At 40.4% G+C, this 230,686-nt stretch carries 252 protein-coding genes, 1 tRNA gene, 9 pseudogenes and 2 riboswitches (2 of these 264 only partly in view); of the genes and pseudogenes, 22 read left to right on the forward strand and 240 right to left on the reverse strand.

Features of this window, described 5'->3' with window-relative positions; all coding sequences use genetic code 11:
• The 75 genes and pseudogenes from AC1TO8_RS01680 to sucC all read right to left on the reverse strand — a co-directional run.
• On the reverse strand, positions 1-788 hold the beginning of the coding sequence (locus AC1TO8_RS01680; RefSeq protein ID WP_482053878.1) for a ribonuclease J. Its footprint begins 892 nt before the window's first position; 788 of the gene's 1,680 nt are visible here — the first part of the coding sequence; it begins with the start codon at positions 786-788; its stop codon lies beyond the left edge, outside the window.
• 226 nt (positions 789-1,014) lie between these two features.
• Positions 1,015-1,896, reverse strand: a complete 882-nt coding sequence (dapA, locus tag AC1TO8_RS01685) for a 4-hydroxy-tetrahydrodipicolinate synthase (RefSeq protein WP_482053879.1) — start codon at positions 1,894-1,896, stop codon at positions 1,015-1,017.
• Positions 1,897-2,079: 183 nt separating this feature from the next.
• The gene (dapG, locus tag AC1TO8_RS01690) at positions 2,080-3,306 is read right to left on the reverse strand and encodes an aspartate kinase (protein ID WP_482053880.1); all 1,227 of its coding nucleotides are present in this window, start codon (positions 3,304-3,306) and stop codon (positions 2,080-2,082) included.
• A gap of 25 nt (positions 3,307-3,331) precedes the next feature.
• Positions 3,332-4,378, reverse strand: a complete 1,047-nt coding sequence (locus AC1TO8_RS01695; protein ID WP_482053881.1) for an aspartate-semialdehyde dehydrogenase — start codon at positions 4,376-4,378, stop codon at positions 3,332-3,334.
• A gap of 54 nt (positions 4,379-4,432) precedes the next feature.
• Positions 4,433-5,029 (reverse strand): dipicolinate synthase subunit B, encoded by a 597-nt coding sequence (locus AC1TO8_RS01700; RefSeq protein ID WP_482053882.1) that lies wholly within the window; start codon positions 5,027-5,029, stop codon positions 4,433-4,435.
• Positions 5,026-5,925 (reverse strand): dipicolinate synthase subunit DpsA, encoded by a 900-nt coding sequence (gene dpsA, locus AC1TO8_RS01705; protein WP_482053883.1) that lies wholly within the window; start codon positions 5,923-5,925, stop codon positions 5,026-5,028. Before dpsA ends, AC1TO8_RS01700 begins: the two co-directional genes overlap by 4 nt.
• Before the next feature lie 144 nt (positions 5,926-6,069).
• A complete protein-coding gene (gene dut, locus AC1TO8_RS01710; RefSeq protein WP_482053884.1) occupies positions 6,070-6,516 on the reverse strand; it encodes a dUTP diphosphatase in 447 nt (148 codons plus the stop codon).
• Complete coding sequence (locus tag AC1TO8_RS01715; protein WP_482053885.1) at positions 6,491-7,759, reverse strand: M16 family metallopeptidase; 1,269 nt, start codon at positions 7,757-7,759, stop codon at positions 6,491-6,493. The genes dut and AC1TO8_RS01715 overlap by 26 nt, the downstream gene beginning before the upstream one ends.
• A gap of 64 nt (positions 7,760-7,823) precedes the next feature.
• Positions 7,824-8,801: a polysaccharide deacetylase family protein gene (locus tag AC1TO8_RS01720; RefSeq protein ID WP_482053886.1), complete on the reverse strand. Its 978-nt coding sequence runs from the start codon at positions 8,799-8,801 to the stop codon at positions 7,824-7,826.
• Between the two features lie 251 nt (positions 8,802-9,052).
• On the reverse strand, positions 9,053-11,137 hold the full coding sequence (pnp, locus tag AC1TO8_RS01725) for a polyribonucleotide nucleotidyltransferase (RefSeq protein WP_482053887.1): 2,085 nt from the start codon (positions 11,135-11,137) through the stop codon (positions 9,053-9,055).
• 122 nt (positions 11,138-11,259) lie between these two features.
• A complete protein-coding gene (rpsO, locus tag AC1TO8_RS01730; RefSeq protein WP_482053888.1) occupies positions 11,260-11,529 on the reverse strand; it encodes a 30S ribosomal protein S15 in 270 nt (89 codons plus the stop codon).
• Between the two features lie 153 nt (positions 11,530-11,682).
• Positions 11,683-12,612 (reverse strand): bifunctional riboflavin kinase/FAD synthetase, encoded by a 930-nt coding sequence (locus AC1TO8_RS01735; RefSeq protein ID WP_482054481.1) that lies wholly within the window; start codon positions 12,610-12,612, stop codon positions 11,683-11,685.
• A gap of 80 nt (positions 12,613-12,692) precedes the next feature.
• A complete protein-coding gene (gene truB / locus AC1TO8_RS01740) occupies positions 12,693-13,604 on the reverse strand; it encodes a tRNA pseudouridine(55) synthase TruB (protein WP_482053889.1) in 912 nt (303 codons plus the stop codon).
• Entirely contained in the window at positions 13,601-14,578 is a 978-nt protein-coding gene (locus AC1TO8_RS01745) for a DHH family phosphoesterase (RefSeq protein WP_482053890.1), read from the reverse strand. The genes truB and AC1TO8_RS01745 overlap by 4 nt, the downstream gene beginning before the upstream one ends.
• 31 nt (positions 14,579-14,609) lie before the next feature.
• A complete protein-coding gene (rbfA, locus tag AC1TO8_RS01750; RefSeq protein WP_482053891.1) occupies positions 14,610-14,957 on the reverse strand; it encodes a 30S ribosome-binding factor RbfA in 348 nt (115 codons plus the stop codon).
• Positions 14,958-14,971: 14 nt separating this feature from the next.
• Positions 14,972-17,497 carry a translation initiation factor IF-2 gene (gene infB, locus AC1TO8_RS01755; protein WP_482053892.1) on the reverse strand — a complete coding sequence of 842 codons (2,526 nt, stop codon included), beginning with the start codon at positions 17,495-17,497 and terminating at the stop codon, positions 14,972-14,974.
• Positions 17,490-17,813 carry a L7Ae/L30e/S12e/Gadd45 family ribosomal protein gene (locus tag AC1TO8_RS01760; protein ID WP_482054482.1) on the reverse strand — a complete coding sequence of 108 codons (324 nt, stop codon included), beginning with the start codon at positions 17,811-17,813 and terminating at the stop codon, positions 17,490-17,492. The genes infB and AC1TO8_RS01760 overlap by 8 nt, the downstream gene beginning before the upstream one ends.
• Positions 17,806-18,114, reverse strand: a complete 309-nt coding sequence (rnpM, locus tag AC1TO8_RS01765) for an RNase P modulator RnpM (RefSeq protein ID WP_482053893.1) — start codon at positions 18,112-18,114, stop codon at positions 17,806-17,808. Before rnpM ends, AC1TO8_RS01760 begins: the two co-directional genes overlap by 8 nt.
• 27 nt (positions 18,115-18,141) lie before the next feature.
• Entirely contained in the window at positions 18,142-19,239 is a 1,098-nt protein-coding gene (gene nusA / locus AC1TO8_RS01770; protein ID WP_482053894.1) for a transcription termination factor NusA, read from the reverse strand.
• 34 nt (positions 19,240-19,273) lie between these two features.
• The gene (gene rimP, locus AC1TO8_RS01775) at positions 19,274-19,735 is read right to left on the reverse strand and encodes a ribosome maturation factor RimP (RefSeq protein WP_482053895.1); all 462 of its coding nucleotides are present in this window, start codon (positions 19,733-19,735) and stop codon (positions 19,274-19,276) included.
• Between the two features lie 189 nt (positions 19,736-19,924).
• Positions 19,925-24,241, reverse strand: a complete 4,317-nt coding sequence (locus AC1TO8_RS01780; protein WP_482053896.1) for a PolC-type DNA polymerase III — start codon at positions 24,239-24,241, stop codon at positions 19,925-19,927.
• 199 nt (positions 24,242-24,440) lie between these two features.
• Entirely contained in the window at positions 24,441-25,889 is a 1,449-nt protein-coding gene (proS, locus tag AC1TO8_RS01785) for a proline--tRNA ligase (protein ID WP_482053897.1), read from the reverse strand.
• Between the two features lie 304 nt (positions 25,890-26,193).
• Entirely contained in the window at positions 26,194-27,465 is a 1,272-nt protein-coding gene (gene rseP / locus AC1TO8_RS01790) for an RIP metalloprotease RseP (protein WP_482053898.1), read from the reverse strand.
• 130 nt (positions 27,466-27,595) lie between these two features.
• On the reverse strand, positions 27,596-28,735 hold the full coding sequence (locus AC1TO8_RS01795; protein ID WP_482053899.1) for a 1-deoxy-D-xylulose-5-phosphate reductoisomerase: 1,140 nt from the start codon (positions 28,733-28,735) through the stop codon (positions 27,596-27,598).
• Positions 28,736-28,753: 18 nt separating this feature from the next.
• The gene (locus tag AC1TO8_RS01800; protein WP_482053900.1) at positions 28,754-29,551 is read right to left on the reverse strand and encodes a phosphatidate cytidylyltransferase; all 798 of its coding nucleotides are present in this window, start codon (positions 29,549-29,551) and stop codon (positions 28,754-28,756) included.
• 22 nt (positions 29,552-29,573) lie between these two features.
• Positions 29,574-30,341 carry an isoprenyl transferase gene (locus tag AC1TO8_RS01805; RefSeq protein WP_482053901.1) on the reverse strand — a complete coding sequence of 256 codons (768 nt, stop codon included), beginning with the start codon at positions 30,339-30,341 and terminating at the stop codon, positions 29,574-29,576.
• A gap of 89 nt (positions 30,342-30,430) precedes the next feature.
• The gene (gene frr / locus AC1TO8_RS01810; RefSeq protein ID WP_482053902.1) at positions 30,431-30,985 is read right to left on the reverse strand and encodes a ribosome recycling factor; all 555 of its coding nucleotides are present in this window, start codon (positions 30,983-30,985) and stop codon (positions 30,431-30,433) included.
• Complete coding sequence (gene pyrH / locus AC1TO8_RS01815; protein ID WP_482053903.1) at positions 30,985-31,713, reverse strand: UMP kinase; 729 nt, start codon at positions 31,711-31,713, stop codon at positions 30,985-30,987. Before pyrH ends, frr begins: the two co-directional genes overlap by 1 nt.
• A 132-nt stretch (positions 31,714-31,845) precedes the next feature.
• A complete protein-coding gene (tsf, locus tag AC1TO8_RS01820; protein WP_482053904.1) occupies positions 31,846-32,496 on the reverse strand; it encodes a translation elongation factor Ts in 651 nt (216 codons plus the stop codon).
• Between the two features lie 144 nt (positions 32,497-32,640).
• Positions 32,641-33,339: a 30S ribosomal protein S2 gene (gene rpsB / locus AC1TO8_RS01825; protein ID WP_482053905.1), complete on the reverse strand. Its 699-nt coding sequence runs from the start codon at positions 33,337-33,339 to the stop codon at positions 32,641-32,643.
• Positions 33,340-33,592: 253 nt separating this feature from the next.
• Positions 33,593-34,210, reverse strand: coding sequence for a hypothetical protein (locus AC1TO8_RS01830; RefSeq protein WP_482053906.1), 618 nt, complete (start codon positions 34,208-34,210; stop codon positions 33,593-33,595).
• On the reverse strand, positions 34,207-34,767 hold the full coding sequence (locus AC1TO8_RS01835) for a hypothetical protein (protein ID WP_482053907.1): 561 nt from the start codon (positions 34,765-34,767) through the stop codon (positions 34,207-34,209). The genes AC1TO8_RS01830 and AC1TO8_RS01835 overlap by 4 nt, the downstream gene beginning before the upstream one ends.
• An 80-nt stretch (positions 34,768-34,847) precedes the next feature.
• Entirely contained in the window at positions 34,848-35,159 is a 312-nt protein-coding gene (locus AC1TO8_RS01840) for a hypothetical protein (protein ID WP_482053908.1), read from the reverse strand.
• Positions 35,160-35,227: 68 nt separating this feature from the next.
• A complete protein-coding gene (locus AC1TO8_RS01845) occupies positions 35,228-36,637 on the reverse strand; it encodes a DUF342 domain-containing protein (protein WP_482053909.1) in 1,410 nt (469 codons plus the stop codon).
• Between the two features lie 50 nt (positions 36,638-36,687).
• Positions 36,688-37,476, reverse strand: a complete 789-nt coding sequence (locus AC1TO8_RS01850) for a FliA/WhiG family RNA polymerase sigma factor (protein WP_482053910.1) — start codon at positions 37,474-37,476, stop codon at positions 36,688-36,690.
• Positions 37,477-37,490: 14 nt separating this feature from the next.
• Positions 37,491-37,913, reverse strand: a complete 423-nt coding sequence (locus AC1TO8_RS01855; protein WP_482053911.1) for a hypothetical protein — start codon at positions 37,911-37,913, stop codon at positions 37,491-37,493.
• Between the two features lie 2 nt (positions 37,914-37,915).
• Positions 37,916-38,410, reverse strand: a complete 495-nt coding sequence (locus tag AC1TO8_RS01860; protein WP_482053912.1) for a chemotaxis protein CheD — start codon at positions 38,408-38,410, stop codon at positions 37,916-37,918.
• Positions 38,403-38,903: pseudogene (locus AC1TO8_RS01865) on the reverse strand (chemotaxis protein CheC); the annotation flags it as partial. The pseudogene AC1TO8_RS01865 and the gene AC1TO8_RS01860, both read right to left, overlap by 8 nt.
• Positions 38,898-39,249: pseudogene (locus AC1TO8_RS01870) on the reverse strand (chemotaxis protein CheC); the annotation flags it as partial. The pseudogenes AC1TO8_RS01865 and AC1TO8_RS01870, both read right to left, overlap by 6 nt.
• 2 nt (positions 39,250-39,251) lie before the next feature.
• Positions 39,252-39,713 (reverse strand): chemotaxis protein CheW, encoded by a 462-nt coding sequence (locus tag AC1TO8_RS01875; protein ID WP_482053913.1) that lies wholly within the window; start codon positions 39,711-39,713, stop codon positions 39,252-39,254.
• 59 nt (positions 39,714-39,772) lie between these two features.
• Positions 39,773-41,845, reverse strand: coding sequence for a chemotaxis protein CheW (locus AC1TO8_RS01880; protein ID WP_482053914.1), 2,073 nt, complete (start codon positions 41,843-41,845; stop codon positions 39,773-39,775).
• Positions 41,846-41,878: 33 nt separating this feature from the next.
• Positions 41,879-43,150: a chemotaxis-specific protein-glutamate methyltransferase CheB gene (gene cheB / locus AC1TO8_RS01885; RefSeq protein WP_482053915.1), complete on the reverse strand. Its 1,272-nt coding sequence runs from the start codon at positions 43,148-43,150 to the stop codon at positions 41,879-41,881.
• 36 nt (positions 43,151-43,186) lie between these two features.
• On the reverse strand, positions 43,187-44,086 hold the full coding sequence (locus tag AC1TO8_RS01890; RefSeq protein WP_482053916.1) for a MinD/ParA family protein: 900 nt from the start codon (positions 44,084-44,086) through the stop codon (positions 43,187-43,189).
• Entirely contained in the window at positions 44,083-45,474 is a 1,392-nt protein-coding gene (flhF, locus tag AC1TO8_RS01895) for a flagellar biosynthesis GTPase FlhF (protein WP_482053917.1), read from the reverse strand. The genes AC1TO8_RS01890 and flhF overlap by 4 nt, the downstream gene beginning before the upstream one ends.
• On the reverse strand, positions 45,471-47,504 hold the full coding sequence (gene flhA, locus AC1TO8_RS01900; protein ID WP_482053918.1) for a flagellar biosynthesis protein FlhA: 2,034 nt from the start codon (positions 47,502-47,504) through the stop codon (positions 45,471-45,473). Before flhA ends, flhF begins: the two co-directional genes overlap by 4 nt.
• A gap of 28 nt (positions 47,505-47,532) precedes the next feature.
• Positions 47,533-48,633, reverse strand: coding sequence for a flagellar biosynthesis protein FlhB (gene flhB, locus AC1TO8_RS01905; RefSeq protein WP_482054483.1), 1,101 nt, complete (start codon positions 48,631-48,633; stop codon positions 47,533-47,535).
• A 5-nt stretch (positions 48,634-48,638) separates the two neighbouring features.
• Positions 48,639-49,427 (reverse strand): flagellar biosynthetic protein FliR, encoded by a 789-nt coding sequence (gene fliR, locus AC1TO8_RS01910; RefSeq protein ID WP_482053919.1) that lies wholly within the window; start codon positions 49,425-49,427, stop codon positions 48,639-48,641.
• 11 nt (positions 49,428-49,438) lie between these two features.
• Positions 49,439-49,708, reverse strand: coding sequence for a flagellar biosynthesis protein FliQ (fliQ, locus tag AC1TO8_RS01915; RefSeq protein WP_482053920.1), 270 nt, complete (start codon positions 49,706-49,708; stop codon positions 49,439-49,441).
• A gap of 44 nt (positions 49,709-49,752) precedes the next feature.
• Complete coding sequence (fliP, locus tag AC1TO8_RS01920) at positions 49,753-50,499, reverse strand: flagellar type III secretion system pore protein FliP (RefSeq protein ID WP_482053921.1); 747 nt, start codon at positions 50,497-50,499, stop codon at positions 49,753-49,755.
• Positions 50,496-51,035 carry a flagellar biosynthetic protein FliO gene (locus tag AC1TO8_RS01925; RefSeq protein WP_482054484.1) on the reverse strand — a complete coding sequence of 180 codons (540 nt, stop codon included), beginning with the start codon at positions 51,033-51,035 and terminating at the stop codon, positions 50,496-50,498. The genes fliP and AC1TO8_RS01925 overlap by 4 nt, the downstream gene beginning before the upstream one ends.
• Before the next feature lie 5 nt (positions 51,036-51,040).
• Complete coding sequence (locus AC1TO8_RS01930; RefSeq protein WP_482053922.1) at positions 51,041-51,406, reverse strand: response regulator; 366 nt, start codon at positions 51,404-51,406, stop codon at positions 51,041-51,043.
• 27 nt (positions 51,407-51,433) lie between these two features.
• A complete protein-coding gene (gene fliY, locus AC1TO8_RS01935) occupies positions 51,434-52,654 on the reverse strand; it encodes a flagellar motor switch phosphatase FliY (protein WP_482053923.1) in 1,221 nt (406 codons plus the stop codon).
• Positions 52,644-53,642, reverse strand: a complete 999-nt coding sequence (gene fliM / locus AC1TO8_RS01940; protein WP_482053924.1) for a flagellar motor switch protein FliM — start codon at positions 53,640-53,642, stop codon at positions 52,644-52,646. The genes fliY and fliM overlap by 11 nt, the downstream gene beginning before the upstream one ends.
• Before the next feature lie 38 nt (positions 53,643-53,680).
• Complete coding sequence (locus tag AC1TO8_RS01945; protein WP_482053925.1) at positions 53,681-54,148, reverse strand: flagellar basal body-associated FliL family protein; 468 nt, start codon at positions 54,146-54,148, stop codon at positions 53,681-53,683.
• A complete protein-coding gene (locus tag AC1TO8_RS01950) occupies positions 54,145-54,369 on the reverse strand; it encodes a flagellar FlbD family protein (protein ID WP_482053926.1) in 225 nt (74 codons plus the stop codon). Before AC1TO8_RS01950 ends, AC1TO8_RS01945 begins: the two co-directional genes overlap by 4 nt.
• 56 nt (positions 54,370-54,425) lie before the next feature.
• Positions 54,426-55,244 carry a flagellar basal body rod protein FlgG gene (flgG, locus tag AC1TO8_RS01955; protein ID WP_482053927.1) on the reverse strand — a complete coding sequence of 273 codons (819 nt, stop codon included), beginning with the start codon at positions 55,242-55,244 and terminating at the stop codon, positions 54,426-54,428.
• Positions 55,245-55,323: 79 nt separating this feature from the next.
• On the reverse strand, positions 55,324-55,707 hold the full coding sequence (locus AC1TO8_RS01960; protein WP_482053928.1) for a TIGR02530 family flagellar biosynthesis protein: 384 nt from the start codon (positions 55,705-55,707) through the stop codon (positions 55,324-55,326).
• Positions 55,704-56,243: a flagellar hook capping FlgD N-terminal domain-containing protein gene (locus AC1TO8_RS01965; protein ID WP_482053929.1), complete on the reverse strand. Its 540-nt coding sequence runs from the start codon at positions 56,241-56,243 to the stop codon at positions 55,704-55,706. Before AC1TO8_RS01965 ends, AC1TO8_RS01960 begins: the two co-directional genes overlap by 4 nt.
• Positions 56,244-56,261: 18 nt before the next feature.
• Complete coding sequence (locus AC1TO8_RS01970; RefSeq protein ID WP_482053930.1) at positions 56,262-57,695, reverse strand: flagellar hook-length control protein FliK; 1,434 nt, start codon at positions 57,693-57,695, stop codon at positions 56,262-56,264.
• A gap of 42 nt (positions 57,696-57,737) precedes the next feature.
• A complete protein-coding gene (locus AC1TO8_RS01975; protein WP_482053931.1) occupies positions 57,738-58,664 on the reverse strand; it encodes a MotE family protein in 927 nt (308 codons plus the stop codon).
• Between the two features lie 53 nt (positions 58,665-58,717).
• Positions 58,718-59,161: a flagellar export protein FliJ gene (gene fliJ / locus AC1TO8_RS01980; protein WP_482053932.1), complete on the reverse strand. Its 444-nt coding sequence runs from the start codon at positions 59,159-59,161 to the stop codon at positions 58,718-58,720.
• Between the two features lie 10 nt (positions 59,162-59,171).
• Positions 59,172-60,491: a flagellar protein export ATPase FliI gene (fliI, locus tag AC1TO8_RS01985; protein WP_482053933.1), complete on the reverse strand. Its 1,320-nt coding sequence runs from the start codon at positions 60,489-60,491 to the stop codon at positions 59,172-59,174.
• Positions 60,478-61,335: a FliH/SctL family protein gene (locus AC1TO8_RS01990; protein WP_482053934.1), complete on the reverse strand. Its 858-nt coding sequence runs from the start codon at positions 61,333-61,335 to the stop codon at positions 60,478-60,480. The genes fliI and AC1TO8_RS01990 overlap by 14 nt, the downstream gene beginning before the upstream one ends.
• The gene (fliG, locus tag AC1TO8_RS01995; protein WP_482053935.1) at positions 61,328-62,344 is read right to left on the reverse strand and encodes a flagellar motor switch protein FliG; all 1,017 of its coding nucleotides are present in this window, start codon (positions 62,342-62,344) and stop codon (positions 61,328-61,330) included. The genes AC1TO8_RS01990 and fliG overlap by 8 nt, the downstream gene beginning before the upstream one ends.
• Before the next feature lie 11 nt (positions 62,345-62,355).
• Positions 62,356-63,933 (reverse strand): flagellar basal-body MS-ring/collar protein FliF, encoded by a 1,578-nt coding sequence (fliF, locus tag AC1TO8_RS02000; protein WP_482053936.1) that lies wholly within the window; start codon positions 63,931-63,933, stop codon positions 62,356-62,358.
• 34 nt (positions 63,934-63,967) lie between these two features.
• Positions 63,968-64,279, reverse strand: a complete 312-nt coding sequence (gene fliE, locus AC1TO8_RS02005) for a flagellar hook-basal body complex protein FliE (RefSeq protein ID WP_482053937.1) — start codon at positions 64,277-64,279, stop codon at positions 63,968-63,970.
• Between the two features lie 38 nt (positions 64,280-64,317).
• Positions 64,318-64,776, reverse strand: coding sequence for a flagellar basal body rod protein FlgC (flgC, locus tag AC1TO8_RS02010; RefSeq protein WP_482053938.1), 459 nt, complete (start codon positions 64,774-64,776; stop codon positions 64,318-64,320).
• Positions 64,777-64,782: 6 nt separating this feature from the next.
• Entirely contained in the window at positions 64,783-65,190 is a 408-nt protein-coding gene (flgB, locus tag AC1TO8_RS02015) for a flagellar basal body rod protein FlgB (protein WP_482053939.1), read from the reverse strand.
• A gap of 620 nt (positions 65,191-65,810) precedes the next feature.
• Positions 65,811-67,217, reverse strand: a complete 1,407-nt coding sequence (hslU, locus tag AC1TO8_RS02020) for an ATP-dependent protease ATPase subunit HslU (RefSeq protein WP_482054485.1) — start codon at positions 67,215-67,217, stop codon at positions 65,811-65,813.
• 41 nt (positions 67,218-67,258) lie between these two features.
• Complete coding sequence (gene hslV / locus AC1TO8_RS02025) at positions 67,259-67,801, reverse strand: ATP-dependent protease subunit HslV (RefSeq protein WP_482053940.1); 543 nt, start codon at positions 67,799-67,801, stop codon at positions 67,259-67,261.
• A gap of 11 nt (positions 67,802-67,812) precedes the next feature.
• Complete coding sequence (gene trmFO, locus AC1TO8_RS02030; protein WP_482053941.1) at positions 67,813-69,138, reverse strand: FADH(2)-oxidizing methylenetetrahydrofolate--tRNA-(uracil(54)-C(5))-methyltransferase TrmFO; 1,326 nt, start codon at positions 69,136-69,138, stop codon at positions 67,813-67,815.
• A gap of 22 nt (positions 69,139-69,160) precedes the next feature.
• Positions 69,161-71,260 (reverse strand): type I DNA topoisomerase, encoded by a 2,100-nt coding sequence (gene topA, locus AC1TO8_RS02035; protein ID WP_482053942.1) that lies wholly within the window; start codon positions 71,258-71,260, stop codon positions 69,161-69,163.
• 50 nt (positions 71,261-71,310) lie between these two features.
• Positions 71,311-72,438, reverse strand: coding sequence for a DNA-processing protein DprA (dprA, locus tag AC1TO8_RS02040; protein ID WP_482053943.1), 1,128 nt, complete (start codon positions 72,436-72,438; stop codon positions 71,311-71,313).
• A gap of 241 nt (positions 72,439-72,679) precedes the next feature.
• Positions 72,680-73,609 carry a succinate--CoA ligase subunit alpha gene (sucD, locus tag AC1TO8_RS02045; protein WP_482053944.1) on the reverse strand — a complete coding sequence of 310 codons (930 nt, stop codon included), beginning with the start codon at positions 73,607-73,609 and terminating at the stop codon, positions 72,680-72,682.
• Positions 73,610-73,643: 34 nt separating this feature from the next.
• On the reverse strand, positions 73,644-74,804 hold the full coding sequence (gene sucC, locus AC1TO8_RS02050) for an ADP-forming succinate--CoA ligase subunit beta (RefSeq protein ID WP_482053945.1): 1,161 nt from the start codon (positions 74,802-74,804) through the stop codon (positions 73,644-73,646).
• A gap of 917 nt (positions 74,805-75,721) precedes the next feature.
• On the opposite strand from sucC, the gene AC1TO8_RS02055 reads away from it, so the two are divergent.
• From AC1TO8_RS02055 to AC1TO8_RS02065, 3 genes and pseudogenes are all read left to right on the forward strand, one after another.
• A complete protein-coding gene (locus AC1TO8_RS02055; protein ID WP_482053946.1) occupies positions 75,722-77,317 on the forward strand; it encodes a YifB family Mg chelatase-like AAA ATPase in 1,596 nt (531 codons plus the stop codon).
• Positions 77,318-77,520: 203 nt separating this feature from the next.
• Positions 77,521-77,664, forward strand: a pseudogene (locus AC1TO8_RS02060) (IS256 family transposase); the annotation flags it as partial.
• Between the two features lie 79 nt (positions 77,665-77,743).
• Positions 77,744-77,962 (forward strand): helix-turn-helix domain-containing protein, encoded by a 219-nt coding sequence (locus AC1TO8_RS02065; RefSeq protein ID WP_482054486.1) that lies wholly within the window; start codon positions 77,744-77,746, stop codon positions 77,960-77,962.
• Positions 77,963-78,034: 72 nt separating this feature from the next.
• Here the strand turns inward: AC1TO8_RS02065 and AC1TO8_RS02070 are convergent, their stop codons facing one another.
• The 15 genes from AC1TO8_RS02070 to AC1TO8_RS02140 form a co-directional block, all read right to left on the reverse strand.
• Positions 78,035-78,793, reverse strand: a complete 759-nt coding sequence (locus AC1TO8_RS02070; RefSeq protein WP_482053947.1) for a hypothetical protein — start codon at positions 78,791-78,793, stop codon at positions 78,035-78,037.
• 82 nt (positions 78,794-78,875) lie between these two features.
• Positions 78,876-79,664, reverse strand: a complete 789-nt coding sequence (locus AC1TO8_RS02075; RefSeq protein ID WP_482053948.1) for a hypothetical protein — start codon at positions 79,662-79,664, stop codon at positions 78,876-78,878.
• 63 nt (positions 79,665-79,727) lie between these two features.
• Positions 79,728-80,261: a hypothetical protein gene (locus AC1TO8_RS02080; protein WP_482053949.1), complete on the reverse strand. Its 534-nt coding sequence runs from the start codon at positions 80,259-80,261 to the stop codon at positions 79,728-79,730.
• A 41-nt stretch (positions 80,262-80,302) separates the two neighbouring features.
• Positions 80,303-80,509: a hypothetical protein gene (locus tag AC1TO8_RS02085; RefSeq protein WP_482053950.1), complete on the reverse strand. Its 207-nt coding sequence runs from the start codon at positions 80,507-80,509 to the stop codon at positions 80,303-80,305.
• 38 nt (positions 80,510-80,547) lie between these two features.
• Positions 80,548-81,306 (reverse strand): DUF6710 family protein, encoded by a 759-nt coding sequence (locus tag AC1TO8_RS02090; RefSeq protein ID WP_482053951.1) that lies wholly within the window; start codon positions 81,304-81,306, stop codon positions 80,548-80,550.
• Positions 81,307-81,344: 38 nt separating this feature from the next.
• Complete coding sequence (locus AC1TO8_RS02095; protein ID WP_482053952.1) at positions 81,345-82,046, reverse strand: hypothetical protein; 702 nt, start codon at positions 82,044-82,046, stop codon at positions 81,345-81,347.
• A 208-nt stretch (positions 82,047-82,254) separates the two neighbouring features.
• A complete protein-coding gene (locus tag AC1TO8_RS02100; RefSeq protein ID WP_482053953.1) occupies positions 82,255-82,602 on the reverse strand; it encodes a hypothetical protein in 348 nt (115 codons plus the stop codon).
• Positions 82,603-83,158: 556 nt separating this feature from the next.
• Complete coding sequence (locus tag AC1TO8_RS02105) at positions 83,159-83,524, reverse strand: hypothetical protein (RefSeq protein ID WP_482053954.1); 366 nt, start codon at positions 83,522-83,524, stop codon at positions 83,159-83,161.
• Positions 83,525-83,571: 47 nt separating this feature from the next.
• Entirely contained in the window at positions 83,572-84,066 is a 495-nt protein-coding gene (locus AC1TO8_RS02110) for a GIY-YIG nuclease family protein (RefSeq protein WP_482053955.1), read from the reverse strand.
• A gap of 15 nt (positions 84,067-84,081) precedes the next feature.
• The gene (locus AC1TO8_RS02115; RefSeq protein ID WP_482053956.1) at positions 84,082-84,540 is read right to left on the reverse strand and encodes an HNH endonuclease; all 459 of its coding nucleotides are present in this window, start codon (positions 84,538-84,540) and stop codon (positions 84,082-84,084) included.
• 300 nt (positions 84,541-84,840) lie between these two features.
• Positions 84,841-84,972, reverse strand: coding sequence for a hypothetical protein (locus AC1TO8_RS02120; RefSeq protein ID WP_482053957.1), 132 nt, complete (start codon positions 84,970-84,972; stop codon positions 84,841-84,843).
• Positions 84,969-85,316: a hypothetical protein gene (locus AC1TO8_RS02125; RefSeq protein WP_482053958.1), complete on the reverse strand. Its 348-nt coding sequence runs from the start codon at positions 85,314-85,316 to the stop codon at positions 84,969-84,971. Before AC1TO8_RS02125 ends, AC1TO8_RS02120 begins: the two co-directional genes overlap by 4 nt.
• Positions 85,317-85,325: 9 nt before the next feature.
• Complete coding sequence (locus AC1TO8_RS02130) at positions 85,326-85,529, reverse strand: hypothetical protein (RefSeq protein ID WP_482053959.1); 204 nt, start codon at positions 85,527-85,529, stop codon at positions 85,326-85,328.
• 378 nt (positions 85,530-85,907) lie between these two features.
• A protein-coding gene (locus tag AC1TO8_RS02135) for an IS3 family transposase (protein ID WP_482053960.1) occupies positions 85,908-87,265 on the reverse strand; the annotation gives its coding sequence in 2 pieces (ribosomal slippage) (positions 85,908-86,812 and positions 86,812-87,265; 1,359 coding nt in all).
• 90 nt (positions 87,266-87,355) lie between these two features.
• Complete coding sequence (locus AC1TO8_RS02140; RefSeq protein WP_482053961.1) at positions 87,356-88,330, reverse strand: copper amine oxidase N-terminal domain-containing protein; 975 nt, start codon at positions 88,328-88,330, stop codon at positions 87,356-87,358.
• Positions 88,331-88,692: 362 nt separating this feature from the next.
• Between AC1TO8_RS02140 and AC1TO8_RS02145 the strand changes: the two genes are divergently transcribed.
• Positions 88,693-89,289: a recombinase family protein gene (locus tag AC1TO8_RS02145; protein WP_482053962.1), complete on the forward strand. Its 597-nt coding sequence runs from the start codon at positions 88,693-88,695 to the stop codon at positions 89,287-89,289.
• Positions 89,290-89,550: 261 nt separating this feature from the next.
• On the opposite strand, the gene AC1TO8_RS02150 is transcribed toward AC1TO8_RS02145, so the two are convergent.
• The 3 genes from AC1TO8_RS02150 to AC1TO8_RS02160 form a co-directional block, all read right to left on the reverse strand.
• Entirely contained in the window at positions 89,551-89,712 is a 162-nt protein-coding gene (locus AC1TO8_RS02150; RefSeq protein WP_482053963.1) for a hypothetical protein, read from the reverse strand.
• A 166-nt stretch (positions 89,713-89,878) separates the two neighbouring features.
• Positions 89,879-90,574: a hypothetical protein gene (locus AC1TO8_RS02155; RefSeq protein WP_482053964.1), complete on the reverse strand. Its 696-nt coding sequence runs from the start codon at positions 90,572-90,574 to the stop codon at positions 89,879-89,881.
• A gap of 357 nt (positions 90,575-90,931) precedes the next feature.
• Positions 90,932-91,891, reverse strand: coding sequence for a pPIWI-associating nuclease domain-containing protein (locus AC1TO8_RS02160; protein ID WP_482053965.1), 960 nt, complete (start codon positions 91,889-91,891; stop codon positions 90,932-90,934).
• A gap of 324 nt (positions 91,892-92,215) precedes the next feature.
• Between AC1TO8_RS02160 and AC1TO8_RS02165 the strand changes: the two are divergent.
• Positions 92,216-92,923 (forward strand): annotated as a pseudogene (locus AC1TO8_RS02165) (ATP-binding protein); the annotation flags it as partial.
• Between the two features lie 146 nt (positions 92,924-93,069).
• On the opposite strand, the gene AC1TO8_RS02170 reads toward AC1TO8_RS02165, so the two are convergent.
• The 27 genes and pseudogenes from AC1TO8_RS02170 to AC1TO8_RS02300 all read right to left on the reverse strand — a co-directional run bounded on the left by AC1TO8_RS02170 (position 93,070) and on the right by AC1TO8_RS02300 (position 118,043).
• On the reverse strand, positions 93,070-93,459 hold the full coding sequence (locus AC1TO8_RS02170; protein WP_482053966.1) for a YraN family protein: 390 nt from the start codon (positions 93,457-93,459) through the stop codon (positions 93,070-93,072).
• Positions 93,459-93,764 carry an EscU/YscU/HrcU family type III secretion system export apparatus switch protein gene (locus AC1TO8_RS02175; protein ID WP_482053967.1) on the reverse strand — a complete coding sequence of 102 codons (306 nt, stop codon included), beginning with the start codon at positions 93,762-93,764 and terminating at the stop codon, positions 93,459-93,461. Before AC1TO8_RS02175 ends, AC1TO8_RS02170 begins: the two co-directional genes overlap by 1 nt.
• On the reverse strand, positions 93,761-95,854 hold the full coding sequence (locus AC1TO8_RS02180) for a hypothetical protein (RefSeq protein WP_482053968.1): 2,094 nt from the start codon (positions 95,852-95,854) through the stop codon (positions 93,761-93,763). Before AC1TO8_RS02180 ends, AC1TO8_RS02175 begins: the two co-directional genes overlap by 4 nt.
• Positions 95,855-95,951: 97 nt before the next feature.
• Positions 95,952-96,605, reverse strand: a pseudogene (locus tag AC1TO8_RS02185) (ribonuclease HII); the annotation flags it as partial.
• A gap of 495 nt (positions 96,606-97,100) precedes the next feature.
• The gene (gene ylqF, locus AC1TO8_RS02190) at positions 97,101-97,967 is read right to left on the reverse strand and encodes a ribosome biogenesis GTPase YlqF (RefSeq protein ID WP_482053969.1); all 867 of its coding nucleotides are present in this window, start codon (positions 97,965-97,967) and stop codon (positions 97,101-97,103) included.
• 49 nt (positions 97,968-98,016) lie between these two features.
• Positions 98,017-98,643 carry a signal peptidase I gene (gene lepB, locus AC1TO8_RS02195; protein WP_482054487.1) on the reverse strand — a complete coding sequence of 209 codons (627 nt, stop codon included), beginning with the start codon at positions 98,641-98,643 and terminating at the stop codon, positions 98,017-98,019.
• 218 nt (positions 98,644-98,861) lie between these two features.
• The gene (gene rplS, locus AC1TO8_RS02200; protein WP_482053970.1) at positions 98,862-99,206 is read right to left on the reverse strand and encodes a 50S ribosomal protein L19; all 345 of its coding nucleotides are present in this window, start codon (positions 99,204-99,206) and stop codon (positions 98,862-98,864) included.
• Positions 99,207-99,399: 193 nt separating this feature from the next.
• Complete coding sequence (locus tag AC1TO8_RS02205) at positions 99,400-100,755, reverse strand: dipeptidase (RefSeq protein WP_482053971.1); 1,356 nt, start codon at positions 100,753-100,755, stop codon at positions 99,400-99,402.
• Positions 100,745-101,503, reverse strand: coding sequence for a tRNA (guanosine(37)-N1)-methyltransferase TrmD (gene trmD / locus AC1TO8_RS02210; RefSeq protein ID WP_482053972.1), 759 nt, complete (start codon positions 101,501-101,503; stop codon positions 100,745-100,747). Before trmD ends, AC1TO8_RS02205 begins: the two co-directional genes overlap by 11 nt.
• A gap of 2 nt (positions 101,504-101,505) precedes the next feature.
• A complete protein-coding gene (gene rimM / locus AC1TO8_RS02215; protein ID WP_482053973.1) occupies positions 101,506-102,030 on the reverse strand; it encodes a ribosome maturation factor RimM in 525 nt (174 codons plus the stop codon).
• Positions 102,031-102,150: 120 nt separating this feature from the next.
• Positions 102,151-102,381: a KH domain-containing protein gene (locus AC1TO8_RS02220; protein ID WP_482053974.1), complete on the reverse strand. Its 231-nt coding sequence runs from the start codon at positions 102,379-102,381 to the stop codon at positions 102,151-102,153.
• Between the two features lie 22 nt (positions 102,382-102,403).
• Positions 102,404-102,676 (reverse strand): 30S ribosomal protein S16, encoded by a 273-nt coding sequence (rpsP, locus tag AC1TO8_RS02225; protein WP_482053975.1) that lies wholly within the window; start codon positions 102,674-102,676, stop codon positions 102,404-102,406.
• A 36-nt stretch (positions 102,677-102,712) separates the two neighbouring features.
• Positions 102,713-104,095, reverse strand: coding sequence for a signal recognition particle protein (ffh, locus tag AC1TO8_RS02230; protein WP_482053976.1), 1,383 nt, complete (start codon positions 104,093-104,095; stop codon positions 102,713-102,715).
• Between the two features lie 21 nt (positions 104,096-104,116).
• A complete protein-coding gene (locus tag AC1TO8_RS02235) occupies positions 104,117-104,473 on the reverse strand; it encodes a putative DNA-binding protein (RefSeq protein ID WP_482053977.1) in 357 nt (118 codons plus the stop codon).
• 143 nt (positions 104,474-104,616) lie between these two features.
• Complete coding sequence (gene trhA / locus AC1TO8_RS02240; protein ID WP_482053978.1) at positions 104,617-105,261, reverse strand: PAQR family membrane homeostasis protein TrhA; 645 nt, start codon at positions 105,259-105,261, stop codon at positions 104,617-104,619.
• Between the two features lie 7 nt (positions 105,262-105,268).
• Entirely contained in the window at positions 105,269-106,279 is a 1,011-nt protein-coding gene (gene ftsY / locus AC1TO8_RS02245; protein ID WP_482053979.1) for a signal recognition particle-docking protein FtsY, read from the reverse strand.
• Between the two features lie 37 nt (positions 106,280-106,316).
• On the reverse strand, positions 106,317-109,886 hold the full coding sequence (gene smc, locus AC1TO8_RS02250; RefSeq protein ID WP_482053980.1) for a chromosome segregation protein SMC: 3,570 nt from the start codon (positions 109,884-109,886) through the stop codon (positions 106,317-106,319).
• A gap of 298 nt (positions 109,887-110,184) precedes the next feature.
• Positions 110,185-110,883: a ribonuclease III gene (rnc, locus tag AC1TO8_RS02255; RefSeq protein WP_482053981.1), complete on the reverse strand. Its 699-nt coding sequence runs from the start codon at positions 110,881-110,883 to the stop codon at positions 110,185-110,187.
• A gap of 12 nt (positions 110,884-110,895) precedes the next feature.
• On the reverse strand, positions 110,896-112,134 hold the full coding sequence (gene fabF / locus AC1TO8_RS02260) for a beta-ketoacyl-ACP synthase II (protein WP_482053982.1): 1,239 nt from the start codon (positions 112,132-112,134) through the stop codon (positions 110,896-110,898).
• Between the two features lie 137 nt (positions 112,135-112,271).
• On the reverse strand, positions 112,272-112,505 hold the full coding sequence (gene acpP, locus AC1TO8_RS02265; protein ID WP_044877691.1) for an acyl carrier protein: 234 nt from the start codon (positions 112,503-112,505) through the stop codon (positions 112,272-112,274).
• A gap of 50 nt (positions 112,506-112,555) precedes the next feature.
• A complete protein-coding gene (fabG, locus tag AC1TO8_RS02270) occupies positions 112,556-113,305 on the reverse strand; it encodes a 3-oxoacyl-[acyl-carrier-protein] reductase (protein WP_482053983.1) in 750 nt (249 codons plus the stop codon).
• 78 nt (positions 113,306-113,383) lie between these two features.
• Positions 113,384-114,307: an ACP S-malonyltransferase gene (gene fabD, locus AC1TO8_RS02275; protein ID WP_482053984.1), complete on the reverse strand. Its 924-nt coding sequence runs from the start codon at positions 114,305-114,307 to the stop codon at positions 113,384-113,386.
• Between the two features lie 33 nt (positions 114,308-114,340).
• Positions 114,341-115,330 (reverse strand): beta-ketoacyl-ACP synthase III, encoded by a 990-nt coding sequence (locus AC1TO8_RS02280; protein WP_482053985.1) that lies wholly within the window; start codon positions 115,328-115,330, stop codon positions 114,341-114,343.
• Positions 115,331-115,338: 8 nt separating this feature from the next.
• Positions 115,339-116,331: a phosphate acyltransferase PlsX gene (gene plsX, locus AC1TO8_RS02285; protein ID WP_482053986.1), complete on the reverse strand. Its 993-nt coding sequence runs from the start codon at positions 116,329-116,331 to the stop codon at positions 115,339-115,341.
• Positions 116,315-116,950, reverse strand: coding sequence for a transcription factor FapR (fapR, locus tag AC1TO8_RS02290; protein WP_482053987.1), 636 nt, complete (start codon positions 116,948-116,950; stop codon positions 116,315-116,317). The genes plsX and fapR overlap by 17 nt, the downstream gene beginning before the upstream one ends.
• 354 nt (positions 116,951-117,304) lie before the next feature.
• Entirely contained in the window at positions 117,305-117,478 is a 174-nt protein-coding gene (gene rpmF / locus AC1TO8_RS02295) for a 50S ribosomal protein L32 (RefSeq protein WP_036645943.1), read from the reverse strand.
• Positions 117,479-117,533: 55 nt separating this feature from the next.
• Entirely contained in the window at positions 117,534-118,043 is a 510-nt protein-coding gene (locus AC1TO8_RS02300; RefSeq protein WP_482053988.1) for a YceD family protein, read from the reverse strand.
• Positions 118,044-118,229: 186 nt separating this feature from the next.
• On the opposite strand from AC1TO8_RS02300, the gene AC1TO8_RS02305 reads away from it, so the two are divergent.
• Positions 118,230-119,465, forward strand: coding sequence for a nucleotidyltransferase (locus AC1TO8_RS02305; RefSeq protein ID WP_482053989.1), 1,236 nt, complete (start codon positions 118,230-118,232; stop codon positions 119,463-119,465).
• 29 nt (positions 119,466-119,494) lie between these two features.
• On the opposite strand, the gene AC1TO8_RS02310 is transcribed toward AC1TO8_RS02305, so the two are convergent.
• Positions 119,495-120,544 (reverse strand): YlbL family protein, encoded by a 1,050-nt coding sequence (locus tag AC1TO8_RS02310; protein WP_482053990.1) that lies wholly within the window; start codon positions 120,542-120,544, stop codon positions 119,495-119,497.
• Between the two features lie 156 nt (positions 120,545-120,700).
• Between AC1TO8_RS02310 and AC1TO8_RS02315 the strand changes: the two genes are divergently transcribed.
• Complete coding sequence (locus AC1TO8_RS02315) at positions 120,701-121,918, forward strand: nucleoside recognition domain-containing protein (RefSeq protein ID WP_482053991.1); 1,218 nt, start codon at positions 120,701-120,703, stop codon at positions 121,916-121,918.
• Here AC1TO8_RS02315 and coaD read toward each other — a convergent pair.
• Both coaD and rsmD read right to left on the reverse strand, forming a co-directional pair.
• Positions 121,893-122,408, reverse strand: coding sequence for a pantetheine-phosphate adenylyltransferase (coaD, locus tag AC1TO8_RS02320; protein WP_482053992.1), 516 nt, complete (start codon positions 122,406-122,408; stop codon positions 121,893-121,895). The genes AC1TO8_RS02315 and coaD overlap by 26 nt on opposite strands.
• A complete protein-coding gene (rsmD, locus tag AC1TO8_RS02325; RefSeq protein WP_482053993.1) occupies positions 122,392-123,003 on the reverse strand; it encodes a 16S rRNA (guanine(966)-N(2))-methyltransferase RsmD in 612 nt (203 codons plus the stop codon). Before rsmD ends, coaD begins: the two co-directional genes overlap by 17 nt.
• Before the next feature lie 1,246 nt (positions 123,004-124,249).
• Here rsmD and AC1TO8_RS02330 point away from each other — a divergent pair.
• Entirely contained in the window at positions 124,250-124,540 is a 291-nt protein-coding gene (locus AC1TO8_RS02330; RefSeq protein WP_482053994.1) for a hypothetical protein, read from the forward strand.
• A 21-nt stretch (positions 124,541-124,561) separates the two neighbouring features.
• On the opposite strand, the gene AC1TO8_RS02335 is transcribed toward AC1TO8_RS02330, so the two are convergent.
• The 4 genes from AC1TO8_RS02335 to AC1TO8_RS02350 form a co-directional block, all read right to left on the reverse strand.
• Positions 124,562-125,425 carry an ATP-dependent DNA ligase gene (locus AC1TO8_RS02335; protein ID WP_482053995.1) on the reverse strand — a complete coding sequence of 288 codons (864 nt, stop codon included), beginning with the start codon at positions 125,423-125,425 and terminating at the stop codon, positions 124,562-124,564.
• The gene (gene ku / locus AC1TO8_RS02340) at positions 125,425-126,276 is read right to left on the reverse strand and encodes a non-homologous end joining protein Ku (protein WP_482053996.1); all 852 of its coding nucleotides are present in this window, start codon (positions 126,274-126,276) and stop codon (positions 125,425-125,427) included. Before ku ends, AC1TO8_RS02335 begins: the two co-directional genes overlap by 1 nt.
• 149 nt (positions 126,277-126,425) lie before the next feature.
• The gene (locus AC1TO8_RS02345; RefSeq protein WP_482053997.1) at positions 126,426-127,055 is read right to left on the reverse strand and encodes a glycoside hydrolase family protein; all 630 of its coding nucleotides are present in this window, start codon (positions 127,053-127,055) and stop codon (positions 126,426-126,428) included.
• Positions 127,052-127,462 (reverse strand): phage holin family protein, encoded by a 411-nt coding sequence (locus tag AC1TO8_RS02350; RefSeq protein WP_482053998.1) that lies wholly within the window; start codon positions 127,460-127,462, stop codon positions 127,052-127,054. The genes AC1TO8_RS02345 and AC1TO8_RS02350 overlap by 4 nt, the downstream gene beginning before the upstream one ends.
• A 142-nt stretch (positions 127,463-127,604) precedes the next feature.
• Here AC1TO8_RS02350 and AC1TO8_RS02355 point away from each other — a divergent pair, with 142 nt between their 5' ends.
• Entirely contained in the window at positions 127,605-128,297 is a 693-nt protein-coding gene (locus AC1TO8_RS02355; RefSeq protein WP_482053999.1) for a stalk domain-containing protein, read from the forward strand.
• On the opposite strand, the gene AC1TO8_RS02360 is transcribed toward AC1TO8_RS02355, so the two are convergent.
• The 43 genes from AC1TO8_RS02360 to AC1TO8_RS02570 all read right to left on the reverse strand — a co-directional run bounded on the left by AC1TO8_RS02360 (position 128,291) and on the right by AC1TO8_RS02570 (position 158,599).
• Complete coding sequence (locus AC1TO8_RS02360) at positions 128,291-130,150, reverse strand: phage tail protein (RefSeq protein ID WP_482054000.1); 1,860 nt, start codon at positions 130,148-130,150, stop codon at positions 128,291-128,293. The genes AC1TO8_RS02355 and AC1TO8_RS02360 overlap by 7 nt on opposite strands.
• An 89-nt stretch (positions 130,151-130,239) precedes the next feature.
• Entirely contained in the window at positions 130,240-130,413 is a 174-nt protein-coding gene (locus tag AC1TO8_RS02365) for a hypothetical protein (RefSeq protein WP_482054001.1), read from the reverse strand.
• Positions 130,414-130,444: 31 nt separating this feature from the next.
• Complete coding sequence (locus tag AC1TO8_RS02370; protein WP_482054002.1) at positions 130,445-131,455, reverse strand: acyltransferase family protein; 1,011 nt, start codon at positions 131,453-131,455, stop codon at positions 130,445-130,447.
• Positions 131,456-131,525: 70 nt separating this feature from the next.
• Complete coding sequence (locus AC1TO8_RS02375) at positions 131,526-133,367, reverse strand: right-handed parallel beta-helix repeat-containing protein (RefSeq protein ID WP_482054003.1); 1,842 nt, start codon at positions 133,365-133,367, stop codon at positions 131,526-131,528.
• A gap of 10 nt (positions 133,368-133,377) precedes the next feature.
• The gene (locus AC1TO8_RS02380) at positions 133,378-134,178 is read right to left on the reverse strand and encodes a distal tail protein Dit (protein ID WP_482054004.1); all 801 of its coding nucleotides are present in this window, start codon (positions 134,176-134,178) and stop codon (positions 133,378-133,380) included.
• On the reverse strand, positions 134,178-138,722 hold the full coding sequence (locus tag AC1TO8_RS02385; RefSeq protein ID WP_482054005.1) for a phage tail tape measure protein: 4,545 nt from the start codon (positions 138,720-138,722) through the stop codon (positions 134,178-134,180). Before AC1TO8_RS02385 ends, AC1TO8_RS02380 begins: the two co-directional genes overlap by 1 nt.
• 50 nt (positions 138,723-138,772) lie before the next feature.
• Positions 138,773-138,913 (reverse strand): Com family DNA-binding transcriptional regulator, encoded by a 141-nt coding sequence (locus tag AC1TO8_RS02390; protein WP_482054006.1) that lies wholly within the window; start codon positions 138,911-138,913, stop codon positions 138,773-138,775.
• Entirely contained in the window at positions 138,913-139,227 is a 315-nt protein-coding gene (locus AC1TO8_RS02395; RefSeq protein ID WP_482054007.1) for a hypothetical protein, read from the reverse strand. The genes AC1TO8_RS02390 and AC1TO8_RS02395 overlap by 1 nt, the downstream gene beginning before the upstream one ends.
• 224 nt (positions 139,228-139,451) lie before the next feature.
• A complete protein-coding gene (locus AC1TO8_RS02400; protein ID WP_482054008.1) occupies positions 139,452-139,775 on the reverse strand; it encodes a hypothetical protein in 324 nt (107 codons plus the stop codon).
• Positions 139,776-139,785: 10 nt separating this feature from the next.
• A complete protein-coding gene (locus AC1TO8_RS02405; protein ID WP_482054009.1) occupies positions 139,786-140,367 on the reverse strand; it encodes a major tail protein in 582 nt (193 codons plus the stop codon).
• Positions 140,368-140,370: 3 nt separating this feature from the next.
• Complete coding sequence (locus tag AC1TO8_RS02410; protein WP_482054010.1) at positions 140,371-140,694, reverse strand: hypothetical protein; 324 nt, start codon at positions 140,692-140,694, stop codon at positions 140,371-140,373.
• A 3-nt stretch (positions 140,695-140,697) separates the two neighbouring features.
• Positions 140,698-141,081: an HK97 gp10 family phage protein gene (locus tag AC1TO8_RS02415; protein ID WP_482054011.1), complete on the reverse strand. Its 384-nt coding sequence runs from the start codon at positions 141,079-141,081 to the stop codon at positions 140,698-140,700.
• Position 141,082: 1 nt separating this feature from the next.
• On the reverse strand, positions 141,083-141,463 hold the full coding sequence (locus tag AC1TO8_RS02420; protein ID WP_482054012.1) for a phage head closure protein: 381 nt from the start codon (positions 141,461-141,463) through the stop codon (positions 141,083-141,085).
• Positions 141,450-141,740: a hypothetical protein gene (locus tag AC1TO8_RS02425; protein WP_482054013.1), complete on the reverse strand. Its 291-nt coding sequence runs from the start codon at positions 141,738-141,740 to the stop codon at positions 141,450-141,452. The genes AC1TO8_RS02420 and AC1TO8_RS02425 overlap by 14 nt, the downstream gene beginning before the upstream one ends.
• A 2-nt stretch (positions 141,741-141,742) precedes the next feature.
• Positions 141,743-141,922 carry a termination factor Rho gene (locus AC1TO8_RS02430; RefSeq protein WP_482054014.1) on the reverse strand — a complete coding sequence of 60 codons (180 nt, stop codon included), beginning with the start codon at positions 141,920-141,922 and terminating at the stop codon, positions 141,743-141,745.
• A 30-nt stretch (positions 141,923-141,952) separates the two neighbouring features.
• A complete protein-coding gene (locus AC1TO8_RS02435) occupies positions 141,953-143,104 on the reverse strand; it encodes a phage major capsid protein (protein WP_482054015.1) in 1,152 nt (383 codons plus the stop codon).
• 25 nt (positions 143,105-143,129) lie between these two features.
• Complete coding sequence (locus tag AC1TO8_RS02440) at positions 143,130-143,876, reverse strand: head maturation protease, ClpP-related (RefSeq protein ID WP_482054016.1); 747 nt, start codon at positions 143,874-143,876, stop codon at positions 143,130-143,132.
• A 1-nt stretch (position 143,877) separates the two neighbouring features.
• Positions 143,878-145,008 carry a phage portal protein gene (locus AC1TO8_RS02445; RefSeq protein WP_482054017.1) on the reverse strand — a complete coding sequence of 377 codons (1,131 nt, stop codon included), beginning with the start codon at positions 145,006-145,008 and terminating at the stop codon, positions 143,878-143,880.
• 19 nt (positions 145,009-145,027) lie between these two features.
• Positions 145,028-146,704 (reverse strand): terminase TerL endonuclease subunit, encoded by a 1,677-nt coding sequence (locus tag AC1TO8_RS02450; protein WP_482054018.1) that lies wholly within the window; start codon positions 146,702-146,704, stop codon positions 145,028-145,030.
• A 1-nt stretch (position 146,705) separates the two neighbouring features.
• On the reverse strand, positions 146,706-147,020 hold the full coding sequence (locus AC1TO8_RS02455) for a P27 family phage terminase small subunit (protein ID WP_482054019.1): 315 nt from the start codon (positions 147,018-147,020) through the stop codon (positions 146,706-146,708).
• Between the two features lie 164 nt (positions 147,021-147,184).
• The gene (locus tag AC1TO8_RS02460) at positions 147,185-147,520 is read right to left on the reverse strand and encodes an HNH endonuclease (RefSeq protein ID WP_482054020.1); all 336 of its coding nucleotides are present in this window, start codon (positions 147,518-147,520) and stop codon (positions 147,185-147,187) included.
• Positions 147,521-148,052: 532 nt separating this feature from the next.
• The gene (locus AC1TO8_RS02465; protein ID WP_482054021.1) at positions 148,053-148,601 is read right to left on the reverse strand and encodes a tyrosine-type recombinase/integrase; all 549 of its coding nucleotides are present in this window, start codon (positions 148,599-148,601) and stop codon (positions 148,053-148,055) included.
• A 307-nt stretch (positions 148,602-148,908) separates the two neighbouring features.
• A tRNA-Gly gene (locus AC1TO8_RS02470) sits at positions 148,909-148,979 on the reverse strand.
• A 350-nt stretch (positions 148,980-149,329) separates the two neighbouring features.
• Positions 149,330-149,704, reverse strand: a complete 375-nt coding sequence (locus AC1TO8_RS02475) for a hypothetical protein (protein WP_482054022.1) — start codon at positions 149,702-149,704, stop codon at positions 149,330-149,332.
• A gap of 11 nt (positions 149,705-149,715) precedes the next feature.
• Positions 149,716-149,910 carry a hypothetical protein gene (locus AC1TO8_RS02480; RefSeq protein ID WP_482054023.1) on the reverse strand — a complete coding sequence of 65 codons (195 nt, stop codon included), beginning with the start codon at positions 149,908-149,910 and terminating at the stop codon, positions 149,716-149,718.
• Positions 149,900-150,082: a DUF6877 family protein gene (locus AC1TO8_RS02485; protein WP_482054024.1), complete on the reverse strand. Its 183-nt coding sequence runs from the start codon at positions 150,080-150,082 to the stop codon at positions 149,900-149,902. The genes AC1TO8_RS02480 and AC1TO8_RS02485 overlap by 11 nt, the downstream gene beginning before the upstream one ends.
• Positions 150,057-150,455: a hypothetical protein gene (locus tag AC1TO8_RS02490; protein ID WP_482054025.1), complete on the reverse strand. Its 399-nt coding sequence runs from the start codon at positions 150,453-150,455 to the stop codon at positions 150,057-150,059. Before AC1TO8_RS02490 ends, AC1TO8_RS02485 begins: the two co-directional genes overlap by 26 nt.
• A complete protein-coding gene (locus AC1TO8_RS02495; protein ID WP_482054026.1) occupies positions 150,448-150,831 on the reverse strand; it encodes a hypothetical protein in 384 nt (127 codons plus the stop codon). Before AC1TO8_RS02495 ends, AC1TO8_RS02490 begins: the two co-directional genes overlap by 8 nt.
• 5 nt (positions 150,832-150,836) lie before the next feature.
• The gene (locus AC1TO8_RS02500) at positions 150,837-151,154 is read right to left on the reverse strand and encodes a hypothetical protein (protein ID WP_482054027.1); all 318 of its coding nucleotides are present in this window, start codon (positions 151,152-151,154) and stop codon (positions 150,837-150,839) included.
• Positions 151,144-151,533 carry a YopX family protein gene (locus AC1TO8_RS02505; protein ID WP_482054028.1) on the reverse strand — a complete coding sequence of 130 codons (390 nt, stop codon included), beginning with the start codon at positions 151,531-151,533 and terminating at the stop codon, positions 151,144-151,146. The genes AC1TO8_RS02500 and AC1TO8_RS02505 overlap by 11 nt, the downstream gene beginning before the upstream one ends.
• Positions 151,530-151,955 (reverse strand): YopX family protein, encoded by a 426-nt coding sequence (locus tag AC1TO8_RS02510; RefSeq protein ID WP_482054029.1) that lies wholly within the window; start codon positions 151,953-151,955, stop codon positions 151,530-151,532. The genes AC1TO8_RS02505 and AC1TO8_RS02510 overlap by 4 nt, the downstream gene beginning before the upstream one ends.
• A 131-nt stretch (positions 151,956-152,086) precedes the next feature.
• Entirely contained in the window at positions 152,087-152,470 is a 384-nt protein-coding gene (locus AC1TO8_RS02515; protein ID WP_482054030.1) for a hypothetical protein, read from the reverse strand.
• Positions 152,471-152,607: 137 nt separating this feature from the next.
• A complete protein-coding gene (locus AC1TO8_RS02520) occupies positions 152,608-152,955 on the reverse strand; it encodes an ASCH domain-containing protein (RefSeq protein WP_482054031.1) in 348 nt (115 codons plus the stop codon).
• Between the two features lie 41 nt (positions 152,956-152,996).
• The gene (locus tag AC1TO8_RS02525; RefSeq protein WP_482054032.1) at positions 152,997-154,544 is read right to left on the reverse strand and encodes a DNA cytosine methyltransferase; all 1,548 of its coding nucleotides are present in this window, start codon (positions 154,542-154,544) and stop codon (positions 152,997-152,999) included.
• 34 nt (positions 154,545-154,578) lie between these two features.
• On the reverse strand, positions 154,579-154,854 hold the full coding sequence (locus AC1TO8_RS02530) for a hypothetical protein (RefSeq protein ID WP_482054033.1): 276 nt from the start codon (positions 154,852-154,854) through the stop codon (positions 154,579-154,581).
• On the reverse strand, positions 154,851-155,114 hold the full coding sequence (locus AC1TO8_RS02535; RefSeq protein ID WP_482054034.1) for a hypothetical protein: 264 nt from the start codon (positions 155,112-155,114) through the stop codon (positions 154,851-154,853). Before AC1TO8_RS02535 ends, AC1TO8_RS02530 begins: the two co-directional genes overlap by 4 nt.
• Complete coding sequence (locus AC1TO8_RS02540; RefSeq protein ID WP_482054035.1) at positions 155,111-155,443, reverse strand: DUF4406 domain-containing protein; 333 nt, start codon at positions 155,441-155,443, stop codon at positions 155,111-155,113. The genes AC1TO8_RS02535 and AC1TO8_RS02540 overlap by 4 nt, the downstream gene beginning before the upstream one ends.
• Positions 155,440-155,577: a hypothetical protein gene (locus AC1TO8_RS02545; RefSeq protein ID WP_482054036.1), complete on the reverse strand. Its 138-nt coding sequence runs from the start codon at positions 155,575-155,577 to the stop codon at positions 155,440-155,442. Before AC1TO8_RS02545 ends, AC1TO8_RS02540 begins: the two co-directional genes overlap by 4 nt.
• Complete coding sequence (locus AC1TO8_RS02550; protein WP_482054037.1) at positions 155,574-155,834, reverse strand: hypothetical protein; 261 nt, start codon at positions 155,832-155,834, stop codon at positions 155,574-155,576. The genes AC1TO8_RS02545 and AC1TO8_RS02550 overlap by 4 nt, the downstream gene beginning before the upstream one ends.
• Before the next feature lie 23 nt (positions 155,835-155,857).
• On the reverse strand, positions 155,858-157,156 hold the full coding sequence (gene dnaB / locus AC1TO8_RS02555; RefSeq protein ID WP_482054038.1) for a replicative DNA helicase: 1,299 nt from the start codon (positions 157,154-157,156) through the stop codon (positions 155,858-155,860).
• Positions 157,153-157,512 carry a hypothetical protein gene (locus tag AC1TO8_RS02560; RefSeq protein ID WP_482054039.1) on the reverse strand — a complete coding sequence of 120 codons (360 nt, stop codon included), beginning with the start codon at positions 157,510-157,512 and terminating at the stop codon, positions 157,153-157,155. The genes dnaB and AC1TO8_RS02560 overlap by 4 nt, the downstream gene beginning before the upstream one ends.
• A gap of 10 nt (positions 157,513-157,522) precedes the next feature.
• On the reverse strand, positions 157,523-158,251 hold the full coding sequence (locus AC1TO8_RS02565) for a hypothetical protein (RefSeq protein WP_482054040.1): 729 nt from the start codon (positions 158,249-158,251) through the stop codon (positions 157,523-157,525).
• 90 nt (positions 158,252-158,341) lie between these two features.
• Positions 158,342-158,599: a hypothetical protein gene (locus AC1TO8_RS02570; protein ID WP_482054041.1), complete on the reverse strand. Its 258-nt coding sequence runs from the start codon at positions 158,597-158,599 to the stop codon at positions 158,342-158,344.
• Between the two features lie 193 nt (positions 158,600-158,792).
• On the opposite strand from AC1TO8_RS02570, the gene AC1TO8_RS02575 reads away from it, so the two are divergent.
• Positions 158,793-159,032 carry a hypothetical protein gene (locus AC1TO8_RS02575; protein WP_482054042.1) on the forward strand — a complete coding sequence of 80 codons (240 nt, stop codon included), beginning with the start codon at positions 158,793-158,795 and terminating at the stop codon, positions 159,030-159,032.
• Between the two features lie 228 nt (positions 159,033-159,260).
• On the opposite strand, the gene AC1TO8_RS02580 is transcribed toward AC1TO8_RS02575, so the two are convergent.
• The 3 genes from AC1TO8_RS02580 to AC1TO8_RS02590 form a co-directional block, all read right to left on the reverse strand.
• Positions 159,261-159,950 (reverse strand): Rha family transcriptional regulator, encoded by a 690-nt coding sequence (locus AC1TO8_RS02580; protein WP_482054043.1) that lies wholly within the window; start codon positions 159,948-159,950, stop codon positions 159,261-159,263.
• Entirely contained in the window at positions 159,947-160,216 is a 270-nt protein-coding gene (locus tag AC1TO8_RS02585; protein ID WP_482054044.1) for a helix-turn-helix domain-containing protein, read from the reverse strand. Before AC1TO8_RS02585 ends, AC1TO8_RS02580 begins: the two co-directional genes overlap by 4 nt.
• 101 nt (positions 160,217-160,317) lie before the next feature.
• The gene (locus tag AC1TO8_RS02590) at positions 160,318-160,509 is read right to left on the reverse strand and encodes a helix-turn-helix transcriptional regulator (protein WP_482054045.1); all 192 of its coding nucleotides are present in this window, start codon (positions 160,507-160,509) and stop codon (positions 160,318-160,320) included.
• Between the two features lie 125 nt (positions 160,510-160,634).
• Between AC1TO8_RS02590 and AC1TO8_RS02595 the strand changes: the two genes are divergently transcribed.
• The gene (locus AC1TO8_RS02595; RefSeq protein WP_482054046.1) at positions 160,635-160,973 is read left to right on the forward strand and encodes a helix-turn-helix domain-containing protein; all 339 of its coding nucleotides are present in this window, start codon (positions 160,635-160,637) and stop codon (positions 160,971-160,973) included.
• Positions 160,974-160,986: 13 nt separating this feature from the next.
• Positions 160,987-162,195 (forward strand): tyrosine-type recombinase/integrase, encoded by a 1,209-nt coding sequence (locus tag AC1TO8_RS02600; RefSeq protein ID WP_482054047.1) that lies wholly within the window; start codon positions 160,987-160,989, stop codon positions 162,193-162,195.
• Between the two features lie 217 nt (positions 162,196-162,412).
• Here the strand turns inward: AC1TO8_RS02600 and AC1TO8_RS02605 are convergent, their stop codons facing one another.
• The 5 genes from AC1TO8_RS02605 to AC1TO8_RS02625 all read right to left on the reverse strand — a co-directional run bounded on the left by AC1TO8_RS02605 (position 162,413) and on the right by AC1TO8_RS02625 (position 165,973).
• The gene (locus AC1TO8_RS02605; protein ID WP_482054048.1) at positions 162,413-162,538 is read right to left on the reverse strand and encodes a hypothetical protein; all 126 of its coding nucleotides are present in this window, start codon (positions 162,536-162,538) and stop codon (positions 162,413-162,415) included.
• Positions 162,539-162,652: 114 nt separating this feature from the next.
• Positions 162,653-162,760, reverse strand: a complete 108-nt coding sequence (locus AC1TO8_RS02610; protein ID WP_482054049.1) for a YjcZ family sporulation protein — start codon at positions 162,758-162,760, stop codon at positions 162,653-162,655.
• 569 nt (positions 162,761-163,329) lie between these two features.
• Entirely contained in the window at positions 163,330-164,214 is an 885-nt protein-coding gene (locus AC1TO8_RS02615; RefSeq protein ID WP_482054050.1) for an SMP-30/gluconolactonase/LRE family protein, read from the reverse strand.
• Positions 164,215-164,251: 37 nt separating this feature from the next.
• Positions 164,252-165,034 (reverse strand): alpha/beta hydrolase, encoded by a 783-nt coding sequence (locus AC1TO8_RS02620; RefSeq protein ID WP_482054051.1) that lies wholly within the window; start codon positions 165,032-165,034, stop codon positions 164,252-164,254.
• A 111-nt stretch (positions 165,035-165,145) separates the two neighbouring features.
• A complete protein-coding gene (locus AC1TO8_RS02625) occupies positions 165,146-165,973 on the reverse strand; it encodes an AraC family transcriptional regulator (RefSeq protein ID WP_482054052.1) in 828 nt (275 codons plus the stop codon).
• Between the two features lie 136 nt (positions 165,974-166,109).
• Between AC1TO8_RS02625 and AC1TO8_RS02630 the strand changes: the two genes are divergently transcribed.
• From AC1TO8_RS02630 to AC1TO8_RS02640, 3 genes are all read left to right on the forward strand, one after another.
• Positions 166,110-168,137, forward strand: coding sequence for a beta-galactosidase (locus AC1TO8_RS02630; protein ID WP_482054053.1), 2,028 nt, complete (start codon positions 166,110-166,112; stop codon positions 168,135-168,137).
• Positions 168,138-168,462: 325 nt separating this feature from the next.
• A complete protein-coding gene (locus AC1TO8_RS02635; protein WP_482054054.1) occupies positions 168,463-170,448 on the forward strand; it encodes a GTP-binding protein in 1,986 nt (661 codons plus the stop codon).
• Positions 170,449-170,497: 49 nt separating this feature from the next.
• The gene (locus AC1TO8_RS02640; protein ID WP_482054055.1) at positions 170,498-171,169 is read left to right on the forward strand and encodes a tetratricopeptide repeat protein; all 672 of its coding nucleotides are present in this window, start codon (positions 170,498-170,500) and stop codon (positions 171,167-171,169) included.
• Positions 171,170-171,262: 93 nt separating this feature from the next.
• Here the strand turns inward: AC1TO8_RS02640 and AC1TO8_RS02645 are convergent, their stop codons facing one another.
• The 3 genes and pseudogenes from AC1TO8_RS02645 to AC1TO8_RS02655 all read right to left on the reverse strand — a co-directional run.
• Positions 171,263-171,895 (reverse strand): GDSL-type esterase/lipase family protein, encoded by a 633-nt coding sequence (locus tag AC1TO8_RS02645; protein ID WP_482054056.1) that lies wholly within the window; start codon positions 171,893-171,895, stop codon positions 171,263-171,265.
• Between the two features lie 203 nt (positions 171,896-172,098).
• Complete coding sequence (locus AC1TO8_RS02650) at positions 172,099-172,287, reverse strand: hypothetical protein (protein ID WP_482054488.1); 189 nt, start codon at positions 172,285-172,287, stop codon at positions 172,099-172,101.
• A pseudogene (locus AC1TO8_RS02655) lies at positions 172,267-172,440 on the reverse strand (beta-L-arabinofuranosidase domain-containing protein); the annotation flags it as partial. The gene AC1TO8_RS02650 and the pseudogene AC1TO8_RS02655, both read right to left, overlap by 21 nt.
• Positions 172,441-172,476: 36 nt before the next feature.
• Between AC1TO8_RS02655 and AC1TO8_RS02660 the strand changes: the two are divergent.
• Positions 172,477-172,899: a hypothetical protein gene (locus AC1TO8_RS02660; protein ID WP_482054057.1), complete on the forward strand. Its 423-nt coding sequence runs from the start codon at positions 172,477-172,479 to the stop codon at positions 172,897-172,899.
• Positions 172,900-172,914: 15 nt separating this feature from the next.
• Here the strand turns inward: AC1TO8_RS02660 and AC1TO8_RS02665 are convergent, their stop codons facing one another.
• The 5 genes from AC1TO8_RS02665 to AC1TO8_RS02685 all read right to left on the reverse strand — a co-directional run bounded on the left by AC1TO8_RS02665 (position 172,915) and on the right by AC1TO8_RS02685 (position 179,327).
• Complete coding sequence (locus AC1TO8_RS02665; RefSeq protein ID WP_482054058.1) at positions 172,915-175,359, reverse strand: glycoside hydrolase family 6 protein; 2,445 nt, start codon at positions 175,357-175,359, stop codon at positions 172,915-172,917.
• Between the two features lie 480 nt (positions 175,360-175,839).
• Complete coding sequence (pdxR, locus tag AC1TO8_RS02670; protein ID WP_482054059.1) at positions 175,840-177,351, reverse strand: MocR-like pyridoxine biosynthesis transcription factor PdxR; 1,512 nt, start codon at positions 177,349-177,351, stop codon at positions 175,840-175,842.
• Between the two features lie 176 nt (positions 177,352-177,527).
• Entirely contained in the window at positions 177,528-177,827 is a 300-nt protein-coding gene (locus tag AC1TO8_RS02675; RefSeq protein ID WP_482054060.1) for an AzlD domain-containing protein, read from the reverse strand.
• Positions 177,824-178,546: an AzlC family ABC transporter permease gene (locus AC1TO8_RS02680; protein WP_482054061.1), complete on the reverse strand. Its 723-nt coding sequence runs from the start codon at positions 178,544-178,546 to the stop codon at positions 177,824-177,826. The genes AC1TO8_RS02675 and AC1TO8_RS02680 overlap by 4 nt, the downstream gene beginning before the upstream one ends.
• The gene (locus AC1TO8_RS02685) at positions 178,506-179,327 is read right to left on the reverse strand and encodes a B3/B4 domain-containing protein (protein ID WP_482054062.1); all 822 of its coding nucleotides are present in this window, start codon (positions 179,325-179,327) and stop codon (positions 178,506-178,508) included. Before AC1TO8_RS02685 ends, AC1TO8_RS02680 begins: the two co-directional genes overlap by 41 nt.
• 99 nt (positions 179,328-179,426) lie before the next feature.
• Between AC1TO8_RS02685 and AC1TO8_RS02690 the strand changes: the two genes are divergently transcribed.
• The gene (locus tag AC1TO8_RS02690) at positions 179,427-179,864 is read left to right on the forward strand and encodes a hypothetical protein (protein ID WP_482054063.1); all 438 of its coding nucleotides are present in this window, start codon (positions 179,427-179,429) and stop codon (positions 179,862-179,864) included.
• 47 nt (positions 179,865-179,911) lie between these two features.
• On the opposite strand, the gene AC1TO8_RS02695 is transcribed toward AC1TO8_RS02690, so the two are convergent.
• Positions 179,912-180,340 carry a GNAT family N-acetyltransferase gene (locus AC1TO8_RS02695; protein ID WP_482054064.1) on the reverse strand — a complete coding sequence of 143 codons (429 nt, stop codon included), beginning with the start codon at positions 180,338-180,340 and terminating at the stop codon, positions 179,912-179,914.
• 71 nt (positions 180,341-180,411) lie between these two features.
• A complete protein-coding gene (locus tag AC1TO8_RS02700) occupies positions 180,412-181,407 on the reverse strand; it encodes an N-acetylglucosamine kinase (RefSeq protein WP_482054065.1) in 996 nt (331 codons plus the stop codon).
• A 146-nt stretch (positions 181,408-181,553) separates the two neighbouring features.
• Between AC1TO8_RS02700 and AC1TO8_RS02705 the strand changes: the two genes are divergently transcribed.
• Entirely contained in the window at positions 181,554-181,856 is a 303-nt protein-coding gene (locus AC1TO8_RS02705; protein WP_482054066.1) for a hypothetical protein, read from the forward strand.
• Positions 181,857-181,970: 114 nt separating this feature from the next.
• Here the strand turns inward: AC1TO8_RS02705 and AC1TO8_RS02710 are convergent, their stop codons facing one another.
• The 23 genes and pseudogenes from AC1TO8_RS02710 to fur form a co-directional block, all read right to left on the reverse strand.
• The gene (locus AC1TO8_RS02710; RefSeq protein WP_458631200.1) at positions 181,971-182,168 is read right to left on the reverse strand and encodes a YwbE family protein; all 198 of its coding nucleotides are present in this window, start codon (positions 182,166-182,168) and stop codon (positions 181,971-181,973) included.
• 21 nt (positions 182,169-182,189) lie between these two features.
• Complete coding sequence (locus tag AC1TO8_RS02715; protein WP_482054489.1) at positions 182,190-182,636, reverse strand: MarR family winged helix-turn-helix transcriptional regulator; 447 nt, start codon at positions 182,634-182,636, stop codon at positions 182,190-182,192.
• A gap of 73 nt (positions 182,637-182,709) precedes the next feature.
• Complete coding sequence (pdaA, locus tag AC1TO8_RS02720) at positions 182,710-183,498, reverse strand: delta-lactam-biosynthetic de-N-acetylase (protein WP_482054067.1); 789 nt, start codon at positions 183,496-183,498, stop codon at positions 182,710-182,712.
• 72 nt (positions 183,499-183,570) lie between these two features.
• Positions 183,571-184,011, reverse strand: coding sequence for a VanZ family protein (locus tag AC1TO8_RS02725; protein WP_482054068.1), 441 nt, complete (start codon positions 184,009-184,011; stop codon positions 183,571-183,573).
• A gap of 11 nt (positions 184,012-184,022) precedes the next feature.
• Positions 184,023-184,694, reverse strand: coding sequence for a ribose-5-phosphate isomerase RpiA (gene rpiA / locus AC1TO8_RS02730; protein WP_482054069.1), 672 nt, complete (start codon positions 184,692-184,694; stop codon positions 184,023-184,025).
• A 49-nt stretch (positions 184,695-184,743) separates the two neighbouring features.
• Positions 184,744-185,184 carry a hypothetical protein gene (locus AC1TO8_RS02735; protein ID WP_482054070.1) on the reverse strand — a complete coding sequence of 147 codons (441 nt, stop codon included), beginning with the start codon at positions 185,182-185,184 and terminating at the stop codon, positions 184,744-184,746.
• A gap of 58 nt (positions 185,185-185,242) precedes the next feature.
• A complete protein-coding gene (locus AC1TO8_RS02740; protein WP_482054071.1) occupies positions 185,243-186,067 on the reverse strand; it encodes a CPBP family intramembrane glutamic endopeptidase in 825 nt (274 codons plus the stop codon).
• 163 nt (positions 186,068-186,230) lie between these two features.
• Complete coding sequence (locus tag AC1TO8_RS02745; RefSeq protein WP_482054072.1) at positions 186,231-188,582, reverse strand: glycogen/starch/alpha-glucan phosphorylase; 2,352 nt, start codon at positions 188,580-188,582, stop codon at positions 186,231-186,233.
• A gap of 271 nt (positions 188,583-188,853) precedes the next feature.
• Positions 188,854-189,366, reverse strand: coding sequence for a hypothetical protein (locus tag AC1TO8_RS02750; protein WP_482054073.1), 513 nt, complete (start codon positions 189,364-189,366; stop codon positions 188,854-188,856).
• A 290-nt stretch (positions 189,367-189,656) separates the two neighbouring features.
• Positions 189,657-190,526 (reverse strand): metal ABC transporter permease, encoded by an 870-nt coding sequence (locus tag AC1TO8_RS02755; RefSeq protein WP_482054074.1) that lies wholly within the window; start codon positions 190,524-190,526, stop codon positions 189,657-189,659.
• Between the two features lies 1 nt (position 190,527).
• On the reverse strand, positions 190,528-191,439 hold the full coding sequence (locus AC1TO8_RS02760; RefSeq protein WP_482054075.1) for a metal ABC transporter permease: 912 nt from the start codon (positions 191,437-191,439) through the stop codon (positions 190,528-190,530).
• Positions 191,436-192,170, reverse strand: coding sequence for a metal ABC transporter ATP-binding protein (locus tag AC1TO8_RS02765; RefSeq protein WP_482054076.1), 735 nt, complete (start codon positions 192,168-192,170; stop codon positions 191,436-191,438). The genes AC1TO8_RS02760 and AC1TO8_RS02765 overlap by 4 nt, the downstream gene beginning before the upstream one ends.
• A gap of 2 nt (positions 192,171-192,172) precedes the next feature.
• A complete protein-coding gene (locus tag AC1TO8_RS02770; RefSeq protein ID WP_482054077.1) occupies positions 192,173-193,120 on the reverse strand; it encodes a metal ABC transporter solute-binding protein, Zn/Mn family in 948 nt (315 codons plus the stop codon).
• A gap of 266 nt (positions 193,121-193,386) precedes the next feature.
• Positions 193,387-193,590, reverse strand: coding sequence for a hypothetical protein (locus tag AC1TO8_RS02775; RefSeq protein ID WP_482054078.1), 204 nt, complete (start codon positions 193,588-193,590; stop codon positions 193,387-193,389).
• 219 nt (positions 193,591-193,809) lie between these two features.
• Entirely contained in the window at positions 193,810-194,247 is a 438-nt protein-coding gene (locus tag AC1TO8_RS02780) for an RNA polymerase sigma factor (RefSeq protein WP_482054079.1), read from the reverse strand.
• 220 nt (positions 194,248-194,467) lie between these two features.
• Complete coding sequence (locus AC1TO8_RS02785) at positions 194,468-194,920, reverse strand: GNAT family N-acetyltransferase (RefSeq protein ID WP_482054080.1); 453 nt, start codon at positions 194,918-194,920, stop codon at positions 194,468-194,470.
• 1 nt (position 194,921) lies between these two features.
• The gene (locus tag AC1TO8_RS02790) at positions 194,922-195,584 is read right to left on the reverse strand and encodes an HAD family hydrolase (RefSeq protein WP_482054081.1); all 663 of its coding nucleotides are present in this window, start codon (positions 195,582-195,584) and stop codon (positions 194,922-194,924) included.
• Between the two features lie 44 nt (positions 195,585-195,628).
• Positions 195,629-196,078, reverse strand: a complete 450-nt coding sequence (locus AC1TO8_RS02795; RefSeq protein ID WP_482054082.1) for a GNAT family N-acetyltransferase — start codon at positions 196,076-196,078, stop codon at positions 195,629-195,631.
• A gap of 326 nt (positions 196,079-196,404) precedes the next feature.
• Positions 196,405-196,920 carry an NUDIX domain-containing protein gene (locus AC1TO8_RS02800; protein ID WP_482054083.1) on the reverse strand — a complete coding sequence of 172 codons (516 nt, stop codon included), beginning with the start codon at positions 196,918-196,920 and terminating at the stop codon, positions 196,405-196,407.
• 249 nt (positions 196,921-197,169) lie between these two features.
• Positions 197,170-198,051: an EamA family transporter gene (locus AC1TO8_RS02805; RefSeq protein ID WP_482054084.1), complete on the reverse strand. Its 882-nt coding sequence runs from the start codon at positions 198,049-198,051 to the stop codon at positions 197,170-197,172.
• Between the two features lie 105 nt (positions 198,052-198,156).
• Positions 198,157-198,555, reverse strand: coding sequence for a hypothetical protein (locus AC1TO8_RS02810; RefSeq protein ID WP_482054085.1), 399 nt, complete (start codon positions 198,553-198,555; stop codon positions 198,157-198,159).
• Positions 198,556-198,669: 114 nt separating this feature from the next.
• Positions 198,670-198,864: pseudogene (locus AC1TO8_RS02815) on the reverse strand (copper amine oxidase N-terminal domain-containing protein); the annotation flags it as partial.
• Between the two features lie 87 nt (positions 198,865-198,951).
• Positions 198,952-199,422, reverse strand: a complete 471-nt coding sequence (gene fur / locus AC1TO8_RS02820) for a ferric iron uptake transcriptional regulator (RefSeq protein WP_482054490.1) — start codon at positions 199,420-199,422, stop codon at positions 198,952-198,954.
• A 162-nt stretch (positions 199,423-199,584) separates the two neighbouring features.
• On the opposite strand from fur, the pseudogene AC1TO8_RS02825 reads away from it, so the two are divergent.
• Positions 199,585-199,755 (forward strand): annotated as a pseudogene (locus AC1TO8_RS02825) (CoA-disulfide reductase); the annotation flags it as partial.
• A gap of 407 nt (positions 199,756-200,162) precedes the next feature.
• Here AC1TO8_RS02825 and AC1TO8_RS02830 read toward each other — a convergent pair.
• From AC1TO8_RS02830 to yicI, 23 genes and pseudogenes are all read right to left on the reverse strand, one after another.
• The gene (locus tag AC1TO8_RS02830) at positions 200,163-200,780 is read right to left on the reverse strand and encodes an NUDIX hydrolase (protein WP_482054086.1); all 618 of its coding nucleotides are present in this window, start codon (positions 200,778-200,780) and stop codon (positions 200,163-200,165) included.
• Position 200,781: 1 nt separating this feature from the next.
• Positions 200,782-201,462, reverse strand: coding sequence for an SOS response-associated peptidase (locus tag AC1TO8_RS02835; protein ID WP_482054087.1), 681 nt, complete (start codon positions 201,460-201,462; stop codon positions 200,782-200,784).
• Between the two features lies 1 nt (position 201,463).
• Positions 201,464-202,198 (reverse strand): nucleotidyltransferase family protein, encoded by a 735-nt coding sequence (locus tag AC1TO8_RS02840; RefSeq protein ID WP_482054088.1) that lies wholly within the window; start codon positions 202,196-202,198, stop codon positions 201,464-201,466.
• Positions 202,195-202,959, reverse strand: coding sequence for an HAD-IIB family hydrolase (locus AC1TO8_RS02845; RefSeq protein ID WP_482054089.1), 765 nt, complete (start codon positions 202,957-202,959; stop codon positions 202,195-202,197). The genes AC1TO8_RS02840 and AC1TO8_RS02845 overlap by 4 nt, the downstream gene beginning before the upstream one ends.
• Before the next feature lie 26 nt (positions 202,960-202,985).
• Entirely contained in the window at positions 202,986-203,756 is a 771-nt protein-coding gene (locus tag AC1TO8_RS02850) for a class I SAM-dependent methyltransferase (protein WP_482054090.1), read from the reverse strand.
• An 86-nt stretch (positions 203,757-203,842) separates the two neighbouring features.
• Positions 203,843-203,914: pseudogene (locus AC1TO8_RS02855) on the reverse strand (hypothetical protein); the annotation flags it as partial.
• Between the two features lie 17 nt (positions 203,915-203,931).
• Positions 203,932-204,423, reverse strand: coding sequence for a GNAT family N-acetyltransferase (locus AC1TO8_RS02860; protein ID WP_482054091.1), 492 nt, complete (start codon positions 204,421-204,423; stop codon positions 203,932-203,934).
• 214 nt (positions 204,424-204,637) lie between these two features.
• The gene (locus AC1TO8_RS02865) at positions 204,638-205,657 is read right to left on the reverse strand and encodes a thiazole biosynthesis adenylyltransferase ThiF (RefSeq protein ID WP_482054092.1); all 1,020 of its coding nucleotides are present in this window, start codon (positions 205,655-205,657) and stop codon (positions 204,638-204,640) included.
• A complete protein-coding gene (locus AC1TO8_RS02870; RefSeq protein ID WP_482054093.1) occupies positions 205,654-206,421 on the reverse strand; it encodes a thiazole synthase in 768 nt (255 codons plus the stop codon). Before AC1TO8_RS02870 ends, AC1TO8_RS02865 begins: the two co-directional genes overlap by 4 nt.
• 1 nt (position 206,422) lies before the next feature.
• Positions 206,423-206,629: a sulfur carrier protein ThiS gene (gene thiS, locus AC1TO8_RS02875; RefSeq protein WP_482054094.1), complete on the reverse strand. Its 207-nt coding sequence runs from the start codon at positions 206,627-206,629 to the stop codon at positions 206,423-206,425.
• Positions 206,623-207,768, reverse strand: a complete 1,146-nt coding sequence (gene thiO / locus AC1TO8_RS02880; RefSeq protein WP_482054095.1) for a glycine oxidase ThiO — start codon at positions 207,766-207,768, stop codon at positions 206,623-206,625. The genes thiS and thiO overlap by 7 nt, the downstream gene beginning before the upstream one ends.
• 16 nt (positions 207,769-207,784) lie before the next feature.
• A complete protein-coding gene (locus tag AC1TO8_RS02885; RefSeq protein WP_482054096.1) occupies positions 207,785-208,411 on the reverse strand; it encodes a thiamine phosphate synthase in 627 nt (208 codons plus the stop codon).
• Between the two features lie 140 nt (positions 208,412-208,551).
• Positions 208,552-208,655, reverse strand: a riboswitch (TPP riboswitch).
• A gap of 120 nt (positions 208,656-208,775) precedes the next feature.
• Positions 208,776-209,063 carry an immunity 53 family protein gene (locus AC1TO8_RS02890; RefSeq protein WP_482054097.1) on the reverse strand — a complete coding sequence of 96 codons (288 nt, stop codon included), beginning with the start codon at positions 209,061-209,063 and terminating at the stop codon, positions 208,776-208,778.
• Positions 209,060-209,407 carry a ribosomal maturation YjgA family protein gene (locus AC1TO8_RS02895; protein WP_482054098.1) on the reverse strand — a complete coding sequence of 116 codons (348 nt, stop codon included), beginning with the start codon at positions 209,405-209,407 and terminating at the stop codon, positions 209,060-209,062. The genes AC1TO8_RS02890 and AC1TO8_RS02895 overlap by 4 nt, the downstream gene beginning before the upstream one ends.
• A 46-nt stretch (positions 209,408-209,453) precedes the next feature.
• On the reverse strand, positions 209,454-210,236 hold the full coding sequence (locus AC1TO8_RS02900) for an AAC(3) family N-acetyltransferase (RefSeq protein ID WP_482054099.1): 783 nt from the start codon (positions 210,234-210,236) through the stop codon (positions 209,454-209,456).
• A gap of 115 nt (positions 210,237-210,351) precedes the next feature.
• Positions 210,352-211,701: an alanine/glycine:cation symporter family protein gene (locus tag AC1TO8_RS02905; protein WP_482054100.1), complete on the reverse strand. Its 1,350-nt coding sequence runs from the start codon at positions 211,699-211,701 to the stop codon at positions 210,352-210,354.
• 152 nt (positions 211,702-211,853) lie between these two features.
• A riboswitch (glycine riboswitch) is annotated at positions 211,854-211,953 on the reverse strand.
• 562 nt (positions 211,954-212,515) lie between these two features.
• Positions 212,516-212,920, reverse strand: coding sequence for a nitrous oxide-stimulated promoter family protein (locus AC1TO8_RS02910; RefSeq protein WP_482054101.1), 405 nt, complete (start codon positions 212,918-212,920; stop codon positions 212,516-212,518).
• A gap of 59 nt (positions 212,921-212,979) precedes the next feature.
• Positions 212,980-214,203 (reverse strand): bacillibactin exporter BcbE, encoded by a 1,224-nt coding sequence (bcbE, locus tag AC1TO8_RS02915; RefSeq protein ID WP_482054102.1) that lies wholly within the window; start codon positions 214,201-214,203, stop codon positions 212,980-212,982.
• Between the two features lie 154 nt (positions 214,204-214,357).
• Complete coding sequence (hxlB, locus tag AC1TO8_RS02920; protein WP_482054103.1) at positions 214,358-214,915, reverse strand: 6-phospho-3-hexuloisomerase; 558 nt, start codon at positions 214,913-214,915, stop codon at positions 214,358-214,360.
• Positions 214,916-214,923: 8 nt separating this feature from the next.
• Positions 214,924-215,556 (reverse strand): 3-hexulose-6-phosphate synthase, encoded by a 633-nt coding sequence (hxlA, locus tag AC1TO8_RS02925; protein ID WP_482054104.1) that lies wholly within the window; start codon positions 215,554-215,556, stop codon positions 214,924-214,926.
• 57 nt (positions 215,557-215,613) lie between these two features.
• Positions 215,614-215,832, reverse strand: a complete 219-nt coding sequence (locus AC1TO8_RS02930) for a winged helix-turn-helix transcriptional regulator (RefSeq protein ID WP_482054105.1) — start codon at positions 215,830-215,832, stop codon at positions 215,614-215,616.
• A gap of 57 nt (positions 215,833-215,889) precedes the next feature.
• Positions 215,890-216,750: a phosphotransferase family protein gene (locus AC1TO8_RS02935; protein WP_482054106.1), complete on the reverse strand. Its 861-nt coding sequence runs from the start codon at positions 216,748-216,750 to the stop codon at positions 215,890-215,892.
• 107 nt (positions 216,751-216,857) lie between these two features.
• Positions 216,858-219,185, reverse strand: coding sequence for an alpha-xylosidase (yicI, locus tag AC1TO8_RS02940; protein WP_482054107.1), 2,328 nt, complete (start codon positions 219,183-219,185; stop codon positions 216,858-216,860).
• Between the two features lie 143 nt (positions 219,186-219,328).
• On the opposite strand from yicI, the gene AC1TO8_RS02945 reads away from it, so the two are divergent.
• Positions 219,329-220,231 (forward strand): AraC family transcriptional regulator, encoded by a 903-nt coding sequence (locus AC1TO8_RS02945; RefSeq protein ID WP_482054108.1) that lies wholly within the window; start codon positions 219,329-219,331, stop codon positions 220,229-220,231.
• Here AC1TO8_RS02945 and helD read toward each other — a convergent pair.
• The 3 genes from helD to AC1TO8_RS02960 are packed head-to-tail and all read right to left on the reverse strand — an operon-like array spanning position 220,223 to position 225,473.
• A complete protein-coding gene (gene helD, locus AC1TO8_RS02950) occupies positions 220,223-222,571 on the reverse strand; it encodes an RNA polymerase recycling motor HelD (protein ID WP_482054109.1) in 2,349 nt (782 codons plus the stop codon). The two genes, AC1TO8_RS02945 and helD, sit on opposite strands and share 9 nt — an antisense overlap.
• Positions 222,572-222,597: 26 nt before the next feature.
• Positions 222,598-224,436, reverse strand: a complete 1,839-nt coding sequence (locus tag AC1TO8_RS02955) for an adenine deaminase (RefSeq protein WP_482054110.1) — start codon at positions 224,434-224,436, stop codon at positions 222,598-222,600.
• Positions 224,436-225,473: an FUSC family protein gene (locus AC1TO8_RS02960; protein WP_482054491.1), complete on the reverse strand. Its 1,038-nt coding sequence runs from the start codon at positions 225,471-225,473 to the stop codon at positions 224,436-224,438. Before AC1TO8_RS02960 ends, AC1TO8_RS02955 begins: the two co-directional genes overlap by 1 nt.
• 171 nt (positions 225,474-225,644) lie before the next feature.
• Between AC1TO8_RS02960 and AC1TO8_RS02965 the strand changes: the two genes are divergently transcribed.
• Positions 225,645-226,127: a hypothetical protein gene (locus AC1TO8_RS02965; RefSeq protein WP_482054111.1), complete on the forward strand. Its 483-nt coding sequence runs from the start codon at positions 225,645-225,647 to the stop codon at positions 226,125-226,127.
• A 73-nt stretch (positions 226,128-226,200) separates the two neighbouring features.
• On the opposite strand, the gene AC1TO8_RS02970 is transcribed toward AC1TO8_RS02965, so the two are convergent.
• On the reverse strand, positions 226,201-227,238 hold the full coding sequence (locus AC1TO8_RS02970; RefSeq protein ID WP_482054492.1) for an AI-2E family transporter: 1,038 nt from the start codon (positions 227,236-227,238) through the stop codon (positions 226,201-226,203).
• 280 nt (positions 227,239-227,518) lie between these two features.
• Here AC1TO8_RS02970 and AC1TO8_RS02975 point away from each other — a divergent pair, with 280 nt between their 5' ends.
• Entirely contained in the window at positions 227,519-228,421 is a 903-nt protein-coding gene (locus tag AC1TO8_RS02975; RefSeq protein WP_482054112.1) for a SurA N-terminal domain-containing protein, read from the forward strand.
• 87 nt (positions 228,422-228,508) lie between these two features.
• Here the strand turns inward: AC1TO8_RS02975 and AC1TO8_RS02980 are convergent, their stop codons facing one another.
• Both AC1TO8_RS02980 and larC read right to left on the reverse strand, forming a co-directional pair.
• Positions 228,509-229,993 (reverse strand): tagaturonate epimerase family protein, encoded by a 1,485-nt coding sequence (locus AC1TO8_RS02980; protein ID WP_482054113.1) that lies wholly within the window; start codon positions 229,991-229,993, stop codon positions 228,509-228,511.
• Positions 229,994-230,020: 27 nt separating this feature from the next.
• Positions 230,021-230,686, reverse strand: partial view of a nickel pincer cofactor biosynthesis protein LarC gene (gene larC / locus AC1TO8_RS02985; RefSeq protein WP_482054114.1) — the 3' portion only. The gene runs 768 nt beyond the window's last position; 666 of the gene's 1,434 nt are visible here — the last part of the coding sequence; its start codon lies beyond the right edge, outside the window — the gene reads right to left on this strand; it ends in the stop codon at positions 230,021-230,023.

The raw sequence follows: 230,686 nt of genomic DNA on the forward strand, positions 1-230,686 counted from the left end.
ACCATACTGCGACCAATGACTGTTATTTTGCGTCCTGTTGCTTCAGCAGCATTAACCACTTGTTGAATACGATGCACATTAGATGCAAAAGTTGCAATAACCACTCTTTGTGACGCTTTACGGAAAATATCTTCAAGTACTACACCAACATTACGTTCTGATGGCGTGAACCCAGGTTTCTCAGCGTTTGTACTATCTGAAAGAAGTGCAAGCACACCCGCTTGTCCAATCGCAGCCATCTTCTGTAAATCAGCAAATTGTCCATTCACAGGTGTATGATCAAATTTAAAGTCTCCTGTATGAACTACATTTCCTTCTGGTGTAGCGACACATACACCTACAGAATCAGGAATACTATGATTCGTTCTAAAGAACGTAGCTTTCATAGTCGTTCCAATCTGGACCTCTGAATCTTCATCGATCAGAATTCGCTTCGTTTCACCAAGCAAATTAGCTTCTTTTAATTTATTCTCAACTAGTCCTAAAGTAAGCTTTGTCCCGTATACAGGAACATTCAGATGTTTCAACACGTAAGGCAATCCGCCTATATGATCTTCGTGACCATGCGTCAGCAAAATTCCTCTAACTTTATCACGATTCTCTGTTAAATAAGAAATATCTGGAATAACAATATCAATTCCTAGCATATCCTCTTCCGGAAACTTCAATCCGGAATCCACTACAATAATGTCATTTGCGTATTGAATGACATACATATTTTTTCCGATTTCACCGACGCCGCCCAAAGCAAATATCGTCAATTTATCGTTATTTAGTTTCTTAGACAATTGAATCTTACCCTCCTTGTATGGTTTTGGACGTACACCATTATTTATATTATATTTCAAAAACATACCGCACCCAGTCACTTGTTTTCATTATACATGATTAAAAAGTGAAAAAACAAGTCATCGTACTGTTAAGTATTAAGCATCCCCATCTAATATGCCTTTATTTCAAAAAAATAAGCACCTCCAACAGGAGATGCTCATTATACCGTAAGTAATTACAATTTTAAATTAATGCAATAAGACCTTTAATAAACTCAACCTCTTCCTCGTTGGGAGGAAGAATTGGCAGCCGCGGTTCTCCAACAGCATACCCCACCAATTGAAGAGCATATTTAACAGCTGCCGGATTCGGTAGCGGATCTGGGCAATCGAACATCCCCTTAAAAATAGGGAATAGCTGCTGATGAAGTAATGTTGCCTGCCTCACATCACCCTCAATAAAGGAATTGATCATATCTTTCATTGTAGCACCTACAATATGTGACGCTACACTAATGACGCCGTATGCCCCCACAGCAAGGGCTGGGAGCGTTGCTGAGTCATCACCAGTATAAACCTTAAAATGTTCTGGAGCAGACATAGCAATCTGCGTCACATGCTCCAAAGAGGCACATTCCTTAGTAGCAACAATGTTAGGTATTTCCGCCAATCGAAGGGTTGTCTTAGCTGTAAGGCTAGCTATCGTGCGGCTCGGTACATTATACAAAATGATTGGAAGTTCTGTACTTTGCGCAATAGCTTCAAAATGACGGAACATCCCCTCTTGGCTTGGCCTATTATAATACGGGACAACTAACAAGAGACCGTCCACACCAAGCTTTTCAGCCTCTTGTGACATATAAATAGAATGCGCTGTATTATTACTACCCGTACCCGCAATGATTTTGCAACGATCTCCTGCTTTCTCCACGGAAAATCGAAACAATTCAAGTTTCTCATCATCGCTCAACGTTGGAGATTCCCCTGTTGTGCCTCCAATTACCAGTGAATCTGATTTTTGCTCATGAATTAAATAATCTATTAGTCTGGAAGTTTCATCCCAGTTAATCTGACCACGATCATCAAATGGGGTTACCATTGCTGTCATTAACCTTCCAAATCTCATACATTTCCTCCTAAAAGTTTCTGTAAGAAACTATCTTCGTAAGCATAAACTAAGTTTCCGTAGGAAACTAGCTTCGTAAGTGTAAATCAATTTAGTTCATTCTATCTAGATAGATCCAATTATAGCTACTTCTACTTTAATTGGATCTAGCAAGACATATCGAATGAATACCAGATATTACTTTCATTCGATATGTCTATTCAACTCAAATGTGCTGTGAAGAGAACGCAATGCTTGAACCATATCATCCTTCTTAACCAGCACCCATATCGTCGTATTTGAATCAGCTGATTGCAATATTTGTATATGCTGTTCACTTAATGATTCCACTATTGTAGCCATAATTCCAGGAACACCATTAATTCCTCCACCGATGATAGACACTTTAGCACATCCCGATACACTCTTCGGATTAAAACCCAGCTGTTGAAGAATCGAAAGTGCTCGTTCCGAATGATGATCAAACACTGTATATACTGCACCAGTAGCTGTAACATTAATAAAATCTACACTTATTGAATTTTCTGCCATTGATTTAAATACTTTTAACTGTAGATTGTTAGATCCTTCTCCACAATCTACAGTGATTTGAGTGACATTGCTGACATATGCGATCCCCGTTACCAAACGATCCATAACACCAGACTGAACGTCACGAAATCCCTCGGGATTCGTAACCAACGTTCCTTCATCCTCGGAGAATGTTGAACGAATACGCACAGGAATTTGGGCTTGCATAGCAATCTCAACTGCACGCGGATGAATGACTTTGGCTCCTTGATATGCCATGTTACATATTTCCGTGTAACTGACATGGGATATAGGTCTAGCATCTTCGACAATTCGCGGATCTGCTGTTAACACACCATTTACATCAGTATAAATATCAACCATCTCCGCTTGAAGGGCTGCACCCAATGCTGTCGCTGTAGTATCACTCCCCCCTCTTCCAAGGGTAGTGATATCTCCAGAATTCGTCTGACCCTGAAACCCAGTTACTATGACGACCTTATTTCTCTCGAATTCCTCTATAATACGTGCTGGATGAATGTCCACAATACGAGCATTACCGTAATGATCATTCGTTTCAAACCCTGCCTGGGCACCTGTAAGAACCGTTGACGCGATCCCATTACTCTCCAGTAAACTACATAATGTAGTCGCGGATATAATTTCACCGCAGGATAGTAGCAAATCTTTTTCGCGTGCTGGTAATGCATCACCATTCTGGGCAATCCACTCAAGTAACGTATCCGTCGCATAAGGTTCTCCACGACGCCCCATAGCCGAAACAACAACAACTAAATTATAGTTCTCATTCAATTCTCTTCTAATATGTGAAATAACATGTTCCCTTGCCTGAGGTGATGACAAGGATGTACCGCCGAATTTCTGAACTAATGTTCGCATTTCTATTCCTCCATATAACGTTAACCTACAAAAGTACGGAATGATTAGATGCGACTATTTCAGCAATCTGTACAGCATTCCATGCTGCACCTTTAATAAGATTGTCAGATACAATCCACATGTTTAGACCCCGTTGATGTCCAAAATCCCGACGTAAGCGTCCGACAAATACATCTGGTTTCCCAGTAGAATCAGTAGCCATTGGATACGATTGTGTCGAAGGATCATCTACTACAGTAATGCCAGGAGAGTTCGCAAGAAGTGTTCTCACCGCATCTAGATCATAATCTTCTTTCAATTCTACATAGACGGACTCAGAGTGACCATAGACAACTGGAACTCGAACACAAGTTGCTGTTACCGCTATCGTCTCATCGCCCATTATTTTTTTCGTTTCATTAACCATTTTCATTTCTTCTAAAGTAAATCCATTCTCTTCGAATTTATCAATTTGAGGGATCACATTAAAAGCAATCTGATGTTTCACCGGAAGTGATCCAACAGGTAGAATTTCAGGTTCAACCTTTTCACCATCAAGAACTTCCTTAGTTTGACGTAAGAGTTCATCAATTGCTTTGCTTCCTGCACCAGAAACTGCCTGATAAGTTGAAACGATTATTCGTGAAATACCGTAAGTATCTTGCAAAGGCTTTAATGCAGCAACCATTTGAATCGTAGAACAATTCGGATTTGCAATAATACCGACATGGTCCTTGATCTTCTCGGAATTAACTTCAGGAACAACTAAAGGAGTCGTTGGATCCATTCTATAAGCGTTCGTGTTGTCAATACATACTGCACCATGGCGAATAGCGTGTGGAGCAAACTCCTTGCTTATGTCGCCACCAGCGCTAAACAACGCAATATCAATTCCTTCAAAACTATCAGGGGTAGCTTCTTCTACTATTATATCTTGGCCTTTAAACTTAATGACGGTACCCGCAGAACGTGCAGATGAAAGTAGCTTCAACTTGGATATTGGGAAATCACGCTTCTCCAATAACCCTATGATCTGTTCTCCAACTGCTCCTGTAGCTCCTAGAACAGCGACATTAAATTTCTGATTGTTCATTTGCTGTATCTCCCCTTATTCTAATTATGACATCCTCTAGTAAATGATAAGTTCTTACGCTGAATGAAACCGTTCGATAATCATAGGTTGTAACTGTGTTCCGCTAAGTGCTGCGTAACATGTTTCTGGAATGAGCTCCATTTTGGCGACGAGAGAATTAGGTTTTTGCTGTGGGTTATCCTGACCATAAGGAACAAAATAAATATTTTTCGTTACCAACAGTTTCGCAATATTGGCTGCGTTCAACCCTAATCCGTCGTTTGTGGAAATAGCCAGCACCAAAGGACGACCATTACGCATCTGAGCTTTCGCTGCCATTAAGACCGGAGTATCCGTCATCGCATTCGCCAATTTGCTTGTTGTTGTACCCGTACATGGTCCGATAACTAGAACATCTAATAATTTAGACGGTCCTAGCGGTTCCGCTCCAACAATTGTAGAAATAATATCATTCCCCGTAATTTCTTTCAACTGTTTCAACCAATTTCCTGACGATCCAAAGCGTGTATCCGTATTTTGTACCGTATTTGAAACAATTGGCACCACGTTCGCACCTTCATTAACAAATCGCAATACCTGAGGCATGACCTCTTCTAACGTACAATGAGATCCCGTTATCGCATACCCTACCGTTTTGCCCTGCCACTTCATTTCTCATCCCCCCGAATCTTGATTTCATCTGAAATCAACTGTACCAATGCATTCGCAATGATAATACCAGCTGTTTTGGGAGCAACGATACCAGGCAGACCAGGAGCAAGCAGCGCCTTAATTCCCCGCTTCTCCGCAAAGCGGAAATCGCACCCACCCGGGGCTGAAGCAAGGTCAATAATGACTGCATTTGGGGGCATTTGAGACAGGATTTGCGCTGTGACTATCATAGTCGGTATCGTATTAAAAAGCAAGTTCACACCAACCACTTTTCTCCCTAAATCCCTTATCAGAAAGGGCTCCCAGCCCATTTCACTCGCCCTCGCAAAGTGCACTTCAGACCGTACTCCCATCGATACTTTTGCTCCCAAACCCTGTAAGCTTTTAGCCATCGTAAATCCCGTTCGCCCCATCCCTAAGACCATACAATTTGATCCATGTATCGTGAAATCAGTATGCTGAATAGCCATCATTAGGGCACCCTCTGCTGTGGGTATAGAATTATAAATCGCTACATCATCTCGTTCCAGCAGTTCCACAAGACGAATCTTACGTTCGGAGCACATATTGCTTAAATACGGCTTCGCAACGCCTGTATATACCGTACATTCATGTGGTAATACATTAAAATGTTCCTCCAGTAACTGTAATGGCTCGGATGAGAATAGCGTCATGATCTTCCCCTCATTGTCACAACCCATGACGGGGAGTACAAGTACATCCGTTTGCTCTAATAGTTCAATAGAAAGTTGCTCTCTTGTGATGTCTTCTAACTGATCTGTAAGTTCATCGAATCCAACAATAGAGACTGTCGCATCCTTCTCAGAGAACTTCCGAATTACTTCGATCTGTCTTGCATCCCCGCCTATGAATACAACTTTTACGCCAGTCAGCATTAGGATGTGGCTCCTTTCTCAATTCCATGTACTATATCGCATAATATGCGAAGGCCTAAACAGGGGTGAAAGATGTAGTTACAAATGAAGAAATAAAAAGAGCTTACGCATGCCTTCAGAAGGCCTTCGTAAGCTCAAACTAATTTATTTACCTGTATGACCAAATCCACCTGAACCACGCACAGTTTCCGAAAGCTCATTCACGATTTCCCACTCCACTTGAGGAACGGTCTGAAACACCATCTGAGCAATCCGTTCATTCCTTACGATGGTAAATGACTCGGCACCAAGATTAATTAAGAGGACTTTTATTTCTCCTCGATAATCAGCATCAATTGTTCCCGGCGTGTTCAGACAAGTGATACCATGCTTAAATGCAAGTCCACTACGCGGACGTATTTGCGCCTCAAGCCCTTCAGGCATTGCAATAGCATATCCAGTAGGAATTAACTTCCGCTCCCCTGGTTGTAGAACAACCTCTTCTTCCACTGCTGCATACAGATCATAACCCGAAGCAAGCTTGGACATTTTCTCTGGAAGCTTGATATCTTCATTCCCAGATAGTCTATTTATTTGAACGTAATGCAACAAAGTCATCGCCCCTTATTCCTGATATACTTCGATCAGACGTCCCAACCATTGCTACTGAGAATGGCTCACTGAACATAAGATCAAGTACAGATTCTACATCATCCATTGATATATTATCAATATTTGTGATCATTTCATCTAGTGTATAATGTTTACCTAACATCAACTCATTTTTGCCAAGACGATTCATACGACTACCCGTACCTTCCAGACTAAGAATGAGACTGCCCTTCAACTGTTCTTTTCCTTTACGCAACTCATCATCACTTAACCCCTTTGTAGCAAGATCGAACAACACTTCTTTCGTGAGGTCCATAACCTCTTTCGTTTGCTTAGGAGCAGTTCCCGCATATATTGTGAACAATCCATTGTCTGCATGGGAACTATGATAAGAATATACTGCGTAAGCCAATCCGCGTTTCTCGCGAATTTCTTGGAATAGACGAGAACTCATTCCTCCACCGATTGCATTATTCAACAATACCATGGCATATTGTCTCTTATCATCAATAGAACATCCTGGAAACGACAAGCATATATGATTTTGCTCCGTTTTCTTTTTGTGAAACAGAACATTACTATGAAATTCAGGTACAGTAATACCACTCGCACTTCCATGGTTCTTAAATCCACCGAAATGACGTTCCAATAATTCTACCAAGTGCTCATCAATGTTTCCCGCTACGCTGATCACCGTGTTCTCAATCGTATAATGTTCAGCCATATATGCTTTAAGATCTTTCGATTTCATTTCTTCCAGTTGCTCTATCGTCCCTAAAATAGGGTAGGCTAATGGATGCTCTCCATAGACGGCTTTTGCCATTAAATCATGAACGATATCATCCGGAGTATCCTCATACATAGAGATTTCTTCGAGAATAACATTCTTCTCCTTCGCCAACTCACCATCATCCATATTAGATCGGAAGAACATATCCGCAAGCACATCAACGGCAATCGGAAGATGCTCGTCAAGAACTTTGGCATAGTAACATGTATATTCCTTCGACGTGAACGCGTTCAAATTGCCTCCAATAGCATCGAATTGTTCCGCAATCTCTTTCGCATCGAATCGTTCTGTACCTTTAAAAAGCATATGCTCAATAAAATGAGAAACGCCATTGTTCTGAACATTCTCATATCTCGAACCTGTTTTCACCCAAATCCCAAAGGAAACGGAACGGCAAGTTGGAATTTTCTCCATGACTACTCTTAGGCCGTTACTTAGCTTTATTTTTTCCATTCGAAGGCCTCCTAATTATGAAACACTAGATAATCCATTCCTTATCCTACCAAAGAAACAGCATTCACTCAACTATGCGCTCTGTAGATAGTGTCTGACTTACCGTCCCCAAATGTAACCCTTTCCCCTTAATGGCTTGAATCATCCCCTGCAGAGCGCCAGAGGAAGATGATGTAGGGTGCATCAATATGAGGAATCCAGGTTCAACCTTCTCGGATATTTTATTCACAATGGATTGTGGGGAAGGACGTCGCCAATCCACCGTGTCCAATGTCCAAAGTACAGTATACATTCCTTGCCCTTTTGCAATTCTAACCGTATCACTATCGAAATCACCTGATGGAGGAGCGAACCATTTCGGCTCTTGACCTAATTCATCCTTCAATAGTTTCTGCGTTCTACTCATTTCAGTTATAGCCTTGTCCTCACTAAGTTGACTCATATTAAGATGAGAATACGCATGATTTGATAGTTCATGACCTCTTTTTTGAATTTCTTTCGCAAGTTCAACATTACTATTCAACCATTTACCATCAAAAAAGAATGTAGCTTTTACCTTTTCCTGATCCAATGTATTTAACATTGGAATAATATATTCGTTACCCCATGCCACATTAATCATTAAAGATACCATAGGTTTTAGAGGGTTTCCACGGTAAATAGGTTGCACTTCAAGATCCTGAAGTCCCACCTTTGGTAACAATTGACGGAATATATATGTAATTGAAGATGCGTTTCCTTTGACTTTGGCATACTTATAAGTTTCATCTATGTCCACTTCCAACCCATTATATCCTGGGATGGCTTTCCAGACTCGATCTATTTTTGCATTAATTGGCTCAACTCTCATAAGAGCAGCCTTGTCCTTAATCTGACGGTATAGGGGGTCTTCCTCTTTATGATCACTCATCCCCTGTAATGTTTCTTGTGAGTGTATTTCATTCCGACCATTCCCAATAAATAGCTTAACACTATTGGATTGACCTATTCCTAATATTACGGTAAAACAGGCAAGTAGAATGGCAAACTTCCTCATATTCATGAAATATTTCATCTCCCTTGTTACCTTTGTCCCATCATATGTGCGGAACAATTGGAATATGAATAGGGAGATGAAGTAAGTAGAAACGGCAATGCCGTCTTTTTTCAAAGACGGCACCCGTTTCAGCGGAAATATAAGAAATAGAGTATCAAGTGAAACTGATGCTTTCTTATATTTTAAAAAAAGAGCCAGATGATGAAGCTCTCTGTCTCTTTTCTAATTCGTTCATATCAACTTCATTCAACCAATAACTACACGGTCAGTGTAGCTTTGCGAGACAAATTAATTCGTCCTTGTTGGTCAATCTCAGTTACTTTAACTGTAATGGAGTCCCCAATGGCAATAATATCTTCCACTTTGGCGACGCGTTCTGTTGACAGTTGAGAAATGTGAACCAGACCTTCCTTATTCGGAAGAATTTCCACAAATGCGCCGAATTTCTCAATACGCTTCACAGTACCTACAAAAATTTCGCCTACTTCAACTTGGCGAACAATTCCTTCGATAATGGCACGTGCCTTTTGGTTCATTTCTTCATTCGTTGAAGCAATGAATACACGTCCATCTTGCTCGATATCAATCTTAACACCTGTCTCTTCAATGATCTTGTTAATTATTTTACCACCCGCACCGATAACATCACGAATACGATCTGGATTAATATTTAAAGTCATAATTTTCGGAGCGTAAGGTGATAAAGTTGCTCTTGGTTGAGCGATAGCTTCATTCATTTTGCCTAAGATGAACATACGTCCTTCTTTAGCTTGACTCAAAGCATCTTGTAAGATTTGACGACTAATTCCATCAATCTTAATATCCATTTGGATAGCCGTAACACCCACAGCTGTACCTGCAACTTTAAAGTCCATATCTCCAAGATGATCTTCCAGACCTTGAATATCAGTCAAGATCGATACATGATCACCGTCTTTAATAAGTCCCATAGCTACTCCGGCTACCGGTGCCTTAATAGGTACCCCTGCATCCATCATAGCGAGAATTCCTGCGCATATACTAGCCTGTGAGGATGATCCGTTGGACTCCAACACTTCAGATACGAGACGAATAGCATATGGAAATTCAACTTCTGAAGGAAGAACTTTAGCCATTGCTCGTTCACCCAGTGCACCATGTCCGATTTCTCGACGGCCTGGTGGACGAAGTGGACGTGCTTCACCAACGCTGAATGGAGGGAAGTTGTAATGATGCATGAAGCGTTTCGATTCTTGTGAATCAACTCCATCAAGAATTTGAACGTCGCCAAGTGCGCCTAAAGTACATACGCTAAGTGCTTGTGTTTGCCCACGGGTGAATAGTCCTGTTCCATGCGTACGCGGTAAAATACCTGTATCACATTCAATCGGACGAATTTCATCCAATTTCCGTCCATCAGGACGTACTTTATCATGTGTAATTAAGCGTCTTACTTCTTCCTTAACGATATCATGCAGCACTTCTTTGACATCTTTCATGAGTTCCGGTGTTTCTATGTACTTTTGTTCAAACAAAGTAACCGTCGCCTCATTAATACTGTCAATCGCATCCTGACGCGCATGTTTTTCCTGAGTTTTAACAGCTTCTTTCAGTTGAGCTTCTGCAAATTCGCGAACTGCAACATTTACGTTAGCATCTACTGTATGAAGTTTAACTGCCATCTTAGGTTTTCCAACTTGGGCAACGAGTTCTTCAATCGTCGCTACAATTTTCTTAATCTCATCATGACCAAACATAATCGCTTCAAGCATAATTTCTTCCGAAACTTCATCGCCTTCTGCTTCTACCATCATAATCGCATCTTTCGTTCCAGCAACGACTAGGTATAGGTCACTCGCATCTTGATCTGCGATGTTCGGATTAATGATGAACTGTCCATCCTTCCGACCAACAGCAACAGCACCAATAGGACCACTAAACGGAACATCTGAAATGCTTAGTGCAGCAGAGGTACCAATCATAGCAGCGATATCAGGCGCACAATCTTGATCAACACTCATGACTAGATTGGCAATTTGCACATCATTGCGGAACCCTTCAGGGAATAATGGACGTATAGGACGATCCGTTAGACGACTAGAAAGAATTGCTTTCTCGCTTGGTCGACCTTCACGTTTAATAAACCCACCAGGAATTTTACCAACTGCATACATTCTTTCCTCATAGTTAACCGTAAGTGGGAAAAAGTCCAAATCCTTCGGCTCATTTGAAGCTGTTACTGTACATAGAACGACCGTTTCTCCGTAGCGAACCATTACAGCAGCATTCGCTTGTTTCGCGAAACGTCCAGTTTCCAAGATAAGGGTTCTTCCACCTAATTGCATTTCAACACGTTTTTCCATGAAATCCCTCCTTCTTCAATTCGTATTTATTATTGTAAAAAGAAACCCGATTGCCCCCGCTGTCACTCCTGAAAGGACATACGGTGAACAACCAGGCTGCATTTGTTAAGGCTATTGGATTATTAACGACGCAATCCGAGTTTCTCAATCAAAGTACTATAACGTCTTACATCCTTATTCTTCAGATACTTCAACAACTTACGACGTTGTCCAACCATCTTCAACAATCCACGACGAGAATGATGATCCTTCTTGTGTGCATGGAAATGGGCAATCAGATTCGTAATGTTCTCTGTAAGGATAGCTATTTGCACTTCTGGAGATCCAGTATCAGACTCATGTGTTTTGTGCTCAGCAATCAATTCATGTTTACGTTCTTGAGTTAATGCCATCCTATTCACCTCCTTCAATTATAATCGCCATTAGCCTCGTTACCGTTGGTGAGATCGCGTAACCAAGCTAAGGTTATGTTGTCTTTGTCTCCAATGACGTTTATCAGTATAGCATATATATATATATAAAGTAAACTCGAACTTCTATGACTTCTATGACTTCAATAACTGTTCTGCTAACTGTGCATCCGCCTGGATCTGCGCAATCAATTCTTGTACAGATGGGAATCGTCGCTCTTCACGTATATAGTGCACAAGCTCTACTGTTAAATGCTCGCCATATAAACTTTCATCGAAATGAAAAAGATGGGCTTCATAACTTGGAGCTATTTCTTTTTCATGGAACGTTGGTTTGACTCCTATATTCATAACGCCCATAATCCACTTCTCTTTATAAAGCACACGGATAGCGTACACACCTTTGGCTGGAACGACATACCGATCATCTAGTTTCAAATTCGCTGTAGGAAAACCGATCGTACGACCTCGTTTCTCCCCTTCAACAACCGTTCCCCGCAACTTGTAATTGCGTCCGAACAAGCTATTGGCTAGCTTCAAATTTCCAGACTGAAGTAACTTACGAATTACTGAGCTACTCACCTTTTCACCATCTAGAAGAAATGGTGAGACAATTTCCACGCCCATATTATCTCGACCCATTTCACGAAGCATTTCAACATCCCCTGCTCCTTGATACCCGAACCGGAAGTCGAAACCGACAACGACCGTATCGATATGGAGTGGAAGAAGTACACCTGTGAAGAAATCATGTGGACTAACTCGTGAAAATTCTTCATCAAACTGAGCAACATACAACGTATCAATTCCCATACCTGCAAGCAATTCCTGTTTATCCCGCAGGGGGGTTAAGTACCCTTCATAGTCTCCCTTACCCATCACCTCTTTAGGATGCGGATTAAAAGTCACTACTGCCGATGGAATTCCTTTTCGCTTCGCTAGTTCAATAGCAGAAGAGATCACACTTACATGCCCCAAATGAATTCCATCAAACTGCCCTATAGCTACAACTTGAGATTCTTCTCTCTCAAAAAGCATTTCGGGTGAAAGGGGATATGATAACATAACAGTCTTCACAATTTTCTCACCTGCAATTCTGTTAGATAACCTGATTCATAATGATTCTTCGAAAAGAAGCATTATTCCTACAAGAACACTTTAATCGGAGCAATCGCTCCTGTCTCTAGTTGCCGTTGAAATATTCCTAGAAATCGCTGTTCAGTATCATAGAGTCGTATCGGTTCTTCACCAGTCACTTCCGGGCTTACTGATTTATATGACAGCCTTTGCCCTTGAATTGCTGCAGTTGTTTTCTCCTCGGATACTGTGTGTGCTGGTAAATGAGGTATTGCTTCATCTACAGGAATCAAGTGCGAATGGAGTGTCCCTTCATCCATATAGCGTTGAATATCATCAAAATTCAAGCAATGTTCTGCATCAATCCCTGCTGACTTCGTTCGCTCAAGTTTTGCCATAACTGAAGGGAGCCCTAAAGCCCGTCCAATATCAACACAAAGCGTTCGGATATAAGTTCCCTTTGAACACAATGCTCGGAAGGTTATTTCAGGATAAGATCCATCCCAAGAGATATCGGTCATTTCGATCTCATAAATCGTAACCTCACGACTTTTACGCTCTACTACTTTACCTTCTCTAGCTAATTCATACAATCTTTTTCCATCCACTTTCACAGCAGAGTACATAGGAGGAACCTGAGATATAACGCCTTGAAAAGAATTCAGCACCTTCTCGATCTCTTCCTTTGTAACAGTAACGGAATCGACTTGCTCTATAACCTGACCCGTTAAGTCCTCTGTATCCGTAGCTAGTCCAAGTTGCATCGTAGCATAGTATTCTTTCGGAAGCTCTTGCATGTATTCAACTACACGTGTAGCACGTCCTAAGCATAATGGGAGCACACCCGTAACTTGAGGATCCAGCGTACCTGTATGTCCGATCCGCTTCATCCGCAATATACCTCGAACCTTCGCTACAACATCATGTGATGTGAACCCTGCTGGTTTATATACAGCTAGTATTCCTTCAAGATCGCTCATAATAATTGTCTCACCCGTTCTAGCACTTGCGGAATAATGTTATCCAAGGTTCCCTCTATTCGGCAACCTGCTGCCCGAACATGTCCCCCTCCACCGAACATTTGCGCTAATGCCGCAACATCAACCTTTCCGGAGGAGCGTAGGCTCACTTTCACGGCAGAATCATCGATGACTTTAAATAGAATTCCTACTTCCACACCACTTATATTGCGTGGGTAGTTCACAATTCCTTCTAAATCTTCATTGATTGCCGCACACGCCGTCATAGATTCAGGTGTGATGTGAACCCAACTAATGAGACCATCAGATGACATTTCCAGCGTGCTTAGTGCCTTTATTAGTATTTTCATTTGTGAAGGAGTCATTTCTTCTAATAGATTCTCAGACAACAGCGGACCGTTAACACCATAACCAAGTAATTCAGAGGCCATGCTCATTACTTTGGGAGTCGTATTAGAATATCGAAATCCACCCGTATCCGTAAGGATCCCTGTATAAATAGCTGTAGCAGATTCCTCTGTCCATTCAACAGGAAACTTCCTAATCAAATCATATAAGATTTCCGTCGTTGCAGCTGCGTCACTCTTAATCAGATTCACTTCTCCATAGCCGTCATTCGTAGGATGATGATCTACATTAAGGATGATAGCATCCTTAGCAAAGAACTGATTCGTTAATCCTACACGCTTAAAATCAGCACAATCCACGCAAATGACATGCTTAAACGTTCGATCAGGGGGATTACTCTCCATGTTAAGTATTTCTTCACTAAGCATAAGGAATTGCATGCGCTGTGGGATAGGACCTTCATTCACCAGAGTGAATTTCTTCCCTAGACATGAGAGAAGCCAGCCCACAACTACCGTGGAACTGACTGCATCTCCGTCTGGCTGAACATGCGACACTACAAGAAAATCATCATGCTTGAGCAAATACTCTTTTGCAATTTCAAGCGATTGTTCATAGGTCTGCATTGCCGTCTCCTTTTAAAACCGTTATTAACATTTATTGGTTCTTCTCGATTTCACCTAGCAACTTCTCAATATGACTACCGTATGCAATAGATTCGTCAAATTTGAAAATAAGTACTGGCGTATGTCGTAGACGAATCCGTTTGCCTAGCTCTGAACGAAGATATCCATTCGCCTTTTCAAGCGCAAGAAGCGTGTTCTTCTTCTGTTCTTCATCACCAAGTACACTCAGATACACTTTTGCTTGCGCAAGGTCATTCGGAACTTCGACCCCAGTTACGGTTACGAAGCCTATCCGAGGATCCTTTAGTTCGCTTTGGATAAGCACACTTAATTCCTTCTTAATCTGCTCACCAACACGTCCCACGCGAATTTTAGCCATGTTTATTCACCTCTCTACTTGCGCTCCACCGTTTCCATGATGAAAGCTTCAATAATGTCGCCTTCTTTAACTTCACTATAGCCTTCCAAAGTTATACCACATTCATACCCTTGAGCTACTTCTTTCGCATCATCTTTAAATCTCTTCAAGGTGTCAATCTTTCCTTCATGAATAACAATGCTATTACGAATTAGACGTATTTCTGCATTACGCACCATTTTACCTGAAGTAACCATACTACCTGCGATCGTACCAATCTTGCCGATTGAGAATACATTACGTATCTCAGCATGACCGATAACCTTCTCTTTAAATATTGGATCAAGCATACCCTTCATCGCTTGCTCGATCTCTTCAATCACCTTGTAGATAACGCGGTGTAAACGGATGTCCACTTTTTCTTCTTGTGCTGTAGCAGCCGCTTGATGATCTGGGCGAACGTTGTATCCAATAACAATAGCGCTAGAAGCAGCGGCTAGAATGATATCAGACTCAGTAATCGCACCTGCACCACTATGAAGTATTTTGACACGAACGCCCTCTACTTCAATCTTCTCGAGTGAGCTCTTCAGCGCTTCAACTGTACCTTGAACATCACCCTTGATGATGACATTAAGACCTTTGATCTCACCGTCTTTAATATGTTGGAACAGATCATCCAATGTCACGCGTACATTACTACCCATCTCGCTTTGGCGTTGAGTAATGGAACGTTTCTCAGCGATGGAGCGTGCTTTACGTTCATCTTCGAACACCATGAATGGATCGCCTGCTTGTGGTACTTCAGTCAACCCAGTAATTTCGATAGGTGTAGATGGACCTGCTTCCTTCACACGGCGACCCTTATCGTTCACCATTGTACGAATACGACCGAAGCAGTTACCCGCTACGAAAGCATCTCCAACACGAAGAGTACCATGTTGAACCAACACTCGAGCTACTGGACCCCGACCTTTATCAAGCTCAGCTTCAATAACCGCAGCACGAGCGCGTTTATTTGGATTTGCTTTATATTCATTCATTTCTGCAACAAGGAGAATCATTTCAAGCAATTCTTCAAGTCCCAATTTTTGTTTGGCAGATACATTAGCATAAATCGTATCCCCGCCCCATTCTTCTGGAACTAAGCCGTATTCAGTCAATTCCTGCTTCACTTTGTCAGGATCAGCACCAGGCTTATCAATTTTGTTAACCGCTACGATAATCGGTAATTCCGCTGCTTTAGCATGGTTAATGGCTTCCACAGTTTGTGGCATAACACCATCATCTGCCGCAACAACGATAATTGCTATATCCGTAATTGAAGATCCGCGAGCACGCATAGCTGTAAAAGCTTCGTGACCAGGTGTATCCAAGAACGTAATCTTCTTATTATTAATTTCAACTTGGTAAGCACCGATATGCTGAGTAATTCCACCCGCTTCGCCACTTGATACATTCGCGGAACGAATAGCATCTAGCAATGTAGTCTTACCATGATCGACGTGACCCATAATAGTGACTACAGGAGGACGTGTTTGCAAATCAGACTCATTATCAACTTCTTCAACCGTCTCGAACCGATCGTCTTCTACTGCAATTTTCACTTCAACTTCTACACCGAATTCAGCAGCTAATAGAAGTACAGTTTCAAGATCCAGTTCTTGGTTAATCGTAGCCATAACACCCATTGTGATCAATTTCTTAATCACTTCAGATGCATCCTTATGAAGCAATTTAGCTGCTTCTCCAACAGTCATCGCGCCACGAACAATAATCTTTTTAGGGGTATTGTCAATTTTTTCACGAGCAGGGTACGAGGCTTTTCCTCTACCATTTTTTCCACCACGATTGTTTCTGAAGTTGCCACCCTTGTTGTCATCGAAACGTCTAGCCCCATTATTGCCAGGTCTAGCCTTGTTAGCACCTCTATTGTCGCCTTGCGCAGGGCTACTTGAGCGATTCGCAGTTTGACTTCCTTGTTGAGTACCCGATCTTTGACCACCTTGGGTTGATGCTGGTCTTGATGGGGCACCCGTGGTTTGAGGTCTAGATGAACTCGTGTTACTTTGTGGTCTTTGTGCAGCATTACTGCTACCTTGAGTTCTTGGAGCGCTTGTGTTGCTTTGAGTTCTTGGAGCAGATGTACTGCTCTGTGGCCTTGACGTTACTGTAGCATTAGTGTTATTCGTATTATTATTCATACCTACCTGCTTTTCCTGTTGTTTTTTTGTGTCACTCTGTTCCGTGTTAGTGCTGCTCACTTGAGGAGATCCAGACACCACGGTTGGTTTTACCGCAACTTCATCCTTCTTGACAGATGAGGTTGCTGCCACTGCGTTTTTATCTCCGCCGTCTCTTTTGGCGGCTGCATTGGACTTAATATTATTAAAAAACTGCTCTACCTTCGAGACAGTTTCACCCTCCATCACACTCATATGGTTATTGACAGGGATTTCCAAACGCTTTAATATCGTAATTATTTCTTTACTACTCATGTTTAGCGACTTAGCGTACTCATATACACGTAGCTTTTCACTTTTATTTTCTTGATTAGTCAATATACTCCACCTCCGTCATAGTCTCCATAGATTTAGAGATCATTTTCGCGAATCCTTGATCCGTAATTGCCAGCACAACTCGATGTGGTTTCCCAATACTTGTGCCCAGACTTTCCCGGTCATATCCGATCACCAGAGGAATTTTGTATGTTCCGCATTTATCACGAAACTTTTTTTGTGTATTTGGTGATGCATCATTAGCTACGATGACCAGTTTAGCTTCTGAAGAACGAATAGTTTTGAGCACGATTTCATCACCTGTAACTACTTTTCCTGCACGCATCGCAAGACCCAGACGAGAAAGCGTATTATCCATCATTGGAATTCTCCTTCATCACTAAAAATTGTTCTTCAACAACACCAAAATCATCTGCCAACTGTTCATAAATCTCCGGGTTCACATGATGTTTCAATGCGCGATCCAATGACTTATTCTTTTGTGCCAATTTAAAGCAGGAAGCCTTACCACACAGATAAGCTCCTCGACCTGACTTCTTACCTGACAGATCAATAAGCACTTCATCATCTGGCGTTTTCACAATACGAATGAGTTGTTTCTTCGGCATCATTTCTTGGCATGCCACACATTTACGCAAAGGTACTTTTCTTGACTTCATCCTTGCCCTCCGTCCTATTCCAGGAAATTACTCGATGGAGACAGAATCTTGAGGTAAATCATCACTGTATGTTTTCGCTCTCCCGAATTCCTGCTCCGCTTGAGTCTCACTCTTGATATCAATCTTCCATCCAGTCAACTTAGCCGCAAGACGCGCGTTCTGTCCTTTAATACCAATGGCAAGGGATAATTGATAATCTGGCACGATAACCCGAGCCATCTTCTCCTCTTCAAACACATCTACTTCAATGACTTTTGAAGGACTTAGCGCATTGGCAACATACTCTTCAACCTGATCGGAATAACGAACAATGTCGATCTTTTCTCCACGTAATTCATTCACAATCGTCTGTACTCGAATCCCTTTAGGTCCAACACATGAACCTACTGGATCCACTTCGTCATTACGAGAATGAACAGCAATCTTGGAACGGAAGCCAGCTTCACGTGCAACTGAGCGAATCTCAACTACGCCGTCGAAGATTTCTGGAACCTCCAGTTCAAACAGTCGTTTCAGTAGACCAGGATGAGTACGTGACAACATGATCTGTGGACCTTTAGTCGTATTCTCAACCTTCGTAATATAAGCTTTGACACGCTCACCATGCTTAAATTTTTCATTAGGCATTAGCTCATTCAAAGGCAGCAAAGCTTCAACCTTACCCAAATCAATATAAACATTTCGTGGATCTTGACGTTGAACTGTCCCAGTCACGATATCTTCCTCTTTGTCCACAAAGGCGTTGTAGATCAATCCACGCTCCGCTTCGCGTATACGTTGAGTAACGACTTGTTTCGCCGTTTGTGCAGCGATACGACCAAAGTCACGAGGTGTAACTTCAATCTCTGCAATATCCTCCAATTGAAAATGGGGATTTATTTCTCGTGCTGCGGGAAGCGAAATCTCTGTACGTGGATCCAACACTTCTTCAACGATCAGTTTACGGGCATACACTTTAATAACACCCGTATTACGATTCATGTCCACCCGTACATTTTGGGCTGTATTAAAGTTACGTTTATAACTCGAAATTAAAGCAGCCTCGATGGCTTCAAATAATACATCTTTACTAATCCCTTTTTCTCTTTCTAACTCATTCATTGCTTCAATAAAATCCATACTCATTGGGATTTAGTTCCCCCTTTCTCAACTCTTACTTCTAAAAAATAATAGCTAATCTAGCACTAGCTACTTTTTCATACGGAATTTGGTGTTGCTTCTTACCCACTTCAATCACAAGTACATCGTCCTCAAACGAAAGAAGCCGGCCTTCAAATTCCTTGAGACCGTCCAGCGCTTCGTATACAGTAACTAACACATCTTTGCCTACGGCTTTCACAACATCAGCACTTTTCTTTAACGGTCGTTCCGCTCCAGGAGACGATACTTCCAGGAAATAAACATCAGTAATTGGATCGTTCTGATCCAGCTGCAGACTCATATATTCACTAACTAAGCCGCAGTCATCAATATCAATACCGCCTTCTTTATCAACGTAAATACGCAAAAACCAATTTTTTCCTTCTTTGACGTATTCCACATCAACAAGTTCAAAGTCATGTTCTTCCATAAAAGGCTGGATCATTTCTTCTACGATACTTTTTATCTTAGGTGTGCTCAAAGACTATAACCTCCAAGACTTTCATAATCCTATATACCAAAGAGTAAAGAGTGGGTTGCCCCACTCTTTACACAACGGTTTTATCTCCATGTTTGCTACTAAAAATTATAGCATAGTCTGGCAACACTGACAAGTATCTGCCCTTGACTCCCCTTTGTAAAACGAGGATTTGTCCTCGCTATAAAGACTTTAAAACAAAGAAAGTTGGTTGCTTTCAGGCAATCCACGGAAACAACCCATTTGAGTTAGTAGCTCAACAACGGTTTTACTCGCTTTAGATTTCTGTTGGAAGTCCTCAATTGACAAGTACTCCCCATCTTCACGCGCTAGCGCTATATTTCGTGCTGCGTTATCACCGATTCCTGCCATAGCAGAGAACGGAGGTATCAGTGAATCCCCATCCACTGTAAACTTCGTAGAGTCAGATCGGTATATATCAATGGTCTGGAAGGTGAAGCCACGTGCCGTCACCTCTAACGCCATCTCATAAATGGCAAGCATACTCTTCTCTTTCGTAGTTGCCTGGAATCCTTTCTGCTCAATCTCCTCGATCTGACGATATATGGCCTCATATCCTTGGCAACATAATTCGATATCGAAATCCTCGGCTCTCACTGTAAAGTATGTCGCATAATATTCAATAGGATAATATAGTTTGAAAAAAGCAGTACGAACAGCAGATATAACGTAAGCAGCGGCATGAGCCTTTGGAAACATATATTGTATTTTGAGACATGAATCGATGTACCACATCGGTACTTTACACTTCTTCATCTCTTCAATCCATTCTGGAGTCAGACCCTTCCCTTTACGCACACTTTCCGTAATGGTAAAAGCCAGTCCTGCATCCATGCCAGCTTTATAAATTAGATAGAGCATAATATCGTCACGGCAACCGATAACCGTCTTAATGTTGCATGTTCCGTTCTTAATTAAATCTTGTGCATTTCCAAGCCAGACGCCTGTCCCATGAGACAATCCAGAGATCTGCAATAAATCGGCAAAGGAAGTAGGTAAAGACTCAATCAACATTTGACGTACGAATTTAGTTCCCATTTCGGGCACACCATATGTCGCTACAGGTGTTCGAATTTTCTGAGGTGAAACACCTAGCGCTTCGGTTGAGTGAAATAAACTCATCACTTTAGGATCATTCATCGGTATCGAGGTAGGATCCACACCCGTTAAATCTTGTAGCATACGCATCATAGTCGGATCATCATGACCTAATATATCAAGTTTAAGTAAATTTGATTCAAAGGCATGATAATCAAAATGCGTCGTCTTCCATTCCGCTTTGGTATCATCTGCTGGGAATTGAATCGGTGTAACGTCTTCAACGTCCATATAATCCGGTACGACCACTATCCCCCCTGGATGCTGACCCGTACCTCGCTTCACACCTGTGAAACCAGATGCAAGACGAACCACCTCAGCTCCACGCCATTTCTTCTGATTCTCTTCCTCATATTTCTTTGTATATCCAAATGCTGTTTTCTCCGCAATCGTACCAATTGTACCTGCACGGAATACATTTTCGGGACCAAAAAGTTCTTTCGTATAATTATGAGCTATCGCTTGGTATTCCCCGGAGAAGTTAAGGTCAATATCTGGAACTTTATCCCCTTTAAATCCAAGAAAAGTCTCAAACGGGATATCCTGTCCCTCACCTTTTAGTATCCCCTCACAATGAGGGCATGCTTTCTCTGGGAGGTCGAACCCACTTGGTATACTACCATCTAGAAACCATTCATTATGCTTACAATCAGGATTCTTACAAACATAGTGTGCTGGTAACGGATTAACCTCTGATATCCCCAAAAAAGTTGCCACAACCGATGAGCCTACCGAACCCCGCGAGCCTACCAAATACCCATCTTTGTTCGATTTCTTCACAAGCCGTTCAGAAATCAAATAGTTCGCTGAGAACCCGTACTTAATAATCGGCTCAAGCTCTTTCTCAAGCCGCTTGATGACAACATCAGGTAGCTCCTCACCATATATACCCTTTGCTGTGTCGTAACAAGTTTTACGAATCTCTTCGTCTGCACCTTCCATGATCGGTGTGAACAGTTTGGATGGAAATAACTCTATTTCTTCGAATCGATCTGCTAGTTCTATCGTATTGGTAACGACAACTTCATTCGCTTTCCCTTTACCTAAGAAATCAAATTCCTCAAGCATATCGTCTGTCGTACGGAAATGCGCATCAGGTTTTTTCATACCTTTCAATGGGCTGAAACCTGTAATCCCATTAATAGCAATATCACGAAACAACTTTTCACGTGGTTCAAGATAATGTACATTCCCAGTTGCAATAACGGGCTTATTTAACTTCTCACCAATCTCACAAACCGTCTTCAAAGCTGCCTTTATTTCAAGTGGGCTTGCAACAAATCCTTTATCCACTAAATGCATATACATCGTTAATGGCTGGATTTCAAGGATGTCATAGAACTGTGCGATTTCTTCTGCCTCTTCCAAAGACTTGTTCAATACCGCTTCAAAGAACTCGCCCTTTTCACAACCTGAAATTACAAGTAATCCTTCACGTAATTCTTCAAGCTTCGATCGTGGGATACATGGCACCCGTTTAAAATATTCTGTGTGTGATAAAGATATCAGCTTGAATAGATTCTTCTTACCAACGGGATTCAATGCATAAATGCTGCAATGAAATGGTCTGATATTAGATAAATCTTTTCCCACATAGTCATTGAGTCGATCGAGCATCGTGATATTTTTCATCTTCTCAGTGTCAACCAGAAGCCCATTCAGAATACCTGCTAATGCAATCGTATCGTCAATCGCTCGGTGATGGCTTTCCAATAGTACTTTATATTTATCTGCCATCGTGTTCAGTCTATGATTCTTCATTCCTGGATATATTAATCGTGCTAATTCCAGTGTGTCTAGAACTGGATTTGGCATTTCAGGTAGTCCATATTCTTTCAACGATGCTTGAATAAAGCCCATATCAAATCTTGCATTATGAGCTACTAGAATCCCATCTTCAGCAAACTTCACAAATTCCTGTAAGACTGGTTCTAGATCAGGGGCATCTTTTACCATCTCGTCGGTAATATTCGTAAGCTGTTGAATATGAAAGGGAATCTTCTCATGTGGATTAACAAAAGTGGCATACCGATCTATTTCCTGACCCTCTTTTATTTTCACAGCGGCAAGTTCTGTAATATTACTATGGGTAATAGAGAGACCCGTGGTCTCTATATCAAAAACGATATAAGTAGCGCTTTTGAGATCGATTGGCTGCGGGTTTAGAACAACAGGAATCGCGTCGTTCAGCACATTAGCTTCTACTCCATATATCATTTTCAATCCGTTCTTCTTGGCAGATTTAGCTGCTTCTGGATAACTTTGAATACCACCATGATCCGTAATGGCAATCGCCGTATGTCCCCATCGTGCTGCAGTCTTTATATATTTATCGATTGGTGTGATGGCGTCCATCGTACTCATCGTTGTGTGCAAGTGGAATTCCACCCGTTTCAAGGGTGCGTTATCTTTACGTTCAGGAGGTGCTTGTACTTCATTCAAATCTGTTGGCATCATCACAAGTTCTGGAATGGTCATGAATCGGTCAAATTCTATCCGACCTCGTACTTTTACCCATTTGCCATTTTCCAATTGATTTAACACTTTGACATCATCTTTTGTTTTGGCAAACATTTTCAATTGCATCGAATCACCAAAGTCAGTCACGTTAAACATAAACAGCGTCATACCATTTCGCAACTCTTTACTATCCAGGCCAAATACAGCTCCTTGAATCGTAACTTTTTTCTCTTCATCTTGGATATCTTGAATTGGAATAGGTTGATCTTTGATATCATATCCAACATGAAGTCGAACATCGTCAGAATTCTCATCAAAACTGCGACTCTCAGCCTCAATGCTATTCATCATATTCTGTACAACTTCCCGCTCTTCTTGAAGCTTCTTTTGTTCAAACTCCTTAATCGCTTCCTTACCGGTATCCCCAACCGCTAATTTAATACGAAGAGGAAGAGCGAAAAAGGTAGTGAAGAAACGTGTAATGGCCTGATCAATTTGTTTCTTCTTGGCTAATTCTAGTGAAGTAGCATCGGACATGGTCAACAGCAACTGGCCATCTTCTATTTCGTGGGTCGCTCGATTTAACCATCCATTAACAGATGGGATCTCCCGATGTACCCACTCTACAAACAAACTCCAATACGTATCTACAATATCGTCAGTCGAAACAGCTTCCGTATATTTAAAAACAAATGAAATTTTGGAAATATGCTGCATTTTTTCTTGAATCTTAAGGCAAAATGCGCGGTATACTTCCCCTGGAACCAACGTATCCTTAACAATAGTAATAACCCATTGTTGGGTAGTACGGCTTGTTTCAACCTGTTCAATATATCCATCCAAGAAATAAGGATTCATTAGACTGGCTGGAACTGCGCCTTGTTTCATTAGAAGCTCAAACCGAATTCTTTTCTCATCCACATTGTTCATGCTTTCTACCCCCTTAACCACCTATCCTTACCTCTATAAAGAGATATTCAAAAAGTCATCACTTGAACTCTTACTATATAGACGAAAAGCCTCTGTGTACAAAAATGTACTCGATCTCTTACTCACCGACTCATTTCTGCCAGAAGCTCTTCCACATGGTTCTTTGAAGTCTTTAATAAAGTCTAACTCTAATGATCTCTTAGTACGCTCTAGCAAACACTACGGTATGTTTGGAAGGCTGTCCACAACTAATACAGATTGTTTTACTTTCAGCAGGTTCGAACGGAATATTACGGCTCGTAGCTCCCGTCTCTTCCTTCACCTTGCTCTCACACTCATCGGAACCACACCATCCAGCCAATGTGAACCCACGTGACTCTTCCATTCTCATCTTCATTTCTTCCAGACTATCTACAGAATAGAAATGATCACTCATGAATTGTTTCGCTCTATCCAACATCTCTTGATGCACTTGTTCCAGCATCAACTTCACTTCTTCGACCAATTGATCCTGTTGAACAATCTTCTTCTCACCTGTTATACGGGAGACTAACACACAGACGCCGTTCTCCATATCACGAGGACCCAGCTCCAATCGTACAGGTACACCGCGCATTTCATACTCGTTGAACTTCCAGCCTGGAGTTACATCGCTGCGGTCGTCCACTTTAACACGAACTCCTGCTTTCTTCAATTCACTGAACAATTCGTCTGTACGACCAACCACTGCTTCACGAGTCTTGGCAGGTCCAATTGGGATCATCACGACTTGTGTAGGGGCTACTTTCGGCGGTAATGCAAGGCCCCGATCGTCTCCATGTACCATAATCGAACAACCAATCAATCTAGTTGTCGTCCCCCAAGATGTCGTGTGTACATATTCTTGAGTATTGTCGCGGCTTAAATACTGAATTTCAAAGGCTTGGGCAAATTTCGTTCCTAAGTAATGAGATGTTCCAGCTTGTACAGCTTTTCCATCTTTCATCATCGCTTCGATTGAGAAGGTATCTACTGCTCCTGCGAACCGTTCTGAAGGGGTTTTTTGACCAGTAATAACTGGAATAGCAAGATACTCTTCCAAGAAAGAACGATATACTTCTAACATTCTCATCGTTTCTTCGCGAGCTTCCTCTTCCGTTTCATGAGCCGTATGACCTTCCTGCCATAAGAACTCACTAGTTCTGATGAATGGCAATGTACGTTTTTCCCAACGAACAACGTTTGCCCATTGGTTAATTAGTACTGGTAGGTCTCGGTAAGATTGAATCCACTTGGAATACATATGACCAAACATCGTTTCAGAAGTCGGACGAATCGCTAAACGCTCCTCCAGTTTTTCACCAGCCACTTCAGTTACCCATGGTAGCTCTGGATTAAATCCTTCGATATGATCCTTTTCTTTTTGGAAGAAATTCTCAGGAATTAATAGTGGAAAATAGGCGTTACGATGTCCTGTCTCCTTAAATCGACGGTCCAATTCTGCCTGTATATGTTCCCAAATTTCATAACCATCAGGACGGAACACGATACATCCCCGTACAGGTGAATAATCCATCAATTCAGCTTTCTTGATTACATCTATATACCAACGGGAGAAATCTTCCCCTTGCGGTGTAATTTCCGTCACAAACTGCTTATCTTTTGACATAAGAAATAATATCCTCCTAAAAGTTTATGAGCGTTACTTCCTGTTATACTTCGAATAAACTCGCATCGAAAGCATAACCCTAAGTTTATGAGCCTTACTAATTGCTATACTTCGAATAAACCGAATGAGGCAGGTCGTAGCGTAGGAAACGGAATTGTCCTGAAGAAGCGTGAGCGCTCGCCTTTGCCATCGGATTTCTACCGCTACAGGCGGTATATAATCAAGAAATCTGAGGGCAACAGCGATCGTAAGGACAATCCGTTGCCGAAGCGGTCATCTGACACATTTGTTTTTCAAGTGCTTTCTAACCGTTGATCAATCTTAATATATCGTTATAGGTCACAGCGATCATAAGAAGAAAAAGCATAGCAAACCCAACAAAGTGAACCATTCCTTCTCGATTCGGGTCAATCGGTTTACCGCGAACCCATTCTATACCAAGAAATATAAGACGACTTCCATCGAGCGCTGGAATAGGGAATAGATTAAAGATACCTAAGTATAGACTTAATATGGCAGTCCAGTAGGTTAGTTGCACAATTCCTTGCTTCGCAATTTGGCCAGTCACTTCAAATGTTCGTACGGGCCCACCAATATCATCCATAGAGAATTGAGATATCAATTGACTGAATCCTTTAAAGATCATTTCAGTAGTACTCACCATCGTTTTCCCTGAATGAGTAATGGTCTCGCCAATCGAAGCTGATCTTGTTGGTAACTCCGGTGTAATTCCAATCTTACCACCTTCTTGGCCTTCCATCGCCCGAGGAATCAGCGTCACATTGAAAGTTTCATCGCCACGGCGAATACGCCAATCCATGGATTTACCTTCTGATGTTGCTGTTAGCTCAATCATCTTCTGATAATCAGCACCAATCGGCGTACCGTTGATCGATTCAATGATATCCCCTTTTTTCAAATTAGCTTCCGAAGCAGGCATACCTGCAGAAACGTTCCCAATCTGAACATACGTAGGGTTATCCAATGGAATACCAGCCATTTGGATATGAAGACCAAACAATATAAACGCAAGAATAAAATTCATCACAGGTCCTGCGAAGATAGACAAAGCACGCTGCCCTACTGTCTTACTACCAAATCGGCGGTTTTTAGGGGCAATCTGTATCTCTTGACCCTTTTTGATCATCATCGCTTGAGGATGAACACGATACCGCTGAATATCCTCATCAACGTCTAACTGTAATGTTAAAGCTTCATCCAAATCAATGGATTGAACCTCACCACGAACAATATTTTTACGATTATCCAATTGATCCAAATAAATCTTCTTCACTTCATCGTTCACAATACGAACACCTATGGTCTGACCCACTTGGATCTCTACAAGTTCCGGATCTTCACCCGCCATACGTGCATAACCACCAAAGGGCAGTAACCGCAGTGTAAATTGAGTTTCATTACGTTTATAAGAAAACAGTTTCGGACCGAAACCGATTGCAAATTCACGAACCAATATACCGGCACGTTTGGCGAAATAGTAATGACCCCATTCATGTACCGTTACAATAAGAAAAAACATTAATATCGTTAAAAAAACTACCTGAACCATTTCCAAGCGCCTCATCCCCCTTTATCGTCTAAGATCGAAGTTTGTCCTTCTAGATTATCATTATTCTCAGACTGAACACAAGAGAATCACTTTTGAAGTAATTTTTATAAAAAAAAGGAAAGGTACTATCGTATATTTATATCCTCGATGCCATTTCACGTGATCGCTGATCACATTCTTCAATCGAACCTAAATCAGGATTCGTCATATTAACATGCTGTTCAAGCACTTTCTCAATAACCTCTTCGATGTGTAGAAACGAGATTTCTCGCTTTAAGAATCGTGCAACAGCAACTTCATTCGCAGCGTTGAAGGCTGTTGTTGCGGTCCCTCCCAATCTTCCACATTCAAAAGCAATACGTAAACATGGAAATCTAACATAGTCCATCTCTTTAAAATGAAGACGACCTGCTTCCGCAAGCGATAATCTACGGGTAGGAGATGGCCAGCGCTCTGGATAGGTTAAAGCGTATTGAATAGGAACTCTCATGTCTGGATTACCTAACTGAGCAATAATACTACTATCACAGAACTCCACATAAGAATGGATAATACTCTCCGGGTGAAGAAGTACATTGATCTGATCATATGATAAATCAAAAAGCCAATGAGCTTCAATCACTTCTAGCCCCTTATTCACCATCGTCGCAGAATCAATTGTGATCTTCGAGCCCATCGACCAGTTAGGATGTTTCAATGCATCCTCTACCGTAACATGAACTAACTCATGACGTGACAAATCTCGAAATGAGCCTCCAGATGCTGTTATTGTAATTCCTGCAACATCCTTCCGACGTTCCCCATTTAAACATTGAAATATCGCAGAATGTTCACTATCGATTGGAAGTAACTGTACTCCTCTTTCTTTAGCAAGAGACGTTACTAAATGACCCGCAGTCACTAATGATTCTTTATTAGCTAGTCCAATATGCTTCCCTGCCTCAATTGCAGCCATCGTGGAACGAAGCCCCACACTCCCCATGACTGCCGTAACAACCATCTCAGCGTCAGTCCCCGCAGCAACCTCTACAAGACCACTATCACCATAAAACACTTGTGTAGTTGAAGGGATTTGTAGTTTGATGCGTTCTGCCAATTCTTTCGTTGCAACTGAAATCTTACGCGGTTTATATTCAAGTACCTGCTGGATCAGCAAGTCCGTATTGGTTCCGGCAGCAAGTCCTTCGACTTGAAATTGATCCCTGTGGGCAGACACTACGTCTAATGTTTGTGTCCCAATAGAACCCGTAGATCCCAGAATACTAATTTTCTTCATAATGCACCATCTCTCATCTTAGTAAGGCAATAGCATCACGATATGTACAAAAGGGAACACAACAATCCAACTATCACAACGATCTAATATTCCACCATGACCTGGCAGTAATTTACCTGAATCTTTAATATTATATGCTCGTTTGTAAGCAGATTGTATTAAATCCCCAAGTTGTCCAATGACAGCACATGTTAGTCCAATTAGCACCGCTCTGCCGTATCCCAATAATCCTCCAGAAAAGGTAGAAAAAATAAGTGCAGTCAATATTGCAATGATAATTCCTCCAATTGCACCTTCTACCGTCTTATTGGGACTGATCGCTGGCCAAAGCTTGTTTCGTCCCCATTGTCTACCTACAAAATAGGCACCTGCATCACTTGCCCAGATCGAAAAGAGTAATAAAAAGATCCAAAATAGCCCATATCCATCCGCAGCATGACGTGATTCTGCAATGAAGTAAAACCCACTTCCAATATATAGTACACCGAGTAAAAGTATTGATACTTGTGTAATATTGATCCTATTTTTGGATAACACTGTCATTAACATAAGCAAAAACAGAAGAACCCAAATCAGTTCCCATTGTGGCGTATATGTTATATTTAATAGCTTCCATGGAAACATAATCATAAAAACACCCAGAAATCCTAGTGTAGCAATACCACTGAAAGGACGCACTTTGATCATTCTCACAAATTCATAATATCCTATCAGAGACATACCAAGAATTAAAAGATGAAATGGCATATTCCCAATCACACAAAATCCCAGAAAAATAATTCCTGCAATAATACCGGTAATTAGTCGTTGTTTCAACAATTTTCATCCTCTACTTGAGTTATGACAGCCCACCGTAACGTCTTGTTCTTCGCTGATATTCAGCAACAGCATCATGTAAATGATTCTTATCGAACTCCGGCCAGTAAATATCGGTGAACCATAACTCGCTGTATGCCAACTGCCACAACATAAAGTTACTAACTCTCATTTCACCACTTGTTCGGATCAAGAGATCCGGATCTGGCAGACCAGTTGATTGCAAGTGATCCTCGATCCATTGAGAGTTAATATCTTCTGCTCTCAACCTACCTGCTTCAACCTCACTTCCAATCATGGACATACAATCCGTTATTTCTTTACGACCACCATAATTTAGCGCAAAGTTAAGCACAAGACCATTGTTATTTTTTGTAAGTTCGATCGCTTTTTCCATAGCATCCAAAGTATGTTTAGGTAATCCTTCTTTATCGCCCATCATACGAATTTGTACATTTTTTTGTATTAATTCATCCAGTTCTATGGCGAGAAACTCCTGAGGTAGTCGCATCAGGAAATCAACTTCATCTTTGGGGCGTTTCCAATTCTCCGTTGAGAATGCGTACATCGTTAAATACTTAATGCCTAGCTCATCTGCAGCAATTGTAGCACGCTTTACAGCTTTCATTCCGCTTTGATGCCCCACAATCCTTGGTAACCCAAGTCGTTTCGCCCAGCGACCGTTTCCATCCATAATGATCGCGACATGCTGAGGAATATTGTCCAAGGTAATTTCCACCTTGTTAGGATTATCTTTGTGCCTCCACCATGATCGAATTCGTTTGATCATTCCATTTCCTCCAAGCCACTTTCTGCAAGTTGAAGACATTATTTTATAAATAGACAAACCCCACCATAAAAGGAGGGGCCATAAGTCTCTTATACGTCCATGATCTCTTTTTCTTTTGTCAAGAGAACTTTGTCGACTTCGGCAATATATTTATCCGTCATCTTTTGAATATCTTCTTGATGTCTACGAGATTCATCTTCGGAAATATCAGTCTTTTCTAATTTCTTGATATCATCATTAGCATCGCGACGTATATTACGAACGGCTACCTTTGCCTCTTCACCAAACTTTTTCGTCGTTTTTACAAGTTCGATACGACGTTCTTCTGTTAGTACTGGTATAGACAGACGAATTAGTGAACCATCATTAGATGGTGTTATTCCAAGATCCGACTTCGAAATAGCTCGTTCTATATCAGATAATGACGATTTATCCCAAGGTTGAATCATCAAAGTACGAGAATCTGGTGTACTAATGTTAGCTAATTGACTAAGAGGCGTCGGCGCCCCATAATATTCCACTTGAATGCGATCAAGCAATGCAGGTGTAGCACGACCTGCACGCAATGAAGAAAGATCACGCTTTAGAGCGCCAATCGCTTTCTCCATCCGATCTTCACCGCTTTTTTTAATAGTTTGTGGCATTAGTCTACACTCCCTTTAACAATGGTTCCTATTTTCTCACCTAATACGACACGTTTTATGTTTCCTAACTCCGTAATTGCAAATACGATAAGCGGAATATTATTGTCCATACATAGAGATGATGCTGTGGAGTCCATAACACCTAAGTTTTTATTGAGCACATCCATATAGGTTAACTGCTCAAATTTCTCAGCTGTATTGTCTTTGAAAGGATCTGCTGAATATACGCCATCTACTTTGTTCTTCGCCATTAAGATAACTTCCGCTTCAATCTCCGCTGCACGTAATGCAGCTGTTGTATCTGTAGAGAAGAACGGATTCCCTGTTCCTGCAGCAAAAATAACAACCCGACCCTTTTCCAAATGACGTATAGCTCTACGTCGGATATAAGGTTCAGCAATTTGTTGCATCGCGATAGATGTCTGAACCCGTGTAGGCACATTGATTTGCTCTAATGCATCCTGTAGTGCCAATGAATTCATTACCGTTGCTAGCATCCCCATATAATCGGCAGTAGCCCGATCGATGCCATTGGCGCTTCCAGCAATTCCACGCCAGATGTTACCACCACCACATACAATTGCCACTTCAACACCAAGTTCCACTACTTCTTTAATTTGTTCTGCGATAGAAACTATCGTTATAGCATCAATGCCATACCCATTTGGACCTGCGAGAGACTCTCCACTGACTTTTAAGACTACTCTTTTAAATACTGGCTTTTCCAATGTTAACCTCCCACTTTGAGAAAGCGCTATAAAGTCGGCGCCACGCTGCAATTCTATTGTTAAAAAAGAAGGAACACTACGTGTTCCATTCTTCATTATGACTATTATTATAACATCAAATGAAACTATTTATTATTGTTTAACTTGTGCCATTACTTCTTCTACGAAGTTATCTACTTTCTTCTCCAAACCTTCACCAAGTTCAAAACGAGCAAAACGACGAATTGTAATGTTTTCACCAATTGTATTAACTTTTTCATTTAATATAGCTGCAATCGTTTTGTCTGGATCTTTGATGTAAGATTGTTCCATCAAGCAATACTCTTCATAGTATTTGCTGATACGGCCTTCAACCATCTTATCAACGATTTTCTCTGGCTTACCTTCATTCAAAGCTTGTGCCTTCAAGATTTCCTTTTCTTTCTCAACATCTTCTTGCGGCACTTCTTCACGACGAACATAACGTGGGTTTGTAGCAGCAATCTGCATAGCGATATCGCGAGCGAATTCTTTGAATTGATCCGTTTTTCCTACAAAATCCGTTTCACAGTTAATTTCTACAAGGACACCAATTTTACCACCAGCATGGATATATGATTCTACAGTACCTTCAGTAGCAATACGTCCTGCTTTATTAGCACTAGCTGCCAATCCCTTTTCACGCAGAAATTCAATTGCCTTTTCGACATCGCCATTTGTTTCATCGAGAGCCTTTTTACAATCCAAAATTCCTGATCCTGTTCTTTCACGAAGTTCCTTCACTGCACTAGCATTAACTGCCATTGATTACACCCTCCAATATATTATTATTAATATCACAAATCGTTTATATTCATCATTATTTTAAAAAAAGGGTAGTGAGAGGTTATCCACCTACCAACCACCCTTTTCATTTTAATTCATTTTATATGAATTACCTAATCGATATTAGGCTGTTGTTTCTTCGCCTTGATGAGCTTCTACAATGGCATCAGCCATTTTACCAGTCAAGAGTTTAACAGCACGAATAGCGTCGTCATTACCAGGAATGACATAATCAATTTCGTCTGGATCACAGTTAGTATCTACGATACCTACGATTGGAATACCCAATTTACGAGCTTCTGCAACCGCAATACGTTCTTTGCGAGGATCAATAATGAATAGGGCACTAGGAAGGCCTTTCATATTCTTGATACCGCCTAGGAATTTATCAAGACGATCTTTCTCTTTACGGAGAAGGATAACTTCCTTTTTAGGTAGAACATCAAATGTTCCGTCTTCTTCCCATTTCTCAAGTTCCTTCAAACGATTAATACGTTTTTGAATCGTTTCGAAGTTTGTAAGAGTTCCGCCCAACCAACGTTGATTAATGTAGTACATTCCACAACGTTCAGCTTCTTCTTTCACGGAATCTTGTGCTTGTTTCTTCGTTCCTACGAATAGAATGGTTCCATTCTCATCGCCAATGCTTTTAACGAAGTTATAAGCTTCTTCCACCTTTTTAACTGTCTTTTGCAAGTCAATAATGTAAATTCCGTTTCTTTCTGTGAAGATATAACGATCCATCTTTGGGTTCCAGCGGCGAGTTTGGTGACCAAAATGTACGCCTGCTTCCAAAAGTTGCTTCATGGATATTACTCCCATCTTCACGCACCTCCTATTATTGGTTTTTTTGTCCTCCGCCAACGATCATTTCCCTTTAAGACTTTCTATTCAAATAAGAAAGCACCCTCATAGGAATCACTTGGCGTGTGTTTTTAACACCGTCAACTAATATACCATAATTTTTATAACGTTGCAATAGTATATCCATTAAGGTTATTTATAAGCAATAGAGCATCAAATGAAACTGATATTTTCTACTATTTTCAAAAAAACGCCCGCTACTTTATAACCATTAGCGAGACGTTTCTATTCGAATTTTAGATATAATAGAATCATAGCTTTCCCCTTTAGTGAAAGTATAATTCCCTACTCGAATCTTAGTATTTATTTTTTGTTTCGAAGCCTCTTTAATAAACTGGTTCCTATTCGATATTACGCCTACCTTTTCTAGGCCCACCGCCACATCTGTCAGATTTTCTCCGTTTACAATCTTATAATTAACGGTCACCGCCTTCGCAGGTTCTACGAGCGGTTCCTTAGGTGATTGCATATCGGAAGTCGAATGCTCATTACTCGTTCCCTTGGGTTCTACTGGAGTTGAAGGTTCAACAGGGGTAACCGCTGGTTCACTCTGATTCGGTAACTCAATACCATTCCCTTGTAGATTAGTGCTTTCTTCAAGCTTTCGTTGCTTCCATTCTTCATCTGTCAGTAATTGTTCTGATGATTCAACAACCTTTAAATCTAACGATTCCGCCATCTCTTCTAATTGTTCTCTAGTTAATATTGCGTCAGATTGTGTATTTATTAATGTGGCTTGCTTCTCACCAACGATCATCAACTGAAGTAAAGCTGCACCAATGATAAGGCCAACGCCTAACCCGCTCATGAATGAACGACTCCTCATCATCGTGTCCCCTCCTGTTTCGCCAGTTGTAGAATAAGTTGAACCTCGCCGCGTTGTATTCCTATTAACTTACCAATGACATCAATCGATTTCCCTTGCTCATGTAATTCGAAGACTTCAGAATAACGTTGTTTGATAGAATTCACTGGTTCAGACATTTCAACAGATTGTGCTATTTCAGACACCTCGGTGGCATCCGAAGACATGCTTTGCGTTTCAGTTAGAGTAGTCGTACGAAGAGTCTTTTCTTGCTCGAACTCTGTCAGACGTATTTCATATTCCGTTGACTGTTGTTCTACATATAATAATCTCTGTTGCGTCTCACTCAGACTTTCTTCCAACACCGTCTGCCTAATCGCTATTTCTTTTTTCATTTGACTAACAAGTTCAACCAATGTGTCGTTTTCTGCTTCGATATCCGCCATATACTGCTCTAAAGTCGATTCTACTTCTTTGATCATTAAATCTGAAGATGGCTTGTCTACCTTTTTTCTGGGAAGCATTAATGCATAAATCAATGCCGCAACCCCTAACATAATAATAATAATCCATGGTTCCAAAGCGTCTAGTCTCCTTAATGAGGTTGTTCAAAAAGTCATCTTTTGAACACGCACTAATAATCTATTCAATCCGGCATTTTTTAAAGAGACAGATCAATATGATGCCCCTTGTATGGATGCTCAGCTAGATGCTGTTCAGATTGCAGTTCTTGTTGATCCGATTGGGAGTGCTCATTATTAGCTGATGATTGTTTCTGTTTCCCTCCATCACGTATAATGGAATTCTCCGTTTCATCAACGCTATTGCTGCGTTGTTGCATTGCACGACTTTCTTTAATTTGTTGATTTGTCAAAAAGGATTGTTCTTGGGCAGATCTCTGTTGCATCTCGTTTTGTACTTTCCCTGCTTCATGGGTCCTCGGCACAGCAATTTGCAATTCTACCGATTTCATACTCACGATATCCACCTCATTCTATAGTAATGGAATACAACAACTTCTTCATTTCCACTGAAAGTCCACTATATGTATGGAATCATTGAAATATCTCCATCAGAATAATAAAAGGAGACTCGTTCAGAGGTATCCTTGACGAATCGAGTATATCTTCCAATGACAATTTTTGAGCCACCATAAATCGTTCTAATAATATCCACTCGAGCTCTATTCGTATCTTCAAGAGACTTTTCAATCTCCAGAATCCGTTCTTTTGTTTGAGCTAGTACAATGATCTGAGACTTCTGGGTTACATTCAGCTTAATACGCATACCTACTTTATCAGGTGCTAATTGTCCTTGAGACGCCAGCAAATTCAACAGATTCAATGCCTTCTCCGTTTTTTCTGATTGATCCATTTGTAATTTGAGTTGATTTCGTAGATCTGCAAGTTCATTTCTTAACGCAGGTACGACGCCTACTTCAATATTAGTAACAGTAGACATTGAATTTCCTACAGTCCGAGCAATAACTCTCTCACCTGCTTGAATACTTCCACCTACTATTAGACCTTTGGTTCCATTACAGATCACATTTTTCCCAGCTCTTATATTAGAATGCATAATACTTTGAGAAACAATTACATCTTCTCCTGCAGTAACATGACCTTCCTGAATAAAGGAACTTTTCACATTGTGTCCAGCCTTTACATATCCCTTGTTGTAACCAATGATCCCACTCGAGATTTCAATGGACCCTTCAGCATCAAGCTCCGCACCCTCAACGCCACCGATGACACGAATATCTCCTAACGCTTTAACTCTAAACCCACTTAATACATTACCACGAATGATAACGCTCCCAACAAAATCAATATTCCCAATACCATAATCCACATCCCCATTCACTTCATATATAGGGAACACATTAATTTTTATCTTCTCAGTAATAGTAATCATTCCATCAAGAGCAGCATAAAGTGCCGTTTGATCTCCATTCACAATGACATTTTTGCCTGTTTTAAATTTAATATCTTTACCTGGTTTGAATGCAATGACTTCACCCGTAACTGAAGTTCCATTCTTACCAAGGTCAGGAGCTGTTCGTTTCGCAATAATCTGACCTTTACGTACGTTGTTGAGATTGTGTACTTCCTTATGATCCACTTTCCCTTGATCTTTTTCCGGATCTTTAAGATCTCTTTCATCAGATACTTTTAGTAGAACCTCAATTTGACCATCGATCCCGTCAATTGGTTTCTCGCCATAAGCAACAGGTGTTCTAACTATAGCAAATCGCTCAGGGAGATCTACAATTTGTTGGAGTATATTACGGTCAATGCCGTACTTAACACGCTGATGTTGAATGAACTGTTCAAGTTCTTCTATTGTGCATTTGAATTTTTCATCTTGTTTTGAGAACTGAAGGTATGCAATAGTTTTATCGTCAGAAATAGATACAGTTAAATACGATCCAAGCGAAATACGATCCGTCAATCTTGACCCCTCCTTAAATGCATTAATCTATTGCGATTAACAAAAGCTCTTTAGCGACTACCCATTAATAATTCTCTATTCTTCTCCAATGTCCCTCTCAGTCTAAGTATTGCTTTAGAGTGAAGTTGCGAGATTCGGGAAGGCGAAAGAGACATCACTTCGGCGATTTCACTAAGTGATAGATCATCAAAATATAGAAGTGATACCACTGTACGTTCCTTTTCAGTAAGTTTTTCAATCCCTTTTACTAATGCTTCCTTCAAATAAAATTCATTAACCTTATGCTCGGGGTTCTCCGCATTCTCATCAATCAACATGCTTAAACGAGTCTCCGATTCTTCCTCTCGAATTGGATCTTCTAGTGAACACAATGTCATAACTGCTACTTCCTGCAACATATTATGATATTCTTTTTCAGTTATTCCTAAGTATTCGCTCATCTCCGAATCATTTACAGAACGAAGATGACTTTGTTCCAAATGTTGAAAAGCTTCTTCAATCTTCTTAGCTTTTTCCCGGACGGAACGTGGTACCCAATCACCCTGGCGTAACGAATCCAGAATCGCTCCACGGACACGCCATGAGCCGTAGGTTTCAAATTGAAAACCCCGTTTATAATCAAATTTATCGATAGCATCAATCAAACCCATTACTCCATTACTAACCAAATCGTCTTTAGAAATATTTTTAGGAAGACCAATAGCCACACGACTTGAAACATAATCTACAATATGCAAATAATTTTCAACAAGCTTCTTTTTAGCTTCAATATTACCATACTCTTTCCACAATTCCCATAGTTCTAGATGATTCAATTTAGAAACTTTCTGCTCATTCAAGTGATCTCACCCCCTTATTTTTCTGTCAGGTGACGAACCGCCTTAGCCAATTGTTCAGGATCTTGCGCAGAAACAAATTTCGGTGGATTCAGCGGTGTAAATCCAAGGTCGCTCTCATTAGATAATTCAGGATTCGGTTGTAACAGATCATTTAATTCTTCAGTATCATTCGCTAAAGTTAAATCAAATCGAGCTCCCCGTTGATCACTCACTAATTCTGAATCTGCTTCTTTCTCTCCCCACGACTCATCATCAGGTTGTGAAGTCATTACACTTAGTACCCATCTAAACACAATCGCTAACACAAACCATATCGCAAAAGCACCCAAAGCTCTTATAACACTTGTCAAAAAAAGATTATTTATAAAAGAAAATAGAAAGGTAATTATAAACCCCAACACACCAAGTAATAAATTAAACCGTATTTTCTCTATCATCGCTACAATTCCTTTGCACCCATTTGTACACTACGGATGTATAATATTCCTGTACTACAATCAAGTTCAATGGTTCTACCAAAGTTTCCGCCAGTGTCCTGTCCAATAAGTGGAATGCCCAGTTCTTTCAATTTAGCTTTGCACGATTCTGTATTTCTTGGTCCAATTCTCATTGTGTCGTTATTTCCACCAAAAGCAAACATTTGTGAACCACCAGCCATCTTTGCAACAAGATTCGATTTTTTCGAGCCTAGTTTAAGTAATTCATCTAATAACCTAGGTAAAGCCGTATCTGCATATTTAGCAACATTCAATTCGCCATCTCGCGCAATGGAAGAGTCAGGTAACATAACATGTGCCATTCCTGCAAAACGAAGCACTGAATCATACATTGTAAGCCCTACACAAGAACCTAAACCGGAAGTACGGATAAGTCCAGTTTGTTGAATGACCTTTAAATCAGCCATAGACACCTTCACAACTTTTTGATCAATCATTTCCGAGAGGCACTCCTAATGATTTGAATATTTTTATAAAAGATTCTGGGTCGGGTATAAGAAAGAACTGACCATCAACCTCTTCATTACACTCCACAAACTTTGTGTCAATTAGAAGCGCATCATCTCCCATTTCACCGTGTTGCAGAAGTCCATAACTCAATATGGCTCCCGCCATATCAATCGCTAACGAAGGAACTGTCGGATACATCGATAGTTTCGTGAAATCAGCAAGGGAAGAAAGATATGAACCCGACAATATATTGCCAATCTCATTTAGTGCAGATAGTTCCATTTCATTGAAGTAGTCATCTTCAGTCACATCAATTCCTGCTAGACGTCTCAACAGACTTTTCGCTGACTCAACAGTTAAGATGAAGAATAAATTTCCGGACACATCACCTTCAACCCTGAAGTATATTGCCACAACGACTTGCTCTGCTCCTCCAACTACATCTGATACCTCTTCAAATCTCAGAATTTCAACTTTAGGNATTTAGTGCAGATAGTTCCATTTCATTGAAGTAGTCATCTTCAGTCACATCAATTCCTGCTAGACGTCTCAACAGACTTTTCGCTGACTCAACAGTTAAGATGAAGAATAAATTTCCGGGCACATCACCTTCAACCCTGAAGTATATTGCCACAACGACTTGCTCTGCTCCTCCAACTACATCTGATACCTCTTCAAATCTCAGAATTTCAACTTTAGGAACTGCCATATCAATCGGCTTATTGAGCAAGCAGGAAAGTGCGGTAGCCGCATTCCCCGCACCAATATTTCCTATTTCTTTAAGGACATCCATTTTAAATTCTTTAAAATGCTTAAAGACCTCCATCTCTATTCCTCTATACTTTCCAATTGAATAATTTCACTTTTATTCAACACTTCAGAAAGGTTAAGCATAATCAAAAGACGCTCATCATTGATTTTTGCAACACCTTGCAAATATTTAGCTTTAATCCCCCCTACAACTTCAGGTGGATTTGCAATTTGATCTGTATTCAGATCGATAACATCATTTGCTGAATCGACAATAAATCCTACTTCCATATCATTTACATCTACAATAATAATACGTGTATTTTCAGTATATTCAATAAGTGGAAGGCTAAATCGACCACGTAAGTCAATAATAGGAATAATAACACCACGTAAATTAATAACACCTTTTACAAAATGGAATGTTTTTGGAACACGTGTAATAGGTAGCATGCGCTCAATCGTCTGAACCTTTTCTACTTCGATGCCATACTCTTCGCTTCCTAATTTAAATACAATGACTTTAATATCTTCTCCCATTTCAATAACCTCCTATTAAATTTCTATTCACTATATCGAGTGTGTTTGCGGCATATTCATTATTTAATGAATGCGTTTGGATCTATAATTAAAGCAACTTGTCCATCTCCAAGAATAGTTGCACCTGAAACACCTTTAATCTGTGGTAGGTATTTACCTAGACTTTTTAAGACAATCTCATTTTGCCCTATAAATTCTTCAATTGTTAGAGCAGCCAACCGGTCCCCTTTTCGAATAACGATAATTTCAGTCTCATCTTCTTCACTCTCGTCGAAATCAGCTATATCAAATAATTTAGATAGGGATATCAATGGAATATGACTACCACGAAACTCTATCATCTTATTTCCATGAACTGTTCGAATTTGATTCTTTTTAATGATGCCTGTCTCTACAATAGATGTAAGAGGAATAGCATATTTTTCTGATCCTAATTGAACAAGCATTGCAGAAATGATAGATAACGTTAACGGTAATTGAACTGAAAAGTTGGTTCCTTTTCCCGGAATTGAATGAATGGTGACATTCCCACCGAGGGCAGTAATTTTGGACTTCACAACATCCAGACCAACGCCACGCCCTGAAACATCAGAAATGACCTCAGCTGTACTAAATCCAGGAGCAAATAAAAGCTGATAAACTTCTTCATCGGCCATCGCCGCTCCTTGTTCTGCCGTTACAACACCTTTCTTAATAGCCGATTTGAGAACATTCTCACGATTAATGCCTCGTCCATCCTCTTGGATCTCAATAAATACATGATTCCCACTATGAAACGCTCGTAAATTTACTGTTCCAGTCTCCGACTTGCCAACGGCGAGTCGATCGGAAATAGGTTCAATACCATGATCAACCGCATTTCGCAGCAAATGCACAAGAGGATCCCCAATTTCATCAATAACGGTCCGATCTAGCTCCGTATCAGCCCCTGTTATCACTAAATCAATCTTCTTATCCAATGATTTAGCTAAATCACGCACCATCCGTGGAAAGCGATTAAACACAGTATCCACGGGTACCATTCTAAGCTTCAATACAATACTCTGAAGGTCAGAACTCACGCGGCTAAGATGCTCAACTGTTTCTGTTAAGTCATGATTTTGTGCTTCACTGGCCAATTGCTCCAACCGGACACGGTCAATCAGTAACTCACTAAATAAATTCATAAGAACATCAAGACGCTCAATATCAACACGGATGGTTCGTGACGGAGTATTGTTACTTGGTTTATTAACCTCTTTAGCGACAGTTCTGGTGGATTCTACCAATGTCTGCGTAGATTGAATTGCCGTTTCTTCAATAACAGAAGTCTCTTCGAGTTCAACAGTTACCGCAGTCTCTCTAGCTGAATGATTGACATCTCCCATTAATTTCAAAGACTCTTGATCCAGTGCAACAACGCTGACCCTATCAATCTCCGATAGGTTCAATATCATTCGTTCTATTTCTTCTGCGCTTTTTTGTGTTATGTAATAAAGTGAAAAGCTGCAATCAAATTTCTCTTGTTCAATATCTTGTACGGAAGGCTGTGATTTAATCACTTCACCATGCCCCTCCAATAAATCAAATGCCATATAGGCCCGTACAGCTTTCAATTGGCAATCTTCACGAATGAACACTTCCAAATAAAGTACTCGATGACCTTCTGCAATCGATTGATCCAAAACAGAGTATTGATACTCGTCCAAGTGAACGGATTGAGATATATTGGATGTTGATCCAACTACCTCCACATTCGATTGGGCTAGCGTCTCTCCACGTACAATAGCCTGTAATGAAATTACTATGGCAGATACATCAGATTTCCCGGTTCCCCCATTGGTAATATCCTCGACCATAGATTCAAGGGCATCCAAACTTTTGAAAAGGGTATCAAATATAAAATCTTTCATTGCAAGCTTTTCATTACGAACTAAATCGAGAACATTTTCCATCTGATGTGTAAGTGAGGCTAGGTCCTCATAGCCCATTGTTGCTGCCATTCCTTTAAGTGTATGTGCCGATCTAAAAATAACTTGAACAATACTCAAATCATTTGGACTAGTTTCCAATTCAAGCATCTTTTCATTTAACGATTGTAAATGATCATTCGACTCATCAATAAACATTGATAAATATTGATTCATGTCCATTGAGATGCACCTCCCTTATGAGTTCACTTTCCTTTATTTCAGTGTTTGAATAAGCTTAAGTGGAATTTCCTGAAGCGGTAAAATATGTTTGACACAACTCAGTTCCACTGCAGACCTTGGCATACCGTAAACAACAGAAGTTTCTTCACTTTCAGCATAGGTATTCCTTACACCTGATTCATACAATCTTTTCATTGCTTGTGCACCATCACTTCCCATACCCGTCAATAGAATCACATGGCGTTTCAGCATTGTAAATGGAAGTAGTGAGTCAAAAAGCACTTCTACAGAAGGCCGATGTCCATTACATGGCTCTTCCTCAGTTAAACATATTTCATAATGGCCAACCGACGATCGCTCAATCTTCATTTGGTAACCACCAGGTGCAATATACGCATACCCTCTATTTAGAACCATACCATGCTCCCCTTCCACTATTTCAAGAGCACTGAAAGTATTCAGCCTTTGTGCAAGTGATTTCGTGAATTTGGGTGGCATATGTTGTACGATCACTACGGGTGCTGGAAAATCTCCAGGCATTTGCTCCAATACTGCCTTTAATGCTCTAGGTCCACCAGTTGAACAGCCAATAGCGACTACATGTTGGAATTTACTTGTATCACTCTCAACTTCCAACATTGGTTTAGTAGGCATAGGTTTCTTCACAGTTGGCTTCTTCGCCTTGGTTGAATTAGCCAATTTATCATCTGTGATCTTACTATCTAGTATACCATTACGTGTTGCTTGATTAGCGTTCATATTCGTTTTCGGCAAAACTTCTTTCTTGCGAGATACTATATTCCTAGGTAGCAAATTCACCTTTTTTACTGGTTCTAGTTTCTTTTTTAGCTCTACCTTTTTCTCAGATTTCACAAGTTCTTCTGTCTTCCTAGCAACTCTTCTTTCTATAGTCTCCATAGCTGCCTTCATTTTATCAAGAAGAACTTCCCCAACTTGAACAATATCATTAGAGGCAACTGTAGATGGCTTTCGAATAAAGTCAAATGCTCCTGACTCTAACGCTAGTATCGTCTCTCTTAACCCATTCTCGTTAATGCCTGAGAGCATAATAACCGGGATCGGATTATCCTTAGTAATGATTTTCAATGCTTCTAAACCATTCATTTCAGGCATTTCCACATCCATCGTGACAATATCTGGTTTTAGATTCGTCACTAACGTTAAAGCCTCCAAGCCATTAGTGGCGGTACCCACAACTTTAAATAATGAATCTCTTTCAATAAGATCAGATATAATCTTTCGCATAAAAGGAGAATCATCCACAACAACGACCTTATATTGCATTATATCCATACCTCCCACTCCGTAAATACAGGAAAATCATTTTGTTCGTTGTACCCACTTATGCATAAATCCTTTGATTCCCGTCAAAGTTTCTACTTCTGAAGCAGAAGAAGTGCTGGTATAAAGCTTTGTAAGACGTTGAATATCTTTTGAAGCAACACTATTAGGAAATGCTAGAGAATAAGGGATTTGTTTCTTGACCGCTTGAACAACATGTGAATCATCCCTTATATACCCAAGCATCGGGATCTCGATATCCAGAAACCTTTTTGCTGCTAATCTGATTTTATTAGCTGTAAATGTTGCCTCTATTTCATCGTCCACTCGGTTAATAACCACCTGATAAGGGACACTTGAGTCAATACCATGAACAACTTTAATCAGTGCATAGGCATCTGTAATCGATGTAGGCTCAGGCGTAGTCACAACAATACATTCATCAGCAGCCCTAATAAATTGTATATTAGCTTTAGATAGACCTGCACCAGTATCAAAAATAATATAGTCCATCTGATTCGCTACTTGTTCAATCTGAGTTGTAAAGTAATGAATATCATGTTCAGATAATGATACGAGATCCGACATGCCAGAACCACCTGAGATATAACACAATTCCTTAGGTCCTTTTGCGACAATCTCATGAATACTTTTTTTACGTTGGATCAGATGATGTAAGTTATATTTAGTAGAAGTCCCCATCAACACATCGATGTTTGCCATGCCTATATCCGCATCGAAAATTAACACCCTTTTTCCCAATGAAAGTAATGTAAGTGCAAAGTTTAATGTGAAATTAGACTTCCCTACGCCTCCCTTACCACTAGTAACAGTAATAAACTTTGCTGTTGATACATCGGCATTCAACACTCTCCCTTGGGATCGCGCCTTCTCTCGTAATGAAATAAGTTTCCTTAAAGAGTCAGCTTGGTCATTCATAGCTCCTCTTCTCCCTCATCCAACAAAAGGTTACAAAGCATTTGATCATTAGGTATAAACAAATCCTCTGGCACATTCTGTCCATTCGTCAAATAAGAAAGATGAATTGGAAAGTCGTAGATCAAATTAAAGATAGCTCCGTAACTGCCTGTCTCATCCAACTTCGTAAATATGACTTTATCAAGACCATATTCACTGAAATGCTCTGTAATCTTTTTCATATCTTGAGCTTTAGACGTTAGGCTCAATACTAAGTAAGTTTCGCTATTACTCTCATGTGTAAGTAAGCTTTGAAGCTCTGAAACCAACAATTCATTCCGATAATTTCTTCCAGCCGTGTCCATTAGAATGAGATCGCAATAGTCAAGTCGCTCCATTGCTCGTTTGAGGTCAGCAGGTGATTGGACTACCTCTAACGGTACATTTAAAATCGATGCATACGTTCTAAGTTGTTCTACAGCAGATATTCGGTAAGTATCCGATGTAATGAATCCTACCTTCCGATGATGTCGGAACAGTTGCTCTGCCGCAAGCTTGGCAATTGTGGTAGTCTTGCCAACACCAGTCGGACCTGCAACATAAACAATCTTCGTATCTATGCTTATTCCACCACCAAATCGATTTGAGAGAAATGATGTAGCCTTGGCACGAATGAAATCCTCTAGTTCTACATCACTTCGCGAACGTCCGCTTTCTTCCCAATATTCGACCGCAGCATCCATCCACTCTTCTCTCAATTGCTCGTCAACTTCCTGCTGCAACAATCGATTTTGTATTTTCTCCAACGATGCTGGCAGTTCTCTTTTTATCATGGATTGTCGTGATATTTTGGCCATCCATAATTTCATCTCTCTTATTTCCTTAAGAAGATGTTCTTCCGAATCACGCTTTGGCTTTACTTGTTCTTCTTCATGACTCCGCACCGGAAATGACAGATTCGTATCCTTCATAACATCTAACTTGTCCACTGCTTCCTCAACATATTTCCTGGGTAAATCAATATCTTTCTTTTGCTGTTGTACATCAACAGTCTTCATACCTGATTTGAGAATATCATTGGTTCTTTGATATGCCTCTGGAACTGCTCTCACTGGAATATTTAATGTTGGTGCAACAGTTTGAGAAGCTACACCGAGTAGGCCCTTAGGGTTCATATCAATATTCTCTCTTCCAACGGACTGATTCGAGCCTATTTTCGGGTTTGACTTCATTTGAGCTTCTTTTTCCACTGCAGCGATAACTTCAATCTTCTTTTTCTGAAACATTCCAAGAATTCCACCAACTTTTAATTCTTTTGTACTAAGAATGACTGCGTCACTTCCTAAATCCACACGGATTCGTTGCATGGCCTCCGGCATATGATCGACGATGTAACGTTTCACTCTCATAGATTCACCACTCCGACACTTTGTATTTCTACATTTGGTTCTAATTCACTATACGAAAGGACAGGTATATCCTGCATTGTCCGATCGATCACTTGACGCAAATACATTCTTATCGTTGGCGAAGTCAAGAATATAGGCTGTTGTCCAGATTGCAGCAATCGATTGATTTGTTCATTTATTTTCTGATAAACCGATTGTGCAGATACCGGATCCAAAGCGAGGTAACTCCCTTGCTCTGTTTGTTGCACACTATCTGAAATTTTCTTCTCCAACGTAGGTCCGACAGTGATAACTTTTAATGTCTCACCTCTTTGTGAATACTGTTGCGTAATTTGTCGCGATAGGGACTGCCTCACATACTCTGTAAGGACATCAGGATCTTTAGAGTATGTTCCACAATCAGCTAGAGTTTCAAAGATCGTAACTAAATCACGCACCGATATTTTCTCACGAAGTAACTTAGCCAACACTTTTTGAATATCACCCACGGATAACACTGAAGGAATAAGTTCATCGACAAGTACAGGATAACTTTCTCTTAAATTGTCGATTAACGTCCGTGTCTCTTGACGACCAATTAATTCGTGAGCATGCTTCTTAATTAACTCTGTCAAATGAGTTGCTACTACAGAAGGGGGGTCCACTACTGTATACCCTGCTAACTCAGCACGTTCCTTCGTAATTTCATCAATCCACAACGCTGGAAGACCAAATGCAGGTTCCAAAGTTTCAATTCCAGAAATGGATTCATCATCATAGCCTGGACTCATAGCTAAGTAGTGATTAAGTAATAATTCACCACCACCCACGGTATTCCCTTTAATTTTTATGATGTATTCATTCGGTTTTAGTTGAATATTGTCGCGAATTCGAATAACAGGTACCACCAATCCTAGTTCAAGTGCACATTGTCGACGAATCATGATGATCCGATCTAGCAAATCTCCTCCTTGTTGAGCGTCCGCCAAAGGGATAAGACCGTAACCAAATTCGAATTCGATAGGGTCTACCTGAAGAAGATTGATAACACTTTCAGGGCTTCTAACTTCTTCAATCTGTTGTTCTTCTTCCATCTGTTCTTCAGATAACTGCTTCTTAGTCACATTCTGTTCCATCTTCCTAGCAGCTAATATCAATAAAATCGCGACAGGCATTGTCGTAATCCAATCGATAGGGGTGAAGAAACCAAGCATAGCAATCGTTCCGCCTACAATATAGATCAACTTCGGATATGCGAATAATTGACCCGTTAAATCAGATGCTAGATTTCCATCTGATGAAGCGCGAGTTACAATAAGACCAGCAGCTGTTGAGATTAGTAGAGCTGGAATTTGACTAACAAGTCCATCACCAATCGTTAGAATAGAGTATGTAGAAATTGATTCACCGAATGACATTCCATGAATAGTCATTCCAATAATAAATCCGCCTACTAAGTTGATAATCAAAATAATAATACTGGCAATAGCATCCCCTTTGACAAATTTACTGGCTCCGTCCATAGAACCGTAGAAATCTGCCTCACGTTCGATCTTACTGCGTCGTTCTCTTGCCTGCTGCTCATTAATTAACCCGGAATTCAAATCCGCATCAATACTCATTTGCTTTCCTGGCATAGCATCTAGCGTAAACCTAGCACCAACTTCAGCAACACGCTCAGATCCCTTAGTGATAACAATAAATTGAACCACCACTAAAATTAAGAATACAATAAATCCAATCGCAATCTGTCCACCTGCGATCCAACTACCGAATGTAGCAACAACTTTACCCGCCTCACCATGAGTAAGAATCAACTTGGTTGTTGACACGTTCAATGCAAGTCGGAATAACGTTGTAATCAGTAGAATCGAAGGGAAGATGGAAAACTCTAGCGCTTCCTTAGTATTCATAGAGATCAATAAGATCATAAGTGCAAGTGAAATATTGATAACGAGTAAAATATCAAGTAACCACGCCGGGATTGGAAGAATCATCATAAGTACAATACCGATGACTCCTGTTAGGACAGTGATATCTTTAATTTTCAAGGGCCTCTTTCCTCCAATCCCACATTTATTAGGTTTTACCTTTTAATTTATATACATAGGCCAATATTTCAGCCACGGCTTGAAACAAATCTGCAGGAATGAAATCTCCGATCTCTGCCCTTTGATATAGTGCGCGAGCCAGAGGCTTATTTTCCATAGTAATGATGCCCTGTTCCTTCGCAATTTCTTTAATTCTTAGAGCTACATAATCTTGACCTTTGGCAATAATCGTTGGAGCTTCCATCTTACTTGCATCATATTTCAATGCGATAGCAAAGTGTGTCGGATTCGTTATAATAACATCTGCTTTCGGAATTTCTTGCATCATACGTTGCATAGCCATCCTACGCTGACGTTCTCTAATTTTACCTTTAATCAATGGATCTCCTTCTATATTCTTGTACTCATCTTTAATATCTTGTTTCGACATTTTTATACTTTTTTCATGTTCATGTCGTTTAAAGAGATAGTCCAGAAAAGCTAGTACGAATAAAGCAATAGCTACTTTCACACCTAAATTCACAGTGAGTTTGGACATAAACATCAATGTACTCTCGATGTTAATTTGTGAAAGCGAGGCAATTTCTACCTTACTAGCCCATAAAGTACTATAAACTAGATATCCAATAATCGTTAATTTGAATATGGATTTAGCAAATTCAACTAATGACTTCATGGAGAATATATTTTTGAGACCTTTGAGCGGATTCAATTTATTGAACTGAACTTTAAGCCCTTCACCAGATAGCAAAAAACCGACCTGTAGAAGATTAGCTGCCAAAGCCATTATAAAAACCGTTAAAAATAGCGGAGCGAGTAGTATCAATATTTGTATGCCGTATTCTCTAAAAACCATCATCACATTATCAATCGTAACATCCGTAGATAAGCGATTCATAAATACATCCGTATACAAAAGCACAAATTTGTCTTTGAAATATCCAGCAAAAATAAGAAGGCAGAGAAGTGCTGATAAAAGTGTTACAGAACCGGCAACTTCTGGGCTTTTGGCAACCTGTCCCTTTTTACGCGTATCCTGACGTTTTTTTGGAGTTGCTTTTTCTGTTTTCTCGCCAGCGAACAACTGTAAATCTAGAGGATACCTAAAGGACACTTTACTTTCCTCCATACTGTTCAATTTGGCTGACTCCCAATAATTCCTAGCAAATTATGCAATGATTCGAACATGATCTCAAACAAACTGCCGAATATATATGAAAAACTAGGAACAATCAGCAATAACATCGCCAATCCAAGAAATATCTTCACTGGTATTCCAATAACAAAAATATTAAATTGAGGGGCTGATCTTGCCAAAAATCCAAGTCCTACATCTGTCAAAAAAAGTGCTACGACTAATGGGGCCGCCATTTGAAAAGCTAACACAAAAGATTGACTAAATGTTCTTATTAAAAATTCTAAAATACTGCCATTATATAACTTTGTAAAGAAATCATTAGATATGGGCACCCACTCATAACTTTGAGTAATGGCATCAATCAGTTGCAAATGTCCATTCATACTTAAAAAGAGCAACATAGCGATCATGTATTTGAAATTACCTAGCATGGGTACGGATACACCTGTCATCGGATCTAGCACGTTGGCCATCCCGAATCCAATCTGTATATCTATGAATGAACCAGCTGTCTGTATAACCGTAATTAACAAATATGCAACAAAACCAAGAAGCAATCCTACCATAACCTCACTAACAATGAGTAAAACATAAGTCATGTCTTGTACAATAGTCTGATTTATGCCATAAGTCAGATAGATCAATAGACTGACAAAAAATGCTATCCCTATCTTAAACGTATTAGGTACCCCTCTGGATGAAAACACTGGAGCTACTACAAAAAATGATGTAATTCGACAAAAAATAAGCAAAAAGACTGGGAAACCTTGCATAATTAGTTCCATTGACATTCAGCCTAACCTATATATTTATGCAGATTGTCTAATATGTTAAAGGTAAAGTCTACGAGCGTCGTTAAAATCCAAGGACCGAACAATAATAACGCTAACAATATAGCAACTATCTTTGGAACAAAGGCAAGCGTTTGCTCCTGAATCTGTGTAGTTGCTTGAAATATACTCACGATCAAGCCGACTCCCAATCCCAGAAGCAACATTGGTGCACTCACTTTAAGCGCAGTAAATATCGCTTGTCCAGCCAGCCCTATAATAAAATCCGAGTTCATGACTGACCTCCCTCACTTGCATATACTTCTTCTGTATCGTTCTATCAGTTAAAACTAAGTAATAACGATTTGACAACTAAGTACCAGCCATCTACTAGAACAAATAATAGAATCTTAAACGGGAGTGATATCATGACCGGTGGTAACATCATCATCCCCATCGCCATCAATGTACTTGCAACAACAATATCAATGATTAAAAATGGAATAAAAATCAAGAATCCCATTTGAAATGCCGATTTCAGCTCACTAATTGCAAATGCAGGAACCAATACTGTTAAAGGAATATCACTGTATGTAGCCGGTTTTTCCATCTTTGTATAATTCATAAATAATAACAAGTCTTTTTCACGAGTATATTTGAACATGAACTTTTTAATTGGATCTTCAGCTTCTTTTATAGCTTCTGTCTGCGTAATCTCCGCTTTTAAATAAGGTTGGAGTGCAACTTCATTGATTGATGAAAACGTTGGTGCCATAACAAATAATGTCATGAATAACGCTAAACCAACCAACACCTGATTCGGTGGCATTTGCTGTGTTCCAAGTGATGTCCTAACAAAACCAAGAACGATAATAATTCGAGTAAAACTAGTCATTAACACCAATATTGCCGGAGCAATACTGATAACTGTAATAAGAAGGAGTATTGATAAAGAACTTGTATTAGGCGCTCCGTCTGAATTACCAATTTGAATATCAAAATTGATAGGATCAGCAAATGCTGCTGAAACCGACGACAGACTAACAATCCCCATTAACAAACAAAGTAAGATGACTTTTTTTTTCATGGATCCCTCAACCGATCTGTATTATTGTCCTCACGGAGCAGTTCTTCCATTTTCTCTTTTCGATTAGACATCCGACGAACCTTAGAATCGAACACTTCATGAAAGGAAAGATCATTCTGTTGTTCCATTTCTTGCGGAGTTTCATCCCTTCTCACTTTACTAATTAGTCTACTTAAAAATGGAGGCAGTAAGTTACTTTTACCTACTGCCTCTTCCTCAAGTGCCGCTAATATAGTTGCAACTTCATTTGGATCAGAAATTTTATCGATCAGGCTTATATCTTCACCAACACCGACTAAGTACACACTGTTTCCTAACTCGATAATTTGGAGAGTTTTATTTGGTCCAATACCTACTCCACCAAGAATTCGAATCATTGGATTACTGAACCAAGATTTATTCTTAGACCCCAAGAATCGAATTAAGAAAACAATAAGTACGACAATAACTGCCAAAACGATAATCACATAGAGAAGATTCAAACCATAGTTCACATCATTAACATTATCAATAATTTCATTTGAACTAGGCATAATTCAACCTATATTCCTAAAGTTTTATTAATAGCCTCAACAACACGGTCTGATTGAAATGGTTTAACAATAAAGTCTTTTGCACCTGCTTGAATAGCATCAATTACCATAGCTTGTTGGCCCATTGCAGAACACATAATAACCTTCGCAGTCGGATCTATTATTTTAATTTCTTTAAGAGCCGTAATGCCATCCATTTCCGGCATCGTTATATCCATAGTAACTAAATCCGGACGTGTTTCCTTGAATTTTTCAATAGCTTGTGCACCATCTGCTGCTTCTCCAACGACTTCAAAACCATTCTTCGTTAAAATATCACGGATCATCATTCTCATAAAAGCTGCATCATCCACGATAAGAATTCGATTTGCCATTTGTTAAAAATCCTCCCTATATACACCTTATTGTATTCTCTGTAGACGATCCCATTGACTAACTATTTCTATTACTCTCACACCGAAGTTTTCATCGATGACAACAACTTCTCCTTTAGCTACCATTTTGTTATTCACAAGAATATCAACTGGTTCGCCTGCAAGTTTGTCTAGTTCGATGATCGATCCTTGCGATAATTCAAGAATATCTTTTATTTGTTTATGGGTCCTGCCTAATTCTACGGTAACTTTGAGTGGTACGTCCATTAATAATTCTAAATTATTTTGATCCACTTGCTGATATGGAGCTGACTGCAAATTAGCAAACTGCACAGACTGAACATTTAAATTACGATTAGGTGCTCCGTAATGCTGCGGTTGTGATGGAGCATTCTGGAATTGTTGATTCAGATCGTACCCAGGCATACCCTGTTGCTGAGCATACCCAGCGTTCCCCACGCCTTGTTGAGTGCTAGGGCTACTCTGTGGCGGTGGTGGTATATTTAATGCTGGTTGTGCCACAGGAGGTTGAATAGGAGCTGCTACAGTCTCTATATGTTCATCTGCACCATTAAGTAAAATTCTCACCATATCTTTAGCAAAATGAACCGGAAGTAGCTGCATAATCGTTGAATCAATTAAATCACCAATGGTTAATCGAAATGATATTTTAATCAACGTTTCCTCGGAAGGAAGATTAGCAACTCCTTCACCGTTAGCTATATTTAATATATCAATTCCAGGAGGTGAAATATTAACAAAGCGATTAAATAGTGTTGACATCGAAGTTGCCGATGAACCCATCATCTGATTCATAGCTTCCTGAACCGCACTAATATGAATCTCATTCAATTCTTCTTCTTTCGAATCGCCTTCGCCACCAAGCATTAGATCTGCAATAACTTGTGCATCTCTTGTCTTTATGACAAGTGAATTAATCCCTTCAAATCCGTCCACGTATGTCACATGGACAGCAACATGCGGTTTCGGGAATTCATCTTCGAATTGACTTCGGGTAATGATTGCTACTGTCGGCGTTGTAATATCTACTTTTTTTCCTAACAATGTTGAAAGGGCCGTCGCAGCACTACCAAAAGTAATGTTACCAATTTCACCCAATGCATCTTGTTCAAGTGGTGTTAAATAGTCATCTACAGTCTCTATTTTATTCCCCGTAGAATCATCTGAGTCTGACTGCCTTAGTAATGCATCAATTTCTTCTTGGGTTAAATAATCTTTACCAGTCATGTCCTTCAACTCCTTCACTAACAATTTCATCAATCTGTACAGCTATGCGATCCTTTATCGTTCCTGGACTGCCGGTAAACTTTAATATTTCTCCAATTTTAATCGCTAACCCTGAATTAACTGAATTGTTAAGATTGATGACATCTCCTACCGTTAATCCTAGAAATTCAGATACAGACAATTTCGATTCTCCGAGCTCAGCAACAATCTTTAACTGCGTATGCTTAACATGTTGCTGTAAAGCTTCCACTTCAAGTGGTTCACTTTCTTTCTTTTCAGACACAAACCATTGATGTGCAGATAGTTTAGACATAATGGGCTCTAGAACGACATGTGGTATACAGATGTTTATCATCCCTGTCGTATCTCCAATTTTAGTACTTAAAGAGATTAAAGCAATCGTTTCATTCGGTGAGACAATTTGCATAAATTGTGGATTAGTCTCCATAGCCTCCATACGAGGTGAAATATCTAAGACTGTCTTCCATGCTTCTTGCAGACTTTCAAAAGCTCTACCAAAAATCCGCTCCATAATCGTCGTTTCTATCTCTGTGAGTGAGTTCATCTTAGCTGGTGCATTCCCTATACCACCAAGCAATCGATCTAACATAGCATAAGCCACGTTCGGATGCACTTCCATGACCATTCTACCTTTAAGTGGTTCTGCCTCAAAAATATTAAGTATCGTCATTTTAGGTATAGAGCGAATAAACTCATCATAAGGAAGCTGTTCTACCTGAACGACGTTTATTTGCACAAAAGTTCTTAACTGTGCTGAAAAATACGTTGTTAAATATCTAGCGAAATTCTCATGAATACGAGTTAAGCTTCGAATATGATCTTTAGAGAAACGTACGGCTCTTTTAAAATCATATGAACGAATTTTTTTCTGGGATTCTTCCTTTTTGAGTTCTTCCGCATCCATTTCCCCAGAAGATAGTGCCGCGAGTAGGGCGTCAATCTCATTTTGTGATAATACATCTACCAATCATCTCACCCCCTAACAATTTAGTCCATTTTTACTTTTTACATCGGTGCTAACATAAAATCTGTGATCTCAATTTGCATCAATTGTCCTCTAGTTAAGCCCTCATTAATCAAATTGATCAATTTTGCGCTCAATTGATCTTTACCATTCGCACCTTTAAGATCATCTGGTTTTGTATCAGCAAGTATTTTGAGAATAATTGGCTTAACTCTAATTTCTTTAATTTTGTCAAATTCCTCTTTAGACTTCTTACTATCCAATTGAAACGCAAAATTCATCATTACGATATAATCAAGATCCTCTAAATTTGTCTTGATACCAGTTATTTCCGAGGTCATTTCAACCATTTGATCCGCAGTCAAACCTCTCATTTGAACAGCATTTACGGTTTTGCTAACATTGTCATTTGGATTACTAAACAAATTATTGAATAGCAAGAAAGCGGCTAATACAATTAATGTTATAGCTAATAGAATCGTAATCAGCCAAGGCATTATCTTTTTCATGGGGATTCCTCCGTATGTACCACTTTAATAGTTGCATTATTCATACCAATCTCTTGTGTATATTGTTTTACAAGCGAGATTACTACAGCAGCCTTTTCAAGCACGATTAATCTTTTTCCTGTAACTAATGTGATGTAAGTATCAGGTGTTTCTTCTACCATTTCAATGAGAAGAGCATTTAGCCACATTTCAGAACCATTTATCCTTGTAAGAGAGATCATCGTAAGCCTCCTATGAAAATCCGGGAGAAGAGACACGCTCTCCTCCCGCTATATCATTAGCGTTTCAAATTCACAACTTCTTGAAGGATTTCATCTGATGTAGTTATAATACGGGAGTTGGCTTGGAAACCACGTTGTGCAACAATCATTTCCGTGAACTCACCTGTGAGATCAACGTTTGACATTTCCAATTGTCCAGATATAATAGCTCCTGTCCCTACCTCCACATCATTAGCTGCAAACAATTCAAATTCACCATCCGGGTTTGCATTTAAGGTCACTCGGTACAAGTTCCCTCCAATTTTCTCGAGACCCTCAGGGTTAATTATTTTAGCTATGCCAAGTTGCGCCCCTGGTTCTGTCGTTCCATCACCCATCTTCTGAATAATAGTACCATCTTGTGCAATTGAGAACGAAGTAACATCATCTTCTAATGTAATAGGTGCCCCCCCTGTATCAAGCACGAACAATCCATCTGATGTCACCAGATTACGAAGTGCATCGATATGAAAGTCACCTGCGCGTGTCAAAAAGGGAACCTCTTGTTCATCCCCCATACTTACTAGGAAGAATCCATCTCCATCAATCCGTAAATCTGTTGGTTGATTTGTTGTCATAGCACTACCAGCTAAATGCAAAGTATCAATGGATCCAATCGATACACCTAGACCGATCTGCTTAGCATTCACTCCACCTTGTGTACCATCAGTAGGAGGTGTTACACCTGAAACCGTTTGGCTCATAATATCTTTGAACATCACGCGACCTGACTTAAATCCAATCGTATTGACGTTGGCAATATTGTTACCAATTACGTCTAGTTTCGTTTGAAACCCCTTCATACCAGAAACCCCTGAGTACATAGATCTTAACATTTCACTATTCCCCCTTATTAATTACATGGACTATATCAATCGATCAATAGTCCACTGGCTTCCGATTCGGGCCAGCCAGTTATGAAACGATGATTGCACTATCAATATTCGTAAATACATTATCCTTCATTGATCCACCGTCCATTGCTGTAACAACAGTACGATTCTTGATATTCACAATCAATGCCATATCGTTCAATAATATAAGCGATTCTTTACTACCTTTTGCTGCGGCCTGATCAACTGCATCTGATATGCGTGACAGCTGTTCTTTAGGAATATCAATACCCCTTTGCTCTAAGCGCTTTACAGCATGATTACTGAACTTGAGCATATTTTGCTGTAACAATTGATCAAATGAGGTACTATTCACTGCCCCCTGTGAGTGACGTACATTTCTAGCATTGGAAGTAGAATTTACTGGGGTAGGAAACAGCTGGCCAATTATCAGCCGTTCATTCATATGATTTCCTCATTCACTTCTGGCTCTACTTCTGGTTCTGGCTCAATTGCAGGAGAATCCTCATTCTCATCTGGTTCTGTTACAGGTGGATTTTCATTTGCAACAGGATTTCCAATTTCAAGAATTAGATTTACTGGAACAGCTATCTGTCCAACCGTTGCATATTGAACACCATCACGAATAACAATAGAATTTACGGTGCCTGTTAAGATTTCCGATGTACTATTATCCGTTGAATCAATCCAACTTATTTCTTTACCAATCAGCCCTGAAACACTGCCTAATGATTGATTCAAAGTAGTTAGTTGACCCGAGATATTCATCAACTGTTCAACGGACGTAAACTGCGCCATCTGAGCTATAAACTCCTTATCTTCTAAGGGTTGCATCGGATCTTGATTCTGGAGTTGCGTAATCATGATCTTTAGAAATTGGTCCTTACCCATTGTGGAAGTATCTTTTGCACTTGCCGTTTTAACATTACTGGCAGAATAATTTGGCCAAATATTGTTGGTTCCTATAATTTCCGAAGCCACGAGTTCACCCCCTTTTCTTTATGCTTTCGCTGTAAATGTATTTCCATGTTCAATATTAACTTGTTCTGATAACCAATCATTCATTTCTTCAGTCAGTTCAGCGATCGCTAATGAATCATCACTTTGGTCTTCCCGCTCTTTAGATCTTTGATTCGATTGTTGCTGACCTGCACTTGGTTGGCGACCTTCTTGATACATATGTGATTGAAGGGATTGATTCTGCGTCACCTCCAGTCTCTCAACTTGTAAGCCTTGAGATTGTAGTACTGTGCGGAGTTGTGACATTTGCTGTTCAAGTAATCCCTTGGCTCCAGCATGTTCAGTCATAAAGGTTGCAATCAATTGACCATTCGACATCGTAATTTTAATATCAACTTGCCCCAAATGCTCTGGATAAAGAGATATTCTCGCTTCAGTCATGCCATTCAGCTTCACAATATCCAATTTACTAACTAGAAGCTTGGTCACTTCTTCAGGAAATTTCTCAACAGGGACTGGAGCTGCCTTTAATGGATTCTTGATTCCTTCTCTCATCAATAGCTCCCCAGCTGTTAATATCCCTTGATCTGGCGAGAATTCAGCTGTCTCAGTAGTAGCAGACTTCTGCACCGTACTAGCAACAACTTCATCGCTTTGGTTCGATGCTGTTCCATGTAGCGTTTGAATGAGTTGATCTAATTTCATTGGTGTAGACACCTGAGAAGCATTAGAATTAACAACCATTTCACCTTTGTTTAGAATCGTTGAACCATCAGCTTGAGTTACTTTATTAGCATTGGATTGTAATAGGGCAAATGCCTTCGCACTTTCCTTATCCGCAACTTCAGTTGGAATAATGGCTGTCTGTGGTTTATTCTGTTCTACTTGTTGCAATAGGTTATGAACTGAAGCCAACAATTGAATAGCTTGCGGACTAGAAGAAAGGCTTGTAGCATCATTCTGTGGCAACATAGATATTAATTGATTCACTGCATCTTGCACTGCAAATCTGATCGTATCTGGTTGCTCTGCAAGCATGCTAGACAATAATACACTCTGCTCTGTCTCACTATTCTCAGCCTCACCCGAACCCAACAATGTATTCACTTGCTGCAACCAGTCTTTAAGCAACAGCATCAACGATGGATCTACTTCGATCGCCTCATCTACTTTGGTGATTTCATCAGTAAATCCTTGTAGAAGTTGATTAAGCAAGTCCGCTTCCGTCACTGTAGTTCCCTGTGCAGACACATTCTGCTGAAGACCTTCTAACAATGAAGCTACATCTGAGAGAGTATGTGTCGTTTTTGGAGCTGTCCCCTCTCCCATAATGTATGAGAAGGATTGCTCTACTGGTGCACTAGAACCCTCAACCATATTTACAGTAGAATCACTAGACACTTTTCCACCTGTCGTTGCGCCCTTAGTTGAACTCGCATTATTCATAGCCATGTTATGAAATATTAACGTCATTTATTTTCACCTCCCTCCACGTCATATCTATTAAACTTCAAATTATTTACTCATAAGTTTATTAAGTATGATCGCCGTCGTAGATGGATCGATGGATGACATTTGTCCAAGTAATGATGAACGAGTTGCATCCGTTACTGATCTTAAAATCTCCAGTGTCTTATCTGGACTAATCTTATAAGTCTGAAAGAGAAGATCGGCAGCACTTTTCGGTGTCATATTGGCAAAAGTCTGACTCAATTGATTCTTATTCAAGTTCGTTGGAGTTGGAACAGTCGTTGTGTCCTCCTTCTTCAAACGCGATTGCAATGCTGCGATCTGCAGATCAAGAGCTGATTTTGTATCCTTCATTAACATCGTTACTTCAGCCGCTACCTTTGGATCCATTTTTTCAAGTATTGCCATTCTACTATCATTTTTCATTGAATTAAACAATAGTACTGTTTCTTCCAACGTCATATTCTGCAAGATTGGCGCTGCTTTACTAGGACTCATATTGGCATACAATTTGGCAAGGTCATCAATCTGTTTCTGGTACTCAGCATCGAGATCTTCTTCAGGGATCACTTCGACATCTTCCTGTTCCAAACTTTCTAGCTTCGTCTCTAAATCCTTCAATTGAGCTTCCTGTTGAGCTTTAATTTCACGTTCTTGCTCTAATTCAGTTTCTTTAGCAACTAGCTGGTTCTTTAGTTCCTTTAGTGTAGCTTCCACACTTTTCATCTCTTCTTTGCTCTCTTGTAGCTTCGTCTTTTCCGGATCTAGATTAGGTTCAGGTACCCATTTCTGTACGATTGGAACTTTATTAGCGAATTCTAGAACTGAATTACGTATATCCATATTAAAAAGAATAAGTAATACGCCTACGAGAACAATGGTGAAAATAATAGGGATAATTAACATTAAAAACCGCTCAAATCCGCCTGCTGATTCCTTTTCGTCCTCAAAGTCATTATCATTACGTGCCACTTTTATTCCCTCCCTAAGGGGCAAGACATTTGTACATTCTCCCGATTAAGTTTCTATCTAAGATTCATAACAAACCTTACAGTTGCTATTTCATCAAGTTCATTTTGTTCCCGGAGTAACGTCTCATGTTGAAATTTGTCCTTTGCTTTCTCACGAGATTTCATCCATACTTTTTCATCCAACATCTTATCTGTTAAATGACTTTGACTTTTTCGCACTACCACATTCGCTTTTCGAACATCCACATGCTTTCTAATAATACATTGTTCTAGATGCTCTACGTACGTTTGAATAGCTTGTACTTTTACAACAGGAGCGGAATTCTCAATCTCCAATTGAAGTTGATTCGTCATTTCAATCCTCATATTTTCGAATTCTTGTAAGAAGTTCTCTTCTTCCTGTAGTTTAGCAATGGCATTGGACAATATCCATTCTGCTTGTGTCTTCTCGTTCCCTTTCAAGTTCACAATATTCTGAAATGCATAATGAAATCTCATGCTTTATCATTCATCTCCTCGAAAATTCAGAAATCAAGCGTTCCTTCACTTCCTGAAATGATACTTTCTCATTTACCTTTTGCCTACTAAAGTCCCAGATATTCTGAATGAAGTCAATAGATTCGTCAATACTATCATTTGATCCACGATGGTATGCACCAATATTAATTAAATCCTCAGATTCCGTATATACAGCGAGCAGTCGTTTTAAGTTCTCAGCAGCTTCAGTATGTTCATCTGATGAAATATCTTTCATCACCCTACTGATGCTCGCTAGAATATCAATCGCCGGGAAATGACCTTTATTAGCAATATTTCTGTTTAACACAATATGTCCGTCTAGAATACCTCGGACCGCATCCGCAATGGGCTCATTCATGTCGTCACCGTCAACCAATACGGTATAAAAAGCCGTTATAGAGCCAGTAGGACCCGTCCCTGCTCTTTCTAACAGTTTGGGAAGATTAGCAAAGACGGATGGTGTATAACCTCTCATAGCAGGCGGTTCACCAACGGCGAGTCCGACCTCACGCTGCGCCATCGCATAGCGAGTAACTGAATCCATCATTAACATGACATTCATCCCACGATCACGGAAATATTCTGCGATCGTCGTTGCAATAAGTGCACCTTTGATTCTAATTAATGCAGGCTGATCGGATGTAGCTACAATAACCACAGAGCGCTTCAATCCCTCAGGGCCTAGATCACGTTCTATAAAATCGAGAACTTCTCGACCGCGCTCACCAATTAGTGCAATGACATTAACATCAGCAGAAGTATTCCGGGCAATCATTCCCATTAATGTACTCTTACCCACACCTGAACCAGCAAAGATACCAACCCGTTGCCCTTTCCCGATTGAAAGCAATCCATCAATAGCTCTCACCCCAATACTAATGGGTTCAAGCACTCTGGGTCGATTCAATGGATTCGAAGGAGGTCTAAACGTTGAACTGAAGGCCATTCTTGTTGGGATCAGAGACCCATCTAAGGGTTGACCTAATCCATCCAATACTTTCCCTAGTAATTCAGACCCTACTTGCACACTTAGTGGCTTCCCTGTACCTACCACATCACAACCTGGCCCAATAGACTGAAGGTCTCCAAGTGGCATCAACAGCACCTTGTTATCCCGAAACCCTACCACTTCAGCTTGGAGTGGCTTGGTGCTTTTACTAGGGTAGATGTAGCAGACATCTCCGATGTTCGCATCTGGACCTTCCGACTCAACCATCAACCCGATCACTTGTGTCACTTTCCCATTAACTCTCACGGGATCTAAATGATCCAGATGATCCAAATAACGCTGACTATCAAGCACTTTCATCCTGATTTCTCCGATCATCATTATCTAGAGCTATACGAATCAGTTCTTTCTTAATTTCGACTAGCTGTGTATCAATTCGCGCGTCAATACTTCCGAGTGATGACCGGATGACACATCCGCCATCATTCACAGTAGCATCAGGTAATATTTTCAGTTCTGCCTGTGAATCAATCGATAGACACAGCTCTTCTCTAGCTGCTTGTACAAACTCATAATGAACTGGAGAAACACATAAAGTGATAACTCCTTGTTCTCTTTTCCTCGCTAAGTTTCTTTTGATCAAATCAATCATAAATTCACTCTCGATTGTCAACTGCTTCTCAATAACTTTTTCAGCAATTGCAGTGCTTAGTTCTACCAAGAAAGGCTCCGCCTCTTGAATAATCTCATTCTTAACACGGTAAGCTTCTTCCAGCACAGCCTGAGCTTCAAGCATCATTTCTTCTATCTTCTTCTGAAGCTCTTCTTCTGCCTTGATACGTCCCTCGCTGTGACCTTGCTCATAAGCTTCCGATTTAATGGCTTCTGTTAAATGTTCATCTTGTTCTCGACGTTCATGCCACCATTGGTCGATAGTTTCTGTAGCTTTCGATAACAGTTGTTCCGATTCCTGTGATGATTCACGAATTTGCCGTTCTGCAAATTCCTTAGCATCTTGAAGTATTTCTGTCTTCAGTCTTTCTGTTTCTTCGTCAATCCGAATAGTAACCTCTTCATTTTCAACGAGGACTTCTTCGATCTCCAATTCCGTTTCCAGCTCACTAGTGTTGTAATGTTTAGACAAATCCAATTCCTTCAACACTTCCACAGGTATATACTGGGAATGTTTGATCAAATTAGACAATGATGTCATCTCCTCCACCGCGAGCAATTATTATTTCACCGGCTTCTTCCAATCTGCGTATCGTACCGACAATACGTGTCTGCGCTTCTTCGACATCACGTAGTCTTACAGGACCCATGAATTCCATTTCTTCTTTAAAAGATTCGGACATACGTTTGGACATATTACGGAAAACAACATCACGAACTTCATCACTTGCCACTTTGAGCGCAAGTTGAAGATCTGCATTCTCAATATCTCTAATAATCCGTTGAATGGATCTATTATCAATATTCACGATATCCTCAAACACAAACATCCGCTTCTTGATATCCTCTGCCAATTCTGGATCCTGAATTTCCAATGCATCCAGAATTGTACGCTCAGTACCCCGATCAACTCCATTTAGGATTTGAACGATAGACTCAAGACCACCCGCATTGGTGAAGTCCTGTGTCACTGTTGATGAAAGTTTCTGTTCAAGAACTCTTTCTACTTGATAAAGAACTTCAGGAGATGTACTATCCATAACTGCAATTCTTCGAGCTACATCTGCTTGTTTCTCCTGAGGTAACGATGACAGGATTACTGCCGATTGCTCGAATTGTAAATATGAAAGTACCAGGGCAATCGTCTGTGCATTTTCATTTTGTAAAAAGTTCAATATCTGATTCGGATCCGCTTTACGTGCAAAATCGAAAGGTCTTACTTGAAGAGTGGCTGTCAATCGACCAATAACCTCAAGTGCCTTTTGTGGTCCAAGAGCCTTTTCTAAAATCTCTCTTGCGTAGTTAATACCACCTTGCGAGATATACTCTTGCGCTATACAGATTTGATGAAATTCAGCCATGATCGTATCTTTTTCTGAGCTATCTACTGTTCGCACATTAGCAATTTCAAGAGTTAATTGTTCAATCTCTTCATCGCGTAGATGTTTGAATATTTGTGCAGAAACTTCAGGCCCTAGGGTGATGAGTAGAATCGCCGCTTTCTGACGACCACTCAACCCTTGATGATTTGACTTTGCCAATAAACCCACCTCTATTCGTCAGCCAGCCATGTACGCAGCAAGTTGACGAATTCGTCTGGTTTCTTTTTCGCCAGCGTTTCGAGCTGTTTACGCACTTGACTTTCATTATTCAAACTTTCCAAATTAATGGAAGGAAACTCCGTAGGAACTTGCAATGGAACATCCTCATCGAATTCCTCATTTTGTTTACGACGACGGAATATGAAATATCCACCTACTCCTAACAAAGCTAAGACTGCTAGCCCAATCCCCCACAAAAGACCGCTGGAAAGACTTATTCCTGACTTACTAGTATCAACAATATTATAATTTTGAGCATAGACCGAAACTTTTTTATCTAAGTCAGCGTCTGTATATGTAATACCAGAATCCGCAACAGAGGCTCTCACAATATTAACCAGAACATTCTTTATCGCATCTTGCGTAGCTTCATCCAAACTATTCTGTCCCGTAGGTGGTTCCACTGCTACATTTATGGTTAAATCCTTTACAGAGTAGGGGCTTGATATAATATCTCTTGTAATCCGGTTAACATCATAATTCACTGTTTCTGATAGTTCTTCAGAGGTTGTACTACCCGAATCGGTACTACTTGGATATCCTGGAATCTCTTCCGGTCCAGTTCCAACCACACCACTATCTTGAGCACTGGTACCCGAATAATTTTTCGATATCTTCTGTACGCTGATTTCTATACCCTTCATGTCTTCTTGATTTACGGGTGTAACCATCTTTTCGTTACTTTGAATTTTATCAAAATTGAGCTTGGAAGCTACAAGGACTTCTACCTTGCCCTCACCAGTAAATTGGGTTAGAAATTTCTTCACATTTTGACGAACTTCATTTTCAAACCTTTTTTGTAACGCGAAGTTAGCTTCCAATACTGATGTTAGACCACCTTCCCCACCCTTCACCGTTGAGATCAACTCAACATCACCATTTAGGATAGTGATGTTCTCAATCGGGAGATTTGGGATAGCTGTCTTCATCAGATTATAGTAACCGTCAATGGCTTCTTGTTTAGGACTATATCCCATCTTGAACTCCAATACGGCTGAAGCTGATGCTTTATCTTCATTCCCTGTACTTGCAAAGACACTTTCTTCTGGCAAACTGACGAGTACTTTAGCATCTCTAATACCATTCATTCTTGTCAATAGTTGTTCTACTTCACCGTTCAAAGCGTTATTATACTTCACATTAAATTCACTGTCTGTCATTCCGATTGCAGATGAACTTTGCTCAAAAATTTTGTAACCTATTGAGCCATTCTCAATAATGCCCTGAGACCCCACATCTACTTTCGCACGCGCAGCCTGTGTGCTTGGTACGGACACACTTTTTCCATCAGGACTTAATTTATAAGAGATATTACTTTCTTCCAAATAGGTCATAATACCTGCCGCATCAGCTGCATTCAAATCTTTAAATGCTACTTCATATTCTGTCTTTGATAACATCATCGTTATAATAATAGTAGAAATAATGATAAGTGATAGTGTAGATCCAAATATTATTTTCTGATTTTTACTGAATTGATTCCAATACTGGGTAACTTTATCCTTATACCCGGTAATTCTCTCATTCACATTGTCACCCCACCCGAAGCTTAGCTAGAATTCTCTATAATTGTATTCTCATAATCTCTTGATACGCCTCAATCACTTTATTTCGAACTTGTGCAGTCAACTGTAAACTCAATAAAGCTTGTTCGGCAGTGATCAGGACTTCATCAACATTTGCTTGTCCAAGTAACAGTTTCTCACTCATAACACTTGCATCGACCTCTTGATTTGACACTTGTTGAATTGCATTTTCTAAGTAAGCCCCGAAATTACTAAGTGATTCTATTGGTGTGGCAGATTCTTTTCCTATATTGTTTGGCATCTGCAACGGTTTAACTAGTTCTGTATTGAACATCATGTTTTGAATCATTCAATTCCCTCCTTTACATATCTAATTAACTCTTGCCACTACCGTCCAATCTCCAACGCTTTCATAATCATGGATTTAGATGCGTTAAGAGCTGTAATATTAGCTTCATAAGAACGCGAGGCTGAAATCATATCGACCATTTCCTTATTCATGTCAACATTCGGCATCATAACATACCCTTCGGCATTAGCATCCTGATGCGTAGGGTTGTATACGGGCTTTAACGGAGCACTATCTTCTTCAATAGATTTCACTCTAACACCAGAACCAATACCTTTCGAAGAGTTTCCGCTCATTTGAGATTGAAGCATTTTGGAAAAATTCGTTTCATTCGGTGAAAACACAACCATTTTCCGTCGGTAAGGCACTACTTCCCCATTAACCACACTTGCTCTTGTTGTTCCTGCATTCGCAATATTAGATGAAATAATATCCATCCGCAGTCTTTGTGCAGTCAACGCAGTTGCACTTATTCCAAAACTATTACTTAGAGTCATAATCTATTAGCTCCCTTGCACTGCAGTACGCATCATTTTCATTTTATTATTAACTAGTGATATGTAAGAATTGTAACGAAGTTGGTTATCTGCTAATAGTGACATTTCCAGTTCTACATCAACATTGTTTAAATTATTATTCATCACCGTCGAAGAATCCATAGTAACAACTGACGATGGCATTTCCGTAATAGGTCCAATCGTAAAATGACGTGAGTCAGTCCTATTCCCTTTAAGAGTTCGCATTTCTTCATTCATTTCTTGTTGTAGTAGACTTTCAAACGAAACTACAGAACGTTTGAAATAGGGCGTTTCTGCGTTAGCAATATTATTAGAAATTACTTGTTGTCTTGTATTTGCTGCATCTAATGCGCCTTGTAACTTTTGAAAAGTTGCACCATTTAACAGATTCAATTCTGACCCTCTCTTTCGAATTTCTGTTTTTAATTTTTCTTTAAATACTCAGTTGACCTTTTTAACGTTGTTAAAGATAGTATTTCTACAAAGAGATACAAATCCCTTTTTTTCGACAAAATTCTTTTAAACCTTCTTTTAAATCCTAATGCTTTATCGGCATTTGCAATTCATCAAACATTTTGTCGTATAGGCTCATTTTCTTAAATTTTATGCATTATTACAATAAGAAAAAAGCCCTATTTTTCTATAAATGAAGGACTATTATCTTATATTTAATATAACAAAAAAAGTTTATGATCAATATCGGTCAACGAAAGGGGTTTTAAACCGGGATCTTGCTGATTAATCCCGATTCGAATTTAATTTCGTAACATTTACATAAATTATTAACATTTAAATATGATTGCAAATGAAACTTTCGACCTATATACTATCATTTAGATAAATGTATGGAATCCACAACGTTAGTAAATGTGATTTCATCAAATTAGATATTTTACAATATTACCTTTACCAAGATAGAACATCTCGCTCTAGTTCGACAAAGTGTAACTATCTATTGAACTGTAAAAAAAGAGCAAGACTCGTAAAAAACGAGTCTTGCTCTTTTGATTTATCTACAATATATACTGGCTCAAATCACGATCTTGAGCTATATTAGCTAACTTCTCACGTACGTATTCAGCGGTGATCGTCATGCTCTCTAGAGTTAGCTCAGGAGCCTCAAAGGATAAATCCTCCAACAACTTCTCTAGAATAGTATGAAGTCTTCTTGCACCAATGTTCTCCGTATTCTGATTGACTGTTGCTGCCATCTCTGCAATGACACGAATAGCGGCTGGATCAAATTGAAGTTCTATGTCCTCTGTCTTTAGCAATTGAACATATTGCTTCGTCAGAGCATTCTCTGGTTCTGTTAGAATAGATACGAAATCTTCTAACGTTAAGCTATTCAATTCAACACGTATTGGAAAGCGACCTTGTAGCTCCGGGATTAAATCTGAAGGTTTAGCCATATGAAAGGCTCCTGCCGCAATAAACAAAACAAAATCCGTTTTTACAGGACCATACTTTGTCATGATCGTAGACCCTTCAACTATCGGAAGAATATCACGCTGAACACCTTCTCGTGATACATCCGGTCCACTGCCCTTACCTGTACTTGCCACTTTATCAATTTCATCAATAAATATAATCCCTGATTGCTCAGCACGTTGAATTGATTCTGATATCATATCGTCCATATCAATAAGTTTGGCTGCCTCTTCCTGAATAAGCACCTCGCGTGCATCTTTAATCGGAAGTTTCCGTTTCTTCGTTTTCCGCGGAAGAAGATTACCAAACATTTCTTGCATATTCATTCCCATCTGCTCATTACCTTGTCCAGCAAATAGGTCCATCATAGGCGAACTAGCATCCTCGACATCAATTTCAATGTTATCGTTCTCTAGATTACCTGATAACAAATCAAATTTAACTTTTCTCCTACGCTCAATGATGCTACTATCCTGTTCTTTCTCTTCCGGAGGAGTCTGTTGATTACTGTTATTCCCGCCAAAAAGCATTTCAAACGGATTTCCCTGATTCTTAGTACCTGTTGTACTGGATGGAACAATCATCTCTATAATACGCTCATTAGCCAATTCTACAGCTTGTTCATGGACTTTCTCCGTACGTTCCAACTTGACCATGCGAATAGATATTTCGACTAAATCCCGTACCATCGACTCAACGTCACGCCCAACGTATCCAACTTCTGTGAACTTCGTTGCTTCAATCTTCACAAAGGGAGCGTTGACCAATTTCGCAAGTCTTCTTGCAATTTCTGTCTTACCCACACCCGTAGGACCTATCATCAAGATGTTCTTTGGGACAATCTCATCTCTTATATGTTCTGGAAGCTTATTACGTCTATACCGGTTACGAAGTGCTACAGCTACTGACTTCTTAGCTTGCTTTTGTCCGATAATGTATTTATCCAATTCAGCTACAATTTGTCTGGGCGTCAAAGATTGATTACTCATCATAGTTTCCTCCACGCTATAGTGTATTAACACGTACAATCCTATAATTCTTCCACCACAATATTCCCGTTCGTATACACACAAATTTCAGATGCAATTTGTAAAGCCTCTCTTGCAATATCCTTAGCTTCCAGTTGAGGTGAATGTCTTTTAAGTGCTCTACCTGCAGCTAACGCAAAATTGCCACCTGATCCAATAGCAATCACATCATCATCTGGTTCAATGATTTCTCCACCACCAGAAATGAGTAACATCCCATCTTTGTTCAGAACAATCATGAGAGCTTCTAGCTTACGGAGAATTCGATCTTGACGCCAATCCTTGGCCAGCTCAACAGCGGCACGTTGAAGATTCCCGTGATGTTCTTCAAGCTTACTTTCAAACTTTTCAAACAATGTTATCGCATCAGCTACTGAACCAGCAAACCCTGCAATGACCTCTCCACGATATAATCGTCGAACTTTTTTAGCTGTCGTCTTCATAATGACACTCTCACCGAAGGTAACCTGACCGTCACCGGCTATGGCTGCTTTACCATCATGTCGCACTGCGCAAATCGTTGTCGCATGAAATGATAGATCCATCCTTTGACCTCCTAATTATCTACATTCGTCTCTGACTTGAAAGCACGAATACTCTCGAGAGCCCTTTCAGCTAGAGCTTCATTCTTCTCTTTCTTGTTACGGATCTTCTTCTCTAAGCTAGGCAAAAGTCCAAAGTTAGCATTCATCGGTTGAAAATGTTTAGAATCTGCTGTCGTAATATACTGCGACATACTACCTAGTGTACTCAATGGAGGGAATACTAGACATTCCTCACCAAGAGCCATTCTCGCGGCGTTAATGCCCGCTATAAGACCCGATGCCGCTGATTCAACATAACCTTCGACTCCTGTCATCTGACCGGCAAAGAAGAGATTCTCATTGTCTTTCAATTGATAGGTAGGTTGAAGTAATCTAGGTGAATTAATAAATGTATTACGATGCATAACACCGTATCTTACGATATCTAAGTTCTCAAGCCCAGGAATCATACCAAACACACGTTTTTGCTCGCCCCATTTAAGATGCGTCTGAAATCCAACCATGTTATATAAAGTGCCTGCTGCATTATCCTGTCGCAATTGAACAACAGCATACGGAAGGGTTCCTGTGTGTGGATTCACCAAGCCGACAGGCTTCATCGGGCCAAACAGAGCTGTTTGTCTGCCGCGTGCCATCATCACTTCAATTGGCATACAACCATCGAAATATATTTCTTTCTCGAATTCTTTGAGTTCAGCTACTTCCGCCGTTATCAATGCATCATAGAATGCATTGAACTCCTCTTCATTCATCGGACAATTCAAGTATGCCGCTTCCCCTTTATCGTAACGAGAGGCCAAATATACTTTATCCATGTTAATGGAGTCTTTCTCTATAATTGGAGCAGCAGCATCATAGAAGTAGAAATATTCCTCACCCATTAACTCACGGATCTGCGCAGATAATGCCGGAGAGGTAAGTGGCCCTGTCGCAATCACAACGATCTCTGAATCAGGTATATGTGTAATCTCCTCATTAATCACTTCTATTAAAGGATGATTATGAAGTGTCGTCGTTATTTCACCTGAGAATCCATCACGATCTACAGCAAGCGCTCCGCCCGCTGGTACCGCGTTTCTATCTGCTGATCCCATAATCAGTGAATTCATCATTCTCATTTCTTCTTTCAAGACACCTACGGCATTACTCAAACCATTCGCCCGCAAAGAATTACTACATACTAATTCAGCGAATTGATTCGTATGATGGGCCGGAGTCTTCACTACAGGTCGCATTTCATATAATCTGACAGGTACTCCACGGCTAGCTATTTGCCAAGCCGCTTCACTTCCCGCAAGTCCTGCACCTATTACAGTTACTCTTTGTGGTTCTTTCAACTTCACTACCCCCTGCAATTGATCAATCTTCTGTATCATCATTATCTTCAACCAATTCAACATGATCACATGCTGTACATTGAAGTTTATTTCCTTGTTTATTACGTTTCTCAACCATTAAGGAATCACACTTCGGACATGGCTTCAATGATGGGCGATTCCATGACACAAAGTCACACTCTGGATATTTATCACACCCGAAGAATATCCGTCCTTTCTTGCTACGTCTTTCTACGACATGACCTTCCTTACATTTAGGACAACTAACGCCAATATCCTTAATGATAGGTTTCGTATTTCGACAATCCGGGAATCCGGCGCATGCTAGAAACTTACCAAATCTACCTATCTTATACACCAGAAACTTCCCGCATTTTTCACAAATCTCATCGGAAACTTCGTCTTCAATTTCAATCTCTTTCATTTCTTCTTCAGCTACGATAAGGCGTCTCTCGAAAGACTCATAGAAATCAGCAAGTACTTTAACCCATTCTTTCGCACCTTCACCTACGTGATCTAAGTCATCCTCCATATGGGCTGTAAATTCTACATCTAGAATTTCAGGGAAAAATTGCTCCATTTGCTCGATTATAAGCTCACCCAGCTCAGTCGGCATAAATTTCTTTTCTTCCATCGCGATGTATCCACGCTTTTGAATCGTCTCCAACGTAGGCGCATATGTACTCGGACGCCCTATACCTAGCTCTTCAAGCGTCTTTACTAGACGAGCTTCCGTATATCGTGGTGGTGGTTGCGTAAAATGTTGCTTCGGTTCGACATCTTTCTTAGTTAACTTATCTCCAGGTTCAAGGGCAGGCAAGAACTTATCATCATCCGTCGTCCCATCATCATTACCTTCTACGTACACTTTCATAAAACCAGGGAAACGCACCTTAGAACCGACAGCTCGGAATGTCGCTTTACCTACGGCAATATCTACGGAAAGCGTATCCAGTATTGCTGATGCCATCTGACTGGCAATAGCACGCTCCCATACTAGCTTATAAAGACGTAATTGATCACGACTTAGAAATGGCTTCACACTGTCTGGTTCTCTAAGAATGGATGTAGGACGAACAGCTTCGTGAGCATCTTGCGCATTAGCCGCTTTCTTGGAGAATTGACGTGGTGCTTCTGGTACAAAAGCTTCCCCATATTTACTCCCAATCAGTTCCTTAATTTCTTCAGCTGCGGACGCCGCAATACGTGTTGAATCTGTACGCATATAAGTGATAAGACCGACTGTACCTTCTTTACCTAATTCAACACCCTCATAAAGTTGCTGAGCTACTGACATCGTCTTCGCTGCACGAAAATTAAGTTTTCTTGCAGCTTCTTGTTGCAATGAACTCGTCGTAAAGGGAGCGGACGGATGACGCTGACGCTCTTTCTCCCTAACTTCACTAACCTTATAAGAAGCACCTTTAATTTCTTTCAATACTTCCTGCACGTCTGCCTCACAGGATAGATCCTTCTTCTCACCATGAAGTCGATGGAATTTCGCTTCGAACGTTGTGTCTCCCTTAGCCAACTGTGCAGTAATGCTCCAGTATTCTTCTGGAACAAAGGCATCAATCTCATTCTCGCGATCCATAATAATCTTAACTGCAACAGATTGGACACGTCCTGCAGATAAACCCTTTTTGACTTTCTTCCATAATAGGGGGCTTATTTTGTAACCTACTAATCGATCTAGAATTCTCCGAGCTTGTTGCGCATTGACGAGATCCATATTAATTTTACGCGGTGTTTTAAAAGCATCTTTGACAGCCTGCTTCGTAATCTCATTAAACACTACGCGGCAATCTCCAGTTAAATCAACATCAAGCGCTTGTGCCAAATGCCAAGCAATCGCTTCACCTTCGCGATCCGGATCGGCTGCAAGATAGACATATTTCACTTTTTTTCTAGCATCTTTCAATTCCTTCAATATAGAACCTTTTCCACGAATCGTAATATATTTGGGATTAAAGTTATTCTCAACCTCAACGCCAATTTGGCTCTTAGGTAAATCTCTTACGTGACCCATAGATGCCTTAACAATATATTTGCTTCCTAAATATTTACCAATCGTCTTCGCCTTTGCTGGCGACTCTACGATAACTAGTGAATCTGCTGCCATGAGTTCATCTCCTCTCAAACAATCGAACCTTCAAATTCTCAATTACTTCATTATATAATCTTATATATAGCACCAGGCAATTGGATAATCTGCTTTTTTATGATTAAAGATAACAGAACTGAATGCAAATGTCCAAAAACCCAGTGACTTTGCAGTAGTAATTCATCCACTGTAAATGGACCCTGCTCGAGTATATGGTATAGTTCAACCTCATCAGTTGTCAAATCCTCATTTATTAAACGATTACTTTTCGCTTCAATAATTCCCTTTAATTTCATGTCATCGTTTCTATCTTTGGACAGACGTGATTCATACTCCTCGAGTATATCTTTTCCACATGTGACCATCTTTGCACCTTGCTTTATCAAATTGAGGGCACCTTTGCTTTTAGGTGACGTTACCGGTCCTGGAACAGCGTAGACATCACGCCCCGCATCCATTGCCGCATCTGCAGTAATTAGCGATCCACTTCGAGCATCCGCCTCAACTACTAGCGTTCCTACACTCAGACCTGCAATAATTCGATTGCGTTGCGGAAATAAACCCGGATGTGACGGGGTACCCAAAGGATATTCTGTTACAATTAATCCATGCTTAACGATCTGCCCAAATAATGATGTATTCTCCGCAGGATAAATAATATCCATTCCCGTCCCCATGACTGCAATGGTTTGCCCACCACATTTCAATGCTGCTTCATGACATACCGTGTCTATTCCCTTAGCCATGCCACTTATAACCGTTACACCTGCGGCGCACAACTCTTCAGCCAAAACCGAACCTACCCTCCGTCCATAAGCTGTCGGAATACGCGTTCCTACCATAGATATACTAAGTGTATGAAGTAATTTCTGTTCCCCGAGACAGTATAACACCCACGGTGGTTGATGAGTTTCTTTTAATAAATAAGGATACTGCTCATCAAATATCGTTAACACTTCAATTCCACGCTCTACACGCTGGGCTCTACGTTCTTCGATTCGTTCTTTCGACAATTGTCTGAAAATCGTTTCCGCCTTATCTCGCGTTAATCCCGCTTTCTCCCAATCCAAGTGACTATAATTCAGCATTTGAACCGAGAAAACCCCATTTCTCGACAATCGTTCAATGGTCTTCCATCCAACTCCATCCAATTCATGTAACGCTATAAGCATCATTCTTTCTTCCTCAGTTCTCATAATTGCCTCCTCAAAAATAGGTTAGTATACCCTTTAATAAAATGATACATGATCCATACAAGTAGAAACGGCTATGCCGTCCTTTTGTTCAAAGACGATACCCATTTCAGCGGAAATATAAGGTATAGAGTATCAAGTGAAACTTATAATTTCTTATATTTCGAAAAAAAAGCAACCTTTTATTCCCCAAAAGGGAATAAAAGGTTGCTTACCTTGTGCAGCTATTATACATGAAACGACATTACTGTGTCATGCACTTATCTAAAATACCATGTTCTTCTAAAACACTTACTAGAGTAGAACCCATTTCTGATGGCGTAGGGGCAACCTTGATACCACATTCTTCAAGCTTAGAAATCTTCTCCTCAGCTGTCCCCTTACCACCAGAAATAATTGCTCCTGCATGTCCCATACGTTTACCTGGAGGTGCAGTTACGCCACCAATAAAACCAACTACAGGCTTCGTCATATGCTCACGAATCCACTCCGCTGCTTCTTCTTCAGCCGTTCCACCGATTTCACCAATCATAATAACAGCGTACGTATTGGGATCCTCATTAAATAGATTCAAAATATCAATGAATTCAGATCCCTTCACTGGATCTCCGCCGATTCCTACTGCAGAGGATTGACCGATTCCACGAGTCGTAAGTTGATGAACCGCTTCATAAGTCAACGTTCCACTTCTTGAAACGACACCTACATGTCCTGGAAGATGAATATAACCAGGCATGATACCAATTTTACATTCACCAGGTGTAATGACACCCGGGCAGTTAGGTCCGATCAATACCGTCTTCTTACCTTCTAAATAGCGAGAGACCTTGACCATATCCAGCACTGGAATACCTTCTGTAATACAGATCACGAGATCCAATTCCGCATCTATCGCTTCAAGGATCGAATCTGCTGCAAAAGCTGGTGGAACATAAATCACGCTTGCTGTCGCTCCTGTTGCTTGTTGCGCCTCAATCACAGTATTAAATACCGGTAAGCTAACAGTTTCCCCATTCTCCAATGTAATATCTACATTTGTACCACCCTTACCTGGAGTTACTCCACCCACCATTTGGGTACCATAATCCAACGCGCCTTTGGTATGGAATAGACCTGTCGCCCCCGTAATACCTTGGGTAATGACTTTGGTATGTTTATCGACTAAAATGCTCACGATTACTTCACATCCCCTATCGATTTAAAAGTGGTTATTGTACGAGCGAGACAATCTTTTGTGCGCCATCTGCCATCGAATCTGCAGCAACGATATTAAGTCCCGACTCCGCTAAAATTTTCTTTCCAAGATCAACATTAGTACCTTCTAATCGAACAACGAGCGGGCGTGTTAATCCAAGCTGTTTGGCAGCTTCGACGACACCATTTGCAATGACATCGCAACGCATAATACCGCCAAAAATATTAATGAATATCCCTTTAACTTTTTCATCGGATAAAATAATTTTAAACGCTTCCGTTACCTTCTCAGTTGTGGCACCGCCCCCAACATCGAGGAAGTTAGCCGGGTCCCCACCATAATATTTAATAATATCCATCGTTGCCATAGCCAGACCAGCACCATTGACCATACAACCGATATTACCATCCAAAGCAATATAGCTAAGATCATATTTAGACGCTTCAATTTCCTTCAAATCTTCTTCATCTAAATCGCGAAGTTCCTGAATATCTTTATGTCGAAATAATGCGTTCGAATCGAAATTCATCTTCGCATCCAAAGCGATAACATCGCCATCGCCTGTAATAACTAATGGATTTATTTCAGCTGTGGAGCAATCCTTATCAACAAAAGCATTGTACAATCCCGTCATAAATTTAGCAGTCTTATTTACTAACTCATTCGGAATGTTAATCGCATATGCTAATTTGCGAGCTTGGAACATCTGTAACCCAATAGCAGGATCAATTAATTCTTTAAAAATCTTCTCTGGGGTGTTCGCAGCGACTTCTTCAATTTCAGTGCCGCCCTCCTCAGATGCCATCATGATAACTCGTCCTGTTGCACTATCTACAACAACACCGACGTAATATTCTTTGCGAATATCACAGCCTTCTTCAATTAGGAGTCGTTTAACCTCTTTACCAACTGGTCCTGTCTGATGAGTAACTAACACTTTTCCGAGAATTTCTTCTGCATACGTACGTACTTCATCTAGGTTCTTGGCTACTTTAACACCGCCAGCTTTCCCTCGACCTCCAGCATGAATCTGTGCTTTAACAACCACTACTGAGCTACCTAAAGATATAGCAGCTTCTACCGCTTCTTCCACTGAGTAGGCGACTTTCCCATTTGGAACGGAAATGCCATACTGTTTCAACACTTGCTTTCCTTGATATTCATGGATATTCATTAACAAATCCTCCTATCAACATTGCTGAAAAAAGTCGAGCCTCCCGAGTATAAATGATATACTATCTTCATTAAAAGAGCGTATACATTTCTACAAAAAATATAAGTTAAGTCTCAGTTTAAATGGAACCTTCTTATATTTTATTGGAAATATTTATAAACTAAATTCATTGTACCATGTTTTTAAAACGCTTTCCTTAATATAAGCACATCCAATAGACACTCTTTTGATATCGGTTTCATCCCTTATTGCGAATGATTAGAAAAATATAGGAGGTTAGTGTTCAAAGTATGGGCTTACTCCTTCTTAAGGCTCTAAACCAAAACTAGTGCTTGACAAAAGCTTATGTAGGAGACTGATGCGATGACGGATTGTCCTTACGATCGCTGTTGAAATCATAGGGAGACATTCATCCTACCTTCTTGTTCAGTGAGTGTCATATTCCTGCGAAAGTGCAGGCTTTTCCATCGAAACCAATGATATCTCGAATATACCTGCGATCGTGCAGGTATTTAATCATAAGTAAGAAGGTTTGTCCCTTTAATAGGCTAATAGATGTATTATCGTAGGAATTTGGAGTGAAACGCTAGATCAACCAGAAAAAAGATGTATCGTTGCAGGCTTTATAACATACGGTGCTTGGTGTTGGTTCTATGAGAACGATGCTCGATAGAACCGTAGTAAAGTCGCTCTTAAGTTACTTCAAAACGGATCTTATCGAAATAGTCAAGCGCTAATTTTAGTGTTGTGCCCTTCTCAATATTGACAATTACTTCTATTCCATCTAAGATTGAAGTAATTATTCACTTAAGCAAAAACTTATAATTTCATGTATTTATAAAAGGAAGCACCTTTTTTCTAATGCGGTATACAGTCTACATCGTATCCATTATATAGAAGAGAGGTGTTTTTTGATTATGTACGGAAAAATGCATAGTGCTTGTTTATATGGAATTGATGGCGTAATCATTCAAGTCGAAGTTGATATCTCCAATGGGTTACCGCAAACTGCCATTATTGGTCTTCCAGACTCAGCCATCCGAGAAGCGGTTGAGCGAGTTCGTGCATCCATTAAGAACTGCGGTTTTCGATTTCCTATGCAAAGAGTTACGATCAATCTAGCTCCAGCAGATCTTCGAAAGGAAGGTTCAGCATTCGACCTGGCCATCGCACTTACTATTCTAGTTACTAGTGGTCAGATTATTCTTCCTCCTGATCTTCGGTTACTCATGATCGGAGAGCTTGCATTGGATGGATCATTAAGACCTGTATCCGGTGTACTGTCGATGGTAGATCGTGCGAAACATGAAGGGTTTAATGCTGTTCTATTACCGCTGGAGAATGCTACTGAGGCAGCTTTGATTACAGATATCCAAATCTTTAGACTAGGGCATTTAAACGAACTATTATATCCCGATGCCTTTCGGCCTAAAGCTGGGAGAAAGGAAACCGATCCCCCTGTTATTTTTCATTCGTTGGATTTTCTTCTCTATTCTCCTCTACTTACTCCAAAATCGTCAGATTCTGATGAGGATACCACTGCTCATGAAGATTATAGTGATGTGTTAGGTCAACAACATGTAAAACGAGCACTTACCATTGCATCTGCCGGCATGCATAACATTATGCTAATCGGTCCTCCTGGTACCGGAAAAACGATGTTGATCAAACGTTTACCTACGATTTTGCCTGCTTTAACAGAACAGGAAGCTCTTGAGACGACCAAAATATTCAGTGCGGCCGGTAAGCTAAAAGAACCTTCAGCGGGATTATTGAAACGCCGTCCCTTCCGTTCACCGCATCATACTATTTCTGCCGGAGGACTCATTGGTGGGGGAACGATTCCTAAGCCAGGAGAAGTTAGTCTAGCTCACAGAGGAATACTATTTCTTGACGAGCTCCCTGAATTCTCCCGTAACGTCTTAGAAGTATTACGGCAGCCTTTAGAAGACCGCTCCGTAACGATTAGTCGCGCAAGAGCTGTTCATACTTTCCCCGCACATTTCATGCTAGCAGCTTCGATGAATCCGTGTCACTGCGGATATCTTGGAAGTGATCACCCTAAACAACGTTGTACATGTAGCAGTGCTCGTATTGCCCAGTATCGCGCGAAAATATCAGGCCCTTTACTGGATAGGATCGACCTACAAGTGGATGTTCCTCGACCCAAAGAATGGACCAAAGAAACGAAGAGCTTGTCTTCACAAGAAATGAAAGAGCAAGTCATGAGGGCTCATCAAATACAGATACAGCGCTACAAGCGTTTACCCTTTTCTTGGAATAGCGAGTTATCTGGAAGGCATCTTCGCAACTTTGCTGTTCTTTCTTCAGCAACGGCCACTATGCTACAAGAAACAATCGAGGCGCTTGGACTCAGTATGCGAGCCTATGACAGAATATTGAAATTAGCAAGAACGATTGCTGATCTTGAGGGTGATAGTACTATTGGAGCTTCTCACGTCGCAGAAGCGATTCAGTATCGAAATTTGGATCGGCAACTGCGTGATGAGTGAGGGGGTATGAATAATGGACTATTCAGCGTATCGTCTAAAAACCTAAGTGCAGTATGACTTTGAAATTATGAATTCGATTCAATTATGGTGCAACCAATATCGGTAGTTGTCAAACATGTTGTCAATAATCGAGTCTATAAAATAGATTGTGTAAACTCCAAAACCTATTAAAATAGTAGTATAAGAAAGGTTGGGGAGAACACTTGGGATTATGGACGAAACAGCAATTACGAGAGTTTATTAAAGAGAATAAACTGGTGTCAGCACAGGATGCTCAGAATGCATTGAAAGAGTTGTTTGCTGAGACGTTGCAAGAGATGCTGGAAGGTGAGATGGATGCTCATTTGTTTTTCTAGATGCCATTCACTTCAAGGTCAAACATGAGGGAGCCATTGTAAACAAAGCAGCCTATTTGATCCACTAAAAATAACCTTAATCAAGCGTAAAATAACTAGAATGGAATTTATCGAAATGGTTGGTATTTCTTCTTCAACCTCTGCTAGAATGTGGCGTGATGAGTATATTGCAATGAAGATAATAGATGATATTTGCAACGTATTGCAATGTGACTTATCAGACGTAATTGATCATAAACAAGTACTACTTGTTGATACTGGAACACCAGACAACACAAAAAAGCCTTGAGATAATTACTCTTAGGGCTTTAACTTTGATTAGAACTATTAAAACCTTAAAACATTAGAAGAAATTCGTCTTTTATGATCTTTTTCGTACATCCAATCCAAAGTTCTCAAAAAAATCTTTTGTTTCCAGTACTAGAGGCATTTTAGTGTTGAAATTATCAATTTTCAAATTAAATCCTGCATCTCTACGTTGATCTAACAAAGCAATACGATACTCTCTTTGATGTTTATAGAAATCATCTTTCACAAATATTGAAGACAATGATTTTCCATAATCACGTATTCTTGCTTCATGATTTACAGAATAATCAAAGTAATCAACAAGACGAGCACTGTATGCTATATTATTGTTAATCATATGTGCATCAACAGAATTCATGAATTCAGCGGCATTAATAACAATAGCTTTTTCACCAAACGTTTCTTCCATGATTGATTTGTCCTGCTCATCCAGATCAAATACTAAAGAAAGCATTTCATCGGTCTCATTAACGACCTTAAAATCCTGTGGGGTAAATGCTGTTATACAAAATATTGGTAAGTCGTCATAGTAATGATTTCTTTCAACCAATAAATCTGAGTAGCCTTCTCCGACCTTTTCCTTTGTACCATGTTTATAAAGAGTAAAATTAAAATCTCGGATTACATTAGCACCTTCGAACTTATCGCCCTGTCCTTTTATTTTTGTTTTCTCTTCAAGCTCTACAAAATATTTAATTGGATTCATATAAAGATTGCCATTAACTAAAGATTCTACAAATCTCTCTTGAGTGAACTTCACCATAAATAGTATCTCTTTGCTTTCAAATCCCTGTATCTCAGATAGTTTCATATAAATCGACTCCTTATTTTGTAATTATTTTATTTACCCATTAAATAAAATCTACATTTCATAACTAAATATTATACCTAATTCACAGTTTTAGGTATTTGCTTATTTCATAGTCGATATATTCAACTCTTATGATGTCAATTTCAAGTATTTCCTTTCCTTGTCCATCAAAGCATGTATTGCAATGAAGCGACAAATCTTCATTTTTAATCGTATTATACAAATAGAATAGTATTGGAGCAATCACTCTATTATCGTTATCATTAGATTTAAAATGAACTATACATGGCACAGTACTCTGAATATATTTTTCTAAAAGGTCAATTTTGAAAATGGAAGAAAAAGCTGAACATATATCTTCAATTATTTCCGGAGACCTTAAATAATCATGGTTCCCAATTTCTTTAAACTTAAAAGCAACATCTTTAACAAGCATTGCAAATGGACCCCAATGAAACGAATTTGATACCTTTAGTTTATATAGATAACCATCATTACCAATACGAGTTATATTTTCCCGAAAATAAGCCCAATCATTTTCTGTAATGACCTCTTTAACTAACGAATATAAATAGTTCCATATTTGTTCAACTTGCTTTCCTAATGGATGTATTGAACCCTCAAAATTATTATCTACAGGAACTCTTGTAAGATGGAACCAATGCGTTTCTGTTATATTATTGTTTGGTTCATATTTTTCTTTGAACATTTCGTACAACAACTTATCTCCAGTATTTTCATACCTATTAATTTCATAAAATCTATCCATATCAAAATTACTTAAAGTACTATAAATCTCATTACTGGTAGCCTTGTAATAATTTGATATTGATTCTAATGATGATTCAAAAGTAGCACAATTAATGATCATAAGATAACCACCCTTGTCAATATATCTTTGTACTTATTCCTCATCAATCTTGCATTTCATAACCTATTGTTTACTGCCTAATGGTTTTTTAAATACTTCAACGAACGCTTCTTCCGCTTTTTCTCGAACAAATTTATTGCTACCCTTCATAATCAACTGAAGTACGTACCATTCGTAATCATTGTAGGGATGTTCATCAATATTAACCCCCTCTTTCCCATCGAGTTTCATACAGACATCATAATTTGTTCCCGATCTATTTTCATTGTATTGTTTATTAAATATATGACTCCTCACTCTATGTTTTGTTGTATATGCATGGCCTCGATAAATGGCTTTAAATTCTCCAATAACGAATTCGCAGGGATTCTCATCGATCCTATAATTAGTAAGGATTATGTAAAATCCTGCCCCATACTTAATTTTATCAATATCTTCGTAATCAGAAACTCTTATAATTTTAGCCAAAGTATCGCAATGATCAATTTCTACATTTCTAAGAGTATTAAAATATACTACAAATTCTTCTTTGATTTTATTTCCTAGAGTGTTCATTTCGGACATTATATTATTGATATTATAGAGAGTTTTAGACATTAATAATAAATCTCCCTTCGAACCTAACGAAAGGTTGCTTTTTACTGAATGGTAATTATTGTTCTTAATCCACCTTCATTAAGGTTAACCCCATATCCACCAATCAATTTAACTCTGCTGTATAAGTCATTTGCAATTCGTTTGTAATTATCTCCATAGTGAAAAGCATCGAGAGCAACTTCTTTATTCGTATGTAATTCTTGCAGAAAATTAACCATTACAGGAATACTATTGTTCGTTGTAGACATCAACGATCATCCCCCTTAATTTTGATAAAACATTTCTTTTACTTAATATTGTTGTCGAGCATTAACCTTCCAATCTCAAATAATACAGCAAACTCAACTTTTAACACCTTGTCAATAACTGAATTATCTAACTTTCGATAATAGTTCATTCCATCGGTATAAATCACATTGTAAATCGGACTTATATCAAACACGTATTTGGGTATTAGATTTCCAACTCCTTGTAGTATACCAGCAGTAATCGAATGATTCCCACCATTTACAAATCCGATTCTTATTGGCAGCCACAACTCTACTGCGTGATTTGTTGTATCTTCAGACCACTCTCCCCAAAACCTGCCTGTTCCTATATTCACAAGAGAGTCACTATACCTATCATTATTCCATGGCCACGGTAACACTAAATCTTCTTTTAAATTAACTTTTGTATAATCAGAAGGGAGGCTTTCAAAGAAATCATACATTGTTTTTCCGTTTTCAATAGGTTTACTATTACTGAAAAACATGTGCCAATAGTCAATATTGGGCAATCTAATTTCTTCAATATTATAAAGTAGATTAGTCAGATAATGAGTTTGAATTCTAAGACCAATTAGTTTAATGAAATCGTAAATGGGATGTCTTAATACCTGGTTGTTTCCATCGAATCGTTCACCACGTTTATTGTGTTTAGCGATAATGACTCTCGCTTCATTCATCATATGGTCAAATAAAATCTTATTTTCTTTGTCAGTGGATTTAATAGGAGTATTAAAAACACCAAATCCCCTTTGTCTATTTTTTATTTTAAACATCATCGCGCCCACTCTACTCTCTATTAAGTCTATTAAAATAGTTATTTGATTAAATCTGGTTCACTTATAAATCCAATAAATTCCTTTCCAGTTGAAGAGGTTCTCGCAGTAAGCATTCCGTCCTTTGTCATCATTGTATTCATGAATGAACTTGAACTAAGTAAGCCTTTCTGATGCAAATCATTTATTACTAAACCAACAAAATCCTCATTCCCAGTTAACTCTGGATAGTATCTATAAAATGCTGTACTTGCGCCACCCATGTATAAATCATTGTAGTCTATTCCTTTTTCATCAAGATTTCTTATGGGATTCTCGAAATAATATAAAATTTTTAAATGTAATTCTGTTAATTCGCTTATCATTGACATAAATAAATCAATCTTACTTTCCTCAATATCAATTTCTATAGCTACATTGGTAATCGCATTAAGTAGAGCCATCCGTTTAGTAGCTAAATGATTCCTCATTGCAATATTTGTTGCCTGTAAAACTACACTTAGAAACAACTCATTATCCGCAAGTTTATTTAAATCTAAAGAATTTTGCTCTAGTCTGTTCAACCTTTCATCAATTAAGATGATAATATTCTCTCTTCTCTTTTCAGCGGGCTGAGTTACATATAAAGAAAACGCTTCCGATAAGAGATTGCCAACTAAAGGAACTGAGGAAATTGTTGCTTTCATCAAACCATGTGCCACATCGCCCTTGGTGTGTTTGAAACTTTCTTTGATATCATTCACTCTATGTTCACCCCTATTAATTTTTTATGAAATAAACCTAGCATAATGTTTAACAAAGGTTTATTACCGCACTTTATTCTACTTTTTATTTTCTTTGGACTTCTTGTTAAAAGTTAAGCGATAATTACAATAACACCCACCTATCTTTCTATCAAATATTTGATTCATCAAAACTCTTCATGTTGATCTACAAACATCTCCAACAGATTTATTTAAGATACAGTTTTTTAATTTCATCGATATTCACCTTCATGTGTCTTTTCCTAATCGATATTCCACTTATACTCAAATGCATCATCTTTCCCCGAGCTTCTTCTGATAGATTATCAATAAGTTCTGACAAAATTTCATCAAATATTTTATCTGGATCATTTCCCTCACTAGAACTATTATCGTGAAACTTCGTCCTATAATAATCTTCAAATAATTTTCTGTGTGACTCGTCATAAGGCAGAAAATAGTTAAGACTCAAATATTGTTCCGAATTTGAATAGACACCATTTATAGTATCTTTGTCATACTTCCAACGAATATTTTTATGATGTCTTATTTTCAATTCATCTAGTCTGGAATCATCGTCCGAATACAAACACATTACATAACTGTCTGATGAAAAACTTGGCTCAATTACAACTTTGGCAGAATTAAAACCATGCTCATTAATTTCGGTTTGTACTATTTTGATTTAATTATTTCTATCGTTGGAAAAGAACAGATACTTTCCATGAAACTCACTTGACTCAGATGTACCTATGTAATTATCCGAATTAATATATTCCCCAACCTCATGCTCTTTACTTTTCAAAATTGTCATTCCGTTCTTAAACGTATTTTTGATCAAACTCACAATTCATCTGGATTTACGATGATTAATGTTTTCTATTTGCTTAATGTATTTCCAATCAGCAAGATATTTATCTAACGATGAGAACCAATTACCTTTATCTTTGACTTCGACACAATATTCATTCTCATCATCATCTAATAGAACAACTACTGGTGTTTAGTTTTCAGGACTTAGAAGAACATCTCCAAGCATAATTTCTTTCCCATTCAATAACCTTCCTGTTTGGTACTTCATAGTTTACTCCTTTCTAAATGAAAGATTCGTTTTACTTCCATAGCTCAATGTCGAACACACGCCTATCCAACTTGGTAACACTATCATCCAAGTCTTCAACACTATTACCGATTTCATCGACAATGCCATTTAAATTCCCTACTTCTTGCTCGATATTAATTAATCTCTCATCACTACCGTTGATATTTTTCTCAACCGCATTCACTTTTATTTCAAATACTGCCACTTCTAATTCAAGAAATTTTGTATTCAACTCTTCTAAAGTAGCCGTAAGCTCATTGTTTGATTCCCTTAACTTTATTAACTCAGTAGTCTGCTGCTGGTTAGCTAAAAATAAAAATCCAAACAAACCAAGTAGAACCACTCCAAGTAATCCAACAATAACCTTTCTTTGCATGATTAACCCTCCTTCAAATATTTTCAATATGAACTTTTTATGAAAGGCTAATTTCGTATCATTCCTGCAATGTTTAATCTTGGTTTTAATGTCTTTATTAATTCGTTTTCAAGCTCAATAACCTTCTGTTTATCATTCTTATCAAATGCAATAAACGAAACTAAGTAATTATCATTCAAATACTCAACCGAATCAATTCCTGCTTTCAATGAATAAGTCCTTGCTACATTCTTTCTAAAAGCGGATTTATCAATAGCAAGCTTGTTATTATAATAGATCGGATTATTTATTTGAAAACTGTCTTTAGCCGTATGTTTTACTTCTCTTAGTTCTAAGTAATTCACATTCAGATGTTGCGACCATATCCTAGTTCTTAATCCACCTTTTCCTGTCGCTTTACCTATGTAGACTAATGAATCATCACTTTTATCAAACCAAGCGTATACACCAATATCCTTTGGAATATCATCTCTGGTTATTGTTTTAGCATCATATTTAATAGTCCACATACAAACCAACACCATCCAATCTGTTGAATTCAATAATTAATCAAAGACTCATTTTATATATCTACTATACTCACCAAAATCAATTTCCCAATCAACTAAATTTCTCATGAACCAAATTCTCTGTGCTTCCCTTATATGTTCATGATAGCGTTCCTTAGTACATTCGTTCACACGCATGAAATGTTCTATTAATTCATCTTCATTTAGTTTTCCTTGCTTTATAAAAATTTGACTTTGCCCAAAATGAATAATATGATGACACATTTTGCAAACAGCCGTCAAACCAATCAAAGTTTGAGTTTCCATAAACTCATCGTATCCCCAAATTTCGTGACAATGTAACTCTGTTGTTCCATCAAAGCATTTTTCACATTTATGACCTGCTTTATAATAAGTCTTCTTGCGCATTATATCCCATGTAAATCTGCTTACTTTTGCTCTAATATTTTTTCCGAATGAGTTTCTAGGAATCATATCTATAGAAACTTTTAGTTCGTTCGGTTTCAACAAAGCACCTTCTTTGCAGTGAATTTAAAATATACCGATTAAAGAATTCATTTACAGCGACTTCTAATCTCCATACGTTGCCTTAGTCTCTTCCATTGTTAACTCAGGCATTGGTTTACCTTCATAATGTTCCAATGCCATCCACTAAAACCACACTTTTTTCCAATGTGGTCTAGATAATGTTTCTGCTATGGAGTAATCCTGATTTTTGACTTCTTTTATTTTAAGTACTTTTGAACAAGAATAGCTATTTCAGCATCGAATTACATTACGATATCACTCTTTCAAAACTTAAAATGCTTAGCGATTCATTTTAATTCTTTCTCTAATCTTTTTATTGATATTTCCCCATTTCAACTTTTTCTCTTCGTATAAACCACCTAAAAAATCATTCTGCAAGTCTTTCCGTATTTGAACTAATTCTAATGTCATTTTTTTGCGGCACTATCAATTTGATCAACAGTACTCTTAATTTCTCTATCTGTATGTCCAGCCTTAGTAGTGAAATATCTAGTCAAATCGCTCAAATAAATACCCATTTGAGTCCCTGTTTCATAAATAGATTCCACTTGTCCATCATAATGTTTCAGAATAATTTCGCGTTGTCGAAACTTCACAACCACCCTATTAGTTGAATCGTGTTGTAAATCACATTTTGATATATGATTCAGAAATGATTCAAGGTTAATCTTATCTTTCATTAACATGTTATATATATCCTTAACACCTAAAATATCTACATAATGTTCCTTTACTACACTGATAGCCTCGATCATTTCATCTGCTTATTTTAAATTCAAATCACGTTTAAATTTTTCTACATCATTTGCTCTATTTCTAGCCTGTGTTCTATTAACGTTAAAAATAGTAACAATTAGAGTTATAATACCCACTATAAAAGTACACAGTTGAGCAACTTGTAGGGTTTTTGTTAAGACAATGGGATTTAAGCTACCGATATAATTTTTTAATATATCTAACACTAACAATTATAGTACTCTCCTCATAGGTCAATTGTTTATCGTTCTTTTTCAAATAGATGACTTAAGATAATAACTCATCTATTTCTTGTTGATTTAACTTCGAACTACGAATTCATAGATATTCCTCTTTTCTTAGTAAATTTAATAAATTTAGTATTTCAGTGTAACTCCATTGATCTCTGTATAGGATTATTTTACCACACATGTGATATTAACGTAACGAACAGTAGATTTGCTGAGAGATTATTATAAATTAATAAAAAAGACAACCCATAAATAAATGGATTATCTTTTTTTGTTGCTTTTTCATGTATGACAATGTTGCCCAACATTATGCTAATCGGTCCTCTGAAGTGACCCCATAAAGTTAGACAGGTTATTTTATTAGGCAGCGCGTTGGGCATGAGTTCGGTACTGTACCGGACTCATGCCTTTTAGTTTTGCCTTAATTCGCTTGTGATTGTAATAATCAATATATTTGGATAGCTCTTGTTTAAAATGGTCGATACTTTCAAATTCATCTAAATATAGAAATTCAGATTTCATGATACCAAAAAAGTTCTCAATGACGGCGTTGTCGTAGCAATTACCTTTGCGGGACATACTTTGCTTGATACCACGTTCTTCAAGGGCATGACGATATTGTTTCATCTGATAGTGCCAGCCTTGGTCAGAATGAATCAGGAGTGTACCTTCATCTGTTAATTGCTTAAATGCTTGATCTAACATCGTTGAAACAAGCGAATAGACCGGTCTTGAACCGATAGTATACGTAATGATTTCACCATTATATAGATCTAGCAGTGGTGATAAATATAGCTTTTCTCCAAATAATTTAAACTCTGTAATATCCGTAACCCATTTCTCATTCGGCTTTTCAGCGTGGAAGTTTCGTTCTAAAATATTTGGAGCAATCTTGCCGATCATCCCTTTGTATGAGCGATATTTCTTCATGCGCACCAGGCACTTTAATCCTAATACCTTCATCAAACGTTGCACCTTCTTATGATTTACACGATGTCCACGATTCGCTAACTCATCCCGAATACGGCGATAACCATAGCGGCCCTTATGCTCCTCGTAGATCGCTTGAATAGCGTCTTTTAACTTGGCATCTCTGTCTGGCATACCAAAAGTATTCACCCAGTAATAATACGTGCTACGTGGGATATCCGCTAGCTGCAGAAGTGCTTTCACCGAGAATTTGGTCCTTAGTTCATAGACGACTTGCGCTTTGTCTTGTTTGGTGATTTTTCCTTGTTTTGAACTAAGGTATTCAACTTTTTTAAGTACGCATTCTCCATTCGCAAACGCTCTACTTCTGCTTGTAAAGCCTCTGCAGAACCTTCTACTAACGTTTGATTCTTCAGTTCCTTATGATCTTTTTTCATGGATGGACGCCCCTTTTTCTTTGGTTGTAGGGCGTCTATCCCTTGTAATGCTAAGCTTTTTTGCCAGCTTAAAAGGGTACTATGGCTAGCAATATTAAATATAGCAGCCGTTTCTCTCACAGACGTCCCATTTTCGTTCATATAATGAAGTACGTCTAGTTTATCCTGTACAGAATACAGTGTATAGCCCTTTTTAAAAGCCTCATCACCATGATGTTCATATTGTTTATTCCATTTTATGAATACGGAATGATGGACACCGATTGATTTCGCAATCGTCTTAAGACTTTCTACTCCATTTAGATAACGGATGACTGCTTGTCTTTTTTGATCTGTACTGAACTTGGTCATAGAAAAACTGCACCTCCAATTGTTAGTTGTGTCTAACAATCGGGGTGCAGTTCACTTAGAATGGTCTTTTTATTGTTCATGGATAGCTTGTTATTTAAACAAATCTGTTGTATCAATGTTGAAAACAATTCCTACTCCATTTCCAATCGGATAATCCTTTGCCTCCGAAGCATAAAAAGCTTTACTCTCTGATTCTGGATAATCATACATTCTAGTACCTACCTTTAATGTTATCTGAATATTTTCAGTGCCATCCCTTATTAGGGCCCTGTAGGGTAGTTCTATTGTCTTTTCTCTTTCTGTATATAATTTATCATCTAATTTATATGTCCTGTCCCAACTATAAGGTACACCTATGGGATACCAACTCTCTAAGCCAACGTTAGCATGTGCATTACCATAAGCTTCCACTCTCGTTGGATAATCATTATTTTTTTTAATAGTAACACTAACTAGATTCTTTACATCTCCTTTACTTTTATATTCAAGTCTTTTAATCGAATTTATTGTTACACTGTAGTTGGATTTAACTATCGTAGCAGGAAGATTTTGTAATTCGATGGCAGGCTTCTCTTCTTGTGGTTTTTCAGTCAGTGTAGTTGTAGTATCAGAATTTGACGGTACAGTTAATGATGATTCCGCATTTCCAATTTCTATTATCCTCGACTCACCATCCCAGGTAACCTTTTTTTCGCTTGTTTCACCAACAAAGCGAAGTGGAATCAAAGTGCTTCCATTGATAACAATTGGCGCTTTCTCCAGCATTACTTCTTTGTTATTAACCAATGCCTTCTTAGAGTCAATGTAAAGTACTATTGTTAAGTCTTTTTTAGATGCTGTAATAGTACGAACATCTTGATTCCATTCAATAGAGTAACCTAGCTTTTCAAAAATTGTTCGAAATTGTACTAGCGTTGTTCCATCTAGAATTACTGGAGCAACTTCAAAATTCATTTTTTGCTTGTCAATATACACTTGAATCTGTTCTTCTGCCAATACTTTTGTCGGAAATACGATTGAGGTTACCAAAAGTGATGTTAACAGTAAAGATTTTATGAGTTTCATGTTTGCACATTCCTTCTTTCATCTTGTGATTACAATTGATGTTATCCTATTTTTTTGATGTTATCAATGATAGTACCCTATATCGACATTTTTCGCTCAACTATGCTTGTGCTAATTCCTTGTTAATTTAGGAATTAAACAACTTGTAAGGGCTTATTGAAAGGTGTAAAAGATAATATCAATTAGAAAGACTTTTTGTTGGAAATCAAAAATATTACATAGTAGTCTAGAAGTTTCGACTTTTGCCATAGTGTAAAAACAGTTCAAAAGTATACAACATCTGCACTTGTATTTGTCCAAAAGATAGTCTAAAATAGATAGTATAGAAGTTAATAAACATTTAGACGAATGGAGCAATTACAATGACACTATACGGATACGCTAGAACATCGACAGTAGGGCAGGACAATGGACTAGAGACTCAGAAGCAACTTCTTAAAGAAGTTGGATGCGCTAACATCTATCATGAGCAAGTGACTGGAACATCTACAGAGAAGCGTTCTGCATTGAAGGAACTACTAAAAGACATGTCAGAAGGTGATACGCTTGTAGTAACCAAGATAGACCGTCTAGCACGTTCTATCATCGACTTGAACAACATTGTCAATGACTTGCTTGCTAGAGGTATTAATGTGAAGTTCTTAAAGGACAATCTACACTTTGATGCTGTTGAAAAGGCTAGTCCTATGCAATCTCTAATGTTTAACATGCTAGGATCATTTGCACAATTTGAGAGAGACTTGATAGTAGACCGAACAACAGAAGGCAGGGAACGTGCTAAAGCTAAAGGTACTCACATGGGTCGTCCTGCGCAGGATTCAAGCATCATCAAACGAGCTTTGAATCTGTACGCTGATCGTGAGACAAATGGACTGTTAGTAAGCGAAATCATAAAGACCACTGGCATACCTAAAGCTACATTGTACGCTGAGCTAAATAAGCTAAAGAAGACACAGTAGTTCAATATAGATTGAATGTGAAGCCATCATTAATTGTTGGCTTCTTCTTATATTCAGAAGCGGGATAGATTCAACTGTGATTTATTAAATTTAAGATGAAGTACAAGCGGATTCATATACGGAGGGAGGGGATGGTTTACAGTGAGGCTTGACTTTGGAATGAAATCGTTGGGCTGAACACTTCTAAGAAGAAACTCTATGTAATTTATTCACGACACGAAATAGAATATAGATTCCCACTATCAAGGATTTTTCAAAGCATCATAATATATCGCCCTTAGTATAGTTTATTTCGCCATCAGCATCCTTTACAAATACAACTGGCTCTGTAACATGGAAAATAGCCTTTAGCATATCCATTACCTTCTGATCGGCTGTTCTATGATCATTTACATCTACTTCAACAGTTTTAACTTCTTCCACAATCCCTTGATATGCATTAAATTACTTGCGTATCATTTCCAATACTTCTTGATTAGACATTAACAATTCCCCCCATTTAATAGAATGATAAAATCTTCTATTACTTTTTGTTTTGACTATAATTTCGGGAAATTTTATAGTACAAATGTAAGGGTATAAGAACTTATTATTCAAGATAGTGAAGTGATTTACAAATATCTAAAAGTAAAGTTTCAATCAATATTATAAAATTAATACATGCGTTTTCATCAAGTTCAAGAATACTTTGATTTCTAAGACTTATCCCACTACCTTTAAGCTTGTTTATGGCTAAATTAATTTTTTTTGTATCAGCATCAAAGTTAAATATATATCCCCTATTATGAACTATTGAATTTCGTATTTGCCTGTATTGAACTATTTTCTTCCATTCAATTTGATTTGTTGGAATACCTATTTCTATATTTATAAACTTTCTAGCTTTATCAATAATTGCACCACTGAATTTATTAATATCTGTATGAACGCCTTTTTTTTGTTTATAATGATTGCAAATATCTTTCAAAGCACTTTCCAATAAACTGTAAGTACTAATAAAAGCTGAATTTCTTAGTAAATATGGGTAACGAACATCTACTCTATGTGCATAGTTAAAATCGTTCGAACTTGTAAACTCAAATGCATTTGAATCATGTTTAAGCATATACTCTTTTTGCTTTTGAATATTACTTTCCATATCACTCAAAAAAATTTTTAAATCTAATAATTCTAAACCAACAAGAACATAATAAAAATCTTCTGCTTTTTTTAAGTTGTAACTAGTTGAGACAGTAAGTCCATTTGAATAAGTTGTTTCGATTCCAAATCTTGTAAATACTTTCATGAATTATACCCTCTTTGAACTCCATTATTTTGTATTCTGTTATTTTTATATCTTCATTTCAATATTACTGTGTAACCCTTGGAACTATTTATATTTCGATAATTGTAATGAGATGGTAACCACGACCTTTATCAAACCATTGAACCAAAAAGAGGACTCATAATGAGTCTTTTCTAATGTGTTCTATTAACGAGAATATTTCATCATTATATTCATTTGCAGACCAATACCATTGTGCCTCATTTTTAATCCCGCTAACCCGTTATTCAAACGATAAAGACGTCCGAAAGCAGTTGGTCTTTAAACATTTTTGGTCGTAATCTCAAGCCAACTATCAAAAAAAAAAAAATAATGAAATTAAAAGTATGACTCTGGATCGGGGTCTTCCCTGTCATCTTCCTCCATATCGTGAACTCCCCAATAATCTTCTTCTTGTTCTTCTTGTTCTTCTTGTTCTTCTTGTTCTTCTTGTTCTTCCTCTGACTTGTCATAGAATTGGTCTGTATCAACAATGATGTCATCTGTCATAATATTGACTTCCAAAGGATCTTCGACATCAAGCTGAAGATTGATGACGAATGGATAGGAATCATCAAATCTAACGCCATCCCCGCGTGCGTAGTCACCATCTGAGCCAAACTGGTGTTCAATATCAACCGAACCACTTACTTGAACATCGATATGTTCATGGTCGATTGACCTCACATTAATTTCGTCAACATCGCTTCCTTCGACAATATAATGCGTGGACAAGATGTCGACATCACCCAACACATCCGCAATTGTTGCAGATGAAATTGCTTTTCTCAAGGATTCTTCCAGTGCTTCAGATACTGTTCCCTTAAGTTCTTCAATCGTCTCGAAAAATCTTTGAACCGCTAGCAGTGTGTCTTCAACTAGCTTGTTCCCTGTCACATGATCTACATTAAACGTACTTTCTGTGTAATGAACGTAATTACTGAGTTCGTCTACCGCCTGATGCGTTCTATCCGTAATAACCTCAAGATCAACTCCAAGATCGTCAGAAACAAACTCGTCAGACAGTCCCCCGCGAATCGCGTACTGCATTCTTTCCGTCCGCTTTGAAGTTGTTCTTTTCCCGTTATTGCCGTCCCACCAACTACATTGTACAACCTTTTCATTTGGAGCTAAGCGATCAATGATATGGTTTACGAGCTCCCTAATTCCCAACGAGAAAAAAGAGAAACGGAGCGGGTTGGATGTCGACGCCAGTACATCGAGAGACGCTTTAAACGCCTCAGCCTCCAACGTGCTTTCTAGGTAATTTCCAATAATTTCACTTTGACTATCTTCCATATTCGTGAGTCACCCTTTTAACAGTTTTGTATATCATAGTTCTCTCAAATTTTAACATAGCCTTATGATATACGATAGTAGAGGATGTGCTTGTATTTTTACAATATCAAAGCCGAGACAAATGTATCGTATGTACGGGGTGGTTAACAGTCTGAGTTGATACTGAAATGACATAGTTCGCATGAACACTTACATGCAGATACTCAGTGCTATTTAACTACGATACGAAAGGGAATTAATGCTCTGCTTCTAAGAAATATCGTTCTACTGTACATAATGTTTCCTTGATGATCGGATGTAGAATGAGTAGACTCCCTTTATATAACCGTATCAGCCGGAGGACTCATTGGTGGAGGAACGATTCCTAAGCCAGGAGAAGTTAGTCTAGCTCACAGAGGAATACTATTTCTTGACGAACTCCCTGAATTCTCCCGTAACGTCTTAGAAGTATTACGGCAGCCTTTAGAAGACCGCTCCGTAACGATTAGTCGCGCAAGAGCTGTTCATACTTTCCCGGCACATTTCATGCTAGCAGCTTCGATGAATCCGTGTCACTGCGGATATCTTGGAAGTGATCACCCTAAACAACGTTGTACATGTAGCAGTGCTCGTATTGCCCAGTATCGCGCGAAAATATCAGGCCCTTTACTGGATAGGATCGACCTACAAGTGGATGTTCCTCGACCCAAAGAATGGACCAAAAAAACGAAGAGCTTGTCTTCACAAGAAATGAAAGAGCAAGTCATGAGGGCCCATCAAATCCAGGTACAGCGCTACAAGCGTTTGCCCTTTTCTTGGAATAGCGAGTTATCTGGAAGGCATCTTCGCAACTTTGCTGTTCTTTCTTCAGCAACGGCCACTATGCTACAAGAAACAATCGAGGCGCTTGGACTCAGTATGCGAGCCTATGACAGAATATTGAAATTAGCAAGAACGATTGCTGATCTTGAGGGTGATAGTACTATTGGAGCTTCTCACGTCGCAGAAGCGATTCAGTATCGAAATTTGGATCGGCAACTGCGTGATGAGTGAGGGGGTATGAATAATGGACTATTCAGCGTATCGTCATGAATGAAAATGAATAGGAGCTTCCGCAAAGGATGCTCCTATTCTCCGTTATTCAATTCCGCCTGGTCATCCATATGAATGTGTATCATTGATATGTACTCATATGATCGTTAAAAGGCCTCCTTGATATGCTCCAAACTAAATACGGTTAGGTCAGTATTAAGAACTACCGCAATAACGTCAAAACGCATCATTATCGATGTTATATCTGTCTGTTTATACAATAAATAAACTTCAGCTGTTTTGCGTACTTGATTCATCTTGCGTATATTCACCGACTCAGCAGGAGTTCCATATCTTAGGCTTCCACTTCGGCTTCGCACTTCAACAAAAACTAAGCATTCATCTTTGCGAGCCACAATGTCGATTTCTCCACTGCGGCACCGCCAATTGCGATCGATGATTTCATATCCATGCTGAGCTAAGTATATGGTCGCGTGCTCCTCCGCAATGACTCCCTTTTGTTTACGTGTATCCTTCTTTCCACCCTCTACATCCATCAAGGTAGCCTTCTTTCCTTGGCTATACTATCTGTACGATAAATATATGAGAGCACTTCAGCCACAAGCTGATAGAGTTCTGGAGGAATCTGTTGATCCAGATCCAATTGGGATAGAACTTCTACTAATGCCGCGTCTTCCTGTACAGGAACGCCATGCTCTTTCGCTCGTTCTAGAATCGTCTCTGCTAGTCTTCCGCTACCTTTAGCTACAACTACTGGAGCGTCTGACTCACCTGGCATATATTTTAGTGCAACAGCTTTTTTCTTCGAGAGCTCAAGTTCCTCCTTAGACATTTCACTCATATCCGCATATCCACCCCTTTATATGATGGAGGTGTGTATTCGGATGTGACGCTAGCTTGTTTACTATCCACGTCTGCGACAGTTGGTTTAGGGAGTGGCTCTGTTTTGAGACTTAACAACTGATATCCGATAGATTGTATCGCTTCAGATATTTCGTCCCGTCTATCCTCAATAAGCGAGATCATCCATTCATGGTCATTGTGAACTTTTAGACTGACAATTTTGTCGACCACCTGTACATCTATAAGTGTTGATCCAAGATGCTTCATATCTAAATCAAACCACAAATGGCAGTTCGATGCGTCTAGTTCACCCTTTTTACCACGACGGGATTGTATATGTACAGATGCCGTCTCTTCACCATCTTGTCCATTCAAGGGAATAAACATCGTTACTTGTGCAAAAGGGGCCGTGCGATCTGTATTCAATAATAACTGTTGTCCCGTCATATGCTGAACTAGCTGCTGAGCAGCCTCTTTCAATGCCGGAGGCAGATCACTTATATCCAACATTTGAAGTAGAATACCTTTTATAGAGTCATGATTCATGCTCACAACGTCTGGACTACCAACATTCCCAGTCAACGTCGGTACGGACATTACTGAACGGAGCATTCCTTCCGGTGTATTTATTGCTGCTTGCGTCTGCGCAACAGCCGGAGTATTAGTCGCTTGTGATGCTGCAGTTGATGCTTGCGTTGCAGCGTTAGACTGAAGCACTGCGGATGCGGCACTACTTGCAGCCGGCGGCTGCTGTGGCACCGGTACCGCTGTAGCAGCGCTACCGTGCTGCGCGTTCCCCGCTGCAGCTTGCGCCTGCGCTACTTGCGGCGTTGCACCGCCGCGCACGGCATGTTGCTCGTGCTCCGCACCGAGCAGCTTCAACATCTGCCCCACCCACGGTGCTTCGCCGAGGGTCGGGGCAGGACGTAGCGAAGCCCCTGCGGGTGCTTCGCCTATAGATGCCGCCGCTTGCGTAGCCGGCGGCACTACAACAGCTGCTGCGCTCCCTCCGGGTGCAGCAGCTGTTGCACTTGCCGGCGGTGTTGAACCGCCGGCTTGAGGGCTCACCGGCTGCGAAGCTAAGCCGGTGGGATTCCCGCCACTTGGCGCAGCCGTCGCGGGTTGCCCTGTTGCCGTCGCGCTCTGCGACGGCAGGTTCGCAGGCAGCTGTGTGCCACGCAGCTGCTGTAAGACATCCTGCAGCTTCGCTAGAAGCGGCTGCAGGGATGATGCAACTGTGGCGACGCTGGGAGCTGTAGTTACTCCTGGCATCGCAGCTCCTTTACCACCATTTTCAACCGTCATTCCGGGCGCCGTTTGCGCTCCTACAGAACCTTGAGCCAATGGAGAGCCCACTAACGTTCCTGATTTTCCAGTTGTATCTTGACTACCTTGTAGCGTTCCTGATGCGCCAGTTAAGTCTTGACCACCTTGTAACCCTGTAGCTACTTGTGATCCTGTCATGCCTTTTGAAGATAATGCTCCCCCTGCATTCATAGCTAACAGGCTGAGCTGTTCAGTAAGACCAGACAACAACTGGTGTAGTGGTGGTCCAAAAACAGCTTGTTGCAAGCCTCTCACACTCTCAGCTGTCATAGGCAGACCACGCTGAAAGGCTATGGCAGCCGACTGAATCCATTGCTCCGACGGGACACCAGCTGGTTTATCCATAAGAATAGCCTTAAACAAGGCTGCATTCTCTTTCGTTAGAGGTACACCACTAGCCTGAAGTGTTTGAATCATTTCTCTATTAGCTTTCGTATCTGCTAAACCAACCGATTTCAACACATCTCCCAAAGAATTAGGCGAGATAGACGTATATGGAGCTTCAGTAAGTGGCTTTAGAACCATCAAACCTCCCTCTTCAGGTGGTTGCACTTGCAATAAGGTCGCTTGTCCCTGCTCTAACGGTGTTTCGAGCTTCGCATGTACCTTAACACCCTGTATTTGGATTTCAGCTTCCTTCCCATCATCAGAGACACTTAGAACTACGCCACGAACAACCTGCCCTGTCTTTACATCTAATTGTTTGAAATCCCCTGCTTTTTGTTCACCAAGTAGTCCGCGGATTAATGATCCGATATTCACATAGGTTCCTCCGTTTTTAGATCGCTCTTTCTATACTATATCGGCGCCAACCCCGCTTACTTTAACATCTTCTTTTCAGAGGTAGTTCAAAAAGCCATCAGAATAATATTTGCTGCTCCACTTTAATATTTTTCAGAAAGCTCTTTCGATGCATCGGTGTAGCGCCCAACTCCGTAATTTGTCCTCTGTGTAACTTTGTTGCATATCCCTTATGTATCGCAATTCCATATTCCGGGTACTCCGTATCCCATACCCCTTCACATAGACGGTCGCGCGTAACTTTAGCTATAATCGAAGCGGCCGCGATAGATAGACTATTCGCATCCCCTTTGACAATAGCAAGTTGAGGAATTTCTGTATCTACCTTTTCAGCATCCACAAGTAGATAATCAGGCTGCAACAATAAACCTTCCAACGCCCTTTTCATAGCTAGCCGTGAAGCCTGCTTTATATTAATGTTATCAATAGTCTTAGCATCTACATATCCTACACTGACGGCTAAAGCCTTCTCCATAATGATATCATATAGAGCGTCACGCTTCTTAGCGCTTAATTTCTTAGAGTCATTCACACCATCCATTTGAAGTCCTTGAGGAAGGATAACCGCCGCTGCGACCACATCACCAAATAAGCAACCCCGTCCAACTTCATCTATCCCTGCTATATGTTGATAGGATTGCTCCCAGTAACATGTCTCATATTTAAGCATATCCACGCTGTTTCCCTCTTGTATACTTATCTTATTCATAGTATCCCTCCATCTATATACCTCATTATCTCATCAGTCAAGGTTATCCATCTAGCTTACCATATCTATTTACTTCAACATTCCTTTTACTCACTATCCGCTACTTACATAGTCACTCCATAACAGGTACCTAATATACCGCCTCCTCCAATCACCAATAGATGCATAGAGTACACTTAAATTCGGCCATATTCCCCTATCACTAAGTTTAGTTGTATAAAGAACATCTAATTACTGGAAATTTGTCTTTTCTCACTATTTCTCTTGTTTTAAATGCATTTGTGCAACTATTTCTCCACCATCCACCTTTTTCTCCTAAATAAACACCATTTCTGCAACTAATCCATCTTTTTCTAGCGACGTCCATGTATGTATATGAAGAGTTCTCCAAAATACTTATACTCTCTAAATAAGTCACCAAAAAGCCACCGAAAGATCGGTGGCTTCAAATTTCTTACTATTAGAGGTTGTTCAAACAATCGACTTTTTGAACTCGCACTAATAGGGTGCTTCCATCGAGATTCGTCCCAATTTACCAGCACGAAGTTCACGAAGTATAACTCGGCAGGATTTCTCCAAATCAACCCGTCCACCACTGACAATACAGCCACGTTTACGGCCAATTTCTTCCATAATCGCAACAATTTCATCAGGATCATCGAAATCTGTTGGCTGCTCACTTTCTAGCTCAAAGCGCTCTTGGAAAGGAGCCCAATAGTATTTAGCAATATATTTCAAACCAAAAAATGCGACATCCTCTACGTTAAGAATTTCCTCTTTAATGGCTCCAGTAACAGCTAGACGATAACCTACATTCATATCTTCAAACCTAGGCCATAGAATCCCTGGTGTGTCCAACAATTCCATCTCTGTGCCTACTTTAATCCATTGTTGGCCTTTCGTTACTCCAGGACGGTCGCCCGTTAAAGCGATACTTCGTCCAGCAAGACGATTGATCAATGTTGATTTCCCAACATTCGGAATCCCCACAATTAATGCACGGATAGCTCTCGGATTAATTCCTTTTGAAATCTGCTTATCGATTTTGGCCTTCAACAATAATTTGAGCTGTGTAGGTATTTCTTTTATCCCTGTACCTGTGGATGCATCCACTGGGAAAGCCACATGCCCCTGCTTTTTAAAGAAATCTAACCACTCTCTTGTTACTTCAGCATCTGCTAAATCCGCTTTATTCAAAATAATGAGTCTCGGTTTTCCCTGAAGAATCTCATCAATCATAGGATTGCGACTAGAGAGAGGAAGACGTGCATCTACCAACTCAATAACAGCATCTATCAACTTTAGTTTGTCTTGAATTTGGCGGCGTGCTCTGGTCATATGACCTGGGAACCACTGAATCGTCACCGTCATCACCTCATCTTCTTTACCATAACTATTCCATAAGTTTTTGGGTTTAATGGTTAATCCATTCTATATCTTTCACTGGCCAAAAAATGACATCTGCACGGCCTATAACATCATCAAGTGGAACATAGCCAATCATCCGGCTATCTGTACTGTCCGAACGATTATCTCCCATGACAAATATATGACCTTCAGGCACTGTACCATCTGGAACGTTAGCGTTAGGGAAATCTTTATTATTATATTTCAGGTTCTGCTCATGTCTACTATCCATTTCAGCTTGTATGTAAGGTTCCTCAATAGGTTCGCCATTCACATAAACGGTATCCCCTTCCACCTTAACTGTGTCTCCAGCAACGGCAATAACTCGCTTAATAAAGTCTCTCCCTTCGGAAGGAACATGAAAAACAATGACCTCGCTCTTCTTCGGTTGGCGAATATCATATAGAATCTCATTTACAATTAAACGTTCCCCTGTGTGAAAATTAGGCTTCATCGAAGGACCATCTACAATAAATGGTTTAAAAAGAAGCCAACGAATAAGAAACACCAGAATTACAGCAATAACGATAGCCTTCAGCCACTCCATTAATTCATTATTACCTTGTTTCGATGATTTATCACTACGCTTGTTCAATTCAGTTGAATCCTGATGAAGATCCAAGTCCTGTTGCATCATCCACTGGCCCTCTCTTCTACCAAATTTGATGAAATACAATTGAGTTGTGGAAATTTATTTGTATTTCCGAAAAAGAAAAGCCCCTTTTCGGAGCTTCAAAGCCTGACATGTTGAAACCTTATAATTTTGTAAATGTAGGGATCTGTCATCCGTATGCCCTATTTATCCTAAAACGAAAGGGACTTGAAATCAAGCCCCTTAACGTTGTCCGTTTATTAACGGCGCTTTTCTTTAATTCTTGCAGCTTTACCGCGTAGTTCGCGAAGATAAAAGAGTTTAGCACGACGAACTTTACCACGACGAGCCACTTCAATTTTCTCGAGCTTAGGCGAGTTAAGTGGGAATGTTCTTTCCACACCAACACCGTAAGAAATTTTACGTACTGTAAAAGTTTCTCCGATTCCACCACCACGACGTTGAATTACAACGCCTTCGAACAATTGGACACGCTCACGTGCTCCCTCGATAACTTTTACATGTACTTTCAAAGTATCTCCAGGGCGAAAGTTTGGCAAATCTGTGCGAATTTGTTCTTGAGTAATCGCTTGTAGGATATTCATATTAGAATTCCCTCCTTCCATACAGGTGTTCTTGCTTCTTCTGGAGAAATGTTATTCTCCTTCATTATTGACAGAGGACCACCGTAGTCTTACACAACAGGATTCATTATAACATAGGATTCTACTAGCTTGCAAGAAGTTTTGCACTCCTTTTAAGATGTAGTTCAAAAAGTTAGCTTTTGAACTACATCTTTTATACCTGTTTCAGAAACTCAACAATCGTCAGAAGACCCTTGTCAAAGTTGTCCAAATTGAAATGTTCATTTGGTGCATGGAGATTCTCATCTGGAAGCCCAAAGCCCATCAATACAACCGGAACAGATAATAACCGTCCAAAAGTTTCGACGATTGGGATAGAGCCCCCGTCCTTAGTGAACACTGGACGAACTCCATAGACACTATTAAATGCAACTGCCGCCTTCTGCAGCATCGGTGTGGACGGATCAATTGTGAATGGATTACCCTTTTCACCTTGAATAACCGTAACTTTAGCACCTGCGGGGACATGGGCATGAATATGACGTTCAATTTTATCTAGTATATCTTGTGGGTTCTGATACCCTACTAAACGACATGTAATCTTAGCATGGGCCTCTTTCGGAATAACGGTCTTCGATCCTTCCCCCTGGAAACCACCATAGACCCCGTTTAGTTCCAATGTTGGACGAGCTCCCGTTCTCTCTACAAAGGAGTAGCCTTCCTCTCCATAGAGCGCTTCAAGTCCAAGGCTATGTTGTAATTTATTCTCGTCAATATCTTGTTTCACAAATTCAGCTTTCATTGCAGGTGTAAGCGCAGGTACATCCTCATAGAATCCTTCTACATTTACACGACCCTGTTCATCATGAAGTGTAGACAGTAGAGAAACGATCGCATGAAGTGCATTAGGTACACCTCCGCCATAAGATCCAGAATGTAGATCAGTATTAGCTGTTCTAACCTGGACATCTAATGAGCATAATCCTCGTAGTCCAACGCAGATCGCTGGTTTACCTTTTTCGAGAAGCGACGTGTCAGAGATTAGCACTACATCCGCTGCCAATTCCTCGCGATGTAATTCTAGAAAAGAAGGTAAATTCGGACTGGATATCTCTTCCTCACCTTCGATGCAGAACTTAATATTAACGGGAAGTTCCTTCTCTTGTTTAAGCATCGCTTCAACGGCCTTAATATGTAGAAATACTTGACCTTTATCATCCGTTGCACCGCGAGCATAAATCTTATCTTCTCGGATCGTTGGTTCAAACGGAGGTGTCTCCCATAAATGAAGCGGGTCAACAGGTTGTACATCATAATGTCCATATACGAGCACTGTTGGTTTGCCGGGCGCATGTAAATGATCCGCATATACAATAGGATGACCTGCCGTTTGATGTATCTTCACATTCTCCAGACCTGCTTGAGATAGTGAATCTGCGAGCCAATCGGCTGCTCGCAGTACATCTGGTTTATGTTCAGATAAGGCAGATATACTAGGAATGGATAACCATTCTTTTAATTCAGTTAGATGTTGCTCTTTCAGGTTTTCAAAGTAGATTTTATAATCCATTTTGTTCCTCCCTTTCATTCTCAGTCTTAAGCTCCTGGATATATTTCTTATCCTGCGCCGTGAGTGCCAGCTTGTCTAGAAGATCAGGACGTCTTGTAAATGTTCGTTTCAACGCTTCCTGTCTGCGCCAAACCTCTATATTAGCATGATGCCCACTCAGTAACATTTCAGGCACTTTCCAACCACGAAATTCTGCAGGTCGTGTATAATGCGGATACTCAAGTAACCCTGTGCTGAATGAATCTGTCACTGCTGACATCTCATTTCCTAGTACACCTGGCAATAACCTTACGACAGAATCGATGACAGTCATTGCCGGGATCTCTCCACCGGTTAGTACGTAGTCTCCAACGGACAGTTCATCTGTAACCAGATGCTCACGAATCCGTTCATCATATCCTTCATAATGTCCACATATAAAGATGAGATGCTCCTCTTGAGACAACTCTTCTGCTTTCTTTTGAGTAAACGTTTCTCCTTGCGGGCACATCAAGATCACGCGCGGAGGGTTAGGAATAGAAGTCAACACATGCTCCACCGCAGCAAAAATAGGTTCGGGCTTAAGTACCATCCCCCCACCTCCACCATAAGGCGTATCATCGACGGTATGATGTTTATTGAAAGCGAAGTCTCTGAAATTAATTGCGTTTAAAGATACAATTCCTTTCTCATTCGCTTTTCCCAAAATGCTACTCTCAAACACGCCCTTGAACATCTCAGGGAATAGGGTAAGCACATCTACCTTCATATTTATAACAATCCTTCCATCAGGTGAATCTTAACCTTCTTGCTATTCACATCCACATCTAATACGACGTCATCAATGACTGGAATTAGAATATCCGCACCCTTGGTAGGTTTAACCACCCACACATCATTAGCACCTGGTTTCATAATTTCAGTAATAACGCCTAGTGGCTTATCTTCATTCTCATCCGTAAAAACACTACACCCAATAATATCGTGATAGTAATACTCATTATCCGGCAATTCAACAAGATCATCCTGAGATACCTTGAGCATACTTCCCTTGTACTTCTCTACTTCATTGATATCCGTAAATCCTTCTAATTTCATAATATACGTATTCTTGTGAAAGCGTGCAGACACTATTGTAATCCAAAACGATGGCGTGCCGTCTCCAGGAATCAAAAATAAACGTTTCCCTGAGGCGAAACGCTCTTCCGGAAAATCTGTAATCGCTAAAACTTTAATCTCACCTTTAATACCATGTGTGTTCACCAATTTACCAACTGTTAATAATTGTTCAGACATATTCTCCTCCTACAAACAAAGCGCTCTTAGCGCAGAATACAACACCATCTGTCACCTTTATGTCCTTTAGCATGTACGAAAAAGAGTTAGGACATGCATCCTAACCCCCTTTTGTAAATCTTAAGATATGATATCCACAGTTACACGTTTGTCCATTTTGACTGCTGCAGATGTGACAACCGTGCGTAACGCTTTAGCTATCCTACCCTGTTTGCCGATGACCTTGCCCACATCTTCTGGATGAACAGACAATTCATAGACAACAAGATGATCCTTCTCTACCGTTTTCACGGTCACATCTTCCGGATGATCCACCAAAGCCTTAGCAATAACACTAACTAATTCTTCCATAGATATTCCTCACCATCAGTCATTATTTCTGTAACTTAGATTCATGGTACTTCTTCATTACGCCTGCTTTACTAAGCATGTTACGAACTGTATCGGATGCTTGTGCACCGTTCTGAAGCCATGCCAAAGCTTTATCTTCATCAATTTTAACTACTGCCGGTTCTTCAATCGGGTTGTAGTAACCAATTTCTTCGATAAAACGACCATCACGCGGGGAACGGGAATCCGAAACCACGATACGGTAGAATGGCGCTTTATGGGCACCAATGCGTTTAAGACGAATACGTACTGCCACAAAATTCACCTCCTTCAATAAATAAACATTATATTTTTAACGAAAAGGAAACTTCATGCCGCCTTTTCCTGTCAAACCTTTTAATTGTTTCATAGCTTTTCCTTTAGGGCCCTTAGGTCCCATCATGTCTGAGAATTGCTTCATCATCCGACGCATTTCATCAAATTGCTTGATAAGACGATTCACTTCTGCAATGTTGGTTCCACTACCGGTAGCAATCCGCTTACGCCGCTTGTGATCAATAATTTCTGGGCGTTGTTTCTCTTCCTTCGTCATCGAGAATACGATAGCCTCAATGCGACCCATCTGTTTATCATCCACTTTAATATCTTTGGCTTGCTTCATCTTACCCATACCCGGAATCATATCCATAATCTGATCAAGGGGGCCTAGCTTCTTAACCTGATCCATTTGCTCTAGGAAATCATCAAACGTAAATTCTGCATTACGCATCTTACGTTCCATTTCTTTAGCCTTATCCGTATCAATGTTCAACTGCGCCTTCTCTATCAGTGAGAGCATATCGCCCATTCCAAGAATTCGAGAAGCCATACGCTCCGGATGGAAAGGCTCTAACGCATCGATCTTCTCACCTAAAGCTACAAATTTGATCGGACAGCCTGTTACAGCTTTAACAGAAAGTGCTGCTCCACCACGGGTGTCTCCATCTAGCTTAGTCAACACTACGCCTGTCAATCCCAGTTGTTCATTGAAATTACTCGCAACGTTAACTGCATCTTGACCCGTCATTGCATCAACGACTAGCAATACTTCATCTGGATTAATGTCCGCATGAATCTGACTTAATTCTTCCATCAGAACTTCATCAATATGAAGGCGACCTGCAGTATCGACGATCAGATAATCATTCCCATTATCCTTGGCATGCTGTAAAGCAGCTCTAGCAATCTCTACAGGACTCACTTTATCGCCAAGTGTAAATACAGGTACTTTGATCTGTTCTCCTAACACTTCCAACTGCTTAATCGCAGCAGGACGATAAATATCACCTGCAACGAGCAACGGACGACTATTCTGCTTCTGGAGAAGCTTGGCTAATTTCGCAGAGGTTGTTGTCTTACCTGCCCCTTGGAGACCGACCATCATAATAACAGTAGGAGGCTTATTGGCTTTTGCAAGCTTCGCCTGACTTCCACCCATCAATTCTGATAACTCTTTATTAACGATATCAATAATAACCATGCCTGGAGTAAAGCTGTCCATTACTTCTTTACCAACGGACTTTTCTTTCACTTTGGCAACGAATTCCTTGACTACTTTGAAATTAACGTCCGCTTCCAAAAGAGCAAGACGTACTTCCCGCATCGCTTCGTTAACATCCTCTTCGGATACTTTACCTTTACCACGGAGCTTACTAAATACGTTCTGTAACCTGCCTGTTAATCCCTCAAATGCCATTCGCCGCCACCTCCTTGCCTTTTATTCATACGCCTGTAAACGTTCCAAAATTGTAATCATCTTGTCTTTATCCACTATTGACACATCGGACATGTCAAGTAACTGTCGCAACTGCTCTAATTCACGTTTACGTCGTTCGTACTTCTGTAGCAAGCCAAGTTTCTCTTCATAAATGTCAAGAACCTGTTCAGCTCGCTTAATATGTTCATAAATAGCTTGCCGACTAATATTGAACTCTGTCGCAATTTCCCCGAGGGAAAAATCATCATGGAAATAATATTTAAGGAACATCTGCTGCTTTTCAGTTAGCAAGTGCTCATAGAAATCGAATAATTGATTAATTCTATTTGTTTTCTCGAGTTTATCTTCCTGAGTCATTGAGGGCACCCCCTTCGTCAAGGAAAAACACTTTACACTCAACGGATTTAATAATACATAAATCCAATAAAGATGTCAAGCAAATATCCTTGTCATCTTTATTGGATATGATCTCCTTTTCCAACTACTTCTTTAATGTCTTATTAATTCGGTAGTAGATACAGAAATACGGAGAAGAAATGTAATATGCTTCCGGCTAATACGAACAGATGCCAGATGGCATGATGATAAGGGAAGGCTCTCCATACATAGAATATGGTTCCAAGTGTATACATCAATCCACCTAGAGCAAGAAGAATCATTCCTCCTGCTGGTACCGCCTCGGTCAATGGATTCCAAGCGATTACAATCATCCACCCCATCAAGATGTAGAAGATCGTGGACATGAATAGAAACTTCTTTACGAAGAACGCTTTGAATAAACAACCTAGAACTGCAAATCCCCAAACGGTACCGAACAAAGACCAACCGAGCGGTCCACGAATGGCAACGAGCATAAAGGGAGTATAGGAGCCTGCAATATAAAGATAAATAGATGAGTGGTCAAAAAATTCAAATAAATCCTTCACTTTACCTTCATTAAAACTATGTACCAATGTCGAATTCAAATATAAAACAAGCATCGTCACACCGTAAATGGTAAAGCTCACAATATGCCAAGGTGTTCCCTTCAAACTAGAGAACACGATGAGTAATACAAGTGCCGCGACACTTAGGACCGCTCCGATCCCATGTGTAATAGCATTAGCTACTTCCTCACGGCGGGTATAGGTATGTGTATTGGCCATAACTACATTACTCCTCTTGAACAGCTGTTTCAGTATTTTCTTCGTCGTCTTGTATTAATCCGGCAAATAATGCATGCACGAACTGCTGTGAATCGAAAGGTTGTAGGTCTTCCATCTTCTCGCCTAAACCTACTAATTTCACTGGAATATTCATTTCTTGACGAATAGCAACAACGATCCCACCCTTGGCTGTCCCATCCAACTTCGTAAGGACTAAGCCCGTCACTCCACTCTTCTCACCGAAGAGCTTCGCTTGACTTAATGCGTTCTGTCCAGTCGTAGCATCTAATACCATTAGTACTTCATGCGGTGCGCTTGGTATTTCACGTTGAATAACACGGAAAATCTTGTTCAACTCTTCCATCAAGTTAGATTTACTCTGTAAACGTCCTGCCGTATCACATATTAATACATCCACTTGGCGTTGTTTGGCAGCCTGAATTGCATCGAACATGACAGCTGCAGGATCTGAACCTGCCTGTTGTTTGATCACTTCTACACCAGCGCGCTGCCCCCAAACTTCAAGTTGCTCAATCGCTCCTGCTCGGAATGTATCTCCTGCCGCTAGTAGTACCTTTTTACCTTCTTGTTTATAACGATGCGCCAACTTACCAATTGTTGTCGTTTTCCCTACACCATTCACACCTACGAACAGAATAACAGTTATGCCATCCTCATTCATCTTTAGGGCATTATCATCATCCCCACGAAGGAGCTCCATGAGCTTTTGTGACAAGATAGGTTGTAATTCTAAAGCATTCTCAATTTTCTGCTTCTTCACTTCAAACCGTAAATCATCAATTAATGTCATCACGGTATTAACCCCTACGTCAGCACCGATGAGTATTTCTTCAAGCTCTTCATAAAATTCCTCATCTATTTTTTTACGACGAATCATAAGGTCGGATACTTTCTCTACAAAACCCTTCCTTGTTTTTTCTAGACCATCACGAAATTGTTTCGTCACCACTTCAGTTTTACTTGAAATACTTTCTTTTAACTTTTTAAAGAAACTCATATGCTTCCTCCATCTCTATATCTAACATTCTCCATAACTAAGCAATTTCCGCTTCTTCATTCTCCAATTTAACAGAAACTAGCTTGGATACGCCGCCCTCTTCCATTGTAACACCATATAGCACATCTGCTTCCTCCATAGTTCCTTTGCGATGTGTAACGACAATGAACTGGGTCTGTTCAGAGAATTCACGTAAATATTGAGCAAACCGAACGACATTGGCTTCATCAAGTGCAGCCTCTACTTCATCCAACACACAGAAAGGAACCGGCTTTACCTGAAGTATAGCAAACAAAAGCGCCATAGCGGTCAAAGCGCGTTCTCCACCTGAAAGAAGTTGTAGGTTCTGAAGCTTCTTACCTGGCGGTTGTGCAACGATATCAATTCCCGTGTCCAACATATGCTCAGGATCAATGAGGATAAGATCAGCTCGACCCCCTCCGAACAGTTTCATAAATACGGTACCGAATTCACGACGGATGGCATCGAAGGTCGTTTTGAATCGTTTGGACATTTCTCCATCCATTTCTCGGATCACTTCATACAATGTCGTCTTTGCACCAATCAAGTCTTCCTTCTGTTCGTTCAAGAATTGGTAACGTTCATTGACGCGCTGATATTCTTCAATCGCCCCAAGGTTAACCTCTCCAAGTGATGAGATGCTACGTTTCAGTTCTCGAACCTCATTCTGAACTGCTGGAATATCATCTGGAATTGGATAACGCTGTTTCGCCAATTCATAACTTAGTTCGTAATCCTCACTAAGTTTCTTCAGAATATTATCCAGTTCTACGTCCAGTCGGTTTACGCCAATTTCCGTCTGACGAAGTTGCTCTTCAACACTCCGAAGCTCCGAACGTTGCTCTTTCGTTTCATTTTCCTCTAGCTCCAGTTTCTTGGAAATTTGCATGCGCGATGCTCTTCTGAAATCGAGTTGTTGAGAAGAATCTTCCTTCTTCAACTTATACTGGTTCAGACTTTCAATCTGTTCAATCGCTTCCTTAGCGTTCTTGCTTAAGTCTGCTTCAATCGAAGCTAACATCTTTTTCGTCTGATTTAAATCGCGATCCTGTGAATTGAAATCAGTCTGCAATCGACGCAGTTGTTCTTCAAGTGAGAAGCATTCTTGATCTAGCTTTCCTTCTTTTACTTTAAGCTGTGTTAACTGACTTTGAAGTTCGTCTTTCGCCGATTCACTCGCTTTACGAGCAAACTCAGCTGCTTGAAGTGCTTGATGCACAGACTGCTCTTGTTGTTCTAACTCTGCTAGCTTCTTTACAGCCTCATTACGGCTTTGTTCAAATCCTTTATTCTCTTCTGTAAATCCGCTCTTCTCCTGCCCAGCAACTTCAACCTGTTCCATGACATGCCGAAGCTCGTGCTCAAGTTGTTTCAAATCTCCTGCAGCTTGCTGTTCTTCAATACGCTTCTCATCACCAGCTTGTCGAAATCCATCAAGTTTAGTCTGTGTTTCATTCAACTGACTCTTTAACTTTTGAATACCGTCTTGAAGCTTAACGAGCTGGTTCTCCGTTTCTGAAATCTCTTGATCTAAGGAATCCAGTTGGCGTTTACGACTCAGTAGACTATTATTCTTCTTATGTTGGCTACCACCTGTCATTGAACCGCCCGCATTAACGATATCACCTTCAAGTGTCACCACACGATATCTATATTGACATTTAGCTGCAATTTTATTGGCATACTCTAGCGTCTCCGCTATAATAACATTTCCTAAGAGACTGCCTACTACAGGAGTATACTTTGCATCATACTGAACTAAATCTGCCCCAATACCTACGAATCCCCCGACACCTTCAATAACAGATACATCATTTGCAGATATATTTCTTGCCCGCATGACATCCAATGGCAAGAAGGTTGCCCGTCCCAATTGACGCTGTTTCAGAAATGTTATCGCTTGACGAGATAACGATTCATTATCCATGACGATATGTTGTAGAGAGGCCCCCATCGCTGTCTCCACAGCAAGTTCTAGCTTCTCCGGCACGGTAATTAGCTCCGCTACTGCCCCATGCACACCATGTAGCACAGATTTACGTGAAGCCTTCAGGACTTCCTTAACACCTACCATGAATCCGTCGAAATCGTCCTGCATTTCTTTCATCGTATCACGCCGAGAGATCTGTGCTTCTCGCTTCTGTTCCCATTTGCGCTGTGTTCCTTGGCTTTCTTCTAGTAACTTCTGTACGGATTGATATCGTTCGCTCTCAGTAATATATCCACCACGAAGTTCCTTGAGTTCAGTTGCAAATTTCTCCAATGAAACATCCAGTTGTAATTTACGCTTCAATAGATCTTCTTTCTGACTCTCCCATTTACCCGTCTCTTCTTCAGCTCGGTTCATTCGACGGGACAACGTCTCTTGCTGCTGATCTGCATAACGGATTTCATTACGAGCCTGCGCCATTTCATTCATCAGTTCAAGCAATGAACTCTTCAGCGTTTCTTCCTGTTGTTGACTAATACCACCGGAGACTCCTAAGAGTTTGGCTTCTTCACCAGACAGATGATGACGCAGTTCTTTCAGTTCTTCTTGTAATGCCTCAAGCTTGTTCTTCGTGAGGGACAATTCCGTCTTTCTATCCTCCACCCGCTCGTCACTAGTCGTCAGCGTCTCCATCAGTTGCTCGCGATGACCTTCAAGATTCCTCTTGCGCTCTCTGAGCACTTCACCATAACCTTCACTTTTCTCATAGGCTTCGCTGTATTGTAGTAATTCATTCTGCAACAACTCTACTTCTTCCTCAAGCTTACGTAGATTGGAACGATCGCTCTCCAACTTAGCATCATGTGCTGATACGATCGTAGATAGTTGAAGTTGTTGTTGTTGCAGAACAGTAAGCTTCGCAGTAGCCTCACTCCACTGACTATGAATCTGTTCAATTTGATGAACATACATGGAAATCTCTTTACTTTTTAACTGTTCACGAAGTTGCTTGAAATACACAGCCTTCTCAGATTGCTCCTTCAGCGGGCCGATTTGCACTTCCAGTTCGCTCACCAAATCATGAATGCGCAATAAATTCTGCTCAGTCTCATCCAGCTTACGCATAGCTTCCTTCTTACGAGATTTATACTTTACAATTCCCGATGCCTCTTCAAATATACCTCGCCGATCTTCTGAACGTGTACTAAGAATTTCCTCAATACGTCCTTGTCCGATGATCGAGTAGGCTTCCTTCCCTATCCCTGTGTCCATAAACAATTCCGTGATGTCTTTAAGACGACAGGGTTGCTTATTTATCAAATACTCACTATCTCCACTACGATGAACTCGACGTGTTACCGTCACTTCGTTGAAATCAAGCGGAAGTACATGGTCTTCATTATCCAAAGTTAGTGAAACCTCACCAAAATTAACGGCTTTACGTGTATCACTGCCGGCAAATATAATATCTTCCATCTTGCCTCCACGCAGTGATTTGGCGCTTTGCTCTCCTAATACCCAACGTATACCGTCGGAAATATTACTTTTTCCACTACCGTTAGGACCTACAACAGCTGTTATGCCTCTGACGAATTCCATTTCAGTTTTATCGGCAAAAGATTTGAAGCCTGCTAATTCAATCCGTTTCAAAAACATAGTTCCTAAATCACCTCTAACCCTAATGATACCACAACACTTCTAGTGAAAATACTTAAAGATAAACGGCTTCGCCGTCCTTCGCTTATGCGAAGAAGGGCCGTTTGTCCAAAAATATAAGAGATAAAAGTAACGAAAACTTATACTTTCTTATATTTAAATAAATAAAGAGCAAAAAGCAGTCTATGACTCATAATTAAGCCCATTGTACGTGACCGCTCTTTGCTCTTAAATTATGATTTGTCACAACTTGCAAACGTATAGTTCAAGTTCAAAAGATGACTTTTTGAACTGCCTGTTATAATTTACCTAATCTCAACTGAGTAAGTGCCACCGATGCAGCTTGTTGCTCGGCTTCTTTCTTAGAACGACCATTGCCTCTGCCAATACATTCACTACCCATATAAACTTCCGAAACAAATTCACGTTCATGTGCCGGTCCACGTTCTTCTACGATCCGATATTCTAACAACTCCATATTATGGTGTTGAGTCAACTCCTGTAGTTCGGTCTTATAATCGCTCATTTGGAGCTTTCCGTTCTCAGATACTTGCGGAAATATAAATCGTTCCAAAAATGAACGGGCCGCTTCAATCCCTTTATCCAAATATAAAGCACCGATAAACGCCTCAAATACATCAGCGAGTAAAGCAGGACGACTACGACCACCTGTTAGCTCTTCACCTTTGCCCAGTAATATATACTGTCCAAAATTTAGAGCTTCTGCAAACTTAACAAGTGAAGGTTCACACACAATGGCTGCACGAAGCTTCGTAAGTTCACCTTCAGGTCGTGTTGGAAATAGATTGTATAAATATTCTGATACCGTAAGCTCTAGTACAGCATCTCCTAAAAATTCTAGACGTTCGTTATCTTGATGCTGACTGAAACGATGCTCATTGACATAAGATGCGTGGGTAAAGGCCTGCTTCAAGAGAAGCTGATTGTGAAATTGGATATGAAGTTGTCGCTGTATCTGCTTCAGATCTCCACTCACCACAACGTCTCCTTACAAGTCAAATTTTTTCAAAATAATAGAAGCATTATGTCCACCGAAACCGAATGAATTGGACATCACTACACGTAGATCAGCTTGTCTGGCAACATTAGGTACATAATCCAGATCACAATCCGGATCAGGTTCATCCAGATTAATCGTTGGAGCCAGCGCCTGATGTTGCAACGAGAGTGCACATATAACGGCTTCAACACCACCAGCCGCACCCAACAGATGACCTGTCATCGATTTAGTAGAACTTACAGCCACTTTGTAGGCATGATCTCCCAAAGCTATCTTGATCGCCTTCGTCTCTGATTTGTCACCTACACCCGTTGATGTTCCATGAGCATTGATATAATCAATATCTTCTGGTTGAATCCCTGCTGTTCTAATGGCCATCTTCATACAACGAGCAGGACCATTAGGATCTGGATCCGTCATATGATGAGCATCTGCACTTAGACCATAACCAATGACTTCAGCAATGATATTCGCACCGCGCTTCTGCGCGTGTTCCAACGACTCCAATACTAGAACACCCGCTCCTTCTCCCATAACGAATCCATCTCGTCCAGAATCGAACGGACGACTTGCCTTCTCAGGCTCATCATTACGTGTAGACATTGCGCGCATAGCACAGAATCCTGCTACGCCCGTAGGACGTATTGTCGCTTCTGCACCACCACAGATCATGACATCTGCTTCACCGCTCTGGATCCATCTAAACGAATCACCGATCGCATGCGAACCTGACGCACAGGCAGACACGGAAGCTGAATTGGGCCCCTTCGCACCTAAAAGAATAGATAAGTGACCTGAGGCCATGTTAGCAATCATCATCGGGATGAAGAATGGACTAACCCGTTTAGGGCCCTTCGTAAGCAATATATTATGCTGATCTTCCCATGTTCCCAATCCCCCGATACCTGAGCCAATGATGACACCTACACGATCTGGATCGGAATCTTTACTAATATCTAGACCACTATTCTGCAATGCCTTCATTCCAGCTACTGCCGCAAACTGGACGAATCGATCCATCTTACGCACTTCTTTACGTTCAACATACTCCTCGGGATCAAACTCTTTCACCGAAGCAGCTATTCGCGTATTGTATTCACTTACATCAAAGGCTTCAATCTGTGATACACCCGATTTCCCGGCCATCAGATTACTCCATAGACTATCTAGATCACTACCTAAGGAAGTTACAACACCCATACCTGTTATTACTACTCTTTGATTCAACCGCTTTCACCTCTATATAGACTGCATATGCCATAATTTTCGTTATTATAAGCTTGAAGTAACATCTGTCATTTTATATCCGTTAAATATGGATAAGTCCCGCCTACTAGCAGGATCGGGACTTACCTTTGTTTCATTTAGGTATGAGATTGTATGTAGTTAACAACTTCTCCCACACTTGTAATTTTTTCTGCATCTTCATCAGAAATTTCAATATCAAATTCATCTTCTAATTCCATAACTAATTCAACAACATCAAGAGAATCAGCACCAAGATCATCTTTAAAAGATGATTCTAGCGTAACCTCGGCTTCATCAGCACCTAAGCGATCGACGACGATGCGTTTTACACGTTCTAAAACATCGGACATAAGGTTCACCTCCTCCTCTTTGGTATTATACGAGAATTTTTTTCAAAATGCTACATCACCATTCCGCCATCCACATGCAATGTCTGTCCGGTCATATATGACGCGCCATCTGAAGCTAAAAATGCAACCACTTTCGCAATCTCTTCTGGCTGTCCAAGACGAGCTAGCGGAATGTCAGCGATAAGCTTCTCTCGCAAGTCCTCTGATAACTCCTTAGTCATATCTGTATCGATAAAACCAGGGGCTATACAGTTGACAGTAATCCCACGTGAAGCAAGCTCACGAGCAGCTGATTTAGTCAGCCCAATAACACCAGCCTTCGCTGCAACATAATTGGCTTGCCCTGCATTACCAAGAACACCTACAACAGATGAGATATTAATAATCCGTCCATAACGTTGCTTCATCATGGGGCGGGTTACCGCCTTTAAACAGTTAAACACACCTTTGAGGTTCGTTTCAATCACTAGATCAAATTCTTCCTCTTTCATACGCATAATTAGATTATCCCTAGTAATTCCGGCATTATTCACCAAAATATCAATACGTCCCAATGCGTTGATAGCTTCCTTAACCAGAATCTCCGCTTGTTCGGTATTTCCGACATTTGCTTTTAGAGCCACTGCTTCTGCTCCCATTGCTTGAATCTCGGTAACAACTTCCTGCGCTGCAGTCTCATTACCTGAATAATTGACCACAATATTTGCACCTAAGCTAGCTAAAGTTAAAGCGATACTGCGCCCTATCCCGCGTGAAGCTCCTGTTACAAGTGCAACTTGTCCACTTAATGGTTTAGACATTCCAATTCCCTCCTTTCCCAGAGTATACACCTGATAGAGGTTGTTCAAAAAGTCACCTTTCGAACTTGAACTAACATTCTATAACGCCACCTCAAGGCTTTCTAGGCTGTTAATATTAATTAGCTTCACCGTCTTATCAATTTTTTTAATTAGGCCTGTCAGTACAGAACCAGGGCCAATTTCTATGAATGTATCCACCCCTTGTGCGATAAGATAGCGAATACTATCCTCCCATAGAACGGGTGAGTATACTTGCTCAACTAGAAGCTGCCGTATCGTATCCCCAGAAGTAACGATCTTTGCCGTTACGTTAGCTACAACAGAAATTTCAGGCTCCTGAAAAGAAACAGAATTCAATTCAACTTCCAGCTGTTCAGCTGCCACTTTCATCATAGAAGAATGGAATGGACCGCTAACTTCAAGCGAAATTGCTCTTTTGCCGCCCGCTTCCTTCACACGCTCACTTACTGCAGCAACACCAGATTGGGAACCCGAAATAACAATTTGCCCTGGACAGTTGATATTAGCTAACTCAACGATATGTCCACTTTCGCTAACCTCTACACATAATTGTGACAGTGCTTGCGTGTCAGCTCCCAACACGGCTGCCATGGCCCCTTGCCCACCAGGAACTGCCTTCTCCATAAAGTTGCCACGTGCCCGCACAATGGCTACAGCGTCCTCCAGTGAAAGCACCCCTGCAGCTACAAGCGCACTATACTCACCCAAGCTGTGCCCAGCAACATAGTCAGCTTGGATCCCTTTAGCACGTAACGCTTCTAAATAAGCAACACTTGTAGCTAATAAAGCCGGTTGTGTATTAAAAGTCTGCTTCAACTCTGCATCCGGACCTTCAAAAATCATAGTGGACAAGTCGAAACCCAATACTTTATCTGCTGTTTCAAAGATCTCTCTAGAGGCAGGAACGGTATCATATATATCTTTCCCCATACCTACGGATTGAGCTCCTTGCCCCGGAAATACAAATGCAACTTTCCCCATATTAAAACTCCTACCTATATTATCTTTATTATGCTACCAGACAAGTACCGAAGCCCCCCAGGTCAATCCACCACCAAAGCCAACCATCAAGACGGTGTCACCTTCCTTCATTCGGCCCTGCTCAGCTGCTTCCACTAGTGCAAGTGGAATCGAAGCTGCTGATGTATTCGCATATTTATCCACGTTAATGACAACTTTCTCTGGTGGTAAATCTAGACGATTCATCGCGGATTGAATAATCCGTATGTTCGCTTGATGAGGCACGAAGAGGTCAATATCTTCCTTTGTCTTCCCAGCTTTAGCTAGAACTTCTTCTGTAGCTGTACCCATAATTCGGACGGCGAACTTAAACACTTCAGCACCACTCATTTGAATGAAATGCCGCTTAGCTGATACCGTATCACATGATGCAGGTTCACGTGAACCTCCAGCAGCAATCGTGAGCAAATGGCCACCTGCACCTTCTGCACCCAAATCAAAGGATAAGAATCCACGTCCTTGCGGAACTTCCCCAATCACAACTGCACCTGCACCATCTCCAAACAATACACAGGTATTACGATCCGTATAATCGGTAATTCTTGAAAGGCAATCTGCGCCAATAATAAGTGCGTTATTATACATTCCTGTCTTAATAAAATTCGTTGCAGTTGCTAAGCTATAGACGAATCCAGAGCAAGCCGCTGACAAGTCAAAAGCAGCTGCTTTCTTAGCACCTAACTTATCTTGAAGAATACAAGCTGTTGATGGGAACATCGAATCAGGTGTAACGGTAGCCACGATGATCAAGTCAAGTTCTTCTGCCTTCATCCCTGCGGATTCCAAAGCCTTAATTGCCGCTTCATAAGCAAGATCAGATGTTGCTTGATCTGGTGCAGCAATATGCCGTTCTTTAATTCCTGTTCGGCTAACAATCCATTCATCATTGGTATCGACCATTTTCTCCAAATCACTATTCGTTAGAATCTTCTCTGGCACGTACTTGCCTGTACCAATTATGCCTACCGGACGTAAATTATTCATTGTCTCACTCACTTCCCGCTAATTTCCTTCGATATACTAGAAACCAATTCATTTTTTAATGCGATCCTTGTTTGCCCGACCGCATTCTTAATGGCATTCCCATTAGAAGAACCGTGACTCTTCATAACTAGACTGCGCAATCCAAGCAATGGTGCGCCTCCCGTTTCGGAATAATCCAATTTCTTCTTAATTCCTTTTAACTGAGGCATTAATATCGCTGCACCAATCTTACTCTTCAAGGACTGGCTAAACTGCTCCTTCAGCAAACTGAACATCGCTCCAGCTGTCCCTTCGATCGACTTAAGCAATATATTCCCTGCAAAGCCATCGCACACAAGTACATCGCAGTTCCCTACCATAATGTCCCGAGCTTCAACATTTCCTATAAAGTGAATAGGCATCTCTTGTAAAAGAGGATAAGCCTCTTTGGTTAATTCATTCCCTTTACCAGGCTCAACTCCAACATTTAAAAGCCCCACTCGTGGCTTAGCTATTCCTTGAACCTTTTGACGGTACAAGCTACCCATCAAACCAAATTGGGCCAGATGCTGTGGCTTAGAGTCCATATTGGCACCGAGATCAAGCGCAAGTACTCCAACATCATCCAGTGTAGGAATCATCGGAGCAAGAGCCGGTCGCTCAATACCTTCCATACGGCCGACAACCAGTAAACCTGTCGTCATAAGTGCACCCGTATTCCCCGCAGAAATCATAGCGTCCGCATGACCTTCCTTTAACAAGCGCCCCGCCACAACCATGGAAGCATCCTTTTTGCGGCGAACAGCTTTAACCGGTTCATCATCAGCGGCGATGACCTCACCAGCATGCTCAATTGTTAGATTAGAGGGAACTTCTTTACCGCTAAGCAAAGGTTCGATCTGCGCTCGGTCCCCCACAAGTATAATTTCTACATCTTTCCACTCAGCAGTGGCCGCTAACGCTCCATCTACATTAGATTGAGGAGCATGGTCTCCCCCCATAGCATCAATGACGATTCTCATGTTGCATTCCTCCCTCGTTGATCTCTTCCCCAGCGGATCTATAAATGAGAAAATTACCTTGGAAGACCATTTCTTCACCTACATAGGTAAATACTTCAACTTTAGCTTTTCCTTTTTGTTCAGGCATTAATCTCACATATGCTTTAGCTATACACTTCTCACCCAGATGAACAGAGCGCAAGAAACGAATATCCGATGAAGCTGTCAATGCGATCTCATCATTAATGACAGCTACAGCTAAGGAATTTGCTTGTCCGAATATATAATGTCCGCGAGCAATATGTGTTCGCGAGAATACGTGCTCATCTCGAATTTCAAAGATTGAGATACCACTCTTATCCAGTTGCAGATCTACGATATCCCCCACAACTTCATTTAATGGCAAGGAGCGAACTTGATCATAAGAATGCTCCGCCATCTGCTTCATACGTTCACGTAGTTCAGGGATCCCTAGCTCCATACGGTCTAAACGAATCGTCTGAATGCTAACTTTCAATTGTCTAGTCAGTTCTCTGTCCGTGACGAATGGATTCGCCTCGATCAACCCCATCAAATTCTGATGACGCATCTTCTTAGGTAAACGTTCGATGACGGTACACCTCCTTGCATTTTCATACATTTTTTATAAATGAACTAACCGACTATGATCTTATGTATTGTTAATTGATACGACCCTTTAGAACCAGGTACTAATATGTAGTATAAATCATGCTGTCTTAAAAAGAAAGTAGTTAAGCTGAAACGGCTACACCGTCCTTTTTAACAAAAATTATGCTAGCGATACTTCGTATCGCTTTAAGGTATCCGTCTCTGCAAAAATATAAGGAATAGAGTATGAAGAATCAATTTCATAATTACGCAACCCGATTTAGCTGCATCGGCGATTATGAAATTGATTCATGTGAAACTTATACTTCTTATATTTCAAAAAAAATAGTGCCTCACCAAAGGTGAAGCACTACCGATTTGAAAATTATTGCGAAATGATTTCTCTTGATTTATACGTTCCGCACACTTTACATACGTGATGAGCAAGCTTCAATTCTCCGCATTGTTCACATTTCACCATACCCGGCACTGCCAGTTTAAAGTGAGTACGACGTTTGTCACGACGTGTTTTGGACGTTCTTCTTTGAGGTACTGCCATGTTCCCACCTCCTTATTTCAATCAACTCGTCACTAACGAGATGAATGTTACATCATTATTCAAATAAACCTTTCAGCGCAGCAAGCCGTGGGTCGACTACTCTCGTGTCGCAGTTGCATGTGCTTACATTCAAGTCTGTTCCGCATTGTTGGCAAAGCCCTTTGCAGGACGCCTTACATAACGGAATCTGGGGTAAATACAGCAGAAAAGCTTCTTCCACAAATGGGATTAGATCTACTACGTCATTATCCACGTAAATGATATCGTCATCTTCATCCTGAATCTTCTCAGACTGCTTCACCAACTTGAAGCGTTCGTGAAACGGAATGTTCAATTGCTCAAGAACTTCTGTTAAACAGCGTGAACACGCCATCTCTACTTGTCCATTAAGCTTCCCTTGAACCTCTACTGTGTCGTCGCCAACATATGATGCCTGTAAATCAACAAGAACCGATTCAGCAGTAATAATATCTTTGCGATCTTTAATGACACGATCTACATTCACTTGTTCTTGAAACTGCATGGGACTTTCAAACTTTACAATTTTGCGAAATTCAAATTGCATTATAATCACTCCAAACAAACAAAAATTATTATACCGAGATTTGTGTAGGTTTGTCAACATGAATCACATTACATCCCATTATTATTTCTTATCATGATGACATTTATGCTATATTCTAAAGACTAAGAATACATTGTCCATATCTCACAAGATCAAAATTATCATTCTAGGAGGTTGAGCTCAAAGTTGAGTACAGTCGTTGGCATCATCGTTGAATATAACCCACTACATAACGGTCATGTACACCATTATAGCAGAGCGAAGGAACTTTCGGGTGCTAAACATTGTATCGCCATTATTAGCGGTCCTTTTTTACAACGCGGTGAACCTGCGTTGCTAAGTAAACATGCTCGTGCAGAAATGGCTCTTAAGATGGGTGTAGACCTCGTGATTGAACTTCCTATTCATTATACTGTTTCGCCTGCTGAATGGTTCGCATACGGTGCTGTTTCACTTTTAGAGGCTACTGGCGTTGTCGATTACCTTTGTTTCGGGACCGAAAGCGGGTCGCTCCATTTACTCGCCCCACTAGCCAAGCAACTCGCCATAGAGAATAATATGATGCAACAGGAACTAGCCCGACTACTAGATCAAGGAATTAGTTACCCTAAAGCATACAGCGCAGCAGCTGCCACCCTTTTTACTAATCTTGATGAGCAGGAAGAAATCCACCGTCTACTACTACAACCCAATCAAACACTAGCCCTACACTATCTTATAGCTTTAGAACGATTAGGAAGTTCTATTATTCCATTAACAATACCGCGCGAGAGCGCCGCTTATCATGATACATCACCTTCTCTATCCAACATAGCAAGTGCTACTGCCGTAAGAAGGCTTATCCTGGAAAAGCGTATTGAAGCCGCTACACCGTATATCCCTCCCTACACACAAGAAATCATGAAACGGGAGTTCGCTGCTGGAAGAGGTCCGATTCACTGGGAATCATTCAGACAGCCTCTGATCCATCTTCTAATGACGCAATCATTATCACAGCTATCTCTAGTGAGTGAGGTTACAGAGGGCTTAGAGTACCGTATAAAGCGGCTTCTACCTAGTCTCTCGAGTGCCACTGTAGGAGAACTACTTCATAGCCTAAAAACAAAGCGTTATACACATACAAAATTACAACGTATGCTTACCCATATTCTCCTTAGTCATACCAAAGAGGAAATGTCCCCCGACGAACTATCGAAGGGACCTGGCTATTTACGAATTCTCGGCTTTAACAGTCACGGACAACAACTCCTGAAGCAAATGAAAAAAACTTCCACATTACCGATCGTCGTGAAACCTTCCGCTCTTACGCATGAACATCTGGAGCGAGATCTACAAGCTGCTGCCGTATACGCTAACAGCTATAATCAACCACAGGCTCGGGAAATATTTCGAGATTATTATGAACCACCTATCAGGATGTGATCAAAAGATGACTTTTTGAACTACCTCTATCAGGATGTAGTATGGAGCTGCTCCATATATTTCAAGGCCTCCTCCAAAGTAGCTACTGAGATTAGCTTCATCGTCGTTCCAATCTCATCTGCTTTTGTTTTGGCCTCTTGATAATTATCCTTTGGTACGAAAAATAATTGTGCCTTTTCACGATCAGCAGCAACAATTTTGTGCTTAACTCCACCGATCGGACCCACCTTGCCATCTACAGTAATGGTCCCTGTACCTGCAACACGAAAACCTCTAGTCAGATCGCCAGGGGTCAGCTGATTATAAATCTCCATCGTGAACATCAGCCCTGCGGAAGGGCCACCTACATTCGTATTCTTGAATTCCACCTGTTTGCTTGGGTCATTCGCAGTTACTTTCTGTACGGTCCCGATGACGATACCAAATCCAACTCGTTGGTCATTTGTCTCATTATCACGGATAGATACCAAGGGAACCTTCTCTTCGATAATTTGACCCGCTCTCTCTAGTTTTACGGATATAATATCTCCAACTTTTTTACTCTTCAATTGAGATACTAGATCTAATTGATCCGTGATTGGATCATGATCCACTTCCAATATTTTATCGCCTGCCTGAAAGTATTGACCGTTATTAGCATCTTTAGGAGTAGAGAATACAAAAAGATATTCAGGCAATATCTGATAAGGTATATCCGCTTTCTTATATGCTGCCTCTACCGCAGAAGACTGTGAGTTACTCATATAAAATAATTGTTCTGCTGCATATTCCTTTTTGCTTTTATCTCCAAGACGCGACTGCTTTTTATCCACTTCTGCATTCGAGTTAAAAGAAGAGATCGCCAGTAATGCGATATTAGCATAGCTCGCAGATACTGTCGTCATCATAAACGTTCCTGTTTCCGTTTCATCTGCCCCCTCCACCGTAATCATAGGCTTTACCTCTTCAGCACTTCCTGGCTGGTATATGATGTACGGAGTTGGCATGTATACGACAATGTAACAAAGAAGGACGACCATTAAGAGATACTTGATCCCTTGTTTGCCCCGTGATTTATTAGATACCTTCACTCGCTCCATCTCTCCCTTAATCTTCCAGTCGATAGCTGGTCTTATGTCTCTTCACCCAGCATAACTTGAGTATAGAGCTTGTTCAAAAAGTCATCTTTTGAACTCGCACTATGAAGAAGCTTGTTCCTTAGATTTCTAGTTATGTTTACTCAATGAGGTGATTTCATGATTAATCGTAGTAAATATCTATTCCGTGGACCCGTAGTCACTCTGATGTTAGGACTTCTTTCTTTCCTACTTGTTGTTGGTATCGTCAGTTCTCCTGAACAAACTTTTCAGACATCCCTTCAGGGATTAGCCTTGTGGTGGCACATTGTATTCCCCTCACTGCTTCCCTTTCTAGTATTATCCGAAATACTCATAGCCTATGGATGGATTCATGGGATCGGAGTCCTATTAGAACCGCTCATGAGAAGAGTGTTCGGTCTACCTGGAGTCAGTGGATGGACACTTACAATGGGGATGACAACCGGTTTCCCTGGCGGAGCTCAATCCACATTGCAACTGGTGCAGCAAGGCGATCTAACCTCTCGTGAGGCAGAGCGAATGACATGGTTATCTCATTTCTGTAACCCCATAACAATCATCATTGTCATCGGAATTGGCCTGTTAGATCAGCCATCCTCAGGCTACTGGTTACTAGGCATTCATTGGCTATCCGGCATTCTCGCTTTCTTTACCTCTGTACCATTCAGCAAGCTAGTTAGAAATAGGCAGGTTGGAACACCAGAACTCACTAGACAGCTCGACAACTCTAAATTGCCTTTATCCAGAAAGGTATGGAGGGCTGTCAACAAGGCACATATTCGTGATGGGCGAAGCTTTGGTAAACTCCTGGGTGAATCCGTAAGTCATTCCGTTCAGATTCTGATGGTCATAGGCGGATACATTATTATGATGGCTGTCTTGATTCATCTTATCAGCTATTATATCATTCCCGGAGTACCTACCTATTATTTAGCTGGTGTATTTGAACTACATTTAGGAGCAAAAGCTATCAGTTCGACTTCTGCCCTCACACCCGTTATACAGTGGTCCTTATTATCAGCTATGCTAGGCTGGAGTGGACTGTGTGCGATACTCCAATCGATCTCGCCACTCATTAAAGCCGGCGTACGATGGTTTCCTTTTATAATGATGAGATTGTTACACGGTACCTATGCCTTTATTCTCACACTATTCCTATGGAAACCAATGACACTCTTGGGCCTCAAGGTTCAACCCGCATTCTTCTATTGGCCAGATTATGCTACAGACTTGTCACCCATTTCTGGCATGTGGTCCCATATCCTGCTCATGCTCGGATGGCAAGGAATCATTCTAATCATTTTACTTCTGCTCTCGTGGAGTATCTTCCTTACTTCTTCCCGGCATTATCCTTAACTTTCTGATGCAAGGCTTGTTCCACTTCTGGAGCTACCCACTCACTCAAATCCCCATGAAAATGCGCAACTTCCTTCACTAGACTAGAGCTTAAATAGGAGTATCTGGGATTCGTCATCATAAATATAGTCTCTACATCGGGGTTCAACTTATGATTCGTAGAAGCCATCTGTAGCTCATATTCGAAATCCGTAATCGTCCGAACACCACGTACTATGACATGTGCATTCTTATCTCTCATATAATTAGCTAGTAGATCACGGAAGCTGTCCACCTCTATATTAGGGATGTCTGCTGTCATTTTTCTCAATAAATCTTTACGCTCCTCAACTGTAAACAATGCGTTCTTACTTAGATTGTTCAGCACAGCAACAATCAGATGATCAAACTGTTTAGATGCTCGTAAAATAATATCCATATGTCCCATAGTAACCGGGTCGAAACTCCCTGGGTAAACGCCAATACGTGGTATACTAATGTGTTGTTCCATGATGATCCTCCTCAACCGTATCAATCTCTGTTACCTTCTTGTCTGACCGATATTCGTAAATTGTAATGGCCGATTCACCATATAACGCTTTACGAATACATGTAAAAAGACCGAATTCATCCGGATACTCATACTTGGAGTCATGCTCAATCACAATCGTTGCATCATCCTGGAGAAGTGACTTTTCATGCATTTGCTGAAGTAGTCCATCAGCATTCGTCAACCGATATGGAGGATCTAAAAAGACAACATCCGCAACAAGTCCTCTCTTAGCGAGCACTTTAAGAGCCCTTTCAGCATCATTACGAAAGACTTCTCCTTGAGCCTCTAATCGGGTTGCCTTTAAGTTAGTACGTATCGTTTCAATACTCTTAGGCTCCAGATCTATAAACACACCATGTTCCATTCCACGACTTAGAGCCTCAATGCCTAAGCTTCCTGTTCCAGCAAATAAATCCAACACGGTCCCTCCTTCGAAATAAGGACCAATCATGCTAAATATCGCTTCTTTAACTTTATCTGTGGTCGGTCTTGTCCCTATTCCAGGGACACTCTTTAAGGGTCTCCCCTTTGCGCTTCCCGATACAACTCTCACTGATTCTACTCACCCATTCTATATCTAAGGATCAATGCTCTCGTTCGCATTTTTATGACGATATCTTACCATACTCTTGTACATTTTGAAAAATCAACGGTTCAGAAAGTGATGATTGTTCATTCTTTATGTATAAAAAAGGTCCTTGAGGGAATGCTTAGTTTATCGACATCAAAAGAATGTCGTAGACAACCGCGGAGATTACTTACGTTTCCCCATAAGCTCTTCGTCTGGTTTCTCCTCTCCCATGAGGACGCCCTGTAAGGGGCGTCCAATTTTTATTATGTATAAACGTTGATCTAACAATGTTTATTGCTTTTACTAAAAACAAAATTATTATTCAGGTGGCATACAAGGTGGCAATTGACCTTATATGCGTAGGGAAAACATCGTTTAGTATAATACTGTATCGCAAAAAAACACACCCTCTTGAGGACTGTGTTTTTTTAGGTGCCTTTTATTTTTTTATAATTCTATTTATTGTCTCTTTCATTAACAGGCACTTATCCTCATTATATATCTCTTCTAATTTAAATAATTGTTGGGTGGCACTTTTTATATCATACACGCTCAGACTATTTAAAATGTTTTTAAACATTAAGATAAAATTATGGTTAGTTCGTTCAAAATTTATGATTATTTCTTCGTAAACTTCGTCGAAATTCTCATTGATCGGATCCATCTAAACAACTCCCCTATACCATGATGTGGAAAAAAGATATAATGATTTTGATCATATACAAAGGTTAGGTGATATATTGGCTCTCCAGTTGGGGAGAAGCCGTTTGCCGGAATTGTTATTACGCAACCATCTCACTGCAAGAGAACTATCATTTAAGTTAGCTGTGACCGAAGCTCATATATCGCAAATCCTTAACAACAAGAAGTACTTCTCTTACCCGCTAGCTTTTAAGGCGTCTCAGATATTACGCTGTACTATGGAAGATCTACACGAAAGGAACTGAAAAAGGCAAACGGTGAGCGCTCATGCGTTCCCCCGAAAGAGAAACTTAACTATTAGTTAAGCCACCTTTTTTCACCCCTTCTTATGTATTACAAGAGCCACCTTCTTTCAATATATTTTACTCACATGGAAATATTACCACGTATTTCCGTAAGCGTAACCAAGTAAAAATTTACATTAAAATGTAAACATACCCTCTTTTCATAGATTCGCTATAAAGAATATTTAACTCCCTTTTCTATGATAATAATTGGAGTATACCAAACATACGTTCGTATTACAATGAGAAAGTTAATAGCAGGAAAGTATACATGGATCGCGAATTTATTTAATGAGGGTGGTGATAATGTGGACATTAAAAAAGAGCTTCATATAGCTGCAACCAACAATCAAAGAGTCACCTTAAAGCTTCGTAGCCGTGAATTGATAACAGGAGTAGCAGAAGTATCAACCGATCCCGATCGTGCCAAGCTGAGAACGTCAGAGGGTCCAGTGTGGATGCCGTATGCGGATATAGAAAAGGTTTCAAGAGTTATTGATATGTTCAAAAAAAATAGCCCGCCGACCATATAGGTTAGTGGGCTTGTACATACTTCAAATAAAATCCATGAATACCGGAGTCATAATATTTCCGCTTTTCAAAAATCCTCTATGTTTCAATCTGCAATACAGCACAGGTTTAATCCATACACTTCTTTCATTCTCTCCTATCTTTAATCCCTTAACCATATTGTAAAATGCCTTTTTCTGATTTGGAGATATGCCAAACTCAACCATCCCTACTCGGTCTATACCCTCGTCATTGTCAATCCCCAGGTACCAACCAGTCTCACCTTTTTTATAGCCCGTTATAACACAGTCCGAGTACTGCCAGTTGATAATCTTATACCATATATCCTTCGGTCTTTTACCCTCCTGGTAGCGTGAGTCTATACGTTTTGCAACCATACCCTCCAATTGATTCGCCTTTATTAGATCGAAAAGTTTATTGCCAAACTCAGGAAGAAACATGACTTTAGTTAAGTGTGGCTGATTTTCAACAGCTTTATCTAATATTTCTTTACGTTCCAATAATGGTAAATTCATAACGGACTTACCTTTGTACTTTAAAATATCAAAGACAATCAGCGTACTTGGAAACTGTTTAACTGATGCTTTAATGCTTATTTCTCTCTTGCTCATAATTCTACTCATCACTGCTTCAAAGTCTTCCTTTAACTGATTGTCGGGATCATAACAAACTAACTCGCCATCCAACACTATCCCATCCTCAATGTGTAATGAATTGATCTCAGGCAAACTCACCGTTACATCGTTTTTATGGCGAGTCCAGATTGTAATTCCACCTATTTTACTTTCCAGTTCTAAACGGACGCCATTTGACTTAGGCTCATATATAAAATCTTTGGAATCAAAGGCATCTTCACGGCTATCAAGTAGCATAGGTGATATAAACATTATAGTATCGCCTTTTTCGTAGCTGCTCTTTTCTTTTTAGGTTTAGGTTTATTCGGGGTTGATTCTGTTTGGATTGCTATAGGTAATTGATCAATACTTGCTTGCAGGGCATCCATGAGACTCAGTACAGTTTCCTTTTTCGGTTCGCCAGTTTCAGGAATTTCAATCTTCTCATGATCCACTTTTGACTCAATCAAATCCATTAGAGCTGATCTGTAATCGTTTTTGTATTTGGTAGGCTCAAAAGTGGTTGTAAGTTGATCGATCAGCATCTTGGCGACAGCTAGTTCTTTTTCATCAACGGTTTCATTGTGCAGATTAAGTCCTTCCACTGGTCTTACTTCATCAGGATAATGGATGGTTTCCAAAATTAAAGCATCTTTAAATGTTCTTATGATCGCCAATTGTTGGCTAGAGCGCATTGATATTTTAGCAATTCCCACTTTATTGGTCTCGCTCAAAGCTTTTCTTAATAATGAATATGCTCTTGCTTGACCCTCTTCAGGCGCTAGATAATACGTATTATTATAGTAAGTAGGATCAATTTCATCCAACTCAACAAAATCCACGACCTCAACCGTTTTAACCTCATATTCCTTTTTGAGTCCCTGTATTTCAGAATCGTTTATAACAACATATTTGTCTTTAGCGTATTCATAGGCTTTAACGATGTCCGCATCCGTTAGAGTTTTATCAGAGCAGTCAGGTGATACTTTTTGATATTTTATAGGAGTTAAACAGTCCTTATGTAAGTTTTTAAGCTTGATATCCTTGTCCTCGATTGCGGAGTGTAATTTTACCCCGATATTTATCAACCCGAATGTGACGTTCCCTTTCCAAATTGTGTGCATAGTAAAAACCACCTTCATTTTTTAAAATTAGGATGGCTTCAAAGTTTCTTTTTTATTCATCGGCCTAGGTAAAGAAGTTTCCTTACCTAAACGCAAAAAATACCCCACCGACCGAAGTCAGCAGGGTATATTCCCAAACGCTTGCGAATTTACTTTGTAATCGATGCAGTCTTACTAATATTATCCCAAGCGGTCTTAACTCCCAGAGCATCTCCTACCGCTCGTAGTGGTACGTATGTTTTACCGTCCACTAGCAAGCCGTCTTCGATCTTTAAACCGTATACAGTTACATTTACTTTGTTCACCGTGACCCCTTCCTTCTCGGTATTAATAGGAATGTCAACCTTGTTGAATAACTCCAACTCCGCTTTACGTCTCCGCACCAACCCCGCTAGCACATTACCGCCAGCCTTGTCGTACTTAATGATGCTGTTGGCTATTTGTGCGATTGTACGACCCTTACACAGCGTTCGCAAATTGCCTGCTCCACAGTTGTAACAAAAGCTAGTTAACGCATCAAATTGATTTTGGTTGAGCTTGTCCGTTATTGGTACGTACGATTTGTCATTAACATATGACTCATACTTAGCTAGGTCATTAACAAGCATCTTATCCGCCTGCGCTTGCGTGATGGTTGATCCTTGCTTTACGTCAGGTCCGTAGTGACCCCAACCGATAGTCCAATACTGCTCGGTAGCTACTGGTTTGTATGCAGTCAGACGACAACCCTCAAAGTTTTGTATTAAGCGGATGCCGACTTGCGATATTTTGCGACTCATTTGCCACCAACCTCCTTATCACCTGACTTGCCTTTAAGTATTTCAACCGCCTGTTTAAGTCCTGGAGGAACTGGAGCTCCTAAGCGTCCGGCATTTTCTAATAGTGAAAGCAATTCATTTGCTAGGTAAAAGAATATAGCTGCATCCCTGAATAAATGCGTATCTCCTAAAGCTGTATCTACCAAGTGAGCAACCGCAACAATGGCGAAAATAGATACCTTCTTAGCGATCCCCCAACCACCTACCGTGCTGTTTAATTTGCCCTCTTTGGCAGCAGCTGCAAATCCTGATATATAATCAATCACCACAAATACAAGTAATATATTTAACAAGGACGACCAACCTCCAAATAAAAATGATGATGACGCCCCTGCGATAGCTACGATGATTTTAATAAAGTTGTCCATTCTGAAATCCCCCTTAAAATATAAATAGCCCGCGGATCGGCTCCGAGGGAGAAATAAATTATCTGAAGTTGTCGTTTAATATAAAACCTTATCCAACATTTACCGTAAGTAAGGTATAATGTTATCAAAAGGAGTTGTATATATGAAAAAATCACTCGTCAAAACTATAGCCACTCTAGTAATCGGAATGACGCTAGGGTCAGCGACACTAGCAGCTGCCGCACCAACTACCGTGGAAGCTGTGCTAACCAAATTTAAGATCGTAGTAAACGGTCAAGAAGCTCAATTGCAGAACACCCCCCTTGTTGTGAACGGTACAACCTATCTACCTGTACGTGAAGTTGCTGGATTGCTAGATACTGAATTGGACTATGATGGAAAAGCTAAAACAATAGAACTTACCTCGAAAGGTGTGGATAAGGTGACAACGATAACCGAAAAAGAACATCAAACTTATAATATCGGTGATACATTCGCTTTGGGAGGTACGACCTTTTATATCGCCACTGCCGGCACTAGCGAAACACTGACGACTGACAAAGGGATATATACTGTGCCCAACGAAGGAGATATGTTTGCTTTTATCAACCTTGATATAACGACCTCATATGTTCCGATCAATGACTTTAGTTATCCGGTGTTCGGATTTTTAGAAAAAATGAAAATAGGTGACAAAGAAATAAATAATAGTATTGGTAGTTTCCCAGATGGAGTAAAGACTGGTGAGAAAACAAGCTCCACCATTTACCGAGTTATACCTAGCGGAGAGGAATTTGAAAGTATCACATTGATTGATCCGGTAACTAAATTAACTGCAACAATCAATCTTCAATAATCTCCACCACCACGACTTTGCGCAAATATTTGTGTAAATACAGAAGCAACAACTCGCCCCAATGAATTTGTTGGGGTTATTGTTATTTCGTGAAACGCTCCTCGATTGATCCTACCGCTACTATCCTTAGATAAGTAAGGGATAATGTCAATCTCATCTACACTCGTCCCTGCCCCGCTGACTAGATGCCCATCTACTCTTACTTGTACTTCGCTAGGTGTCTGACCTTCAAAAATACCAAAGTCAATGTCATGGGCGTGGGCAGGTATGTCGTGCGTATGCTCCATGTTGTGCGTATGCTCCATGTTATGTGTATGGTTCATGCCGTGTTCATGCGGAGTTAGCAAAATTAAGTGTCGGTGGTTACCAGATGCCACCCACTCCCAAGGCACTCCATTTACGTCTATAAAAACAGTTCCTGGAGGTATTCCGTGGTTATGTCCTCCTGTGCTTGTATATGTTGCATCTGTCTCTGTGTTACCGGACACATTTACCACTCCGGTTGTATTAATACTGCTTGGCCCAGATGTCGAAGCACTACTAGGTCCTGATGTTGTTTTTGTGCTAGGTCCAGACGACACAGATGGTGCTGCTTCAATTGATTTGCTATACCCGCGGAAAGCTTCAACGCGATAAGATAGCATTACCTTATTAACTCTTGCCGTTTCCTCTGGCATCCAAAACCGCAATATAGCAGGATGTGTTGGATCACAATTGTCAGCAAAATTATGAGAGTCGTAGTTAGTAGCCCCTTGCGCATATACCTCATTAACATACTGTCGATTTCTCAAGTCCGAAATACTGCCTGCTATGTCCTGCGGTCTGTTGGCGATCTCAATCTCTACATTACCAGGTGCTCCAATGACATCAGATTTACTCACGTTTAACACCCGAATTGTCGTATCCTCGCCCAGCTCACTGTCCTGCACTCTCACCATCGTTCCTGTTTTAAACTTATCAATCGGATCATTAGTTAGTGCGTACAATTCAGAAGCTTGGACCACGTATGTTGTTCTTGGTTGTTTCAACTCATCCATCATAGCCCTGCAACGTGCCAGGAGAGTTTCTGGATATTCAAACCGACGATCGACAAACACACTTTGCATAATACCGTATTTATCTATAAACTCTTGTTCCGCATCGATATAAGGAAGTCCGCCGTTTATATCTTTAAATGTTAGTTGGTTAACTCCCTCGCCATATCCTAACCCATAGAGTCGTGTGACCACGTTAGAGGGGTCTACGTTGCGCTCTATGCCCTGCAGATTTACACCATAGCGAATGTATGCCTGTACCTCATTTGATGGCTCTACTAGGTTGAGTGTCCACGGGTAAGAGGTTGTATCCCATGTCCACATGTATTCGGTATCAAATGGCTTAGGAACGCTAAATAGAGCGCCTAGAAGGTTCTCGTTTTCCCAATTGTATTCAAATTGCCGAGGTAATTGAACCGTGCCCAGCTGCCATCGTTGCACACTCTGTTTTGAAAGGATGTATTGTAGGACTTGTGGTGTGTGTACGCCCAGATTCCCGATGGTGTGATACATAAATAGGATATCGTCCAGTAATGTGCCTAGGACGTGCTCGCATTGATAGGTCATAGTCGTTCCGCTCGAGTTTCGAATCAAATTACTTGGCAAGATGCGGAATAATTCCAATCGTTCAGACTCATCAAAAATCTCAGCATAATACAGCGGCTGACACTCAACGTTCTTTGGATCGGTTGCAGGTAGAGAAAAGGAAGCTCCCCACAATGCGTTCATTGGCGTTTCGTAAGATATACCGAAAGCATTTTCTAGGTGTGCAACTTTACGCATTTGTAAGTCATAAATGGTTACGTATGAATTCCTCATATGGACCTCCTATACTTTATTGAAAAAGAAAAAAGCACACTCGATATGAGCGTGCCTTGTGTCGCATAATCGTCCTACTGTTTATTAAATTATTTAATAAACATTCTATCAATCCAGTTGTGCGTGTCTTCTGATAGTTTTAATTTTGTTGCTAAACTCTTCATTGTATCTGTTGGAGTTGGACTTCTTTCCTCTAAATGCTCCACCACAAATTCCTTTAATAACTGTAACTCTTCTTCTGTTAAAGAGATGATTGTGTTCATGATCAACCCTCCATATCTTCATTGTTTATTCCTAATGTTTAACTAATGAGCCTGCATAACTAACCGCTTTATTTGTGATTTTATATAAGTAGGCTGAAATGAAAGCTATAATAGTGCAAGATATTATTAATAAACTAAGACTCTCAACTATTGTCAGATTTGTTTCTTTAAACTTACGCAATGTCTCCATTAAAACAACGTGATGAGTTAAAAATACGGCATATGAATACCTACTCACCACCTCAAATACAGCCTTTACTTTTGCGGATTTAATAATTTGAGATAAGTAAACTAATACAAAGAATACAGCGACACCTATGAATAATACTTTATACATACCAGCAATTTGAATTCCCACAAAAAGCATAACAATAATGATAAACAGCGCTATTAAACACTGATACCAATTTACTTTTTTAACATAATGCGCAAAGTACATCCCGAATAGAAATTCCGGTATCCTGGAGACGAAGTTACGTGATGAAGGGATCTCAAAATTATAATTTTCTAAGAATATTATAAATAAACCCACAACCACAATAAGAAGTATTTTCGGATACTTAACCACCAATGATCTGAGTATAGGAAAACATAAATACAGCAATATTATACAACCTAGAAACCATTCCCCTAAAATGTAATATGTTGATATTTTGTACGACATGTACCCATCCAACCCGAACACCGTCAATATAAAATTAATGTTTGGGAGGTGTGCGATTGTTCTGTTTTGATAGAAATAAAACAAGAACGCTATTACATAGGCTATCCAAAACATTGGATATAACGAAAATAAGCGCCTTTTAAAGTATTTTTTTAATGAGAAATCACTGCCATACGATTTCATTAAAGCGGCACCGGAAATAATGAAAAACAAAGAAACTCCTATGCTGCTTAAATCACCGTTTGCGTAATTCCATGTCCTTGACAGCGGACTACCCACTTTATACCCAATCAAGGTTGTACCAAAATGGTAGATCACAATTATAATAACAGATATAGCACGTATAAAATCCAAACTAAACCATCTGTCTTTTCGCAAGCCAGCACCCCCCCCCACACTTGAGTATATACTGTGTGTTTTTTTTGCGCAATAAACAATAGGGGGGAGTTTATACTAATTTGAATATCCTCAAGTAGCTAGTTTGAGGGTTTGAGAATGCTGTTTGCGCAACCGTGGCGTAGGCATAAATACTTATTTTATCTCCTCTTAACAAGTCGATATTTGTTGAACCACTCGCTATCATTGCGGTAGTTATGTTACAGACGAGGTCAAATAATCTAGTATGTTGTTCACCATTTTTATAAATTGATAGCATAACCCTTGATGTACTAACTAAATTCTGTAGTTCAATGGACGCGTTTATACTGTATATTCCTGCACTTTTCGCGGTGAACTCTCCTGCTGCAACATCATACTCATTAAATCCATCGTACGACTTGGCAGCATACAATAATTTTGTATAAACGGTTGCGGGTATTGATTGGCTGGCACTAAATACAGCTTTTAATCTTACGTTCTCATTCCTTAGCAATGCGGTAGCTGATCTGTCTAGAAAAGAGTTGCCTAACGAGTTTGATGATATTTCATTGTAAGTACCAGCATCCTTGATAGCCGCTGTCGTGCTTGTGTTGAGGGTGTTACCTGTAACGACATTATAGTTACCTATTACATGGATACCTATAACTCCCGATTTAATAGAATTATTCATCACAGAACAAGAAGTTGCGCTAATTTGTATACCCGCAATGGTACTTCCGTTTATAGAGTTACCATTAACTAAGACTCTATCGCCAGAAACGAGATTAATTCCAATGTAATTTATATCTTCCGTTCCTTTTTGCGCAATCCAATTATTATTTACGTTCCCTGCTCCTGCAACTGATAAGTAGATACCACCTTTTTTTATCATGTCAATTACGTTATTATTTATATTAAACCAAGTACCTGTGGTTACGTATACACCCCAGTTAGATACTATCATCGTATTGTCTGATATAGTCCATCCCTCTGAAACATAATTACTTGTAGGATGAGCTAAATTAGATACAAAGAAACAATAGTCCGTAGCAAGTATCTGACAATTCGATACATAGTTATTGACGCTATACTCTATATAAAATCCATATCCGCGATAATGAGTACTTAAGACACCATTCTCAATTATTAAATCTTCAAATGTTGAATACCAACATCTACGTGTGTATATTGCTCTTTCCCAATAATCATCTGCTCTAACTTCCCCTTTAAGTTCGACACGTTCGACGACGATGTAGTCACCTTCTGCAATGACACCGTATCGACTAGTGCTGTTAGTTAGGATAGTTAAGTCTTGAATCTGTACGTTACTCGCGGTTATTTCGATGCCGTTGCATTCGTTAGCTAATATCCTTGTGACTCCTCTTCCTGCCCCTCGAAAGCGACAAGGAGTATTAATCTTGATAGGAACTGTTATGGTATATGTACCTGCAGGAAGTAAAATATCCCCACCTCCTGCTGATACAGCTGCGTTAATAGTCGCCTGTATCGCGGCATCATCTATAACAGCTCCATAGTCTCTAACGTTAAATACATCGTCCCCTTTTTTCACAGTTTCCGCCAACTGCGACGTAGTTTCAACATATTCTGTATCCAATCTATCTTTCAGCGTGTCGTATGTTGTTCCTGAAATACTAACGCTCGCTGCCGCTGCTTCAGGTCCGCTATCGCCGTTTATGATAGCCTGATTGAGTGTCGCTTTAACGATGTCAATAGCTTCTTTTACATCTGTAGCCCCGACAACATCGCCAGTATAGGTTATGTCATCTGCCGAGTGAGCAGTTACAGAGTTTTTATGGTTCGAAATGTCATCTTGTATACCGTCTGACTTTCTATCTAAGTACTCATCATTCGCTTTCATGATGGTCCATGCTTGTCTTAACTTCATCCACCCAAACAGCTTCTGTAGTGCCATTTAATCACCCCTATATAAATTTCGCAGGAATATAAAAACCAATTGAGCAATTAAGATTGGATCCTGAAATTGCTATATCATTAATGCCTGGCATGATATCTATAAAATCACCTAGCATTTCATGAAGCTTGTTATCTCCATTCATCTTGACAGTCAATTGCGTACCATCAATAACCAGTGTCTGACTGGATAGCAATGGTTTGGTATAAGTGAAGGTTTTGCCATTCACGGAAAGTGAAAGGCTTGTGAATGATCCAGTAATAGTGATAATAGGTCTTAACGCAAGAGTTCCTGAATTTTCAAGCTCGATCGTTTGCGGATCCGAAATGTTAAATGTGTAATTTTCCCCATCCAGTCTCAGATCTGAGTCTAGTAATATATCGCTGTCTAGTATCGGGTCCGTTGTTAAATAGGCTAGCGGATCAAAGGCTGTGAGTGTAAGCGAGAACAGCCCCAGCCCCATTATCCGTTCTATATCCAATATTCCGGTAAATCGGGCATTAAAGTATTGGTCTGGTCTTTCTCGAAATCTAAGCTCCATTGTTCTTGGCTTGCCATATCCATCTACCAGATGTGAAGCGAGATCCGAGATCCTCTTTTGCAATTCCAATGCATTTCGAGTGTCAAAGGCGCAGTCGATAGTGAACACTCTAGCCCCAATATCTGCTCCGAAATCCCACGCACCATTACGCCCCGGGATTGGTAGTATTCGGTCTACTGTGCTAGGTAGACCGGGACGATTTGACGTACTACGCACTAAAAAGCCCAATTCAACATTGGACTTATCATCTAGCCATATAAATTCTTTCACTATCTAGGACCTCCTGTCCCTCGGTTGCTTTGTTGCCCCATGGACCATAATTCTCTGGCTATTAGCTTAATATCATCGTCATTGCGAACAATGATATTTGCACCTCTTAACATGCCATCCATGTTGATTACGCTAGAATTTCCTTGCCCTCCAACAATATTTAAGCTAGGAGCAATTAATCCGTTTAATGCAGATGTTGCAGTTGCGGCCATGTTTGATGCGTATGCTGATATATCAATGCCTGTTGTAGTTGATTCGAGAGCGCTGGAAACTGCGGACGAAACACCAACCGCTGATAGCTCGGCTTGTTTTCCTGCCTTAGCGATCCCATTTGCCAGTCCCTGGCTGATATTCACACCATATTCAGTCGTTAACCGCGATGGAGACCTGATGTCAAAAAAGCCTACAATAGATTCCCCGATGTTTTTAGCTACATCTTTTGCCGCTTTAACTACGCCATCGGATGCTTTTTTGATACCTTTTCCTAAACCATCCATGATGTTAGCGCCAATTTTTTCTAAATCTATTTCTGTGAAAAACTTTACGATATCATCGAAAACTTCACGACAATATTTTCCTATGGAATCTAATATCTCAGACATACCTGTTTTCATTTTATCAAACTGCTCAATACCATCGTCTTTCAAACCAGTAAATATTCTCTTAGCGTCTGTCCACATGTTTCCCAGAAACTCATTAACACTACCAGTCAGTTCTAATCCAATTCTCACGTAAGAAGCTTTGAAAGTCTCCCAGCGAGATAAGATTTCTCCCGTTTCCCAATCGACCTCATCGATATGTTCTCCAGCTTGCTTTTTGGCTTCATCCACGACTTTGGTATGCATCTCTTCGGCAGCGTCTATCGTTCCGTCACGTTGCCTTTCAGCTTCCTTGATAAGTTTATCAGCTTGTTCTGCAGTGATGGATTTTGTTTCGTCACGTTGTTTCTCGATCTGTGCAACAACTGTGCGATATTGATCCTCGGCAGTCTTAACCGTTTCATCACGTTGGGTGTTGCTATTTTTCACAACTTCAGCCGCCTGTTGCGCTGACAGCTCCGATGCTTCTTTTTTTAGTTGTTCAAATAGTTTTGTTTGTTCGTCAACGCTATTTGTGAGTACCTGGACACCTGTTTCTGTCATACTCTCTTGGATTTTAACGATCTCATCATATTCTTGCTGCGTGATGGTTCGTTTTTCTTCCAATGCGGAAAGCATGATTTCAGCAACTCGATCCTGTCCCGCCTGTAGTTCTTCGGCTTGTAAAGACTGAGCTTCCTTGAGCCTTGTCAACGCTTCTTCTTTTTCCTGATCGGTGAGATCTTTCGAGTTAGCTAAAAATATTTGCATTTGTTCTAATTGTTTGGTGTGATCTTCTTTCATGCTGGATGTGATTTCCCCACCCATAGCAAAAAATGTATCGGCGATGGTAGATGCTGTTTTCTCGGTTACAGCCGTTCCTGACCATTGGAGTGTATTGAGTTCGATGATAGCCTTGTTTCTTAGCCCTTGGAAAGCTGCGAGTGCATCATCGCTAGAAGTTTCGGCAGCGATGCCCATCTCGGCAATAGCTGGATTCAAAACATCCAACAACGATTCTGCAAAGTCGTCAGAGTTTAATGCGGCATCGCCGAGATTAGCAGAGAAATCACTCAGTGCCGCGGCACCACCACTAGCATCACTCTTCGCCTTCTCAAGCGTTTTTAGCTTTGCTTCAAGGCTATCTAGTGCAGTTATCTGTTCTCCAATAATTGGTGCTATATCTACAGCCTCTCGTACCGATTCCTGGATACTCTGCTTTTCCGATACTAATCCATCTTTTAAAGAGTCCGCGAAGTTCTTCCCGGCATCTTGCCATTTAGGATTATAAGTTTCAAACAGTTTTATGATTTCATCATTGTTTTTACCAATGATCATCTTCAGTGCTTCGGCCTGTAATCTTTCCTGTTCACTAAGTTCGTTGTAATGTTCCTTCACGGCATCTTTTCTGTCATCAAGCCCCGTTTGTACAACTTCAAGCTTTTCCTTCTCGGTTTCCTTCTGTTCTTCCAATTCCGTTTTGATCTGATCTTTACGGGCATCGGCGGCCGTTTTAACATCGTCTATCTGCTGTTTCAGGACATCCTTCTGGATCTTGCGTTGTTCTAGGAGCTGTTGACGTTCATAGTCAGCTAGAGTCTTCGTTAAATCGCTTTGGATTTTCTCACGTTCTTCTGCAGTCTCAGCTGCGGACAGTTGTTTATTAAGCTCCGACAGCTTCACTTGATGTTCCTGTTCTTTTTGTGCCTTGTCCTCAGCTTCTGTTTGGCCGTCTATCCCGTCAATTTGGTCATTAAGCGCTTTTATCTTGTTGTACGTTTCTTCATCCAGCAATTTGAGCTTCTCATTGTATTCCTTATCATAAATTTTAAGGCGAGCTTCTGACGCTTTCTTTTCTTCGTTTATTTGCTTGTCGAGTGCAGATGTTTGGATCTTCTCCATTTGCTCATATTGCTTTTTAAGAGCTGTTACAATTGCTTCTCCAAGCTTATTTAGTGCATTTTTACTATTCTCAACCGTTTCTTTCATTTTATCGATCATAGTGCGCATATTAGTTGCCGCTTCATCACTAGCCTTTTTCGTCCCTGCCCCTACACCTTTGGCAACATTATCGCCGATGGCAGCTCCCTGCTTTTTAGCCACAGCAGCAGTGTTTTCCAATGTTGTAGTTGTGTTGGATCGGAACTTGTCAAAACTTCCTGATGACTTGCTAAGTGCAGATGCTGTTTCGTCCCCATACGTCTTGACACTTATAGATTGTTTTCCGAAGAAGTTGTTCAACGCTACCCCGGCAGCTATTAATGCCCCAATGGCTGCGATCGCAATTCCGACGGGTCCAGTTAAGAGAGCGATTGACCTAGAAAATATAGCGACAGCCCCGCCCGCAGAACTTACAACCGATGACACTTTCCCGAATCCTATAACCATCGAACCTATTCCAGTGGTTAACTTTCCAGCAACTACTAAAACGGGTCCTAGTGCTATTGCAAACCCTGCAACAGCAAGTATCGTGCTTCTAGCGCCATCACTAAGGCTTGCGAACCATTCTGCCGATTGTTTTATTCTTTCTAGCAATGGTTTCAACGAATCTATTACTTTTATAAGAGCAGGAACAAGAGCATCACCAAGCGTGATGCCTATATCTACTACTTTGTTTTTCAATATTTGGAGTTGGGACGCTGTGGTTTTATATCTTTGTTCGGCTTCATTGGTCAGTGCTGTGTTCTCTGCCCATGCTTTGGATCCAAGTTCAATAGATTCTCGAAATAGGTCACCTGCACCAGATGCCCGTAACAACGCATCGCGAACGCGTATTTCGGATAAACCTAGATCTTCTAATACTTTAAATACATTCCCGCCTGTGTCAGATACTTGCTTCAAACCTTCAATGAAGGTTACGATAGCTCCTGCGGCATCCTCCTGGAATGATTGTTTAAACTGTGCTGAACTCATCCCCGCTACAGCAGCGAATTGTTCTAGTTCTAGTCCACCTGTTGCGACAGCGTTAGCAATGTTAATCATTACCCTGGATATCGCGGATCCACCAGCCTCAGCCTCAATACCTACACTAGATAATGCAGCTGAAAACCCAAGGGTTTGTGCTTCTGTCATTCCTATTTGGTGTCCCGCTCCTGCGATTCTAAGAGCCATCCCCGTTATTTCTGATTCAGTGGCGGCTACATTGTTACCCAAATCTACGATAGTAGCTCCAAGTCGATCAAAGTTTTCTTGTGGCATCTGAGTAATGTTGGCCAACCTTGCTAGTGACATAGATGCTTGCTCGGCAGACATATTTGTTGCTACGCCTAGATCGACCATTGTACGTGTAAAACTTAATAACGATTTGTTTTGTATCCCGAGTTGACCAGCATTCTCTGCTACTTTAGCTATCTCTGTTGCCGCTACAGGTATCTCTTGCGACATCTGCCTAATGCCTTTACCGAACGCCTGAAACTCCTCTTCTGTAGCATTAACAGTCTTTCTAACACCAGCAAAAGCACTTTCGAAATCTATGCTTGCTTTAGTAGCTAGTCCACCAAGAGCAAGTAGTGGAGCTGTAACTGTCTTAGTAAGTGATCCTCCTACGTCCGACATCTTCTTCCCTGCGGTTTGCAATGACTTTCCAACCTCTTCAAAATTGATCCGGGCTTTGCCAAGTTCAACTTGAAGTGTCTTGAGTCGCTGTTCTGTTGATTCTATTTCACGCTGAAACGCTCTATATTGACCTTCATTGATTTCACCTTTTGCGAATTGCTCATTTACCTGTTCCTGTGCCGTCTTTAAGCGGTCAAGCTTTTCCTTTGTATTTGAAACCGAATCCGCGAGAAGTTTTTGTTTTTGAGCTACTAGATTCGTGCTTGTTGGATCTAGTTTCAGTAACTTATCAACTTGCTTTAGTTCGGATTGGATATCCCTACTCTTTTTATTTACATCGGCTAGGGCTTTGGATAGCCCCGTCGTCTCTGCCCCGATGACAACGTTAATACCTTTTATTGTTTCCGCCACAAAGCTACACCTGCCTTTTTAATTAAAAAAAGACAGGTATCGGCTCGCTACTAAATGTGCGGCTCACTCTGTTCTTTGAATTTAATAGTTATGATTTTCTTACAACGTTGACATTTGATTTCAAGATCAGCAACACGGCCCTTAAATAGTGTCTGTCCACAATGCGGACATTTAACTTTCTCCATGTTCATCAGTCCGTTTCGATTTCTTTTCTCAGTTTGTCCATCTCGTTTTTAATCTTTAATTTCTTGTTATTTATCCTAGTCATGATTCCTTTCAGTTGCCCTAGCGTTAGAGTTGGTATCATAGACTTTTGTAGTAACTTCCTTTGTTCTTCCTGCAACTTTTTAATTATTCCGTTGGTGTAATTAACCGTGTAATCCTTTTCGCAATGCGGGCATTTGAAACAAATTCTTTCAATGTCATCGCGAATAGGAAGGACATCAAGTTCGCCTAGTTCAAATTCTTGATTGCACCCTTCATTACATAACGCCTTCATTTTCAAGACACTCCTATCCTCCGTAAAATGAGTCGATATCGCTTTGCGTAGCTTCTTTTGGAGAATCGTCTTTAGCCCCTGAAGATCTTTGTAACAGAGCTAATAAGTCCTTCACACGAAGCACATTCATCTCTGAAAAGCTTAGTCCAATCTTTTTCCCCGCTGCGAGCAAATCAATGTCTAGACGGTGGTTAGGATTGGGCGGTTCACTTTCCTGTGTTTGGGTTTGCTCAAGATCGAAAAAAGCCGTTCATGGCTTCCTCCGTAGCAATTTTAATAAATTCCGGATCGGACATATTGAAGGATTCCATCGCCCCAATCCATTCATAAAAACTTGGGAACGCTATCTTCATCTCAAACGCATCAGCTTTAGCCATAGCCCATACTAATTGCAGCATGGATACAATATCGATCTTGCTTGGGTCCTCTTCAATGCCCGCCATTTTAACCAGATCAGCCATTAGATCTTTTTCAAATTCCTGTTTATAAAATAAAAGAGCTAGGGGCGTAGCCCTAACTCTCACGGTTTGTTCGCCTATTTTAAGTTCTCTCATGGTTTCCTCCTTATGGTGTTACTGTAAATGTTGGTGTTGTAACATCTGCGAAGAATGCGTTATAAACCACTGCATTTGTATCGCTAAGTTCTAAATCCCCCATAACGATCATCTTTCCTCCAATTTCAATCGGCGAAATTGTTATAGAAAGTACATCCGTAGTTGGTGTTGTTGATTCAGCTTTTGTTGTACGTTCTTTTGCTGGTCGTGATGCTTGGCAATCATAGTAAACAAATCTGCGGTTGCGTTGATCCCCTTGCACTTCACCCATGATTGCAAACTTTTTAGGCTTGCCATCTGCGACTTCAACAATCATTCCGTTGTCGTCAATTTCCCAACCTAACATTTTTACTTTAACAGCATCAGGTAAGTTAGCGAGCTCCCACTCTGCCGTGTATCCGTTGTTTGTGTCCACAACATAGTATGTCATGTCGTCAGCGTAAAACGGGCTAGATTCACCCACGACTGAAGGTGTCCACCGCACCGAACCAGGTACCGAGATGGGAGTTTCCCAAGTTGGAACACCTAAAGTATCCTCATCAAAAAAAGCGATATGAACCTTTCTAAAACCGAACGTTACTTTGTTAGACATATATTAGCCCCCTATAATTTGTATTTCATAAATGATTTGGAATGCCTTTTCGCTATCAATCCACTGGTCAGGTAGTTTGTTAAAAGGAATTTGTAACTCTTTGAATTTGTTTTCTAATGCACTTTCAGCAGTTAAGTCCTTTTTGCTGGTGTAGAGCTCCACTTGAATATTGCTAATGCCAATATAGTTGTGGTTATCAGCGATCAAGTCACTATTGCCAGCAGCTAGATACACGATGTAAGGCAGTGTCACTTCACTATTGAAATGCGAATAAGCCACTGGATAGCCAGTAGCCTTTAACGCTGCGTTTAATTCTACTAACGTCATGCATCATCCCCCATTTCGGATGATTGACTTAATACGGTCAACCATTTGCGGAACTTCTTTATCTACAACAGGCGCGATATGAGGGATCCCATTCACTCGACCGCCACCCCGTTTTGCATGCCCTTTTTCGAGCAAGTGAGCTAATCCGGGTTTTCTCTTGTTGTAGGTCTTATAACTAACATTGCCGTCAATCACAATTTTTTTACGCGTCCAACCTTTGGCATACTCGCCGCCTTCTACTCTTCTAGGCGACTTCGCTGATATTTCTTTTGTGACGTTTTTTGAAGTTTTGTCTACTTCTTTAACGATCCCTTCAGTTACATCCTCGGTATACTCTCTTATCGCAGATGTGATTTCACTCGCTAGATCATCAATTGAAATTCCCATGTCACAACCGCCCTTGTGCAATGATGGTAAATGTTATATTCATTTCATCATCATTAATCACGCTTTTCACATCATAAGTAACGCCTTTATACTTAACTTCAAACTTCGTCTTTTTATCAACAAGTAGGACTTCTAGTGGCTTGGAATACTTCAAAACGAAACGAGTTGTGTTAACGGGAGACTCTTGACCTGCTACCAAGTATTCAGATCCCTTTAACGTTTTGATCATTGACCAAACTTTGTCAATTTCTCCAAACGTCTCAATCTCATTTCCGATCTCATCCTGCGTGACTACTGGACCCCACAAAGTAATGCGCTTATTAAACCTTCCTGTATGGTTATTAGCATTGTAGCGATTGGGATTATACTCATATGCTTTCATTCGAGTCACCTTCAATCGCCTTAGCTAACATAAGGTTGTTAATCTGTGTCAGGAAATTAGTGTAGAAGTATTCAAGCGCGTCGTTGTAAGCGTACCTCGATCGCTCAAAAACTAATTCTTTGAATACTTCATCCGTTAACTCATAGTCACCGCAGATACGTCTTAAATCCTTGTATGAAGCCCTTAAAATACGCGCTAAGTTACCATCTTCATCGTAATCTAAATGCATCCTCGACATGAATTCGCCGACTAATTGCGGCGTTATTGCTTCTGGCATGTTTACTCACCACTTTCAAGAGTGATGTAAATCTGACCGTATTTGTTATTCGAAGTCGAAAGTTCTTTGACTCTAGCTTTTGTGGCCTTTTGATCATCAAGTGGGTAGGTGTCGCCAACCTCGTAAATGTGCCCGCCATGCCTGTTTTCTTTAAACTTTCTTACTACTAGATATTGATCCATGTAGTCACCTCCTAAAAAGAAGAAACCCCATTAAGGGGCTTCTGTCACAACGTCTAATGTATAGATCGCAACAACTTTGTTGTCGCGCGGTTTACCAAATGCGAAAGTTTTTGCAACGTGTAGATTGCAATCTTCAAGCGCGAGCGTTTCTTTATACTCCGTTACCTCTACACCGCCACCGCGATAAGCGTCATAACGATCTTTTACGAACGCTACCAACTCACCGGCTGTTGCAAATATAGAAGGGATAATAACGAAATCGAAAGGCACGTTTGTGATATAAGCTCCTACAGCATTGCGAGTAGTAAACTTAGCACGCAATTTCCACGAGTCAGAAGGGTTGATTATCAGCGCGACTTTCCCATCTACATTTAATGGCTTCCCGTCTTGCTTAACTGACAACAACTCGCCGATTGAAGCAAATTCTTCTATGATTGTTTTATCATCGGCAAATGTTAAAGTGCCGGCAACAGCCTTTTTAGCATGACCGCCCGTCGGATCAACAGCCGCAGCTAAGTCACGAATCAAACCGATCGGTTGATGTTTAATTGGACCAGCACCATTAATCACTGCATTTTCTAATGCAACCGCATATGTCTCAGTGATTTGCGCACGAACATATGCTTCAATCCACGTTGGGCCGAACTTTTTAAGGTCTTTTGGTAATACAACAAAAGCTGTGAGTTTAGATTGTGAAATATTTTCTTGTTTGAAAGCAGCATTCAATTGACCTTTGATGTCACCGAAGATCGGACCCCAAACAGCAGCACCTTCATATTCTGACGTGATTGCTGTTAGCGTGATTGTTCCGAGGTCTTGAAAGTTGATCACGGAAAGCAATGGATGTTCCGTTGTGAGGTCCTCATAAATACGTTCAACAATTGTTTCAGGAAGAATGATTTCATCTGTAAAGCCATCGGATTGAACAACCGCATTATAGAAGCGTTTTTCTTCTGCTGTCAGAACATTGACGCCACGATTAGCAAGTACCACATTGTCCATATTTGTAGCTGACACTTGATTTGTGATTTGAGTCGTTAGTGACGTTACTAATGCATCTTGCATTGCCACCCATGCCGTCTCAATTTCTTCTGTCGTAGAAACTTCATTTTTTACAACAGTAGCATAGTTCAACTTCGCTTGTTCATAGGCATCCGTGTGTTGATTTAATTTCATTGTCATTATATATTACCTCCATTTATTTAAATTAAAAAAAGAACCTTGATGCAGCAGCTACGGGAACTGGTGCAGGTTCTTTGTTTTTTAACTGATCTATTTCATTTTGCATTGTAGCTAATTGTGTTCTCAGGTTCGTGATTTCTCCATCTTTGTTGCTTGCTGCAGTTGTGGTCGCGAATCCTATCTCTATAGCCTTTTGTGCGCTGAACCATGTTTCATCATCAACCATTTGACGGACTTCCTCACGACTAACATTTGCTTTAGTCATGTAAATGTCGATGACCCCTTCTTCTAGCTGTTCGAGCACTCCGGCTTCTTTCCTCATGTCTCGCTTAGTCCCCCAAGCAAAAGAACTAGCTTCATGAATCATTATCATGGATCCAAGACCCATAACTACTTCATCAGCAGCAGCAGGGAAAAGCGAAGCTGCGGAGCAAGCCCAACCATCTACACGAACTGTCACTTTGGCGTTATGCTTCTCTTTGTGGTTGATCAACCTGTTATAGATTGCAATACCGTCAAATGCACTACCACCGGGAGAATTTAAGTAAATTAAAATATCACCTGTTGCATTTTTCAACGCTTCGTCAATATCAGAAGCTGACACAGAATCTTCCCACCAAGAATCACCGATAACACCATAAATCGTTAGCTCAGTTGTGTTAGTTGCTTCTATGTGCCGTGCTTCAAACTTGCGTTCAATCTTTTCTAGTTGGTTAACATACGACTGATTCTTAAACGATTTGAAGAAGTCTTTCTTTGTCATTTCACGCATTTTAATCTTCACCTCCCTTCGTCGCTCTCTCATAGTTCTTCGTTAACACATATTCATCTAATGCAGGGTTGTCTACCGGCTCATCCCCTAATTTGATTCGAATCTCATTACCGTTATAAACACCACTTGCTCTAAGCTTGTCTACTGCTGTAGCTAGTTCAAGAGGGTTCAATTCACCAACACCACGAACTTCAATCCGCTTTCCTTTTAAATATTCCGCTTTGTCAATGATTTTAGCGTTCAACTCATCTTTAATTTTCTTGATTAGTGGAGCTGCGCAGAAATTGACATAAGCCTTTATGGCCGTTTCATACTCTGCCATATCCCCATGGATCAAGCTATTCGGTATGCCTAAAATATTCGCTACATCATTGGTTAAGTCACGTTTCAGCTTCGTTAGTTCGTCCACCGACTTGCCGTTGTTTGATCCATCGTTTACTTCGTTATACTCAAATCCTTTTAGTTTAGGTACTAGAGCAACTACGTTTTTCTTAAAGGCCGCAAATAATTTATCAATGAATTCTTGAAGTTTTGCTATGTTGTCCTTGTCTAGTGTTTGCGTCGAATCAAGACTAACAATACCGCGAATCTGATTGCTTAATTTTTGCGATTCCATCATTCGTGTGAATAGGTCTGAGTAGTCTTCGAAAGCACCATTCAAAAATTGCGACAACTTTTCATTGTTATATGTTAGATATATGACCTCGTCCATCCTAAAGGCTCGATTAAATCTATAATTCTTTACCACTACATCCTTGAAAATATCAGGATATATCGCAAATTCTTCTCGATAGAAACTATCAGCAATTAATAAGTTGTTATCATCTGTAAGTATTACAAGCACTTCATTGTCATAAATCAACCTGTACACGAATCGTTGCCAAAAGTCTGCGGAGGATTGATCTGTGTTAGGTCTGACATTCAGTAAATAATCCCAATCGTTCTTAATTCGCTTCTTATCCTGCATGATTCTAAATTCACTTTGACTAATTGTTCGACCAATGAAATTGATGTTCGTTTCAAGTGCTATTTTTTTGAGATAATCACGAGTTGAAACTTCATCAAGCAAGTTAATCTCGTAACTCTCACTTATCTCACTGTTACGCTTCCAGACGCTGCCTAGAAAACCCATTCTCTTATTCACCTCCTCTTTAGAAGTTCAATAATTCTAATGCGCCTAACGCGTCCTCTAATGTATCCTCGCTCAATTCTTCAATTCGATACAGTCCGCAAATCAATGCTTGGAAACCATCTGTCTTCCTTCGGATCGGTTCCTTCTTGCCGTATACCTTGTTGCCGTCTTTCTTTATTGTTACCAGTACGTTGTTGGTGTACCAGCGCATCAATGGGTTATCACCCCACACAAACATACCCTTGGAAAAATACATCTCTACACGTGGCGCTAACAGCCCGTGAATCGCTTCTGGTCTTCGGATTACTTCAACCTCGAAACCAACAGCTTCAAGCATGGGTTTTAACATTTCCATCCGGTAGTTATCACCGATGATTTTTGTAATGCTGTATTTCAACCTCATATTGACGAACCAATTAACGATGTGTTCCAGGTTGATCATTTCTTCATCCAGCACAGTCAACAATCCTTTGCTTTCCCATTCCTTGATAGGAGCAAACTTTTGAGTTGTCTCAACTTTCTTCATGGAGTATCCGTAATATTTATCTACGAACTCCTTGCGCGTGAATGAATGGGTAATAAACGGAACTTTGCCATCATGTTTGAAAACCAAGCCTACAGAAGCAAAGTCTCTGATCTGAGCAAAGTCAATGCAACCTATACATTCTTTCCCTTCCAAGTCCGGAATAGGCTGATTAGTCGCCGCAATCTCTTCCCACTTAGCAACCGATCTTTCAAGGTCCGTAACAGGTAAATTCATACGTTTAGTCATAAATTCCTCACGGTTAGAAGGATCGTCCGCTAGGTCCTCATACTCTTCGCTGATAGTTTCAAACAAGCCTTGTGAATATTCACTCCTCGGCTCACTTAACATTGGATTCGATAATTCCCAATTTCCCGGTTTATCTACTTCTTTTTCATTGTTCAATTTGCAGATGAAAGGGAAAACCGAATTCGGACGAGCTTCACCCTTTAACACCTTCTGGGCTTTCTCTTTGAATTTGTCCAGAAATCCTTCGCGCACATAACCATCAGTACCGATGTAAAATTCTCTTGGATTCTTTTTCTTACCCAGTCCAGATATGTGAACCCGAACATCTTTGTTAGTTTCAAAGTAATGGATCTCGTCAAACACTACCGCACCGTCACGCAAACCGTCTTTGGTGTTACCGTTAGATGTACGAAATTTGAATACACTATTCGTCTTTTTACCCAACACTTGCGTTGCAGTTGGCTTAAAGTGTTTCAATAACGTCGGATTTCGCCTTATTGTATTGGCTGATTCATCGACCGAAGTTTTAGCTTGTTCTTCCGAGTTAGCTATGACTGATATGTTGTATTCATTTATTCCGTGCAGCTCGCTTATCAAAAATTGACATATGACGGTTATAAGCCCATTCTTTCCCCCACCCCTACCCATCATCCATAGGTGCTTCCGGTAAAAGACGCGACCGCCATCTTTATAAAATAAAAAAACGAAAGCAATTAAGAACTTTTGGAAAGGCTGTAGTAGGAAAAACCACTTTTCGCCAAACTTGATACAGTTCTCGATCATTTCGTTATCAAAATATAAATCGTCACGAGATAGCACATCCCGTTCCAGGTATTCAATTAGCAGTTCTCGTTCTTTGTTAAACTTTATTTTGCCATCTCGGTAAAGAGCGATATATTCGTTTACGTACTTCTGCTTTAACATACTAAATCAAATCGCTTTTGCTGTTATCAGAACCACTATCCGGAATAGGAACATCTAATCCCAAATCTTTACCGAGAGCAATCAGTGAACTATTTATTTTGTTTTTCTCAGCGATAGCGGGGTTAGGCTTCGTGAATTCCTGTGATCCGTTAACTGTGGTGATCATAATTCCATGCTCTTCCATAGATCCATCCAGCGAATAATATATATCGACTAGGTTAATGTATCGATCAACCTTTTCAAGTTGCACTTTACTCTTCCTGTCGATTCGTTTAAGCAGCTCGTTTTTCAATCCTTTGATTTTCTTTTCATCCATCCCTACCCCCCCTATCGCGGAATATTCTCAAAAAAACTCGACAGAACACTCCCCCCACCGGTGCCCAGATTGCTTTAATTGACTAAAGTATTTAGAGGGGGGCTTCTCCACTTTAGTGCGGTAAAGCGTTTTTGCTCCTATCGAAGACCGCCACAACCCCACCCCTACCATCTCTCATCTGCTTCCCACTTATTTACATTCACTTGAAACACTCTACCGTGTTCTTTGTTGTGGCACTCCACACATGTTGTCTCAAGGTTATCTATCTCAAGTGCTAGCTCTGGATGATCTTCAAGCTCTTTGATGTGATGGACTACTAGTTGTATCTTCTTGCGCTTCGCTTTCTCGCTGTATTCGTTGGTGTCGATGCGAACCAAACCATTACGTCTACACTCCTGGCATTCGTAATTGTCTCGCTCCTTCACTTCTTCTCGTATCTGTTTCCATTCCTTGCCGTCATAGAAGTTCCGCTTCTGTTCAAGGGTCTCATATACATTCATAACTCATGCGCCATCCTCATGTCTAATCGTTCGACCCTTGATTGACATCCTTATAGTCACACATATATATAAGTAATCTTTGTACATCTGAATAAGAAATTGGTCTCCCATCGCTTTCCATCCTCCGAACAATGTACCCTATCATTTGATCATTCTTATTTATTCGCTTCTTCCAACCTTCAGGCGGTTTGGGCGGTGATGCTGCCTTCACTATGTTCACCATCTTTCGCATATTTCTGTTTTTAAGAAGTAATTATTATGATTTGACGCCTTAGCATCTTACATGTATAAATATTCATAGTCTTATTTATTAAGTAAGCATCTAAAAACCCTTATTTATAAAAGGTTAATTTCATATTCATTTCTTTTGATTTCCATCTAAAAACATATCAAACATGCATGAATTGCATAATCTATCAGTTACCCTTAACACATATTCTGGGTAACTCACATAACACTAAAAACCCTAAATACATCAAGGGTTTGAGATAGTCCGCCATATTCAGTTCGACATGCATTATTTATGGATAACTCATAATCTAAACTTGCGTGTTATATCGTTCATACCATCCTGAGTAATTCCGATATAACGAAGTGTAATCTCCGGATCGCTGTGATTGAATATTTTTTGTAACGCTACGATATTCTTTGTTTCTTGATAAAAATGATACCCGTACGTTTTTCTTAGAGTATGATTTCCGATTCCTCCAAGCTGCTTATACTTTTTAGTAATAGACCGCATAATTTTATATGTCATGGAGCGTCCTAGCGGCTTATTGACTCCTTCTCTGCTTTTGATAAGGAACTCATCATCTGACCTGTCCTTAACAAGAGACAATAATTCCTGTCTAATAGTTGGATGCATTTGATATTCCTTTTGCTTTCTCGTCTTCTTTTCCGTTAGGTAAATAGATGGCTTCTTTAAGTCACTTACTCGTAAAGGGCGAATATCCGATATGCGAAACCCAATATTGATACCAATAACAAATAAAATATAGTTACGTTTATCCTCTTCTTGAAATAACCTTCTTTTAATATCCTCTATGATCTCAGGGTCTCGTATCGGCTCTACATATTTCATGCCACCACCTCACTTCAAATTCCCAAGAGTTTGTGATTTTGGTTCTTTTCCTTGTCTAACACATAGATCCTTTGGTTTTGAGCAAAACTGAGCAGATCCTTCCCAGTTGCCCCAAGCACAACCCCTACACAATAGTGGTTGTCGCACTGGCGGTTTCTTGTATGTCCCCACTCAGCTCACTCCTTTCTTGTGATTAATCTAATCATTTAACGCATGACTGCGAGATGTGATGATCACCGATTCCTTTCTGCACGTATCGTGCTGTGGACCCTTACTGATGTCTATCACCATCCTTTATCCGTATTTAAGCGATCTACGAGACTCGAACTCGTATCTTTGGATTGGAAGTCCAAGGCACAACCTTTATACCAAGACCGCATAACAAAAGGTACCAAGCCCGAAAGCCTGATACCTTATCTGTAATCACCCTCTACAATGTATTAGCACAATATATTGTGGAGTTGATCTGTTGACCTCGACAGGATTCGAACCTATCCATCTCCACTAAGGTCATAATAAAATAAAATATAAATTACGGTGATCTTAACCGCATTCCCCGCACCGCACCATTGACGATTTACGTCTAAGGTCTTATATTAGACCCACAGCACTATCGAGTCCTGCAATGGTTAGGGTTAGCAGGGACACCCGAGTAATGATCTACTCTATGTCCCTACTGTAAGTCTATTGTTGTTCCATTTTAGTTCCACCTTAGTATCATTTTAGTGTCATATTTTATTACTTAATTTAAGGCACTCAGCAATGGTTTCAACCCCTGCGTCGATCCTCCGGTTAATCGTTGAAATGCTAGTGGTAGCTTGATAGGTTGCAATGGTCAATTTATGCCTTTTGGCTTTAATGTATCTATGCTCCAAGATGCTTTTTACCTCATCATCTAGTATTTGTTCAATAGCCGAATCTATTTCACATACCATGTCGGTATAGTATTTAAGTAAATGTTCCTGCGTGATCGTTAGGACCTGCTTTTTTAGGTATGAATCAATTGTCCGACGCATCTTGGGGTATTGGCTTAAGTGTGCCTTAGTCGTCCTTATGTCGTCATCTGTTGCGCTTGGGAATAACTCCATCTGCACCGCCCCCATATATTCACCCCTTATAAATCAAATATGCTCATTTGCCCTACCTTGTCTACATCCTCAGCATCTTGGATTAAACCGTCATCTAACCATTGTTTAGGAGCTTCGTAGCGTTTATCCTCCCATATTGGTTCACCTGATCGATTGTATGCTGGATTCTTTGCGGCTGCCTTGTCCGTCCATACCCAAAATGTGTTGGCTTTAACGGTCATTGGTTGTATCCTCCCTCACAAACCTTTTTGCATACCTGAACTGTTGCGTTATATATGGATCATCTGTTTTGCCGCCAGTTGCTAACCAGTTGCCTATGCGTTGATCAATGTCCTGTAATACCTCTAAAGGTAAAAGGTGTTGTATCTTATTTATCTCTGCTAATGGATTCATTTGGTGTATCCTCCCTCTCTAAGGGGTAAATGGTTGCAAGAGTACGTTTCATTAATTCCCTTGACACTGGTTGCATCCCAGGTAATCGTTCTTCTATCGCTTCTTTTAGCTTTTGTTCTCTCTCTTCTGCCCTCTTTAGTTGCTCACGTAACTCCCCTATCTCTTTAGCTTGCACCTGGTACGTGTTATCATCTGCATACATATCTATGGTTAGGCGTGCTTTGTCTGCTGTAAGTCGTTTGGATTGTTGTAGCCAGTAGGGAAGGGCTTCACCCATTCTTATCTGTAATTCTTGGTGGTTTGTCCATTCAAATTCATCCGTGCCTTTCATCATATCCATATCCTCTTGCCAGTCTCTTGGGGCTCTACTCATTAGGGATCAACTCCTTCAGATAAGCCATACCGACCTCATATGTCTTTCCATCGCTGTATGACTTCACGAGCAACGTATCCTTATCACGGTACTTTTCAACGATACCTCTAACATAATGACCGGTTCGTTGTCCTTCTGGTGTTAGAAATTCGTAATCTTTATGATTGATTTCAACCGTATCCCCCGGCTTAATGGTTGGTAATGGGGTAGGATCAATGTCAAAGGCGCCTGACTCTACTCCGTGTTTCAAGAGTATTAATATAGCGTCCCTGCCATCTGCATATGCAAAATCTTCATGTGGGAATTGCTTTGCATCTTTCTCTTTCATCCAGTCAAGCAACTTATCTGCATCTATCATCCTTGGTTGTTTATTCATTGACTCTACGCCTCCATTCCCTTGATTTTGTCCTCGTATTGCTCCCACTCTGATTCAAAGAAACATTTTTTGTAAGACGATAACTCATGACCGAAATATTCTATTATGTCGTTAATCTCCATACATACCGAAGTCGTCATTATCGTAGCTTTTTGACCGCCCTCACAGAAATAATCTGGCCCAACTATTTTTACGAATTCATCAACATCTGTGAAATCTATGTGTACATAGGCGTACACTGTTTTGTTTTTATGGAATTCTTGGGTGTATAGGCCTGTTTCATTTTCTTTTAAGAAATCATATAGTTCAGCATTAACTTCCATTACTCTCTACCTCCAATGGTTCAGGGTTAGTGTATATGTTGCCGATGACTTCGACACGGAAATCGATTATTGTATCGCATGTTAAGTTAAATGAGATATTAGGCTGATTACCTTCCCAAACTTTGAAACAAGCAGAATCTTGGTTCCACATTATTTCAAACCTTCTGGACCATCCTTTATTAATAGCGATCACAGTATCTCCTTCGTGGATATCTTTTCCTTTGCTGTCTCTGAGTCCTGTGTGTTTCAAAGGTTTGAAGTGAACATATTCCCCCGATAACAATGTATGGATGCTTATTTCTCCGTTCATTTCCATGTGTCCAAGATCGTTCCAGGATAGCATTTTATTATTCAGTGAGTCATAGGCTTGTATTTTCATTTACCCGCCTCCAATAGTTCAGGGTTATCATAGGTGGTTCCTAGCACTTCCACCTCGTCAATACTTTCCCAAAAATCAGACATATCAATAGATTCGCAATTTGTCACATAAAATTGAGCTTCTTCATCATCCCATTTAATTACTCCGATACTGCCAACCTCTTCCCAGTCTCCAGTTCCACCACACACATAGGCATCTGGATACTGTACAATGTCACCATCAAAGATATCCAACCCTTTACTACACTGATGCCCCGTGGACTGTCCTACTGTTTCAGGATCGACCTTGTACCAAAACTCTGTGCAAAAATATCCACTATCCCAATCCACTATCTCGCCTACAATAACGTCATTTCCTATCAGGTAACCATGTACCCATTCACCGGTATTAATCCGCTTACCACGAAACTTATATTGTCTCATATCCTTTACACTCCTTTTAGGTAGGGAGAGAGGTTTAACTCTCCCTTTAATTCCCTTTGTCGGCTTGGGCTTGTGCGGTCGAATCGTAGCCCTTCGGCCTGTTAGTTACGCTTTATCTTCGAACTGCGGCACTATAAATATCCTAATTGCTTCGCCTTTTCTTGGATGCGCTCCATGTCTTCCTCTGAATATCCCCAATGAGGACAATACAGACCACCATACCCATATTTCCCATTACACTTCTCTCCGTGGATGATGAAATACCTGAAATCATTCACTAATCCCCAAAGAGTTCCACCTTCCGAAAATCCATTATGATCAGCATGGTTGTAGGGATAAATAAGTACCCCTTTGTATTTATCTTTGAAGTATAGTTGCATTCCACTCTTTCCACCGAGAATGAAATGGGATGTGGTTTGCTGGCGCTGATCGTGAAAGAACTTACGCCCTCTTCCTGCTATTTCACTTATGATTAGATTTACATTTATCATGCGATTAAGCTTGTCATTGCTCATTTATATAACCCCTTTCTCTTCCTGCACAATATGTGCCTCATGCGTCATTGACCTTGACCTTTCTTCGAGACGACCGCAATACTTAACGTAGTGATAGCCGTATCAGGGTTGTTAGGTTTGTACACTCTGTAACTGTGTCATGACTCTACCTCTTCCAACTTCACCCAAATCACAGCGCCTTGAGGATGTTTATACGGTATTGGATCAGGATAGATTACAGGAGAACTCAGTTCCCACGCATAGCATTTTTTGTACGGGATATCATAATCTGCAGTTATGCGATGATTTTTAAATCCTTGATACATCGCTTCTTGTGTGACTTGAAAACAATTTGTTAGCACAACGGTTCCATAGATCATGCCTGTTCCACTTTTAATGATTGCGATGGTTCCGCGAATCTTTGTATTGGATCCTCGGATCTCCCAAGTTTTCGCGCCTGATAGGATGAGGTCAGCCCATTTAGGTTTTACGATTAGACCGTTCATGTTATCGCTCCTTTGGTTATATATTCAATACAGGGTGTAACCTACATCGATAGTTCAAGCTGTCCAACTGCTTCTGTATATTTGTTTACCGTTAACGCATTGCCTGATCCAGTACATAGCTCCGGTAGATTTGCTCTTACCAAAGCTTTGGCAAATGGAGGAGGTACCGAGTTTCCACACCTGGCAACCTGTGCTGTTTTCGGGTATTTCTTACCGTCTGCATCTACATTAATGATGTAATTGCTAGGAAATCCTTGAGCCGCGAATAACTCATGTGGCTCTAACATTCTCATCCCGATATCTACGATTTGATATTCCTTGCCGTGAATCGTGACCAAACCGAACCGGTCTTTTGTGGTGATAGTATGCAGCGGTTCATTGAGATTCTGACCGTTTTCAGCTGATCCATAATATTTAATGAGGAATGCAGTAACTAGACTTGCTTTATTTACTGCGGTAATGGTATTAAGTGGTTGTTCCAATCCGTGACCAGTGGAAGTCCCGTAATGTTGAGCGATAAAGGCTGTGACTAAGGCGTATCTGTTTGATGTATCCAGCGTTAGTAAAGGCTTGTCCAGTGTTTGCCCTCTCGCTTCACCGTGGGCTGTCTCAGTGTGGTACTGAGCTATAAATGGAGTTATTAACATGTGCTCAGCTTTAGTTGTGATTGTCGTTAATGGCTTGCTGAGCTTATACTGCAACCTGTCACCACCAAATCCAGTCTGACCTATGCGAACAATAAATGGATCTGCGTTATCTATTACAAATTTCTGCATACCCCGAGCAATCCGCCGTTTTGTGTTGTCTGCCAGTTCCTTTTTCCTCTCAAAAATACTAGGACAAGGTATTGACCAATCTATTATTTCAGCAGCCGTTCGCCAAGGCATTAACTTTCCTGATTTGACCGCCTCGCTCTTTGGATCCCCATGAGTAGGTTTGGGCCATACAATGGGTTTACCATCACGTCTAGCCTCTAGGAAGAACCTCTTGCGTATGGTGGGAGCTCCGTAATCACATGCACGAAGCTCTCTCCACTCTACTTGATACCCTAGAGCTTCGAGCACTCTTATGAATTGTTCGAAGGTTTCTCCTTTTCGAGAAGGATCCGGTATTTTTTGCTGTTCATTGTAGGGAACAACTTCACCGGGTTCGGCAACAGTTCCATCTATTTTAACTACACGGCCCGTCTTTTCATCACGCTTGACCATTAATGGACCCCATGTTTTGAACTCTTCTACATTTTCTAGTATGATTACTCTCGGTTTAACAGTTACTGCCCACCGAACAGTTACCCAAGCAAGTCCTCGAATACTCTTCTCTACGGGCTTCGAACCCTTCGCTTTACTGAAATGTTTACAATCAGGGCTGAACCAGGCTAAACCTACCTTCCTCCCTCTCACAGCTTTGACAGGATCGACGTCCCACACCGATTCACAATAATGCTCTGTCTCGGGGTGATTTGCTCGATGCATTGCAATAGCTGCTGGATCATGGTTAATGGCAATGTCCACGCTATGACCAGTGGCTAGTTCAATCCCTGTACTTGCTCCACCGCCACCCGCGAAGTTATCGACTATGATCTCCCTCATGTGTGTCTGTCTCCCTTCCTTTAGCTAAAATATGTCAATCACGTTTACCTTTAATGATCTCTAAATCACTCGGCTCACCTAAACCCTTTGCGGTCAGCATCAGCCCACGGCCCATCAATTCAACCAGTTGCATCATTACTTGTCCTCTTTCATCTCTAGGGAACTCACACGTCAAACTTCCTAATGTGTAGCTGATTGCACCCATCGTTTCTATGAAATCCCCCATTGTTTTACACCACGCTGTTGCTTCCAACACCTTTTCAGCTACGAATTGAGAGCGTTCAGCTTCGGTCATTACTTTTTCGCTCATTGTTTATTCATCCTCTCAATATGGGATATGGTTTCACGCGCCCTTAAACCTCCGTCATCCTCCGCAAATGTGAAGAATACTTTGCCTGCCCAGTGACCCATATTCCAATTTTTGTTATCCGCATACCATTTCAGTACCTCTTGTAGTGTCTCTACTAGTTGTAGAAGGTATTTAATGTCTTTGATGGCTGTATATCCGTTAAGGTTATTTTTTTCGCACATATTCACGTATTCTTTAATCTCTGTTATCTTGTCGTTCATTGTGTAACCTCCATTTTCAAGCTTTTTATGATGGATTCAATGCCCGATTCTAATTTATAAATCTTCATTTTCAAAAGTTCCGCAAGATATAGTTCACAATTTGCTCCATCCGACTTTTCCCAACCTGGAAGGAGTAGAACGGCATCTGCATCCATAAGTGCTTTTATGTCTGCTCTCATAAATCCGTTCCATGTAGCTTCTAATGGTGTTATCTCCGCTGGGTTTATAACTTCACAACCTTGTTCTCTCAAGGTGTTTGCCGTGCTATTAAATAGCGGATAATTTAATTCTTCAATCCCTGTCATTGGGCCTGATATATAAATGATCATGTTCGTTTCCCCCTGTCTTGATGGTCCAATACGTAACGCCTACCACGGATAATCAGCACACTTGGAACGCCATTCTTTACCTTTTGGATGACTGCAGCCGGTCGGTAATTTTGACCTTTTACAAATATCTTCATAACCGCATCCCGTTTTGGTGTTTATTAATACGCTTGTTTCTTCGTGATCGATCAATCAACAGAATCAAAACCTCGTCATAATCTCGCTCCAAATGCTCCGCTATCTGCTTTAATCCCGATCCTTCTAACCACATTTTTTCAAATTCCTTTACCTCTTTATCCGACCACGTAAAGTCTAGTTCGTCGCAAGCCAGATAGATGTTAACCCTATATTTATCACCCGGCTGTTCAAACTTAGCTACACCCTTGACCGTCATGTGACTCCCTCCTTAAATGTGTTTTAGCGAGTTGGTCTGTAGTCGTAATCTATGAATTTTCCATAGTTTTTTAGATTGACCATTTCTGCAACTCCTGTTTGTCCTTCACGATTCTTAGCGACTATGATCTCGATTATGTTCTTTTTCTCTGAATCCGCATTGTAGTAATCGTCGCGATAGAGAAATGATATTGTGTCTGCGTCCTGTTCGATATTGCCGGACTCTCTGAGGTCTGACATCATCGGTCGCTTGTCCTGTCTTTGTTCTACGCTCCTACTTAGCTGTGCAAGGGCAATTACTGGGCAATCGTTTTCTCGTGCCATCTGCTTTAAACTGGAGCTCACATAACCCACTTCATCATTCCTGTTGCGGTTTGAATAATTTTTACCGCCCTTGATCAACTGAAGATAATCCACGTATACAATCAATTCTGGGTTCTTCTTTTTCAACTTTCGAACAGCAGCTCGGATCTCTTGGATGTTTAGACCTGGACGATCATCGATGTAGATATTTAGATCAGATAGATTTGATAATCCGATCGTATACTTGACCCATTCATCATCGAGAAGCTGTCCGGTCCTGATGCGATCTCCATCAATGTTGCACTCAGCGGATATCATGCGGTCGTACAGTTGGTTTTCAGGCTGTTCAAGGCTGAATATTGCAACCGTCATGCCTTCTTTGCCGTTTATAGCTACATTGTTAAGCATGAACGCTGTCTTGCCCACAGATGGCCTTGCAGCGACTATGTTAAGTGTTTGCTTCTGCCATTTTCCTGTGATGCGATCCAAATCAGTACCGACTGTGCTCGCCCCTAAAGGGGTGTCATTATATTTTTTGTTTTGTAATATATCGGAATGTGTAATCAGGCCATCACGAATACGTGTGAATCCATTTTCGACTCTTGAACGATCACTTAAAGCTTCTGCAATCCCAGTTATCTCAGCAACAAATGCTCTTGAATCTTCATGGTTGTTACTGTAAACCTTTTTAAGAGATTCCATCCCGAAGCGAATGACAGACTTCTCTTTTAATATTTGTTCGTGCTGTCTGAAATCTGAAACTGTTGGAACGGATCGGCTCAGGTCTAGTAGGTACTTTATGCCCCCAATGTCCTGTAACTTTTCACCTAATTTTGATGAGAGAGTAACCACATCTATCTTTTTTTCCTGCTCTCTCAACTCGATCATGTTTTCAAATATGCATTGATTCGGCTCGTAGTAAAATTCATCATCCACTAAAATAGTTTCGTATATCAGTTCAGGTGTGAGAAGGATTGCACCCAGTATGGCTTGTTCTGCTTCTATGCTGTAATAGCTCATGTTGCTTTTTTCTCGGCTACGATTCGCTTCGCCCACGCTTCCCTGCTAATCCCTTCACGCACCCATGGTGGGTCTTTGGGTATTCCTTTTTTTAATTCGTCTTGCTCACGTAGTAGTTGGCGTGTTCGATTTATTTCCTTCTCGGCTTCCAATTTAGCGTTTGGTTTAACGATATCTGAGAGAGTGGGGGCAAATTTCTCTTTGCGGATATATTCCTTGGTGTTGGCCCATGCGTTCTCTGCATCCTCTGATTCCAGTTCATCCACCCAGTTTGTAGCAATTGTCTTATCCACTTTCCAGTTAGGGTAATTCGATGCTAGTTTCTCAAATATCTGTTTTGCTTCTTCCCTTTTCATATGGCACCTCCTAAATATCAACCATGAAGTCCAGTCGTCCTTGATTACTATCTGGTGATCCTGAGCTTCCTGCTTTGTTGCTTTGTAAATAATCTTTATATCGATCTTCGTTTAGAAATGATTTGGGATGCTTGATAAACTGTGGTTCGGTTTTTAATAGATTGCATTGAATTTGATAGTTACTAGCACATTGAATAATGACGTTTGGATCCTCTCCTGCTTTGATCACCTTTTCAAATGTCTTAGCAGCTTCTTTCTTTGCAATCTTTCGTGGGTAGGTATTCCAGAATGTTTCAAAATGATCAGAGTATATTACTTCTTTATCATTCTTTACATTCTTTACATTCTTGTTTGTGTTCAGTTGTTGTTCAGTTGTTGTTCGCTTGTTGTTCAGTTGTTGTTCAATCTGTTGTTCGCCATCTTGGTAATCAGACCACGAAAGCACCGTAACCAAGCGGTTTTTGTTGCCATTCTGTTGTTCGATCTGTTGTTCACTTTCGAATGATTTAAGAACACGTTGAACCTTACTTTCTGATATTTTCAATTTCTCAGAAATCGACTTTCTACCCGTTATTAACTGCCCTGGTTGGAGCATAATTTTGTTACCTAAAAACATAGCTGGGTACTCTTTATGAGTTGCATTCAAGAGTAAATACATCCATACGGAAACATGTTCGCTATCCTTACAAACAACCGGATTATCCAACATCTTGCGGTGAACCTTAATCCAGCCTTCCATTTCACCACCTGCTATTTCTGTTAAGTGAAGGGGCTTTCCACCCTTCCGTGTATGTGATATGATAAGTGCAATTAATTTTTTTTAAGCCGATCACGTGTGAAGACGTGGTCTTTTTTTTTGTTTTCTCCGCATCCGCATTTCCTTACTACTCCCAAACTCCGAAACTGGATAAGCGTCATTCAATAGATCTCGAATTGCTAGAATGTTACGTATTCCTGATGTTTCAAAAAGAGGTTCGATTTGGGAGTCCGTAAAGAACTCCAACTGATTCTGCGACTTTTCAACTGTCACGTTTTCACTTTTACCAAAGCACGTCGAGAACACATTCGCTCGTTTCCTTCTACTCATTAGGCTTGTCCCTCCCTTTTAGCCCACTTTTTAGCCGTTTCATCTGCTGCTAAGTTTAGCGCTGACATTCGCTCACCCGATGTGAGGTCTAACCATTCTCTTGGTGTTGTTTTCATGTCTAATCTCCTTTCTAGTAGGTTTAATGTACTCTTGTGTCGAATAATGGTAGTTGTCGAGACTTACCAAATTCAATATGAAAGCCGGGAGACTATTGGAAGAAAAAGTAGTTAGAGTTTGTCCCAATGAAGGCTGTTACTTCAGCACGAGTGAAAGCGGTGATGTTTATTGCGGCTTATGTGCTAAAACAAAGCTTGTAATTGAATGTCTAGCATGCAAAGGAAAAATTAAGAATCGTGACATTATCACCTGTACCATTTGTGGTGAAAGCTTACTTGTTCAGGTTATTGAAGAAACTGATTGGAACGGTATTTAACTTTTCCCCACAGATTCCGCAATAATTATCACCATTCCAAAGCATTCCGCAACACAATAAATCGTTTGATTTGACAGCTCGTAAGGCTTCACCACACTTTGTGCATGTGATATAGTTTTTCTTATGAAAGACTTTCCCGCAATCGTCACAACATTGTACCGTCGCCCCTACAGCGGCGGTTTTTTCTTCGCTTACCTTCATCCTTTTCACCTCCCTCTAATCAACTCTCTACGCCTTCCTTGGCACCCAAGCGTTAATGTAAGCCAATACACTCAGAATGTCCTTTCGGAGCAAATCGCGGTAACTGGATACGCCCCAACGGTTCTTTAGTTCACGATGTAGTTCCCGGAATAAGGGGCTACGTTTGCCATCATCTTCTTGGATGTCGAATATTCGTGTTGCAATAGCTATCTGGACTCGACGTTGTTCACCTTGTTCTAGTGTGATCTGCTCGTCCACCTTCTGTTCGAGTTCAAGAAGCTTAGATTCATGAACGTGTGTGATCCCTTTTATTGCGTCCATCTCCTCTGCCATCTCAATTGTGAGTTTCAAGGATTTGATGGCTGCTTGTCTTTCGGTAAGCGGTGCAGGATCTTCTAACTGCTTGCGCATTCTTTTAAACTCTTGCAGAAACCGAACTTTCATTTTCATTGCATCGGCAGTCACATATGACATCGCTACAATCGCGAATGCGTCTTCTGTCATGTCAAACTTGGGATACTCTCTGCCACGACCATTTCGATAGTTTGACTCCGCAAAGTTGCTGAGTGAGAATTGTCTTTCTCCTGCGATGATAAGCTTTTCAATCTGAGTCCGAATATCCCTTAAGACGTCATCATGTGATTTGTTGAACTTTTCAGATACCATCAAGCTGTCTGTTATGACTCGTCCACTTTCGATAAATACTAATTGATTCATATGATTGCTCCTTTCATATTTAATAGTTCTTGTTGTTCCATCCATTTATCTAAAGCAGACAACCTAATTCTGATTTGCGGACGTTGCGATGATGAAGATCCTACTGTGAAATTTGGAAGTTGTTTTTCCTTTACCATCGTGTAAAGTGTTATTTTCGATACCCCGATGTACTCCGCCGCCTCTTCGGCTGATAACGTCGCACGTTTAATTCTGTTCGTGTACATTTGATCAACCAATACTTTCGCATCATTAGTGATGTCGGCCATTATCGTGTTTTTGATATCTTGTATAAAATCAGTAGTTTTCAAAAGTCACACCTCTCCCATATTTTTATCACACGCTATTGCAAATTATCACTATATGTGATTTAATGGGTATAGAAAAGTTCTTGTACCGTTTTCTTGTAAAAGCTGGATACTTTTACCTTTGTCTTATCACTACCATTTCTTTTTTTACTCTCAAGCATTGCTAACATTCCGTAGGAAATCCCAATTTCCGCGGAAGCTTCGATGATAGTTAGTCCCTTCTCTTTACGTGCATTAATTAATGGCTTATTCAAATTAACGCCGCCTCCCTTTCTCACATATAGTGATTTGTTATCCTCAGGATATATCACCTATAGTGATAAGTCAAGGTGTTTTAAAATTTCTTTTAATACACATTATCCTAAGGAGTTGCAAATTAGTGAATGGAAACAAATTAGGTAAAAGAATCGCTGAATTAAGAATTAAAAAGAATTGGGGTCAAATAGATTTAGCCCAGAAGATTGGAATGTCCACAAGCACTGTAGGCATGTGGGAAACTGGGAAAAGAGATCCTAGCACTGAAATGATTGGAAAATTAGCTACAATATTTGGTGTAACGGTTGACTATCTTTTAGGTAAAGATAATGCAACTAATGATATCATTCTCCCGAATATTGATTCTGAGCTAGATGGTTTCATACGAGAAATAATGTCAGCATCTGAAAGTGATAAGTCCGAACTGATTAGATTTTGGGATTTTATGAAACAGAAAAAATAATGAGGTGATTTAAATGCCGTGGGTAGAAAAAAGAGGTGCCGGATATAGGCTTGTTGTAGACATCGGAGAAGATTCATTAGGAAAAAGAAACAGAAAAACTAAGATGGTTGACACTACTTCCAAACGACAAGCCGAGAAAGAGTTGAATAGGTTTGTTGTTGAACTCGAAGATAAGGGTTTTTTTAGTATAAATAAACCCAAAAAGATAATACTTGATCAAATGCTTGATAAATGGGTAGAAATTTTTGTGCTTAACGATTTAGAAATTACGACACAATCCAACTATATTTACCAACTAGAAACTAGAATTCGCCCAACGCTTGGACATATGCCGCTGGATAAAATAACATCACTCACAATAGTTGAATTCCTGCACAACATGAAAAGTATAAGAAACCCCGGTCAACCCGTTGGCGCCCAAACGAAATTATATATATACCGTATGTTGAAGAGTATATTTTTAAAAGCGACAGAATGGTATAATCTCAGCTTTAATCCCATGGAAAAAGTAGCAAGACCAAAGGATGATAAACCTTCTGGTGTGGATGTTTACGATGAAACCGAATCTAAAGAAGTGTTTAAACATTTACAGAGCGAGCCTACACAATTCCGAGTGCTTATAACACTTGCTTTTACGTCAGGCATGCGCCGAGCAGAACTGCTTGGATTAGAATGGAAGCATATCAATGTGGATCGAGGGGTGATTGAATTACGACAGTCTATTCCGGCGTTTAAGAATGGAGTCCCAGTAATTAAAGGTCCTAAAAATAAAGGATCAGTTCGAACTATATCTATCCCTGCATCAGTAATAGCTGAATTAGAAGAGTATAAGAAAGAATGGTTTAAGCTACGAACAAAGAACATTGACATTTGGAAAACAAATGATGAGTTTATTTTTTGCAACAAATACGGAATGCCATATTATCCTAAAACTCTTGGAGAGAAATGGAGAAGATTCATTCAAATAAAAAAACTACGACATATTAGAATGCACGATATTAGACATACATCAGTGACGATTCTTATTAATCGTGGAATACATGCAAAAATAATATCTGAACGGATCGGTCACTCCAAAATAGGTACAACCATGGATGTATATGGTCACGTTATAAGAGCAGCCGACGAGGCAGCGGCTGACACTTTTGAAACGGTATTTTCAACTTCTGTTGTTCAACCTTTTTCTCTTGCCGATGAAGGTGGCAAAAAAGGTGGCAATTAACATCACAGTTTAACATTACAGTGTTTATCAGTATTAACTCAATTCTGTTAATCCCCTTATAAATAAAGGTGTTTCACTACTAAAAACATCTACATTTATATACGGTTTCTCCTCTCCCATGAGGACGCCCTGTAAGGGGCGTCCAATTTTTTTAACAAAAAAACAACAAAGTGACCTGGAAGCATCCCGCTCCCAAGTCACTTATTTTATATCATAATTAACACATACCCAATCCCATTGTGATGATGACCAATAGAATAAAGAGTACAAGAATTGCTCCTGTCGAATTACAAGGTGCAGGTCCTACGCCAACGCCTCCAACTCCTCCAACACATCCGCTCATAAATTTCCCTCCTCACCTAAGGAAATATAGTCTTAACATTCATTCAATTGATAGAAACAGGCACCTATATTCTACATTTCTGTCTATCCTAATGTTTAGGTTGCTCCGTTATGCTTACAGAATAAACGCACGTGTAATGATAACCAACAAGATGAATAGAACCAAAATCGCTCCAGTTGATGTGAAAGGACTCGAGCCAACACCATAACCCATTCCGCTCATTCCAATTCCTCCCTTCCCTTTAACATATTGTAGGATATGTTTCGATGCGTTCCATTGGTCTAGTCATTCCCCCATTTAATGTTTTATTCATGCCCAATTCGTATAACACACGAGAAAAACGCCGATCGGCACCATTAGTTGAGGAAATGAAGGAATTTAGGAAATCTGTAAGATCTACTCATCGAGTAGTTGCATAACGTGTATCTATTTTGGGGGATAGGTGGAGAGGGAAGGAAATAGATGCAAAAATGGTAGTTAAAAGTGGCGATATGATGGAAATTCGGGTTTTTGAGTAAATTAGATGTTGTTTATGCAACTGCAGTTGGCGGAAATGGAATAAGGCTGGATTTAGATGTACTTTATGCAGCTGCACGAGGGAACTAGGTTGCCGCGGGCTTTGATAGGGGGGAGGAGTGGAAAAGTGGCACTAGACATTCAAAAAAGTTAGCTTAAGATTTTATGTTCAATAATTTACTATATATGTATAAAATAGATTGATTATCTCTGATAAGACAAAATGAAACTCCCCGCAGCAAGCTGCGGGGAGTTTAACTCGTAGCGATTAAAGGTTAGTTCATTAGCGATACATAAGGATGTGTTGGTTGTCCTTTAATGCCCATTCTAATGCGAAAAAGATTACCCGATAACGGTTGCGCTTTCAGATCCTCAGCGCTCATCCCAACGCTTGCCGTCGTGATATAAAGGTCTTCCAAATCTTTACCCCCAAATACACAGGATGTCACATGACCTGAAGGTACCGAAATCACTTGTAGCAGCTGACCCGTGTAAGGATTCCATTGAGCCACTCGTCCTCCATTCCACTCTGCAATCCAGAGCATACCTTCTGCATCCACGGTCATTCCATCTGGATAACCTGCATCTTCTGGCATTGTAAATGCTATCCGCCGATTACCGATGGTTCCAGTAGCCAGATCATAATCAAATGCATCGACTTGACGGGTAGGAGTATCAATAAAGTACATGATAGTACCATCCGGACTCCAGCCTAATCCATTCGACGTAGAGACATTCTCTAATACTTTACGAACAGATAAATCATGATCAAGACAGTAAAGTGACCCGCAATCCGCTTGCCCTTTAAGACTCATCGTTCCTGCCCAGAATCGCCCGCTTGGATCACATTTACCATCATTAAAGCGATTATTAGGGATGTCTTGTTCAGGATTGGAGATAAACGTAAGTTCCCCTGTAGATAAATGATATTTATGAAAACCTTCAAATAAAGCTACAATAACCTCATCTTCCCGATAAGGAACAACAGCACCAATCAATTGTCCTATATTATAAACAACATCGTCACCCGAGTCAGGATAGTATATATGCAATAGATGACCTTCAATATCTACCCACAAAAGTCTATTGTAATTCGCATCCCAACTTGGACCTTCACCTAATGTTGCATTAGCTTGAACTACTACTTTCAATGACTGCATCTAATAAGTACCCCCTTAAAAGTTTTTTACCCTATAACTACCATCCTTGATTCTTAAGCCAGCTAATACATAGACTTGTCCACTTACCAACATCCGAAAGTTCCTTTGCCAGTCCTAACCCATGTCTTCCTTCTGGAAAAACATGCAATTCATAAGATATATCATGTCGGCTTAAGGAAAGTGCAAATTGGAGACTATTCTCAACCGGTACAGACTCATCATTAGCCGTATGCCATATAAATGCTGGTGGTGTCTCTATTGAAACACGGGTTTCTGCACTGTACTGATCCACTAACTGTTCATCAGGAGAATGGCCTATGAGTTGTTCCCGAGAACCAGCATGCCCGTATTCCTTCATGGTAATAACAGGATAACATAAAATTATTACGTCAGGTCTTGAACTTACACGTTCTACAGCATGATCACTTTGCGGGTTCCCCGAATCAAATGTCGTCCCTGTCATAGCGGCTAGATGTCCACCTGCAGAGAATCCAAGTATTCCAATTCTCTTAGGGTCGATACCGTACTCATCAGCATGTGCTCTCACATAACGCACAGCCTGACGACCATCCATTTGAGGTGCGGGTCCATGATGAGGTGCAATTCGATATTTGAGTACAAAAGCAGAAATACCATGATCATTAAGCCATCTTGCCACAGGCTCCCCTTCATGCTCTGCTAAATGGTGATACCCTCCCCCAGGACAAATAATGATCGCACTCGAGCTACCTTTAAGTATATAAGGTACAAGATGAGGCATGTCCCTTTCTCGACCTTGGACCGCAAAAGGTGCTTGCTCTTGCCAAAGAGAAATAGTCATGATGCTTACACTACCTTTCTATTCCTTCATCAATCATGAAGTTTATGAAATCATTACCATTCTAAACATATGAGTCTTTGCAGTCTATAGTCAAAGTAACAAATTCAAAGATTAATATAATATGCGATATTGTTCTGGTGTCACCCCCTCAATCCGACGGAATGTAGCTACAAAGTGGCTGACATCACGAAAGCCCACATGATGAGCAGTATCTTTGACTGTAATACTAGCATCACCTGTCATCCTCTCCTTCGCCTTACGAATTCGAAACATAATTAAATACGCGTATGCCGTCATTCTGAAAGTCTGCTTGAACATCGTATTCAAATGTCGTGGACTAATCCCAATCTCTGATGCCATCAACTCAAGACCCAAATTGGGATCACCATAACTTTTTTCCATTAAAGTAAGAACAGGCTTCAGCCGCTCTATGGCGCTTGAGATAGAAGGTAGATTATTAACACGACCATGTTTCTTCAATAAAATAAGGAATCGATACGTATCTCCTGACACATCAAGCTCGGACACATCCCGATCACTGCTAATTGAATCTAATACCCGCGCTGCATAGCTCTGCAACTGACTTTCCTGATCCCACTGATACAATGAAGATTGATTCAGCCCAAATGAAGAAAGAATCGCATTCGCTTGAGTACCCATAAATGTAATATACATCGTCTCCCATATATCCAAAGTAGGTTTATATTCATGCGGCTCATTTGGGAGTAATAGAACTCCTGAATTCTCTTTTAAAAGTACAGTGGTACCTCCGAATGTGAATTCTCCTTCTCCACGTATCGTTTGTAGCCAATGGTAGCAGGGATAACCACTAGGTCTATTGAGGTTCTCTTGCGCTTGATTGAATCCAATACTCTCCATATAGAGAGGAAGTTGTCGCTCCCCCATATTCGTAAAAAATCGCCGGTGTTGAGCATGCATTGAAACGATTCCCCCATTCATCCAAATAGCAACTAATTAGTTCCGTATTATTATATACTTGTTAATTATTATTATATTTTAAAGGAAATCAAAATGATATATCATAGTATTATTCTTATATGAAGAGGTGAGGAACATGATAAGCAGTAAACTTCCAAAAATGTTCTACGGTGGAGACTATAATCCAGAGCAATACGATCATGCAACGCATGTAGAGGATTTGCGCATGTTTAAACTAGCTGGCATCGACATGGCCACAATTAACGTATTCGCTTGGGCGCTTAATCAACCCGACGAAAATACGTATAACTTCGAAAGGCTCGATCAATTAATCGACAGCTTGTACGATAGCGGTGTGTATGTATGCCTAGGTACAAGTACTGCAGCGCATCCCGCTTGGATGGCAACCAAATATCCAGATGTTCTACGTGTAGACACTAATGGACAAAAACGTAAGTTCGGTGGACGTCATAATTCCTGTCCAAACAGTCCTACGTATCGTAAATACTCTGAGCGCATGGCTCTTAAGCTAGCAGAGCGTTACAAAGACCACCCTGCTATTCTTGTATGGCATATCTCCAATGAGTACGGCGGGGATTGCTACTGTGATAATTGCGCGGCCGGTTTCCGTGTATGGCTGAAAGATCAATACGGCACATTGGATAACCTTAACAAAGCTTGGAATACAAATTTCTGGGGACATACTTTCTATGATTGGGCAGAAATTGTGCCAGCCTCCAACCTCAGTGAGCATTGGGGCAGTAATAGTTCGACATTCCAAGGCATTTCACTGGACTATGCCAGATTTAATTCAGATGGAATGCTGGATTGCTACCGCTTAGAGTACGATGCCATTAAATCGGTTATTCCAGAATCATTGATTACAACAAATATGATGGGATTCTATAAACCACTTGATTACTTTAAATGGGCTAAATACATGGACATCATCTCTTGGGACAGTTATCCAGGCCTTGATACGCCAATCAGCTTCACAGCGATGGCTCATGACCTGATGCGCGGGCTTAAAGGCGGACAACCTTTCATGTTGATGGAGCAGACACCGAGTCAACAGAACTGGCAAGCTTACAACTCTCTGAAACGTCCAGGCGTAATGCGTCTATGGAGTTATCAAGCTATTGCCCATGGTGCAGATACCGTCTTGTTCTTCCAAATGCGTCGTTCTGCCGGAGCTTGTGAGAAATACCATGGTGCTGTCATTGAACATGTTGGACATGAGAACACACGGGTATTCCGTGAAGTAGCCGAATTAGGTAGAGAACTACAATTGTTGGGAGATACAACATTAGATACTGTAACTGAATCCAAAGTAGGTATTCTATTCGATTGGGATAACTGGTGGGCTGCAGAGAAGTCGAGTGGACCAACCATTGCCCTCAACTATGTAGACCAAGTTCACAAATATTATGCTGCGTTATTCCGTCGCAACATTTCTACAGATATCATCAGCATAGATAGTGACTTCAGCAAATATGATGTCGTAATTGCGCCTGTCCTCTACATGGTGAAACCAGGTGTTGCCAAGAAATTAGATGATTTCGTTCAAGCAGGTGGAACGTTCTTAACAACATTCTTCAGTGGTATCGTCAACGAGACCGATATGGTGACATTAGGTGGATACCCAGGTGAACTTCGTAACATGCTTGGAATTTGGGTAGAAGAAATTGATGCACTCTTCCCAGATACGTACAACAAAATCGTTATGAAAGACACGCTTGGCGATCTTCAAGGGGAATACAACTGTGGATTGCTATGCGATCTATTGCACAGCGAAGGTGCAGAAGTATTAGCTGAGTATGGCGAAGATTTCTATCAAGGTATGCCAGTACTAACCCGCAACAAATTCGGCAAGGGTGAAGCTTGGTATGTAGCGTCCGATCCAGATGACAAGTTCATCGACGGTCTCTTGAAATCTATTTGTGATGCTAAAGGAATACAACCTTTGCTTGAAACACCAACAGGCGTTGAAGTGAGCCGTCGCTCCAAGGATGGTCAAGACTTCCTATTCGTCATGAACCATAATGCAACAGAGCAGTCCGTTGATTTAGGACAACTTCAAGTTCGCGATCTCCTAACAGAAACTGATCTTACAGGTTCAGTACAAATCGCTAGCCGAGGCGTTCAAATTCTAGAGATGAAATAAATCGAATGACGCAATGTTAGATATAAATAATATTTAGACTATAACAAGCCAGAGCCCACCTTTATGTAAAGGAGCTCTGGCTTGTTTCTCTTACCAAACGAAACCCAACTATTATATCAGAAACACGTTATAGTATTAGTGTCTCGAAAAGAGTAATCTCATTCATGCTGACAGAATCGAAGGAAAGTCTTATACCACCATTCTGTTCACCCACTGATAACCCTGTGATATACTAAACTTAAAATGCGAGTTCAAAAAGTCGTGATCAAAAGATGACTTTTCGAACTTCCTTCAACTATAATTTGTAATTAACGGGGTTGTTTAGATGGTAGGGAAATCAATAAGAAACGTCGGTATTTTTGCACATGTCGATGCGGGCAAAACGACAACAACTGAGCATATGCTATTTGAAAGTGGTACGATAAGAAATCTGGGCAGTGTGGATGATGGAACTTCTCAGACGGATCATCTGGAGATTGAGAGACAACGGGGAATTTCAATCAGGGCGGCCAACATTTCGATCGTTTGGCAAGACGTTCAGATCAATCTTGTAGATACTCCAGGTCATGTTGATTTCCTATCCGAGGTGGAGCGCTCATTAAGAGTTATGGATGGGGCAGTATTGATTATATCCGCCGCTGAAGGCATACAATCACAGACAGAGACGATCTGGCATGCGCTGACTTCACTTGGCATCCCCACAATTATATATGTGAATAAGATGGACAGAGTTGGCGTCTCCGTAACTGGTATAATGGAACAGATTGAACGCCTGCTCTCCCCTTTAGCTGTGCCATTGCAAATTCCTCAAGGCGAAGGAGAACAGTTCTCTGGAATCCTTCCCGTATGGAATATACAACAAGACGATCAAAGCTTTGGAATAGATCTATCCAACGTAGTAGCTTCTATTGCAGAACAGGATGATGAGGTCATGTTGCGATATATTGAAGGTGAACACATCCCAGAGGATGAACTCAAGCAACGATTTCAACGTCTCTCGAAGAGTGGAGAGTTATTTCCCATCTGCTTTGGTGCTTCCCAAAGGAACATTGGTGTGATCGAGTTAATGGATACGATTATCGAGTATTTACCGTGCTCTAAAGGTGAGGATGATGCTCCTCTGTCCGGTGTTATTTTCAAAATTGAACGTGATAAAACGATGGGGCGCACCGCTTACGTTCGTCTGTATCAAGGCAGTTTGCGAAATAGAGATCTGGTCCACAACATCACTCGGGATATCCATGAGAAAATCACACAAATTCGTAAACTCGATGGAAGAAAGTTCATCGATCTAGGACATGTATCTACAGGTGATATAGCTGCAATCTATGGACTAAACCAGAGTAAGATCGGTGATATTCTGGGCAGCTCTATTGGAATACCCCCTTCCGCGAATATCGCCGTCCCTTTACTTACAGTTCAAGTACATATTCAAGATGATCATCGATATTCGGACTTAGTCGAAGCATTACAGGAGTTAACAGATGAAGACCCACTACTTGATTTACAATGGCTTCAAGATGAACGAGAGCTTCACCTTAAGGTTATGGGAGCAATACAGTTAGAGATTTTATCGAGTTTGCTAAAAAATCGGTTCAATCTCGATGTAACATTCGATAAACCTTCAGTCATATACAAGGAAACGCCCACACTTGCTGGAGAAGGATTTATTGCGTATACGATGCCTAAACCATGCTGGGCCATTCTGCGCTTCCATATTGAGCCCCTTCCACGCGGCAGTGGACTCATATACCAGTCTCAGGTACGAAGTGATGATCTTCTTATGCGATACCAGAATGAAGTGGCCCAGCGTGTTCCCGAAGCATTACAACAAGGACTTCACGGATTCGAAGTTACTGATCTCAAGGTGACATTAACTGAAGGCGAACATCATGTGTGGCACACGCATCCACTTGATTTCGTAGTAGCAACACCCATGGGCATTATGAATGGTCTTGCCAGCACAGGCACGACGTTACTAGAGCCTATTCTACAATTCAGAATAACGACACCAGAGGATTACGGTGGGAAAGTTCTCAGTGATCTCGTGCAGATGAGAGCAGAATTCACTCCACCCTCCATTCTATCAGACCGATTTATGGTGGAAGGTATTCTCCCCGTAGCGACTTCGCTTGAATATCCTGTGAAGCTTCGCTCGATGACAAGTGGCAAAGGTGTCATGTCTTCTTCCTTTGCTGGATATCAGGAGTGCCCGGCGACCGTCCAAGTAGATCGTCCAAGACGCGGCGTGGATCCACTTAATCAAGCCAAATATATTCTAAGTGTAAGAAATGCACTATCGCAGTTATAATTTATATGATTGATTATGATGTTTCTTAATCAAGAATGAGGAGGATATTATGGGTAAGTTTATTGGTTTTATGCTGTTATGGAGGTTAGTTGGAAACCCGATCATTGCTATACTTATTCTTGTTGCAGTCATCTACTTTCTAGATCGGCGGTATGTAGGTGTCTTCCCTAGCTTAACAAAACCTTTCAAAAGAATGAAGAAGATTTCTAAATTACGCTCACAGATTCTAATGAATCGAAATGATGTTTCTTCCAAGCACGAGCTATCTTGCCTCCTAATTGAACGGAAGAAATACCAAGAAGCACTTGAGATACTCAACAGCATTCAGGTCCAATTCGAACATTCGGCAGAATACTGGGATGACTTAGGGACGGCTAACCTGATGCTTGGTCACATCGAGGAAGGTGAAACTCATATTCTTAAGGCGCTCTCCATAAATCCGCGAGTTAAATACGGCCAACCTTACCTCAGGTTAGCGTCCATATATCAGCGTTCCGATCATGCGAAAGTCGAGAAATACGTGCGACAGTATCAAGATATCCATTCTTCTTCATGCGAAGCCTGTTATCTATTAGGAATGATGTACAAGGAAATGGGACTGAAGCAAGAAGCACAGACTGCCTTCTCTGATTCCATTGATATCTATCGTTCCTTGCCTAAATACAAGAAACGACAAGAACGGAAATGGGCTGTTCTAAGTATTGTGAAAAGAATGAGGTAGATCTATCATGAAATACGCATCCCCCTTTTATTGAGGAGGTTGCGTATTTTATATCCCACAACTCTTTGATATCGTTGATATACAAAAGTCTCCCTACTCAAGCTGTCTAAATCCTAACCTATTGAGTTGTTCAGCAATGATTCGATAGCCATGTCCATTGGGATGTACTCGATCGAGTGAGAGCAGTTCTCTCTCCCTTCTCCTGAAAGAACCATATATATTGGCTACAGCAAATGTTCCGTTTGTATAGCTTTCTAAATATCGATTATATTGCTGAACATAATAGGATGCCTTCTCTATTTGCGGAAAAGGATTATACAACCCTACCACTCGAATAATAAAAGGTCGTTTCGAGCTCGCCTTCAACTGATAAATGGATTCCATTATTCGCGAGAAGTTTATTTTGCAATCTCGAAGTGTTTGATTGAAATTAAATTCTGATCCCGTTTCTTTAGTCAAATTTGCCGCTCTAATCAAGTCGTTCCCGCCAATAGAGATTGTAATGATATCTGCCTGACTTAGTAAATGTCTAAAGGTAGTATTCTGGGATATATACTCAAATAACCCCTGTGAAGTTAAACCATTAACACCTAAATTATCATGAGCGACAAAAGTCTGCAGTTGTCGCTCCGATAACTTTCTATATACGGGTACAAATCCGTTTCCAGGCATAGCTCCAAAACCAACCGTTAATGAATCTCCAATCGCAGTGTAATGGATGACCACAATCGCTCAACCTCCCGAATTGATCACTTCAATCTGAATAGCTAATTACCATAGTTTATGAGTGCCAACTTCCATTGGCAACAGGAGAATGTACATTGAATTTATAAAAATGTGAAAAGAGTACAAAGCATATGCTTTGTACTCTGATTTCGACCGCTATAGCGGATATACAATCAAGAAATCGGAGCTTTATTCCATTCTCATTATTTCCTGCGAATCCAAATGCTCATCTCACCCGCTTCACGATTTCCCCAGCTATTATAAGGTATAGCGCGTAACTTTACTGGTTTAGTTACATTCCTTAAAGGACGATATAATTCACTTCCCCAATCGCCTTGTTCATCTAGCAGGGCGTCTCCTTCAATAATCATCATTCCACCCGTAATATACATTTGTTTATCTACGATATTATCCCATAATGTACGACAGGCTTGGAGTAAACCCTCATCTCCAGTCTCCGCTGCTACATCAGCCATCGCAGTGTACATATATACAGCACGAACTGCATGTCCATGCGCTTCCCTCTGTTCTCGAACAGGGGCATCACTCTGAGTGAACATCACGAATATGCTCGCCATACTTTGACCAGAACGGGTCTTCAATTCACATTAGGAGGGCAGTTCGAATCCATTCACCCATGGACCCACGCCAAACGAATCATAGATACATATGAGTTAGTTGATGAAGAAAAAGTACTGAGGGAAATCGCTGTAATTCCCTCTTCACCAGATTCACACTCCTCAACTCAGAGTGGTTTTATTTACATCCCGCACTTCTTTTCACCGCCAATTATTGACCGAGTCAACATTCAGTTCCGCCAGCTATTGCATGTAGCCAACTCACCTGAATATAATATCTATGCAGCTCATTACTTAGTGACATCACTAATGATCGAAGTTTCAAAACAGGCTTTGCAACATGTGAAGGGAATACAACGATTACCAGCTTCTAAGACAACTCTGTCCATAAATGTGTCCGAACGGATTATCCGTTCGGACACATGAAATCTGTAATATACTTTACGGTTGAACTCCCCATACTAGAGTGCCACTTTGGTGCAGCGTTACTTTGTCCCAGTTCGTATAGTTTGTTAACGTACCATTAAATGAGTAATCATTAGAGAAGTCAAAGTTAGACCAATTGTCCTTTGCCACACGAATTTGAATATCACCACTTTGTCCACCAGCTGGAATACTTCCTGCCGAAGGGCCAAATGAAATCTCCAAATACGTATCCGCACCTGCTTTGTCTGGAGTGATTGTTTCAAAAGAACCACTTACATGACTTGTCCCTATCTGTGCCCAATCACACCAAAAGCTTAAGGCAGAACTTCCTTCATTCGTGAAGTAATATCGAAGCTTTAGATTGCTCAGGTTCACAGCTGTATCACTTGAGTTCACAATATTAAAGCTCGATTGTACCGTGTTACCAGTCGTGTCAGAGCTGTTTGTTTTATATTGTACAGTCAAATCACTTACAACTAAAACGCCTTCTGGTGTTGCAGCTACTTGATCGGAATTCAAGCTTTCACCCTCCGAATTAACTGCACTTACTACATAATAATAAGTAATTCCATTCGTCAATCCTGAGTTCACATAATTCAGATCTGTTATACCCGTTGCAATATTCGTATACGGTCCACCATTTGTTGTTGCACTTTTTACGGTATAACTGGTTGCTCCGGTAGATGTTGTCCAACTTAAGCCTACTTGGGTGTCTCCAGCTGTTGCAATCAATCCTATCGGTGATGTTGGAACTGTAGGATTAGTTGAACCTACTGTTGGTGTAGCATTCACTTCTGCAGAATTTGCACTTGACCCTGCACTATTCGTAGCACTTACTACATAGTAGTAGGTCGTCTCATTAACAACTCCACTATCCACATAATCCGTACTAGTGACATTGGTTACTATATCCGTATACGGCCCACTACTTGTCGTAGCCCGTTTCACCGTATAGCTGTTCGCTCCCGTGACCGCGCTCCAACTCAAACTCACTTTAGCATTGTCTGAAGTCGCTATCAATCCAATCGGTGTAGCAGGAACTTGTGGTAACGTACCTCCACCACTACCTGGGATGACTGGGAAAGCATTGGTTACCAGTTGTACAAATTGATCATGAAACCAGTGACCCGACACAGGTGCATTAGGCAGGGCGCCTGTCAATGTCCCATTTGCATTGGTATACGTAGGATCACACATTCTATCAAAACCTTTGCCTTCATTATTCGGAATGACAGAGCTTGATCCATCGGATTCTCCCGGTGGTTTCACCCATACGAACGCATCAAGATGTGATGCTGAGTAACCTGAAGGAGCAACTGTTGGAGGTATACCCATACCCGCTCCACTTGCATTACACCAGTTACCACGATGTAAACGTTGGTCAATTCGTCCAGAATCCGCGTATGTCGTTGGTGTAGACCCACTAGCACTTGTTGGTCTTGTTGGTCCACCCCAACCGTTGCGAGATGTATCAATTAAGAAGCCCGTAGTTGTTGGCCAGCCTTTAGCAACAAAAGCAGAATACAACGCTGCGGTAAAGTCTACTTCATCAAAATGCGGATTCCATTCATAGTAATCGGCAGATCTTAGTGGTTGTCCACCTATACTCAACTCTGCGTTTGGCAAGTTTGGCTCTTCTGTTGGAGTTGTGTTGGCCGTATTCGTAATGAATCCGTCCACACTATTCAAACCTGCAGTTGTTCCATTAACAACAGTCGTGAACAGATCGACAGAAGGTTGTAGATTAGTACTCCAACCTAACCAACCAGAGTGACCAATATCCATATAAGTATACACATTTGGAATCGCATGTAATTGATCAAGTGCATATTGCGTAGCATCACGATAAATATTCGTTGAATTAGCAGCTGCGCAAGCAGGAGTATTTAAATTCGTCACAAGATTCGGTAATGAATCCGGTTCAATAATGCTAACAATGCGAATTTCATCATATTTAGGTTTTGCAAATAAATCAGCAATGACGTCAATGTAATCTGTTTTGTAAGTTTGTAAACCTTCTTGAGTCAATGGAAGTTCACCATTTGATGCCAATGCGTGACAATCCCGACCAGGCAAATCGTAAATTACAAACATAGCTACGATTGGTGTATTTCCTTGTTTTTGAGTGAGTATATGATCCAAAGTTTGTTCTAAGCTTTTACGACCTCCGTTTTCCTCGCCACCGTAGATCGCCGCTATGCGATCTAACCAAATCGCTGTTGGGTATGTTTTTACAGTATTCATTTGGGCGATTAAGTTACTATCGTTCAGCTGAGCAATCGAAGTATCAATGAGGTCCGCATAATCAGGATTCACATATTGCGTTGCACCAACGAAGGGGTTATCCACATGTGTTTCAGCGGCGAAAGTGTTAGTGCCTCCTAATGGTATCCACGTAGTGATAAGAAATGTTAAGAGAACAAACAATTTAAAAGATTTCTTTCTAAATATATTTGTCATTTCTTCAGCTCCTTTAATTTTTTAAAATAACCCAACCAAATAAAGAAAACGCTTACATGAAGGTTCGTTATTCCCTGACACTCTTTATACACATACCAACTAAAATCATTTCAACGTTGTGTTATCATCACCTCCCTATGAATGAAGTACGCCTTTTCACCCCCCTTCAAGATTCCATTAATGCACAAAGATACAACGAAGTAACATATATACAAATTATAGTAAATACTGTCATTATATATACTAGCATGGTTTTATATTGATTTAAAGATAAACTTTAAAAAACAATAGCTTTGCTCCATATTTCAGATGATATTGTTGATTGAATGAAGTGGAGAATCATAGACCTTTCAATTCAAGTTCGTTCTTGCTGAGTTCTGATTAATAGAATTAGTATAGAAGTTCTAGAGGAGGCGTAAATGTATGGCAAGGTTTAGCGAAGAATTTAAATACTCCATTGGTAAAGGAATGCTAAATAGCTTATTTATTTTTTGAACATTCCTTTTCTGCGAGTGCTACCTGCTTAATACCCAATCTTATTTGATTCTCTGATAAATTGGAGTACCCTAATAGAAAAGTAGCCTTGTTGGGTTTGGCATTCATGAAATAGTCGGATGCCGGATATATTTTGGATCCATATTGAAGTGCCTTCCTGGCAATCACCTCTTCATTAGCTGTCGTTTCTAGTTCAATTAACAAGTGTAACCCTGCTTCGTCTCCAAAATACTTGACACGCTCCCCAAATTCTTGATCTAGTGAATTCACTAAACAAGTTCTGCGAGAAGCATATAGTTTCCCCATTTGACTCACGTGCTTGGCATATTGACCTGACTGTATAAAATCCGTTAGTGCTTCCTGCTCCAACGTAGGCGTCATACGATCCGTAATCCACTTAATAGCTAGAAATGGCTCTATTAAGGCAGGAGGCAAGATAGCGTAGCCAATACGTAAAGCAGGAAACAGAATTTTACTGAAGCTTCCAACATAAACGACCCGACCGCTTGAATCTAGTCCTGCCAGCGCAGATACCTTTTGGCCCACATATCTATACTCACTATCATAGTCATCTTCAATAATTAATGCCCCTGTCTTTCTCGCCCAATCTAAGAGTTCTATTCTCCGATTTAATGACATCGTTACGCCCGTTGGGAACTGATGTGATGGTGTAACATAGAGTAATTTAGGACTTATCACAGTCCTTTTACTATGCAAAGCAATACTCTGATCAATTTCATGAACACATATTCCTTCTTGGTCTACACGTACAGGAATCACTTCACCGCCTGAGAATCTAAATATTTCACGCAACACATTATGAGTTGGATCTTCTACGAGTACCTGTTCACCATCGTTTAGACATAGTCTGGCGAGTATATCTAATGCCTGTGTAGCTCCCGTTGTTATGACAATTTGCTCAGGTACGGCTGGAATAGAGCGGGTAGACCGCACCAATCGTGCGATCTCCTCCCTTAGCGAGAAGGACCCTTCCGCTGGCCCATAAGTAAGCATATCAGGCGTGGCTCTTCGACACGCTTCCGTCAAGGACCTTTGCCAACGGTCCATAGGAAATACATCCCAAGCAGGAACACCATGACGGAAATCATAGGAAACCGCTTGATTTCTGCTATTTACAATTCCAGATAAAGGCGAGTTTACTGCCGATATAAAATTGGGTATTTTCGTAGTCACACCATAATCTAAATTAAGTTCATTGCTCACAAGGTCTATGTCTACTTCTGCTACGCTTGCTGCAATGAATGTCCCGGCACCCTTCCTCATCTCTAGGTACCCTTCAGCTTGAAGCTGTTCATAAGCCTGAAGAATAACACTCCGAGAAACTTGAATCTGCTCAGCCAATAACCGTGTTGATGGGATTGGTTCGCCCGTCCGTAAGCAACCATTCGTTATCGATTGTAAGATTTGCTCGTAAATTTGTCTGGTTAAAGATGTATCTAGCGTTTTATCTATTCTGATCAGTAACTCGTGTGACAAGTGATATCCCCCCTTAACCATCCAGATCTTTCTTTACATTCATTCGATTAGCAAGGAGAACTTGTCCAAGTGTATTATTAATTTTTATGCGCTCCCGTGTGATTTAGATCTTCACCAAACATACCATCTACAGACACTTTAACAATACTCTCATACTAATAAGTCCTCACAATTTTTTAAAGAATCTTTACAGCAATAGCTACCATAACAGTGACAACAATCACCCCAAATAAAGGTACCTTTTTTAGTAATACGAGGAAAATCGCCACGATTCCCGCTGCAATTCCTACCATCGGTGTCTCTTCGTCAACTTGAAATATACCAGGAATGGTCAATGCACTAAGTACAGCCAATGGTAGATTCTCCAGAAATCCATTTCTTCTATTTTCAACCTCTGACCTCTTAATAAGCAGCAGGGGGGTGAATCGAAATAAGAACGTGATTACACCCATTCCCAAGATCACTAACAACGTCATATTACTTCACTCCTGATCTTATCCTCTTGAGTAGGTACCCATCTGCCTACGCTTGCTCCGATTAACATAGCTATAAGTACAGTAGCTGTTCCTAAGAATGGCTGTAACAACCACGAAGTGATAGCCGCAGAGATACAAATCGCCAGATTTCTCCTATTTCCGAGTATTTGGGGAATAATCAGTGCGATTAGCAAGGCATAGAGTGAAGTATTAAGTGCAGGCAGGATACCTGTAGGAATATAACCTGCAAGCATAATTCCTGCATACGTTGAGATTAATGTGACCGCGTATGGCGGGAACTCTAATCCCAGTAAATAGGGTATGGATTGATTCCCTACTTGCCCTCGGTTTTTTTCTGACATCATACTTATCGCATATACCTCTTCCGTTAACCCGAAGCTAATGATCCCTTTGAAGAATGAGTGGGAGTCACTACTTACCCTTTTTGAGAACGACATGCTGATAAAAAAGTATCTTAAATTGATAATCAAGGTGAGCAGAAGAATAATGGGTGCCGCAGTCCCGGCCGCTAACAGTTGGACACCAATAAACTGACTTGCTCCGGCGTACACTAACGCTGATAACAGAAATACTTCTAAATTCCCCAACGATAGCGCTTTACCAACTAGCCCGAATGTGACACATGCTGGGATATATCCTATTACGATGGGAACGGAATCAATCAATCCTCTTTTCACTTGCCCCATTGTATTCGTCATGATCTATAAAGACCCCCTCACTATGTAATTGAAATGTATGCTTAGGAGAATCCTTATGAATAAAGGACATTTCACAAGTTCCCGCTTCGGTAAATGGTTGTAACAATTCATTTAGAAGAAACGTAGTTGCCTCTACTAGTACTTTAGCTTCTTTATGAACGGCTTCAATTGTAAATAGCATTTGTGAAGATTCCGTGGTGGTCTTAATCGTATCGCTCTGTCTCCAATTCCAACGTCGGGAGTGAGCTCTCTCTACATTATCCGCATAGATGATCTCACCTCGTGCTGGATTCTCATATTCATCAACCTTACCGATGGGCAAATAACGTTCGTTCCCTTCCGCTCTTCGAATGACCAATTCTTGTACATCACAGATGTCACATGAAGCAATCGGAGTGCGACATTTCAGTGATATCGCATTACATAAATCCACTAGGGTATTAATCCTTGCCAATGACCCTTGTTCGATCACCCGCCGAATAAGAGATTCCGCAGCACATGGGTACCTTGTGGGTTTCACTCCAAATTGACTATAAATCCTTCGCCAAGCAGCAATAGTAGGAAGTTCACTGATCGAATCTCTTCGAAGATCAGAATTCATTATTTCTTGTTCCATATGTGTAAGTAACGCATCCACCTCAGGATCTTTGTCCACGTTTATAGCTTTGGGAGTGGCAATCAATCCAACATATAAGTCTGGTGCTATGGAAAAAACATCCTTTGAAAATTCAACTTTCAACTCTCTACTGTTCCCACCATGATAACTACGCATTTGATTCATACAGGCGTCCTCCTTAACTCGACTATATGTCAAATTATACCTCAATTATATTATATTTATAAATAACCAATTTCAAATGAATACACCATACCACTTTTTGTGACTATAATTAATAAGATCAATGAGAACGATATGGAGAGGAAGGATCAAATGAAATTTATGCCTTCGACAAAAAGTAGACACTGGTTCCTCTGGATGGTCACTTACGGATTCATCTTGTGGCTGCTACTAGGCCTGCATCGTTTCGCCTTTCTGGGACAACAACTAGATATTATCATTCTCCTGCGTTTTGCTCTGTCTTCCTTCATTATCTCCGGTATACTTAATGGATTCGGATGGCTTGGCGCGCGTCTTGTATGGCTCATTACCACTATCGGGATTGTAATCGGTCTTGTACTTATGTTCCTGTACACTAATAGAGATATGTCGGGCTGGGAGGATCTCGCTGGCTTTCTGACTTTCGCGGTGTTTATGTTGGGCGGGTTTATTCTTGGTTTATTGATGGAAGGGATATATCTCCTAATGAGAAGAACCTGAAGGAGATTTCTCCCTCAGGTTCTTTGTCTCAAGCAATCAAGTTATTATTATTCTTCATCTTCTACTTCATATACACATCGGAAGCGTTCTACACCTGGATGAATTTCGCCTAGACTATACACAACAAATCCAATATTTCGATAAAAGTCTACTGCTTCTTCATCCGTCTCCACGATAATTTGAGATGGATTTCTAGTCTTTATTAACTCAAAGAATATCCCTCGTCCATACCCCTTTAGTCGATTCTCGGGCAATACAGCCAAATGATGAACCGTAACAATTTTTGTATCATCCATCTCATAGCCGATTAGCCCTACCAATAACTTCTCGTCTTCAAATCCATAAAGCTGCAAAGACTCGGTCTCCTCATACTTCTGTATGGCAGCATCCAAAGACTTATCATCTGGAAAAACAGCATAGGAAAGCAGTTCTGCCACTTCCTGCTTATGAATATAAGATTTAACGTTTAGCAACATGTTGTATACCTCCAGCCCATTTGTTCTAGTTAATAGCTCATACGTTACTTTAATAGGTTTGATGAAGAATATCAACTTTCCTTCACAACGTGATTATGAACAAATCTCTGTAGGGATGAGAATACGTCGGTTGAAGGTTCCAACCCCACTTCTTTTAACGCGTGAATAACTCCCCCTACAACGGGTACAACCTGTGCATCACTGAAAATATAGTTTCTTCCAGTAGTATTAGTGATACTAAGTTGCTTCAATACAGCTTTTTTCATATATGTACTTAATAGAACACTCCCTATCAATGACACTCGGATATCCGCTGAAAGGAACGAAGATCCCACTAGAGAAACACCCATGACCACCGATTCTGCAGCACGATCACACACTTGACATGCTAACGGAACTCCACATTCTGCAGCTACAGTCACGTGAGGTGCAAGATGCCCAAAGATACGATTCCTAACCTTAGCGTCCTCATAGAACCCTGTAGCACCCATCTGTGCCAGCTGATGTACATCATCCAACTGAAAGAAATCCAACACTTCTCTCACGAAGGAGAGATCAGCCTGAACATATCTACCTGCAATGATTCGGTGAGCAGCATCGTATCCTAGAAACCTTGCAGCAGCAGGTGCATATTGTTCAAATTGATAATTACGTTGTTCTTTCCCCTGCTCATTCCGTCCATAGATGATAGAGCCCGTACCACAGATCGCGACAATCCCCGATTCTCCGAGAAAAGCTCCCACCTGTGCGGGAAACGCATCATTTACTGCATTTATAGTTCCCTTTATACCAGTAGCCGCAAGCTGCTGATTCGCCCACAAATAATCCTTCTCATCATCAAGACCAGCTAAGCCCGCTGTTAGAGATGCAACATCACCTGCTGTACGCCCGGCAACCTCAAGAGCTTCACGAATACCATCTTGAAGATGACGATCCGCATCTTGATGATGATAGGGATTAGACCCTCCTGTCTCGATATAAGAAAGGGCATGTCCACTCTGATCCACGACAAGAATACGTGTATGGCTTCCACCACCGTCAATTCCAACAATGACTTTTGTATTCAACGAATTCAGCTCCCTTATTATGTAGAAAATCTAATTATACTCCATGAGAAGGAACATGTAATCCTATTGGCATCTTGATTGTGGTCGATATACCTTCTCCTCATGTATAATGAATACTAATAACCAAATAGGGATGAATGATAAAAATGGCTTTTGGAATAAACCGTGAAGAATTATCGCAATGGAAAGCAGCCGTGAACAGAGGGGAAATTGCTTATCTTACTCATTACTGGATCGATCCTCGATTCCCTAAATTCAACACAGTGACCAAGGTAGGTTGTGCTGACGTGACACGTTTATCTGAATGGTGTATCGCTAACGGATTGCCACCTAAATATATTCATCATCGTACTATGTTTCCTCATTTCGATCTCCTCGGTCCTAAGCAGAGGGAAATATTAATCCAAGAGAAGTTGTGGGAACAGTTGGAACGTTTCAGGATGATGTAACGAATCAGACGTAACGACAGTGACACAACAAAGGCAGCATTAGACTTGATTACCAAGTTCAATGCTGCCTTTATCTATTCCAGGTTGTTCATAAGTATTCAGCCATTACGGCTCTTATTTCTGAATAATATGCTGGACACGTCCAACCTGTCCACTGGTTAAACGGACTTTAATTCCGTGAGGGTGCTTCGGAGAATTCGTCAGTATATCCTTGACGGTTCCTCGAGTTAACTTACCTGTTGGTTGATCTTGCTTCAGTACAATATCTACCTCAAGTCCTGCAGTTATTGTAGATCGTAGTTGACCATTCATTTCTGTTCACTTCCCAATTTATCATTTACTTTCTGCTGAAAGTCCTAATTTCTTCAAAAGTCCAATAGCTTGCTTCTTCTCTTCCTCATCTAAACCTTCTACAGAATTAACTATAATGTTCTTATGTTGAGGAAATACATCATCCATGAAGGCTCTTCCTTCTTCTGTTAGATCTGCAAATATAACGCGTCTATCATCTGGAGATGCAATTCTCACAAGTAGGTTCTTATTCTGTAGTTTATCCGCTACATAGGTAATGTTTCCGCTTGAAATAAGGACCTTCTCTCCTATCTTCTGTAACGGTTGAGGGCCCTTATGATACAACAATTCTAGCACACCAAATTCTGTAGGGTTCAATCCGTGACTTTGAATACTGCGAGTGGAATGAGCTATTACTGAATTATAGGCCCGCACTAGCACAATAAACAAATCGAGTGAAAGCTCATTGTTACTTTTGTTCTTATTAATCTCTACCACAAACTCTACCTCCAAATATATTATCTTAGTTTAAAGATAATCTAAAGTGGAGCTATTGTCAATCTTAGTATGTCTTTTTCACTAGATCCGTGAGACTCTTGAATACATAGCCCTGCTTCCTAGCATCATCAACAATCCGTCCCATCGCTTCTGCATTATCTTTAGAAACCGAATGAAGTAATATGACAGCGCCGGGATGTAGTTGATTCATCACTTGAGTATAGGCGTATTCTGATCCTTTTTGGATTTGGATATCCCAATCTTTATATGCAGCAGACCAGAATACATTGGTATAACCTTCATTTCGGCTAGATTCCAACATAGCTTCATTAAAAATACCCCGAGGAGCACGGAGAAGAGTCATTTCCTTCTGGCTCGTTAAATTCGCTACAGCATCCTTCACCTTGGACAACTCATCTTTCAATTGAGCGCTAGAAATTTGAGTAACATCGGGATGACTCCATGAATGGTTCCCTATAAGATGACCCTCAGAGACCATTCTTTGGACCAACTCCGGCTGGCTTTTCACATAATGTCCCGTCACGAAAAAGATCGAGGGTACTTTCTTTTCGTTAAGAACATCTAAAATTTTTGCTGTATACCCGTTCTCATAACCATTATCAAAGGTCAAGTAAATCTCTTTTTGATTCGTATCCCCAAGAAAGATCGCTTCATGTTTTTGTAATATGGATTTGAACCCTTCTTCATTAATGGATGGAAGTTGTCCGTCTTTACTTTTCTTGAATCCAAAGTGATAGGGACGTTGATCCGTAGTACCTGCATCTGCTCTTGTCTGTGTATATCCGAAAGCCAATATCATGCATGCGATAAAAAGAAGAACTGGACGTTTCATTACAAATATTCCACCTCTGCACAAGATTTCAAGGTCATGAACCAAGTTAGAGGTAATATTCCACGTTCTCTCCTAAGATATGTAACGTTTGAATAATCGTCGTAATATGCCGTATCCTATCCATACTCCGATAACATTTAAGATCACATCATCAACATCAAAGCTTCCTACACGTAACAACATTTGGGATAGTTCTAGCAACATCACGACAGGTACAAAGATCAGCATTAATCTCCAGCAGGATCTCAGTCTTGTAATAATAATAGGAAGTATCAGTCCAAAAGGTACAAACACACCCATATTTCCGAATAAATTAATGATCCATGTCCGATTGGGTAAATGATTGATATTCCGAATATATAGCCAAATCGTCTCAAATGGTACTATGTTATACCTAAGCGGTCCACCAGAATGTCTAACCCGTCCAAAACCAACAAACATCCAATACAAGAGACACACACTATAACAAAAAATCAGAATCGTTAATATGATATTTCGAGTTCTTCTTTTCAATCTACGCACCCTCATTTACGTTCCAATACTTCTATACTACCATCCCTATGGCCAATAATCGCCAGATCAGCTTGTCCGATAAATAATCCATTGTCCACGATACCTGGAACACCTAGTATTTCATTATGTAGTTTAAGAGGAGCTGCAATAGATCCAAAACTGCAATCCGCGATGTAATTTCCATTATCCGTAATGAACAAATGTTCATCATCCGTGCGCAACTGAGCACGGCAACCAAGCGCCTCTAAAGCTTTAAGTGTCCAATCTACTGCAAAAGGAATAACTTCAATCGGTAGAGGAAATTGTCCTAGTGTTTGTACCCTTTTACTCTCATCTGCAATAATAATAAGTTTTGCGCTATGATATGCCACAATCTTCTCTCTAAGAAGCGCACCCCCGCCACCTTTTATCAAGTCTAGATCTGTATTGATTTCATCTGCTCCATCAATCGTTACATCCAAACCATCCAATTTTGTAAAAGGTATGATCGGGATCCCAAGTTCAACGGCCAGCTTCTCTGAAGCTTTAGAGGTTGCGACAGTCTGGATAGATAGCCCTTCCTTCACTCGTTCTCCTAACTTCTGAATAGCCCAATAGGCTGTTGATCCCGTTCCCAATCCAACTTTCATACCGTCTTTGATATATTGTACAGCGTGTTCAGCGGCAATTCTCTTCATATTCATCCCAGTTCACACTCCTAAGAATAGTCCATATTCATGAATTTCGTTGATCTTATTGATCATTTCCATTCGGATGCTCTGTTAGCACCTGTTCTAATCGAGTTAAAGCTACCTTCTCATCCTCATTCATCGCTAAATCGAACATAGCCACACCCGACAATAAACTTCCTTTCCGCTTGGCGTGGCGAATATTATGAAGCATAACATTCTCAGCCTCATAAAGTTTCAGTTCACCACGTTTGCCAGTAACCCGGCAGAGATAGGCCTGAGATTCTCGTTCTTCAACGATATAGGAAGTCTGAAACAAAACAATAAGTGATAATGAGTCCTGATCTTCCCATTTGTCAGTCATATGAACTGTATATTGCAATGAGGATGGGCTTGGTCCTTGATCCTCATTCTTCTTCTCTGCAATGATCTGTGAATTCTTCCGTGCTAATACACCGGATACAACCAGTAGTATGATACCAACTACTAATGCAATATATATCACGCCATACTCCCCCTTTTTCATTCATGATGTCTATACAGTTTAACACGAGAGTAGGCAATTAGAAGATTAATCCGCTTAATGCAAACAATATATTCATTATAAAATGTAGAATGATAACGGGGACTAGCCCTTTTGAACGGATGGCGATTCCTCCTAATAACATACCGAATATAGAGAATAAAGCACATACACTCCATGGGAACCCTATTGAATAATGATACATTCCAAAACCAATACTAACGATGATGAGTCCCCAGCCCTCACCTAACATATCAACGAATCGACTGAGAATGAGCCCGCGCCATAGTATTTCCTCTAGTACAGAATTAATTAGCGCAAATAGGATACTAGCCCACAGGAGAGTATTGATATTTGCCGGGCTAACATCAATGACGAAACTAAATGAAAGAATAACAATACATGAAGCAATCAGTAGAAATCTCCAAATCGGATCCTTCACTCCATGCCATATCAAAGGAAAATGAATACTTTCTGTAAAGCTCCCCTTGGCCATATAATCTGTCGTAGTCTTGTCCATCTTCTTAAAGAGAATGAACGGAACAACCCATCCAATGAGACTCAGTCGAGAACATGCAATGATTAATTCCCTAGGAAATTCTAGAAAGATAAGATAATCAGTTATACAGGAATTCAAACTGACGGTTATCCAGTAACCCAGGGCATAGAGAGCACTTAAGAAAGAAACGGCACGAATACGACGAGTTACAGGTTTATACAGGTTAATCCCACATAGGATGATTATCCATCCCAAACTGATATAACCCGTTGTTAATTGAACCAAGATTACCGTTCCAACAAAAATAATAAACATAGCCATGAAAGAAATACTTGAATTATTCTTTCCATATGTAGACGTCAACATTAACCCCTAATTTCTCTTCGGTTGAAGGTTTATTCAAGTAAGGATGGTAAGCCTTCCCATCTTAAAATTAGGAAGCTCGATTGTCAAGGAAACTAATGATTGAAAAAACTGAAAAAGGGAACGGTTTCCAGCCATTTAAGCTGATATCCGTTCCCCAGTTATATTAAATTCTCTCTAACCCCCATATTTCAGAAGCATATTTACGAATTGTGCAATCACTTGAGAACTTCCCGGAATGTGCTATATTTATGATGGATTTCCGTTGCCACTTCTTCGGACTACGATAGGAACGATCAATCTGTTGGTGTGCTTCAATATAACTTGCGAAATCCTTAAGTACAAAATACTCATCATTAGTACTCATGATCGAATGAAATATGTCCTCGAATTCATATCCATTTAGACCGAAGTAACCTGGAGACACTAATTGATCCATTACTTCCCGTACACGCGCATCACTGTGATACACATTCTGCACTGTATAACCACCATGCTCATAGTATTCAAGTACTTGATCGGATTGTAAACCGAAGATAAACATATTAGCGTCCCCGACCATGTCATGCATCTCCACGTTAGCCCCATCCATCGTTCCAATTGTCAGTGCACCGTTCATCATAAATTTCATATTTCCTGTACCAGAAGCTTCCTTACTAGCCGTTGAAATCTGTTCGCTGACATCCGCAGCTGGAATAATTTTCTCTGCTAGCGATACAGAGTAGTTCTCCAAGAATATGACTTTCAACTTCTGATTCACTTTTCGGTCTCGATTGACTTGATTAGCTACTACATTAATAAGTTTAATAATTCTTTTAGCCAACCAATAGCTCGGTGCGGCTTTAGCTCCAAAAATAAACGTGCGCGGGATTCTGTCTATCGCCGGATTTTGTTTCAATTGATTATACAAATACATGATGTGCAAGATGTTCATCAACTGCCGCTTATAGCCATGCAGCCTCTTCACGTGAACATCGAAGATAGAGTATGGATCAACGACCATTCCCTGTTTGTCATGAATATAAGATGCAAGTTTCAATTTGTTATGCTGTTTAATGGCCCGAGTTCGATCTTGGAAGCCACTGTCCTCGCTGTATTTCAATATTCCGACCATCTCTTCTGGAGAATCCATCCACCGTGTGCCTATGGACTCATTAATTAGATTAGAAAGTGCTGGATTAGCATGCAACAGCCAACGTCGATGTGTAATTCCATTCGTCTTATTATTGAAACGGTTTGGATACAGATCATAGAATAACTTCATTTCGCGTTTCATCAAAATATCAGTATGAAGTGCCGCCACACCATTCACGCTGTAACTACCTACAATAGCCAGGTTCGCCATTCTCAATTGCTCCCCATCAATAATCGACATCTGTGGCACGATTTCTGGTTGATCCGGGTATTGCTTCATCAGCATGCCACAGAACCTTGTATTGATCTCCTCAATAATCATGTAAATACGTGGGAGTAGTTCCTTCAGCATAGAAACAGGCCATTTCTCAAGTGCCTCGCTTAAAGTTGTATGATTCGTGTAAGAGACTGTTCTCGTAGTTAAGTCCCATGCTTCAGCCCAACCCAACCCTTTTACATCAATTAATATCCTCATCAATTCAGGAATGACAAGTGTAGGATGTGTATCATTAATGTGGATAGCTACCTTTTCAGGCAAATGCTCAATAGATAATCCAAGCTTTTCAAATGTACGCAGAGCACTCTGTAGACCTGCTGAACATAGGAAATATTGTTGTTTGAGTCGGAGTAGCTTTCCTTCATATTGCGAATCATCAGGATATAGAAATTCAGAGATAGAATCAACGGAACAATCGCTCCATATCCGTAAAGTATTAACATGCTCCCCGCCATACCCTATGATTGGCATATCATAAGGTATGGCAGTGACCGCTTCATAATTATGGGTCTCAAATACTAATTCACCGTTCTCCACAGTTATTTCTACATTCCCCTTGAAGCGTACCTCCACTTTTTTATCCGGTCTACGTACTTCCCATTCATTCCCTTTCTGAAGCCAATAATCTGGTAATTCCACTTGATTTCCTTCAACAATTTTCTGTTCAAATAGACCATATTTATATCGTATTCCACAGCCATGTCCCGCATACTGTAGTGTAGCTAAAGAGTCTAAGAAACAAGCTGCAAGTCGGCCTAATCCTCCGTTTCCTAAACCTGCATCTGACTCCTCTTCCTCAATTTCCTCAAGATCCCATCCTAACTCCTTAAGACCATCCCTTACAAGCTCAAGCACACCTAAATTAAGCAAATTATTACCAAGAAGCCTACCTATGAGAAACTCCATCGAGAAATAATACACCTGTTTTTCCTGATGGGATTGATAATTTCGATTTGTCTCTATCCAATTTCCCCTTGCATACTCATGGATCATACTACTCAGAACTTTATATACATCTTCTTTCTGGGCTTCCATCTTCGGTTTTCCCAATTTACTGACCAGATTCTCCTGAAAGAGTTGCTTAAACGCTTCTTTGTTGTTAAACATATTGGCATCCCTCCTGGGGGGTGATCTTTCAGATGCTGCTACTGTAACTACATGAGATCGCTTATAGGAATATTATATGTATACGTTTGATTGATCTCTTTCGTGATGAATATGTAATGTTCAAAGACTAAAAGTTAAGTCGAAGGATCATACACTTCTATACCTTCATTCATTTTCGGTTAGCAATTCCTTAAGATACGTGCAAAAAGGACCGAATCGATGACGTATCATCGGAATCGGCCCTTCTCTTCGTACAGTATTTATCGTGCTTCTATGGAACATATTGTTGAACAATTCGAACTACAACACCATCTTCTATCGTCAAATGATAAGGGAATTGACTTAAATCCATGAACTCGTTATTCTCGAATACCGATTGAAACTTATTTAGAGATATAGGCTCATTCCAGATGATATCCATTCCTTCATAGGTACCGTCACGATCATAAATTTGCATCAGTACTTCGACGTTGTCTGATACTTTATACGTTGTCAGTTCTTCGTTGTCATTTAGGATGTAGTACCCATCTGGCGGACCATCTAGATCACCTGTATCTTGTTCACGTTCGAGGAATACTTTGCTTGCATCTTCACCTTCATACCATTGAATAGCATCTGCCTCGATTAACATCTGATCCTCTTTATGTACAAGTAACGTGATATAAGCTGTAACTATATCCTGCTTCACCTGTATTGGTTGATTAGCAACTGCACTGGCAGATGTAATAAAGGGTAAAAGGATAACTGTCATAATCATCATAATTAGGGCGGATTTTTTTCTCATGAAAATTCTCCTTTGGCTGCATATTCATTACATAACATTCAAATTCTATACTATATGATTCCCCTGTGGAGTAAACTTCAAACACTAATAATTACCATGAACAACTCTTTCATAACTATAAACGATTCAAAATGGCAATACGTTGCAATATAGTTACATAATTATTTAAATATTGTACCTTCTTTAACTTAAGAATAACCCTCCGTAACAACGGAGGGCTTGTGCTTCCAATATACCATTAATTTATATTAGGGATTATCAACCCAAGTGTGACAAGGCTAGACAATCAGTCATGTTTCAGCCGTTCGAAAATACTGAGCAAGTACCCCATGCTTTGGAGAACATAAGAAACTAATCATAAATACTAGACCTGTTGCAAAAGCCATTGAACCTGAGATCGAAGTATCAAGGAATACCGCTATATAATATCCACCAATCGCAGATAGAACACCAAATGCTCCACTCAGAACTAACATGATCGACAATCGATCTGTCCATAAATAGGCAGCTGCTGCGGGGGTAATCAGCATCGCCACAACCATAATGGCTCCCACAGCATCAAAAGCAGCGACAGTTGTAACGGATACTAGTGTCATAAACAGATAATGCATCAATGCTACTGGAATACCAATACTTGCTGCAAGCATCGGATCAAAGGACGTGATCTTCCATTCCTTATAGAAGGCGAGAATCGCAAAAAGTACGATAATTAATACGATAACAAGGATTAAGGTAGCCTCAGGTATGTTACCAAACCAAGGCAATGATACAACATTCCAAGGAACGAATGTAATTTCTCCCATAAGTGCATGCTTCACATCAAGATGTGCATTCCCTACCTGAGTTGCAATCATAATGACCCCAATGGCAAATAACGTAGTAAATACAACACCAATCGAGGCATCTTGCTGCACTCCACGTGCATTAAACCATTGAACTAGCACCGCTGTTAGAAGCCCAGCAATAATCCCGCCTACCATCATGTGCCAACCGCTCAGTTCACGTGTAATCAAATAAGCACTGACAATACCAATTAACACCGAATGACTGATCGCATCTGCCATCATAGCCATTCTTCGAAGGATAAGAAATACACCCATCAATCCACAAGATAATCCAACGAGGGATGCCGTGAGTAGAATCCATGCGGCATACGACATATTATTCCCCTCCTTGCTTAAGTTTAAATTGTGAAGAGACATGCGCTTTTCTCTGTGTGCGAAGTTGCAACGCTTGAATCAATAGCCCCTTCTGGGCACCAAACACAAGTGAGATAACAAATAATGTAGAGGAAGTCACAATAATAAATGGTCCCGTAGGCCATCCCTTACCCAGCGTACTAATGATCGTTCCAGCCATTCCAGCGCCACCCCCAAATAGAGCAGATAAGATCAGCATCCATTTGAAGGATTGTGTCCAGTATCTTGCGCTGACTGCTGGTATAATAAGTAGTGCTGACATGAGAATAACGCCAACAACCTGAATTCCTGTAATAATGACAAGCACTAGCACCGTTAAGTAAATAGCGTTCATCAGTCGACCTGAAAGTCCGAGCCCTCTTGCGAAATCAGGATCGAATAGAAATATCTTCCATTCCTTGTATCCGATAAATAAAACCAATATGACCAGTACTGCCAGCAAGAGCATCGTGTACACATCTTTCCGAACCATAGAGGCCGCTTGCCCAAAAATAAAACTATCTAACCCACTTTGATTCCCTCCTGGCATTCGGTTTACCATCGTAAGAAGCATAATCCCAAGTCCGAAGAATACAGACAGAATGATACCCATCGCTGTATCCTCTTTAATTCGGGTTGAGGAACGGATCCATTGAATGAGGAAAGCTGCAATTATCGCACTGATCGCCGCACCTGCCATCATCACCGGTAAACTCTTCACACCGACCAGCGCAAAGCCGATAACAACGCCTGGAAGAGCGGCATGGGATAAGGCATCGCTCATCAGACTTTGACGTTTCCAATAGGCGAGACAACCCATCATGCCCGATGCCATACCCAGAATTAATGTACTAAAAATAACCCATTGTGCATTATAAGAAAGTATAATATTCATGTTGCTGCCTCCATCATCCAACGGAGTGTTCCTCCATAAGTTTGATAAACATTGTCCTTTGTAAAAACCTCCCTTGTTGTGCCATGAGCTATAACTGTACGGTTTAACAACAGCACATGATCGAAATAATCCTCGACTGTTTGCAAGTCATGATGTACGACCATCACTGTTTTCCCCTTCATTTTCAACTCATTAAGAATCGTCATGATCGCCTGTTCCGTAGCTGCATCTACCCCAGCCAATGGCTCATCCATGAAGTATAGATCGGCTTCCTGCACAAGGGCCCGAGCCAAGAATACACGTTGTTGCTGTCCACCAGAGAGCTGACTAATTTGACGCCCAGCATAATCAGCCATCCCCATTTTCTCAAGCGACTCCATCGCCTTTTCCCGATGCTCACGCTTCGGCCACTTCAGCCAGCCAACTCTTCCGTACAACCCCATTAACACAACATCAAGAGCATCCGTTGGAAAGTCCCAGTCGACAGATCCACGCTGTGGCACATATCCCACTCTCGTTTTCATCTTGTTCAACGTCGAACCGAAGAAAGCAACATCTCCAGTAAGTCTAGGATGCAATTCTAACATCACTTTCAACAATGTAGATTTCCCTGCACCATTGGGACCTACAATACTCGTCAATGAGCCAGATTGCACATTAAATGACACATCATTCAACACTTTATTTTTCCGATATGAAGCCGTTAGATCATTTACATTTAATACGTTCATAGTCACTCACCTTTTCCTGTTAGAGCTTGATAGATAACATCTACATTATGTCCATACATCCCGATATAAGTTCCCTCCTCTGTTCCCTCTGCACCCATAGCATCCGAGAACAACTCACCGCCTAATTCCACCTTGATCCCAGCGCTTGAAGCGCCTTCGATTACCGCTGTAATAGAACTTTTATTAATGCTACTTTCCACAAAGACAGCAGGGATCTGATACTCCATGAGCAGATCAATCGTCGATTGAATGTCAGATATTCCGATTTCAGCCTCTGTGCTCAACCCTTGAAGACCCACTACCTTCATATCGTACATCCGTCCAAAATATCCGAACGCATCATGTGCCGTAACGAGTACCCGTTGTTCGACGGGAATCTGTAATAACTTACTTTTCGTTTCTTTCTTCAATTCATCTAATTGCGCGAAGTAGGCCATCTTATTCGACTCAAAATACGCTGCATCCTCCGGAGAGACCTTCTTCAGTTCTTCCGTTGCAGCTTGTAGCCCCTGCTTCCAAAGATCAATATCGAACCATATATGAGGGTCGATCGCTCCTGTGTCATCCATAAGTAACTCTTCCTCAGGAATGCCTTCCGTAATTCCTAAAACAGGCTTAGTCTTGTTTATTTGTTCGAAGATCTCTCCCATTTTCCCCTCAAGATGATGTCCACTGTAAAAAATAACATCTCCGTTCGCAAGCTTCTGAATATCACCTTGCGTAGCATTATACAGATGGGGGTCAACTCCTGGTCCCATTAAGCTCTCCACATATACACGATCTCCACCGATAATCGATATCGGTTCAGCAATCTGACCAATCGTGGTCACGACTTTAATTTTATTATCAGCTACTGAATTCTCAGCAGTAGAACTACATGATGATAATAAAAGTGACAATCCTAAACCCATCATTAAAACCAATTTCATCTTCCTCATTCTTTTTTGCATGCTTTCTCACTCCTCAATTTTCTAAGTATGTAATTTATATTTACGCCCATGGAATCTTCACCCTAGCTATGAATGTTGCATCAAGGCAAAACTTGTTGTCATATACAAAAGTAATTCTAAATTGAAACTTTGTCAAGAGTTTTCTTGTACAGCTAGTACTACATTGAACCACCGATAAAACAGGAATACTTTCTGATAATCAAAAAAAGACGCCTTTCGGCGTCCTTGGTGAAAGAGTTTATATAATATAGTGAAGAAGGTTACGTTTACGCTGCCAATGATCCACAGTTTCGTTGGCAGATATGAGCTACAACAGCGAGACTATCACCAATAATCACCTTCCCCCACCACCATTCACTATTAGGTGCAATAAGTACATCTAAATTCAACCTAATTCCTCTTAAGCTAACTTTAGTTGCATGGAGTACATCTAAATTACTGGAAAATCTACTTTTTAGCGTTATCGCCATTTTTAACTGTAGGTTGTACAACTAATTCTCTCTTTTCCTACTTTTCCTGCTAATTAAGTGTACTTTCTGCATCTACTCAAGCCTCAACTTCACTACCTCCATGCGTGAAGTATTGTTCGTCACCCTAACGTCGCCACTCTATACATATTCTACTGAATTACATCCGGAATTTAAGATCTTTCATGGAATATAGATGGAATTTGGTGAGTGTCGTATCGGCTATTCATGGGATCGTAACAAGAGAATTTGCCGTTCTTCAACATTTAGATATTCTAATAAATCATGAATAAGCTCCGTGTATTCAAGATCTTTCTCTTGCTCTTTGTTAGCCTTATACTTCAATAAATATTGATGATTTTTATTTCTTTTCTTAAGTAGATCTAAACAATGATTGTGGGCAATTTTGTAAAGCCAGGCTGATAATGAAACAGTATTGGAAAAGCAATTGATATGCTGTAATCCTTTTAAAAATATATCCTGAGCTGCATCTTCAGCCTCTTCTTCGCTCTTGAGAAGGTAATAACAATACAAAAATATCTGTCTTTGAAACCTTTTTATAACAAAGGCATAAGCTTGCTTGTCTCCGGTTTGTACCTTCTCCACCACCGACTTTATTTCTATGTCTAAACTCCCATCTGATTTAGGTGATTCATTCATGTGATTCCCTCCTTTCTGTCCATATAACTGAAAATGATGGCTCTTTGTGACAGGTTGTATTTATTTTATTAATATAAATGTTGTAAACATGGAAAAACCCCTATTACGGGGCTGATCAACCATATCCAATTCTCGACTTTCCATTTCCTTTATGAGATTGTCTCTTCCTGCTTGTTGGTTATTTCACCGAAGTTACCGAAAGAATCACATAACTTATCCATCATATATATTGTTGCAACCTCACCATATCTCTACACTGTAATCCATTCTCCATTATCGGCTCATCATAATGATGCGTGAAATAATCCTTTTCGATACTTACGATTCTGAAACCACATTTCTGATATAGATATAACTGTGCGATGCTAGAGTTACCCGTTCCAATCTCCATACATGTATACCCTAATTCCTTGGAAGTCTGTATAGCATGATGAATTAATTGTTGACCGATCCCTTTGCCTTGTGAACATCCCTCTACAGCTATATTCATAATTTCCATCGTGTGCGGTCTTGTCGGTAGTAAAACATAAGTTCCTACAATCTCCCCATCTACCTCCTTCACAAAACACTTACTTCTTGTGATATAAGCTTGTATCGCTCGCTCTTCTGGATCGGCCAATAATAATAACTCCATCGGATACTTATCCGGATTAGTTACTTCAACTATCGTCATGCTAATCTCTCCTCACTTCTTGACAGAAGAGATCCTTTAACTTCTCGACCGTGTTCACAATATATGTAGGCTCACACTCCAATAATTCCTCACGATTACCATAACCATATTCAACAGCAATCGAGGCAATACCATTATGATTAGCCCCAATAATATCGTATTTACGGTCTCCAATCATGATCATGCGTGATTTATCAAGGTCATTCTCATCAATAATCGACCGAATGATTTCACTTTTATCAGACCGAGTATTATCCAGATTACTTCCATATATTTGTTGAAAAAACGAGTCCATCCCGAAGTGTCGAATGATCTTCTCTGCGTATACCGTTGGTTTTGAGGTTGCTACAATTAGCGTCTTCTTCTGATTGATTAATGTTTGCAGCAACTCTGGAATACCAGCATAGACCGCATTCTCATACAGACCTTGTTCTGCGAAATACTCTCTATAATATCCAATAGCCTTTTGGCAATCCAATTCCGAGAATCCATAAAACTCAGCAAAAGAATGCGCTAAGGGCGGACCTATGAATGGTTCTAGACTATCCAAATCATTTTCCACAATGTCAAATCTGTTCAGAGCATATTGGACACCCTGCGTAATACCCATCTTAGGATCTGTGAGCGTGCCATCTAAATCGAATAGTATATATTGAAATTGCATCTTAACACCCCTTCTAATTAGAATCTTGATCCTTCTGTTATTCTCTAGATTTCCAATCCATAGTGAACATAAACTTCATCTTTCTCATAACCATTCAACTCATAAAGCCTTTGTGCGTTTACATTATTTGAAGCAGTAGATAATTCAATACCTTTAGCTTTCGTTTTACGTGCAAAATGTGCTGCTTCATCTAAAAGTGATTGAGCAACGCCTTGTCGTCTGTATTTCTCAATAACAAATAAGTCGTTAAGTATCCATATTTTTCTCATCGAGACAGAAGAGAATGAAGGATACATCTGTATAAACCCAATGGACTCATCGGAAATCGTATCTCTAACTAACATAATAACGGATTCATTATTTTCAAATTTAGCAGATATGAAGGTGCGCGCTTGGTTCGTGTCAGAATCTTGTCCATAAAAAATTCGGTATTGATCAAACAGTAACACAACCTCTTCCAAATCTTCCATCGTAGCCTGAATAATAACATGCATACTTTAACACTTCCTCTTCATTTATTCCAAACAAGTAAGTATATCTCAGACTTTTCCCCGTCTCATCATTTAATCTGAAGAGAACTTTCGTCGAAACCGCATCATCCGAGATTTAGATGATTTAATCGCTGGGAATGATTTAGAATCGTTAATTTCAAGTAATCAAAGATTAACTTTAGCCCAAATCCGAAATATTCGTAATACTGACATCTTACCAAGTGGATACCGTTTAATCTAGCCCAATATTTCACGTTCTAAAAAGGCTATTTCTCTGTCAGATCGGACAGGAAAACAGCCTTTTTGTGTCATTTAAACAAGAAACATCTTTATTCATTTAATGTCGCAGCTTCCTTCAAAAATGTCAGATCTCTCTCTTTAATAAATTTTCCTGCATAATTTCTAGGATGGTCATTCTCCAAAAGAGAAATCGCCTCCGCCAAATCCACCCATTTCAACACAAACCCTTTACTTCTCTCATCTTTCGTTAAAGAAGGTTCTACTAATTCACCTATCATTTCAGCGGCATAACAATTCGATATTTGGAGAAGTCGATGATCCTTCCTATACTCAATAATCATACCTATTTCACCGAGCACAGTAACTTCTACACCTGCCTCTTCCATCAATTCCCGATTCAAGGCGCTCATGTAATCCTCGCCTTTCTCAATTCCACCACCTGGAAGCTTGTGATACTTATCCTTTGATACATAAATGATAGCAATTTGCTTAGATGAATTTGAGACAATCGCCCTCGATGATTTTCTCACATTAAATGTAATGTCCTGCAAGTTCATCTCTTCTCGAGTAATAACAGTATCGTCTATCTCTCGGATTAATTTCATTCTATGTTCTCCTCCTTTTCGTAATGTTCCAATCGCCGCTTCAAAAAAACTTATCCCATCATATTATATGACTCACTCTTTTGAATTAGTCACTTTCACACTAACATTACATAATAATAATTCGTTAGAATTATATAAATATCCTCTATTTATTATTCATATTAAATGAAGGATCCGACAACAAATAACCCGTAAGATGTTCACTTTGATGTCAATGTGTCCATCTTTCGGGTTATTCAAAATACAGAATTATAACAATCGAAGTGCCAATATCCCGACTAATGCTATCACCATACCTGTGACTTCTAGTCTACTAAATTTGACTTTCACAAATACCCGGGTATATAAAAGAATCATAAGTACGTTAATCGCCACAACAGCTGAGACAAGACTAGTAACACCATACTTAAATGCACTAATGATTAATATCATTCCAAAAAAATTGGTCAGACCAATCAACATTCCCCATAAGAACGTTCGCTTTTCAGACCAGCGGCTTGACTTCACTTGAACAACTTCAGTTGTTATAGCATTCTTACTCTTCTTATTCTTGTCAACAAGCCACCATACTGCAAAAAAGAATGAACCAATCGTAAACATATAAGATAACGTTGGAAACAGATCCGCTTCCAATTTAGTAGAATATTTACCTGCCATATCATTCATTCCAAAGAACAGCATAGCCAACAGTCCCCACTGAGCTCCTTGAAGATTACCTATCCGCAGGTCATTTGAATAACGCACTGTCAAAATACCAACAACGATGAGAACAAAAGCAAATAGTTGCCCTAATGTTAATGTTTCTCCCCACAATATATATGCTAGAACTACAACAACGACCGGCGGTAGTCCTGTCAAAATCGCAATGAGTGATGATTTCCCTACAGCGAATCCCTGAAACATACATGCGTTAGCAACAAATGAGAACGTCCCCATAAATAAACCCGTTAACGCACTAGCTGTCCAATCCTGACCAAACATAAAACTAGCAGACACACTTGCTACAGCGCCTGTGAAAAACACGCCGAACAGCATCAAATTCCGATCTATTCCTTGCTGTGAAGACCAATGATAGAAAATACCCCTTAGCCCGAAACAAAGGGCTGAAAGGGCCGCGAGTAACAGCCACATGATAAATTATGCTCCTTCAACTTGTTGTTCGATCCACAACTTTAGTTTTTATAATATAAGAATGTTAATTGTTTGCTTATATCGTCCATTCATCATGGATAATCCCTACCAAGACCCTTCTATCAGCTTCGCTCTCAAATACAAGACGTAAGCTCTGCCAGTCCATCCCTTCATACTGCGGGTCAAATCCATCGTAGTAATATTCAAAACAACGATGGCGTTAGGATAGATAGCACGGACATTATTCAATGTATTGCCAGTACCAAGCGTCTGATTGTAACTGATCTGCGGCGCTTTAGCAAAATCACTACTGTACACAAATCGATTATAGTAAGAGTCAAAAGTCCTCGAAATTGGAGTTCCAGTCCCATCTTCCAATCCCCAAATATACTTCTTATTGTCGTCAAATCCTTTGGCGATCCCCTCATGAGTTAACACTCGATCTTCGTCCAATTTGACATAGCCATAGGGAGAGAACCGAATACCCTTGTTCTGATTGCTCATATTCGACAGTGATATCAAATCTTTATTCTTTAATGCTTGAATCACCTTTTCCGCTATATCCGCAATGACCGATTTGGCTTTGGCTGATGAAAAGGTTGACTCAATAGCAGCTGTGCGTGTAGTTGCATCCCATTTAATTCTAGCGCCTAAGCTTTTAACAGCGAAACGAAGAGGTATGAATACTCTTCCTTCTCTAATTTCTGATACTTCCTTCAGTGCAGCTTCTTTGTCATTGACGACAGCTTGCTTACTCCCGACAGTAAGTTGTACTTTATGCTCTCCTTTACTAATATAATACCCTATTTCAATATATTAGGTCAGTCTATCTATGATAGCACGTACAAAAAAAGCCACAGAATATATTCTGGGCTCATTGTCCTCTTATAGAGAGGTTATTCAAGAAACCGATTTGCATGTCCCACTGGTACGATTGGCTTTACAGGAATGACATACTCCTTGAAAATCAAGACGGTGATCGGTAACTGTGAAGCCAAACTCGCGTTGGACGCGTATTTCTAACGGTAACAACCAATCTTCCTTAATTTCTTGCACATCTCCACATTCCGTACAAATAATATGATGATGGAAATGAGCTTGATCTTTACTACGTAAGTCAAAACGTGCAATGCCATCACCAAAATTAACTTTCTCAACTACACGAAGTTCTTTCAACAACTCCAAGGTTCGATATACTGTAGCAATACCCACTTCCGGAATTATACCTTTAACAATCATATAAATTTCTTCCGTCGTTAAATGATTCTCTTCATTCTCTAACAACACTTTTACCGTTGCTTCCCGTTGCGTTGTGAGCTTAAATCCTTTAGCAGTCAATTGTTTTCTGATTTCCTCGATGCGCTCTTTAATCATAGACCAACGACACCTCCTCAATCTTTTCTAATATTATATTTGTCATAAATTTTATTTATAATTATTATTATATGATAATAACATGAATCTGGTTGTATATCAAGATCATGGTTGCATCTTGCACTATAAAGCATAATAAGCACTTTTTGGGGGAGGAGAAATGAGAAGACATTGCAACGTTTAAATATTCCTTACTATGTAATATATGTTCACCCAAGTTCTCATGCTACTTACTAGCCTAGAGCTACACCGATGACGATCAAACTTCTGTTCAACGATGAAGGGACGGTTCTCGGAGCACAAGCAGTCAGATTCAACGGGGTCGACAAAACCTTCATAGGACGGATGTTCGGAGCCATGTTACCCCGCGGAAGTCGTAAATTATCGATATCCAAAATGATATGATGGGCATGGGTATCACACGAGAAGAATTAATCGATCACGTTCAGATCGGTGGAGTTGGTTATTATTGAGGAAAGGCAGACCAATCCGGTATTAATCTGTTTATCTAAGTAGGGACAGCTAAGCTTCCCTTGGCGAAAGAGTTCATGTGGTGGGTAGGAACGGATAGATATGGGCTACATCCGCTGTTAAAGGCGGAACGTAAACTTCATACCTATCCCCTTCTTTTGTTCTATTTCGAGGGGGTATAGCGATACTTTACTACAATATACGTCGTCAATGTGATAACACATAAGCTTATGAATAGGAGCAGCTTTTTCAAGTCTTGTCACATCCTAATCTAACAAAATCTCTTTATTGAGATCTCTCAGAAATTTAAACAATTCTTTTATTTGCTTCTCGGTAACTCTTTCTTCCGATAGGACTGGTAATTCATTCTCCTTAAAGAAATTCACTTCAGAAGTTTCTACTCCGCCAGAGGCATCTCCACCGGTAATCTCACACAAAATATATACTTTATAAACATGTAGCGCAGACGGTGGATGATCATGAAATTTCGTGTCCAAAATTCCTAGTAATCGAATGGTTCTAACATCATACCCCGATTCTTCTTTTATCTCTTTAATAACGACCTCACGTGGTGAGAGTCCTATATCTGCCCATCCCCCGGGTAATGCCCACGCCCCATCAAGCCGCTCTTTCACAAGCAAGATTTCATCATTCTGAAAAACAACTCCTCGCACATCCACTTTAGGTGTTGCATATCCCTTCTCACTCGCAAACAGTGTTCTGATCTTATCAATCTCCACATCTGTATATTCATTCAATATCGTAATACTAAGATCCCTTAATTGTCCGAAACGCTCCAGATCATAAACATCCTTGGAATATGCAAGCCCATTCTGACTAATTGCCTGGATTTGCTTCGCCCATTCAAGCCATTTCAGATTCATATCAATCACCCACCTCTATTTCTTCAATTAATTCCTTTGAGTCATTCTTCACACTTCCTACAGTAGATGACACAGGATAGGCGTGCATCTTATCGGCCTCATATGGACGAAGTAACGCCATTAGTGACGATTCATCACGATTATCTCGACTCAACCATTCCGCCTCGTCTTCGCGCCGCACAATGACTGGCATGCGATCATGTATGTCTGCGATGAGACTATTAGGTGTTGTCGTGATGATCGTACAGGTACTTACTTTCTTACCGTCGGGATCTATCCAAATATCATATAACCCTGCCATTGAGAAAATGTCTCCATCACGCATGACGATTCTCATCGGTTGTTTGCTACTACCTTCCTTCTTCCACTCGTAAAACCCATCTGCCGGGATAATACATCGTCTAGTACTAACAAGACGTTTGAACGAGGCTTTCTCCAACAACGTTTCTGCTCTTGCATTGATCATTTTACTGCCCAACTTCTGATCCTTCGCCCAGGACGGGACAAGACCCCAGCGGAGTTCTCCTAATCTATTCCCTGAACCATTATGTATGACAGCTGGGATGAGTTGCATGGGGGCTGCATTATATTTCGGGGCGTAGTGGATCATGGTCGAATCATTCGTTAAGTATCTGACTAACAACTCTTCCATAGAGACGGTTATTGTATATCGTCCACACATGTCAACACCTCCATAGTGTCTGAACCTCCTGATATGCTTCATGAGTCCCTATATCATAGCTATCCCCATCGGCATCGTATGCCCTGATCTCTTTGCGAGAATGTAACCATTCCGGGAAATAGCTAGGAGCGTCTGGATTATGTCCTTCACTTAAATACTGATCGAATAACGGTAACGTATCTTTTCTATAAATATAAATAGCAAACACACCTATATTCGTTTTCGGATGAACAGGCTTCTCTTCAAAAGATAATACTCTCTGTTCGTTATCTAACTCCACAACACCAACTCTTTGCAGGTCTTCTAATTCATCCAATTTCTGCACTAGAATACTGTCCCTATATTCCTTATAAAAGAATTGAATATAATCTCGAAGATCGAATGTGAAAATATTATCACCCGCTAGCACCATGAGATCATCTTGGATTTGCTCTTTCTCAATCACATAGTGAATATCTCCAATTGCCCCTAATTTATTCTCCACTGTTGTTGTGCCATCGTTAATGATATGAAGCCTTGTATTCGTCGTCCTTGAGTCAGCCCAATCTACGAACGCTTGGTAAAATTTATCGTTACTCACGATATAGATTTGTGATATCTCTTCAAGTTGTTCTAATTCATCTATCATATAGTCCAAGATACTCCGATTGCCAATGGGCAACAACGATTTAGGCTGATTTAATGTGAGTGGATACAATCTCGTTGCATACCCAGCAGCTAGGACTAGTGCGATCATATTAATCTCCTCTCAGATAGCTCTCCTATTGTATCAATAATACTTCTCTCCACATCAGTTCCCAGCGATATACTTTCCGTGGCATACTCGCCTAGTTCAGGATGATGACCAATTCTAACGGAATGCAGCGCAGCTTTAAACATACTAATATCATTGGCATCATTCCCAAAAGCTATAAATTGTTTCTCTTCAACTCCGATGGCTTGCAAAGCACTCCACTTATGAATGTTTCTAGGACTAATATCGAGCACATTCTCGTCTTTATGTTTATGCACAACCACATCAAGCTCCGCTAACTTTTCCGATAATTTCTCCATATTGGTCGCCGATAATATAAGTATTTTAACGATTCTTTCAAGAGATTCGACAGAAACCCTCTTAGCCAGTTTCATGGAATCTACATTATTTAAAATAGGATGATCCATTGCTCCAGTATATGCGTAATCCCAGTCACCATCGATTAAATAGGTAGCCTCATGATCTCGAATAAGCTCCTTGATCTGCCCTACTTGTTCCACCATAAATGAGTTTACGTGGATCACTTTTCCTTCTTTTGAAACAAGTGAACCATTCCCACCTATTAAGATATGATTATGAAACCTTTTATCAACAACGGGAAGCATATCGCGAATGGGTCGAGCTGAAGCGAAGATCACCTCATGACCTTCTTCTATTAGTTGTTCTAAACGCTGTACTATCCCTTCTGATATCGGCTGCCCTTTGAAACAAATCGTTCCATCCAAATCAAATACAAATTTCAAATTTTCATCTCCCGTAGTACTCCTTCTTATTTTATAGCCACGACTCTTATTCTCTTATAGTCAGCAACCCAAGATTCACCGTCAAATAATGACTTTCTAGCGATATCGGCTATTCTTTCGAAAACACGTTTCTTGTCTGACTCCGTGAAACCTTTAAAAAACACATCGGCTGCAAGTCCATTTAACCAATGTGCTAGCCCATTCTCTCCATCTTCCAGTTGTGTAGGACGGTCAAAGTGAACCGCGTAGGTTACTACGAAGCCCTGTTGTTCTAACAAATGGCTATATTCTCCTATACTCGGAAAATACCAAGGGTTAAGCTCGTTCGCATCCACACCATAATCTTGTGCTAGTACATCAGTAATAGACTTTACTATAATCTCTATATTACCCTTCCCACCAAATTCTGCAACAAAACGGCCACCCTCTTCTAAAGCATTCCAGACACATGATATAACGTTCTCTGCATTCTTGATCCAATGTAAAGCAGCATTCGAGAATACAGCATTTACTTGTTGATCCAATGAAAAATTCTCAGCATTTCCGCTAATAAATTTGATGTCAGGGTACTTTCTTCTCGCTCTGTCCATCATTTCTTCGGATAAATCCATGCCTGTGACTGAAGCCCCTAATTGTGCAATTCCAAAACTTAAATCACCTGTTCCGCACCCCAGATCTAGAATTCTTTCACCTTGCTGAACATTTAATATCTCCAATATTCCTTTTCCGTACTGTGAAACAAACCCTAATTTATCATCATATAATTCCGGTTTCCATTCATGTATTGATCCCATCATGTACATCCTCCTTCATGACAATAATGTTGTTGAAGGTATTATTACATAAAAATGGTTATTGTTGAAATATATAAAACAAATAGCACTTATAGTTTATAGTAATAAACAAAAGGACAATCCCATGTATGAGAGTCGAAACTATCGTTAGGATTATCTCCTAAGAAGAAGTACTCATTTACAGGTACCTGATTTCATTCGTTAAAACGACCGATGTTTGGATTTGTTTATCCGGGACATTCCAGTATTTACGTAATAACTCCTCTTTAGATTCATTAGATACGACCTGGAACCCATATTTCTCATAGAATCCAATTGCCCAGAATGCTGACTCCCAGGTGCCAATGAGTAAAGGCTTCTTTGTTAAAGAAACCAAATAAACTAATAACTTACCACCCAAACCGAGATTACGTTGATTGGTCCTCACATAAGCATGGCGTATAAGGGAAACATCACCTTTTTCTTGCAATCCCATCACGCCAACAACCTTGTTATCCACTACATACCCCCAGAAAAGCACACCATTATTCATTTCTTCATTTAACTCTTCAAGAGACATATAAGGTTCATGGTATCTATCTTCTGGGATGATCCCTTTATATGCTTGAGCGGCATCATTTATGATGTCATATATAGATTTCACATCTTGTTCGTTACATAACCGAATCATGGACACAACACCTCCGTTTATAAAAAGTCTCTATAATCATTAAAATTGAAATATAATACATTATGTATTCCATTATATAGGTTAAGTTGTATATCAAGCTAGTTGATTTCCTACTGATCAAAGATAAGGTAAGCATTTTTCAAAAGAAGGAGAAGAGAAGTCCAGGATGACTCTCGTCACTGGGCTTCTCCCCTATTTTGAGCATGCCATAAGATCAACCTAAATATCGATGATACAAGCTCTTAGCTTCAGCAATATCATTCGTTCCGTGTACCAACACTCTTCCATCTTGAAAAATAGCCAACCTATGATTACCTGTATATAACGAAACCAGGTATGGGTTATACTCTACTCGATATCCTTGTTGAGCGAAAACTGCAACGAGTTTCACTAAATCTCGTCTTATCGGTACGGGTGGTCGAATCTGAACCGTATCTCTTCCACATAAGACGGCTGTTCTCGTATGATTTGACTCAGAAAGATAGGGATAGGTCGGCTTTTCTCCGCAGGAAAGACATGACAGCCTCTTCATGCTATGTACATTTATGGAAGAGTGCTGATTACTCCATAGATCGAAAGAAGTAAGTTTATTACGTAATGAAGATACATCCCCTACCAATAACTTCAAAGCTTCTGCTGACTGATAAGCGATAACCATTTGTACAGCTGGACTAATAATACCCACCGTGTCACAGGTAGCTCCAGCTAACGGTACGGTTTCGAGTAAGCAGTTCAGGCAAGGAGTCTCTCCAGGAATAATGGTATATGTGATCCCATAGCTACCGACACATGCTCCATAAATCCAAGGTACACGAACCTTTTGAGAAACATCGTTCATTAGCAACCGAGTATCAAAGTTATCTGTCGCGTCAATGATCAGATCGACACCCAAGACCATATATTGTATCTCACTTGTCGTAACGTCCATTACATGTGCATTCACTTCCACCATCGAATTAATCTCCATCAACCTTTGCCTCGCTGCAATAGCTTTGGGTATGCGTTGCTCCGCATCCGCTTCACAGTATAGTTGTTGGCGTTGCAGGTTACTCCATTCCACGTAATCTCGATCAACAATCGTTATCTTACCTACACCTGCTCTTACTAGTGCCTCAGCATTTCCTGTACCTAATGCCCCTGCACCGATAATCAGGACATGCTTCGTACCCAGCTTATGCTGTCCCGATTCTCCTATCGGTGCAAATAGCTTCTGTCGTGAATATCGCTCGTTCAAGTGCTACTCCATCCTTCCATCGGACTACTAGCAGATGCATATCGCTTCTTCGGAATTCGACCCGCTTCAAATCCTAATCTACCCGCTTCAATCGCGAGTTTCATTGCTAGAGCCATCTTCACAGGATGCTGCGCTCCTGAAACAGCCGTATTCAGTAATACCGCATCGGCTCCAAGCTCCATAGCGAATGCTGCATCAGCAGGACTACCAATACCCGCATCTACAATGATCGGCACCGTTGCTTGCTCAATAATGAAGCTAAGATTTAAAGGATTAATAATACCCTGACCCGAACCTATTGGGGATGCACCTGGCATGATGGCATGAACACCTAATTCTTGTAGTCTTTTCGCTAATAACACATCATCTGATGTATAGGGTAGAACGATAAATCCTTCCTCTAGAAGCATTTCCGAAGCTTTTAACGTCTCCAGTGGATCTGGCAACAGCGTCTTCCAATCACCAATCACTTCGACTTTTATCATGTCGCACAGCCCAGATGCTCTCGCTAACTTAGCGATACGAACGGCTTCCTCTGCTGTTGAAGCACCTGCTGTATTCGGAAGTAATGTATATCTACTAATATCTAGCATTTCCAGAAAATTAGGCTGAGTCGCCTCAAATATGTTCATCCGTCTAACCGCAAACGTCAAGATTTGCGCCTCAGATACATCAACAGCTTCTTTTTGAATCTCAAAGCTTGGGAATTTCCCTGTTCCTAATAGCAATCTTGAACTAAATTCATGTGTTCCTATCTTCAACAAATTAGCCACCTCCTACGAAATGTACAATCTCAATTCGATCTCCATCTGCCAAGCATGTCGTCTCATGATCTGATTTCTCTAAGATCTGCTGATTCCACTCCACAATAACAACCTTAGATTCTAATTCATAATGCGACAATAATGCTGTAACTGTCGTACATGTATTAGCGACTTCGACCTGTTCACCATTAATTTGTAACTTTAGCATATAGTCACGACCTGTTCCCGCTTAACATTCTGATGCCGATCGACACGAAACGAATCTATAGACAAGTTCTTTTCCTTCTTTCCTTCAGCCCAATCTGCCACAATGCTACCCGTAATTGGCCCAAGTAGAATTCCTTTACGAAAATGACCCGTTGCTACATATAACCCTTTCAAAGTCGGATGCTCACCCAAATAAGGTAACCCATCTAATGTCTGCGGACGAAGACCACTCCAAGCCTGTTCCCACTCCGCCTCCACGATACCTGGTAAGATCCGTTTTGCAGCATCTAACAGTTTAGAAATCCCTCCAATTGTAGCCCTGCGATCATAACTATGTTCCACCATCGTAGCTCCAACTACGAGTCGTCCTCCTTTCTTCGGAACGAGATAACAACCATCACTAAACACGGTAGATTTCAATAACGGAGAATGACTAAGCACAGAGAAACACTCTCCTTTGACTGGATACATCTCACAAGTTAATCCAGCTTGCTTAAGCAGAGAATCACTCCAAGTCCCAGCAGATATCACAACTTGATTAGCGTGAAGCTCTCCTTCGCTTGTAACTACCCCAGTAATACGCTCTTGATCACAGAGAAGTGATTTAACCTCAGTAAATTCCTTTATTTCTGCTCCAAGTACTACCGCTGCCTTCGCCAATGCAAGACATAATTCAGGTGCATCAACATGACTATCTTCTTCTGCGAACATTGCTCCCTCTATATCTGCGGATATTTTGGGCTCACGTTGTCCTACCAGCTCTTGAGATAACCACTCCGCTTGTTCTCCCACTTGCTTTTGAAAAGCTAGAATACGCTGAACTTCTTGCATATCATCCTTAGTTGCAGCTAGCCGAAACATCCCTTTGCGTTTCAAGCCGATATCTATTCCAGTCAAGTCCTTTAAATCCTTCGCTAGCTGTGGAAATAACGTCCGACTGGCACGCGCCATCTCGAACATCGGGCCTGCTTCAGTGATCTCTGCCTGTACAGCAAGCATACCCGCTGCCGCACTCGAAGCTTGGCTACCCAAGCGATCTCGCTCTAATAAGATAACTTTCATTCCCCGCGCAGACATATAATAGGCAATTGAACTCCCAATAACACCGCCACCGATAATAATGACATCCAATTGTTTCATTCTAGTCAATAACCTCCTACTTTTTTTTAGCATAACCTTTCATATCCAATGCCTCTCGATAATTGTGTACTGCACTTAACGGATCATCTGCTGCAGTAATCCCTGATAATATTGCAATACCTGCTGCTCCAGTTGCGACAATCTGCTGCACATGATCGGGCTTAATACCTCCGATCGCAATAACTGGAATAGGAACACTTTTCACCACTTCCTTTAACTTCTTCGTTCCTCTAGCTTGCTGTCCGGGCTTAGAAGCTGTTGGGAAGATATGCCCAAACACTAGATAATCAGCTCCTTGCTCACTCATCTCCACTGCCTCTTGAACAGCGTGAACAGAACGTCCTATTCGCAATTCAGAGAAAGCTTTCCTCACTGCCTGCACTTCTAGGCTACGGTAGCTTAACTGGACTCCCCCAGTTCCAGCGGCATAAGCCACATCAACTCGGTCGTTTATGATCACTTTACTAAGGGGTACTCCACCTGCTCTTAAAGCCAATATCCCTGCCCAAAGTTCAGCTGCATGACTTGAGTTCTCCCTTATATGGAATGCTGTTACAAAAGGATGAATAAGTGTCGCAATCCTTGCAAAGTGTTCTAACTCAGACTGACCATTCGAGATCACATGTAATTCTCGTGCTGACATCGCACTCCCTCCCTATTTTCTCGTATGACGAATCTCAGATAAGATGGAACAGCGAAAAGGCCACCCTCTGCAATAGAAGGTGGCCTTTAACTATAGTCAAAAGAATGTAGACGTATATACGCATACAAAAATATCTTAACCAAAGCTCAAGCTCACTTCCCTACGCTGGTATAATCCAGATCAGGTTCAAAGGGTTTGGAATCACACATTCCGTCTCAGCCAAATAGCACCCCTAGTGATCTAACGTATTCAATTGGATACATACTAACACAATTATTGGAACTTTAGAATCTCTTTTTTTAGATTCTTTGAAATTGAGAACCCCACGAACTCCCCATTAAGATATTTTTATGGTATCTCTCTGCTAGCTTTCCGCCCATTCCTTAAAGATCTGTATCATCTCTTCTAAATTTCTCAATCCACCTGCACCTTCGAAATATCCATCCTTAATCCAACATCTCACCCAATCATGATCATCTCGATCAATAATAATTTCGTCTAACGTTTTTCCCTCTAATTCAGTCTCAAGTAAAGGTACCGTTAATCTCCATCCGGGAGTGTCTATCGATTCAATCTTCAAAATATGGGTCTGCTCCCACTCATCATCACAATAATTCTCATACCAACCTTCTAACCATTTCAGGTTGCTCATCTTCTTCCTCCTCGGTTAAACAAGTAATAATCCATAATACAAGAACAAGCGATCCCTGCCACATATCGGATTAAATCAATGACTAAGAAACCTTTTCCTAATATTAATGCTCCCAATAGTGTTGATCGTATTTCAATAATCCAATCCGCTTGATATAACTGACTGAATTCAATACTAAAGCTAAAGATTAAACTTAAACAAACAGACACAAGTAATCTTTGCTGTAAGAACAATATCCGACAACCGAAGTAAACCATACTTGCCCACAAAGCATCTCCGAAATGTCGTGATACAAATAAGGGTAATACATCTGAAAAGGTCCTCGAACAAATTCCTAAAGTCATTACTATAAAGAATAGAAATATGTATACTACTCTATTCTTCACTAACTTATCCAAATAACTGCTGCATATGCTCATTTAATGGTTCATTGTCCGAGAATAAATCGGGATACTCACGCAGCATTTCTGTAAGAACCTCAGTCATCTTGACCGTGTCACATACACGTACAACCGCATCACCCAATTGTCCGAAATACATCGCACCATGCTTCACCATCACGTCCTCAACCTTCCAGAAATACTCTGACCATGACTGTCCACAATGCCTACGGGATGGCACTTCAATCACGGTTCCATCAGCTAAGACGGTTTGCAACGGTTCAGGATCATCGGTCATTCTGCCTGGAATATCAACCCATTCCTCAATCCCATGCATGAACGTATTTCTGCGCAAGTCCACCCCTACGAGTAGAATGGTCGCCTGGCGATCCAATAATTTGCCCCATGCTGAACCTCTGGCACATGGTGTATCGAACACTTCATCACCCGTAGTGAATGATTCCGCTCCCTCACCCAAGGCCGCCACGGAATGCGTAGGATGCCAAGAGCGTATGACACCCGGTCGCTTACGGAATATTTCAGGAAGAATACCGATACAAGAAGGTGATTCTTCCACATAATATTTAGGATTGTTCGCATTTATATTAGCCCATGTATGAGTAGGTAGAGCTAGCAGTCCGTCTTCCATGAATTCTGACAACACGTTGAGGACCGTATCAGCCCCTCCTTCTACCTCACCTAAACTTTTCATGGAGGAGTGTACAAGTACGACACCTTCTTGGTTAATCTCCATTTGATTCATTTGTTCCAAAAGACTAGCGTGTGTATGCATAATTAAGTAATCTCCTTTATGTCGTTGATGTTATATGATGGACTTACACAACTCTATTATATCCCATCTCTAATTAGGTAGGGAGTCCACTCCATATCATTCGACAAGCTCGGGATCATTCCTTCTGCTTCCCCTTACCCATTGCCTCCATATATATTCGTGTCTCAGATACTACAACACCTGATAGACCTAGTAGTGCAATCAAGTTAGGGAATGCCATCAACGCATTGACAATATCAGCTAACAGCCAAATCGCATCCAATTTGATAAATGCTCCACCAGCTACTAATGCTATGAACAAGATACGATATGGTTTAATCCCCTTTACCCCTATTAAATATTCAACACATCGTTCCCCATAGTAATTCCATCCTAGAATAGTCGTAAATGCGAACAATACCAAACAGATGGTCAGTAAATCTGCTCCAAATGCAGGGAAAGCGCTGGCGAATGCTGCCTGCGTCATAAGCGCACCTTCGCTATTTCCATTCCATACTCCTGTTACCAATAAAGTCAGTCCGGTCAGATTACAAATAATAATTGTATCTATAAAGGTACCTGTCATCGAAATCAATCCCTGCTCAGCTGCCCATTTCGTTTTGGCTGCAGCTGCAGCGATTGGTGCGCTTCCTAAGCCAGACTCATTGGAGAAGATCCCTCTTGCAACACCACTGCGCATCGCAAGCATAATCGTCGCCCCGACGAAACCACCTGTTGCCGCAGTCGTTGAAAATGCAGATGTGAACACTAGAGCGATCGCGTGTGGAAGTTCCTCAGCGAAGGTGATTAGAACCCCTAGAGCAGCAAGAATATACAAAACGGACATGAATGGAACCACCTTCGTGGACACTTGAGCAATACTCTTGATCCCTCCAATGGTCACAATTCCTGTCAGCACCGCTAGAATAACAGCCGTTACTACGATGGGAACTCCAAAGCTCGCTTCTGTTGAGGATACAATCGCATTCACCTGCGGAAACGTTCCTATACCGAATAATGCTACTAATATACCACTTGCAGCGAACATGATTGCTAGCGGTTTAAAGCGAGGTCCGAGACCTTTCTCAATATAATACATCGGTCCACCCGAATAATTTCCATTCTTATCAATCGTGCGATACTTAACAGCCAACAATCCTTCTGCATATTTCGTTGCCATTCCTAGAAAGGCTGCAACCATCATCCAGAATAATGCTCCCGGACCACCCATCTTAATAGCTGTGGCTACACCAACAATATTACCTGTACCTACCGTTGCGGCCAGCGCTGTGCTTAATGCCCCAAAGCTGCTAACATCACCATCACCCTCATTGGGTGCTTTACCAATCAACTTGAGCGCCATCGGTAGACGTAGTACCTGAAGTAAATTCAATCGAATACTCAGCCAAATCCCTGTTCCCATGACTAGAATAAGTAAGGGTGCTCCCCATACCACGTTGCTAATTTTCTCTAATAATTCTAACATCTAAACCACTCCCCCAAATAATAATAAATAACAAAAAGAGCCAAATCAATTGATTTAGACTCTTAGAGAGAGGCACAGGATATAAGGTAACACAAATATTCCATCAATTAGTGAAAATAATCACAAATCATAGGTGATATCTACCATATTTTAATCCTGTCTCTGTCCTTTTGCCTGAGAGTTTAAGCAGATCTTCATCTGCCTTGCACCTTCGGCGCCCGTAAAATATAGGGTCTCTCCAGAGTTCTGTCCGTTCACGGTCCCGCTTCTACTAACCTAAGCACCTGAGAGCTTTGCCCCTTCGGTCGGAACTTGCATTCCATCTCCCGCAAACATCATCCAGCAATATGAATTTTCACTATTATACATAGTTATCAAGCTACTTCACAAGTGGACAATCTGTGAAGTAGCTTAATAATCATTCAACGGCACTCTATTTGCTATTAACTCAACTTTCGCAGAGAAAACTCGGCTTAACTATTTGATGTGCCTGGGTGATTTGTACGGGTTTCCGTATAGAACCTAAACTTGCTGCGCCAATTGAGTGCATTTTGTACGTTTTTTCGTATAAGACCCATCCTACTACTGCCAATTGACAGCACTTTATATAGTTTTTCATACAAACACCACGCTGCGACCATCCAAAAACAATTCCAGCAATAAATCACCAGTTTGTTCAAGGACATCAAGGTTTACCTGCCGAATTTAAGCTGCAAAAGTTGAGTTATTCTTCATTGAAAGTCAAAGAGCCCTCAAGATCATTGACCTTGAGGGCTCTTTAACTTCGTTGATCATTCTAAAATGATCCATCCATTTATACACGTTTATTTCTCCGTCCAGACCATCCATCCAATGCATGGCGAAGTGATTCTAACGGATGGCTCCATAACATGCGTGGTCCTGCATACTTCATAACAGCCTTAATCTGGACACGTCGATCTGCCTTGTAGCAGTGAACAGGGCAACGTCCGCAAGTCGTCTTATCCTCACCGAAACGGCACAGTGCAAGACGAGCATGAGCATAGCGAACTAGATCCTTGCAGTCAGTACACATTTCGTCTGAACCATTCTCCGTGTTCTCATTTCGAATATGTCCATGCCCCTTACAATATTTATGAATCATAATAGCTACGATATCTTTCTCCCTAACAATGCGTGGACCCCTATTTTCTAATGGTTTAGCCCGCCGCTTCGTACTGATTTCTTCCGATATGGTCACGCACCTCACTTTCAAGTAACCATATCATTATAATTCCAACCGGACTGTTCTAATATTAACTATATCTCACCTCTAAGATCCTCATTCTTGTTCTCCGATGGCTTAACCGCAAATAGGGTCAGCAATCCGCCAACTGCCGCGACTATCGCCATTATATCGAAGAGAATCCAGTGATCTATATTATGTAACAAGGATATAATAGGTGGTCCGAGTGATACCCCGATAAATCTCATACTGCTATATAAAGAGGTAATGGTTCCTCGCTGTTCTTTCTCAATCCCCTCCGTAATTAACGCATCCATACAAGGAAGTGCGAGCCCAATTCCTGCACCGCAAAGTGAAAATAAACTAATCACAAAAATAATTTGGCTACTAAAACCTATAATAACTAGGCAAACTGTTAATAAAGCCATTCCTGCAAATCCGGTCCATTTCATCAGCATCTTATTCTGGCCAATCACCTTCCCACTAATGTATGAGCACAGACAAAGCAACGCCAATGGGATCGCTAGCACCAACCCTTTAATAACGCCTTCTAGTTTATATTTCGACTCCAACGTCTCCGACAAATAGAACAGTACTCCAAATAGAATGAACATACATATACAACCCACAGCAAAGATCGCATAAACCCAACGGCCCTTTTCCTTCAATATGTCCTTTGTTCCCATCAAAAATTTCTTCAAAGAAACGCTAGACTCACCCTTATGTGGAGATTGAACTAGAAATATAACGAGCAGCAGAGAAATGAGACAGAGCACGGGTATACTAATAAAGGGTAAATACCATAGAACCATCCCGAGGGCAGCCCCAAGAATTGGACTAATAACCTTTCCGAATGTGTTGGCCGTCTCGATAATCCCAAGACCGTGACTGACGTCTTCTTCTTTCTCGAACATATCTCCAACCAAAGGAATAACGATAGGAAAAGCGCCGGCCGCACCAATCCCCTGTAGAAGCCTACCTGCTAGAATGATCCAGTATGCAGACATATCCTTTAATAACCAGGAAGCTACCGCAGAGACCGCCCCCCCTACAGCTGCTATAATTAAACTTGGAATAATGATTTTCTTTCTACCGAACCGATCTGAAAGATAACCTGCAATGGGAATAAACAGGATTGCAACAATCGCATACACCGTAATCAACATACTTACTTTAAAAGAACTTACGTGAAGTTCACGCGAAATTTGCGGCAAAATAGGAATCAGCATGGAGTTACCCAGCGTCATGATGAGTGGAATGGAAGCGAGTGCTACTAAGTCCCATTTCTTATTATCCATTGAATTAACCACCTTTGAGGTTCTGTAGACATATCTATTGTGGTTTAATTCATCCATTCATATTCACATACCATTTAATACATTTTATTTAGCCTGTCGAGCATACGGCATACTAATATAGATAGAATAGACGGTCCCGTAGGACCGCCTAACCTTATTCTAAGTTTGCATGATTACCGTACATCGCCTTACCGCTCAATGACTGCTTCTCCATCAGTCGCAAAATAACGGCATCACATACAAGTAATAGCATTTGCTCAAAGAGCGAACCCATCGGTTGAATTGTGCTTGATTCATTCTCCAGGTGATCCTTAGGTGCGCCAGGAAGCAGAACCATAATATGTGCTAGCTCACCAATTGTAGACGCTTGTGACAGCGTCAAAGCGGCTACAATTGCCCCCAAGCTTCGTGCCTTTTCAGCCATCGGCACAATCGACTTCGTCTCTCCCGAACCCGACCCAATTATAAGCAGATCTCCCTGAGCAAGACTTCTCGTTACCGTCTCGCCTACAACGTATACATCCAATCCGAGGTGCATCAGCCGCATTGCAAAGGCGCGCATCATCAGTCCAGAGCGGCCAGCACCAGCTACGAACACTCTTCCCGCCTCACTTATTCGCTCAACAAGTAGATCTAGCTGTTCATCCGCGAGCTGACTAGAAGCGTTGTCCAACTCCCTCAATATCGCAGCAACGTATGACTTCGTTTCCATGATTTCGATTACCCTTGCGTGATCAGTTGCTTCATCTCAGAAGCAGCTGCTACCATATCCTCTTGTCCTGTAATACCTCCGCCTACGATAACTAAATCCGGCTGCACCGCAATAACTTCTGGTAAAGTGCTCAGTTTAATACCGCCAGCAACTGCTATTTTTGCATTTTTGACTACCGCTTTGATCGTGCGAAGATCTTCGAAGGAGTTTTGTCCTTCTGCTTGAAGATCATAGCCCGTGTGAACGCAAATGTAATCCACGCCTAAGGCATCAACCTCTGCTGCGCGCACAGCAAGATTTTTCACGGCAATCATATCAACCAATATCTGCTTACTATGTTTTTTGGCTTCTTCAACCGCACCCTTAATACTTGCATCCTCCGCTACACCAAGGATAGTGACGATGTCTGCACCGGCTTCAACTGCTTTCATAACTTCGTATCCACCTGCATCCATAATTTTCAAGTCTGCGAGTATAGTCAGATTAGGAAAAGCTTCCTTTAACGCTTTTACCGCGTGTAGACCTTCGTTAATAACGATCGGTGTACCAATTTCAACAATATCAACAAAAGATTCAACTTGCTTCACAACTTCAATTGCTCCTGGAATATCGACAAGGTCTAACGCTAATTGTAATTTCATATATAATAATCTCCTCTAAAATGTACTAGACTTACTATACCCTAATCTAGACACACCTTATCCAAATGTAAAGTACGCACCTTTATGTAACGTAGTTACCAATTCGATACTATGAAGAGCTATTTCATGCATCTTTTGCGTAATGGGCATCTCTCGCTTCAATTCTCCGAAACGATGTGTACCCTCTGTCAAATGACATAGTATAACCGGTTTCCACTTTCCTCCGATGACTTTCAAGGTCAGTTCAACTGTTTCTTTAAAATGCTGGTCTCCCAATTTCAGTCCCCCTTCAATGTAATATGGTTACTTTCCTATACGAAGGTGAGACAATCATTACGTGACTCGGATTAGTGATTGAAAAGATTTAACTGCATCCTCTTTCAATTTAGCTGCTAATTCATGTAATTCAATTTGTACCTCATGAATATACAGATTCGTAAAGGTCCATAACACATCATATGCTTTTCTACGGGCAACCGCCTTCTCATTCATGTCAAGTTCGATCCCGTATCCTTTTATAAACCTAGGTTCATTGTTATATAATACAAAATCAAACTCACGATCAGCAAACATCGCCCGATCTGCATCGATTATAGCTGCAATACGTAGAACATCGTCATGCCCTCTTTGAACGAGTACATTAGGATCCCATAGATCATTATGGACTAATGAAGGTACAGTTACTTCATCAAATAACGCGCTGTGCGTTACAAAATAGTATTGGAATTCATCGATCATAGTCGTTTCAAGCAAACAATGCTCTCTACACAAGCCAGCAACTTCCGAAGAGAACAGGATCAATACATCACTCCAAGTTGTCGACCCTTTCACTGTTCCATCTGGCTGTGGAAATCCAAAATAATCAGCTGTTATATCATGCATTTGGCGAGTTAATCCCCCAAGTTCTTCTTGTAATGTATCATACTCCTCTTCTGTAATCGAAAGATCGTTTAATTGAATACTTTCTATAAATGTAATTAACATATACTGTCGATCGATAATCGATCCAGAACCATCATAACGAATAACATGTGTACAGGGAATTCCCTCTTTAGCCATCAACCCATAAGTATATGGTTCAACTGCCATCATATTTTTTTCAAAAGAACGGATTTGTTCATCTGACACATTCTTAAATAACTTAGACATTTCCATATCATTGCCACAACCCTTATATAAAATAAACCGAGCCATATCAGACGCGCACAGCTGCACGTCTTCATGACTCGGTTTTTATGAATTACCAAACATCTTTATTCATGTTTCAAATTTCTTCTCATACATGAAGAAGTTATCTTAACTTATACCAATGTAATCTTCACAGAAGTTGCACCCGCTGCTGGTGTAATTACGACACCGTCTGCACCGGATTCTGACTTACCACCATCGACAGAAGCTACTTCATTAATGCCTCTAAGTACAACAGACCAAGCTTTACCAACACCGCTTGTTGTAACTTCGATTACAGAGCCAGTACGTGTAGCTGTAACATCAAGTTCCTTCTCAGCTTGTAGGTTAACAACCTCAGCTTGCGCTGTTGCACCATCAGCCAATTGGAACACATGTAGACTAACACCATCAGCGAAATCATAATCCGTCTTGTTATCTTGTTGACCCACTGCAATGATACTGTTGGATTTAATCATCATTGGCAGCGTCATGAAGTCATGATTCTCGCTATACCAACGTCCACCTTCAAGTACATCACCTGTCAGATAGTTCGTCCAATTACCTTCTGGAAGGTAATACGTTACATCGCCTTCTTTATTGAAGATTGGAGCAACCAAGATGGAATCACCGAACATATATTGCGTATCCAACGTAGCACAAGTAGGATCTTCAGGATATTCAAGCACCATCGCTCTCATCATCGGTATACCCATCACAGTAGATTCTACTGCTGAGTTAAATAGATACGGCATGATTCTGCATTTCAGCTTCGTGAACTCACGAACGACATCAACCGCTTCGTCACCGAACAACCAAGGCACTCGGTATGAAGTACTTCCATGTAGACGGCTATGCGAAGACAACAGACCGAATTGTACCCAACGTTTGTATACGTCTGGTGCAGCTGTCATTTCGAAACCACTAATATCATGACTCCAGAATCCGAATCCAGATAGACCTAATGACAATCCACCACGAACGGTTTCTGCCATCGATTCATAACTAGCCGAACAATCTCCACCCCAGTGTACAGGGAACTGTTGTCCGCCAACCGTTGCAGAACGTGCGAATAGAGCAGCTTCACCTTTACCCAAGTTTTCTTCCAATACTTCAAATACAGCTTTGTTGTATAAGAAAGTATAGTAGTTATGCATTTTGACTGGATCAGATCCATCATAGTAGACTACATCTGTTGGAATTCTTTCACCGAAGTCTGTTTTGAAGCTATCTACGCCCTGACCAATTAGCGTCTTCAACTTATCTTTGTACCATTGAACCGCAGCTGGATTGGTGAAGTCAACAAGCGCCATACCTGCTTGCCATTTGTCCCATTGCCATACGCTTCCGTCAGCTGTCTTAACCAAATATCCTTGCTCCATACCTTCATCGAACAAGTGGGATTTCTCCGCAATATACGGGTTAATCCATGCACATATTTTAAGACCTTTAGCTTTCAGACGTCTTAGCATGCCTTCTGGATCTGGGAACATATCTTTATCCCATTCGAAGTCACACCATTGGTATTCTTTCATCCAGAAACAGTCGAAGTGGAATACGGAGAGCGGAATATCGCGATCTGCCATACCATCGATGAAATGATTTACAGTATCTTCATCATAATCTGTTGTGAATGACGTTGTAAGCCATAGACCAAATGTCCATGCTGGAGGAAGTGCAGGCTTACCTGTCAATTTCGTGTAGTTATTCAACACTTCTTTCGGAGTGCCACCGCCAATGATGAAGTATTCAAGTGATTCCCCTTCGACGCTGAACTGTACTCTTGATACGTTCTCGGAGGCAATCTCGTAAGATACTTTCTCTGGATGATTAACGAATACGCCATAGCCCTTGTTGGATAGATAGAAAGGAATATTCTTATAAGATTGCTCAGAGCTTGTCCCGCCATCTTCATTCCACATATCAACAATTTGGCCATTCTTCACGAACGGAGTGAAGCGTTCGCCAAGACCATAGATATATTCCCCAACGCCAAGATCAAGCTGCTCACGGTAATAAGTGCTCTTGTCAGCAGTAGTAGCTTGGATGTAGGCTGGTGCTCTCCAACCGCTACCAGTCACACGTTTACCAGCAAAGTTGAAATCGACATTCCAACCTTCTTTTCTGTTCACTTTGACGCTAAGGCTTCCGCTCGTAAGCTCAGCCACTTCTTCGCCAATGGCGATTTGTACATCTGTATTTTCAGTGAATAATTCGAACTCAGGACCCTTTTTCACTTTACCTTTATGATGGTTAAGCTGAACGCGGATAACATCAGGCATTGGAGAGCTATAAGTAGCTTTCAACAATGTACCATTAAGCGTATCACCTTTTGATTTAATCTCTTTTGTTGCTGCATAGACGGTCATCGAATCACCATTCTGTGTGATGTCACGAATATCCGCTGGATTCTGAATTTCATAACCTTCTCGGATTTGCCAATATCCATCCGTAAATTTCATGTTTTTTACCTCCTATTGGTTTATACTATAATTATATTGATTAAAAGGAGACTTTTCTTACGATATTTTGACCAAATGTATCAATATATTGATGTTTACTATCAACTCAACCCATAAATAACCTAAAGGTGGCATGTCATATAATGAATCGAGAATTATTAAAAGAAAATCGAGCGCATGGTAACCCCATGTATCCTGTTAGCATCTATCCTAATGTTGAGCAACTAAACGGTCAAAGCATCTTAGATTGCCATTGGCAAGACGAAATGGAATTCATCGTTGTCAGGCAAGGCAGCGCTATTTTCCAAATTAATACGTCCTATTATGAAGTCCACGCAGGCGAAGCTATCTTTGTAAATAGTGGTGAGCTCCATGCTGGGTATGTGGAGAATGAAGATGATATTCCTTGTATTTTCTCAGCAGTCGTGTTTAGTCCTGACCTGCTTCTTAGTCAAGCCTTCGATATTGTGCAAGAAAAGTTTATCACGCCAATACTCAAGAAACAAATACTCCCACCGCCGCATATCAAGAGAACGGAGCAATGGGAAATCGATGTTCTAGATTACCTGGATAACATCCTTACAGAGAATGAAGAAAATTCAGTAACATGTGAGTTAACGACCAAAGCTCATCTTTATCTTATTTTTGCTAAGATGTTCAATCATATGCATACGACGACAAGAAATGAAATCCGTTCTACCGGAAGTCATGAGAAGGTGGAGCGAATCAAAAATGTGTTGAATTATATTCATGAGCATTATCCAGAGCCGCTTAAGCTAAACGACCTTGCTTCAGAGATCAATATGAGCGAGGGCCATTTCTGCCGATTCTTCAAGCAAATGGTACAGAAAACGCCGATAGATTACATGAATAATTATCGCATCCAGAAAGCCTCTAAGCTACTTGAGAACACGGATAAAAAAATAGTCGATATTGCTATGGATGTTGGCTTCGACAATCTGAGCTACTTCATCACTGTGTTTAAGAAACAAAAGAATTGCACTCCGTCTAAGTACCGGAAGCAATTCTTTGAAGGGTTAAACTAAATGATATTTGTCTGAATCCACATCTGTAATGAAACGACTTGGTTCCCCTAAGCTGTATACATGGAGGAGATGCATCGCACGCGTACAAACAGTATAGAATAGCTTCCGTTCGCTCTCACGCACATACACATCGTTCGATGCGTTATAGATGATCACCGCATCGAACTCTACCCCTTTAGCCAAGTAGGAAGGAATGACCAGCGTTCCTAGCACATAGGAAGGCGTTGTTTTGGTTACTTTTTTCAACGTTAAATGATCCTTCAAAGCTTCATATACTAGCTCGCTCTCCTCAAGCGTCTTACAGATAATCGCTGTATGTTCAAATCCTTGGGCATTCAGCGATTCAATATCTGCAATGATCTTCCGATGCAGCTCGTCAAGATCACTTTCAACAACGACCATTGGCTTATCCCCTTGCCGGTTAAAAGCAATGATCTTCTCCCCACCAGGCATCATACTGCGGGTGAAATCCACAATCTCATAAGTTGAACGATAGCTTCTAATCAGATTGATCATTTCAGTATTCTCTGGCCCATACAGTTGTTGCAACGATTCCATACTACCAAGAACGGATGCATGGGCATAAATCCCCTGATTCAAATCACCAAGTGCCGTCATTGAAGCACGAGGAAATAATCTTTTTAAATAATGCAACTGGAAAGGTGAGTAGTCCTGCACCTCATCTATGAATACATAACGTATGAGATTATTCGTTTGGAAACCTTGAGCCAATTCCTGTAAATATAAATACGGTGTAGCATCTTCATAAGATAGCTTGCCACTCTTCAGCTCACTTAAAGTACTCTCACTAATTTCATTCCAATAATCAGGTAGTTCTTCCGTTCCATTAATGGATTTAAGAAGCTCTTCACTCCGAAATAATTCCCGATAGATTCCTTTCGCATCCACGAATCGCTTCCGTCGAATCCACTTGCGAACTGGCTTCAGCCACTCATTCACAATCATTCTGGCTAATAGATTCCGCTCTTGATCATAACCGTCGAAACTGTCCTTCTTCGCATGCTGTTTACGCCGGACTTGCGTGTAAGCTTTCTGATACTCATCAGGACTTAGCAGATCAATCTGATTATCTACCCAAGCAGCCTCTCTTTCCTTCCGAGCAAAGAGTGTAAGTTCCTTCAACATCCATTCCACCATGAGCTCAATACGATTTGCTAATTTCACTCCAAGGTCGAAGCCATAGAACTTTTCTCTCATCTTTTCTGATGATATGATCAATCTTCCTTGGAATCGAATTGGTCGGAACATCATACCCTGGGTTTCTAAATATTCTTTATACTTGATAATAACTTCCAAGAATGCAGGTGATGATTTGTAATTAATAGCTGCCCGCTTCACATCAAGAGAGTGCCCCTCTTCTGTCTTCAATAAAGATTCCATTTGTGAGAAGACATCTTCAAGTTCAAAGTCTTTAGCTAATCGGTAATCTAAATATGCCTGAAAGGTCGTCTGCTGCATATTCTCTTCCCCTAGCTCAGGGAGAACCGATGAAACATAACTATTGAACAAAGGGTTAGGCGAGAACAGAAGAACCTGATCAGCGCTCAAAGTTGCACGGTGTTTGTATAGTAAATAAGCGACACGCTGTAGAGCAGCTGATGTCTTACCACTACCTGCCGAACCTTGAACAACCAACATACGACTCTTTTCATTACGAATAACGGCATTCTGTTCCTTCTGTATGGTTGCAACGATACTTTTCATTTGATTATCAGCGCTGTGGCTAAGCACTTGTTGAAGCAACTCATCTCCAATCGTCACACCTGTATCGAATAGAACATCAATTTGGGCATTTCGTATAACGAATTGACGCTTAAGTTTCATTTCACCCCTAATCTCACCACTGGGAGTTTCATAGTTAGCCGGGCCGGGTGCACCATCATAATACAAGCTTGATACAGGCGCACGCCAATCATACACAAGGAATGTCTTATCATCGTCATCTAGGAAGGAAGCGATACCTAGGTAAATCGTTTCATTCAGATTTGAACCCTCTTCTTCAAAGTCTATCCGTCCGAAGTATGGGGACCTTACAAGCAATTTCATTTTCTTCAATGATTCAGAGGAATGAAGATGTCTTCGTTCCCGCTCTGATAACACTTGAGACTGTTGTCGTAGACTGGTAGATGTTTCACCTAAGTCATCTGAGCTACTAAAGTTGACTCGTACTTCATCCCAGAACTCCTTACGTAAATCTACAACATCACCGCGTACCGTTCCCACTTCTTGTTGAAGCTTATCTATTCTTCTAGTCACTTTCGTCGTTACTTCATCAACTCGTTGCTGTTCATCACGCCATTCTTGATCAATCGTACTCATGAATGTTTCATCCCCTTACTATCTTTCTATTCATTCTCACCAACAGAATCAAATAAAGGAATAATTTCAATCCCTTCGGCCGATATTCGCACTAATCCTTTATCCGACAGGCGAATTTCCGGAATGACTACAAGTGATAGTAGTGATAACGTCATGAACACATTATTAAGACTACAACCTGCTCGTAATAAAGCCTGACTTATCGCTTCAGATTGAAGCGCTACCGTCTCGAATGGTTCTGGGGACATTAACCCACCAACTGGTAATGGGAATATGGTTGTCTCACTTTCCGTCACCATGACCACACCTCCTTGCATATTAGCAACGAGGTTCCCTGCCTTCGCCATAAGAACGTCATCGTTCCCTATCACAGTCAAATTGTGACTATCATGTGATACCGTCATAGCGATGGCTGCTGGTACTTTCAGTCCAATACCCATCACAATTCCGATGGATTGTCCTCCATTTAAACCATGACGCTCAAATACCGCCATTTTACACAGATCAACCGAATCCTCTAGAACTACGTGATTGTTTTCTACTTTAACTTGTACTTTCCTTTCATGCGTATCAACATGATTCTCAATCACTTCGATTGCTGTAGCGGACACTATCCCCTTAGCTATTGGAGCTACGATGTTGAAATCCACTTCCGTCAACTGTCTACCAATATGAACCGTCTCAAATGCTTCCTCAGGGATGCGATATCCTTCCCACGTCATCTTCATTTCACCATTCTCAGCCACAACTTGACCTGCAGCAATCGTCATCACCACATCTACATCAACTAAATTGCCATCAAGTAATATGATATCTGCACATGATCCCGGCGTTATGGAGCCAATATCTCTTGATACCCCAAACCGTTCAGCCGTATTAATCGTTGCCATTTGGAAGGCAGTAACGGGCTTTACGCCTTGTGCAATTGCATGTTTAACTACAAAATTAATATGCCCTTCCCGAAGTAACGATTCAGAACTTCGATCGTCTGTGACCAGCATCATTCGTCTTGTATCGATTCCGTCCTCTGTATGGGCCTTAATCGTCTCAGCCACATCATGCCATGCAGATCCTTGCCGCATCTTGGCGTACATCCCAAGTCGGATGCGTTCGATAACGTCTTCCTTCGTCACGCATTCATGATCCCCACTTATACCACTCGCAGCATACACCGGCAAGCGCCAATCATCCGATTTCCAAGTAAAGTGACCATCAGCATATTTACCTGCACGTAACGTTTCCTGAATTTCACGAATCATCTTATCATCACCATACACAACACCTGGAAAGTTCATGACTTCCCCTAATCCAATCATATCTGGACCCCAGCTTAATGCTTCCGCAACTTCCTCAGGACCAATAAAGGCCCCTGTTGTTTCAAAACCTGGATGTGTCGAGGGAACACAAGATGGAGCCTGCATATATGCTGCCAGGGGTGTGGTTCTAGCTTCATCTAACATGAAACGCAGTCCCTTTAGACCCATGACATTTGATATTTCATGTGCATCGAAGAACCCGCCTGTTGTTCCAAGGGGTAGTACCGCTTTGGCGAATTCGGTTACTGTAAGTTGCGTGCTTTCAATATGACAGTGACCATCTAGAAGGCCGGGAGCAGCATATTTACCCTGCCCATCGACTACAACTGTATTCTCACCTATAGTATGACTAATATCTTTGCCTACGTAGGCAATTCTTGATCCCTTTACAGCAATCGACATTCCGGGTAGGATTTCACCTGAGATGACGTTCACTAATTTAATATTGATCACTGCAAGTGTTGCCTTTAGATCCCCACGCGCTGTCGCAACAAGTTCAGGCATACAATCTGCTAATGTTGATCTACTCCATTTATATATTTGTGTCATTATATATGCTCCTTATCCTCTTCATTCTTAAGATAATTATCCACTAATCGATTAAGCCGATTCAATTGGTGACCATAGTCGTACATCGATGCCGCTACAATCGTTAATCGAAATGAACGACCACCCTCTAGTTCCATGTAATGCTTAATGTTTCTTTTAATAAACTCATCGCTAGTTTCTTCCGTCAATAGCGCATCTGTTGTATTCGGCTTTAGCTTATGATCAAGTTTCAGCAAAATATGCTCGTGAAATTTCGTGAGCATTTCAATTTCATCAGTAAATTCCTGATCTGTATCCGCAAGACGTTCCGATTGGAAATAATGCTCTCCTATCGCATCTAGCACTTCCTGACCCTTTCGTAGCGTATTCAACATTTGCTTATACACAACTAAATGTCTACTTTCACTGAGTGAACCCCTCTTAAGCTTCTTATATTCTTCCTCAAATAATGAATACTTGTCAGAAAGAAAATTAATATCCTTCTCCAAGGTATTCTTCTCATCCCTAAATATATGTTCCTTCATTTCGTCCGTAATAGATGTCCGTAGCAATAGCGACATATGATCAAATATTCCCTGAATCTGTCCCGTTAGTTGCTGTCTTGGTTTCGGTGGCATAACCAGAATATTAATTAAAAATGCTGAGATGATCCCAATAATACTTAGTGAGAATCGATTCAATGCAAATTCCCATTGACCCGAAGCTTCCATGACAGATATGACAGTTACAAGAGTCAGACCAATCGTATCACCCATTTTGAATTTGAGACAGATCATAATAACAACGATACATACAATTCCAACAGCAATAGGTTCATTTGAGAAGTAATAACCAGCAAACATCGCAATGGCTGCCCCTAAAGTATTCGTCTGTATTTGATCAAGAAAATACCGCCACGAACGATATATCGAAGGCTGCATAGCAAATATAGCCGCAACAGCCGCTATCACAGGAGGTGAGAGTTGAAGCCATGAACTAAGATATAAAGCGAGGGTAACCGCGATCCCTGTTTTAAGCATACGTGCACCAAAAGTCACAGTCATCTGTCCCCCTTACAATTGCTTATTAATATATTACCCCTACCTTAGCACAATGGTCGTTCAAAATATCACCTATTGAACAGCCACTCTATGTTATTATGCATGAAATTCTGTAAATGGTTCATACTAATTCTGGAAAGAACAAGTAAAGCAGAGGTGAAATAGAGTATGAGTCATGAGAATTTACTAACTAAGTTAGCTATAACAACTATGATGACCGGCCTTCTATTCATTGGAGCACAGACAGACGAGTTCACCGTCTATGCCCATTCAGAAGATCCGACAACGCAGACACCCCATCAAAATAGGCAACATAGACAACACAAACATCCACATCATCACAGAGGCATCACAAGAGATGTCGCTCATTTGCTGAATATGGAAAGCCAGGAGTTATTGAAAGAATGGCAGAAAGGAAATACCCTGATTCAAATCGCTAAAGATCGTAAAGGATGGAATGAAGAATTGTTCACCAAGAAATTAAGTGAGATACAACTCAAAAAGATCGACTCTGCTATCAAATCCGGAAAAATAAGTAAAGAACAAGGTGAAATGATCAAGCGAAAATTACCCGAAAAACTAAAGATCGCTCTGAATCATAAATATGGAAATCACCATGAAATACAACACGGCACCTTCTCACATCTTTAACAAAGATCACATCTCAACTTTAAAATCCTAACTTTGCGGTTAGGATTTTGTTCACTCCATATCATTCAATTCATCATTTCTTCTTATCTGGTTCCAACACGGGAACTTCCAGTAGATCCAAAATAAACATGAATATTGGTACTCCAAGAATCAACCCCCATACTCCTAAGAAATGTTCGAATACGATAAGGACAGCAAACGTATAAAAGATTGGCAAATGGGTTTTGGAGGACATAAACTTCGGATTCATAAAATAAGCCTCAAAAGCATGTAACGCTGCTATCATTGCTAGCACATACACAACATTAATTATTCCACCCAATTTAAATGCAATAGCACACAATGGGACTAATGAGACAAATACACCAACAACAGGAACTAGACCTAAAAGAAAGATCATGATTGCAAGCGCGAATAAATTAGGAAATCCCATCATCCAAAGGAAAAACGTTGAAACAATACAATTAATGATAGAAATTAAAAACTGAACTTCAATTACTTTGCCGAATGAGAAAATAAACTTCTTACCATAGTAAGTTAATTCATCATAGAAATAAGCAAATTTACTTTCCTTAAAATTCGCGGTGAAGTGAGTAACCTTCTCCTTCTCAAGCATGAAGAACAAACTCATAATAAGCGCGATTCCAATATTGAAACTCCACTTACCTATATCAGATAACGTCTTCATAATGATACTTACGCCTTGATCCACGTAACTTACCACATCAATCTTACGAATAGATTCCATTAAATAGTTAATTATTTTGTTATCTGTAGGCTCAAAGGGTCTACTATAAAAAGAAATCACTTGCTGTAAGAGATCATTAAGCTGCGATATCAGCTTAGGGGCATATTTGTATGTACCAATCGTTAAAATACCCAGAGCAATAACATAGATAATTATAACCAACACGATTCCATTAATCTTGAATCGACTAGTAACCTTTCTGCTAAGAAATGAATGCAACCGATTAACCAAATAGGTAATAATAAACGTGATTAATAATAGATTCATCATACTTCTAAATAAATAAAGCGACAAGATAAGTGTTGCCAGAACGATTATTCTTTTGACAGCTGGTATTTGAAGAGTTTCTTTAAATGATGTCATCACGTAAGGCTAGGCTCCCTATGTTCAAGGTATTTTTGTTCGTACTGAACTCTATTGTATCATTAGATTCATACTGTTGAAAAGTGTACATCCAATGATTCATCATATTTCTCAAAAGCGGTCATATTTGCTGAGTTGTTCACGAAGTAATTAGCAAAAATTAAAATTCCCTTAAAAGAAAATAAAATAATTTCATTAACTCTTAAGGAATGAAACTCCAACTTCTGTTAAACTAAAGTCTAGTAAATGTGTATTTAATATTAAGGGGGATTACAAAGTAATGACTGACAAAGAATTAGGGAATCCAGAAAACGAATCTTTTGAAGGAAAGCCTGAGGAAACAAACTCAGAAAACAATGAGAGTATTGAGAATGTAGTGGTAGAAGATCATCTCGTTGAAGATGAACTGATCGTAAACGAACCCATCCTTTCCACTACAGAATCATTAAACTCAGAAGAGACGGCTGTCCTTCATCAAATTCAAGGCAATCAGAATCCATCTAATCAAGAATCCGCAGTTACGCCACCATCTAACAGTAGCCCTAAGATATGGATGGGTCTTACCCTTCTTCTTGCTATTGTTCTTGTGATTGTACTTGTTAAACCACCTTTTGGTGGCAATGGAGGAACTGAATCCGTAGCTACTGTGAATGGTGTTGATATTACTAAAGACACGCTGTATAACGAATTGATCACTCTTGGTGGTACTCAGACACTCGAGAACCTTATTACAGAAGAACTAATTGAACAAGAAGTGACCAAAGCGAAGATTACTGTTACGGAAGAAGACATAACCAAAGAAATGGATACTATTAAGAAGAACTTTGGATCGGATGAGGAGTTCACAGCAGCTCTTACTCAAATGGGCATGACTTTGGACAACCTGAAAGAAGAAATGAAGATTCAAGTAAAAATACGTAAATTAGTAGAACCTCAAGTAAAAGTAACGGATGAGGATATCAAGACATTCTTCGAAAGCAATGCAGAGTCTTTTGGCACAGCAACGCTTGAAGAGTCATCTGCTGATATTAAAGAAATGTTGACTAGTCAACAACTTTCAACTTTGTCTTCGGAATGGATCGCTGGACTTAAAACAAATGCAGACATCAAGAATACACTAGTTAAAGATGTGAAAACACCTGAGACTACTACTGAAGAGACATCTACTGAAACCGTAGAATAGCATTTAACTAATTTTTCAACAAATAGACCACATGAGAAAATCAGCTCATGTGGTCTATTTGTTAGTTCTTATTGGTTATTAGGAGGACTAGACGTTAAGTAAATCCAAATGTTTACCAATATGCGACTTAAGCGACTGCTCATAAGCCTCTTCTTTCTTCTCAAGCGTGTCGAAGAACTCGTCACTAAATAAATTCTGACCCGCTCCATCTTGTGCCTTAAGTAGAATACCATACGTAATATGGAGTAGTTGACGTGCATTATCTTCCTCCATATACTCTGGTAATTGCTCATCAGATACTTGATCCAGTGGCTTAATTTTAGAAATATCTGTAGTCACATGGTAGTATGCTTTTGCTTCTTCAAAATGCGCCAATGCGTATGCATGCATTCTGCGATATAGAGAAGGACTCTCTTTCGCAACTGTTCTTACCGCTTCAAGCCAATTTGTTCCAGCTGTTTTTACATGGAAGCGTCCCTTTGTATACTTAGCAATTACTGGGAACACACTTAGCTTATCACTTCCAGAGTGAATGCTGAGTTTAAATCCGAAATGATCTGCAATTGCTGCATGAATACGTAATTCTTTCTCAAACTGTTCAAGATCTCCGATGTAATCTATTCCTTTTTGGAATTCCCCACAAAATCTTGGAGCCATACTGAAGATATGAACATCGTTACGCTCTAGCTCAGCTGCTACGAAATAATGGGCTTCCGGAGATGTTGGTGTCACCGTTTCGTCTATGGAAATTTCAAAGTCAATCTCGCGATCCACCGATTTAATATATTTTTCATAAATGTAGATCATGAATGGAATAGCTTCATTATAAATAAGAACACATTTCATAAGTTCTTTTTGATCGAAGAATACTTTCTCCTCACCCACTTGGAATGATTGATCTAGGTATCTTTCCTCATAACCCTTACGTATCTTTTCTGAAAGTTGACCATACCGTTCATTCAATTCAGCGTCGTTCAGATCCTGAATATCACTCGGAATCTTCTCTGAACAATCTAGAGTCAGCATGGTAAATCCTAGATCAAGTGACATCTGAATGTCTGCTTCTTCTTTCAAATGATCCCCGTCGGCTCCGTATCCATCTCTGAATCCCTCTTGGAATGCTGCGTAACTAGCTGCATCAAGCACATCAAGATAAGTTCTGCCAGTCAAAGCAAGTTCACGGATACTTTGTTGTGCAAGAACGGGTGAGACTGGACGTCCTCTAAGTGTCGCTAAATGTCCTGGTCCTGCAAGTCCCAATCGATCTCCTAAACCAAATGTTGTTGATTGTCTTCCGAAAGCCTTTGGTGATAAATGTGGGAAATATTTAGCAAGAATGATACGATTCTCATGGGATAAAGGGCTTAGTTTATATCCATCTTGAACTTCACCAGCCAGTTCATTAAATAATGCACCTTCGCCAACCGCCATGATCACTTTCTTACTCTCCACTTTGAGCATCAGTAGATGAACTTTATTATGGGTATGTAGAGAACGTTCATAAATTTTCACATGTTGTGGTGAAGCGGTTTCAATACGACCTTCTTTTAAAGCCTGGGCAATTTGTTTCATAATAATAATCCTCCATATAATAGTATTTTAATATTCCCCATGTATTAATTGTGCTGCGACCTCGTCGTACACCCACTTGATGGGAATATGATGCTCCCTAGCTGCCTTAGCGGCATCTTCGTACTCGGGCCCTTGGTGGATAATCTTCTGATCTTGCCAAGCCTGCTTCACTTTAATCGTTCCATATTTCGTAACCACTGAGATCCATTTGCGATCTAGTATTTTGCGAGACCATTCGCTTTTACGAACTCCAAAGGTTGTCGTCTCTCTTAATAGCGTCTCTTCACATTGATCCACATGATCTGGTAAAGATAATACAGTCACTAATACACCAGGTCTGTTCTTCTTCATATAAACGGATGTGTAAAATACATCCAGTGCTCCTGCTGCCAACAAACGCTCCATCGCGAAAGCCATCATCTCACCTGTACTGTCATCTAATTGAGCTTCAAGAACTTGAATCGTCTCTCTCTGGCTATACTCATTGTGCTCTATTAGACATACACGCAGTACGTTGGGATGGGCAAAGTCTTTCGTTCCAGCGCCGTAACCCATTCTTTCGATTGGCGCTGCAGGAAGTAGTCCAAAGCGTGTCGCTAGAGCCTTTAGAATTCCGGCTCCAGTAGGAGTTGTCAGTTCACTCTCTACAGCAAAGTCATCCAATGGGATACCCTGAAGGATCTCCAATGTAGC

The sequence above is a fragment of the Paenibacillus sp. Y859 genome (genome assembly GCF_056786405.1).

Coding starts and splice junctions, on each gene's coding strand:
- dapA (WP_482053879.1), bottom strand. CDS start 1,896: ATGAGATTTGGAAGGTTAATGACAGCAATGGTAACCCCATTTGATGAT.
- dapG (WP_482053880.1), bottom strand. CDS start 3,306: ATGCGAACATTAGTTCAGAAATTCGGCGGTACATCCTTGTCATCACCT.
- AC1TO8_RS01695 (WP_482053881.1), bottom strand. CDS start 4,378: ATGAACAATCAGAAATTTAATGTCGCTGTTCTAGGAGCTACAGGAGCA.
- AC1TO8_RS01700 (WP_482053882.1), bottom strand. CDS start 5,029: ATGAAGTGGCAGGGCAAAACGGTAGGGTATGCGATAACGGGATCTCAT.
- dpsA (WP_482053883.1), bottom strand. CDS start 5,925: ATGCTGACTGGCGTAAAAGTTGTATTCATAGGCGGGGATGCAAGACAG.
- AC1TO8_RS01715 (WP_482053885.1), bottom strand. CDS start 7,759: ATGGAAAAAATAAAGCTAAGTAACGGCCTAAGAGTAGTCATGGAGAAA.
- AC1TO8_RS01720 (WP_482053886.1), bottom strand. CDS start 8,801: ATGAATATGAGGAAGTTTGCCATTCTACTTGCCTGTTTTACCGTAATA.
- pnp (WP_482053887.1), bottom strand. CDS start 11,137: ATGGAAAAACGTGTTGAAATGCAATTAGGTGGAAGAACCCTTATCTTG.
- rpsO (WP_482053888.1), bottom strand. CDS start 11,529: ATGGCATTAACTCAAGAACGTAAACATGAATTGATTGCTGAGCACAAA.
- AC1TO8_RS01735 (WP_482054481.1), bottom strand. CDS start 12,612: ATGTTATCATATCCCCTTTCACCCGAAATGCTTTTTGAGAGAGAAGAA.
- truB (WP_482053889.1), bottom strand. CDS start 13,604: ATGAGCGATCTTGAAGGAATACTAGCTGTATATAAACCAGCAGGGTTC.
- AC1TO8_RS01745 (WP_482053890.1), bottom strand. CDS start 14,578: ATGCAGACCTATGAACAATCGCTTGAAATTGCAAAAGAGTATTTGCTC.
- rbfA (WP_482053891.1), bottom strand. CDS start 14,957: ATGGCTAAAATTCGCGTGGGACGTGTTGGTGAGCAGATTAAGAAGGAA.
- AC1TO8_RS01760 (WP_482054482.1), bottom strand. CDS start 17,813: ATGGATAATACGCTTTCTCGTCTGGGTCTTGCGATGCGTGCAGGAAAA.
- rnpM (WP_482053893.1), bottom strand. CDS start 18,114: ATGAAGTCAAGAAAAGTACCTTTGCGTAAATGTGTGGCATGCCAAGAA.
- nusA (WP_482053894.1), bottom strand. CDS start 19,239: ATGAGTATGGATTTTATTGAAGCAATGAATGAGTTAGAAAGAGAAAAA.
- AC1TO8_RS01780 (WP_482053896.1), bottom strand. CDS start 24,241: ATGAACAATGTGGATGAGAAAAGAATTCGGTTTGAGCTTCTAATGAAA.
- proS (WP_482053897.1), bottom strand. CDS start 25,889: ATGTCAAAAGATAAGCAGTTTGTGACGGAAATTACACCGCAAGGGGAA.
- AC1TO8_RS01795 (WP_482053899.1), bottom strand. CDS start 28,735: ATGAAGAAAATTAGTATTCTGGGATCTACGGGTTCTATTGGGACACAA.
- AC1TO8_RS01805 (WP_482053901.1), bottom strand. CDS start 30,341: ATGATCAAACGAATTCGATCATGGTGGAGGCACAAAGATAATCCTAAC.
- frr (WP_482053902.1), bottom strand. CDS start 30,985: ATGCCACAAACTATTAAAAAAAGCGGTGAAGATCGGATGGAGAAAGCG.
- tsf (WP_482053904.1), bottom strand. CDS start 32,496: ATGGCAGTTAATGCTAGTGCAGTGAAGGAACTTCGTGAAAGAACAGGA.
- rpsB (WP_482053905.1), bottom strand. CDS start 33,339: ATGGGAGTAATATCCATGAAGCAACTTTTGGAAGCAGGCGTACATTTT.
- AC1TO8_RS01830 (WP_482053906.1), bottom strand. CDS start 34,210: ATGATGAGGAGTCGTTCATTCATGAGCGGGTTAGGCGTTGGCCTTATC.
- AC1TO8_RS01840 (WP_482053908.1), bottom strand. CDS start 35,159: ATGAAATCGGTAGAATTGCAAATTGCTGTGCCGAGGACCCATGAAGCA.
- AC1TO8_RS01855 (WP_482053911.1), bottom strand. CDS start 37,913: ATGATAGAGAAAATACGGTTTAATTTATTACTTGGTGTGTTGGGGTTT.
- AC1TO8_RS01860 (WP_482053912.1), bottom strand. CDS start 38,410: ATGATTGATCAAAAAGTTGTGAAGGTGTCTATGGCTGATTTAAAGGTC.
- AC1TO8_RS01875 (WP_482053913.1), bottom strand. CDS start 39,713: ATGGGAGAAGATATTAAAGTCATTGTATTTAAATTAGGAAGCGAAGAG.
- AC1TO8_RS01880 (WP_482053914.1), bottom strand. CDS start 41,845: ATGGACATGAATCAATATTTATCAATGTTTATTGATGAGTCGAATGAT.
- cheB (WP_482053915.1), bottom strand. CDS start 43,150: ATGCAATATAAGGTCGTTGTTGTGGATGATTCTCCTTTTATGCGAAAG.
- AC1TO8_RS01890 (WP_482053916.1), bottom strand. CDS start 44,086: ATGAATGACCAAGCTGACTCTTTAAGGAAACTTATTTCATTACGAGAG.
- flhF (WP_482053917.1), bottom strand. CDS start 45,474: ATGAGAGTGAAACGTTACATCGTCGATCATATGCCGGAGGCCATGCAA.
- flhB (WP_482054483.1), bottom strand. CDS start 48,633: ATGGAGGAAAGTAAAGTGTCCTTTAGGTATCCTCTAGATTTACAGTTG.
- fliR (WP_482053919.1), bottom strand. CDS start 49,427: ATGGAACTAATTATGCAAGGTTTCCCAGTCTTTTTGCTTATTTTTTGT.
- fliQ (WP_482053920.1), bottom strand. CDS start 49,708: ATGAACTCGGATTTTATTATAGGGCTGGCTGGACAAGCGATATTTACT.
- fliP (WP_482053921.1), bottom strand. CDS start 50,499: ATGAAAAAAAAAGTCATCTTACTTTGTTTGTTAATGGGGATTGTTAGT.
- AC1TO8_RS01930 (WP_482053922.1), bottom strand. CDS start 51,406: ATGGCAAATCGAATTCTTATCGTGGATGATGCAGCTTTTATGAGAATG.
- fliY (WP_482053923.1), bottom strand. CDS start 52,654: ATGACTGGTAAAGATTATTTAACCCAAGAAGAAATTGATGCATTACTA.
- AC1TO8_RS01945 (WP_482053925.1), bottom strand. CDS start 54,148: ATGAAAAAGATAATGCCTTGGCTGATTACGATTCTATTAGCTATAACA.
- AC1TO8_RS01950 (WP_482053926.1), bottom strand. CDS start 54,369: ATGATCTCTCTTACAAGGATAAATGGTTCTGAAATGTGGCTAAATGCT.
- flgG (WP_482053927.1), bottom strand. CDS start 55,244: ATGTTAAGATCTATGTACTCAGGGGTTTCTGGTATGAAGGGGTTTCAA.
- AC1TO8_RS01960 (WP_482053928.1), bottom strand. CDS start 55,707: ATGAATGAACGGCTGATAATTGGCCAGCTGTTTCCTACCCCAGTAAAT.
- AC1TO8_RS01970 (WP_482053930.1), bottom strand. CDS start 57,695: ATGACGTTAATATTTCATAACATGGCTATGAATAATGCGAGTTCAACT.
- fliJ (WP_482053932.1), bottom strand. CDS start 59,161: ATGAGATTTCATTATGCATTTCAGAATATTGTGAACTTGAAAGGGAAC.
- fliI (WP_482053933.1), bottom strand. CDS start 60,491: ATGAAAGTGCTTGATAGTCAGCGTTATTTGGATCATCTGGATCATTTA.
- fliE (WP_482053937.1), bottom strand. CDS start 64,279: ATGATTCAAAACATGATGTTCAATACAGAACTAGTTAAACCGTTGCAG.
- flgC (WP_482053938.1), bottom strand. CDS start 64,776: ATGACTCTAAGTAATAGTTTTGGAATAAGTGCAACTGCGTTGACTGCA.
- hslU (WP_482054485.1), bottom strand. CDS start 67,217: ATGAGTAATCAATCTTTGACGCCCAGACAAATTGTAGCTGAATTGGAT.
- hslV (WP_482053940.1), bottom strand. CDS start 67,801: ATGGATCTATCATTTCATGCGACAACGATTTGCGCAGTGCGACATGAT.
- topA (WP_482053942.1), bottom strand. CDS start 71,260: ATGGCAGCAGATTCACTAGTTATCGTAGAGTCGCCAGCAAAGGCGAAG.
- dprA (WP_482053943.1), bottom strand. CDS start 72,438: ATGAGAACTGAGGAAGAAAGAATGATGCTTATAGCGTTACATGAATTG.
- sucC (WP_482053945.1), bottom strand. CDS start 74,804: ATGAATATCCATGAATATCAAGGAAAGCAAGTGTTGAAACAGTATGGC.
- AC1TO8_RS02055 (WP_482053946.1), top strand. CDS start 75,722: ATGTACGGAAAAATGCATAGTGCTTGTTTATATGGAATTGATGGCGTA.
- AC1TO8_RS02070 (WP_482053947.1), bottom strand. CDS start 78,793: ATGAAACTATCTGAGATACAGGGATTTGAAAGCAAAGAGATACTATTT.
- AC1TO8_RS02075 (WP_482053948.1), bottom strand. CDS start 79,664: ATGATCATTAATTGTGCTACTTTTGAATCATCATTAGAATCAATATCA.
- AC1TO8_RS02080 (WP_482053949.1), bottom strand. CDS start 80,261: ATGTCTAAAACTCTCTATAATATCAATAATATAATGTCCGAAATGAAC.
- AC1TO8_RS02085 (WP_482053950.1), bottom strand. CDS start 80,509: ATGTCTACAACGAACAATAGTATTCCTGTAATGGTTAATTTTCTGCAA.
- AC1TO8_RS02090 (WP_482053951.1), bottom strand. CDS start 81,306: ATGATGTTTAAAATAAAAAATAGACAAAGGGGATTTGGTGTTTTTAAT.
- AC1TO8_RS02105 (WP_482053954.1), bottom strand. CDS start 83,524: ATGCAAAGAAAGGTTATTGTTGGATTACTTGGAGTGGTTCTACTTGGT.
- AC1TO8_RS02120 (WP_482053957.1), bottom strand. CDS start 84,972: ATGACATTAGAATTAGTTCAAATACGGAAAGACTTGCAGAATGATTTT.
- AC1TO8_RS02125 (WP_482053958.1), bottom strand. CDS start 85,316: ATGATCGAGGCTATCAGTGTAGTAAAGGAACATTATGTAGATATTTTA.
- AC1TO8_RS02140 (WP_482053961.1), bottom strand. CDS start 88,330: ATGAAACTCATAAAATCTTTACTGTTAACATCACTTTTGGTAACCTCA.
- AC1TO8_RS02145 (WP_482053962.1), top strand. CDS start 88,693: ATGACACTATACGGATACGCTAGAACATCGACAGTAGGGCAGGACAAT.
- AC1TO8_RS02155 (WP_482053964.1), bottom strand. CDS start 90,574: ATGAAAGTATTTACAAGATTTGGAATCGAAACAACTTATTCAAATGGA.
- AC1TO8_RS02160 (WP_482053965.1), bottom strand. CDS start 91,891: ATGGAAGATAGTCAAAGTGAAATTATTGGAAATTACCTAGAAAGCACG.
- AC1TO8_RS02170 (WP_482053966.1), bottom strand. CDS start 93,459: ATGGATGTAGAGGGTGGAAAGAAGGATACACGTAAACAAAAGGGAGTC.
- AC1TO8_RS02175 (WP_482053967.1), bottom strand. CDS start 93,764: ATGAGTGAAATGTCTAAGGAGGAACTTGAGCTCTCGAAGAAAAAAGCT.
- lepB (WP_482054487.1), bottom strand. CDS start 98,643: ATGCAACAGGACTTGGATCTTCATCAGGATTCAACTGAATTGAACAAG.
- rplS (WP_482053970.1), bottom strand. CDS start 99,206: ATGAATATCCTACAAGCGATTACTCAAGAACAAATTCGCACAGATTTG.
- AC1TO8_RS02205 (WP_482053971.1), bottom strand. CDS start 100,755: ATGGATTATAAAATCTACTTTGAAAACCTGAAAGAGCAACATCTAACT.
- trmD (WP_482053972.1), bottom strand. CDS start 101,503: ATGAAGGTAGATGTGCTTACCCTATTCCCTGAGATGTTCAAGGGCGTG.
- rimM (WP_482053973.1), bottom strand. CDS start 102,030: ATGTCTGAACAATTATTAACAGTTGGTAAATTGGTGAACACACATGGT.
- AC1TO8_RS02220 (WP_482053974.1), bottom strand. CDS start 102,381: ATGGAAGAATTAGTTAGTGTTATTGCTAAGGCTTTGGTGGATCATCCG.
- ffh (WP_482053976.1), bottom strand. CDS start 104,095: ATGGCATTTGAGGGATTAACAGGCAGGTTACAGAACGTATTTAGTAAG.
- AC1TO8_RS02235 (WP_482053977.1), bottom strand. CDS start 104,473: ATGACTCAGGAAGATAAACTCGAGAAAACAAATAGAATTAATCAATTA.
- trhA (WP_482053978.1), bottom strand. CDS start 105,261: ATGGCCAATACACATACCTATACCCGCCGTGAGGAAGTAGCTAATGCT.
- ftsY (WP_482053979.1), bottom strand. CDS start 106,279: ATGAGTTTCTTTAAAAAGTTAAAAGAAAGTATTTCAAGTAAAACTGAA.
- smc (WP_482053980.1), bottom strand. CDS start 109,886: ATGTTTTTGAAACGGATTGAATTAGCAGGCTTCAAATCTTTTGCCGAT.
- acpP (WP_044877691.1), bottom strand. CDS start 112,505: ATGTCCGATGTTTTAGAACGTGTAAAACGCATCGTCGTCGATCGCTTA.
- fabG (WP_482053983.1), bottom strand. CDS start 113,305: ATGTCTAAACCATTAAGTGGACAAGTTGCACTTGTAACAGGAGCTTCA.
- fabD (WP_482053984.1), bottom strand. CDS start 114,307: ATGGGGAAAGTTGCATTTGTATTTCCGGGGCAAGGAGCTCAATCCGTA.
- AC1TO8_RS02280 (WP_482053985.1), bottom strand. CDS start 115,330: ATGAATAATTTACGTCCGGTAGGCATAATTGGTACAGGCAAGTACGTG.
- plsX (WP_482053986.1), bottom strand. CDS start 116,331: ATGAGAATCGTCATTGATGCTATGGGGGGAGACCATGCTCCTCAATCT.
- fapR (WP_482053987.1), bottom strand. CDS start 116,950: ATGTATGAAAATGCAAGGAGGTGTACCGTCATCGAACGTTTACCTAAG.
- rpmF (WP_036645943.1), bottom strand. CDS start 117,478: ATGGCAGTACCTCAAAGAAGAACGTCCAAAACACGTCGTGACAAACGT.
- AC1TO8_RS02300 (WP_482053988.1), bottom strand. CDS start 118,043: ATGCAATTTGAATTTCGCAAAATTGTAAAGTTTGAAAGTCCCATGCAG.
- AC1TO8_RS02310 (WP_482053990.1), bottom strand. CDS start 120,544: ATGGAGCGAGTGAAGGTATCTAATAAATCACGGGGCAAACAAGGGATC.
- AC1TO8_RS02315 (WP_482053991.1), top strand. CDS start 120,701: ATGATTAATCGTAGTAAATATCTATTCCGTGGACCCGTAGTCACTCTG.
- coaD (WP_482053992.1), bottom strand. CDS start 122,408: ATGGAACAACACATTAGTATACCACGTATTGGCGTTTACCCAGGGAGT.
- AC1TO8_RS02330 (WP_482053994.1), top strand. CDS start 124,250: ATGAGAAAGTTAATAGCAGGAAAGTATACATGGATCGCGAATTTATTT.
- AC1TO8_RS02335 (WP_482053995.1), bottom strand. CDS start 125,425: ATGTTTATATCACCTATGCTACTTGATAGCCGTGAAGATGCCTTTGAT.
- ku (WP_482053996.1), bottom strand. CDS start 126,276: ATGCACACAATTTGGAAAGGGAACGTCACATTCGGGTTGATAAATATC.
- AC1TO8_RS02345 (WP_482053997.1), bottom strand. CDS start 127,055: ATGAGTCGCAAAATATCGCAAGTCGGCATCCGCTTAATACAAAACTTT.
- AC1TO8_RS02350 (WP_482053998.1), bottom strand. CDS start 127,462: ATGGACAACTTTATTAAAATCATCGTAGCTATCGCAGGGGCGTCATCA.
- AC1TO8_RS02355 (WP_482053999.1), top strand. CDS start 127,605: ATGAAAAAATCACTCGTCAAAACTATAGCCACTCTAGTAATCGGAATG.
- AC1TO8_RS02360 (WP_482054000.1), bottom strand. CDS start 130,150: ATGAGGAATTCATACGTAACCATTTATGACTTACAAATGCGTAAAGTT.
- AC1TO8_RS02365 (WP_482054001.1), bottom strand. CDS start 130,413: ATGAACACAATCATCTCTTTAACAGAAGAAGAGTTACAGTTATTAAAG.
- AC1TO8_RS02375 (WP_482054003.1), bottom strand. CDS start 133,367: ATGGCACTACAGAAGCTGTTTGGGTGGATGAAGTTAAGACAAGCATGG.
- AC1TO8_RS02390 (WP_482054006.1), bottom strand. CDS start 138,913: ATGAACATGGAGAAAGTTAAATGTCCGCATTGTGGACAGACACTATTT.
- AC1TO8_RS02400 (WP_482054008.1), bottom strand. CDS start 139,775: ATGAGAGAACTTAAAATAGGCGAACAAACCGTGAGAGTTAGGGCTACG.
- AC1TO8_RS02405 (WP_482054009.1), bottom strand. CDS start 140,367: ATGTCTAACAAAGTAACGTTCGGTTTTAGAAAGGTTCATATCGCTTTT.
- AC1TO8_RS02410 (WP_482054010.1), bottom strand. CDS start 140,694: ATGACGTTAGTAGAATTAAACGCAGCGTTAAAGGCTACTGGCTATCCA.
- AC1TO8_RS02415 (WP_482054011.1), bottom strand. CDS start 141,081: ATGGGAATTTCAATTGATGATCTAGCGAGTGAAATCACATCTGCGATA.
- AC1TO8_RS02420 (WP_482054012.1), bottom strand. CDS start 141,463: ATGAAAGCATATGAGTATAATCCCAATCGCTACAATGCTAATAACCAT.
- AC1TO8_RS02425 (WP_482054013.1), bottom strand. CDS start 141,740: ATGCCAGAAGCAATAACGCCGCAATTAGTCGGCGAATTCATGTCGAGG.
- AC1TO8_RS02430 (WP_482054014.1), bottom strand. CDS start 141,922: ATGGATCAATATCTAGTAGTAAGAAAGTTTAAAGAAAACAGGCATGGC.
- AC1TO8_RS02435 (WP_482054015.1), bottom strand. CDS start 143,104: ATGACAATGAAATTAAATCAACACACGGATGCCTATGAACAAGCGAAG.
- AC1TO8_RS02440 (WP_482054016.1), bottom strand. CDS start 143,876: ATGCGTGAAATGACAAAGAAAGACTTCTTCAAATCGTTTAAGAATCAG.
- AC1TO8_RS02445 (WP_482054017.1), bottom strand. CDS start 145,008: ATGGGTTTTCTAGGCAGCGTCTGGAAGCGTAACAGTGAGATAAGTGAG.
- AC1TO8_RS02450 (WP_482054018.1), bottom strand. CDS start 146,704: ATGTTAAAGCAGAAGTACGTAAACGAATATATCGCTCTTTACCGAGAT.
- AC1TO8_RS02455 (WP_482054019.1), bottom strand. CDS start 147,020: ATGGATGAAAAGAAAATCAAAGGATTGAAAAACGAGCTGCTTAAACGA.
- AC1TO8_RS02460 (WP_482054020.1), bottom strand. CDS start 147,520: ATGAATGTATATGAGACCCTTGAACAGAAGCGGAACTTCTATGACGGC.
- AC1TO8_RS02465 (WP_482054021.1), bottom strand. CDS start 148,601: ATGAAATATGTAGAGCCGATACGAGACCCTGAGATCATAGAGGATATT.
- AC1TO8_RS02475 (WP_482054022.1), bottom strand. CDS start 149,704: ATGGGGGCGGTGCAGATGGAGTTATTCCCAAGCGCAACAGATGACGAC.
- AC1TO8_RS02480 (WP_482054023.1), bottom strand. CDS start 149,910: ATGACCGTTAAAGCCAACACATTTTGGGTATGGACGGACAAGGCAGCC.
- AC1TO8_RS02485 (WP_482054024.1), bottom strand. CDS start 150,082: ATGAATCCATTAGCAGAGATAAATAAGATACAACACCTTTTACCTTTA.
- AC1TO8_RS02490 (WP_482054025.1), bottom strand. CDS start 150,455: ATGAGTAGAGCCCCAAGAGACTGGCAAGAGGATATGGATATGATGAAA.
- AC1TO8_RS02495 (WP_482054026.1), bottom strand. CDS start 150,831: ATGAATAAACAACCAAGGATGATAGATGCAGATAAGTTGCTTGACTGG.
- AC1TO8_RS02500 (WP_482054027.1), bottom strand. CDS start 151,154: ATGGAAGTTAATGCTGAACTATATGATTTCTTAAAAGAAAATGAAACA.
- AC1TO8_RS02505 (WP_482054028.1), bottom strand. CDS start 151,533: ATGAAAATACAAGCCTATGACTCACTGAATAATAAAATGCTATCCTGG.
- AC1TO8_RS02510 (WP_482054029.1), bottom strand. CDS start 151,955: ATGAGACAATATAAGTTTCGTGGTAAGCGGATTAATACCGGTGAATGG.
- AC1TO8_RS02515 (WP_482054030.1), bottom strand. CDS start 152,470: ATGAGCAATGACAAGCTTAATCGCATGATAAATGTAAATCTAATCATA.
- AC1TO8_RS02520 (WP_482054031.1), bottom strand. CDS start 152,955: ATGAACGGTCTAATCGTAAAACCTAAATGGGCTGACCTCATCCTATCA.
- AC1TO8_RS02525 (WP_482054032.1), bottom strand. CDS start 154,544: ATGAGGGAGATCATAGTCGATAACTTCGCGGGTGGCGGTGGAGCAAGT.
- AC1TO8_RS02530 (WP_482054033.1), bottom strand. CDS start 154,854: ATGAGCGAAAAAGTAATGACCGAAGCTGAACGCTCTCAATTCGTAGCT.
- AC1TO8_RS02535 (WP_482054034.1), bottom strand. CDS start 155,114: ATGAACGACAAGATAACAGAGATTAAAGAATACGTGAATATGTGCGAA.
- AC1TO8_RS02540 (WP_482054035.1), bottom strand. CDS start 155,443: ATGATCATTTATATATCAGGCCCAATGACAGGGATTGAAGAATTAAAT.
- AC1TO8_RS02545 (WP_482054036.1), bottom strand. CDS start 155,577: ATGAAGATATTTGTAAAAGGTCAAAATTACCGACCGGCTGCAGTCATC.
- AC1TO8_RS02550 (WP_482054037.1), bottom strand. CDS start 155,834: ATGACGGTCAAGGGTGTAGCTAAGTTTGAACAGCCGGGTGATAAATAT.
- dnaB (WP_482054038.1), bottom strand. CDS start 157,156: ATGAGCTATTACAGCATAGAAGCAGAACAAGCCATACTGGGTGCAATC.
- AC1TO8_RS02560 (WP_482054039.1), bottom strand. CDS start 157,512: ATGAAAAGGGAAGAAGCAAAACAGATATTTGAGAAACTAGCATCGAAT.
- AC1TO8_RS02565 (WP_482054040.1), bottom strand. CDS start 158,251: ATGGAAGGCTGGATTAAGGTTCACCGCAAGATGTTGGATAATCCGGTT.
- AC1TO8_RS02570 (WP_482054041.1), bottom strand. CDS start 158,599: ATGAGTAGAAGGAAACGAGCGAATGTGTTCTCGACGTGCTTTGGTAAA.
- AC1TO8_RS02575 (WP_482054042.1), top strand. CDS start 158,793: ATGAAAGCCGGGAGACTATTGGAAGAAAAAGTAGTTAGAGTTTGTCCC.
- AC1TO8_RS02580 (WP_482054043.1), bottom strand. CDS start 159,950: ATGAATCAATTAGTATTTATCGAAAGTGGACGAGTCATAACAGACAGC.
- AC1TO8_RS02585 (WP_482054044.1), bottom strand. CDS start 160,216: ATGGCCGACATCACTAATGATGCGAAAGTATTGGTTGATCAAATGTAC.
- AC1TO8_RS02600 (WP_482054047.1), top strand. CDS start 160,987: ATGCCGTGGGTAGAAAAAAGAGGTGCCGGATATAGGCTTGTTGTAGAC.
- AC1TO8_RS02605 (WP_482054048.1), bottom strand. CDS start 162,538: ATGAGCGGATGTGTTGGAGGAGTTGGAGGCGTTGGCGTAGGACCTGCA.
- AC1TO8_RS02610 (WP_482054049.1), bottom strand. CDS start 162,760: ATGAGCGGAATGGGTTATGGTGTTGGCTCGAGTCCTTTCACATCAACT.
- AC1TO8_RS02615 (WP_482054050.1), bottom strand. CDS start 164,214: ATGCAGTCATTGAAAGTAGTAGTTCAAGCTAATGCAACATTAGGTGAA.
- AC1TO8_RS02620 (WP_482054051.1), bottom strand. CDS start 165,034: ATGACTATTTCTCTTTGGCAAGAGCAAGCACCTTTTGCGGTCCAAGGT.
- AC1TO8_RS02625 (WP_482054052.1), bottom strand. CDS start 165,973: ATGCATGCTCAACACCGGCGATTTTTTACGAATATGGGGGAGCGACAA.
- AC1TO8_RS02630 (WP_482054053.1), top strand. CDS start 166,110: ATGATAAGCAGTAAACTTCCAAAAATGTTCTACGGTGGAGACTATAAT.
- AC1TO8_RS02635 (WP_482054054.1), top strand. CDS start 168,463: ATGGTAGGGAAATCAATAAGAAACGTCGGTATTTTTGCACATGTCGAT.
- AC1TO8_RS02640 (WP_482054055.1), top strand. CDS start 170,498: ATGGGTAAGTTTATTGGTTTTATGCTGTTATGGAGGTTAGTTGGAAAC.
- AC1TO8_RS02650 (WP_482054488.1), bottom strand. CDS start 172,287: ATGTATATTACGGGTGGAATGATGATTATTGAAGGAGACGCCCTGCTA.
- AC1TO8_RS02665 (WP_482054058.1), bottom strand. CDS start 175,359: ATGACAAATATATTTAGAAAGAAATCTTTTAAATTGTTTGTTCTCTTA.
- AC1TO8_RS02675 (WP_482054060.1), bottom strand. CDS start 177,827: ATGACGTTGTTAGTGATCTTGGGAATGGGTGTAATCACGTTCTTATTT.
- AC1TO8_RS02680 (WP_482054061.1), bottom strand. CDS start 178,546: ATGACGAATACAATGGGGCAAGTGAAAAGAGGATTGATTGATTCCGTT.
- AC1TO8_RS02685 (WP_482054062.1), bottom strand. CDS start 179,327: ATGAATCAAATGCGTAGTTATCATGGTGGGAACAGTAGAGAGTTGAAA.
- AC1TO8_RS02695 (WP_482054064.1), bottom strand. CDS start 180,340: ATGTTGCTAAACGTTAAATCTTATATTCATAAGCAGGAAGTGGCAGAA.
- AC1TO8_RS02705 (WP_482054066.1), top strand. CDS start 181,554: ATGGCTTTTGGAATAAACCGTGAAGAATTATCGCAATGGAAAGCAGCC.
- AC1TO8_RS02710 (WP_458631200.1), bottom strand. CDS start 182,168: ATGAATGGTCAACTACGATCTACAATAACTGCAGGACTTGAGGTAGAT.
- pdaA (WP_482054067.1), bottom strand. CDS start 183,498: ATGAAACGTCCAGTTCTTCTTTTTATCGCATGCATGATATTGGCTTTC.
- rpiA (WP_482054069.1), bottom strand. CDS start 184,694: ATGAATATGAAGAGAATTGCCGCTGAACACGCTGTACAATATATCAAA.
- AC1TO8_RS02740 (WP_482054071.1), bottom strand. CDS start 186,067: ATGTTGACGTCTACATATGGAAAGAATAATTCAAGTATTTCTTTCATG.
- AC1TO8_RS02745 (WP_482054072.1), bottom strand. CDS start 188,582: ATGTTTAACAACAAAGAAGCGTTTAAGCAACTCTTTCAGGAGAATCTG.
- AC1TO8_RS02750 (WP_482054073.1), bottom strand. CDS start 189,366: ATGAGAAAAAAATCCGCCCTAATTATGATGATTATGACAGTTATCCTT.
- AC1TO8_RS02755 (WP_482054074.1), bottom strand. CDS start 190,526: ATGTCGTATGCCGCATGGATTCTACTCACGGCATCCCTCGTTGGATTA.
- AC1TO8_RS02760 (WP_482054075.1), bottom strand. CDS start 191,439: ATGAATATTATACTTTCTTATAATGCACAATGGGTTATTTTTAGTACA.
- AC1TO8_RS02765 (WP_482054076.1), bottom strand. CDS start 192,170: ATGAACGTATTAAATGTAAATGATCTAACGGCTTCATATCGGAAAAAT.
- AC1TO8_RS02770 (WP_482054077.1), bottom strand. CDS start 193,120: ATGCAAAAAAGAATGAGGAAGATGAAATTGGTTTTAATGATGGGTTTA.
- AC1TO8_RS02775 (WP_482054078.1), bottom strand. CDS start 193,590: ATGGCGATAACGCTAAAAAGTAGATTTTCCAGTAATTTAGATGTACTC.
- AC1TO8_RS02780 (WP_482054079.1), bottom strand. CDS start 194,247: ATGAATGAATCACCTAAATCAGATGGGAGTTTAGACATAGAAATAAAG.
- AC1TO8_RS02785 (WP_482054080.1), bottom strand. CDS start 194,920: ATGACGATAGTTGAAGTAACTAATCCGGATAAGTATCCGATGGAGTTA.
- AC1TO8_RS02790 (WP_482054081.1), bottom strand. CDS start 195,584: ATGCAATTTCAATATATACTATTCGATTTAGATGGCACGCTCACAGAT.
- AC1TO8_RS02795 (WP_482054082.1), bottom strand. CDS start 196,078: ATGCATGTTATTATTCAGGCTACGATGGAAGATTTGGAAGAGGTTGTG.
- AC1TO8_RS02800 (WP_482054083.1), bottom strand. CDS start 196,920: ATGAAATTAATCCGAGAGATAGACGATACTGTTATTACTCGAGAAGAG.
- AC1TO8_RS02805 (WP_482054084.1), bottom strand. CDS start 198,051: ATGTGGCTGTTACTCGCGGCCCTTTCAGCCCTTTGTTTCGGGCTAAGG.
- AC1TO8_RS02810 (WP_482054085.1), bottom strand. CDS start 198,555: ATGAGCAATCAGAACAAGGGTATTCGGTTCTCTCCCTATGGCTATGTC.
- AC1TO8_RS02830 (WP_482054086.1), bottom strand. CDS start 200,780: ATGAATCTGAAATGGCTTGAATGGGCGAAGCAAATCCAGGCAATTAGT.
- AC1TO8_RS02835 (WP_482054087.1), bottom strand. CDS start 201,462: ATGTGTGGACGATATACAATAACCGTCTCTATGGAAGAGTTGTTAGTC.
- AC1TO8_RS02840 (WP_482054088.1), bottom strand. CDS start 202,198: ATGATCGCACTAGTCCTAGCTGCTGGGTATGCAACGAGATTGTATCCA.
- AC1TO8_RS02850 (WP_482054090.1), bottom strand. CDS start 203,756: ATGATGGGATCAATACATGAATGGAAACCGGAATTATATGATGATAAA.
- AC1TO8_RS02860 (WP_482054091.1), bottom strand. CDS start 204,423: ATGATTCGGTTATGTAACGAACAAGATGTGAAATCTATATATGACATC.
- thiS (WP_482054094.1), bottom strand. CDS start 206,629: ATGCTAAAGTTACAAATTAATGGTGAACAGGTCGAAGTCGCTAATACA.
- thiO (WP_482054095.1), bottom strand. CDS start 207,768: ATGAAACAATTGGATGTCATTATTATCGGTGGCGGTGTTATTGGGAGT.
- AC1TO8_RS02885 (WP_482054096.1), bottom strand. CDS start 208,411: ATGTCAGCACGAGAATTACATGTGATCTCGAATGGTCAGTCTGAGTTA.
- AC1TO8_RS02890 (WP_482054097.1), bottom strand. CDS start 209,063: ATGAGCAACCTGAAATGGTTAGAAGGTTGGTATGAGAATTATTGTGAT.
- AC1TO8_RS02895 (WP_482054098.1), bottom strand. CDS start 209,407: ATGACTTTAGGAATTTGTTCGAGGACCTTTTCAGATGTATTACCCTTA.
- AC1TO8_RS02900 (WP_482054099.1), bottom strand. CDS start 210,236: ATGCATACACACGCTAGTCTTTTGGAACAAATGAATCAAATGGAGATT.
- AC1TO8_RS02905 (WP_482054100.1), bottom strand. CDS start 211,701: ATGTTAGAATTATTAGAGAAAATTAGCAACGTGGTATGGGGAGCACCC.
- bcbE (WP_482054102.1), bottom strand. CDS start 214,203: ATGGATAATAAGAAATGGGACTTAGTAGCACTCGCTTCCATTCCACTC.
- hxlB (WP_482054103.1), bottom strand. CDS start 214,915: ATGGAAACGAAGTCATACGTTGCTGCGATATTGAGGGAGTTGGACAAC.
- hxlA (WP_482054104.1), bottom strand. CDS start 215,556: ATGAAATTACAATTAGCGTTAGACCTTGTCGATATTCCAGGAGCAATT.
- AC1TO8_RS02935 (WP_482054106.1), bottom strand. CDS start 216,750: ATGGCTCGGTTTATTTTATATAAGGGTTGTGGCAATGATATGGAAATG.
- yicI (WP_482054107.1), bottom strand. CDS start 219,185: ATGAAATTTACGGATGGATATTGGCAAATCCGAGAAGGTTATGAAATT.
- AC1TO8_RS02945 (WP_482054108.1), top strand. CDS start 219,329: ATGAATCGAGAATTATTAAAAGAAAATCGAGCGCATGGTAACCCCATG.
- helD (WP_482054109.1), bottom strand. CDS start 222,571: ATGAGTACGATTGATCAAGAATGGCGTGATGAACAGCAACGAGTTGAT.
- AC1TO8_RS02955 (WP_482054110.1), bottom strand. CDS start 224,436: ATGACACAAATATATAAATGGAGTAGATCAACATTAGCAGATTGTATG.
- AC1TO8_RS02965 (WP_482054111.1), top strand. CDS start 225,645: ATGAGTCATGAGAATTTACTAACTAAGTTAGCTATAACAACTATGATG.
- AC1TO8_RS02970 (WP_482054492.1), bottom strand. CDS start 227,238: ATGACATCATTTAAAGAAACTCTTCAAATACCAGCTGTCAAAAGAATA.
- AC1TO8_RS02975 (WP_482054112.1), top strand. CDS start 227,519: ATGACTGACAAAGAATTAGGGAATCCAGAAAACGAATCTTTTGAAGGA.
- AC1TO8_RS02980 (WP_482054113.1), bottom strand. CDS start 229,993: ATGAAACAAATTGCCCAGGCTTTAAAAGAAGGTCGTATTGAAACCGCT.